The following is a 230,686-nucleotide window of genomic DNA, read 5'->3' as shown; positions in this document are numbered from 1 at the left end:
CCGTGCCGTACATTTTTTTGATGTCATTTTGATCTGCTTTTGGAAGTGATTTTAGATCGTCTGCACTCCATTTTTTCTTCAGGCTTTGTTTCAAAGCATTCTTTACGGCTGTTTTTCCAAACTTTTTAATAGCATACTTGATACCGAGTCGTAATACAACACCGACGATAATGGGAATAACCGAAGCTTGTAGAGTAGTAGAGTTGATCTCGTACTCTTCGCCTGTTTCGGTATCAATCAGGGTAGCGATCAGGATCTCATCGTCTACTTCGTGGAAGACAACATGATAGGACTCATGGTATTCCTTCCCTGATTCATCCACAATGTTGCCTGTGATCACGGCATCCTGGCTCTCAAGGTCCATGGTCAGTTCAGTATCCACTTTAAGATCTTCTTCATCCACTTTCATATCTAAGACAAGTTTCTCGTCACTGTCTTCTTTAAGCTCTACTTTCACCTGTTCTGAGAGGTCGACATCATGTTCCTCACTAAGTGACCTTTCAGCTTGTTCTAAATCGATTCCTTGTGGTGGAGCGTTATCCTCTGTTGCGGCCAAACTGCCTTGTGGGAGGATGGAGAACAACAATGTGATAATCAAACTTTTTACTAGTAGTTTTTTCAATGAGCGCACCTCTTTATTTTATTCTAACCAAACCATGTCCATAGTCTTGGTCAGGTCCTGCTTCGCCTAAATCGATCGCTTCTGTTTGCAGCATTTTGTAAATGTCCTTGGTTCCCTTCATACGGGATTCACGCTCCAGTATGCGGGCAGTATATCCAGATATTTGGGCTGCGGCGAAGGAGGTACCGCTGAAAGGTTCGAAGTCCCCTTCCTTATTAATTGAAAGAACCTCTGTCCCAGTTGCGGCAAAATCCACTTTTCCCCTTGCCGCCAATGTAGATCGGACGAGGTTGGGGTTTACGGATGTGATGGACCATACCCCCTCATACCGTGCCGGATAGTCAGCCTCCTGCCCCAGTGTATTCCCTGCTGCCGCTATGATGATAATCCCGGAAGAAAGCGCCTTATCAACGGCTTTCTTAAGAGAAGGGTCATCCACTTGAAAACCGGAACTGATATTGATGATGTCTACTTTCTCTTCGATGCACCAGTGGATGCCTCTCACCAAATCGGATACCTTCCCGTTGCCTTTCTTATCTAAAACCTTCACATCATATATAGACACCCGTTGAGCGAGTCCGCTCATTTCGCCTCCCGTATCCTCAGCCGCTATGATGCCAGCAATGGGCGTCCCGTGACCATAATGATCTTCAATCGGCTGATCCGGCTGGATGGCATTATATGATTGATGGATCTTTCCTTTCAATGCCGGATGGTCTTTATTTATTCCGCTGTCCAGTACAGCGACCTTGATCGGCTGCTTCTCATTCATCAAGTACAACAGCGCGATCCCGAACAACATTGCGATGATACCTATTACACGATAAGTCTCTTTATGTTTCATTTAGTTTGACGTTACCTTTCTATTGGTCAAGGCAGATAAATCATGTTGAATCTGCCGTATCAATCGATCGACTCTAATTAATATGAAGAATTCTTCTCTATGTATTATAGTGGGAAACATTTACAAGAAACTTAACGGAAGCTTAACGCAACCTTAAGTTTTCCAACGTACAAAAAAACGCCTGATCCCAATCGGGAAAAGGCGTAATTTTCAAGGTCAAATCAAAGTGAACCGGGGAGGGCTCCCATCGATCATCCGGATTGATGTTTGAATAGAAGTCCATCGGTCCTCTTTTTATCATTTTCAACGGAAAAGGACATTCGTTTAGCTAGATTCGTTCCTTGAGTGATAAAGAGGACCGGAATTGGAGTGAAATTCCTTATAGGGAATCCCTTCTGCTGTGGAATTGATCCAAATCGGGACAAAATCGATCCTCCGTGTCGAATTTTCTTTATTATGGTAGCCGGGGTATATATCGATCATTCAGTCTGAAAGCACCAGAACCGCCCCCATTCTTCTCTTAAACAGACCTTCGTTTATGCTTTTCATGAATGATTTTTTTGTTCAATATTCTCACTTCGCCAACCATCAATAACCTCATATCCTCCACAATATATTCAGCCAGCTCTTGATCAGAGATGTCATCTCCATCAATATCAAGGCGGAATTCCTGCCCTTGTATCCCTCCGCCATTTGTAAAATCTATTTCAAAGTCAAACTGAACTCTTTTCTCCATTTGAATCCTCCTTACATATGGTTAGATCTCATTCATTATAAGAATTCAACCAAAAGAGAGTGACACTTTTTTCGTTGAGCGCCCCCTGTTGCCGAAGACTCGGATTCTAGATCATTTGAATTCTGATTCTGTTCTTACGTTAAATAGGCCTACTCGATTCATGAATATCCTAATCGTACGGTGAACATAATGAATATAGGTGAATTGATTTACGACTAATCCCAGCTATTGGAGGCGACCATAATGAAAAAACAAGAAAAATCAAAAGATATCGGCCAAAAAGCAGATGCAATGAATACGATGGATCAGGGGTTAAACTTGGTTTCTCAAGTAATCAATAATGCTACGGGCAGTGACAAGGGGAACGATGGTAAGATCAATGAAAATGATTAGTTTACATGCCTTTTATAGGTGTTCTTCTAGCTTTCCAAGAGCCATAGGGACCGTGATAGGCTCACTTTAAAGTAGACGGCTTTTTTAAAAAATTTGTGTTTGTCTTTAGCTAAGAGGTTCCGCTTAAGGAGAGAAAACCTTACTCACACCCGAATTAGCAGCAGAAATAGCAGTGCTAATAACACTTATTTAACAGCAAAAAAACCAGACCTATTTGGCTCTGGTTTTTTATGTCTATGTCATCTTCTTGTTCCGTTAAAGCTCCCTTTAGCTGAATATCTGATAAGTCATTAAAATAACCCACAACATAATGATACTCCATAACAAAATGATGAGTGAGCCTACTACCCAATTTTTCGGTTTACCATTTTTCATCATGTCTTTTGCTTTACCTTCACATTCTGATATTACTTCTTTAGGTATCATCTTTAATGCAAACATTATACCTATTGGAACGATAATAACATCATCTAAATAACCAAGTATCGGTATGAAATCAGGTATCAAATCAATCGGACTAAACGCATAAGCCACTACACAAGCAGTAAATAATTTAGCATACCAAGGTACTCTTTCATCTTTATAAGATAAGTATAGTACAAAGATTTGTTGTTTTAATCTTTTCGCCCAAGCCTTTATTTCCCCCATGAAATTTTCTCTCTAACTCCCTCTATAAAGAATTCTAATGCTTTATCTTTGCTTCTAATATAACATGCTTTCTTCAATATTCCTGCCCTTTAACTAAATAAAGAAACCGCCGACATTCAAATGAGAAAACTATAAATATCTAAGTCTTTTAACCAAACACCTGAGCAGCAATTCCAAATAATTCACCATTTCTCTGGGGCATCTCAGTTGAGTTAAATATCATAATTGATGGATTACTCACGCATACAAACCCGCATTTCTCAACGGCTTCAATAAATACTTCATTACCTGATGGTATATCGATCCTTAATTTGCCTTGATGCCCAATAGTCAGCTTATCTAGAATCATTGATGCTACTTGAGCATCCGGTGCCACAATAGGACCTATTATCAGATTAATAGGTCCTAATATAGATAATCCAAAACCTATAGTGTTCCCTATGTAATCTTTCACTACTACACATTCCTCGGATTGATTGATTCTATGTTTAAGAAAGTTGCTTCTCTTATCTCCAAAAGCATCTTCATCTAACTCAATTATTTTATGTAAGTCGCTCTCTTTATAATGTTCGATGGTAACTGTTCGATTGGGTAGATTAGAATTTGAATAGGTGTCGCATATGTACTTGTGCACTCGGTCAACGATTTTAAACCCCATTTTTTCATAGAGAGGCTTCCCGTCTTCAGTCGAAATCAGCATGATCGCAATGTCACTTGAAATGGAATTCATACATTGTTGTGTCGCTTCTTTTCCTAATCCCATCCCTCTATACTCTTTGTTGACTATTACCATACCAATGGAGGCAAAATTGGCTTCATAGGGGATGATGGCGGCACTTGAAACAATTTCCCCTTCGGTATTCTTATGGCCGAATACTTTACCAGATGACATAACTGTACCAATCTCGTGTTCATCATAGTCCCACCCCACTGATTCAGACAGTTCAATTAAACCCGGGATATCTTTCTTGTCAAACTGGACTAAATTTACCTTTGACATCTTACTTGTATTCATTACATTTTCTCCTTAGTCGATTCCATAGTGAGAGTATGCCTTGTTTCTCCCCGCCTACCCTTCCGCAAATGGAATATCCATTATTTTCAATACTATCATAATTAATCTATTGATATGGCGAAATCGAGGCTACTTGGTACATTTCATCTAGATTGCTTCGAGGATTGCCCTGCCAATATAAAAAATAGCAGGTCCAACTCTTTTACGTGCATACCTGCTAATTGTATATTATTTGTCAGTCTAGATTAGAGTGGAGACAGTTCCCACTCTCCCCTCATCCCTTCGAAAACAATTTCCAATTCCCTTCAGAGATCACTTCGACCGCTCCGCCCATCACCTTGATGGCCGTTTGGTCATCAATCGCATATGCCTGACCCTGCATTTCAGCAGCCCATTTCTCTGCGGCAGCCATGGTGTTATGCGGCAGCATTTCGTGATCCAGGTGGGGAAAGATTGAAAAATCGACCAATCCGAGAGCATCATCGCCACCGCCGGGGGGAGTCCAGCCAACGAAGGAATCACCAATGTTCGGTGCCATCACCATGCTCCCGGCACTCATTCCCACATAGACTGCTTGCAGGGACGGCAGAAGGTCCGCAAGCCCCGATTGCCGCATCCAATGGTTCAGGTAGAGGGCGTCCCCGCCTGAGACCAGCAGGACGTCCGTCTCCCGGACCAGCGGCACCCACCGGTCTTCGTCGATACTTGGCAGCGCTGTGAGCTCCAGCACTCCGACGGATTTCCAGCCCAGCTCGACCATTGGATTCCCGGAATTGCCACTGATGAACTCCCATGCTTTGACGCCTGGGCCGACCCAGGGGTGTCCGTACATCGCGGTGGGGATGCACAGGGCTGTGGATTCGGCGATCGGCTTGTCCAGCATGTCAACCAACGCTTCGTGAATACGTTTGTTATTGACGCCTGCAGATGTGAGCAGAAACTTCATATCTTCAACTCCTTATCATTGTGTGGTAACACTTTTCATATCTCTAAGACTGCAACTCTTTGGTGTTACTAACTACTTATTAACCCCTTAGTCGATATTTCTTCTTCCATTAACGGTTGATTCAATAAAAAATTCAACAAAAATGGCCGTTAATCCTTCTTAGACCAACGTTCTGGTTTTAATTAGAATGGTTTGATGATCTACAGCTCTCTTTTAGACATATCCCTAGATTCAACGAGAAGCCCAGAGACGGTTCTCGCGCTTCCTTTATGAACTCAGAAAAGTGGCAAAACCGCCACTTTACTTCACGATCCCCTTTGCTTCTCCCTCACAAACACCCTAATTCCTTCACTTTTTATCGACTAGGTTCTAAGCCATTAGAATTGTCCCCTGGCTCTGCTCAATCGTTCATGCTCCAACTCTCACTCTTGAATATGTTAAAATATAATTGGAAACTACAGCAAAAGGAGAGACGATGAGTACATGATCGATCAAGGTAAACGAACATACACGAAAGCTATCTGTGACAAAGTATTGAGTCAAAAGCAAGAGCTTATCGTTCAAAAGGACAATTTGAGATCAAGCCAATACAGCAACATAGAATCGAAGCTTCATAGTTGGCGTGAGAATATCATTGACATTTATGCAAAATCGATCGAAAGTGACTTGGATACGGCCTTCGAGCAATTACAGGAGTGGGGATCAGAGGCAGTCGATACACTCGTGAATTTCAACCTTCCATTGGAGATTGCTCTGGACGAAGTAAGAGATTACCGAAATTTAATCGGACAAATCATAAAAGAGGAAGCTTCCGCTTTCAACTTGACATTCGATGAATTCTATAACCTGATTTCAGATTTTGACGCAGTGGTGGACAAGGCCGTACATTGGCTGAGCATGTCGTATACAAGAAGATTTTATACACGGATCAACGCTGCAGAAGCTGTAGCATTAGAATTATCCATCCCGGTGATTAAAATAACCAATCAAGTCGGCATACTCCCTTTGATCGGTGACATCGACACCGAAAGAGCCCAAGAACTGATGGATAAAGCACTCTCAAGAGGGAGCGAATTATCCTTAGAATACCTGGTGGTTGACCTGTCCGGCGTTCCGATCATTGATACGATGGTAGCAGACCGCATCTTCAAGGTAATGGATGCCTTATCCCTCATCGGAATCGAAACCATCCTATCCGGAATAAGACCCGAGATCGCCCAGACCATGACCCATCTCGGAATCAATTCTTCGGACATCACTGTGACATCCAGTCTTCATATGGCTTTGAAGAAATTTCTGTAAGTCGGGGAGAAAGGTGCCTTGGATCGAAGGACGAGATTCGGTCCCTGCCTGCCCCACTGGTTGGGAGACATGCGCAGAAAAAAACCACAGGGAGGGTTCTCATGCTTCCTTATTCGTAAGCACGAGAACCCTCCCTTTTTCCCAACATATTAAGGTCACTAAAGCATCATTCTTCCCCATCTATTTTACGAGTTTGGTGAAGATTTCTTTTTTTACTTTCTAATACCTCTATTGGTCATTTCATTTCCAACTCTTTTAGTATCTTCTACCACTATCTGAAGCGCCTTAAGAATCACTGAATTCGCTACAACCCCTACATAATTTGCCCCTTTTTCAAAAGCTTGCTGCGCTCCTGTACTATCAGCCGCAACCGTTCCAATCGCAACGTTATTTTCTGATGCTGTTTGATACAAGTTTCGTATGACTCCTTGAACTTCAGGATGGTTGGCACCTTCTTCTTTAAATCCCATATCAACCGATAGGTCGGTTGTACCGATGAAAAGAACATCGATACCTTCGACCCCCATGATCTCCCCAATATTCTCCACCGCTTCAAGGGTTTCTATATGTGGAATGACCAAGATGTTTTCATCGGAGCTATCTAAGAATGCCTTCCCTCCTTGATTTCCATAGCGCGCCGCCCTGTGTGAATAAGCGACACCCCTGGTTCCTAAAGGGGGGAACTTCGCCCTTTTCACAGCCTTTATGGCATCTTCCTTTGAATTGACCATCGGTACTTGTACCCCTTTGGCCCCTCTATCCAAAGCCTTCTGGATACTGGACGGATCATATGAGACTCGGACAATGGGTACTAGATCCACTGATTCGGCTGTCCGGATCATGTTTTCTAATTCAGAAGAACTGAATGCCCCATGCTCATCATCTATAACCACGAAATCAAATCCGGCATACCCGATCATTTCAATGAAGTTGGGAGAATAGAATCCAATGAAACTTCCAAGTACTCTTTCCCCGCTTCTGAGTTTATCCTTTACACGATTGATCAATGAAATTACCTCCCTACTTTACACCCTTTCACTCAATCAGCCAGTTGCGTAAAGCAGCCGTCACTTCTTCCGGTCGCTCCAAACTGCTTAAATGGCCACAATCATCTACGATAACTAACCGGGACTCTGAAATAGTTGCCTGCATTTCTTCATGTAAGGACAAGGGGCAAACCTGATCCTCCCTTCCTACTAAAAGGAGCGTGGGAACGTTGATTTGCCTTAAGCCTTCCCGAAGGTCAGAACGCGTAGAAACGGCCATTAATTGCTGCACATATCCTTCTGGTCCTACTCTCTCCGCCATATCCTTTATGGTTGATACCAACTGGTCATCTTCCTGCCTGCCGGGATGAATGAGATTCGGTAACAACTTTTCCTCTACTATGCTTTGGAACTGCCCAGATTCCACTTTTGACATAAGGCTCTTCCAGCTTTCCAACTGCTCTGGCTTGGGGCCATGTGGATTCGAGTTCAATAGGGCAAGTCTGGTCACTCTTTCTGGTGCTTGCCGGATGACTTCCATTGCCACAATCCCACCAAGTGAAAGCCCGGCTAGAGCAAAGCGTTCAGGGGCATGCTTCAAGACGGATTCAGCCATTCCCTCTATGGTGTCTGCTCCAGTTAACATTGAAACGGAAGGATCGGAAACATCAGTCAGATGTTCCAACTGATGCTCCCAAAGTCTCTCATCACAAAGCGTACCCGGTAAGAATACTAACGCTTCTTTCTTCATCTACTATTTCTCTCCCGCCCTCAGCTTCTCCGCCATTTGTTTCTCAAGTGCTGAAAAATTCTCAGGTTTGATCATTTTTCCTGATTGATCTGCATGGAAGCCATGTTCCGCAGCTTTCCTGACGACCTGTGGAGCCCAGTATGGATCTTTCCCGTTGAATACTTCATGCTGTTCAAGCACGGCAAAGATCCAAGCATCATCCTCACTGATATTTTCAAAGCCTCTCCATAACCCTGGAGGCAGAGAAATTAAATCCCATTCTTCAATGATGGTTTCACCCTCGATCTCATCTTCACTATTTCCCCAATAGAAACGCCATTTTCCGGAAAGAGGAAGAAACGCTTCGATGTAGTCATGAGTATGGTAAGCCGGTCCATTCCCTGGAGGTGCTTTCACCATGCCGATTTGAAACCCGTGTGGTTCTGTTATTTCAGGGGAATAGGTATCATTTTCACTGGCCGTATCCCCGATCAGGGCGTAATTCAGGCGTTGATGACCTGGTATGATACTATCAATAAACATGAGAGGAATGGCTTTTGATTTTAGATCATCAAATCGGACGATCCAGTTTTCTTCCATCTTTTCATTGGATACATATCGTTTCACTTTCGGTTGTTCTGTCGGCATAGCAATCTCCCTTTCTATCATTCAAAATTTTATTTATTGACTATTCTTACAATTTAAATGTCACTAGTTTCAGTTCTGTCATCTCTTCCACGGAATATTTGATTCCTTCACGGCCGGTACCGCTGTTCTTTACACCACCATATGGCATATGATCGACTCTGAAAGTAGGGATATCGTTGATCATGACTCCCCCGACTTGAAGTCGGTGCAGGGCATCGAATGCTTTATGAACAGAGGTAGTATAGATACCCGCCTGCAATCCGTATTCCGAATCGTTCACGAGTCCGATCGCTTCATCCAAAGAACCGTATGGTGTGATCGTGACAATGGGAGCAAATGCTTCCTTGCAGTTCAGGGATAAAGTGGATGATCCCCCCGTGATCACAGTTGGGTGTATGATGGCATCCTCCCGCTTTCCTCCATATAAGATGTGCGCACCTGCTTTTGTTGCCTCCTTGAACCACTCTTCGATCCTTTCTGCCTCCCCTTGATTGATCATGGCCGATAAGTCTGTGCCTTCTGACATTGGATCGCCGATCACAAGCTGTTTCGTTCTTTCAATGAATTGATCAACAAAAGAGTCATAGAGTTTTTCCTGCACGTATATTCTCTGCACCGAAATGCATACTTGACCGGCAAACGAATACGCCCCCTCCACACATCGATCAACGACAGCATCCATATCCTCCGCCCCATCGACAACGACAGCAGAGTTGGAACCCAGTTCAAGTGTTACTTTTTTCAACCCTGCCTTTTCCTTAATGCCAAGCCCAACCTCTACACTTCCCGTAAAGGTGACCATTTTCACTCTCGGATCTTTTACGAGCTGATTTCCAATGACACTGCCTCTCCCCGTGACTACGTTTAACGCCCCTTCCGGCAGACCTGCCTGCTCAAAAATTTCCGCTGTAAGGAGTGCACTTAAAGGCGTCTGATTCGCCGGCTTCAGGACCACTGAATTCCCGGCAGCAAAGGCGGGACCCAGCTTATGGGCCACAAGGTTGAATGGGAAGTTAAAGGGCGTGATCGCTGCGATGACCCCTAAAGGCTCACGGATCGTAAAGGCAAATCGTCCCTTCCCACTTTTGGCAGCATCCATCGGAATGGTCTCCCCGTGAATCCTTTTCGCCTCTTCGCTTGCAAACTTATACGTTTCAATCGTTCGCGCGATTTCAGCACGAGCTGCCTTTATCGGCTTCGCACATTCCATGGCAAGGATTTCTGCTGCTTCCTCAAATCTCTCTTCAAAAAGTCGCGAAACCCGCTCAAGGATGTCCGACCGTTCCAAGGAAGTCAATTGCTTCATTTTCTCAGAACCTGATTGTGCACTCTCTAAGGCGTCTTCCACTTCCCGTTCATCTGCCAAAGGGACGCTGGCAATGACGTCTCCGCTGAATGGGGATTTCAACTCATAATAGTTCTTTGCTTCCTGCCACCTGCCATCAATGTAGAGTTTCTTTTTGAGTTGATTTTTCAGCAACCTTCATCACGTCCTTTCTCGTATCCCGTGAATGCCTTTTGATAAATGGCTAAGATCTTCTTTTCGGTCAATTGGTACGGCGTGTTGGACAAAAGGCGATCAATCTGTGAGGCTTGCCCGGCAAGTAGAGGCAAATCTTCCTCCATAATCCCAAGCTCCGCTAATGATGTGGGGAGGTCAAGATTCGTCAGTAATTCATATAGATATCCCACTACTGCCTTAAGCGCCTGGTGTGGTTTTTTTGAGTAATCTCCTAATTCAAGATAGTTTGCAACCTCTACCATTTCCTGCATGCACGTTTTCCCTGTCTCTTCGAAAACAAACGGCATAAGGAGAGCATTGGCAACTCCATGCTCGATGTGGTACTTTCCACCGAGGGGGTAAGCTAAGGCATGGACGGCCCCCACACCTGCATTGGCTAACGAAACTCCTGCCAACATGCTTACCCAACTCATTCCGATACGTCCTTCCATGTCTTTCCCGTTATGAACTGCCTTCGTGATGTTCGAACTAAATAACTTCATGGCCTTTTCAGCATAGATCTTCGTTAAGGGTGTAGCTCTCACGGCAACATACGATTCAAGTGCATGTGTGAAAGCATCCACACCTGAAGCAGCGGTGACCCGTTGCGGGCATGAGCGTGTCAGAGCAGGATCGATGATGGCGAGGTCCGGCAGAAGATGCCTGCTGACAATCCCCCGTTTTACTTCCTCCTCTTCATCCCCGAATATGGCATTCATCGTCACTTCCGATCCGGTTCCTGAAGTCGTCGGAAGCAGAATGCACTTGACCTGTCTGGAATCAATGGTTTTGGCTCCACTTAAATACGGGCTCACGTCATCTTTATCCACCAGAGCTGCCGTCGCTTTGGAAACATCCAGAGCGCTTCCGCCTCCGATGCCGATCACGAGTTCACTTCCTGATTTCTTCACAAACTCTACTGATTTTTGTACCAGAGTAAAGGTCGGCTCTCCTTCAATGTCTGTAAACACGTTACTCTCGATTCCTGCCGATTCCACTAATTCCAGTACACGTTCAACGACTCCAACCCGTTCAAGACCTTTATCACTAATAATGACGATTCTGCTAACCTCTAATTTCTTAATCTCATCCGGTAAGGAATAAAACGTGTCGACTCCGAAACGGATATTCCCAGGCATATGAAAATCCTGATTTATACTTGAAGGATCTTTCTGAATAGACGTTTGTACTGACATGGTATTTCCTCCTTTTTGAATGCGCATTCAAAACTAAGTAATGAAAGATGATTTATTCGTATGTTTCGGCTTCGGCATCGTCAGCATTAGACTCTGTACCCAGATAGATCTGCCTCAGTACATCCAAGCCGTCAAATGTCATCCATTCTTCTACAATTTTCTCATTCCTCACTTTCAGGTGAGAAATCCCCAATACCTCTACTGTTTTTCCACTTGGCTGACCGAAATACCCAATCCCCTCATGAATCCCTTGCAGTCTCCACCTTACGGCAACATCCCATTCACCCTTTTGGGCTCCCTCGTTACAGGTCACTCTCTCGACCATACATTTAGCACTTGGGAAAGAGGCAAACAAACTGACGAGCATTCCCTGGATCTGGCTAGTGCCTATCAAATCTTTATTGCAGATATAGTGGACCACCGCATGATCGGCGTAAAAGTCCTTCACATGATTGAATAATCTCCATTCCCACACTTTGTTGTACATGGCTAAAATAAAATCACCAATTTCAAAACCTTCTGACTTCGGAGAATAAACGGCAGGCATCAGCTGCCCTTCCATTGTACCGCTTGAACCGAAATGGGATTGCAGTGCCGGTGTCTTGTTCTCCGAATTCTGTGCCAGTTTCTTTGCCACTTCGATGGGATCAAATCCTAACTGCTTGACTAGATACAGGTTGTCTCGTACAAGCCACTCTTCCACGATCCGGTTTGAATGGACAAAGCAGTCAACCGTGGTCCGAAAGAAAACTTTCTTACCTGTAGCAGGCCCGAATGAGGAATCCCCCAGGTTGGTAGCACTCGATGCGATACGGTGAGAAGATAAAAATCCTTCCTCATCATTACCTGACCATATGACATTTTCACCAACAAGCCTTCGATCCGGAAAGGCGTGCAAAGCCTGTAAGGTCCCGGACACCACCTCATTTACACCTTGTATATGGGCTGTTCCCGTATGCATGGTGACATCATTATGATAGGTTTGATAAATAATCCCGATCCCTTTCTCTTCCCAGATGCGATGGGTGATCTTGATGATATAATCCACAAAATCGAGATACTCCTCGTCGAATCCATTCATTCTTTGTTTACGTTTTGTATTCTTTGAAAATTCATTGTAATCCGCATAGCCAACACGGTTCACTTCGGTTGAGTCGCCATAGAATACGTTGTCATGTTGAGGTTCTTGATGAAGAGGACGATCCATTTCTACTTTTTCCTCTTTTCGTTCATCCACTTTCGGCATCTTGATTCCTCCTTTTTGAATGCGCATTCAAAATGCAATAAAAGATACTCTTTAAATTGCGGTCCAACCTCCATCAACCTTGATGGTTTCACCCGTTACAAAGTTTGCCATGTCAGAAGCGAGAAATAACACCGCTCCTGTCACATCAGAAGGTTGGGCAAGTTTCCCTAATGGGATTCGATTGATCACGTCTTGATAAAAATCTTGATCTTCAAACATATTGGATGTGAGCTCGGTTTCAATAAATGTTGGAGCCACTGCATTAACCTTGATATTGTAGGGTGCCCACTCAACAGCAAGAGCTTTGGTCATTTGCACGGCCCCTCCCTTACTGGAACAATAGGCTGCCCGCTTGATATAGCCAACGAATGCCATCTGTGAAACAATGTTGATGATCTTCCCACTTTTTTGTGAAAGAAAATACTTCGCTGCACGCTGGGAGGAGAAGAAGCTTCCTTTAAGATTTGTATCAAGGATTGAGTCCCAATCTTCCTCCGTCACTTCTATGGCTGGTTTAGGAATATTCACTCCTGCGTTATTGACCAGTACATCGAGTCCCCCCATATGAGCGGCAGCCTCATCCACCATCTTATGAATGTCCGCTACATGCCGGATGTCGGCCTTCACATAAGAACAATCGGGGGAGTAACGTTTCAGCTCAAGGACAGCAGCTGACAGGGCTTCATCATTCCTCCCTGAAATCACCACTGTGGCCCCCAGTTTGGCAAAGGAGAGCGCGATATCCTTTCCAATGCCTTTACTTCCTCCCGTAACCATGACCCTTTTCCCTTTCAATTCAGCAAAGTGCTTCAATTCTTATCCTCCTTTCTCGTTCCTGCATACTCCCGTTGTTTTTCGTTGAATTAAATCGGGTTCTAATATGATCTGAAACCCTTCGTCTTTCCCTTCGCCCTCTTCAATCAGGGAGATCAGTTTTTCCAAGGCGAGGGTTGCCATTTTTTCTTTCGGCTGGGTGATGGTGGTGAGTCCAATATATTGATTCTTTGCCAAATCAATATCATCAAATCCTACGACTGATAATTCTTCCGGTACCTTGATGTTTTCACTAGCTGCAGCATCTAACACGGCAAGGGCCATTTGATCGGAAGCAGAGAAAAAGCTTGTTGGCCGGTCACTCTGTTTTAATAACTTTTTGGTAAACTGATAAACTTCATCGTAAGAAAACTCTTTGTTGTAGACAAACTGATCGTTTCCGACAATCCCTAAGTCCTCTAGTGCTTCTTTGTATCCTAAATTCCTCAAATGGGTGGTGACATACTTCGAAGGACCTGCAATATAGCCAATGCGGCGATGGTTCAATTGATAAAGATGTTCCACCGCAAGTCTAGCTCCTTTGTAGTTGTTGACGGCTATATAATTCGCCTTCTCGTGTTCCAAGATACTATTGAACAGAATGACAGGAAATCCTTGATCATATAATTCTTTGATTCTTTGATTGTTTTTATCTGCAGAGGCAATGATGATCCCATCGACTCGCTTCCCTTTAAGGGTTTGAATATATTTATCCAGGTTCTCTTCATTGTGATTCGTATTACAAAGGATCACATCATACTGCATCTCCTGTGCTTTTCCCGTAATCACTTTCGCTGATTCGGCAAAGAAAGGATTCGTGATATCCCCGACAATCAATCCTATGGTTCTCGTTTTATTACTGGCAAGGCTTCTGGCAATCTCATCCCTTGTAAACCCTAATTCCTTTATCGCTTCAAGGACTTTCCTTCTTGTAGATTCCTTGATATGAGGATAATTGTTCAGGACCCTGGAAACGGTCGATTGTGAAACACTTGCCTGTTTCGCCACATCATATGCGCTAATTCTGGCTTTCATTTTTCAAAACCCTTTCAAAAGTTGCCTTCGTGTATTAAACCCGGTTGTTATGGTATTCCGATAATCTAGCGAGAATGATGAATCCGGATTCACATTCCATTATAATTAAAAATTCAGATAATGACAAAGCCTCATTCCCTATAACTGGATAAGCCCCAATATGATCACCTGTGCAATAAACAATCCGATGAGTGCATATGAGTATTTGTCCATGCCCCCCGGAACAATGGAATGACCGTTTTCATCTGTTACAGTTCCTTCTTTTATCAACCTTGCTCTTTGACCATTAAACGTGAATTCTTCCAATTCCATTCTTCTATTCTTTTGAAATAGTAAGCTGAAAATGTAACCAATGATAAGAGTGATCACGCATCCGATCGGATAATTCCAGAGCCAGTTCACCAGCCCAAGGTTTCCAATATAGGTCGTGATGACGATTCCTAATACAAACCCGATTGCGACTCCATTATCATTTGCTTTCTTCGTGAACATCGCCAAAAGAAACATCGCCAGTATCGAACCTGAGAAGTACGAGAGGTAGCTGCCCACTGTCTTTAAGATCGAAGCGGTCGTACCGCTGAATGCCATCAATGTAAATCCGATCAGCAATACCCCAAACACAAGGGTGAAGACCATCGAAACCTTTAGAGAAGCCGGCTTTCCTTTCGTGATGAACTTTTCATAAATGTCTTTAATGAAGACGGTCGTAACTGAATTTAGTACGGAGTCTATGCTGGACATGGCAGCTGCAAAAATCCCTGCCATGATCAGCCCCAAGATTCCTACAGGGATGTTATTAGAAATGAAGGTGATCATAATGTTGTTGGAATTATCGAATTCCCTGCCATCAAAGAAGACGAAAAGCAATACTCCTATGAACATGAACACAAAATACATAATGTTCATCACAAATCCGCTAATACAGATCGACTTCTTCACTTCATTGATCGACTTTGCCGCGAACATCCTTTGAGTCTGTGTCTGATCCGTAGCATAATATTTAAGCCACATAAAGAGACCGCCAATCAGGCCAACCCATACACCATTCTCTAACTTCGCGTCCAGCGAGAAATCAAGTGCATCCAATTTCCCCTCTTCTTTCACAACCTTCATCGCCTCAAAGAAACCAATATCTAAATTGCTCAGAATAATGACAAATGCAGCAATGACTCCACCCCACAAGACAAACATCTGAATCGCATCCGTCCAGATAACCGCTTTAATCCCGCCTAGTAACGTGTACAGAATCGCCACTGCCACAACCATGGGAACGACAATCGTCAGTGACCATCCCGTGAAGGTTTGGATGACCAGTGAAGGAATAAATAAGAACGAACCTACTTGAATCACATTTGATACAATAAATCCAAAGACTACTAAAAGTCTGCTTTTCCCTCCCAGACGCATTTCGATATATTCATAGATGGACGTCACCTTTAGATTATAGAAAAAAGGGAGAAAGATCGATAACGTCAATATTAATACGATAGGTATGCTGAAATTCAACATAAAAGCGATCAGTCCCGAACCATACGCCCAGCCTGGTCCTCCAATAAATCCATTCGCACTGACCGTGGTGGCTGCAATGGAAAGAGCAATCGGGAATGTTGCAACAGATCTCCCACCTACAAAGTAGTCATCCTGTGTGTGATTTCCCTTCCCCAGTTTATAACCCATAATGATCAGAGCAATCATATATACTGCGACAATCGTCATATCAATCCAACCCATATTGAACGAAGACCCCCCATATCCATATTTATTGAATGCGGATTCATAAAAAAGCAAGATGATCTACCCACTGCCTTTATTAAGAGGCTTATGATTGAGACGAAGATGTTTGGAATGGTTATAGGCAGAGTTTCAAGCATTCCTTTTGTAAACGCATTCATTATTTCTTATCTCCATTTATACTGTTGGAGAAGTGATCATGTACGTAACCATGACGCTGATCCTTAAAGTGACGGATTCATAATCCCTTGGGTTCGCTCAAAAATATCCAATCCCTGCTGCTTCAGCCAATAAGGGATATCGATCAGAACCCAGTTCTCAGAAAGCTTATCCCCTTGACGGTAATACACATCCACCACTTGCATGTCAGCTCGAACATTCCCGCCTGGCAGCCCCAGAAATCCACCTATTGGTGTATTCGAAAGGTTCGGCCATCCAAAGAAGCACGCGAACTGTCCTTCAGCAAACCGGCACACATGACCATTGAATTCCTTATCCTTAAGACCATTTCTAAAAGGAAGCTGGTGCTGCTGTTGATATCTCGGAATGGTATAACTCGCCCCGATCCCGCCAGGACCATACCAAATCATATCCTCCGACCAAGTACGTTCCAGGACCTCCGGAGGACACCCCATAGCTCCACTCTTATTCAATTCCGATAAATCATCGACCATTTGATTGACAAGATTCAGCGTTTTCACACCTTCTTCTTCTGGAGCATCGTCAAATTGCAGACCATCGTGATTTCTTGGACCTGGATAAACAAAGTATGTACCCGTTGAAGGAGGCAGCGGGTTCACTCCTGCCTGGATCATGAATCCGATCAGGTCAACGAATAACCCCGTTTTGGTGATTTTACCATCCTCTACACAATGGAACTCTGCATATCTTAGGTTGATCATTTTCCCTGTTCGTCGAATCCCCATCCAGTCTTGATCAAAGAGGCCCATGAAATGCCCCATGCTCATGACCCATGTTTCACCACTTATTTCGTTTGTGCCAGCCATGAAAATGTCCTGACGACGCTGCAGTTTTTTTAGAGATCTTAATAAAGGGACCCAAAAGGTTTCCGCAACTGCCTGAACTCCCTCCTGTTCACGGAAGGGGTAGACTCCTTGCCAACTATAATTTTCACCAGTATATTCCTTTAAAACACTTTGTACGTCTTCTGGTGTAGATTTCTCGAGCTCTTCGAAGTAACGTCTTACAATTCTTTTCTCTTCTTGATAATTACTCATGGTTACCTCCCACCTTATTTCAAGGACGAGTCTTCATATTGAATGCGCATTCAAAAATTCATAAAACAATTAGTATTTGTATACATTGAATACTATCGAATTTTCAGAAGAATGTAAATAGTTAATTTTGAATATTGTTAAAATTTAAATTCCTTTGATTTTCAGGAGTTTCGGTCCTTTCTTCTTGAACAGATACTATCACGAGAAATCACGCAGGGATAGTTAGAATCAGCAAAGTAAATCGCGAAACCTCAATAATAGTTATAAGACAAAGGCAGCGCGTGCCTTTGTCTCGATTATCTTTTTATTCAATACCTAATTCATTTTTAATATCATCCAAAGACTTTCCTTTATATTTCTCCACTGGTTTCGGGGCTGAATCCACGCCAGGATCTGCTTCAAGGAAGTTGTATTCAACTAATTCGAAGTCCTTTGCATCAACTGTACCGTCGAAATTTAGGTCTGAATGTTGCTCATCTGTTCCCCAGCTGTTTTTCATCTCGATCGCATCCATGATATCAATCACACTGTCCTGGTTGATGTCCCCGGCATCCTGCGTGCGCAGAGGCAAGCCATGCCATGTGCCGACAACCTTATCTTCACGTTGATCATAAATAGTGAAAGTGGATTTGACCGGAAAGTGTCCAGGGATATTCACTTCAATCTGGAAAGGCTTATCAGTTACTGGGAGCTTCGCTACAAAGTCATTGTTACGGACCATTTCCCCGTCATGTACGTTGCCTTCCCAATCGGTCACCTTTATGGAAACTGGAGCATTTGAATAGTCTGTACCATTGTCATATTTTCCGTCGGTACCAAAGAATCCTTGGGCTTTAATGTCCCCTCTTATCTCTGAATAGCTGCGCAGCAGTTCCGGATATTGTCCTTCAAAATATCCCTTTAAATTAGTCGTTTGACCGTTAACGTCTGTATACTTGCTTGAGAAGGTCGGCGCAGTTACGTAGTTCATTCTATAAAATTTGGCATCCTTCGCTTCAAACGTAACTTCTGCCAATGGAATGTCCCCATTCACTTCAGCTTCCGGATTCTCCAAATTCACTTGAACATCAAGGTGTCTTGTAGAACTGCTTTTTCCCTTGTCGTCATACGTAATCTCAGAATCACCATACTCGAGGAAATCCGGATGGATCTTCACGTCCGTCAACTCAAGTTGATTGCTGTCATAATCTACTGAGAAAGATCCTTCTTTAAGTTGTTTAACATTATGAGACGAGAGTGTCATCGTCAGCTTATCGCCAGCCATGATTTCTTTTTTATCCATGGAAGCAGTGGCATATTGTGTACCTTCTTTTACAAAACTATTGACAATTGGTCCACCCTGCGCGAAGTTTCCGACGGAGTCGTGTGCGAAGAACCCAACAGGATACCTGCTGAGAATCGGGTTCATCAAGATTTCATCCGAAAGGTTCCCTTCACCATCAGTATTCAATGCCCCTGTTGGGAATGGTGATCCATAATGGTAGACAATGTAATTATTGGATTGAGATGCTTCGAGTCCCGCCTTCTTCATATCTTCTATGGTCTTATCAAAAAGGGACATGGAGAATGGAACCGTTTCTTGTCCTTCCTTATACTCATACACGCCCGTCGGCAATGTACTTGAAAACTCCGGGGCTGTATTATCAATGAATGTATCCGTTTCTTTCGTGAACGTCTTCCCTTCACTGTTGGTCCCCACTAATCTTAGCTTGTAGTGGCCTTCCGGTGCCAATGCAGGGTTGACTGATATACGGTTATCATCATACGGGTAATAGTAACCTGCAAAGGCAGAGTTAATGATGATCCTCTGTCCCTCATTGATTCCTGAAGCATCCATGACCCCGACCAGTCCCATTTCTTTATTTGTCTTGCCATCGACCAACACGACGTTGATCTGTTCCATAGGTGACTTCAACGTAAAATCCATTGGGGTATAATTGAACAAGGCTCCGAATTGATTATTCTCTTTCGTCGAGAAGTTGAACGCTCTGACTGATTCAATTCCTTCTTCGGAAATTCGGATACCAAATGGGATTTGATATTCTTCAGATGGATTTTCCTCATTCACATAACGGATATACCCTTCATAGTAACCCTCTTCAGCTTTTTTAGGGATATTTAGGAATACGTTTGTTTTCTTTTTCTTCCCGGCCTTCACCTTAATTTTTTCATCAAAAGATAGATGGATTCCGTTTTTGGAAGCGTCATGGGACTGATTGGTAAACTCCACACTACCATTAAATGTTTTCGTTTCTTCACTGGAATTCTCAATCAAAATCGTACGCTGATCTCTCAGTGATTTTTCAATATATTGAAATCCGAAGCTCATACCCCCGGTCTTCTCATCAATGTTCATTTCTTCTCCATTCATGAGGGTGGTTGTCTCATCAATGACCTGAAAGTTCATATCTGAATGAATGGCTTCATAAGGATCCACCCTGCCGGCGCCAACTTCATAGACACTGTAATCGCCGTTCATAGGATCCGCGGTGTTCATGAATATGGATTTCACATCAGCTGGTTCCAAGTCTTGATTGGATTGTAATAATAGCGCCGCCATACCAGCTACATGCGGGGATGCCATTGAGGTTCCCGATAACCTCGCATAGGCGTAATCATACGTTCCGTTTTCTTTATCGTTGATATAGGAAGGAACCGTTGATAGCACACCCACACCAGGGGCAACAATTTCAGGCTTGATATCATAATTCATTCTGGAAGGTCCCCTTGAACTGAAATCGGCAAGGCGGTCACCCTCTGTTGTGATGGCCTGCCTATCGCTAAAGGAAAAGGTTTCTCCTTCCTGGATGCTTTCCTTCAAAGCTTCTCCTTCAGCCTTTGTCAGGGAGAATGTAGGAATAAAATCGACTCCCTCTCCAAGGAAATGAGGGATATGTCCTTCTTCACCGTTATTGTTATAAATCATGACGGCTTTAGCTCCATGCGCTGCTGCCGCTTTAATCTTATCAACAAACGAAATGTCACCACGGCTGATTAATGCGATATTCCCGGCTACAGGCTTACCGATAAAATCATTGTTACTGGTAGCAAGACCAACATCTACAAGCTGCATACTACTATCTTCTAAATCTGCGAGATTATCACTATAGTTTCTGGCCATTAGCTGAAGATTGACGCTTTCTGCACCATATTGACCAGTGAATGTCGCGATATCAATCGGAACATCACTTGCCCCTACTGTTAAGGCAAGTGCAGCGGTTCCAGGCGAGCCTAACGTAAAGGATTCACTTCCGCTATTACCAGCCGAAACGACAGCCGTCACCCCGCTGAGAACAGCATTGTTCACCGCTACAGAAGTCGGATACAAGGGATCATTTACACCTGCACCAAGGGAAAGGTTGATGACATCCATTCCGTCGGCAACAGCGCGATCAATCCCTGCAATGACCCCTTCACTCGACCCTCTTCCATAAGGTCCGAGGACACGGTAGCCATAAAGATCTGCTTCAGGAGCTACCCCTTTTATACTGTATTCACTTTCATTATCGCCTTCACCGGCAACCGTACCGGCAACATGAGTCCCATGTTCAGTATAATAGGAATTGCCATTCGAGAATTCCGGTAAACCGGACTCTTGCCAATCCTGATACGTTGCTTCCATCGGATCATTATCGTTGTCCACGAAGTCATAACCGCCTTTATAGACTTCATCCAAGTCAGGATGGTTATAGTCGATACCTGTATCAAGAACCCCCACTTTGATTCCTTTGCCGGTAAACCCTTCATTATGCAGCTTATCGACTCCTAAGTAAGGAAGGCTTTCCATCATATAATCTTTCGCTGGTCCGTTAGAAGGAGCCTCGGATGGAACCGGTGGATCAATTTGAACTTCGACGTTGCTGTAGACCGCTCTTACCACATCAAGTTTCATTAATTCTTCAATCCGATTAGCAGGAAGTTCCAAGGAAACACCGTTCATGGCGTTTTTATAAGTTTGGCCTACCTTGTAACCATTATTGCTTTTATCCTTGAACATGTTGGCCAACTCGTTTTTGAAGTGTTTTTGATCCTTTTCTACATGTGCCTTTGCTTCACGAGCGTCAAAGTTCTTTCCTTCCAGTTTGGCTTGCAACTGAGCGACTTTTTCAGGATGGTGGTCAAGCTGTACGATGACCTTCACCGGGCTGTCACTTTTAAGGTTAACCGTTCGGTCTAAATAAAGACCTTGCTTTTCCACTGACTGGAGCTGCTTATAGTTTTCCAGCTGCTGTGGAGACATGTTGGCAAGTACGGATTCCATTGAAGTTGGTTTTTCTGCAAGGACATTAATTGCCGGGATATTCCCGGAACCGAGCAAGAGGCCTGTACCTAATGCATACACTAACATTTTTTTGTTTCTCTTCATTTACTTATTCCATCCCCTTTTTCTTAATTTTCTAACACTTTGACTATAGCATTGGTCATGCCTGTAACCTATTGGGAAAGGCCTATAGGTAGATAGATCTGAGTTCAAAGATCAGAAAAAGACAGCAGGATGAACAATCTGCCAGGGAATCCGTGCTGAATCGCCTCGTAACCTCTAGTAATGGCCTAAGTTTCGATCCTTCCGAAATTTCCATTCAGTGTTAATTTTTCATTTGTAGTATAAAAAGACCAGGCCTATAACCTCATTTTGCTTTCCCAAGAAGCACGGGGACGGTTCTCATGCTTCCTTTTCACTTACCCAAAACCGCACACCTCACCCAACTCCCGCTACTACTCCTCTCCCTCCAAATCTCCATAAACCTGATGAACGAATCCCCCATCCTACGCCGTCTGAATCGGTCGCACCCAAACAACCCCATCCACTCTGAAACTCCGTATTATCTCCCTTCATTCCCCCCTCACCAGAAGCTAGCTCACAATGAACCAATAGAACCATCCCCATCCATGCCCAACAAAAGAACTGTTTTTTCAGAAGATATCTCTAACATTTAAGGAAAATTCTTCTACAATTCTATTGGAAATGTTTCGGAAACCGAATAAAAGTAGATCGTACAACCTAGCTTACAGCCCCTTTAATAGGGGGCAATTCATTTGGGCTTGCTCCTTCTTTCTCCTTTTTTGTAGAAAGCCGCGGAATTGGAATTGGCCGGGAAGACTTTGCCCGACGAGTGAATGCACAAATTGCTACACATGAGAAAATACTTACGCAAACCGCCGACCATGCAAGACAAATTAAGCACCTTGTAGCCTCCGAAAGACTGAATCTAGTAAAAAAAGGTCTGATTCCAAATGACAATGATCCTATCATCATCGATAGTGAAAACAAAGAGATTGCCGATCAAACCCTTGAAATGGTCGACATCGCCTCAGGTACGGTGCAGGACATTCCGGTCAACTACTTCAGCGCCACTGATGCAGAACCAACATTAGTAAGAGAAAGACCGACCACCAACGTGCTTATGCCCGGTCAGGAGGAAATAGCTGAAAAACTCAAAAACCAGGGATTAAAAGCCTTTACGTTGCCTAAGGTTGTAAAACTGCCTGCCGAGTCCTTTACCGTCACGAAAAAGGACAATATTGGAGAGTACGAGGACAGACAGCTTGTTGACGTGGAAACAGAGGTAACAAAAGAGAAAGTGACTTTCCCGAAAGGCAGCTATGTATTCTTGACGGCACAGCCTCAGACAAACCTATTATCTTTATCACTTGAGCCAGAATCAGTAGACAGTTATGTAAGCTTTAACTATGTCCCTTCTGAAGTTGGCCAGGAATTGCCGATCTACAGGTTTACGATTGATCCGAAGAAATCGGAAATGAAGAAGTTTATGAATAGGTAATAGCGGTTGCATTAGGCTGCTTGGAAGCACGGGGACGTTTCCCGTGCTTCCTTTTCTTCAGTCAATATATTTCAAGACATAAACATTGAAAAGAGTACAAATTTCGAAGCTCTCATGGAAACATCAAAATGGTTATAAGACAAAATCGGACGTCCCCTTGGTGAAATGTTAATGAAAGCAGATATCCCCTAATTTTTTCTTACATAGCACAAAAATCCTTAAGTTAGCAACGTAAGATTGTAGACAAACCCATCTTTGCATTTTGTGAAGATGGGTTTGTTTATTTACTCATTAAACAAGGTCCATTGGGATAAACTATTTCAGACCAATAACAGGAGGTATTTTAATGGAAATCAGTCACCATAAAACTAAGATAAGTTCATCAGAACTCGCAAACCTCTGGACACAGTATGTCAATGATAGCTTAGCCCGTTGCATGTTTCGCCATTTCCTTCATTATGTTCAAGATACAGATATTATTCAGGTGCTTGAATATGCCCTTGAACTAACGGAAAGACACCTTCAAAAGGCTGGAGAATTTTTAACAACAGAAGGGTATCCGATCCCAAAAGGATTTACAGATGAAGATGTTACTATAGATGCACCTCCTTTATTTTCAGACACTTATATCATTGTTTATTTACATATCATGGCTATTCATGGACTCACTAGATATGCAGGTGCAATAGGCAATGTCACTCGGGAAGATCAGAGAGAATATTTTATTGGAGTTATGACGGAAACGTTGGAATTGTATGATCGGTCCACTAAAGTTCTTACACATAAAGGTATTATTAGCAAACCACCTAGTTTGAACAATCACCAAAAAGTTGAGTTTATAAAGAAACAAAATTTCTTAACAGGTTGGCTAGGAAAACGCAGACCTATAAGTGCAGTAGAAATAAGTGGTACCTATCTGAATTTGCAGAAAACAATGGTGAAGACTGTCCTTGAATTAGGCTTCAGTCAAGTAGCTGAATCCAAAGAAGTCAGGAATTACATGGAACGGGCCAGGCAGCTCTGTAACGATCACTTTAAAGTACTATCTTCTATGTTAATCGAAGATAATTTACACGTTCCCAGGACATATGAGACGGAGGTGACTGATTCAACAACTCCTCCTTTTTCAGACAAACTTATGTTGTTTCATGTAACTGCACTACTCTCTTCTGCTATTGGTTATTACGGTGAGGCAATGGGGATAAGCCAACGAAGGGATTTAGCGGCGAGTTACGCAAAAATGATTGCAGAAATAGGACTGTTAGCTGAAGACGGAATGAATCTACTGATAGAAAATGAGTGGATGGAACAGCCCCCTCTGGCAACAGATCATAATGACTTGGCAAAAAACAAATGATGTATAGCGATAAAAAAAAAAGATAAAATCATTGAGAGTATAGTATGGAGTATAGCCCTGCCTGGATTTTCTCAATTATTAAATGGACGGCTTATAAAAGGAATTCTCTTTGTAGGATTGGAGATTATTATAAACGTCATGGCAAATTTTAATGAAATGATCCGCTTGAGCTTCCTTGGAAATATAGAGGGTGTAGTGTCACATACAAATTATCAGTGGCTTATGTTTTATCCCTGTTTATACTTCTTCTCGATGTGGGATGCCTTTAAGGACGCAGGCGGGGGGGAAAAACCTTATTCCTATCTTCCATTCGTCAGTTCCGCATTCTTTGTGACTGTAGGGGTTATGTATTCAGCACAAGCGAAAATTTTCGGAGTATTACTGGGACCGGTGTGGTTCCCAATGCTGTGTGTCATTCCTGAATTGATAATTGGATTTTCTTTAAAAATAATATTAAACAAAGTAAAAGTAGATTGAGCTGGAAGCACTGGTGGAAGCACGGGGACGGTTCTCGTGCTTCCTTTTCATCCACACATCACACCTTTATCTTACGCCCTTTCCATTTCACAGAATGAAAAACATTCACTCGAACAAAAGAATAAAGGAAAATCACTGCGAAGAATAAAAATAGCAGCGGGTAAAAAGGGAAAAACACCCATCTGAAATCCCCGACCCTGCGGGCAAACCATGCTGTTTGAACGGAATAGAGGATGTACAATGCCCCATTGACGATCATAGCGGCGGTTCTTTCCTCCATAATCGAAGAGATCAATGAAGATGCGCTAGTTAAACTTCCGGTAATCCAGAGAATGACCATCAACATGACCACGGGATGAGTGGACTTGGAACCAACGGCAAAACTTTTGCACCAGCCTTCGATCAGGCTTCCCATGCCTTCCGGATACATGCGAAACGAGATGATCCCTCTGCCGCCCAGGCAGCGAACGGGAAGGTTCTGATCAAGAAAGGCCTCTCCCAGTGCCAGATCATCCATGATGGCTCCCTCGATTTTTTCATGCCCTCCGGATAAAAAGTAATCGTCTCGATTACATAAAATACATGGACCGAACGAGCCTGCGGCTTTGAACCGTGATCCCCAGGCGGTAAATAGATTCATACCCACTACGACGATGATGTTAAAAACAATGGAAAGATGCTCATACACACGTTCCACAGTGTGATAGGGCTGCAAGGCAAGGATCCCCCTAGCCCCTTTCCCCTGGTAGACATGCAGAAGATTACGCAATCCATCCACGCTGGTGAATCGGGTATCAGCATCCAGGAACAGCAGCCAATCTCCTTTTGCCTCCTTGGCACCCCGCCAGCAGGCAGACGATTTCCCTGCACCGTTATTCTGCAGGACCGAGACACCGTAGCTTTCTGCGATGGCCACGGTACGATCCGATGAATCGTCATCCACCAACAGAACCTCAAATCCCTTGTACCGCTGCTCCTGCAACGACTGCAATAACGGGGAGATCCTGCCTTCTTCATTCCTGGCAGGGATAATGATGGACACAAACGGCAGCCCCGCCGTATGTTTGGAGGTGAATCTTGGAACCGGCAAGGACCAAAACATAATCATGCCAATGATCACCCCCAGGACACCCAAGATGAGATTGATCACTTCTGAAGCTGTCATGCAATCTACCTCCTTCCTTTAGAACGCACCAACGTGCCAATCCCCGTTCAACCTTTATGTAACTGCATTTCCTTACAGTTATCTACTTGATTTCTTGCCGACGCCTGACGTAATCGCCAATATCCGCCCGCGATTGTACCGTTGAACCACTATAATCGGAAGGTTGAAGACAATGGCATACAGAACCATCATCCATCCTGCCCATACGGGATTCCATATGAAGAACAGCGGAGCAGGGAGAATGGAAAGCCAATGGGTTAATTCCGCGCGTTTCGTTTCCGCCGCAAATACGATCAAGTCCCTCGACTTCGTGCCATGCAGCCCCTTTTTGCTGTATCCCTTTTTGAGAAAAATCGTGCCATCCAGAATCATCCCCTTCCACGATTTCACCCGGAATAAACGCTGCCACAATGCCCCGGACTGTTCAAAAGGGAACGTCCGAAACCAGAAATGGTCTTTCAGAAACCACGTCAAAGGCAGTTTCAAGCAAATGGCCGAAATGGCGAGATGAAAGAACGTCCAGGCAATCACATCAATGAGTATGATCCAGTGGTCAGGAAGTGAGACGATCATGACATCACCCCCTTTTTATCCAGAATCCCTCTCCATAATTTTCTCGCCGACAAGCTGGCCGCTTAACGTAACCATCGGCATTCCGCCTCCCGGGTTCACCGTTCCTCCAACAAAGTAGAGGTTGTCGTAGCGTTCACTCTGTTTCGGATGCTTCAAGCCTTTATTTTTCTTGCTGTCTGACACGGTCCCATAAATCGCCCCGCGGTCGGAACCATACGTGCGCCTGATATCTTCCGGTGTCCACATATCCTTAGTTACAATGTTGTCACGCAAGCCATCAAGTCCCATCTTCTCCAACTTGATCAGGACCCGCTCAGCGAATTGTTCATAGTCCTTTTGCGTATACGGATTCTCATCCCGGATAAACGGAATATGAGGCAGCACTTTGATATTTTCATGTCCTCGAGGAGCCTGAGTCGAATCGGTCTTATTGACATTGACGAGATAAATGACCGGGTCCTCCGGCAATTCATGGCGGTGGAAGATCGATTCCATTTGCTCCTTCATATTTTCGGCGAAAAAGAAATTATGATGGCGAAGCTGCGGATAACTCTTCTTCACACCCAGATGCATGACGAGGCCGGAACTCGCCGGTTCGAATTTCGTTTTTAATTTTTCAACATAATCACTGTCTTCCTCCAGTAATCGCTCGTACACCGGTATGACCTCCATATTGGACACATAGTGATCGGCCGTCACCCGTGTCCCGTCTTCCAAAACGGCTCCGGTAATGTCGCCATCCTTCTTTTCAAGTTTGACGATCTGTCGTCCAAGGTGGAAAGTCACCCCCACTTCCTCCGCCAGCTTCACAAGACCGTCCGCGAGCTTATGCAAACCGCCGGGAACATACCATGCTCCCTGATCATGCTGCATGTAGATCATCATATTCATCACAGCCGGCGCATCGTAAGGGGACGAACCCACATACTTGATAAAATAGGAGAGCATATCGCGAAACTGCTCATGACTGATCCGCTTATCGAGGGATTTATGCACCGTGGACATCAGGTCAATGTTCTTCAAGACACTGAACAGTCCCGCCTGCTTGACGATTCCTCTTGCCGTATCCGCACCTTCAAATAAGGTTTTATCCGTCATATCGTAATGAGTCTTCGAATGCTCCAGCAGACGTTGATATTCACGAATATCCTTTTCACTGAGAGAGGCATTCTTCTCCCGCATGTCGTTCAGATCTTCATATAAGTCTATGACATTTCCATCGTGGAAGAAGGAACGCCATTGATGATCCAGCCTTTCAATCTGGACATAATCCTTCATCGATTTACCGCTGGCCGCAAACAATTTCTCAAAGATCTGGGGCATCGTCAAAATGGACGGGCCGAGATCGAACCCAAAGCCGTCTTGCTCGAGCCGGTTCAACTTTCCTCCAATATGTTCGTTTTTTTCATATAAGGAGACATCGTATCCCGCCTGTGCGAGTGTTATGGCCGCCGACACCCCGCCGAGTCCCCCTCCAATGATAAGTACCGTTTTATTTTTCAATGGTTACCGTTCCTCCTGTTCGGAAATCTTGTTTGGAGTATGTATGTTTATCTGTAACACGTTCAACATCTGCCTGGCCTTGCGCCAGTGCTTTTCCAATACATCAAGTCTGTATCCTCCACACTTGTTTTATACCCTCACTGCCTCTAAGAAAAAACGTTGAATGTGTTTAGGACATGATTCAATATGGAGGGGCTTCAGCAACAGTCTTGATTTTGCCTGCGATCAATTGCCAGGCCTCTTCTGCTCTTTCTTTCGGTCCAAGATGGGTAAACGCATGGGCACAGCCCCTGAATATCGCCTCTTGAACGTTCACCCCTGCTGCTTTCAATTTCTCCGCATAACATTCGGCTTCCGGCCTGAATGCATCGGACTCAGCTATGAGAATCAGGGCTGCGGCTAAGCGGCCGTTAACCTCGGCTCGGACAGGGGAAGCGAGAAGATGCCCCGCTTGTCCCTTCCCTGGGACGTAACACATATGGATAAAATGGGCTGCTTTAGGAAAACGGGAACGCCACTTGTCTGGTTCCGGCTTTTCAGCATGAGGGGTGACAAAATCCAGCATAGGGCACGATAGCACTTGAAGCAGGGGCTGCTCGTCCCCCTTCTCTTCAAGATAGAGGCAAAGGGCTGTAGCAATATTTCCGCCTGAGCTTTGTCCGCCAACCATGACCTTTTCTGCCTCAATGCCCAATTCCTCCGCTCTTCCCTTCACCCATTGAATGATTTCATAGCCCTGTTCAATGGCTTTTGGAAAAGGATACTCGGGTGCCTTACCATATTCGACATTCAGAACAACACATTCGGCCTGATTCGCCAGGTAACGGCAATAAGGATCATCCAATTCCTTATCATTCATGATGAACGCCCCGCCATGGAAGTTGATATAGACAGGGAGTTTTTTCTTTTTTGCTGCCAAAGGATAATAGAAGGAAATGTAAGTGGGCCCAACAGATGTTTCAACTAACACATCTTTTTTCGTTTGTACATCCTGCCGGGGGATCATAGGTGTTTTGTTGGATAAATGAGAAAAGAGACGCATTAATTTTGCCATCATTACACGGAACATAAACGTTACCTCCCTTGGTAGTATAGTAGCTTCCATTCTTCGACACGTGCTGCTCCGGTAAGGATCGGTTGGCCTTCTACTAATCTAGTATTCCCCCGAAAAAGTGGCATTACACTTCTTTATAGATGAAACGGGGATAGTTCCTATCCAACTCTGATAGATTTAGTGTACCGGAAGCACAGGGACGGTTCTCATGCTTCCTGTTTTCATCTACCAGAAACACTCCTTACCCAACTCCCCCCAGCCGCTATCACACCCAGTAACATAACAAAAAGCTTGGGACTCCCCAAGCTTTTTAAGTGGTAATATAAATATCGACCTAAGTATATCTTTCACCGTCTTTCCTTTAACTTTTTTTCAGATTTTCGCTTTTTTGATAGTCTGTAAAGATCGAATGGCAGCCAAAAGATTAATGGCAAAATCCCTATCGCCACAAATTTATAATTATTTTCAGGAAAAATAAAGTAAATAAGCGCTAGACTTAAAGCAAATAATAAATAGGTTAACCAAAATAATTTGGGCTTCTCAAATAACATTAATAACTCTCCCTTTGTACTTAAAGTTAAAAACCACCTGTAAAAAGGTAGATTTTTACCATTATATACCTATCCAGATCTTTTTTTCACTAGTCGAATAGTCCAGCAACATCATATGATGTTTGTCACCGTATGTTTTTAGATTCTGCCTTTCCATCATATAACTTCCCCTAAGAATCTTATAATCGCTTCGGAACCCACGCTTCAGATTCATGATCCGCTGTCTGCTCTCCGGCAGGGTGATCATCCCATTTTGTGAGAGTTCCAGCTTCGCTTTATACACCGCGTTCATCGCACCATGCATCCTCGGCATCTCGTCCTTCGTCAGATATTTATAGGGATTCTGCCATTTCATCATGTTGATATCAGTGAGGCTTGAGAGGAGGCGCTGCATAATCTGCTTGGAGTAGAGTGGGGACTGTTCCCATTCGACTAGCTGGAACCGTCCCCACTCTCCCTACAGTTTTTTAATTTTTCATTTTATGTAAAAAGAAGCGTTCGATATGTCCCGGCGCAACCTAAGACCTCCTAACAATCATTTTTCAAAACACTTTCACACTAAACTCCCCCTTAGCTTATTACCAATTATTTAACAATTTTTCAATATCCATAATCATACTCAAGACAAACTTTCAAAAAAAAAGCTTATCCTGTTCTGGATAAGCTTCAAAAGCGGGCCTTGGGACCTGTCCCCGTAACTTAGAGTCTTTAAGTTTTTTGTTCCTACACACTTACCTAAACTAACACATAGTAACGAAGCTTAAAATGGTCCCCAATTCATCATAACCCCTATTGTCAGAAAGATAGAGCCCATCACGATCCAAATTAATAATAAGGGCATCATAAAACGAATCCACTTCGTCCAAGAGATCCCTGCTATCGCCAAATTCGCCATGAGTATTCCAGACGTTGGGGTAATGGTGTTTGTAAACCCGTCCCCCATTTTATAAGCTTGAACGGCTACTTGTCGCGGAATCTCCATGAGATCAGCAAGAGGTGTCATTATAGGCATGACAATAACGGCCTGTCCACTGCCTGAAGAAACAAGAATATTAAAAATCAAGTTGGCTACGAACATGACCAAAGCTCCCACCACACTTGTGAAAGGGGTCATCATCGTAGCCATTCCTTCGACAACGGTATCGAGAATTTTACCGTCTTCAAGGATCACAACGATCGAACGAGCCATACCGATAATCAATGCGCCGTATACTAGTCCTTTTGCTCCTTCAAAGAATTCAGAAACTAACTTGTTGGGAGTCATTTTCGCAATGATGGCGGTACCTGCAGCGATGATCAAAAAGATAGCAGCCATCTCATTCAGTGACCATTTATATTGAAACACACCAAAAACATAGATTCCAATTCCAACAACCAACCATAACAAGACCAGCTTATGCAATCTTGTTATTTCCTGCTTACCCGAAACTCCTTCTTTTTGTTCCACTTTCGGAAATGGAGTTTTCCCCAGAACACTTTTGGAAGGGTCGTTCTTCACTTTCTTAGCATAAAAGGCTATATAAGCAATGGTCGTGATTAAGATAGCGAGGTAAATGATGATTCGATAGCCAATTCCAGAAAACAAAGGAAGCTGAGCGATTTGCTGAGCAGTACCTGTTGTCAATGGATCCAAAAATGCAGTATTGAATCCTGCATACGCACCTAAATAGATAATCGAAACTCCCACGATCGCATCAAGCTTCATGGAACGTGCGAGTATGATACCAATTGGAATGAACGCAATGACAGCATTGACAATGATCCCAAGTGCACCAAAGACAGAGAATAATATACTTACCCCTGCTATCAGAAGCAATTCTTTGTTCTTGGTCTTTTCAATCGTTTTCAGGATGAGTGCATCAATGGCTCCCGTGGATTCAATGACAGCAAACGCACCTCCAATAATTAATACTAAGAAAATCAGTGGTGCGGAACTAATCATCCCTTCTTGAATTGCCAAGAATACATCCATCAAGGTAGCCGGAGATGATTCAACATTTTGATAGCTATCAGGAACAACCATCGTAATGCCGTCCACTTCTTCTCTCGAAAACTCTCCAGCGGGGATTATGTATGTCATGATTGCAATAAATACGAGTATCCCAAACAAGATGACGTAGGCATCTGGTATTCCCCACTTCCGTTTCTTTTCTTTTGACGTGATTGTTTGAACTTCCATCGTTTCGGCCTCCCCTTCTTAATCTTCTGAATATTCTGTTGACTAACCCCATAATAAATCATACAATTTAATTTAACAACAATAAATTAAAAACTTTATTTCAATGGGGAATCGATGATGTCTTATCTAGAAAAAACTCAGAAAAACTACAATCATTTAACAAAAGGTCTAAAAAACGTGGCTGAATCCCTGCGCACAAATCCAGTTCTGTTTGCGACCCATCCTGCAAAAAAAACTGCGGAAATCATTGATGTCAGCGAAACAATGGTCATTCGCTTTTGCAAAGCAATCGGGTATGCAGGCTATGGGGAATTACAAAAGGATGTTCAACAGAGTCTTTTATCCTTAAAGCCTCCCAAAAGGGATAACGGAAACGAACAAGTAAATTCTTTCGAACGAATCATGCAATCTGATGAGGAAAACATCCATCAGGCATCCCTCAACATTGATTGGGATGTTGCCAAACAAATCGTTGATTGTCTCGTTCAATCCAAGTCCACCAGCATAGTCGGCTATTACCACTCTTTTTCCTATGCTCACTGGTTCTATTTCCTGCTACATCATTTAATTGATAACACCTCCCTTTATCGACCTGAAACGGATATCGGGTTTACCAAAAATGGGAAAGATCATGCTATCATCATCTTTTCTTACTACCGTTACGCATTAGAGGGGATTCGCCTTGCAAAAGAGGCAAAAGAAAATGGAAACACGATTGTGATCATAACGGATTCAGAGCTTTCTCCCATTGTTGAGTATGGGGATCACGTTCTTACCATTCACTCAGCAAAGAAATCGATCCTTGAAAAAGGGCCCATTACTTTCTCCGTATTAAACACATTACTACTTCACATTGCTCAGCAAACAGGAAAAATGGACTTTGTCAATCCCGCGAACACCTACTATATAAAGTGAAAGGAGAACTATAGCATGAATGCACCATTTAAAGAAAAAATCCGCGATACCTTTGAATATTTCCATACCCACCCTGAAATAAGTTGGGAGGAAAAGAAAACAACAACTTATATCCAAAATACCCTTGAAAAATCAGGGTGCCGTGTACAAACCTTTGAAGATTGTACAGGCGTAATAGGCGATTATGGGAATTTCAGCGGAAAAGTACCAATCATAGGAATCCGGGCAGATATCGATGCTCTATGGCAGAAGGTTGACGGAGAGCTGCAGGCTAATCACTCATGCGGTCATGATGCCCATATGACCATGGTGCTGGGGGTGCTTTGGAAAATGAAAGAGGATGAACAACTAAAGGAAAAAATAGGTGTCCGCTTTATTTTCCAACCTGCTGAGGAAGTCGGGGCGGGCGCACTGAAGATGGTAGAAAAAGGGGTGGTTGATGAAATTGACTACTTATATGGTATTCATCTTCGCCCCATTCAGGAGACAGCGAACGGCTTCGCAGCGCCATCGATTCTTCATGGAGCAACCGGCTCTTTAGAGTTTGAGATTCAGGGAGACGATGCCCACGGAGCCCGTCCTCATTTAACACATAACGCCATTGAAATTGGCAATCACATCCTAAACGCCTTGAATACTATACATTTAAACCCGAGCATCGCCCATTCACTCAAAGTGACAAAATTTCAATCCGGAGGAAAGAATCTTAACATTATTCCAGGAAGTGCTTCCATTGGTCTCGACCTCCGCTCCCAAACCAATGAGCTAATGAAAGAATTACAACAAAGAGTAAAAGAAATTCTTCATACGACCAGCGAATTGTATGGAGTACCAATAGAAGTGACTAAAGACTATGGTATAGCCGCGGCAGAATTGAGTGAAAAAGCACAGACATATGCACACAGGGCGATTGTGAATGTTCTTGGAGAAAAGAACGTGACCCCTCCTTTAGTAACACCCGGCGGGGATGACTTTCACTTTTACACAATAAGAAAACCCCACCTAAAGGCAACTATGGTAGGACTTGGTTGTGATTTACAACCCGGCCTCCATCACCCTAATATGAAATTTGAAAAAGATTCATTGTTTAATGGCATCGAAATTCTGACTGAAATTGTGAAACTACATTCCCGGAAGGATGGATGAAGAGTGAATCCTGTTTATATTAAAGAAGTGGTTCTTCACACGATAAATGTATCTCTAAAATCTCCCTTTACCACAAGTTTCGGAACAATAAAAACAAAAGAGGTCTGCATAGTAGAGATCATTGATGAATCAGGTCTCTCTGGATGGGGAGAAACAGTCACTAGCGACGAGCCGTACTACAATGAAGAAACCACCCAAACGGCCCGGTATATCCTAAAAGACTTTCTCATTCCAAAATTGATTAAGAAAGAGATCGCCCACCCAAAGGAAGTCAAACAATTACTTTCTTTCGTACGCCGGCACCAAATCGCCAAAGCAGCAATCGAAACAGCGGTTTGGGATGTCTTTAGTAAGAAGAATAATAAGCCGTTATATGAAGTTCTTGGAGGTATACGGAAAAAAATTGCCGTGGGAAAAAGCATCGGCATTCAGAATACCCCTGAAGAATTAGTTTCTAAAGTGGCACAATACGTGAACGAGGGATTTCAAAAAATCAAAGTCAAAATCGCTCCTGGGGCAGATATAGAATTTATTAAGAAAGTCAGGGACTCCTTTCCTGACATCAATTTAATGGCAGATGCCAATTCTGCTTATACATTAGAGGACATTGAGCATTTGAAGCAACTAGATCAATATAATTTAATCATGATTGAACAGCCCCTCGCTCATGATGACATTATTGACCACAGTAATCTTCAAAAAGAAATGTCAACACCGATCTGTCTTGATGAGAGCATACACACCTATGAAGACGCCCGAAAAGCAATCGACCTGGGGAGCTGTAAAATCATCAATATCAAAATTGGCCGTGTTGGAGGACTTCAGGAATCCATTAGAATTCATGACTTGTGCAAAGAAAACAATATCCCCGTTTGGTGCGGGGGGATGCTTGAAACCGGGGTTGGGAGATCCCATAACCTTCACATGACGACACTTTCAAACTTTACCATTCCAGGTGACACCGCACCCTCCTCCCATTACTGGCATGAAGACATCATCACCCATGATATCGTGATGGACAGGGGATACATTAGTATTCCAGAAGGAATCGGAATAGGGTCAGAGGTGTGCAGAAAATCGCTAAAAGAAAGGTTAATCCAATCAGAATCCTTTATAAGTGATTATTCGGTCCATCCGATACCGAGCTGAGACAATCCTTCTATTAAATGAATGAATAGGTAGAAATAGCTATCACTATACCTTTTTCCTTCATTTATCTAATCTATACCAAATATACTATTTGGGTGAAAACAGGGACGGACCTCTACTTTAAGAAGAAGAGGTCCGTCCCTATTTTCCCTTGTTTTCACCCATGAACCCAACTCCCCCCACTAACCCTCTCCCGCCCAATCAATCCCCCATCCTCCACCACACCCAACATATCCATCATCACCGCAAACGGCACTTCATACCCAGACAAAACCCCAGCTTCCTGACACCCCTCCCACATCTCCCTATAACTAATAAAAGCATATCCATCTTCACGCCTCACCCGGTCATCAACCAAAAGACCCATCACCACTCCATACACCTTCAAACTATCAATCTGAAACTCCGACACGTTCTTCACATACTCTGTCACCAACATCCCAATCCCTCCCTTTTTCACCATTTTATCCTTAGTCAAAGGTCCAGTCCCCTTGGCTAACTTCGCTTTTCACATTACAATAAACACAGTTACCATAAATACATACATAATATTTGGAGGGATCACTTGAAAAGATCACTTGCTATTTTACTATGTTGTACAATCCCTTTTTTACTATTCGGCTGTATAGGTGGAGAACCCGTTGAAGAACTTTCTAATAATGATTTATCAGTAAAGCATTGGAGTAAATTAGACCAAAAAAGAAAAAGTGCAATTGTTATAGAGATTTTTGAAGAAGAGAGAATCTATATGAGTACAGAAAACTATCAAGATAACAAATCATCGATTATCTCACTATTTGATAAAGCATTAGAAAAAACTCCTTACCAGGAAAACAATTTAAAAAAATCTATGAAAGAGTTTTATAACGATAGAAAAATAACTGAAGATGTTAATTGACGTTTCATTTACTCCACAAAATTAGAACCCTCCGTTACCAAGGAATCTGTCCCCCCGGCTCACTCAAACCGAAGCAACAGAACCGTCCCCCTGCTTCATCCACCCACCACGAAATCTCCCAAACTCCCTCACAAACTCCAGCTTCACCGTCCCCACCGGCCCATTCCGGTTCTTCGCAATCTTCACTTCCACTTCCTGTCCGTTCTTCGAATCCGGATAGTAGTAGTCATCCCGGTATAAAAACAACACCACATCCGCATCCTGCTCGATATTCCCCGAGTCACGCAGATCCGACAGCCTCGGACGCTTATCATCCCGCGATTCAACTCCCCTTGAAAGCTGGGACAACAGAATAATCGGAATCTCAAACTCCTTCGCCATCCCCTTCAGCTGCTTCGTAATATGCCCGATGGCCAGATCATGCCGGTCAAAACGCTCCTTCACCGTAATCAACTGCAGGTAATCAATCACCACGAGAAACGGCTCCGTCGGGTACTCCCGCTTCAGATTCATGATCCGCTGTCTGATCTCCGGCAGCGTGATCATCCCATTTTGCGAGAGTTCGAGCTTCGCTTTGTACACGGCGTTCATAGCCCCGTGCATCCTCGGCATCTCATCCTTCGTCAGATACTTATAGGGATTCTGCCATTTCATCATGTTGATATCCGTCAAACTTGAAAGAAGTCGCTGCATAATCTGCCTCGAGCTCATCTCAAGGGAGAATACCATGCTCACCCCCTTCTCCCTCGTGCATTCCCACGCAAGCTGGATGGCAAAGGCCGTCTTCCCCATGGAAGGTCTCGCCGCGAGGATGATGAGCTCCCCTTCCTTCCACCCTCCCGTCAGCGCATTCAGGCTCTCGAATCCCGTCGAGACACCGGGAAGTCCGTCCCTCTCCATGTAAAGAGATTCATAGAGATCCATGATGATTTCGTCCTTCGTTTCTTCGTCTGTGATCGTGTTCGTATGCATGTCGATGAGTGCTTTGTAGAGGCCCTGTGCGGATTCCGGGGTGTAGGCGTTCAGGAAGTGATGGGCCGAGTTCTTGATAAGGCTCAGTTCGTAATACTTCAGGACAATCTGTTCATACTGCTCGATGTTCACCGTCGTCGGGCAGTAGTTGGCAAGCGCCAGGAGAAACTGGACCCCTCCGACATTCTCAATGTCATCACGGAGCTCTTCCACCACCATGACCAGATTGATCTCAAGCCTCTTCTTCTGAAGCCCCTTCATCGCTTTAAAAATCAGGCGGTTCTTCACTAGAGTGAAATGCTTCTCCTCCAAGGTCAGTTCATCCAAGACACCAGGCTCCATAAGAACCGCTCCAATGATCATGCTTTCCGCTTCATGCAGCTCGCGAAGCAGCTGTTCATCGTGCCCAGGGTGGTGCAGGTCGTGTCCATTGATTTCGTCGTTCATCCTCAATGCGTTCCGCTCCTTCTTTTTCCCAAATGTGAATGGTTTGTAGTATCGTCGTTTCTTCCACCGGCTGTTCATACAGCTCGGCTATAGTCGGCATGTATTGGCTCACTTTAATATGGGCTTCGATCCGCCTCTTCACCTGGTGATAATCACAATTTTGCAGATGCTGAAACCAGATCGCCGCCGTGTCCTGGGTGAACTGTCTGTGAGGGAAAGCCCCCTGGATCATCTTGACCAGCTCCCTGAACTCCCCGAACGTCATGCTCCCGTCACACTCTCCTCCAGCCCGTCCAGCATCTTGTCCAGATTACGCATCGAAACCTCAGGGGGCAGATACGACTCAAGGGCCTTCTCCAAATACCTGGGGCTGTTGATCGTCAGCTTCGGGTTGATGCTCTCCTGCTTATCAAACTGCTCGTCCATAAAAGCAATCAACTCGGCTGTCGACATCTCGTTCAAGCTGATCCGCTCCATCGCCATCTGGTCCATCGGTGTCAAGAAGAACCCTCTCCCCCTCCTGCCGACGAAATGTCCGATCAGTGCCCGAAGCCTTTCCTCATCAGCAGCACCTTTGTTGTTGTTCTCTAAGATCTCTTCTTTCTCTAAGTTCTTAAGTCTGTTTTCACAACTCATTCGCTCCTCCTTCATACCTGATTCACATGAAGAGGACAAAAGGGTACCAGCCCCCTCATCAGGCTGGTCACCAGCGGATTCATCATCCCCTTTTCCTTCCATAGGGAATCCCATCCACTTCAAATACTCCCCACACAACGGATCATTCACCGGTCGAACCGTAAAGATAAACCCATGCTGAAACTTCTCCGCCTTCAACCAGTCATACTTCTCCAACCGCTTAATCGAACGCTGGATCCTCGACGCCGTATACGCATCCTTCTTCTTCCCATTGTAAAACCACAAATCCTCCTGCAGCTTCCCGATCGACCGGACATACTGCCTCTCCCCAAGAACCACATCCCCAACCCGAACCCCACCTGTGTGAGTTGCATGTAACAGAATCCATACATACAACCTGATATCCTCCGGGTGATGAAAAATTTCCGTATCCACCATGACTTTTTCTAGTTTTCTCCATCCACTCATTTGAATCACTCCTGTTTCAGTTTGTATTCACCTCTTATATAGGGGGATGGGAATGAAATGGACACCCTTTGGGGAAATTTTTTATAAAAAAAACATTCGGGTGGGGTCCGAATGTTTAAAGGTTGTTTTATGAACTTATTAGTACGCCATACAATCAGAATTCAATGGCATAAAAACCCTTGAACTTTCATCTATATAAATTTACTTAAAGTAATGACCATTTCGATGTGTTTGATCAGGACCAAAATGCCTCCTTTCTTGGAAATCGACAACATAGGATTGGGATTGGTCAGAATTTAAAAGTTGTAGCTACTTCTAAATATCTTTTTTTTATGATGGGGATGGAAAGTCTCAGGATAAGTTTTATATTGCTGATTACTTAGAGAAATCATCAGAGGTTCAGTATAGAGAGAAAAGAGAAGGAAAAAGACTGAGGTGATTGATTTATCGGTTTAGAGTGGAATCAGAATGTAAGCCCCTTTTGTAGCTTGCAATCTTGTTAACAGCAGTATGGTTTTTGAATAGCAATTAAGGCTATATATACAAGTTCTGTATAAAATCTTGTATATATAGCCTTATTTAATTTTAGTGCCCGATCGTTCAATATCATTTATGTATTGAACCGTATATTTGAACTACGCAACTAACATCACTTAACACAGTAGGTGTTTTTCATGTCAAAAAAGAGGGGATTTTGAACTCTTCATAGAAACTAGTACCATAATATATAAGGAGGTTTATAAATGGTTTACTATGTTTCGATGGCATACCAACACAATTTTCCTGAAGGAGCAATTCAACATATTGAAGACAGATTATATGGGTTAGATATTTTTTCCTTAGGCGACTTAAATGCTTTTATTTACAACGATGACTTTACTGAAAAAGGACTTTATAATTACCTTGTAGGAGATATTTCACCAGAGCATTTAGAACAATTAGTTGTATTATTTTTTACTAAATTACCAAGTAAAAAAAACTATCCTGATGATTTAACCAATTGGTTTAAGGAAAGGAATATAAAAGCTTAATCTTTAGAGGCACCTATATGGTGTCTCATTTGTTTCATATGAGTACTACGCAATATAAGAGTTACTACACAATTCAACCCCTTAATTTCCGAGCACGATTTCATCTTAAATTGAACGAAATGAAACCTATAAGAATTGATCAAGATTATGTAAAAAATGCATTCCAATAGGGACATTCCTACATCCAAGTCGGCAAATGGAAGTGGAAGAAGTTAGTCACGACAATGATTACCAAGTTACAGATCCTGATGAGGAAAATCTATATTTGAGGAGGAATTTTGTTTGGAATGAATAAATAAAAAAACCTGGTATTTACACCAGGTTCAAATACAAATCATATACCAGGTCCTAAATTAAGTACGAAAGACCTTACTTAGGATCTATAAACCATACCACTAATTTATCTTCAAACTAATTCTAAAAAAGATTTATCTTCTTTTTGTTTTAGGCGTTTTATTACTTCATCATGATCTTCTTCAGTCATTCGATTCTTACCCGGGTACCAATCAAGAGCTTCAGAGGTTTCAAGGATTTCTTTACCACGTTTTATTCTATCAGGCTCTTGAGATGTGCTACTTTGATTTTGATCTGACATGCCTTTTTCTTGTTTAATAAATTCTTCAAACATGCTTTTCATACATCTCACTCCTTCAATTAATAAATTAGGGTTTCTAAAATCGCCTTGATAAGTATTAATGTTGGGTAGTATAAACATACCATTTTTCTCCAACATATTCAAATATATTCTATAATCCTCAACTATACTTTCTTTTAGTAAGTATATTTTATCTTTATCAGTTGCACCTGCAAATTCAGGAGATCTCAAGTTCAGAAGCTTAGTATACCCATTATCGTGGAACCATTGATAAACTTCAGAATCTAACGTGAAATTTAATTTATCAAATATTCTAAAATGCAATATATGTCCATATTCATGAAGTAAAGATTGAGTACATCTTTCATGTACATTTAGAAGATTTAAATTCTCAATAAGAAAACTTTGATCATCAGGATTCATTGGGTAATCATTATGAAATACTAATTTATTGGCAGCATTTATATAGAAATTTCTTTCTCTATGATATGTAACTTTAGTGTTATCGGGTAGCAATAGAATAATTTCTTCATTAGACTTACTGTTTCTCATCATCATTGCAGTTGTACCTAATGCATCCGTATTTGAGTTTTTAAACCTAAAATACAGATTAAAAACTTTAATATTTTTTATATCTATTAATATACCCTTCTGCCTTTCTTTAGCCCTTTTATATCCCCCGTAAACCTCGTGTTTTGTTCGAACTGTAATATCATAGTTGGTTTCAGTATTTTCATCAATTATTTGAGCTAATACTGCAGATTGTTCTCTTAAATTCTTCACATGCTTTCTCTCAAGTTCAATTTCCTTAGACGATTCTACAATTTCATTTAATTCTTGATCTGTAATAAAGTAGTCTTTATGTAATTTAAATTCATCTTCTTCAATAGTAGAATTTTTTTCTTCACTAGATAAATCCTCAATGATTTCATATATATACACTTTTCTTCACCCTCCTAAAAAAGTATATCTAGTGAAATTTTACCATAATTCTATCTCATAAAATACCAATTAATTCAATTTTATTCCTTATATATGTTACCATGAATTCTATAACCCCAATCCAGAAAGAAGTGTCCACCACCATGCTCAAACAAGGAATCTACGAACAAATCATTACCCAACAGCTCCTTCAAGAACTAGCCAATACAGACCTAGACATAGAAATCGGCCGTACTCCCCTAGACGTAGAAGAAGCTCGTAAAATGCTATCTTCTTACATAAGCTCAGTAACAAGAAGCGCACTTAACCATGTCCGTGATAAAGAAAAAAATGATCACGATGCTCTCCTGAAACAAATCGAAACCTGCAACGAGGTTATCGACACGCTGAGCCGTAATCTGGATCAACAAGAGTTCAACTCTCTTAAAATATCAGAAGAAGCCGAAGTATTAACGCACATCTACTCTCGGGTAAATTCCGTAAGAAGCATCCAGCATCAAGAGGTTGTCCGTCCCGTCACTCCGATCTCAGAAAGCTCTTTATTCACGGGATCGAGCTATGAACCCAATATGCTAGGTGAACTAAAAAAAGAAATCCTCTCCTCAGATTCCATTGAAATGCTTGTGTCTTTTATTAAGTGGAGCGGTTTGAGGATCATTTTAGAAGAATTAAAGACGTTTACTGAAGGAGGAGGCAAGCTTCGCATCATCACCACCTCTTATATGGAAGCGACAGATTATAAAGCGATTCAGGAACTAAGTAAGTTAACCAATACGGAGATCCGAATTTCATATGATGTGAAACGAACTCGTCTACATGCAAAAGCTTATCTGTTCAAAAGGGATACCGGCTTCAGCACAGCTTACATAGGATCGTCTAATCTATCCAATCCAGCTCTCACTTCCGGTTTAGAGTGGAATGTGAAAGTAACCGAAAAGGATTCCTTTGATGTCCTAAAAAAATGTGAAGCAACCTTTGAAAGCTACTGGAATGACAAGGAGTTTAAATCGTTTAATGGAGAAAACGAAGAGGATACGCACACACTACGAATGGCTCTTGAAAGAAGTAAATTCGAAGTGTCGGAAAGCTCTGTTCAGTACATCTTTGATATTCAACCCTATTACTATCAAAAAGAAATTCTTGAGATATTACAGGCCGAACGGGACATTCATGGGAGACATAAGAACCTATTAGTCGCGGCAACGGGTGTCGGTAAAACTGTCATATCTGCCTTCGATTTTAAACGGTTCAGAAAAGCGAACAGAGGAAAAGCGAAACTCTTGTTTGTTGCACACCGAGAAGAGATCCTGAAGCAAAGCATGGATACGTTCCGTGCTATCTTAAGAGATCCTAACTTTGGAGAGATGCTAGTAGGAACTCAACAACCTTCATCATTCGATCACTTATTTGTCAGTATCCAAAGCTTTAATAGCAAGCAGCTTCATACCCACACAGAAAGTGACTATTACGATTTCATCATTGTCGATGAATTTCATCATGCGGCAGCATCATCGTATCAAAAGCTATTGAATCATTACGTGCCTCGCATCCTATTAGGGTTAACCGCAACTCCTGAACGAATGGATGGAAAGAGTGATCTCTCCTACTTTGACGATCATATCGCCGCAGAAATGAGATTAACAGAAGCCATCAATCAAAAGCTATTAAGTCCTTTTCAGTATTTCTGCGTCACCGACACTGTTGACCTCTCACACCTCAAATGGTCTCGAGGTGGATACGATACAAAAGAATTAGAAAACGTCTATACCTCAAACCATATGAGAAGCACTCAAATCATTCAAAGCGTCGAGAAGTACGTAGCCGATATAGGTGACGTTAAAGGACTCGGATTCTGCGTATCTATCGCTCATGCCCAATACATGGCCAATTTCTTTAACCGATCAGGCATTCCTTCCATTGCCTTGCACGGAGGGACGGACAAAACGTCCCGGATGGAGGCACAGAGATTACTTGTAACGGGAGAAATCAAATTCATTTTCGTCGTGGATTTATACAACGAAGGAATTGACATTCCAGAGATCAACACGGTACTATTCCTTCGCCCAACAGAAAGTCTAACTGTTTTTCTCCAGCAGCTAGGTCGGGGACTTCGACTATCTGAGGATAAAGAATGTTTAACTGTACTCGATTTCGTAGGACAAGCCCATCAAAACTACTCTTATGAAGAAAAACTACGATCTCTTATAGGAAAATCAAAGCATTCTGTTCAGCACTATGTGGAAAATGGATTCTTCAACCTCCCAAAAGGCTGCTTTGTTCAACTAGAAAAACAAGCGAAGGACTACATTCTAAGAAATATCAAGTCAAGTGCCAACACCAAAGCTAATCTCATCTCGAAACTTAAGACCTTTGAACAGGATACAGAACTTCCGATGACTCTATTAAATGTCTTATCACACTACCATCTCGATCTATATGATTTCTACGGTGGTAATAAAAATAGAAGCTTTAATCGATTATTAGTAGAGGCAGAGATCAAAGAGATCTTCACGTATGAACATGAAAAATGGATCACAAGTCGCCTACCGAATCTGTTTCATCTCAACTCAAGAAAACTGCTCGCCTTTTTAAGAACGTATATTGAAACCAGAGAAGTGAAAGGAAAAGAAGAAGAACTCATGCTCAATCTCTTCTATTATTCCTTCTACCAAGGACACCCTGAAAAAGAAGGACTTTTTTCTGTGAAAGAAGGAATCGAAAAGGTGCTTGAGCATCCCGTCTTTCAAGACGAAATCAAACAAATTTTAGAAGTGCTTTACAACTCTCTAGAAACCATTGAACTCGAACCCAACTTTGACTTCACCTGCCCGCTACAAGTACACAGCCAGTACTCCACAGCCCAAATCATGGCAGGCTTCGACTATTACAACGAAGACCAAAGTCCAGCCTTTAGAGAAGGAGTCAAATACTTTAAAGACAAAAACCTAGACATCTTCTTTATCACCCTGAACAAATCAGAAAAAGATTTCTCACCGTCTACCCTATACGAAGACTACGCGATCAACGAAACACTGTTCCAGTGAATATTTTTAACGTGTATACTCTATATTATAAAATTTGTTAAAATTGATTTTATTTAAATAAGCCACTAGATAATATTATCTAGTGGCTTCATTGACTTATGAAAACGAACAAACACAAGGCACAGTCTCATCTTTAATATTAATAAAGTTATCTACACCTTCACGATCCATTTGTTCTCGATATTCTTTTAATGTGTATGGGCCACCGTTTTTCTTAAGAATTGAAACATCTTTCTCAAAATGCTCACGGAAGTTTTCTTCCATCTCTTCTTGCTCTTGATAACGATCTGGCCATACTTTATATAATAGTGCGTAGTGACCAAATCCTCCACGGACACAACGCCCACCGCAGTTTGCATGGGAGAAGCCCATCTGGTACATTCTAGGCAGTTTAATACCCCACTCATTTTCAATGATTGACTTAGCATCAATATCTTCTCTAAACGTCTCAATCATTGGGAATCTAGTTTCAATGGGCTCTAGTGGATAATGCTTATAAAATTCTCTTAAGTTATCTGCACGATGTGACTCATGAGGTCCAATCCCAAAATATAAGATAGGTTCAAGATTATGCTTGTCCCGGAGTTCCTCTAGAAATACAATCGTTTGGTATACCTTTAACTCTTCAGAACATTTAGCTAATCGTGAGTTGCCTAGGAATCGGTAATCATAAAATACTTCTTCAGGTGTTCTACCATCGATTCTTTCGGTAATTTCTATTCCGATATAGTCAGCAACTTCATCCATGAAGCGGTAATTATCATCGTCTTCCCATAATGTATTGGTAAAGAATAATATACTATTTTCTTTCCCATGAGCTTGTACCATTTTGTAAGCAACATATGAACTAGCTGCTCCTCCACTGAACATGGCTACATGGACTGGCTTTCTTTCCATTGTATCTCTCCTCTATTTTACAAACTCTTTTACTAGGTTGTAGATCATGTACTCAACTTCTTCTTTCGGAACGTTTCTTCCAGCATTTTTAATCATACGATGAACGTTCTTGTAGATTGTCTGAGTTTTTGTAGAAAGATCTACTTTAGTAATAGATTTGTCGTCTCCATTTAAGCTAATGGTTAAATAGTCTCCTTCTGGTAAGGCTTCATTAGTAGAATTATAGTCTTTAAGAAGTAATTGTTCAAACATCTGATCCGTAGTATCCGACCATTCGTTTAAAGGAACTCCAACAACGTTGAGGATTAATCCTTCTATCCAGTTATCTTCTCCCGATTTCATAATTCCGTTTACGAGAGAATTATTCTTTTTAACTATCGCGTCTTTAGACTCTGCCCATTCATAAATTTCAGTATAGTTATTTACATTCAACAAGGACAGTACCCTAGTTTCTAATTTATTTTTATATTCACCTAGGAAAAGCTCTAATTCACCTTTATGTTTAAGAAGAAGATTAAGATCATTTTGGTACAATTGATACAGCTTTTCTAGAGTAGATCTAGGATCTATTTCACTTCTTTTAACTGTATCTCTGAATTCCTCGAGGTCTTTGCCTACATTTGTTGAAATTTGGGAAAACCTAGGTAAGTTCCTTAACCAATTAAGAAGACCGCTGCTTAGCATGACAGGGGTTGAACTGTTCATTGCCTTCTCAGATACGTACTCTCCGAAGATAGTCTTGATTTCAGTAAAAAGAGGCTTATACTTTTCATCAAAATCATAATAGACAAACGTATACTCAGCAGCTTCTTCTAACATTGAATAAAGTTTTTCTCCGGTCAATCCAGGCACATACATTCCATTTCTATAGAACATAATTTGCTCCCATTTGTCCCGAATTAAGCTCACGAGGAGAATTGGAATTAAAGGTGCTCTAATGCCAAACGGTTTATTTTCTAAAATACTCGAAAGATCACTTAACTTCCCTTCAGTATTTTTGTCTAATAATTCGAGTAGCCTACTTCTAATTTCTTGTAAATCAGTAGATTCTATGTTTTCTAAATCCGTTATGTCTAGCTTGTTGTTCTTAAAAATGGTTGCATATATTAAGTAGTCAGGACCATTACCTTCTATTTGTATCGAACTCGGATAATCTGAAAGAACATGATTAACTACATTATATGCAGCTTTCTTTTGCACAGAGTTTATTTTTCTCCTTACAAAAGAATCGTTTCGAACTTCTGGTGTATGAGGATAAAGGGTGTACATTAAGTTAGAAAGCACTTTTTCAAGCACAATATCATTTTTAATTTGTAGTTTTTTCCCTTTACGAATCCAGTTCAACTCTGAACTAAAACTAGTGTATGTGCTCATAAATTTTTGAATGGAGTGGTAAAGATCCTCTAACTTTAAAGATAATTCTTTCAACAGATCTTTATCATTCTTTATAAAACTTATATCTGACTTTAAATCAGTTAAGATATGATAGTCCATCACTTGATTTATTATTTCTTCAATGCTCTTGTTAGCTATTGTAAAGTACGAATGTTCGTCATGGTCTTCATTACTGATTATTTCAGTAACACGTTGGTAGTCTCTTATATTTTCTAAAATAACGTAATGTACAACAGCATCAGCATTCATTTCTTCACGAACCTTGGCTGCATCGAAAGTTCCTTCAATAATTTCTGAACTTAGACAAATATTAACTGTTGCAAATCTTGTCATACTCTTATTGTCGTTATAATCGTTGGCCAAGAAGAATTTTTTGCTGATCGTGTTTTGAAGAAGAGACTTCTTCTGATTTAAGGTTAAGTTAATGGTTTCTCTCCTAGACTGCACTTCCATTTCTAAGTCAATCGAACTTCCTTCAAACAGCTCCCATTGTTCGAGTATTCGATTAAAACGAATCACCTTTAAACTTGTTAACTCTTTTAATAACTCTTTAGTTGTTCTCACATTATCATTAAAAGAAAATGACAAAAACTCCGTCGTCAACTTCTGGGTAGTGTTAAGATTACTCATCGTCCACAAAGTTATAAATTTAAATAAGTGGTTTAAGTCCGTCCTATTATCGGGAATCCTTCCAGATAGCCTCATATATATTTGAAGATTTTTATCTTCTATATGCTCTTCAAATTCCAATTCAGGAAAAAAGAAATCAAATAACTTACTAGAAAGATAATAGCGATCACTATTTTTTTCAATGTGTTGCTGTAATCCTCCAGCATCGTTACTTTGAAGGAATGTAAATAACGTTCTTTCGTTTTGAGCAAACTTGTTAGACAAGTGTGGTAGAACAAATAACGTAACAGGATGAATAGGGTATGCCCCTCTAATGACTAATCGTTCAATCTCAACTTGGTTCAGGTTTGAGAATAGTGGATATTTTCTTAGCTCACTTTTCGTGATTGCTGCCTCATCTGAAGAAATTTCATTTCTATCTGATTCCGAAAGAATAGATTCTGTTATGCGTATGAATGTAGAGCGATCACTATCCATGTGATACAACTTAAACCGCTTTTCAATTCTTTGAAATTCATTTTGGTATTCTTCACTAAATTTAAAAAAGTAATGTCTTAAATTCTTGTGAGTAATGAACAAAAGGTGTAAATGTTTTGCGTGGTTATCTGCAAGTTCAGCTAGATCTTGAAGGTCTTGCATTGTCTCGTGAATCATTGTTGTATTGATACTTTGTAAAAACCGTCCAAATTCATCGTAAACAATAAATAACCCTATATTTTGTTTATCCAATTCATCCATAACATATTTTAATTGTTCAATAAAATCTTCTTTATAATCAATGGAAAACTCAGCACCAGAAGACAATATAGGAAAGGTTTCTTTAAACCACTGTATTTCTTCCCGGTCATAACTTTGAATTTTAATCCTCCATAATTCAAGGTCACGTCCTGATTCCTTTAATAATTTCTTAAATGATCGATAAGTCTTAGGAAAATCCTCCTTCCAAGTATCAACCATTCTAAAAATTTTGGAGATTACTCCTGGAACAACAATATCCAGGTTATTTTCATCAAGTGTTCTCATAATTGCTGATATGATAGACTGCCTAAAGCTTCCTTCGTTTCCGTTTAGTATGACTGGAAGATAACGTTTCTGGTTGCCTTGAAATTTAGTTAATTCGTTAAAGACTTTATCATCCACATTATTGAATTTCTTAATTAAATGGTTCATGGCAGATTCGTTTACACTTTTCGATGCCATACCCCCAATTAACGTCCCTAATAATGATTTCCCCGTTCCATAAGGTCCAACAATTATATGCGCACGTTTACTCTCTTCGTTGTTAAAGCCTTCTAAGATATTTTGTAATGATTCAGCGTGTGAAGGTGTTGGTAAGTAGTCTCTAAAAAACTCTTTTTTACCTAAGTCAAATTTAATATTCACACTAGATTTAAAATTTCTTTTCACCTTATTCATACTAGTGTCTCAGCCTTTCGTTTATATTCAAACTCTAATAATTCTAAAGATGAAATATCTGGAAGTCTCACGGTGTCTAGGTTGTTTGTTCTTGTAAATTGCAGAGGATACTTAGGGTGATACGTCAGTCCTTCCAACGCTTTTACAATTGAAGGACGACTTAAATTAAACACCTTACCCCACAATCCTTTATTTGTACTGATTTCTTCTACACTCACATTATCAATTTCATGTATCTCAGCATATTTAATTAGTGAATAATACAACGCACTTTCACCAATCTCTTCAATGGCAGGAGATTTCTTTATAATCATGCCTTTGTTTTCTTTAATTAAACCAGTTTTATTTATTGGACTTTGAATCACTTCTTCAGGATCGACTACACTTTGTCCTGCAGTGTAAAGTTTAATCATGCAATCAATATCCCGCTTTAACGATCGTTCCGAAAACTTTTTATCTTCATTCGTATTCACCCAGTCAACTAGCGAGACGTGTAAGTCTTCTTTACTTATTACACCATTAGAAAAAATGTTAAAGAACCAATACCATGTGGTTGCAGGCTCCATTTGATGTACAAGATGAAAATGAAGGATTGAGGCAGTATCGTTAAATTGAATAAACTTGTCATAGTTATATAACACTTGTCCTAACGGAGTAAGAAGATGAATTTTCTTTCTTTCTTCATTAAACTTCTCTTCCACTACTCCTGTAGCTACCACCCAAAACCTTAAAGATTTAACCATGTTCTTTCCTAGTCCCATCTTTTCAAAAGCTTCATCATCATAAAAGAATCTTTCATCTTGTTTCAAGTGCTTAATTGCTTTATTTAGCCATCTATCTCTTAAATAGAAACTCTGATGTTGTCCATATGCCATAATTAAATCAGCCTTCCAAATTCTATAGTAACACTTCTGGAGAGACGTCTCCAGAAGTCGTTTTTGCCGATAATAATGCACCTAGATATCTCATCTAGATGCATTATCAATTCATTGAGTAGCTTTAAAGTACTTCAATAATGCTCTTTTCACCTGAGGTGTAAGGAAAGGACTTTTTCCTCTAGTCACTTTCTGACTAGCTGTCTTAGCCAAGAAGTCACCTTTCCCTCCTAAATTTTCTGCTCCGCTTTCTCCTAAAATAACTGAAGAAGCAGTTGAATCTGTTGCTCTTAGGGCGAGTCTTGCACCTAAGTTATTTCGAATGTTGGTGTTGATGATGTCAGATTTTGGGTTTTGAGTGCAGATGATTAGGTGAATACCTGCCGCCCTCGCCTTTTGACCAAGTCGCAATATCGCATTCTCTACTTGGCTAGCAACCTCTTTTTCTTGACTCATGAAGTCCGCAAACTCATCAAATACACAAACGATTCTTGGTAACCTATTTTGTGTAGCATCAATGTATTCATCTAAATTACTAGCAAACTCATCCTTAAACAACCCATATCTTCTTTCCATTTCTTCAACCAGCATATTCAGCTTAACAACTGCATCATCAATACTAGTCACTACATCTTGCGTATGAGGTAAGTCTTCATAGATAGAGAACTCTACTTGTTTTGGATCTATAAACACATACTGCAGTTGTGATGGTTCATAGAAGCACATCGTTCCTAAAATAATAGAGTTGAGCGTGACACTCTTACCACTTCCGGTAGTTCCACCAGTGAGAAGATGTGGTGTTGAAGGATCGGATAAATCTATATTTATGACATTGTTTAATGGATCAAAGCCTAGAGGAGCAACTAAATTTGAGCGTTTAATTGTATCATTAAGTTGCTTCCTTGCAATGGCCATAAACTCTTCAAAGTAAATAGTATCCGGATCTTCCCTTACAATATCAATATTCAATCCATGTTTATCAATGAATAGATTGGGCTCTTGATCTAAACCTAACCAAATTTGAATATCTTTCTTTCTTCTTAATATTTTATCACTGTTTAATGATGAAGGGAGTGATAAAGTTAATCGAACTACGCTAGATCCCACAACTACATCCTGAACCTTCACATTTAATCCGTTTCGGTTAAAATGTGTCTCAAGTGTAGATACATATTTTCGTTTTAGTTCAGAGTGATCTATCTGTTCTGTCTCATGCTCGATTTTAAGGTCCTTTAAGGCAATTACTTCTGGATATCCATCTGAATTAGAATCGCCTGGAAGTGGAGGATTGACTTTTTCTCCACCTCTGAATTCTCTATCTACTTCTTCTTCATCACCTTCTAAATCACTGTCATTCTCTTGGCCATGTCCTGATCCATCATTACCAACACTTTCGCCTTCTTCTGAGTTAGGGCCTGGGGGATTAGAATCTCCATCAGTTTCCCCAAGGGCATCTTCACCCTCATTGTTTGGTGGTGAACCGCCCTCTTCATCCTTAGTCTGTTCCTTACTCTCGTCCTCAAGAATAAGACTGTCTGAGAATGAATCTGTATGATTCTCTAGTTCTTCATAAATTGGCTCATTTATAGTTGTTGCACCTAGAGACTTTAAGATATATGCACGATTAAAGATATAATTCTTATGTTCACCTTCTATCAGGTCCATATAAACGTCCTCTTCTATCGCTTCAAAACTATTTTGATACAAATTAGAAGTGTAGCAGTAAGCATCAATCGAAGAATGAATATTAACTTGAATTTCATCAATTTGTGCATTTTGAAGTCTCTTTAACAAATAAGCTTTTTCAGGAGCATATGTCCCTTTTTCAATAAAATAATGGATTAACTCACTTCTCCAGTATTCAGCATCTGCCTTATCCTGATTAAAATCGAAAAGATTTTCATACAAGTTTTTACCTGATTGGATTTGTTTGATAGCATCATATCTTTCTCTTTCAAAGATTGCTTGATTAACGAATTTTAGTTCTAGCAATTCAAAATCCAATGAAATATTTCCATCATTCTCTTTTATAGTCGTAATGACCAAATCAGGACGCCTATTATTCTTTCTAAACCATGGAAGCTCATCACATACCGACCATACTTGAAGATCATGCTCTAATTTAGAACGTCGATTCATACTAAGATAAGTCGCTACTAATTCATGCGAGTATTTTCCTGGACCGATAGCTTTTAAAACGAGTGCTCCGGATATAGACTTTACTCGATTAACTGCCTCTTTCACGTTTTCCTTTTGGATATTCCCATTCTTAAGGATTAAAGAAAGCTTCTTAGTTAGTCGATCATAATACTCATAGTCATGTTTGTTCGAGTTAAGCTTCTTAATATATTCAGATGAGGAAACAATCAATTTAAAGTTTTTATTGGCTCCTGCTTTGGATTTATACTGAATAATTTGAGCTTTCGAAGAAGCTTTCTCTAGGAGAGATTTATCAAGATATCTATCCATAAACATGATCCAATTAAAATTCTCATGCATATAATCAATCAAAGCATTATCAGAGAAATTTGATAATGAGATCTTATTCTTTAAAACGTATAGCTCATCTTCTTCTAACATCTCTTTTTTCTGAAAAATGTATTGTAATTGATAAAAGGATTTTAGTGTATCAGGCAAGTGTTCACTTACATAGGAAATCCTTTTTAAACTTTCAGTTTCTAAAAGAGGCTCTTTATATACTAAGTTGAACCAATCATTCGACTGTTTCGCTTCTATTTTATCGAATTCATATTTCACTTGATTACTTTGCCCAAAATAATCAGCTAAAACTACAAGATCTGCGTCAATCATATGAGCATTAATCTGATTAGAAATTTCATTAATTGTGCTGCCAGAAATAACCTTTACTTCAACGGTTGGAAATTTACTAAACCTATCAGGATTTGTATATTCCTCTTTTTGCTTAATCCATTGATTAATCTTCTGATGTATATTCGCTGCCTGTGTTGAGTGTACGGTAATCTTTAATTTATTTAGATTTTTATGTTTGCTAAATAAGGCATCAATTGATTTGGTAATAATATCAGCACTTTGACAATAAAGGAATAAAATATCTAATCCATCTTTAGCATATGGATAAACTTCAAAATAATTTTTTACGCTTTTAACTAATTCCTCGGATAATTCGTTCGATAGATAATCCATATTTTCTGAGCGTTTTGTATTTAAGATAAATTGACCTTCGCCTAAGATTTCACTAACTTCTATGAGGAATGAATCATCTCCATCACTCGAAAAATATCTTGGTGCTAAGTTGAGCGTCTTTTCTGTAACATATTCAAGATAATCTTCAATGTTTACAACCTCTAAATCGCCTTTAATGCTTCTTTCAATCCAATCCGTTATTTGGTTATCAAGTTTTTCATACCTTGAAACATAACTTACCAATCGTATTGGATTCAAAATCGTTACGATTCTTTCGTCACAGAAACCTTGCTGACCTAGTTTCACATCTAGAGTATCAATTGAACCAATGTAATTTATGAAGCGATAAATATGACTTGCAACATCAACAGAAGCAGCAACACCAGAAAGAACGCTTTCTAGTTCTCTCTTAAATTTGCTAATATCAATGCTGAACACACCAAACTTCATAATATTTCTTATAGTGATTGAGTACTCTTCAAGGAAACCCGAGAAACGATTATAGTGTTCTTCAAAACCTGGTTGTTTAATAGATAAATACCCGTCAACTCTCTCATGGACCATTTCTCTTACATCAAGCATTTCAATCTCATCTTCTTGATAATTCTTCAAATGAGGAATTTTAAGCTTTTCAATCTCATCTTTAAACGAAAGAAGCTGTAAATTTTCAAACCCTCTAACCTTAAATGTCTCAGTTCCTAGTGTTTCATTATCATTCATTAAGTGGAGTTTAAATGACAACTCATTATTCGTAGTCTCATCTACTGTGATAGACGCTAAGGACCTTTCCTTAAATTTAATATGTGGAACAACCTTAGATATATCATTCAGATAGATATGTAATGTTTCTACCATTTCAGTTGTAATTTTAGAAGCATACACTGTTAATTCAAAGAATGAATCTTTATTAACCTTATCCGAATTCTCTTCTATCAAGGAGAACGTTTCATACTGAAGTGCATTGATTAAATCATGATAATCCTTAGGATGACGAAGTTTTTCAATTCGTCTAGAGATAACCTTATCTAGCTTTGCACTTTGAGATAATTCATCCTCAAATTCCTCTAGAAAGTCTTGCATAGCATCAGGATTTTGGTTTTTCTCAACTTCGTTAATGCCTTCTTCTATCTTATCAATTTCATCTTTTGTTGGATTACCGTTAAGGATTAGTGCATCTCGAATCTTATCTGGAAGAGTAGTTTTTGTTTTAAAGTTTAATACTGTTTCAACCACATTAAAGTCATATGTTAGTAAATCTAGATTTTTTTGATTCAAGAAGTCGATAACCTTCTTTTCAAATTCAGCAGGGTTAATTCCGTTCCACAACTCATCAGAGAAGTTATTCTTTTCTTCGGCTTCAATGAAGGTATATAGGTTATTTTGAAGTTTCTCAGTATCTAAATCTCCATTTGGCTTTTGAAGATTGGCCAACAAAAAGTTAGATCGTAATCTCTTTTTTCCTTTTGCTCCAATAATTAAGTTTTGATCCCTAAATAAGTTCAATTCAGGCAGATTCGTGCGTATTTTTTCAATGATGGATGGTGATTCTTGGTTTACGATTTTCTCTACAAACCTAAGTATAAATCTAAGTTGTGGGTCTGTAAGACTACTGTACATAGTAAAGAATTCTTTAAGTGTCTCTATTTCTTCAGCAGCTAGCTGAAATTCTTCAGACAACAAAGAAAATAAACTTTCTAGTCCAAAATCAGAAAGTAAGTATGCCTCATCAATGGCAAATAAATTCTCCAAACTCTGGGCCTCAGGTGTGAGCTCATTAATAATGATGACCAATGCATGACCAGAAAAAGTATAGTTTCTTAACCAAGTACTCGTCTCTATTTCCTTTAATTTGTATTGGTCAAACCCTCTAACAGGCTTAATTGTCCGTATATTTGGAGAGTAGAACTTTTCTAGTTTAGATGCTTTATCATCCAATTCTTTTAATAAGGAATGTACATTATTGTCTGTCAATCCATTCACTTTAATAAAAAGCTTATTTGTACCTTCTAGGCTCTGTTCCTTAAAATGCTCCATTAAGATGTGAAAAACCCATTTCCCTAGAATATCATTGTACGTAATCATTCTGTCACCTGCCCTGCATGTTCATATGGATTTCTAATCATAGCTGTTGCATCTGAGTACTCAATTAAAAGTCCATTGTGTCTTAATTTCTCTCTTAAAGCATATTCGTTTCGTTGGAAGTAACTAACATTTAATTTAGATTTTTCATAGATCCCATCTTCTTTAGCCTGCAATTCACCAATAATAAAGCCATATTTTTGATAAATATCTTCCAAGAAAGAATGGAATTCCGTTTGTTTTCCAGGTTTTAAGTTAGCGTATACCAAAGCCTGAATAAACGTATCAGACATAAAATATCTGTACTTGCTTCCTCGTCTAAAACCACCGTAACCTCCATCTCTAGTGAGTCCTCTCACGATGCTTAATTGATGTCGTTTTAGTTGATCAGAAACAATATCCTTCACCACATTAAATAATTGAGTCATAACTTTATCGTACGAATCACATTTTTGAATGACTTTAGCTACCTTATTCTTTCTTACTTTTGAAAGACGGCTAAGGCCTAATAACTCTATTAATAATTCTGGATCGGTATGCCAACTTTTTAAGTTTTGAATTACGAACTCCTCAGAAGTAATTTTTTCTCTAAAAGTTTGTTTAAAAAAATCTTCAAACTTATTCTTGATTAATAGTTCATTATCACTAAACGATCGTGCTGAAAGAGTTTGAATTGGACCTACTTGAGCATCTAAGCAATCAAAAAAGAGAGTGAGCTTGCTTTCTTCATTTATCTGAGCTCTTTTCAGCATATATCTACCTAATTGGAACGTAATTAGGCTAGTCATCAATTCGAACAACTCATAAATATCAATGTTTAAATTAATGAGGTTGTAGAATTCTTCAGCAAATTCAGTATAAATAGGATCATCAGTGACAGGTAATACAGGATATTCTCTATTACTCTCTCCTTCTTTTTTTAATGGATAGAGATCTGAACTATTTTTCTCATTCTCCAATCTTGAGGAAATTTTAGATACTATGTTCTCAATTGCTTTGTTCTTACATAGCAGAGATTTTAATCGACATTGGATTTTTTCTCTTAGTTCTAAATTAGCCTCTGTCCCATAGGAAAGCATCAAAAAATAAAGTTCTCCCCCACGTGCAAAGAAGTTCCTTTCAAAGTTATACGACTTCTCCCCACCCTTATTCAACGTCCTTAGCTCAAAGAATAACAATGATTCGTGCAATGGATATAGGGTCTTTGCGTACCATGACCGGTTAGCTGGTTTACCAGTTCCATCTGCCAATGGAACTTCTAAGTTTCGAAAGAAATCCCTAATAACATTTAGTTCGTCTTTATTTTCGACTAATTCATATAAAGAATCTTTTTGCTCAGTGGTTAGACTTACAACCCCTGTTTTTGCTCCTTCTTTATCCCCTTCAAAAATGAATTGTCTAAGGCCGGTAGCACGCACACGTGAATAACTATTAGCTGCCAAGTCATAGTTTGTACCTTTAAGCACATTTAAGAATTCAAGAACATATTCCGGTCCCCTTTGCCCATCTTTAAACCGATGCCCCCAAATTTGCGCAGATAGCTGCGTGGAGAACTCTTCTACACTTTGTTTTTTTGCAACCATATAAATGTCTCCTTTATAACAAACTTATTTCATCATCTATAAAGAGCCCAGTCTTGTTATCGTACCTTAATATGTTTAGCTCATATTCTTCCGGCTCACTTATTCTTATCAATTCATTCTTAAATGTATCTATCAAGATTTCTGCTTCTTGTTGCAGAACGTTATGAGTACCACCGCCACTCGCCCTCATTAGGTATTCGAATACCGCTAAGTTCATGTTTAAAGAAACTTCATCCCTAACTGACAATTTAAATCTAGAAGGTTTTCGATCTAAATCTAATCGTCCCACTTCTTCTTCAATATCTACATCTTTTGATCTAAATTGTTCATATATCATCAAGTTCTTATTTGTGGCAAATAAGTGCTTATTGTTTATTTCTGTGAGTCTTCCTGAGAAGATTCGATTCAAACCGTTTATCATATCTTTTTTCAATTGTGCTTGAGCTTTAGGGTTACCAAATAAATTTACATATTCGTCAACATATTCAAATGGCAACAGTTGATTTGCATTTACACTGTCCTCACTTACTGTCTCGTAAAAGTACTTTCTTCTTAGTTTAGGAATCCAGTCGTTGACGATAGAATGATCTTTATCCACATCATAGTCCCGATACAACGTTAATTTTTTCTTAAAGTAACCAAGCTGTAAGTCTAACGAATCCCCTATTAGAACATTATGTGCTTTCTCAGATTCCACGTCTCCATTGATATCACCGTTAATAATAAAGTCATCGATCGAAGAGTGGGAATAGACTCCCGGATCTAGAGCTTTAAATATTTTCAAAGCTTTCATTTCTGAAAAGGCATTCTCATCTAATTCATGGCCATAGAAATTCTGATAGTAAGGTTTCTTAGTTTGTTTTTCAATTTCTTTATAATTGGCATTTAGTACATCATCACACTTATATCCACCTGTTAGCATATAACTTATGTGAATTAACATTTCCCTCATAGTAATATGAGTATCTAAGTAGTCGAGCAGTTTGTACTGTTCTACGATCTTATCTTGAATATGGTTTTGAGAAGTTCTCTCATGATTCATATGTATGATACATCGTTCCTGTTTTGGGCAAGCCTGGCATGCATCCCAGTTTTCAGATTTATTCCACTCGGATAGAACTTTCTCTACATAAACAGAAGAAGTTACATCTAATAAATTGAAGATGCTAAATTGATCAGAGTTATTATCATGTGACTTAAAGCGTGATGTTACTTCATACTGTAATTTGTTTAGATTCTCATACTGCGACAAGAATTTTGTCAGTTTCCCTTCATTCGCAGCAATAAGGTAAAATACTTTTTCTTCATTTCCAGACGTAATTATTTGTTGTAAATGTGCTAGTTCTTTTTCGATAACTTCCTCTTTTAGCTCCGACAAATCTTTAACGATTCTTATTTTCCCATTACTAAAAGGAAACTCTACAATCCCATCTTCCGGCCAATTCTCTAAACTGTCCCTATTGAAGTAATCGTGTACAATCCTACAGAGCCTTGTTTTTCCATCACCAGCATTACCAGTAAGAATGATACTCTGAGGATTAGTTTCAAATAAATTTATAAGGGTTTTTTCAATCTTCGTCTCTATAGTAAATGAATAAGAATTCTCATTATTCTTATCAATTGTATATTCATCATAAATTTTGGAATGGTTAGGGGATAATACGTTGTATTGATCTAGATAGTAAACAAAAGAATTACCTTTCACAATTTTTCCTCCTTCGGAAAATTTATATATTTATACGAAACTCATTTTTAACATGTTTGTATTTATATTGTAATATACATTTTCCTTTTTTTCACTTATTCTAATAGATTGGTATAATTAAAAATTTCCATTTACATTATTTTTAGATTACCCAAGAATATATAAAAAGAGAGCACTCTTGAGGAATGCTCTCTAAAAATTAAATCTCAACTCTTGTTTTTTCTTTTAGCTTCATCACACATATTTCTTTCTGCTTATCAGTAAGGTTATCAAATAGCATTAAAACAGCATCTACAGATAAATCATTAAGCCTTTCATTAATAAGAATATTTATTTCCTTTAATCTATCCTTTGTTGATTCACTTATAAAGCTGGGTATAATTCTAGTTTGTTCTAACCATGTTGAGCACTCAGACACATTCCAAGACACAAGTTTTTCTTCAATACTTATATAACTATCCACCCATTTATTCTCTTTATGGTTAATATTTTCTATTAATTCTTTTTTAATAGAATCAATAATAGGAGTAAAATCGACTTCTGACTCTAAATCAGTCCATTTGTTAAACAAACTATTTAATTCGAGTTCTAAGTCTCTTCTATTATCTTGATAGGAAATTAAATAAGAGAAATCATTCAAGAAATCTTGCACATGATTAGCTGCTTCTTCAATACCCTCCCGATCAACATCATTAATGGATTTATTCAGTATATTCTTAACATTAGTAATAAATTCTTTGCAATCTTGAATATTAGCTAATTCAAACATAGAGTCATAAATAGACGATATTTCTTGTGCCAACTTTTCAAGGAAAACTTCTATTTGCGTTATCCTTGAATCTACTTTTACTAAAAACTCATTCATATACTTTTTATCTACTTTATCATTTTGTAAAAGCTTTACTAGTTCTAAGCCATCATTTTTCATTTGAACTAATTCATCATAACCTGAAGAATTAGAAGGTTTGTTATTACTAAGAAAATTTTCAACACTTTCATTAATATTTTCAAGCTTTCTAATAACAGTTAAATCATCTAAGATGCTATTTAATTTTGTTCTTAGTTTTCTAGATTCTTCAGTATATCCATACTTCGAAAAATCACTGATTAAATGATTAACCCACTTTTCGAAAGCAGATATTTGGGCATAACTTTGGCATTTTAAGTGGTTTAACCAATTAGAAAATTCTTTTTCAATAAAAGCATGACATTTATCTGTCATTTTATTCGCTTCTTCTACCTGCTCAATATTATAAACATATCTAAGCGAATTTTCTATTGATCCATCAATTTCATTACAGCCACTTAAAACCTCAAATATCTTTTTGAAATCAGTTCTCTTTATTCCATCATCTAAAGAGGATCTAAGAAGTCCAAATTTTCTAGTGTTGGTTTCATAGAGCTTTGTACCTTCTCTAAGAATCAGTTCTAAGTTCATCATTTTATCTTCAAGATTTTCTGGTATTTCTTCTTCAAGCTTTAACTGTTCATACTCTTTCCACAAGATAGGTGCTTTATTAATATCGTTGTTTCTTTCTACTTTATTATATAAGTTAATATATTTACCTGCTAATTTATCAGGATTAACTTTAATAATTGATGTTTCAAACAAATTTTTAAAATCAACTTTTTTATCTAAGAAGATTTTGCTACCCCATTCATCTAAACGAAGTCTCTGTTCATTTAAGTTTACTCTTAATTCTACTCTTTTTTGAACGAGAAATATTGCAATTAATAACGCAAGAGCGAAATCATTTATTCCGTATGGGGGCCTCTGATATTTTTCAAATATTTTATCGATATAGACCTCTTCATCATCAACTAATTCATCAAGATCCTCAAATATCTTACGAACTTTAATATTAGTGGGCGAAACTAATTGATATTCACTATTAAAAACACCCCAAGAACCTAGTCTTCCTTCGAATAAAAGTGATTCAATCCTATTTTTTATTTCGGTTGTTTCAGAATGTATTAACTGGAATGAAGCTCCTGAAAGTATTAATCTGCCTATTCTAGATAAATTCTTTTTACCCTTAGCCAATGTTTTATTTGAAAACTCAGTAAAAGGAAACGGAATAACTGAATGATATAATTCATCAAACAAACTATCGAAATAAACTTTAGGTCTCATAGTAGATTTTTCTAAACCATTTTTAGTTAAAATAATTCGCTTAGAAACCAATTCATTGAACCTATCTTTTACAACAGTTTCAGTCTTGTATTTATATTCAGGAATAAACTTGCTATACTTTACTGCTTCTTGTTCTGTAAACAAATTTGAAATCTGATAGTCTTTTATTGATTCGAAAAATTTCTTTTCCTTATCATCCAATATAAAAAAGGCAATAGGCATTTTATCGAAATTGAAGCGCTTAATTAATTGTGAAATAGTTTCTATTTTAGAATCATTAATTACAGGAGGTAAATACAACCATAATAATTTACCTTTCGGTTTATCAGGTCCAGTTGCATATTCAAAGTCATTTTTTAAATTTAGTAAAAAAGAATGATCTAAGTCCTGAAAATGCACAATTTGTTGATCAAATTCCCATTCTCTTGTATTTATTTGATTCTTTCTGCCAAAAGAAGTTTCCATTGTATCTAATGGTAATACTTTATTTGATAAGTTATCTAACGCAATACTTAAATTGATATCTAACTTCCTACGTTTTCTAGATATTAACCTTTTAAAGTCATTTATACCTGTCGCATCTGCTATAAAGTCGTACACATTTGCAGTATCATCGTAGCTAATTACCCCAAACTCATGCTCTAATTCACTTAATGCTTTGTGAACCTCATTAGTGCTGATATTAGTTGCATAACAGATTGCTTTCTTTGTTTCCTCTAATGAACTTGTTTTGAACCTTCCAATTCGGAGAATTAAATTTGCAGCTAATACTTCCATATGCCTATTGTCAATCTTATCACCAAATTTTGTTAAAATTTGGTTATAGAGTATACAATATTCACTTTGTTTCCTACCTTCTTGTTCCGCTGCTAATAACTCTTTAAAGAATTCTGTTCTGATAATACGTGTTGCAGGAATAAGGGGTAAACTCCCGAATTCATTTAATTCTGTGTTACCTTCAAAGTCTATTTGCCTCTCAAGAAAAGTTAAAGATGACCTCTGTTGCAACCAAGAGGATAAATTCGATAACATCCATGAAGTTAACGGATGTAATGGAAAAGTTCCTTCTAAAATGACCTTTTTAAAATGATTAAAAGAACCCCAAACACTAGATGTCAAAGCCTGTGGTTGCCATTTGATGAAATTCTGATGAAACTCTTTCCATTCTTCAACTTGTTTATCATACTTATCAACTACAAGGTTTTTAAATTTATCTGGTTCAATTCTTTCAATTAAATTTGCAAATATCGTTTCTAAATTGGATGATAAGTGGATTTTCTCACTAGCTTCGTATCTTCCAATATACCTATTAATATTGGCAGTTCTATCCACTCTTGTTAGGTATGACTTTAGATCTGACTGTATAAAACCAATAAATACTATTTTATCCCCACTGTCTTGAACAGCTTCATAAATTTGTTGTAAAGCTGAATCTCCCGCTCTTGAAGGAAAAGATGATGCAAATTCAATATATCGACCAAATTCATCAAATAAAACTACAACTTTATTAAATTCGCCTCTATCACCACAAAGTGTATCAGCTATCTTTGTTAAAACATCACCCGCTGATACCCCTTCATCCCATCGAATATAAATACCATTTATTTGGTGATAAACCTTATTAATTACCTCAAAGGCATTCGCATCTTGAATAATATTTTCTAATAAGTATTCCTTAAGACTATCATTATCAAAATTAGTTAAGCTTTCTTTCGCAAACTCAATATATAAATTTTCATAGTTATTAAAAGTATTAGTTACAAAATTCTTCGCAATATCATATGATTTGGTTAAAGACTTCAAAAACTCTCCATTAACACCTTGCAACTTGAGCACTTTTTGTGTTGCATTTAGTATTTCATAGTTTAGGTTGAAATCCTTCATACCATTTAGAACTAGTACTAAATTTGGTTTTAGTGCTAACTCTTTTACTTCAGTCGCTAACTTCTTATCTACTTTAGTTAAGTTATTGAGAATATTTTTTTGTAAAGTATCATTCCTACTGAATAAACTAGCTAAAGTGACGGCCATATGAGATTTACCAGTTCCATACGGTGCTATTGTCATAAAGAAATTTGATTCTGTGCCTTCTCCATATAATTTATTTGCAATAATTTTCGTGAAAGTTGCTGTATCTACAAGCCTATGACTTTTAAAAGTAATATCATCTTCCCCTACTCCAAAATACTCAGGACCGTGAAAAACAAAACTTTTGGCTACCTCTGCTTGCCTTTCTTGATTATAAAACCAATCTACTTGAACAGCTCCATTAAAATATAGCTCTTTTTTAAAACGAATTATGTCTTTTAATTTCTGCTCCATCTTATTTACACTCCTTATATTAAAAGGCTATATACTTTGACTAATAACGTACTTGACGAGGTTTGTTTTATAAATGTCACTGGTGACAGCTGACGATTAATAACTATTATTCTTTCTTCTTGCAACATTTCTAAAACTTCATTAATACTGGTCTCATCCCACATAAAAGGATTGCCAAATCCTAAATCGTTCAACAAAGTATCATAAGTAATTTCACTTTCATCACTTAATATTTTTTCCCAATGAAATAAAAGTAGATACCCATATAGAAACTTAAATGTGCGATCTACTTTATGTGGCTTTAAAAGAAATTTCCCCTCTTCGAAGTTTAATAAATTCAGGTTCCCAAAACATTTTTCTTCTAAATAACAAGTACGAAAAGGAGAAATATTCACCTCTTTTGTTTCAAAAAATCTATTAACAGCTCTCTTTAATGAATCACTCGTAATTTGTAAACCTTGAGTATTAAATAAATTATTAAATATAAAAGACCATAATAAAGCCTTCGAATTAACATTCGTTAAATTATAATGACATAACAGGTGTGTTAAGCTTTCTATTAAGTAAGGATCTTCCTCACTAACAACATTCCCTAAAGAAGTAAGGGATAGTTGGTATTTTGATTTATCTTTCTTTACTTCAAGTAACCCCATTAAAATAGCATATTCAATGTGTGGAACAACTTTACCTGAAACTTTACCAGTAGGGATTGTTGTTTGCGAAGAAATTTCTTCTTTAGTAAAGTATTTCTCACTAAAGCTTGAAGCGAATTGCACTAATTGTGCAATCGCTTCTTTTTCAGGAGCAAACTTTTGATGAAAGCTTAATGGAAGAGTCATTTTAATTAATCCTTTCACTTAATGGCGTAACATTTACTATCATTGGTGATATTCTTTCAATCCTACCGTCCTCTTTTAATATAGGACCTGCTACTATACATTGTCCTTTCGGAAGATTAGATAGTCGCTTAGCCCACTCTTTTTTCTTTTGACTTTCTGTGCTTAAGAATGATGCCATGTCATTAATTTCAGCCTCTGGTGGTGAGAAGTAAATTTTTTGACTTGCCATTTGAAGTCTTTGAATTTCATCTTTATTCAGTTGACCCTGCATAAATTGAGTAGCATACCACCCTGACCAACCAAACTTTCTCCCCTCGGTTAAGATTTTAGCACTTGGAGAATTCTCGCTATGATCTAGGTTCTGCGCCTCATCTAATATTACTGGAAATGGTTTACTTTTATCTCCATGTGATAAATTATAATTCCATAAATCCCATAGAATAAATTCGGTAACAATTAATTGAACTTCTCTAGTAAAACCTGATAATTGAACAATAAAAATAATCCCTTCTTTTCCTCTATGCTCAGTCCAATTATATTCGGATTCAGCATCAAATGGATTACGGTCTATTAATGGCTCAATTTTGGCTAGAACTGTCTTTGCATTTGATGAACCATCAATTTCTAATTCATCTCTTAAATATTTCAAGTTCATTTTATCACCATATTTCCCCATACCACGCATTGTAGCTCGATAGATTGCGTTGGCTTGTTGATCGCCCATTCCCTTGTATACTGCTGAAAATACACTCTTCATTCTTTCTGCTACATCTGTATCTTCTTCTTTTTTATATAAGTCTTCGTCTATTTCCTTCATATTCTTTTTAAAAGGGTTTATTGGAAAGGGATTTAATTGAATATGAAATTGTTCCACTCCATCACCAAGATACTCTTTAAATTCCGGTTCTAACTTTGATCTTTTAAAGCCATCTGTATAATCAAATATTATGCTTGAAATATTATTCCTAGCTAATTCAAGAAGCATACATTGCATAAAATAGGTTTTTCCTACTCCTGATTTACCTGAAATTAATATGTGCCTATTTTCTAATTGAGGATGACCATATTCCCAATATATTTTCCTCTTAGTTCTAAGTTCTTCACCTAAAAGTATTCTGATATTCTCCAATGGTGAGGATGTCTTATATTCTTGTTCTTTTTGTGCAACAACCGTTATATTTTCAGTGGAGTCTAGATCTTTTTTCTTTGTACTTATAATGTCAGGTTTTTTAATATGCATTCTTTCATCCCTGGGTAGATCTCTTATAGTATTCTCGGATTTATATTTATTATTTGTCGTGTTTTTTTCTACTTCCTTTTTAAATTTAGTTACATTTTCAAAGCCATCAAAGATATCGACAACTTTGTCGTCCTTCAATTTCTCCGAATTATCTGCTATAACTAAATCGTTTGCTACCTCATCATCTGCAACTAAAGAGATCTCTAAACTAGATGGATCTTCAAATTCAATTTTATTTCTTAGATCCTCAGGTAGTAAATTAGATTGCACATATAATTGACCGTATGCCAAGTGCCTGCAACTTATTTCTGATCCTTCTAGTATAAAAACGTTTTCATCAATAAACTCATTATTGTAATCTAACCAATATGTTACCAAACAGGAACTCCAATTAACCTTAAATTTCCCGTCTAAAACTTTTAACAAATGTTGATTTAAGCTAGTTCTTTCTTTTTCATTTTCAGATATATTCATGTTTGAGAATGCTAACATTCTATATAATTGTGAAAACCAATACCTTCTATTAAAATCCTGGGATAAAGGATTGAATTTTCCCATCAAGTGTTTTATACCATTACTTAATTGTTGTATTCCTTTTTTTATGTGAGCATCATTATACTTTGCCATTTTGCATTCAATAAGAGTTGCATCAATAACAACTACTTCTTCTTGAGTATCTTTGTTAATTTCAATCTTTAGAAAATCCGGCCTGTTTGTTTCCCCGTAAAACCAATGTTTGTAAGTATCTAACGAAATGAAATTTTTTATGATAGTGTCTTCATTTATATTGTTCATCCCTAAGGTTTCATAAGATAATAAACTCGATAAAAAGCTATGAATTTCATAATCATAGGGATTTAAAGCCTTTAGAATTTTTAGTCCATCTAAGACAAAAGATTTTTCAACGCAGTATTGTGAGGCAAGAGTACATTGCTCTGATGACCATGAAGGAAATAGAGCTTTTAGCCTGCGAGTTAATTTTATTTCAAGATCAGTTCTTACGTCAGGTCTTGATGAGATAGTCATATTTAACTCACCAAAAGTTCCCTCACCAGTAGAAAAACTAATTACATTTTTTTCATTTAGAAAAGTCTTATCTAAACCTGAATCTAATGTAACTAACCATCTAGTTTTTAAATGTAGAAATTCTAAAAGCTCACCTATTCTTTCAGGGAGCGTAAGTTCTTTCTCAATTCTATACATATCCTTAACACTGTGAGGTCGTTCAATCCAGTGTAGTAACTGAGTATGACTGTATGAAGCTTGGAATTGTTTCTGACTAATAGAAATGTTTTTAGTGAAATTCTTTTTTAACACTGGTATTGGATGAAAAACCATAGGAAACCTTGTCTCTGATGGATCAATAGATTTTTCTCCAGTTCTTTCATAAATAATTTCATTTGTTTTTAAGATATTATCCAGAAAAGTTAAATCACTTTCATAAAGTTGCTCATCAAATTCACTTAAATGAACATCAAAGAGATTAATTTCATTAAAATATGTCTCAATTTCAACGGGATCATCTTCTGTAAAAAAGTTATCTAGCCAATAGTTAACATAATTTCTACCCTGGTTATTACTATTTTCAGCTAAAATCTGTAACTTCAAATGAATTTTATGGCCTATACCTTCTAAGCTATTAACGAAGTTATGTACCCCTGCTATTAATGGCTGTAAATTTGAAAAGTTTAAGAATGTTATCTTAATGGTATCCGTATGTGCAGGGTAGGTTTTAACATACTCATTTATTTGTTCAGTTATTAACTTAGAAAGAGCGCTATCAGAAATCATTTCTTTAGTATCAAAGTCCTCATCAAACACCAAGTCTCCATCTAAAAAAACACTATTATCTAAGGTTAAATCGGAAGTTATCTTCCCGTGTAAAGCGTAATATCCATAAACCTTTTTTGGTACTTTTGATTCTTCGTGTTCAGAAATTATTGTATCTACTCCTGAAATAATTGTTGAATGTTTTTCAATTTCCATAATTTTATTTTGAATTCTGTTAAAGGTACTGCCTTCTATTAATTCTTCTATAGTTAATTTTATTCCACGTCTCTGAAATGCTTGCTGTTCTATTAATTTTTCCAAAAGGGCAGGGTGATACGGTGGAATTATCGCACCTTCTAGTTTTAATTGGTAAGAAGCAGCTTCTTTATTAGACACCATATAAAATAAATTAGAGACTAAGTTCAAGTAGTCTTTCTCAACTAAATTTAATTCATTTATCTTCCCACATAAACCCTCTGACATTGCTATATAAGAGGAAATGTATTTAAGTGCACTATCATTCTTTGCTTGATTAATACAATTATACAAACCATTCTCATATAAAGATTTAATAAAATTATCAAAGGGTCTCACTAGTTTGAACAATTTTGAAGCTAACAACCCGTTTCGTACATCTTCAGGCATAAGCGAAAAAACATTAACCATTTCTAAATTCGTTGCATTAAGTTGAAAATGAAAAGACTCTTTATCTGTAACCTCTAATAACCCACTTAGATTCTTGCAATGAAAAATCGGAAGTAAAGGTGCTTCAACTTCCATTTTCTCTTTTATTTCTTTTAAGTGAGTAAACGCTTGAAACCAATAGTCATTGGTATGAAAAATCCATTTAAATTCACTTTTCAATATTTCTCCAATTCGAAACTCAAATATAATATTTGACAATTTCTGACTACTGGAAGCAATTTTAATATTTTTATCAGCAAACTTGTTTATATCAAAAAATTCATATCGATCAGCATAATCAACTGACACCAAATCTTCTATTTCATCATTAATATAATCTAATAGGCCACCAGTAAACATACAAAGACTAGTCCATTTATCATATTTTTCTTCGTCTGAATTTAAAGTATCCGCAAAGGTAACGCTTTTTACATTAATTTCTATCTTCACCTTTTCATTAATACCGATGTTAGAGTTATTAAAGTATTTATCCAAGGTACTCAAAATCATCTTAGAATAAACTGGTAACGGCGCACCGTATATCGGGGTCACTTTATCTTTTTTCTGTGCACCACTACTTAGCTTTATATCTAAAATTTCATTAATAAATTGGAAGTCTAATCGAGAGAGTTTTGGACGAAGGATTTCTATTTCTTTCCCTTTAAAAAAATTGAACATCCCTGACTTAAAATCTTCAAAAGAGTCGAACTCACGTTTTAAGTCTTTTTCATAGTGAACAATCATGTCATATTTCTCATTAATGAATTTTTGAAATTTCTGTTCGAGTTTATCAAACTTACTTTTACTCAAGCCATCTTTAAATTCTCCTCTATTAGCAAACTTGTTCGCCTTTAAAAGCAAATCGAATTTTCTTCCTTTTTTTAATTTCGTTATCTCCCTATCTTCTAGGGCATATAGTGAGGGTAAACCCCAGTCATCCCATAATCTTTTAACGAAAATATTAATGACGTTAGTTGCATCAAGTTGGCGTTCCTTCTCTATTTCATCAACAATTTGACTAAGCTTAAATAAATCTTTAGGTACTATCTTAAATAAGTTTATAAAAAAATTATTTATGATATTTACTTCCTCTTTATCATCTACATCAATGTAGTTAGCAAACCATTTAGAATAATTTTCTCCAAGACTAGATTCAACAGTTTTAGGGGTTATTGTATAAAAATCTCTTAATCCACCCTTATCCTCCACATTCTCAGTTCCCATCAAGAGAACAATACCAGGTATCTTTTGTGTCCATTCATTTCTCCATTTTGTCATGGAATCTTGTTTATCAATATAATTATTTTTGTTAAATTCCGGTAGATATTTCCTATAAGCAGGATTATTTTCATAATCTTTATACTGATCTGGAGCTATCTTACCCGTAAATTCGACCCCATTATTTCCAGCTCTTTTTTGGATATCTGAGCAAACACTGATATATATATATGGATGTACAAAATAATCTAGTCTAAACAAATGCCTTGAAGTTTCATTGAAATCTATTTTTTTATATAATAGGTTATTAATTTCACTAATATAAGCATTCATATAATCACCCCTTAAAAGGATTTTCTACTATAGAAGTTGCATCAGATAAATCCCTTAAAAACCCACAGTCTTTTAACATTTGTTGGAATTTATCTAGGTTTTTATTAAAGGGAGAAACATCAACATCTTTATTTTCTTCCCAAAACACTTTTGCCTGCTTTGGTCCAATAATCATTTTGAAATGATCGTAGCATTTTTCTAAAAATGTATTAAGTAAGATCCTCTCACCTGGCTCTATTAAGGTAATAACTAATAATTTTACTAATTCTTCATTTAAACTAAACCTCATATTAGCTCCTTTAGGCGGGACTATAAATCCAATATCTTTACCTAACTTTCTAATTAAACGATTAGTATCCTTAGAAGCATCCTCATAAAGTTTCGGTTCTACCATTTCTCTTGGTTTATCTTTGAGTTTACTAGAAGCAGCTATATAAGAGTCAATATCCGCTGTATGGACTGCTCTAAATACGTCTTCTTCTACTTTGGAATATTGAGATGCAGCTATTTTTCGAACTTGACCAGTAGGATCATCTGTTAAATCAATAATCCAGACGAGATCATCTTCATTTTTTAACAATTTAGATGCTTGAAGAGACATCATTCTCATTATCTGCAAAATAATTAACGAGCCAAGTAAATCAATCATTTCTAGTGGATTTATTAATGAACTTAATAAATTTTTTAATTCTATTATAGTAAAACTAGATCTTTCTTTATAATTATCCGGTATCCATTCCATTGTTTTTTGAATTTCCTTTTGATTATCACCAGAATAATGATAATCTTCCCATGTACCTTGGATAAATTCTGATATCTTACTTAACTGAGGCACGCTATTTATGAGCGTTTTTAAATGTCTCTCTAACTCATCTTTGTACTCTCCCTTTTCCACTAATCCTTGAAGAACATGTAAGTAATAAACCTCTCCACCTCTTGCCATAAAGTATCGACCATTAAATTCAAAAGAATAATCTACATCTTTAGCTCCTGGTTCATATGTTAGGATTTCTCTAGTTTTCTTACTTCCAATTGCTTCACAGAAAATCAATTCGGGTGCTACAGGTAATAATGCCTGAGCAAACCATGATCTTTTCCCAATAATTGCATTAAAGCCATATAGTAAATCCTGAAGTACATCAACGATAAAATCTTCGTTTATAGTATTATTAGAAACGTTAATTCGTTTCTTCATGTGAGCCCTATGATCTTCTAATGCCTCAGTATCTACTTTAAATCTTTTGTCGGGCTCACTTCTGTTTAGAAAAATAAACCTTTTTAAGCCCATGTTTGGTACAAGGTTGTATGCTAATTTTTCATTCGCTAAATGAATGGGAAAAGAAAAACCTTCTTCCGAGATGTTTGTTTTTGTTCCTTTTTTGGAAATAAAAACCAACAGGAATTCAAGCAAATACTCATAGAATGACTGGTCTTTATATAATCTTTGTCCATATGTTTGAATCTGGATATTTTGCATATCCACTTTATAATTATTACTTGGAAATGTATTCTCATTCATTATAATCCCTCCTATCAGTCCACAAATACTTCATAACTATCTACCTCAAGTCTAACGACTTTAGCTCCATTATTTGTATGAACTAAAACCTCAGTTGTATGATTATCCTTAAATTTGTACTTTTCATACAACTTGGCTTTCATAGTATCTATACCATGGCTTAAAGATGGATTAATTCTTGTAGAAACAGCACCTTTTGAAGTTTTATCTAAATAATCAAATAACATTAGCGATACTGGAAAAGATTTAGTGACTTTTGCAAATTTCAAATTTAAAATATAGTGACTTTCATCCTCATCAAAAATTGATTCTCTATATATTTGTACTAATTTTATTTCCCGTTTTTCTATCTTACCTTGTAGTAACTGTACATTTTGAAGTCCACTACCATATCTGATTAAAGGTAAATAAATTTCGTCACTATTTTCATATCCATTTAAAGACCCTACAAAAATAAAATATAGAGCTTTTGTTATCTTATTTCTTAATTCTCTATTTTCTCGAGTTCCAATTTCTTCATTTCTAATAAGTAAAAACTTTGCAAAGACGGGTGAAAACAAGCTACTGTATAGAGTATTCAATGAGTCTATGTCGTGCATACCAAACATAATTTGCATTCTTCTGATAGCTTTTCGAAGTTTATAAGGTTTCTCATCTTTGAGGAGGTTTAGTGAATTATGAGTATATTCACGATGATACTTTGCCCAAATTTGTTCAGCAATACTCTGGACTTCCCTAGAAAGATAAGAAAAGTCTTGTTTAACAAAAAGTGAATAATCCTTATGTAGCTCTTTAGAATCTAACTTAAGATGTTGAATTTCCCTAATTGCTTGTATTTGATTCGATTCATCGTCATTTTCAATACCAATATATCCAAAAAATAAATTAGACGAATGATAGTTAAACTTATGAACCACATTCTGAAATTCGCTTTGATTTTCTGCTACATCACTACAACCTAAATTACCTGTTATCGAATATGATAAATGAGATAAAATCTGTCGAACAGTTAGTCTTCTATCATTCTCAAATAACCATCTATAAAAAGCTGATAGCACATTGTTAACATTTTCGATGTTATTGTTTATCGTTTGATAATTATTATAAATAGGACACATTGAATTCTTTTCACATTGGTTACAAGGATTCCATAATTCTTCAGAGAGTAATTTCTTTAATAACTTAGGGGCTAGTACCACGTTGTCAATTCGAGCCATGTTAATTAAAAGTATTTCGTGACCAGCAACATTTGATTCTATTCCTTCATTTTCATCCATGAGTTCTAAGAGTTTCATTTCAATTTCAGGACTATCATTAACCCTTTTAAAGGTATTTAGCAATGGTCCAGTATTTGAGACTAGAATAGATGAATTTCCTTCTTTTTTAGCATTTAAGCATTTCAATAATAATTTCTCTTGCTCTACTTCTGAGAGCTCACTCATATCTTTAACATAAAATATTGACTTTCCCATTCGTTCAGAATAAAGCTCATCTGCAACTTTCAAATTCTTATTAGCTTCTAGCAAATCAAATTGCCTTAATATTTGGTAAATAAGGCTAGTCTTACCATCACCTGCATGACCTGTAAGAATAATTGATGTGGGCTTATTTTTAATTTTTTGTGCTAAATATTTCCCTAGGTTTCTTTCAACTCTTATTTTTTCATAATAAGGGTTTGTTATTTGAGCTTCTGCTAATGCATTTTCGTTAGAGCTATTCGCGTTATTCATAGAGTTTAAGTAGTTGATATAATCATTTACCATTTCGACCACTCCAGTTTATGGATATTACTTTAATACTACCTTACTTACAGACTATTAAAAAGTGGGTTTCTCCTTAAAAAGGATAACATTATGAGTAATATATACTAATTTGCATTTACACAAGCAAATTGTTTTTTGTATGAAGCCATTAACTACAAGGTACTTATATAGTATAAATACCTCAGATTAGGCAACTAATCTCTTTTCAAAATCATATTCTCCTTCAGCAACCAATGAATCAATCCTCCACCTCAATCAATAACACCTTCTCCTCAAATCCCCCTCGCTTCCCAGCCTTATCTCTCCGCACTGCTTCCACTTCTGCAATAGTAGATCCATGCTGCTTAGTCAGAGCCCTGATAACCTCCAAGAGATCAGCAAGCTCTTCCACAGCTTCTCCATCCGTTTCAGCCGCACAGTATTCATCAAGTTCCTCATAAGCTTTTTCTTTTAAATACTTTATGTAGTCTTCATCGTTGAGGATCTTTGTTGAAAACTCCTTACCTTTACTTTCAATGATCTGTGGGATTTTATCCCGTACTAACTTGTTGTAGGTCGGCATGTTGGTGACCTCCTATGGATTATATTACCTATATTTTAACATTTATATGGAGTCCATAGAGGAAAGATGGACACATCAGTTACTTTCTTACCAATTCTCAATCCCTATAAGGCACCTGAATATAGAAATCCCTTATAAATAACCAGTGACAAAAATAAATTTAATAAATTTTACATAATTTGTAATAATTCTACTTACTGTTCGTGGTACATGATTTTCCCCAATTTGATAATGGTTCTAAAAAGGGGAGAATCCTTTGGTAAAAGAAGAAAATAAGCCTTTTGCGGAATTACTGGGAAAGCTACTGAAAAGAAGAAGAATTGAAATGGATATGACCCAGGCTGAGTTTGCCTGGATCACTAAAATGTCTGAAGAAGGCTACGGGAGGATCGAGAGAGGAGAAAGTATTCCAACCTCACTAACACTAAGCAGAATACATAATAATACAGGAATTAGCATTGACCGGATTTTTCAGGAAATTGATAGAATAAAAAAAGCAAATCAGCCAGAAGAATGACTTGGTAGTTAATTGGGGGGGATTTCCATCAAGAAACAAGAATTGATTCTATTAAAAGGGAAGCACACATATAATTTTATGATTGTTGGGTTTTCCCGTGAGCATGATTATGGGGAGATATATTTTACAGATCATAATAGGAGGACTTCTGTTTATAGGGGTTCGGATGTGAAGGAAGTTATAAAGTTAGCTAAGAGAGAAAGCCGTAGCTTACGTGGGGAGTAAGATGCGGCTTTCTTATTATGTTTTATGGAGTGCCTATTTTTATTTTAAGACGATCTCTCAATTCCTCTACTGTTAAATACACTCCATTCTCTTTCCTATGAAGCATCGCATGACAATTCGGACACACAGGTATCAAATCCTCTATCGGCTTCACTTGATAACCCTTCTGAATTTCATGTAGTGGTGTAATATGGTGTACGTGAATGAACTCTTTCCCCACTTCCCCATAAGTATCTTCGAAATTCATCTTACATATCTGGCACTCGGCACCATAATGATTTATGCATTGCTTACGAGCAAGTGGATTGCGTTCATATGAGTTAACAGTTATCGTTCTCTGCTTCCCTTCCCACATTTCCGGTACTTCATCAGGATAAACCTCAGCTGATAAATCCTTTTGAAAGAACGACATAATGTAGTCACATAGCTCACCCGTAAGTTTCATGGAGCCCTGGATATTCCCTTTCAGACCATGCTCCCTTAACTGATAAAGAGACAGACTATCCGTATCAACCACATCGACCAATCGGACACGCGTCTTGTCTCCACCAATAGATGGTTCATACTTCTCTTGGTCTAACCAAAATGACTTATCATAGATTGTATCATTTGTTTGAACAAGTCCCTCTATTACTTCCACCTTATACCTGACCTTTTTGACACTTCCTGAAACATACAAAAATAAGATATCTCCATTTTCATAGTTATAGGAACGTTTCCAGTCAAGGTATTCAAATTGGACGAATGCCTTTTCCAAGTCATATTCGTTTGGATTCGCCGGCACCAACCAGATACGGCGGGCATTTTTATGGTCCCTATCTTCTAATTCTTGACGACGATTAGCAGCAATCTCTGGTGGTGCTATAAAACGATACTCGTCCCCTTCGAAATGGTAGGGAATATTATAAACATATCCCCTCTCGATGGAATCAAAGCATTTTGACTTCTTTATATTGAGATGTTCAGCAAGGTAGCCTGCAGCTTCTTTAATATTGGTAGCATCATATAGTAGTTTATTATTTTTGTTGATGGTGATGGGAGTGGCCATTAGTTGCCTCCTTGATTATTTATTCTAAATTTAAATAGTGGTTAAAATTCCCACCTATAAGTACGATACTAAGTATATCAAACCACCAAGGAGAAACTCATGCTATTATTCCTAAACTTCCTAAAAAAGAAAACAACCGAACCCAAACCAAAACAAGCTGCTACTCCCCCACCATCAAAACCTAAAAGAACCAATGAACAAATTGCTACTAGAAAAGGAGAACTAGGAGAATACAAAATTGATATCCAGCTGGATCAGCTCAAAAAGGACTATCGCCACCTAAGCGATCTCCTCATTCCCAACTCAAAAGCGAAGTCCGACTATTCTCAAATTGATCATGTGGTAATCACTCCTTACGCAATCTTTGTCATTGAGACAAAAAACTATCAGGGTACCATATATGGCGGGAAAAATCGGAACACGTGGCTGGTCAATGGGAAGTTCAAAATGATGAATCCTTTTGTACAAAACTATGGGCACATGAAAGCACTCTCTTCACTGATCGATGAGAAGTACCAAAACCTCTTTGTTTCCATGGTTTCATTTACTAAGCGCTCTACATTTAAAGTAGACCCTGATTACCGTAAAATCGCTTCTAACGAACTGATTGTGTATGACATCGAGTTGTCCGAATTTATCCATCGGAAAGAATCGGTGTTGAAGATCCAGCATAAAGAACCTCTTTTAAGTGAGAGTGATATTTTATCCATTTATCAAGCTTTCAAAGAGGCAAATATAAGTGACCTAATAACTAGAGAAGAACATAAGCGGGTATTGAGTGCACCTGAACAAAAGAACAGTTCACGTTCTGTTTGTACCGTTTGCCATAAGCCTGTTTCAGATAAGGTTAGGGCTTATTGTTTAGCGAATCCAAATTTTAATGGGACGATATACTGTTATGACCATCAGAAGAACGTTAAGTAATAGTAAAATTTGATGTATGCGCATTGACGTTTACAAACTACCAAACTACTAAATCCCTTCTTCCCATTGTGATACGCTATATATGTGATTTGCCAATAGGAAGGAGAAGCAAAAGTTCCACAAAAAACACAAACCGCACTACTACTAATCACATTAATCATCATGGCCATCGTCATATTCAGGCAAAACGTATTACTAACCGAGTAAAATCACTTAATCAGCATTCTTGAATACCAGATAGAGGATCTGGATGAGGCTATTGAGGAACAGATTATACCTGCTCTTGAGGATGAAGGATAATAGAAATGAAATCAGCGATGGGAGGAATGAATGCAATGGAAGTCATCTTTTTAGCTTTTGTAGGGCTGATTGTAATCGGAGCGGCCTTGTATTCTATTATTTGGAGAGCTGTCCGACATGGGATTAATCAATCTCTTATCGGAAAGTATCTTGAAGAAAATCACGGGATCAAAGAAATAGTTGGGGATGAAGATTTGTTTGACAGGAAGTAGCAGGATCACACGAAAAAGAGCCAAGGATGTCCTTGGCTCACTCCTCAATTTAAGGCTGCTCCCTCAAATGCCCGTCTGCTCCACCATCACATAATAAGACTCACCGCACTCCACCCATCGCAATGGAAACTTCATCGTAAGCACATACTCTTTGTTATAAACACTGATCTGCTTCTTATCATACGTAACCTTCTTAATCTCCTGAAGTGGAATGCTCTTCTTCTTCTCTCCTGTGACCTTCCTCAATTCCCTGCCCACAATGACGACGGCACTCCGCTTTTTCTTCCATAGTACGTAGACGGTGAGGATCCCTCCAAGGAGAGTGAAGCCCACCGAGATGTAGATCTCGGTTTCGGTTATGCCGTTAATGAAGACCCTGATCCAGTGGGAAATATGATATGTGTGACTTTGATCAGTGGGTATCTATTAAACGGAGAGTATTGGGCGATCTCGAGCTGGTTGATGACCGCTTTGTTTTTCTTTGGCACCTTATTTTTCATTAATGCTAGATATGTATATTCGAAAAAAAAATGATAGAAAAAGACACAACTAGAACGGGACCCTAGTCGTGTCTTTACTATCGGACCATTGTTGCATTGTCCTCCTCATCTTCCCTAAAACCCAACACTCGATCCATCCATGTCTTTTTTCTTTTTCAAAGCTTTGGCGATCATTGGATAGAACATGGCCAATACGGCAATCAGCAGAATGATTCCGGAGATTGGTTTAGTGATAAAGGAAAGATAGTCTCCTTCTGTGACCAACAGGTTCCTTCTGAAGTTCTCTTCCATCATCGGCCCAAGAACCAGTCCCAGTACTAGGGATGCAGGAGAGAAATGATATTTCTTCATAAAGTAACCCAATATGCCAAATACAAGCATGACCCAGACGTTAAACATGGAATTGCCCACGGCGTAGGAGCCTACCATTGATAGTAACACGATGAGGGTTCCCAACATCGAATAAGGAAGCTTCAGTATCGCCGCAAAGGCTTTGACCCCCAATCGCCCGCCAATGAATACGGTTACGCTTGCGATTAACATAGAGAAGAATATGCAGTACAGCATCAGCGGTTGCTCCGTCATTAATTGAGGGCCGGGCTGCAACCCTTGAAGTGCAAGGGCCGCCAGGATGATGGCAGTTGTGGGACTGCCGGGTATCCCCAAGACCAGGGTGGGGATCATTGCACCGCCGGCTGCTGCATTGTTGGCAGCTTCCGGGGCCACGACTCCTTCTTCTTCGCCTGACCCGAACTGTTCTCTATTTTTACTCGTACGCATGGCTTCTCCATAACTCACAATTGAGGCAATGGACCCGCCTGTTCCTGGAAGGATGCCGATGACCGTCCCGATCACGGCAGATTTCAATAACACCCATTTATGTTTGATAAGCTCTACAATCTTAATCGTTTCCAGTGAAACTTTGTTGCTCATATTCAAGTCTTTATGTTTGTCGGTTACTTGATTCAATACTTCCGCCAGGGCGAACGCCCCAATCATGATGGGAATCATCTCAAGGCCGTTCATCAGTTCCACATTGCCGAAAGTAAATCGATTCGCCCCTACGATGGGATCCATCCCGATCATCGCAATCAGAATCCCGATTAACCCTGAGGCAATGGCTTTGATTGGTGACTTCGTTCCAATCGATGAAATGACCGTGAGTCCTAGTACGGTTAAAGCGAAATACTCGGCGCTCTGAATATTCAAGGCCACCTTGGATAAAGGCGGTGCCAGAAATAGCATAATCAGAACAGAGAATATTCCTCCAAATGCGGAGGCACTGATCGCCAGGCTAAGTGCCCTCCCCGCTTTCCCGTTCTTGGTCATCGGATAGCCATCAAATGTTGTGGCGACTGATTCAGGTGTTCCTGGTGTATTAAACAAAATAGCCGTGATGGAACCGCCGTAGGCTGAACCTGCATAGAGTGCTACCAGTAACATAATGGAAGGAAGTATTCCCATATAATATGTAAACGGCAGCATCAGAACAATTCCCATCGATGAACTGATGCCCGGAAGAGAGCCGAAAAAAACGCCGACCAGCATCCCGACAAAGACCAGAAGTAAATTCATCGGTGTCAAGGTTGTCATCAGCCCATCCACTAATAGTTGTATGTCCATCTTTCTCCCCCCTTATCAATATAAGAAATAACTTAATTCTTTTATCAAACCAATTCCTCTAGGTAAAGGTACGGTCAATAGGTTTCCGAATACCAGTGTAAATGTCACCGCGACCACAATGGACGTGATGGTCATTTTCACATAATTTTTTTGACCCAGTAAGAAGAATAAAAAGAAGCAAAAAAGAATGGTAGCCAGCGTGAAGCTGATGAAATCGTTCAATACTATAAACACGATGATTCCTACTAACAGCCCGCCATATGCCAGATTAATATTTAAAGGTACAGCCTTCTCTTTACTGGATTTCTTAATGGCTTTGAATAATGATACGATCAATAATAATAGAATGAGCACAATAATGACCTGTGGAAACCCGGCCGGCCCTATTGGATCAGCCGACCGTCCTGTTGAAATGGCGAACGATTCCTTGAAAAACAGCCCCATCACCAGTATAAGAACAACATGAAATAGTACTTCCCCCATATACTCCCCTCCAAAACGGGCGGCATTTGAAGCCGCCGTAAGATTATTTAAGTCCCGTTTGTTTCGCTACCTTATCAAATTTTTCGTAGTCTTCTTTCATGGCCGCTTTGAATTCTTCAGAACCCAGGAATCCTTCACGAATATCTGTTAGCGATTCAGCATTGAACTCTTTGTATTCTTCCGTTTCATATGCTTTTTTCATTTGATCTAAGAGAACGTCTTTCACTTCCTGAGGAGTCCCCTTTTTGACCACGAATCCCCTCCAGGATCCGATTGTGACATCATAGCCTTTTTCCACTGTTGTAGGCGTGTCTTTTAACTCGTCAATTTTGGCGATACGTTCGTCATTCAAAACAACCAACGGCTTGACCTTGCCATCTTTGATGTATCCGACCGTATTGATCAACTTGTCTAAGTATACGTCCACTTCCCCACCAAGTACCGCTGCCTTCACTTCCGATCCTGACCCGTAAGGAATGAACTTTACTTTGACACCTGTAGCATCAGCTAAAGCATTCAGGGTCATATCATCCAAACCACCTGGACTGACGCCTGCGAAGGTGATCTCTTTTTCTTTCCCCTTTTTCACCAGTTCATCAAAACTTTTTAAATCACTATTCGCGGGCACAGATAGAACATATATATCTGATTGAATGCGGGCAAGTGGTTCAAACTCATCCATGAACGTCAGACCCTCCCCTTTTCCGAGCACATCTGCAATCACATGTGAAGGCGTAACCTCAAGCACCGTATACCCATCATTCGCCTGGCCGTGTGCGTACACCATTCCCACCAGACCGCCGCTGCCATCTTTATTGACAGGTTGAAGGGGTTTCTTCATATCTTTGGACATGATTTCAGCAAATTTTCTGGCAAATGTATCACTGGCACTCCCTTCACCAAAAGGAACAACTAACTCGACCGGTCTTTTGGGGTAATCCTGACTTCCTGCAGCAGATTTATTTGAGCTGCAGCCTGCTATGATGAGCCCTGCGAGTAAAATGACAATCAGTACAAGTTTTCTTTTCAATGTAATTCTCCCCTTTGTAAACGCTTTAATTTTTTTCGATACTTATCAACCCATCAATTCAATGGGTATCAAAGTATGTCCTTCCATGATCCTTCTTGCCGTTCTTCCTATTCCGCCTCTTACAAGCTTATAAGTAGAATTCTCTTTCCTTACGCTGACATGAACAAGGATTGTTCCGGTCGGATGGCCGATGTTGATTTCATCCTTGCCTTCTGAGATAAGTGAATGAGGAAGGGATCCGGGTATCTTGCAAGCAGTGCCGAGCCCAATGGCGCCGCTGACTGCAAATGCACGATGCAGTGTTCCCATTGCGATATATCGGGCTACGATGTCTATGTTGTCGCTCTTGACCACTTCCCCATTTTCATCCGTATACTCGGTTGCTGGAGAAATAATGGCTACCTTTGGGAGAGCATGAGTTTCAGGTGTGACAACCTCCCCTTCCTGAAATAATCCAATAAGTCTGCCGCATTTCACTCTGACTTCTTCAATTCTTTTTTGCACAGATGGTTGATTGATTTCCCCTGAAAGTTCAATTCCTTTTAACCCAATATCAGAAGCGTGAAGGAAGACCAGAATATTTCCAACATCAATGATCGTCACTTCCACCATGCTCCCATCCTCGAGCTGGATGATATCCACTACATTCCCCGTCGGAAGCAAATCCCCCGTGTAGGATCCCCCGAAATCCAGGAAGTTGACCATAATGCATGATCCCGTTCCCGAAACTCCGGCTATAGAGAAATCCCCCTCATAGATGACATGTCCATCCTTGACGGGTACTTCCACTTCCATCACCCGCTTGGTATTGGTATTATAAATCCTTACCCTCGTCATCCCTTCATTGATTTTGACCAGGCCTTCTTCGACTGCAAATAATCCGACAGCCGAAGCCATATTTCCACAAGTCACATTATAATCAATATTCTGACTATTTGTACTAACCTGACCGAATGTATAATAAATATCACATTCCGGTTTATCCGTTACCCCCACTATGGCAACCTTACTTGTGAGAGGCGTTCCCCCTCCGATGCCGTCAATCTGTCCATTTTTAGAACTTCCATAAATTTTGGTTATGACGTAATCCCTGTCTTTGTCATCCTTTGGCAGATCCATATCTTTGAAAATTAACCCTTTACTCGTCCCACCCCTCATTAAAACGCTTGGCAGTTTATATAATTGACCATGAATGTTCACTCTGTCATGCACCTTCTTAAAAAATTAATTGATACCATGGTATAAGAAGAGTATATTCAAGGAAGAGAAATAAATAAAATATTTATTTTTTATAATATACGATAAAATATTTTTATATCATTCCCTAAAACCACTAACATCAACAACTCCAGGAGGCTGTCATGGATCAATTCGACTGGGATTTATTGACTTTGTTATTCGAACACAAAAATATTACCAAAGCCGCTGAAGCCTTAAGAAGCTCACAACCTGCGGTAACCTATAGACTAAAAAAGCTGGAAGAAGAGTTCGGCGTGAAAATTGTCTCCCGGGGCCATAGGGGCGTCGCTTTTACCCCACAAGGTGAATACCTGGTCCAATACGCCATGAACATGCAGAAAGAGTTCCAAAAAGTAAAAGAACATGTCCTAAACTTTGAGAACAAGATTCAAGGAACGTTAAGAATCAGTGCTTCCAGCATTTTTTCCCGCTACAAACTCCCTCCTATCCTGGGTGAGTTCACCAAACAGTTTCCCTTAGTGGAATTCCATGTCAAAACCGGGTGGAGTGAAGAAGTCATCAACTCCATTTTCAAAGAACAAACACAGCTGGGAATCCTCAGGGGCAACTATAAGCTTTCTCAAGAAAAACAATTACTCATGGAAGAAAACTTACTCATTGTATCCAAGAAACCTATTGATCTGAGTAACCTGGCGAATCTCCCAAGGATTTACTACAACACGGACACCTCATTAAAAACATTGATCGATAACTGGTGGACAGAAAATTATGTATCGCCCCCATCCATCACGATGAGAGTAGACAATATGGAAACGTGTAAAGAAATGGTATTAAACGGCTTGGGCTATGCTATTCTCCCCAACATATTATTGGAGGAGGATGAAGACCTCTTCAAAACACCCTGCTTAACAAAAGAAGGGGAGCATGTGAAACGGCAAACCTGGTTAATTTACAAGAAAGAATACTCCAATAACGTGCTGATCAAAGCTTTTTGCGACTTCTTAAATAATTGGGATTTTCGAAAAAGCCGGCTAAAAGAAATTTCTGAAGAAAACAATCATTAGACTGAAAGTTCACTAAATTAAGTATATTAAAATAATTAAAATAAATAAATATGATATTGCTATATCCCTTGATCAACCAAAGGGACAGGTACCCCGGTCAGTCTAGTCAGAGAAAGCAACGTTACCTATCCCCATGGACCAGAGGCGGATTTACATATTGATCTACCACTTAAAAAAGCACGGGAACCGTCCCCGTGCTTTTCCATACTACACTCTCAGTTAACCGAAGAAGCAGCCGCTTCATCCGCCTTCACACAATCAATGGCAATAACAAGAGCAATCATCAGCGTTTCCATCTCTTCATTTATTACTTTCACCCTGTAACTGTCGCCCCAAGTGAACCACTCCTTGCCCACTTCGCCTACGATTTTGCCATGCTGTAACACTTGAAAATCCATATCCCACCAATTCCCCTGCACTTCAATGCCTGCCGCATCAATCGTATAGCGTGCTTTCAGAAAGGATAACTCCTTCTTGATCGTCAATGCCTCTTGACCATTCACCTCAACAAAAAACTTCGGTAAAAAGCTGAACGTCTTCTTCGTAATAAGGGCCACTTCATCCTTGCTTGCATTCATAATAGAGAAAGTCTTCGGAACCTTCATAAAGCTTCCCTCCACATAATATCGGTCCTTCTCCTCTTGATCCTTTACCGTGAACTTCCCGCTAAGACTAAATACTTTTTGCTTTATATAAAGTTGCCTCATGATTTTGCCTCCCACTTTTGAGTCTTTAGTTTATTTACGTTTGAGAGGGGCGTTGGTTCCAAAATTTCGCATTCGTATAACTCAGCCATCTGCACCGCTTCCCCGTTCTTGATCTTACTAAGCTGAAATGTCTGGAAAACATCGGGATATATCTGAAACTACCTCATAAAAAAATTGAAGCGCGAGATTGCCCACGCTCCCGGGTCAGGGACAAATTTGTCCAAATATATAAACAAAATGGATAATCCTGCTAAACAAACACATACTACCTTCTGAGTAAACACATGTTTACATAAAAATAGCAGGAGGTAGAATGATGAAAAATAAAACATTTGCTTTGATTATGGCAGTATTCATGGTTTTCCTGACCCTTTCAAATGGCGTATCGGCTACTGAAGGCGGAGCTCCGGCAAGTAAGGATATCGTTGACACCGCTGTAGAAGCAGGCCAGTTCAAAACGCTTGCAGCCGCTTTAGAAAAAGCCGGCCTGGTGGAGACATTGAAAGGCGAGGGACCGTATACGGTATTCGCACCGACTGATGCTGCGTTTGAAAAGCTGCTGAAGAAATTAGGCATTACGGCAGAAGAATTATTGGCGAGAGAAGATTTGAAGGACATTCTCCTGTACCATGTGCTATCTGGTAAAGTGATGTCTACAGATCTTAAAGACGGTACTAAGGCGGAAACACTAGCCAAGAAAACAGTGGATATCTCACTGGATCCCGTTCGCATCAACAACGCCAATGTGGTGAAAGCAGATATCCAGGCTTCCAACGGTGTCATCCACGTGATCGACGAAGTGTTACTTCCAGAATAAGTTCTGGGAAAAATGAAGCTCGCTCAAAAGTCCGGTTGCGACTTTTTGGGCGAGCCTTTTTATTGTAAGCATAGGGACGGTTCGATGCTCTTACCAAAGTAAATAAAGCATGAGAACCGGCCACGTGCCTCCATCTTATACAGAAAAGAAGCAAGAGAACCGCCCCCTTGCTCCTCGTATCTTTACCTCAAACTCTCCGCAAGCTCCGTAAAGATAACCCCCAGCGCATATGCACCGGCATCCGGATGACCGAGGCTTCTTTCCCCTACGGTACCGGCACGTCCCATCCGGGCAACGATTTCCTTGGTTTTCTCGGCTCCTTCTACAGCAGCCGCTGCTCCTTTTTCAAAAGCGGTCTTGAAGTCATCACCGTTAGCGGCGCTATCTGACCAGGACTCCGCACAAGGGACGAGTGCATCCACGAGTGTTTTGTCGCCGACCTCTGCCCCTCTGCCGAAGGATCTTTCGCCTGTATCCTGGATTCCCTTTACGGCAGCCTGCAGCAAATCAGCGAATTCTTCCACGGTCAGCTCCATTCGATCTTGGGCCGCTTTCCCTGCAGTCCGGAATGCAGATCCCCATATCGGACCGGAAGCACCACCGCAGTATTCCATGATGACCATGGAACTTGCGTCTAAAAAGCTGCCGATTGTGAGATTATCCTGACTCAGGATATCTTTCCACTCCCGTTTCAATTGCTTGAAGCCTTTGGAAACGCTCATCCCGAAATCCCCATCCCCGGCATGTGAATCCAATTCACAGAATGGTACTTCGTTCTTGATGATGATGTCGCTCATTTTATCCACGAGGTATATGATGTTCTCAAGTGAGGCTATATTATTCTTGATTACAGCGTTCTCTTCCGGTGTTTCCACCTCGAATGATACCGGCTTCGTTTCATCATCCTCCTCGAGGTCGATGTACTCGACACCCGGAACCGGTCCGTCCACTCTGAACGCAGATGCAGTACTTTCACTGGATAGCAATGTTTTCAACTCTTCGTCCAGCTTCATCACGGTCAGGGAAACGCCTGCCATATCGATGCTGGTCATGTAATTACCGACAAAGGCACGGTTGATCGCGATCTTTTTATCCGCCAAAATCCGGGTAACGGCATTGTTGAAAAGGTAGAGTTCTTGCAACGGTGTACCCCCAAAGCCGTTTACTAGGATCGCGATTTCGGAAGAATCCCCCTCTTCCATTTTCAGATCCTTCAGAAGGTCGTTCACCATACGCTGTGCCAATTCATCAGCGGACGCGATTTTTTCCCGTCTTGTCCCTGGCTCTCCGTGAATCCCAACGCCATATTCGATTTCATCATCATCCAATTTGAAAGTCGGAGATCCACTGGCTGGGACGGTACAGGATGTCAGTGCGAAGCCAATGCTGCGGACATTTTCAGCGGCCTTCTCCGCCACGGCTTTGACTTCCATCAAGTCCCTGCCCTCTTCAGCAGCCGCTCCGGCAATTTTATGTACCAACACAGTTCCCGCTACACCACGGCGTCCCACTGTATAAAGGCTGTCTTCCACCGCAATATCATCATCGACTTTGACATATTCCACAGGGATGCCATCCTCTGAAGCCAAGTGAGCCGCATTTTTAAAATTCATGATATCCCCGCTGTAATTCTTAATGACCAGCAAGGCTCCCTTTTTACCGGCTGTTGCTTTAATCGCCTGATATACCTGGATCTGCGAAGGCGACGCAAACACATCACCGCACACTGCAGCATCGAGCATCCCTTTTCCCACCAGCCCCGCATGTGCAGGCTCATGTCCACTTCCCCCGCCGCTGATCAACGTTACCTTCTCTTCATTCAAATCCTTTTTCTTCATCACCTTATACTTTTTCATAAACTCAAGCTCCGGATGAGCCATGGCCATCCCATTGCACATCTCCACGACCAAATCTTCAGGTTCATTCATGACCTTCTTCATTCATAACTCCTCCTTCAGTTTATCGTTGCTCAAATTATCTCATTGACCATGTTAAAACGAAAGCAAGAAGCATGGGGACAGTTCTGATGCTTCTTCTTGATGAAAAAAGAAGTACGAGAATGGTCCCCGCTTGAGCAATTATGGCAAGATAAGATTATCAGAATTTTACAAATTATTTAGATAGATACAAAAAATTTGAGTGATCTAGGAGATATGATGATGATATTTTTATGTATGGGCTATTTCAACTCTGAAAAAATGGATGCACGTCCAAGGGCAGAGATTGAGGCTGTGATGGATGAATGCCAGCCGCACACGGAGAAATTTTATGAAAGTGGTAAGGTTCTGCTTGATGCAGGTCTGGAGTCAGAGATCAAAAACTTGCGCCGTGTGGACGGGAAGGTCATGGTAACAGATGGTCCGTTTACAGAATCGAAAGAGCTGATTGGCAGCATTTTCATTTTTGAAGCAGAGGACATGGATGAGGCGATTCAGCTGGCCTCTATTCATCCGACAACGCAATTAAATATAGGAGAAGAGTTTGGATGGCGAATCGAGATTCGTCCTGTTCATTACTTTAAGAATGATAAGTAAGTTAGCATAATAATAGATTTATCCTTTTCACACTATTGGGAGAGGAAAAATAATACCTCTATTTCATTTCACAATCTGCTGCAGTTCTTCAAGAAGGAGAAGGGTATCGCGGGGACGGTTCTGATGCTGCCTATCAAGGTGAAAAAGAAGCACGAGGCCCGCCCCCGTGCTTCCTTCTAACTTCTTTTACAACTACATTACTTTAATGCTTCCACAATATCCTCAAGACTTCTACCAGCATCCTTGTCTTTCGCCTTATCCTTCACTTCTACCATCGGATTCACCATTAAGTAGTTTTTCTGGATATACGTCATGTCTTCCCTATCGACCTTCCCGTCAAAGTTGAAGTCTGCCTGACGTTCAGCAGAACCCCAGTGCGTTTCAAGGTAGACAGCATCTCGGATATCGACTATTTGGTCGTGGTTGGCGTCTCCTGCAATGGCTGGGAAGAATTTGATGGTCTGTTCTTCTCCATACTTATTCTCACGGCCGATCTGGAATTCTTTCACGACTTTCAGATGGGCCGGTGCTTCAAAGGTAAGGGTCATCTGTTCTTGGGTGGAAGGCAATTCGATCTTGAACTTTCCGTCCTCGATGACTTGTCCTTCATATTCATTTCCTTCCTTGTCCGTGGCTTTGATGGTAGCCCCAAGTGCGTGATAGTCGATATGACTTGTCTGCAGTCTTCCAAAGGCATCCCGGAAGAAGACCGCTTCACCGTTCATATCGCCCGTCAATTCAGAGACACTTGACCAGACTTTGACAGAAGGAGAAATCCCTTCAAGCGTGACCGTGGTGTCATCCGCTTTGGTCAACTTGATGGCACTTGATGTTAATGGGAGATGGTTACTATAAAACCTGTCTTTTTTAAATGTCGCCTGTATGTTCAGTAAAGAGCTGTTTGCCGAAGCCTCAATCATTTCAGCTGTTGTAGATGTTAACGTGACGTTCATCCCTTGAGGTGTTTCTTCTGTTTCAACGGCAATCTTGTCTTTGAATTCCTCTGCAACCTGCACATTATCGATTTCGACCACCTTTTGATCGAAAGCATACGAGTAGGAGATTTGCTTCCAAGCATCATGATGATGAGCGGAAACGGAGTAGTTCATACTCTCTCCCGTCATCACCTCTTTCTCAGCCGGGACAGTCGCGAGGTATGGCGTCCCCTTCTTCACAAAGAAGTATTCATGCTGCTGGGCATTCACGCCTGCCCGGTCTCTCCCTTTTACGATATAGGAAGTGACTTTCTTGTAGCTTGGGAGATAGCCATTAATCTGGAAATTCCCTTCATCATCCACTGCAACGGGTTGATCATAGTAACTGCCACTCGATCGATAAAATACACCATTTTTCCCTTGATTCACATTGATTCCCAATTCATTGGCCAGGCCGATTTGTTCATCGTGGATAGAGCCCTTGATGGCGAATGATGTCGCATCCGGCTCCAATTCAATGATTCGTTCTTCAAGGTCTGTCTTTACACTCGGCATTTCGTTATCGAGGACGAATGGCTTTTCGATGATCGTTTCTTTCCCATCGTCTGCTGTAAACACAAATTTCGCTTTATAAGCACCTTGTTCTGCTTCGATGGTTTCATAACCAATCGGGTGATCCGCGTCATCCGTAAACGGATAATAGCTCCCGTCAAAAAATCCATAAACATAACCCGGAGTATTTTCAGGGATGAATCGCCCATCCATACTGCCAAGGAACCCGATATCCTGATTCGTTTCAGCGTCCATCAGGAAGATGTCTACACTCTTCATATGAGAATTCAAGGAGAAGCTTCCGTTCAATGCAGGTGTTCTGGCGTACCCATTCTCCCTGACCGTCGAGAGGACATCGGTCGTTTGAACATAGTCGACTCCTTCTTTCACCTTTCTTACGGCAAATGGAATCTGATAGACTTCTTCTTCGTTCTTACGATTGGTAAACGTTACGTACCCTTCATAAATGCCTGTTACTGCCTTTTCAGGGATCAGAAGTTCCGCAGAGAACCCCTCTTTTCCATTGGCCTTTACTGAGACCGTTTCAGGAGTGACAAGCTTGACACCCTGGGCCTCCCCGTCTACGGACCCTCTTGCATTTACATTGAAAGTGACATCAACGGCATATTCTTTTTCCGTGTCCGATGTATTCTGAATGGTGATGTCGCGGGAGTCCTCGATATCAGCTCCATTGACAAACTTGGTCCCGAAGCTTAAAGCACCCGTTAACTCATCGATTTCCTTTTCGTGGTCGTTCTTTATTTGAGGCGTTGTGTCTTCTACCTGGATAATTGTACTTGCCTCTGAGGCTTCCAGTGCATCCACCTTACCGGCACCTAAATCAAATACACTATAGTTGGCAATGAGATCATCGGCTGTATTCATCAGCATGCCCTTGATGTCATCCGGATCGCTCTTCGGCTTCGCTTCAAGGAGAAGGGCAGCGATTCCAGCCACATGTGGGGTGGCCATGGACGTACCCGAAAACTTGGCGTAAGACTGTGTGTAATCCTCTACATGGTGATAATACTTCGGCACCGTGGATAAGATACCGGCCCCTGGTGCAACGACTTCCGGTTTGATATCATAGGTCAGTCTTGCCGGTCCGCTCGAGCTGAAGAATGAAACGTAGTCATCCCTTGCGACTTCTCTTTCTTTCACCTCATTGAATGTAAAGGTGACTTCCTCTGTTTGAAGGGCCTGAACGATCTCATTGGCTTTTCTTCCTTCCAGGGTAAAGGCCGGAAGCATATGAGGATCATCCGGGTAGGCATCCGAGATGAATCCTGGAGAGTTCTTGGAGTATCCGAAGGCAACAGCCGCGCCTTTTTCCTTCGCCACCGTATAAGCTTCACTTAACCGGCTGTATCCACCGGTTTTGATTAAGACGATCTTGCCCGCCACATCTTTCCCTTCGTACTCCGCTTCCGTCCCTTGACCGACATCCACGATTTCAAGCGTCTTTCCTTTCAAATCACGCGGGTTGACTCCAAGCTCGGAAGTCGAATAGCGCACTTCGATTTCCCCTTGCAGCTGGTCGGATTGAAGAGCCCCCATAAAGTTGGCATAGCTCACCTTTGTATCCGTCGAGCCTACGGTAATGCCAAGAGCTGACGTTGCCGGTGATCCCACAGAGTACAGCCCGGGTCCTTCATTCCCTGCAGCGAGGATCGAAGTGACCCCTGATAAAACTGCGTTGTTAATGGACTGTGATAAAGGAGATCTCGGATCATTCAGGATATTCCCAAGGGAAAGATTGATCACATCCATCTTCTCTTTCACCGATTGATCGATGGCCTGCATGATGTCTTCTGTCGAACCGAAGCCGTATGGTCCCAGTACACGGTACGCGTATAAATCGACATCCGGTGCGACTCCTTTGACCGAAAGCGGAGTCTTGCCATCGCCTTGACCGGCAAGTATCCCTGCTACATGGGTACCATGTGAGGTGTAATATAAGGTTGGATTGTATAAAGGCATTCCTGATTCCTTCCACTCCTCATAGGTCGCTTCCATCGGATCATGATCTTCATCCACGAAATCATAGCCGCCTTTATATGCATCCTTTAGATCGGGGTGATTATAATCGATTCCTGAATCCAACACCGCCACCTTGACACCCTTGCCTGTCAATCCTTTTTCATGCAGCTTGTCCACATTCGTCATTTCATGGGGGTGTTTCCCAAGATAGATACTGCTTTGCTCCGTTTCATTGACAACCGGCTCGATCAGCTCTACTTTCCCGTTCTCCCACACATTTTTGACATGTTTCGATTCTACCAGCTTGCTCACCTGAGAGGCAGGCAGCGACAAGGTCACCCCATTATAGGACTCCTTGAACGAGCTTGTGATCTTCCCTTTAATCTTGAGTTTCTCAAGATCTTCTTTGAAACTCTTATGCTCTTTCTCTACTTTGGACTTTGCTTCTTCCATAGAAAGCGTGTTCCCGTTCATCTTTTCCAGTAACACTTCTGTCACAGGAGCATGTCCTTTCAATTCGACGATGACGGAGATGTCTTCCTCACTCGACAGGTCCATGCCGGCAGGAAGCTGAATGCCCCCTTCTGAAGACGTACTCGCGATCTCTTTCACGACACGCCTTTGTTCCGGTGTCAACGCACTCAACACCTCATCCGACGTGACAACGGATCCTGCCTGCGCCACATCCGTCCCTTGGGAAACCAAAGGAAGTCCACTCACGGCCAAAGATCCAACCAAGGCAGAAGCCGTCAACCCCTTTAATAGATTCTTAGAATCGATCTTCTTCAACTACTATTCCTCCATTCTGATTTCAACTGTCTTTACAATAAAAATTGTAAAGGGAAACAATGGAAGAGAGTATGGGGGTTTTCATTTAGGTATTTTGTCGCGAAAGAAAGCAATACATTCTTTCCAGTGACTCGACGGAGGATCAAACCTAATCAGAATGAATCATTTTTTTGTCATCCTATTGGGGGATTTCTGATTATTCCTTTCTATTTGAAGGCAGGGGCGGGAACGTCCCCATTTACCCACCTCTCTCAGGTTCCTAAGCCTCCTCATGAAAAATGGCGTCAGTCCCCCGTCATCATAACGCACTAGTATACCGCGGGACTGACTTCAAATTCTAAAATATGATCACCAAGCAATCGGCAGCGCTTTCACCTAGGTGGACTTACTCAATTGGGACTCGCCCTGATCGTCATTCAAAAAAGAGCCAAGTCCCCTCAGCTCTTGATCTTTGCCTATTCAGTCCCTTACCGACTTAAGAAATTTCTTTCCGGGAAGTTTGGTTTGAATCCTCTTTCGGCTTCGACTTGACCCAACCCACAATTCCAATGCCGATCAGTACCGTCCAGAAGATCCCTTTCCAAACGGATCCCTTGGCAAACTCATATGAGATGATCCCCAAGGACGGATGGGCTAATGCGTAAACCGCAAGCTTCACGCCGACCCAGCCGACGACAACGAAGGCAGCGGACTCGAGTCCTGGACGTTTCTCCAGCAGGTTTACAAACGCAGAGGCGGCAAATCGCATGATGACAAGGCCGATGATTCCCCCGAGTAAGATGACGATGAAATGTCCGCCGTCAAGTCCCCCGATGGCCGGAAGGTTGGTCTCGGGAAGCGTCACCGCAAGAGCGACCGCTGCCAGGATGGCATCCACCGCGAATGCGATATCCGCCAATTCCACTTTGACGACGGTCCACCAGAAACCGGATCCCTTTGTGCCTTCCTTATCTTTCACTTTTTCAATCTGTTTCTTGATCACATGCTTCTTGAGTAAATGGTAGATGGCGATCCCAAGCAGGTACACGGCACCGATGGCTTGCACCTGCCAGATGTCAACAAGATATGAGATCAGGAACAAGGAACCGAACCGGAACACAAACGCTCCCGCCAAGCCGTAGAACAATGCTTTCTTCCGCTTATCCTCCGGCAGGTGCCGGACCATCGTCGCAATGACCAAAGCATTATCCGCAGCAAGAATTCCTTCCAAAGCTATTAATATCATTAAGACCCAACCATACTCCACTAATAAAGACCATTCCAATGTTCATCCCTCTTTCCCCATTTTTTACATTCAGGCCCATTGTCACGAGACTCAACGACTTGCTGCAACATCCCCCTGACACCACTCCTTTCCAATAGAAAAAGACCTCTACCGATTGGTAAAGGTCTATCATCTGCATCTATACAGAGGGGGTCCTTTACCTTGTAGGCAAAGGTCTCGCAAGCAACATCGCAGTTGCCAAGCAGGCCGGAGACGGGAATCCCATCACGAAATGACGACATACTTGAAAGCTACTCCCCTTTGGAGTCTTATTCATTTTTTTCACCAAAATAGTGGTCTTGAGATAAATATAGCAACTGGACAAGTAGTTGGTCAAGTGGATAATTTGTTTATTATTTCCTTTGTAGACATGTGGAGGAATTTCTGCTCCTTATTTCAGTGCCCGTATATCTCCTTCTCCCTCTATTCATTTTATTATGTAGTTTTCTTTTCATCCATGTTAAGAAAAACGGGACTGACCTCCTATGGAAAATTGGTGAAATCTGCTGAATCTTCCCTATTTATTGAAATATTCAATCAATAAACATCCTTTTGTCCCGGGAATGATTACCCTCCTGTTCTATCCTCTATTTACATTCATTTACAGCAAGTTAAAACGGACCCCCTATACTATGAACTGTTCGATTGAATAGATTCATGAAGGGAGACATCCGCATGACAAATGATAGATCGATGGAAAATTGGATTCAAAAGCTTAATGAAGAGACCTTACATAAAGGGGTCGACCGCCGCAGCTTCCTTCAAGGGGCGGGGAAAGTCGCCGGCATTTCGTTAGGAGTGGCGATTGCTCAATCCATGGGCGGTTTCACTGTCTCTGCAGAAGAAGCCGGGTTAGAGGACTATCCGTTTTTACTTGGGGTGGCTTCTGGCGATCCGCTGCCGGATAGTGTCGTGTTATGGACACGTTTAGCCACCGACCCGCTCAATGGCGGCGGGATGCCTGACCGCAAGATTCCTGTGAAGTGGGAAATCGCGAAAGATGAACATTTCCGCCGGGTTGTTCAGCGCGGTACGGAAATGGCCAGTCCGTCCCTCGCTCACTCCGTTCATGCAGAAGTTGGGAATCTGGAAGCCGGTACGGTGTACTACTACCGCTTCAAAGTCGGGAAGGATTACAGTCCGATCGGAAAAACGAAAACCCTTCCTGCCCTGAATGCAGACGTCGCCAGCCTCACTTTCGCCTTTGCTTCCTGTCAGCAATATGAGCACGGTTATTATACAGCCTATAAGCACATGGCCAAAGAAGATCTTGATCTCGTCTTCCATCTTGGAGACTACATTTATGAATACGGTCCCCATGAGTATGTAGCAAGTACAGGAAATGTACGACACCATAAAGGTCCTGAAATCCGTTCGTTGGAGGACTATCGGAACCGCCATGCCCAATACCGGACAGATGCGGACCTGCAGGCTGCCCATGCGGCTTTCCCTTGGGTTGTGACATGGGATGACCATGAAGTGGAAAACAACTATGCTGATATGATCCCGGAAAAAGGTCAGTCTGTGGAAGAGTTCGTGAACCGGCGTGTGGCTGCTTATCAAGCCTACTATGAACATATGCCATTAAGAAGATCGTCGATGCCACATGGAGTGGACATGCAGCTTTACCGTCAGTTCTCATACGGGAACCTGGCCAATTTCATGGTGCTCGATTCCCGTCAGTATCGTTCCGATCAGGCGAATGGAGACAAAAGCTCTCCGCAGACGGCAGAATCCCTGGATCCTTCACGCACTTTGCTGGGTGGCGAGCAGGAACGATGGGTCCTTGATCATCTTGGCAAATCGGCTGCTTCCTGGAATGTACTTGCCCAGCAAATCTTTTTTGCCAAACGAAATTATGGTCCAAGCCCTGATCAACCGCGTTACAGCATGGATGGCTGGGACGGCTACACACCTGCAAGGGAACGCATCACGGAATTTGCCCGAAAGGAAAACATGGATAACCTGATCGTCCTGACAGGTGATGTACACGCGAACTGGGCTTCCAATATCCTGGCAGACTTTGATGATCCTTCTTCCCAAATGCTTGGAGCCGAGTTTGTCGGCACGTCGATCACATCCGGTGGAGACGGGGCGGACAAGCGTGCTGACACAGACCGGATTCTTGCCCAGAACGAACATATTAAATTCTTCAACGATTATCGCGGCTACGTACGCTGTCATGTCACGCAGACCGAGTGGAGAACCGATTATCGTGTCCTTCCATTCGTCTCGAGTCCCGGTGCAGATATTTCTACCAGAGCTTCATTCGTGTACGAAAAAGATTCAGAAGGACTGAAGGAAGTTTCAACGTCAACCGTTCCTCAAGGAAAACCAATGTCTTCCGAGGTGGAAGAGGATCGTCATGAAGCGCACAACAGGGCCCATAAAAAACAGGCCCAAAAAGGCAAACATATGCAAATGAATTAGCACCAAGGAGGCTGATGCCATGAAAGATCGCAACCAGCAGCTGATTGGACATTTGGAAGAGCTCAGGAGCCGGGCCATTAAAACCGTGCTCGCTTTCATTGGTTTCCTGATCGTGGGGATGGCTTTTATGAAACCGATCTACGGGTGGCTGATCAGGGATTTAGACATGAAGCTTGCGATTCTCGGACCGAGTGAGATTCTTTGGGTGTACGTGATGATTGCCGCCGTCTTCTCACTGGCTGCAACCATTCCTGTCGCTGCCTACCAAATCTGGCGGTTTGTCTCACCAGGCCTGAGCCCGACAGAACGAAAAGTCACGTTACGCTTCATACCCGCCCTGTTCTTTTTGTTTATTTCCGGCATTGGGTTCGGTTACTTTTTACTTTTTCCCATCGTCCTGAATTTTTTGACCACCCTGTCAGCCGGCCAATTTGAAACGATGTTCACGGCGGAAAAATACTTCCGATTTATGCTGCACCTTACTTTACCTTTTGGATTGTTATTTGAAATGCCTTTAGTGATTGTCTTTCTGACGGTACTTGGCATTTTGGACCCGGCCAAATTGAAGAAATCAAGAAGAATAGCCTATTTTTTGCTGATTGTCATTTCCGTGCTGATTACGCCGCCAGATTTCCTGTCGGATGTACTCGTCATCCTGCCGCTTCTCCTTTTATATGAAGTCAGCATTACTTGTTCAACGATTGCGTATAAGAAACGCGCTTCTCAATCGACGGAGTCACATGCAGGTCAAGAAAATTTAGTTCTAAGGAGTGAAAAGACGTGAATAAACACGATATGAACAGAAGAGACTTTCTGAAAGCAAGCGGGATCAGCACAGCTGCCCTTGCCCTCGGCAGCACTGGATTGATGTCTTTCGGTGGAAATAAAGCATTTGCCGGCACATCCCAAAACAGGAAAACGACCGGCGGCTATGGTCCCCTTGTCAAGGACCCTGGCGGAGTGATGGACCTTCCCCGCGGTTTCCAATACCGGATCATTTCAGAGGAAGGAAATTCACTATCGGATGGCAGACCCGTCCCTGCCAAGTTCGACGGGATGGCCGCCTATAGTGGCCCCCATAATTCCACCATCCTCGTGAGGAACCATGAGTTGAGCGGAAACAGCAAATACCCCGTGATCGGGAAAAATCCATACCGTCGTGAAGAATCTGGCGGGACCACTTCCTTGGTCGTCGGCCCTGACCGCCAAGTCATGAAGGAATATGTCTCTTCCTCCGGTACCATCCGTAACTGCGCAGGCGGAGCGACTCCATGGGGCACATGGCTCACATGTGAAGAAACGCTGGAAGAAGGTCATGGCTATGTGTTCGAAGTGGATCCAAACAACCCAGAAAACAACATCTCGAAAACCCCGATCCGCGACATGGGTGCCTTTTCCCATGAAGCCACGGCCATTGACCCGGCAACAGGGATCGTCTATTTAACCGAAGACGCCGGGCCGAGTTATTTATATCGCTTCCTTCCGAACGACCGCAGTCAAAAGGTCGGCGCCCTGCAAAAAGGCGGCAAGCTTCAAGCGGCAGCCATCGAAGAAATGAGCAAGGATGAAACCAGCTCGTTCCGTACAGGTCAGAAATTCGGTATTGTATGGAAGGATGTCGATCCAGAGAAACCGACCCTTGATGCAAGCAGACAAGGATGCATTGCCTTCAGCCGTCTGGAGGGGGCTTATTTCGAAGGCGGCGTGTTTTGGTTTGACGATACATCCGCAGGGGATAAAGATCTGGGCCGTGTGTACCGCTATATCCCGGCCACCAACACACTGGAGCTATTCTATGAATCCACTGCGCAGAATGATCTGGAAATGCCTGATAATATCTGCATCACTCCATGGGGAGACCTGTGGATCGCGGAAGACGGGGACGGTGTCGATCGTATTATCGGAATGACACCAGAAGGCGAAACGTACGTGTTCGCAGAGAACAAAGTGAACAATTCCGAACTTGCAGGACCAACGTTCTCGACAGACGGCCGAACCTTCTTCATCAATATTCAATCACCCGGGATGACCTTCGCGATCTGGGGACCATTCGCCAGAAAAAATGCATCCCGCAGAAGGCTCATGGGCCATGCTGCACCACCCGCTGCCTACGCACCGAAAATTTCAGACACACTATCGGCCTTTGCCGAAGTCCAGGGAATGTCAGACCTGGAAGCAGCTGCGTTCGCACGACACGGCATGCCCATACTATAAACCCAACAGGAGGCTGAATTATGCTAACCAATATCGGAATCCCAGGATTAATCCTTGTACTTGTCATCGCGTTGATCATCTTTGGACCTTCCAAACTCCCAGAAATCGGACGTGCTTTCGGAAGCACATTAAAAGAATTCAAAAGTGCTACCAGCGACCTTATGAATGGAAACGATCAAGAGAAGAGTAGCTCTGCAGACGAAGGTCAACGACTGAAAGCTGTGGAGAAGGACAAACAACAGACAGGCAGCTGATATTTATCATTAAAAAGCGTCCAGGGTTATTTACTCTGGACGTTTTTTTGATGATGGAAATCCCTTTCTCTTACCTTTGATCGTTCTCCTCTTTTTCTCTCAAATAGTCTTTATATGCCTCTTTTGCTTTATCAGCTCTCGGTAGATCATTTACTAGTCTTCTATGTATGTCATTCAACAGATAGAGACCCCTGAACATGCAACCTGCCATGATGCCGAAAGCAAGAATACCGCCTACCCAAGGTCCCGATATAAATAATACCAAACCTAGTATACTTGCTAAAAAAATTGATAGTATCAAGTACAAACCAGTAAATCCCCTTTTCATCTATTAATTTGTCCCACATTAAAACGAACGAGGAACAGTATCAGTTCTACAATACTGACATGCCTGCCTTATTATGTCAAAAACTTCACAGCCATTCGAATTTTTCCAGAAAGCATGGGGATCGGTTTGATGATTCCTCTACATACAAAAAAGCACAAGAACCACCCCCTTTCACCTAGAAAAAAATACCTATATCTAATTAGAACCCCAAGAATTATACTATTCTAGAATTATATAGAGAAACCTAGGGGGACAAGGAATGAAGAAGTTATTTTCTATACTTATGGCTCTTGTCATCGGCTTTGGCGTCTTACCTGTTATGACTTTTGCCATTGAGCCGAATGAACCAGAGTTCGAAATGTTTTTAAAGGGTATTAGCTGGAAGAAGCAAGACTATATCGATTATCTTGAAAGGAAAGAATGGTACATAGAAGATGTTGAGTCGATTGATGATCTTGGTACCCCTCTTTCGGAAGATTCTGTTGGTCTTGTATTAGAAGAGTTTGACCTGAGTCGAGAAGAGTTAAATGAACTTCTTGTTGAATATGGTGACATAGAAGAAGGGCAAGACGTATTAGATGGAACATGGATCATCTTCTCTGAAGATCTTCATGAATATGTCGATTTCTATTTAAACGGTTGGGAAGGTACTCCGATTGACAAAGAAAATCTTCAGAAGCTTTTGACTGATTATGGTTTTGATTCAAAAGATGCACTGGAGAAGCTATTAAATGAAAACGATGATTCGATCAAAAACTATGAATATATTGAAGATCTTGAGCTTGCCGTTGACTTCTATGTGAACGGGGATGACACTTCAGACGAACTATTTGATCTGTTCGCAGAGATTGGACTGACGGATGAGGAATTTGAGAAACTGTTTACTCATCTTGAAACACTTGATTTCGAAAATCCTGCTTTAATCGATCAGATGATTGAGTTAAGTGAACGAATGATGGCATTTGAGAATTTTGAAACGGCGGAAGAACTGTCAGCTGAACAAACGGCAGAGCTATTTGATATTTTGAATGACATGCTTGATCTATTTGAATTGAAGACGAATTATTATCTTGTAAAAGACGGTGTAAAACAACCCGTATCAATTGATTCCTTAATGACAATGGATACCACAAATGGCTATGATCTGTTGATCGAACTCTACAACCATCAAGGAACGTTTCTGGCAGATGTCTTATTGACCGCGGACATGTTTGAATCTGGACTTATACAGGAAACCGGGAAAGACATGATGCAGGCAGAGGAAATTGTGACAGAAAATCCAAAAGCAATGGAGAGGCAGACAGCAAAGCCTCTGACTAAAACCGTCAAAGGCGGAGAGCTTCCAACGACAGCATCCAACTATGCCGGAAAAGCATTCGCCGGGATTGCCTTTGTATTAGCCGGTATCTTCTTATTCCGTCGCATCGGGGTTAAAGGAATCAACCAATGAGAAAACACAACATGAGAAGAAGCAATCGCTTGCTTCTTCTTTCCCTATCTGTCTTGTTGATGGTATTCGGTCTATGGTTTGGAGGGACGAATGCCTACGCCTATCTGAAAGGGTATGGGCTCTCTCAAACGGTTCAAGTAAACGCCGCGGACTATAAAGCAGAGCCGGATGTAACGGAACAACATAAAGAACAAGAACAAAAACCCCTTTACTCTGAACGTCCAGAAAAGGGCGAAAATATTGGCGAACTTATCATTCCAAAGTTGGAGGCAAAGCTGCCCATCTTTCATGGAACAGATGAAGATGAACTGGAAAAAGGAGTGGGCCATTTCGCAGGAAGTGTCTTGCCTGGCGAAAAGGACAATTCCATTCTGTCAGGACATCGGGATACAGTCTTTCGTAAGCTTGGTGAAGTTGGTGTAGGCGATCTGCTTATCGTACAAACAACTGCGGGGGAATTTACGTATAAAGTAAAGAAAGTACGTATTGTGGACAAGGACGATCCAACCGTCATCGTACCAAAACCCAACGCAACATTGACCGTTTCTACATGCTATCCTTTTCACTTTATTGGGGCATCGCCTGAACGTTATATCCTTGTGGCAGATTTAATTGCTTCAAAGGAAAAGGGCTCTGAAAAATCTCTATAAGCAGGTCCGGAAAACAGATGTTTTTCTGGTCTTGCTTTATTTAATAAGGCAGCATGGGGATCGTTCCCATGCTTTCGATCTAGTAGTATATATAATCTTCTTCTTTTATAAAAAATAGGCAGAAGATACATAAGCGACAACAATAGAAAGGCTTACGTATAAGGAAAACATTATAATCTTTTTATCCGTGATTTTTTTGATAGCTAGAGTTAATAATAGTAGGATTAGAAGGGCAGGGCCTGCAATATTCACATAATAGGCGAATTCAGTCTCATGTCCATATTTTATGAAGTAAAAGGCTTGAAACCCTGCCCAAAATAATAACAAACTACCTATTAGGTTTTCTACCATGCTTATTTTCTCCATTTTCCCTTTCATTGAAATACCTCCTTGATAGGTTAAGAAAGCCAGGGCAAAAGAATCCCTTTACCTACTTCCGATCCCCACCATGCCTCACCCTATACAATATCGGAGCAAAAAGATTAGCCAAAAAGAATAACGGGTTCCCCTGCATATTCCCATGAAGGCTCAGTTCACCAGCATTCATGGCATCATACATATCTCCCTGTTTCTTTCCTTTCAATCGGTTCTTCTCCTCTTCAGCTTTTAAAGTGATCAAGAAGCGATATTGCATAGGTTAGATCAATAGGGAAAATCAACACTTATAAACCGAAAATGGCTAGAAAGATATGCAATTCCATTCTGACCGCCTCCTCGAGTCCACCACTGTTTTTATTCATTATATATGTATACGTTTAGCTAAATTGGAAAGTTTCGTTAATGGAAGCACAGGGACGGTTCTCTCGCTTCCAACCCACAAAATAAAGAAGCAAGAGAGCCGTCCCCTTGCTTCCTCCACTCCTTATTTCAAACTCTCCGCAAGCTCCGTAAAGATAACCCCCAGCGCATAAGCACCGGCATCTGGATGACCGAGGCTTCGTTCACCTACCGTACCGGCACGTCCCATCCGGGCAACGATATCTTTGGTTTTCTCTGCTCCCTCAACAGCGGCCGCTACTCCTTTTTCAAACGCGGTCTTGAAGTCATCGCCGTCTGAGGCACTTTGTGACCAGGAGTCCGCACATGGAATCCATGAGGCTGCACTCGTTGCCATAGAATCCTGTGAAAGGGTTCTATGGTTATTTTGAAAGGGGAATGGGACAGGGCTCTGTCAATTTCGTCACGGTATCACGGGGACGGTTCTGATGCTTCCACTGAATGTAAAGAGAAGCACGAGATCCGTAATATTGTTCATCTAAAAAAGTTCTTAAGATCTTTTGAATATCAATTAATGATGCTGCACTTTCAATCTCATTACGACCATTAGTATTATGTTTTCTTACTTTCTAACTTGCTTTTCGCAAAAGAATATAAGGCTATTACGGATTTATATTTATCTGAAAATACATCTACATTATATTCTTTTCCTCTAACAACTTCAAAAAGCTCATAATGATTATTTACTTCATTTAGAATTAATTTAACAATAGTTTTAGGATATTCTTCTCCATTTACTGGTGCGACGCAAATTAGATCTTTTTCCTTTTTAACCACTTTAAATTCTGTTTCAATTAAATGATATATACCATTTATGTCCAAATTTCACACACCTCTATACTTATTGCAAAAAAAGCACGAGAACTGTTCCCGTGCTTTTTCTTCCTTTGATGCCTCAAGTGTTTTTAGTTAAGTATTGTAAACTTTTTTCTATTCATCTAAATACTACTTTAAATTTTTTATTAATAAAGATTTTTAAGTTAAGAATACACTAATGTCTTCATCGGTAATATTATCTCCCTCCCCATGTTCTATCAGTAGATCTTTAACTTCTTTATTAAATATATAAAACAGAAATAGTTTCTTAAAAGCAAAGAAAAGTGCTCTTTTCTTACTGATAGGTAAGGTGGAGCTGATAGTCTTCCCATCTTCACCTCTATACTTAACTATAAATTTATCATCTTCTGCATCTACTATTATTCTGTTAGTTTTTAAGATGGTGTCATTTAAAGAAAACAGAGTTGGGGGGATCCCTATTAGATATATGGCTTCATGAAACTTTCTTTCATTAAATTCCGGACCACCAATATCAAATTCCTGATGTTCCATCATAAACGGACGGATTCTTTTATCAAAGTAGAAGGCAGATAACCTATTCATTAAAAAATACATTGCTGCCTCTTCTTCTGATTTGAACAGTTTTATCACTTTTTCACTAGGGACTTCTTGTCTTTCAACCAACAATAAGCCGAATTCCCACTCTTCCCCTACTTTTTTTAGGTAGTGATAGTTTTCATAAGGAGGATTTATTTCAACTAACTTGTCAGGTTCTATTGTTATCTGCTTTCCTGCCTTATTCATGATTTTTGCTGCAATGCTAATGTTCATCTCGTCACCTCACTGACTAATTTCACGTATATAGCCAAGTCTCTCCAAATTTTCAACTGTAGCTTCTACCATTTCTCCACTGTCTACGTCTAAAACCTTTTGGTTACCAGTAAAAAATTGGGTCCCCCCTCCAGGTCTATCAAACCACGGAGCAATAATACCTGCTTCAACTTCAAAAGGTTCCAAAACTTTATATACGTGGTAAGGAGCACCATCACTGTGTAATGCTAAAGCTCTTTGCTCATAAGGTATACCTGCTGGGGATACAAAAGTACCATTCGGATGCCCATATCGATCAATCCGTTCACCTTCTTCAAGGACTTTTATTCCTGGCTCACCATCAAATCCATTATTGGGTGGCCAATTAATATCACCTGTTTCTTGGTTATAGTATTTAGGATTATCGAAAGCATCTTTGTATTTCAAGTACTGGTCATCGCTAGGTCTAAATCTCCAGCCTTCTAATCTGTTTCTATCTTCTTCATTAATTGATTTGGCTAAATTTTCATTAGTATGATCTGAATTTACTGTACCCTTATCACCAGTTCCTTGTTCTCTCCTATTAACTGTCCTCTCCACAGAAAACCGACTCCACCCAGGCTCTCCATCAATCAACATCCCATTATCAGCAACCATCACAGGACGATTATAAAGATCATTAATCCCTAACCGGATCTGATCCCATCTATGAGTCAATGAAACTTTCGGAACGGTCTTAGGTGCAGGAGTTGATATATTCGTGCCACCTTTGACTTTCAACCCAGGTTTAGCCCCGCCGACAAGAAGTGCTGCCAGGCCAAAGCTGTTCAACCAATGTTCTTTAGAGTACGTGTCATCTGGATTGACTGCTCCGTTAAAGAGATCCATTCCACCCATCGTCAAATAGTTGATAAAGTCAGAGCCTGAGTCGGTTGCTACTTCAGCGCGTTCATTCAGGCCACTCACGAAGCCCTTGCCTACATCCAGGCCGCCAGCCGTAATATAGTTTCCAAAATCATAGACGGAATCGAATTTGGTTTCATTTCTTTTCTCCATCCCGGCCCAGAGATCCTGTCCAATTTCTTTGAAACTATTGAGGGATTCGGTGATGGGGTTTTCGTTGACTTCCTCTTCCGGGATCGGTTTGGGCTCTCTTGCCTGTTCTTGAGATTCCTTGAATGTTAAATAAGAGTCGGTCTGTGTAGTGATGTCGTCCGTCAGTTGATAGGCATCACTGGAGTAATAGGTTGCCGCGTTGAAATAGAGCGGTGATATATGATTCCCTTGCTTGGACGATTCCATTAATTCCCTCATCAGCCCTGTGAGTATCTGTTCGCTGACCTCTAAATGTTGATATTCTCTTTTTAATTCTTCATCAAATCGATTAACGGAGTCAAGTGTATCCTCTCGCTGCCTCCTTGCTTCTTCCATATGGGTATCGAATCGATCCCGTGAAAAGACATTCAGCGGTTGGATGTCGCTTATGCGATTGAGGATTCTTTGGAGTTCCTGCTGCTGTGCAGCAATCATTTCTCCTGAACGCCTTTCGCTTTGATGAAGACCTTCCTCGAGGAATGGAAGTTCCACCGTTTCCCTGCCAAGGTTTCGCCCTTCTGCGTAACCCTGAATACCATTGAAAAAAGCGATGTTACTTTCAGCAAGCTGAATCCAAATCTCAACGACATCGATTTGAGCACCGTAGAAGCCTTTAATGGCATCGGCACCCTTTCCCTGGAATTCATCGTCAAGTTCCACAATGGCTTGAAAAGAGCTTTTAAGTGTTACAAGTTGATCTCTTAATGTCTCGTATTCATGTCGACGTGATGACATTGCGTCGAGTAAAGTGGGGGCTTCATATACTTTCAATGGTCGCGTCTGCCTTTCTATCAGGATCTTGTTATGGCTTCATCCTGTTCTTTTAAAGCTTCTACATTTGCTTTTGTATCTTCAATATTCTTTTCCACTGTGGCGATATATTCCTTCAATAACAATTGAATGTTCTGTTCACGCTGAATCCATGCATCCGTATAATTCAGCTTGTTCCGTCCCAACTGCTCTTGTGCCGGTGCCTTCAGCTGAAGCCGTTCCAGTGAGTTGATCGCTTCATTCAGTTTCGCCATGACCTCACTATGGTTGAGCTTTATTTGCTGCGTTGATCCGCCTCCAGATCCCGAGTTCACATTCATCTAAAATAACCTCCCTTTCAAGTCACTGAGTTTATGGGAGACCTGCTCATAAAAATCTTCACCTTTGGAAAGTAAATATTCTGCGTCATTGGCCAGATTGCCGTAGAAGCTAATAATCCCTTGCTGCGCTTCCAAGGAATGAATCTTTGATTCTATGGAGCTGACGTATTCGTCATAGTTTTCATGTCCTATTTGCCTCATCGCCTGAAGGGCAGAATCCCGTTCCGCATGATAATCTTCCGACCTCGGACCCATCCAATTTTTATGTAATTCCGGCTGCTGGATTTGCTTAATTTCATTTAATAGTTGACTTTGTTCATTCAGAATGGCGTTCTTTGCATCCCTCAACCGCGAAATCTTTTCCTGAATATCGCTCGATCGGGAATGAATCACACTTTGAATGTCATTCAATTCATTGTAGAGTCCCATGCTGGCATCTCCCTTACAGATTATTCCGCTAATGATATAGTACCACCCTTATCTTCATCATTCTATTTAGAAATGGAGGGATGACAAAAAAAGGAATTTTATCATCGTTCTTTTATACCACGATTGTCAATGAACAAAACCTTTCAAAATACTATACGTGACTTTAGAACTACTCCAAAGAAGAAGGGAGAGCTTTCTTGTCCCAGCACCATTTTATCCCGCTGCATTTTAACGCATTCCATGTCACCCCAGTTCCCATATATTAAATGATTTTTAAAATAGAACCCTCCCCCTTACCAAAAATTCAAAAGGGTAACCCATTACACTAAAACTATCAGGAAATGTTTTACATTCAATTTCAAGAGGAGGAATTTTTTCATGAAGAAGATTTTGTGTTTACTATTCGCTAGTGCACTGACCCTCATGCTTGCAGGCTGCGGAGGTGATGCAGCTGTGGAGGAACTGGATAAAAATGATACAGAAAAAGCCGAGGCCAAGACGACAAGTGAACCAGCTAAGGAAGAAAATCCTGAGGAAACAGCACAGGAAAACGATATTTGGACGTATTACAATGATGCAACCTGGTCGGATGATTACAATGGATTGAAGATGGAAATCCAGAAAGCAGTTGTGACGGATAAAGCTCCTACGATGGAAGATGAAAACGCAGAGACGTCAGCAGTGGGAGTGAAATTCAAAATGGAAAATACAACGGACGGCAAGTTCACGTTTTACCCGGACCAGGCCGTCCTCGTCACTAGCACCGGGGAACAAATTGATATGCCCGATATGTGGGTCTCAGATAGCATCGGCGGAGAGATCGACAAAGGGGTCATCAAGGAAGGGAATATCATCTGGTACCTTGAAAGAGGCCACGCAGAAGATATCGAGTGGATCAAGTTGGAGTTCTCGGGGCATCAGGGAGCGGAGGATGATTTCGAGGCTGAGATGAAGGAATATGAGATTGAGCTGCAGTTGAAGTAAGATGCACAGGGACGGTCCTTCTGCTTCCTTTTCATAAAAACCGTCCCCTTGCTTCCCACCTATAGGTTCAAAAGAAGACGCACGTATCAATTGAGAGATATGGTCAAACACCACAGCTGATAAATAGTCGGAAAAATTCCGCTTAATTCATAATGACTATTGAAAAAGACTGAAATAGACGGAAAGATTCCGCCTATTTAATCAAAAAACACAAAAATAGGTAATTTCTCTATACATAAGCGGAAAACTTCCGCTTATGTACCACCAAAACAAGTTCCATTCTGAATGTAACCGGAAAAATTCCGCTTATTTCACTTCCCCCCCTGGTTCTTCCATAAAGGGGAATACATCTTATTTGAAAGATTACGATGAGCCGTATCCATAATTGTATTTCTATATAAAGAAACTCGCCACATTCACTTCGGCGAGTTCTACTTGTTAATATACCAACAATGATGCTACTACAATTGTCATTTCGGCACATCATGGCCGCCCCATCGCCTTCATGACATTCCAGGCGTCCTTTTGACAAACCAGTCAAGAACGTTTCCAGTGTGACTGGGGTTCTCTCCAATATTTCAATTGCTTCATGTAGTGTAAAGTTTATCCGCTTCCCCCTCTTACCAATCATCATACTTCAATCACTATCCGGGAAGATAGATTTAGTTGTCTCCTCTTCACGTAAAAAAAAGCAAAAGAACCGTCCACTTGCTTCCACAAAAAAAGAGCCAAGGGACCTGTCCCCCCGGCTCAAACCAACTCACCCAACGCCTCATCAACCAACCCCACAGCAAACCCCAACTCCTCCTCTGTCACAACAAGCGGAGGATGCCACGTCATACAATTCCCACCCGAAACCTTGAACGACAATCCTCGTTCCAGGCAGTAATACAAGACACGCTCAGCTAAATCAGGGTGTCTCTCCTTCGTTCCCCGGTCCTTCACCAGTTCAATCGAAATCATGAGTCCCGCAATCCGGATGTCTCCGATGCATTCATGCCGCTCAGCAAGCCTGTTCAGCTCGTCACGCACAAACGCAGAAAGCCTCTGGCACCGTTCCCCAAGCTTATGATCATCGATATAATCAATCATGGCAAGGATTGCCGCGCTTCCGAGTGCCGGCTTCTCATGTGTATAATGCCCAAGAGAAACATCCCCGGCACAATCGTACTCCGTTTTCGCAAGGACCGCAGCCTGCGGGATGACTCCCCCTCCCAGGCCTTTCCCCAATACAAGCAGGTCCGGTTCCACACCAAACTGCTGATGGACATAAAACGTTCCACTTCGGTAAAGGCCGGTCGGGATTTCATCAAAGATCAAAAGGATGCCATAGTGATCACAGATCCTCCGCAGTCCTTCGAAATAGCTGCGCGGCGGGATATGCGTATCGGTGGCCCGGATCGGCTCCAGCAAGATCGCCCCGATGTCCCCTTCGTTTTCAATCATGTATTCCAGATACCGAAGGCAAAAGGACGCGATCTCTTCAGGATCTTCACTGTTGATGAGATTTCGGTATCCATTATACGGAATGCCTTTCAGTACTCCCGGCATGAGGGGACCCATGTCTTTCTTGAACACATACTCGCCCCCGACGGAAATCGTATCAAGTCCTGCCCCGTGGAACGATTCCCACATGGAAATGACCTTGTGCCGTCCGGTTGCCTTTCGGGCGATTTTAAGAGCGAGGCCAACAGCGGCACTGCCTGAGGGCGTGAACAAAACCCGGTAATCCTTTGATGTTGTTTTGTTCACAAGTGCCTGAGCCGCTCGAATCGTAATGTCGGCTGTAAACCGCCTCGGAATGAACGGCAGCTCCTCTACTTGCTTCTTGACTGCCTCCACAACATACGGGTTTTTGTAGCCGACCTGATGAAGGCTGTTTCCATGAAAGTCCAGATACTTCTTCCCATTCACATCCGTGATATAGCAGCCTTCCGCATCAGCCACCGCCTCGAGGCAGGGAGTCGACATGGATTGTTTTAAAAAGGACCGGTCATCCTCCTGAAGGAATGCGGTACTTCGCTCGGATAATCGCTCATTCCACTGAGAACGCCGGGAACTCTTATTTATATCCCCCTCACGCTTCAATTCGTTCTTGCTCATACGGCCGCTTTCCTTGTTCGATCTTTTCATTGATACGTTCAATCAGCTCCGGCAGCTCCTTCATGGTTTGGATGGTAAAATCAGCGCCGTTCGCATAGAAAACCTGCTCCACTTTGGATCTGGCCTGGTCCTTCTCCGTCTCTGAAAGACTATCAAACTCCTCTTGAGTCAGCCCCATTTCCGAACTTCCTTCGATCACACCCACGGTCCACACTCCTGCATTGACGCCTTCTTTCATATCAGATACCGTATCACCGACTTTGACGACCTTCCACGGTGCCGTCAAATGAAGAGCCTCCATGTTCCGGAAAATCATATAAGGGAACGGTCGGCCAAAGGAGTTTGTGTCGTCCGCCGTGATATAGAAGTCCGGTCGATACCCTTTCTTCTCTGCATGTGGCACGACGATTTCCATCATCGAACCTGTATAGCCCGTGGTGGAACCAATCTTCAGCCCCATCTCCCTGAGGTTTTCCACAGTGTCAATGACATGTGGAATTGGATCCGTATAGTCCGCGAGATTCGTTAAAAGAGTCGTTTCAAAGGTTGAATGAAGAGCTTCTACATCCTCTTCCTGGAACGGCCGACCGTGCACTTCCTCCCACAGGCCGGAAATTCTCGGCATGCTCAGCATCTCCCTGATATGGTCGATCTTCAGCATTCCCATTGGTCGACGCGCTTCCACCATGGTCACCTCGATGCCCGCCTGTTTGAAAATATCCATGAACACCTTGACAGGGGCAAAACATCCATAGTCTACAGTCGTTCCTGCCCAGTCAAAAATCACCGCTTCTAGTCGATTCATTTCGTCTCATCTCCCATATATTTTGTGATAACGTCGCAAAGATTTTCTATATCCTCTTCATAGATTTCACCGATGTTGCCGATTCTAAAGGTATTCACTTCCGTCAGCTTTCCTGGATAAATCACATAGCCTCTTTCTTTTACATACGTGTAGAAGTCTTCGAAATCAAATGCGGCCGTCGGGTATATAAACGATGTGATGATCGGCGACTGAAGCTCGTCTGCAATATAAGATTCAAAGCCGATCCCGTTTAGTTTTTCTCTTAAACTCTGGTTATTCTTTTGGTACCGATCGAACCTCGCGGAAACGCCGCCTTCCTCCAGCAGTTCATCGATTGCTTGTGAAAAGGCTGCAACGACGTGGGTCGGGGATGTGAATCTCCATTTGCCGTCCACGTCCATCCCTTTCCACTGATCATATAAATCGAGTGACAGACTTTTGCTGTTCCCTTCGCAGGCCATCAGCTTATCGCGTCTCGCAATGATGAAGCCGAAGCCGGGAACGCCCTGGATGCATTTATTCGCCGAGCTGATCAAGTAGTCAATCTCAAGCTCCGGAACGTTGATCGGGATTCCTCCGAAGCTGCTCATGGCATCAATGATGAGGGTTTTCCCATACTGTTTGGATACATCAGATATCATCTCTAATGGATTCAGGATCCCGGTCGTCGTTTCACAATGCACCATCACGATATGGGTAATGGCACGGTCTGACTCTAGTATTCTTCTAATCTCTTCTTCCTTCGGGACCTCATCATACTCCACACTGTACTGGCTGAATGTCATGCCAATCGCCTCAGCCATTTTGACAATCCGTTCCCCGTAAGCACCATTGGTGATCAAGAGGGGCTTATCCTCTTCAGAGATGGCGGTCATCATGACGGACTCCACCGCAAAGGTCCCGCTTCCCTGCATGAGGACAACCGTGTAGTCTTCATTTGAACATCCGCCCAGTTCAAGCAGCTTCTGTCGTATTTTTTGAGTGATCGTCTTATAGTCTTGATCCCATGTGCAGCGGTCAACGAGCATTGTCTCTTTGACCGTGCCCGATGTCGTTAAGGGACCCGGTGTTAACAGCTTATATGCGTTCATAGGTTCCCCCTCCTTATTTAGCAGATTTAAAGAATTCCTGATGTTCTTTCAATAGATCGACGGTCAATGGCTCTGAGAATGTCTTCGAATGAGCCGGTTTATTGCTCTCAGATACGGTTTCCCCTTTATAAAGCGCAACAGGATAGGACTCTATTAACTCTTCTCGTCCGTCTTCAATGATGACCTTCGCCATTTCCTGTGCAAGCTCCGTGGTCGCTTCATCCTTTTCCACAACCGCTACCGATTCAGTTAACGAGAAGTTCCCTTCTGTCGGGTCGACATAGTCGATCGGCTCTCCATTTTCCTTGGCTGCCACTGCCTGATGACGCAGTCCGAATCCGACAGCAACCTCTCCTGCCTGCACCTTCTTGATGGGACCGGAGCCTGAGCTTTCAAGATGAGGCCCGACATTCGCAATCAATTGTTGTAGAATGGCTTTCCCTTCTTCTTCACCGTACTCGCTCATGATGGATTGGACGAGAAGCCAGCCTGTAGAAGAATCCATAATGTTCGGGATCGATACAAGATTTTTATATTCCGGCTTCACCAGGTCCTTGATCGACGTTGGCATCTCTAAGCCTTTTTGTTTCAGGATTTCCGTGTTCACGAAAATGGAGCCTGTATTTGATAGAATCGGAGTATAATAAGCTGGAGTCTCCTCCAATGCCTTCGGATCAAATTTCAAATCAGCAAACATGTCATACTTTTTCTGAGCACTTTCAATATAGTAAGAACTCATTGTAATCAAATCAGAATCCGTTTTCTCTCCCTCTACTAAAAGCTTTCCGCCTAATTCAGATGTCCCGAGGGATTGAATGACATATTTCCCTTCATAGCCTGCGCCTTTCAATGCGGTTTCCATCGCTTCCACCGCTTCATCATCGCCATTCGTTGAAATCACCACTTTTTCCTCTTCCCCTGATGCCGAACTGCCGCATGCTGCCAGTGTTGCAACAGATGATACCAGCAATAAATGTAGAAACCCTTTTTTCATTTTGCTTAGCATGTTCATGTCTCCCTTTGAGTAGATTTTTTATTTTCAAGGCTTGCGACCACTGTCTTAGGCCGCCACCTTTCAAAACGTATGAAGTGATGCTCTTTTTTGCCAAAAGCCCAGTAACAGCTTGACGATCAAATTCGTCCCAAAGATGAGCAGGGACAGGACAAAGATTTCGTTGAACTTCGCAAAGTGCTGAAGCTGCTGGATTTTACTCGAAACCAACGACGTTTCTGCCGTGATCAGAAAAATGATTCCACTGATCGTAACCATTGAATTGATAAAATAGTAGCCCGCCATCTCAAGAATGGTCGTGGCTGAGTTCGGAATGATGACCCGGCGCACGGTTTTGAACCAGCTGTCCCCGAGGAGCTCCCCTGTTGTTTCCCAGCCTGGATTCATCTTCGACAGGGAATGCTTTGCCATTAAATACGGGGTCGTGAAAAAGTGAATCAAATTACAGAAGATCAAGATGGCAAAGGTACCTTTGAAGCTCGTCCCATTGAATAAAAGCAGATAAGACAGCCCGAGCACCATCCCGGGAACCGTATTCGTGACCATTGCAATCCCGTCCATAACGGATTTTCCTTTCACGGCTGTCCTTCCATTGATCAGGGCCGCTCCATAGGCGACAATGGTTCCGAAGATCGCCGTCAGTACGGAAACGAAAAGAGAATTCTTATAGACCCCCGTTAAATCACTGGAGCTGAACGTATCGATGATATGCTCCCAGGTAAAGGTATTGTTGAACGGATATTGCTTCAGGAACGGAGCGATGAACATAATCGCAAACGTCGCGACCATCGCGGATAAAATAAGAAAGGCAAGTGATCCAAGGACCGCGTCCCTCCATCGATTCCCCAGCAGCTCCGTGTCCGTCACCTTGTCATAGTGAAAATTCATTTTCTCCAAATAGCGAAGGAGCAGGATTCCCAGGACAGCCGGCAGCAGCATCAGTACGGCTATGACAGCCCCCTGATTGAAATCCGGGATCGAACCGAGCATCACCTGATACAAGAGCGTCGCAACCACCGTATATGTTCCCCCGATGGAAGCAGGAATGCCGAAGTCTGTAAAGCTAAGAATGAACGAAAGGACAAAGGCCCCTCCGAGTGTCCCCCACAGCGGAATGACGATCGTATTCATAAAGCTTCTGATGGTGCTGTCCCCCATCAGCTTCGAGACGATGATGAATTTCTTGTCAATGTACTGAAACGAATTATGAATGACGAGAAACGCCGGCGGCAATGTGTAGATCACATAACCGATCAGCAGCCCGTTAAAGCCATACATATCAAAGAGCGGCGAGCCAAACAGCTTCGAAAACAGCCCCTGATTTCCGAAGGAGTACATAATGGCAAATCCGTATGTAATGGTCGGAAGCAGCATGGGCAGGAGTATCCCCGTTTTCAACACACCCTTGAAGGCTGGATGAATTCTCGTTGCATTGATCGAGTAGGCCATCACAAACGCCAGGACCGTTGTGATCAATGCCGTTACCGCCGATACTTTAAAGCTGTTCCCGATCGCGGTTAAAATCTCCTCATTTGATAAGGCCTCTAGATACGTCGATAACGTAAACCCCTGACCACCTTCAAGGGACTTCATCAGCAAGAACATGAGAGGCAGGACCAAGAAGACTAGAAACAATCCCGATGCAGCGTAAAAGATGACCTTCATTTCCGGTTTCACTTTAATCATGGCTATCACCAAACAGGGCATAAATATTGTTTCGCTTAATTTGCAGCTGCTTCAAAATGAACTCCCGGACGAACTCATCCTGTGGCTGTTGAATAATTTCCTTAGGCGTTCCATACTGGGCGACCTTTCCTTCATTAATAATGAGAATCTTATCGGAAAGCGTCAGTGCTTCCTCGGGATCGTGGGTGACGATGATCGTCGTGAGTCCCAGTTCTTTCGCGATTGACTTGATCCGGTCCTTGATGGACTCCTTGATCACGCCATCCAATGCACTCAGCGGTTCATCGAGTAACAGCACTTTCGGCCTCGTCACCAGTGTCCGTGCAAGGGCGACTCTCTGTTTCTGGCCCCCTGACAGCTCGCCGATCCGTTTTTCCAGATGAGGCTCAAGCTCCAGGAAGTCTATGTATTCCTGCAGTTCTGCATCTAGGAGTTTCACTTTCTGGTTTTTGAGTCCATACACGATATTTTGATACGCGTTCAAATTTGGAAATAACGCATAATCCTGAAAAACGATGTTGAATCCGCGCTTTTTCATCGAGACGTTTGACACGTCCTGTCCGTTGAAAAGGATTCGTCCATCATCCATATTTGTGAGCCCCAGGATGATGTTGAGCAGCGTCGTTTTCCCGCTTCCGCTCGGACCCAGAAGCGAAACGATCTCCCCTTGGTTAATATCAATCGTGATATCCTCTAACACGACTTTTTTATCGAATTGTTTGCGAACTCCATGTAATGTAAGCAAACGCGTCACCTCCTCAATCACACCCTCAGTATAAAAACTTTCTGTAAATAGACGTCACGTTTTGTGTAAAGGTTATGTAAAAGTTGCACATATCTTTAATAACTTCTAACTAACTTATGCATATATTAACAAAGGTGTTTTCATATTTTTACATAATCATCATTGAAAGTTTCCGCCAGTACCCTTACACTACAAGTAACAATACAGAATGGGTGAGGGTATGTTTCCACTGGAAAGACGTCAAAGAATCATGGACTTATTAAAAGAAAAGAAGGTATTAAAACACGCAGAACTTACGGAAGAGTTAGGCATATCCATTGATACACTTAGGAGAGACTTAAACATTCTTTCTGAAAACAGAGAGATCGAAAAGATTTATGGAGGAATCAAATTACTTGAAGATGACTTCGGGGAATCCGCGATGGCTGATCGCATGGTGAGCCGACTTGAAGAAAAGGAAAGCATCGCCCGACGATGCAATGAACAGATCCAAGAGGGAGATTGCATTTACATCGACAGCGGCTCCACGACCTATCAATTGGCGAAAGCCATCAAGAACAGAAAAAACCTGACCGTCGTGACCAATTCACTGCCTGTCATCACAGAGCTCATCAACAGTGAAATCGAGCTCATCATCATCGGCGGCAAGATCAGAAGACACGAAAGCTCCGTCGTCGCCTACGATTATATATTTAATTTTGATGAGCTGAACATTCTGAAAGCCTTTATTTGCGCGAGCGGAATCACAACCGAGAGGGGCATATCCGATTACAACCTTGAAGAAGCCGTCACCAGGAAGAAAATCATCGAAATCTCGAAAAAAGTCTATGTGGCAGCAGACCACACCAAATTCGGCAAAGAGGTCACCGTCCGGATCGCCCCTCTCCAGAAGGTCGACTATATTGTCACGGATGGAAACATTGGATCTGATTGGATAGAGGAATTTAGCACGTGTAAGACGAAGTTGCTTGTTTCAGAGTGATGACGTTTTAGCATAAATACCGCCACTGGCCAGGATGTCGCGCTTTGTCATGATCGAAGAAAACCTCAGTCTTTAAAAGAAGCGTTCTCGTCACTCAACGTGCTACAATAATGTTGATTACATTAAGGGAGGAATAACCATGTTTACATCAAAAAATGATTTCTTACAAGAATGGAAACAAGAAGCAGCCGTAACCCAAAAGGTGCTCGATGCCCTGACAGACGAGTCATTGAAACAAGAGGTGGCGCCAGGCTTATACAGTATCGGAAGCGTTGCATGGCATATCACGGGAGCTACATACTACTTCCCTGCTCAGGTCGGGATCACATTCGAAGTGCCTGATCTTCGAAAAGATGCGCCGGTAACAGCAAGTGAAATCAGTGAAACGTATAAGTTGGTCAGTGATCGCCTGATCGAAGCCGTTTCTGAACAGGTGTCGGATGAGAAGATGAACGAGATGGTGAATCTGTTCGGCATGGAGATGCCGGTTCAGGGCGTATTCCGCCTGCTGATTCAGCATCAGGCCCACCACCGCGGACAGTTGACGGTTCTGATGAGACAAGCTGGTCTAAAGGTTCCTGGCGTGTATGGTCCAAGTAAGGAAGAAATGGAAGCGATGAATGCTCAGAAAAGCTAAAGAGTGATGAACAACCGGCCCCGGCCGGTTGTTTTTTTTGGACTGTCGGTGTCCGTATATGCCTCCCATCCTAAGTAAGACTATGCTGGAGTGATTTCGTTACAAAAAACCCCCTATTGAAAATCGTAACGGGTTCCGTTGAGGGAGGGAAAACCTTAAATCACACACCAATTAGCAGCAGAAATAACGAAAATAACGATGTAAATAGCACGATATTTAACAGTAAAAAACCCAGAGCAAATGACTCTGGGTTTTTATGTCTTTATTATCTTCTTATTCTGTTAAGCCCCCCTTTAACGGAATATTGGCTTCGATTATTCTACATAAGTAGGCTTAATTAACTGCTTAAATTCTTGCAGTTCTGCTTCGCCACCGAACAAAACCTTCTCTAATGTAAGGATTAAAAGATGCGGAATCTTGTTTAATTCATCAGTGGTAAAATCGAGGTTGCATAGCATAATAATAGCTTTGTCACAATCTTTGTAACTAATTAAACCAGAACAATACCCTGCCCAATATCCATCGTGAAGCACAATCTTTTTATACTGAGGGTGGTCCTCAATTTTCCAGCCAAGACCATATCCCCCCAAGTCCTTGTGCAAACCAGGGCAATATTTAACGGAAGCATCTCCGTTAAGATAATTGGGGTTAATTATACACTCTTTTGATTGTTCGGATACCAACTCATTATTATATATAGAACGTTCCCACTTTAGTAAATCATCCACGGTTGATTTTATACCGCCATCACCTTTAACACCATCGAGGAAATACACATATTTATGCTCTTCGATTTCATTCGGAAGTCTGTACAAATCCTGTTCCCAATCATAGATATACCCTAACGAAAAATATTCAATTTCGTCATCTAGGAATTAAGAATGCGTTGAGGTATTTAACATACTTAATGGTTCAAATATTCTTATCTTTAAAAATTCTCCGTACTCCATTTTTGAAACCATTTCTATGATTTCTGCCAGCAGTACATACCCTGTATTACAATACTCCCACTTCTCATTTACTGGGAATAATACATCAGGCTCTTCATCTTTCAGGAATTTAATTACATCTTTATTTGTTGCAATTTTTGTTTGGTCCCAGTTCCCCTCTGTCTCAAACCATTCCATATAATCGGGAAGTCCAGAGGTATGATTTAGCATATTTTTAATTGTAATGTTTTTGTATGAAAGATAAGGGAAAAACGTTTTTAGATTATCGTCTAATTTTAGTTTTTTCTCCTCAATTAGTATCATAATTGCCATAGCTGTAAAGCTCTTTGAAATCGAAGCAATTTCAAAAATAGAATTATGGGAATGTTGTTCTGAGAAAGTTCTCTTGCCTATCGCTCTCTTGTAAAATGGTTTGCCTTCCTCAGATAAAAGCACAGTCCCATTAAATAGCTTATATTGTTCTAAGAAATCTAATACTATATCTAATTCTTTGGCCCTCATATTTTCTCCACTCATATTAAATGACCTCCAATTATGATTTGTTAGTGAGTATAATTAGCTTCACTTTTGGAGGGCGGACCCCTTATTAACGGTTATATAAAGTTGAATATCTTAAACAAGTTATCTTCCCCCTATTTAAATACTCTCTTATTCGGTTAAACTGCCCTTTAATGAAGTTATGAAAATGCTTTTCTATAACAATTTTTAACTATTGCTGCCTAAGCGGAACAACTTATTTCTATTTCGTGTACTTTTAATCAAATACTATTAAATGCAAGTAAATATCCAAGAAATAGCAAACAAAGTATGATAGCAGAAACCTTTTTATTTTCATTAATACTTAAAATAGTTAGTATAATGATCGATAATAAGCTTGAAAAATAAAAAATGTAATCAAACCAAGCCTCTTCAAGGAAAAAAGTATTTATTGTTAGTAGGGTGAAATGAGTGATCAAGATAATACGGTATATATCACCAAATTTTCTGTTCTCTTTTGCTTCCATAATCCCCCTCCACCTAAGTTATCTTCAAGATACTGATTACAAAATCAAACTGACCTACCTTTAGAGTTTTTATTATTTAATAAACCTGCCCTTTAACTTAATACCAATTATTTCAAAGCCGAGCAGCCTACTCAAGAAAAATTTTAAACAAAAAAGAAGCTCATACTTATTCCGGATAAGCCCACGTTAATTAAATAAGGGACTTTGTAAATCCTGTGCTTTTCGCTGCATATCCCATATTTTCATAAAATTGGTGTGCTTTTTTTCGCTCTGTACGATTTCCACTATTTAGCGCAATTCCATCAGCGCCTAGGTTTTTTGCAAATATTTCCGCTTCAGTTAATAAAAGTCTTCCTATCCCTTTACCTCTATAATTGGAATCCACTACAAAGGCAATTACTCTAGCGTATATCCCATCAGTGTTATAAAGAACAACAGTATGAAATCCAACCATTCCTACAACTTTTCCTTCACAACTAGCGACTAGAGTATAGTGGTTTTGAGTGGCTTCAATATTTTTATACCTAACACTCATTTGTTCTATTGAGGTCTTATAACCAAGTTGTTCCATTAGTGATGCTAATTCATTTATATCATTTGAATTTGCTTTTCTAATCTCCATTAAATAACTCCCTTTGAACATTGATTAGTAATATATTCAATAATATTTAAAGGAAGTCCTTCTTCCATTAAACTGCCCGTTAATGGAATATCCATTATTTACAATTGTATCACACAATGCCTCACCAAAGGCTCATTTCCGCAAGAAATTGACAAGTCCTTTAGCACCCTAATTAGCACCCATTTTTTTTGCTGTACAATAATTATTGTACGCTTGTTAATTAAGGTGTTATTTGAAGTGCTAATTCACCCCCGAATTTGATGAAAACATTGATATAACAATAAATAAAGCAGGTCTAATCCGTATGCGAATTAGCCTGCTATTTATAGTGCTATTTGCTATTTTCTCTCCCTGAACGGAACCCCTTATGAAAATCGTACGGTGTTTGAATATTTTTTTCCATAAAAATCCCCCGTGTGATATAGTATCCTAGTATTCAACTGGAACGGGGTGATGAAATGAATTCAACAACGAAAGAAATCACACTGATCATTATTGGCTCCTTATTCTTTGCCCTCGGGGTGAACTTGTTCGCCATCCCGAATGAGCTTGGGGAAGGCGGCGTGACCGGTATTTCCATGACTCTCTATTATGTATTGGGATGGTCTCCCGGCATCACCAACTTCGTCATGAACGGAGTCCTCTTAGCGATCGGTTATAAAGTGTTAAATAAACGCGTGACATGGTACACCATGCTTGCCATTTTCTTTACCTCCCTCTTCATTCACTTTACGGAAGGCATGGGGAACTCCGTCGACATCATGCTCGGGACGGTCTTCGCCGGTGTATTCATCGGTCTCGGACTTGGACTTGTGCTGCGTTCAGGAGGGACCACGGGTGGATCCACCATCATTGCCCGCATGCTGAATCAGCATTTCGGATGGGCTGTCAGTACGTCGATGTTCGTGTTCGATATCCTTGTCGTCCTCGGTTCGGCGTTTGTCATAGGGATCGAGAACACGATGTACACGGGAATATCCATCTATATCAGTACGAAGATCCTCGATTACCTGATTGATGGTTTCGATACACGTAAGGCGGTCACGATCATTTCCGAGCATACCGTCTCCATCGCTGAGAAAGTGAGCGAAGAAATGGACCGTGGCGTGACCATCATTAATGCAAAAGGCCACTATTCGAAGGAATCGAAGGATATCCTGTACGTAGTGATCAATAAGCAGGAGCTCTTCCTCTTAAAGAAGACGATCCAGCAAATTGATGAGAAAGCCTTTGTTGTGGTCCATGATGTGAGGGATGTGTTTGGGGAAGGATTTACGTTTCCGAAGACGTAAGAAGTTGTGTCTGGCCCGTGGCGGTTGCCGCGGGCTTAGTTTACTTGGTCCAGCTCACGCAGGGATTGTATTCTTACTCTTTAAATCGGAGGAAACGACACTATTATCGTTCATGTAGGTGTTTTCCCTTTACTTGGATAAGAGGTAAAAAGAATGATGGTTTCATATAGGCATAAATAAGGAAAAAAGGTGATTGAATGCTGCCAAGTACCATCCGATTAAAAGGATTCACAAGAGAAAATAGACATGAAATGATTGATTATGCCGTTAGCAGCATATCAAGATGTACAGGTTGGGTGACCAATCATACGATGTATTCAAATAAAATGATTGTGATCAGTTTTGAAATAGAAGCTAGAGGAATAAGGGAGTTAGTGCATTCACTTAATCAAAACGGGCTGAACCTCTTCGAAGAGAGCAACGAAATCATGAATCAATTCCCCGAAATTAGTGTAAAGGCTCATGAAGACAAAGAAATAAAGGGTTCCATCAATCTAACCTTTATCAATGACGAGCCAAGTACTAGAAATCATATTCCTGCTATTCCGGGATAATGGTCTTACTCATTTCTGCTCCTTCATTCCAATGGGGATAAAAAAGAGCAGCATACTTAAGGGATGGTTCCCAATCTTGGGTCCTCTCCCTTAAGCTTTTCCGACTTCTAAACTACAATCCACTCTCCATCATCCGGTACAAGGACGTTTCCTTCTATTTTCTTCTCCTTAAGAATTCCAGCCAGTTCATCTCTTGACAACATACAATGATTCAGGGATTCCATGTGTACGACAATGACTTTTGCTTCGGGGGCTGCCTGATGTGCAGCTAGAATATCTTCACTTGCCATTGTAATCGGACCGCCTTCCAGGAAATGTGCTGCACCTCCATTCACGATGATCACTTCGGGTTGATGAGTGTCGATCGCTGCTTCGACCTCAGCACACCAGACCGAATCACCTGCGATGTATAGGCTTTGTTTGTCAGGATGCTTAAAAACAACCCCTGACACTTCTCCTGTAAATTGGGTGATTTCACCCCTGCCATGTTGACCGCTCGTTTTTATGAGTTCGATCCCTTCAAACAAGGTCGTTGTTCTCAATTCTTCCACATTCAGAAAGCCTTTCTCCCGGATGGTTCCTGCATCCTTTTCGTTCTGTGCAAACACTTTTATTTCCTTAGGAAGAGCATTGATGGCCGCTTCATCGAAATGGTCGGGATGTAAGTGCGTCACAATGACCGCGTCAACGTCTATCACATCTTCAACTGCAATGGGAAGACCCACGAGCGGGTTGGCACGGTCTTGATTAGGTGTATTCGGGAATGGCGGCATGGATTCTTTTTCAGCGAAGAAAGGATCGATCAGAAATCTCTTTCCAGCGAACTCCACCACCATGGTCGCGTTTCGTATCAGTCGTAAATTCATCATTCTTTCCTCCTTCTATTGACTTCACCTATAGTATAAAATAGGGAGGATGACCGATACATAGAAGAAATCAAGTGTTTATCGGATTCGACTTGAATAGTGAAAGGATGGGTCGGGATGCTGGATGCCACGGATAAAAGGATTCTCGAAGAACTGTCCAAAAATGGACGGATCACCATGAAAGAGCTGGGAGCCAAAGTTCATTTGACAGGACAGGCGGCTTCCACCAGAGTATTGAAATTGGAAGAAGAAGGAATCATCGAAGGGTACACAATCAAGGTCAATGACCGGAAGACAGGTTATTCCGTTCATGCCTATATCAATATTTATACCAAAAGCCTTCATCATGAGCCGTACCTCACCTCTCTAGACAAGTTTCCTCAGTATGTCATCCATAACTATAAAATCAGCGGGGAAGGCTGCTACCTCCTTGAGTGCAAATTCCCCTCACACGATGAACTCGATGACTTCATCACCAGGTTGACGGAATATGCAAACTACAAACTATCCATTGTCATCAACAAACACTAAACACCCGCCAAAGGTCCGTCCCTCATCACGCTATTAATGGAAGGGGTCATTATTCAAATGAGTCAAAAGACATTTTGTATGTTGTCATTAATAAACAAGAGTTATTTCTCTTAAAGAAAAACGATCCAACAAATTGATGAGAAAGCATTTGTGGTTGTCCATGGTGTGAGGGATGTGTTTGGGGGAGGATTTACGATCACGAAGACATAAGAAATAGTGTCTGGCCCGTGGCGGTTGCCGCGGGCTAGTTTTGATTGTCACCACCTTATCCGTTCTATGAGCCGGTTTTCACTCTTTAGGAGCCGCTTTTCAACTTGGTCAGGGTCTGCAGTGAAATTAAATCAAATAATATGGTTTGTATATGTAAAGAATAGTAATAACCTTTCCCAACGGAGGATAACCATGTCAACAGACAAATCAATCAAATTAACTTCGGCTGAAATTGCCACCCTTTGGTCTGCTTATATGAACGACACCATGGCTCACTGCATCTTAGAATATTTTTATGTTCATGCAAAGGATCGAGAAATACGTCCGCTTGTTGGATATGCAAGAACCCTTACAAAAACACATATTGAGAAAATCACTCTTATTTTTAAAGATGAAGGGTTGCTCATACCTAATGGATTTGCTATTGAAAATGATGTTAATTTAAATGCACCTAGGTTATATACGGATGAATTTATGTTAACTTTTTTAGACCTTATGTCAAAATCAGGGTTAATTGCCTATGGCGGATTTATTTCAATGGTTTCTCGAAAAGACATAAGAGCTTATCTAATTGAACAATTACATGAGACAACAAAATTGTTTGACGCATGTACGGATGCCGCTCTTCTTAAAGGGCTATATGTTAAAGCACCTTATATTGCATATCCAACTAGAAACGATTTTGTCGACAATAAATCCTATTTATCTGGTTTTTCCTTTTTTAATAAGGAACGTCCTTTAAATGCTATTGAAATTTCATATTTATTTATGAACATTAAAACCAATGTACTTGGAACAAAGCTCGCAATAAGTTTTGCTCAAACCTCGCCTCGTCAGGATGTCCAAAAATGGATGTTGCGAGGAAGCGATATTGCAAAAAAGCATATTGAGATATTTTCAAAAAAATTATTGGATAATAATTTACAATCTCCTATGTCTTCAGACGTATCCATTACAAACGAGACGACTCCACCTTTTTCAGATAAGTTAACATTATTTCTTATGACTTTTTTAAGCGCCTCTGGGGTGGGTAATTATTCAACTGCAGCAGCTGCTAGTCAGAGAAATGATTTAGTTCTTATCTATGAAAGACTCTCATTGGAAATAGGACAATATGCAAAAGACGGTGCAGATATAATGATTAAGAATAAATGGTTGGAAGAACCACCAGGTACAATAGATAAAGACAAGTTGTCTAAATCCAAAGATCCTGAGTAGGGAATTATTAATCTTTTGCCCGGGCGACTATAAGTCCTTTCCTTTGACTTAAAGAGTCCATTCAAATAATTTTTCAGAATTTAAGAGAGGCTGGACAAAAGTGTATTAGTCTAAGTAAAACCCGAACAAATCTGTTTCCTGGAAGGTGGATTTGTTCGGGTTTATTATTTATTTCGATACATTGGATTTTAGCTGTTTCCAGCGGTTGATTGGAGTGCAAGACGAAGACTCCTGCGGGAAAAGTAGCTTATGTGAGACCCCTTAGCTGAGGAGGCTCACGGGCTACCCGTGGAAAGCGTAGTCTTGCACGGAAATCATTAGCGTATTAAGAAACTACACTTCTATTGTTATTCTTTACATCGTGGCACTTTAGTTTTGTCCCAGGCTCTTTCTGTTCACCAATGTAGTATTTAAAGGGATTACCTTATACTTGGTTCCATCCTTTTGAGATTTTCTTAATGGAATTCGTCTTAGAAAGGACAACCTTAACCTAATCCGATTGATAAATAACTTAACCAAGAATATCTTATTTCTTTCACAATACTTCCTCCTATTCCATCCATTAACCGTTGCATCTAAATTCCTTTCCCTATTCTGTACGGAACAGGGCCAGTTTCTCTTCAATAAAACTTTACATAGCATGGCATAGCTGCAATTTACGGTAGGAAATTCATTTTCATTTATAAAGCTTGTATTATTCACTTATATTCATATTCAACGAAGAAACTCCGACATCGACTTGATAATCGATGTTTGCTTGACTGAACATATGGTCCCAGTCCTCTTTATGAGTTTTCCAATAGTCCGGGTGTTGAATTCTAACGTATTCGTGAAAATCGATGACGTCCACTTTCAAGTCCTGTTGGATTTTCTCTAAGCTATTTTTTATTTGTTCTTTGATTTTTTCTTCTATTTGTCTTTCCAGATCCTTTATATTTTCTTTCTTTGTGAGTTCATCCGTTTCTGCGATCAGTTCAGATATGTGCCCGCTTACTTTAGTATCAACTTGAAAGGAAATTCGTCCATTCTCTAGTAGAGGTTTGACTTTGCTATTGACGGTTTCCAGCTCATACGTAATCGTTTTGTTGCTGCCTTCTTCCTTTATCTTTACGATTCCTCCCTCTGTTAAAGCTGTTAACCAATTAATCCCGACCAGTTCTTCTTCATTTAGAAATCCGATTTGAGTTAGTGTATCCCCTTTTATAACAGCTGCACCGGTGAGGATGACTTCGTTATTTTTCTTCTCAATATTTTGTAACAAGAAGCTAGATTTCGCCTCCATCGTTGCATTGATCTTGGATAAAGTCATGGGCTCGATCAGCTTATTCGATTTTTCAATATGGTCTGAAATATCCTTTATATGCACCGAAGGGATTTCATTCGTTTCCGTGTTCATGATGTCCCTGGACAGTCCATCCGTTACCATGATCAAGCAACTCATCCTTGCTTCGGGATCACGAATGAAGAAATCCAATAATTCTCTGATATTTCTTTTTTGGGCTATTGCACTGCTTAATACAACCAGTCTTTGATGTTGCCCGTTCAGAGTGTTTTTTCGTTTTAGTAACACTTCCCGTGCAGCCTCGAGTAATGATTCACCTGTTTCATTCACATTAACAAAAGGCTTAGCATTACCAGAATATGTGTTTGAGGATTGATTGCCTGATACATTCACAAGTTGAAAGGTCACATTCATTAAATCCTCTTCTGAATACTCATACTCATGACTATTCCCTTGCCCCTCATCGATCCCCACGCCCAATAGAAGGTCCAATTTTTCAATATCCTTAGAACTCCAACATCCTGTCAACAGTAGAACAGTGAGTAAGAGGATGAGAAGATATGCAATAGGCTTCAATTGAATTTCCCCCTTAAGAAAGAGAGCGCTAATAATAGGATTGGCAGGACACCAAATAAAACGATAGCAGCATTTCCAAGGTAATCTCCCAATGCGAATAATTGGTGGATATCATTCGGGACCATCGAGATGATCAATACGATGGGAAGAAAGATTAGCAGAAACACTTTTATGTCCTTATTAAATAATTGTGACATACCAAGAGAGGCAACATAAAGCGTGATGGAGATTGTAGCGAATATTTGTAGGATCCATACAATCAAAAACAACGAGTCAAAGCGTTCAAAAAAGATGCCTGGAAATTCAAACGAATTGATGAGAGAAATAGTCGGCCAAGCGAGATTACCCACCCCATCTATTGATAATGCACCTATGACTATAACGACTGTAACCAGGTAAAAAATCATCGGTAGTAACACTCCAATAAAGACAATCTTTCTCCCTTTCTTAGGTTCCGTTAAATAGGCCGATAAAATAATCATTAACTCAATCCCAATATAGGAAAGTGAAGTTGTCTTAACGCCTTTTAACACGGGGAGGATTCCATCTCCCATAACAGGGCGCAGATTATTGATTTCAAATAAACCTAAGCTCATGGTGGCAATTAAGATGAAAATGATGACGGTAAGGGGAAAAATCACCTGGAACACACGGGCAATGGAATTAATTCCATCCGTATTTAAGTAAAAGGCAAGCCAAAGAAATAATACAATTAATACTTGAATGGGAGTCCCCTCGAGTAGATAGGTTTCGGTTACTTCAGCCATAACCCTGACTTCAAAGCTGGTGAGTGTAAGGAAATAAAAAATCATCGTTACCCCAAGGATGATACTGATTACTTTCCCGACAATTTCTCTACTATATTGAAAAAAGGTTTTATCAGGATATCTGTTGTTAAGAATTAAAATGATCATCCCTGCCAGGATGGGAAAAATACTGCTGATGATAATCGTTATCCAGATATCGGGCGTTCCTACTTCAGCAGCTGCTGTCCTTGGCAGCGTTAATATTCCGACCCCAAGAACATAGTTAATGATGAGGATGATCGCTTGAGTAGGACTGATTCGTTCCTGTTGATTCATGTTCATTCATGACAAGTCCTTTCAATAAGTAAAGTCCATGACTAACCTTTTCTCATTTTGTCCCCAGGCTTCAGAATGTCGGGTCTCTTTTTCATTGATTGGATCGGCAATCTGATTAAAAAGTCTTTCCAATCACTAACTTGGTACGGTACCGCAGGACCGAGGAACGGGACTCCAAAGCTTTTTAACCGGACAAGGTGAATACAGAAAAAAAGGAAAAAGACGATGGCACCATAGAGTCCCAGAGTAGCAGCTAAAAACATGGCTATAAATCGTAAGATACGCAATGAAATACTTAACGTATATTGTGGGAGTGAAAAGGATGAGATGGCCGTTATAGCCACAACAATGACTGTAACCGGACTAACGATACCTGCTTGCACCGCAGCTTCTCCAATCACAAGACCCCCGACGATCCCAATCGTTTGGCCGATGGGTTTTGGCAAACGCAACCCTGCCTCCCTTAAGATTTCAATCGAAACTTCCATTAACAGAACTTCAATGAGAACAGGAAAGGGGACTCCTTCACGAGAGCCGATAATGGAAATGGCCAGATTCGTTGGAATCAATCCCTGATGGAAAGAGACAAAGGAAATATATAATGCGGGAGTGAAGACCGATATGAAAGCAGCCGTATATCGTAATAACCGAATCAATGAGCCGGGAATCCAGCGATCATAATAGTCTTCTGGTGATTGCAGATACATATTGATGGTCACTGGAGCAATCAAGACAAAAGGGGTACCATCCAGCAATATACCCACTCTCCCCTCAGACAATGCAGCAATCACCCGATCAGGTCGCTCCGTGCTTTGAATTTGCGGAAAGAGTGAGAAAGTACTCTCTTCCATAAATTCCTCAATATATCCAGATTCCGGTACATTATCGATGTGAACCGATTCAATCCTTTCCTTCACGTTCTGTAAGATGGTCTCATTGGCAATGCCCTCTATATAGGCGATGACCAGTTCCTTTTTAAATCGTTCCCCTACCTGGAAGCTAATGAACCTGAGATCCTTATTTACACCAGCTTTTCTTAGAATGGCTTGATTATCATTAATATTTTCATTAAAACCGGTTCTGGGACCTCTCACCACCTGCTCGGTTACCGGTTCTTCAATACTACGATCTTTTGATTCACTTGTTTTTAAAATGATTGCCTTAGGAGATTTCTCATGAAGCAATGCTGTTTCCCCTCTTAATATATAGGAGGTGATTGTATGTATATCCGTTTCCTCATGACATTCACTCACAGGAAGCATTTCTTTAAGTGAATATGGGATCCTCTCTTCATCTATCGTGTTGAACATAAGAGGTTCCAAAATATTATTATTAATAATGGCTGTGTCCACTAACCCTCTCGTGAAAATGATCGAAGCTCTTGAATCATTCATGGAAAATTCACGTGTTATGATATCATTATTTTCTCCCAGCACTTCATTGATCATCGATACATTCTCAGTTATATCGCTTGTCATCATAAGGGTTGATTCCATCTGTTTTGGCGAGCCGGGTTGATACAATGCACCAGTAAGGAAGGTCTTTATTTTCATAATGATAATGGGTACGATCAATGTAACCATTGCGTAGATGTATACATTGAAATCAGGAAGGAACCTTATCACCTTATTGAGAAAATCCACTAAACAACCCTCCTAAACAAGCTTGCTTTCACCTAGTTTCCCTTTCCATTCAAGAAATTATTCCCATACTGATGAGGCACATATTCGTTGCTGGAAAAGGTGGTGAATAAGGAACATCTCACTACAAGGAAAATGGGATAAAATGAAAAAAATCCCCCGATTTCGTCGGAGGACTATCAAAAAAAGCGATGAAACTATATATACCCTTTATAAACGCTCTATTCGATTACTTGCCGTATATATTTCCCGTCGTTGACGTCAATACACCATTCTGAGCACTTAATTTATATGGAACACCATTATTGCTCGACCAAGATGGGAAAGAGAAGGTGTCACCTGTTTCTAACTTGATCATTTCGATGTCTTTCATGGTCAATGGTGAGCTGTAGCCGCTCGTTGGTGCACTGGTTGAACGTGCTACGTATACAGCTGCATCCGTGCTTCCCGGTTGCGATACGACTCTTGCGGAACCGTCTGCTTCCACTAATAAAGCAGTCTGCTCGTTAACGGCTATCCCTTTTGCTTGTGTCGTCCAGCCGTCCATGATGTTACGGGCCATAAAGCCGACAAATCGCCCCATGCGGTCACGCTGTTCAAAATGGGTGTCCGTGATGGTACTTGTTAAGTACGAGTTATCCAAAAAGTTGCGTGTGAACGTCATGTACCGATTCCCTGGATTGCTTAATGCTTCGTCTGAGTAAACCGAACCGTTTTCCGCATCATACACGAACTGTCCTTGAATCGCGAGTCCTGCACTCGTACCACCTATTGGGACATCGTAAATTGAAATGAGATCATTCAATGTATCTTCCAGTGGGGTATTGATGATATAGTCTACATATAAAGACTGATCCCCACCGGCAAAGAATACAGCCTCTGCCCTGTATACTTTATCTAGTACAAAGGAATCGTACGCAGCATTCCGATTATTCAATACAATGGTTTCCACCGAGTCGAGGGGAACACCATTACTTGCGGCTAAGTCGTAAATATATTGATTATACCCATCATCACCAGAAGCACGCAGTACGACAAAGTCTCCACCGTTTGCCTTCTCTGCCATCCATAGCATTGCTTCGTCCACATCCGTCGAACCACCCATCAAGTTGATCCCATACGTTGTTGTACGACTAATGTTGGTCGTATCCCCATAGCCGTAATATGTATGGTCCCCACTTGCAGCCTCAGCAGGCGCATGAGCCGCCAATAATCCCACCGACAAACCAATCGTTGTTGCCATTTTCCAAAATTTCTTCATGTTTCTTGCACTCCCCGCATTTCATAATTTGCAGAGACGTATCAGATTGTCCCTGCACTCCATACAAATGCAAGTTTTATGCCAATTTTGAATATTGTTAATTTTCAGTATTATTAGAAGTTTATTTACTTTTTTAGTGGCTATTGGGTTATTTCTAATAAAACCATTTAACCCCTATAAACCCAATGAACCTTACATTCTATCAAATAGATGAATTAAGTCTTAAAACACAATTTCCTTATAATAATGAAGAGGATAATCAAAATAATCGGAGCAGAAACGCTGGCTAAGCCACACCATGTTACCAAAGCATTAACCTATCACTTTTTTAAATTCGCCTTCATCCAGGCTGCAATCTGTTGCTCATCCGTATGTGGAATTTGTTCAAGTTGATGGATCACCCGCTCCTGTCGTTGCAATGAATGATTTTGACTTAACTTCGCTTTTCCTTCTACCTTATTGATTTTCATTTTGAAACCTTGAACTCCCTTGCTCAAGCCAGCGAGATACTCAGCACCTGCATCCTGTAATCTGTATGGACTGTCAGGAGCTTCATACTCCATTACCATATCATGGAACGAATCCATCAACTCATTTTCGTCCTCCAGAAGCTCGACTTCTCCATACGCATGAACGGTCACGTAATTCCATGTCGGCACTGCTTTATTCGTCTCATACCAAGACGGAGAGATATAACAATGAGGACCATGGAAAACAGCCAGGACGGTTTGATTTTCAATATCTTTCCACTGAGGATTCGGACGGGCGAAGTGTCCGTATAAGTACTTCCCGTTTACTATTAACGGTATATGAGTGGCACACGGCAACCCATCGTGTTGAGAAAAAAGAGTGGCAAAACTATGTTCTTTCATGATTTCGTAAGCCACCGATTCATCTATGATCTTAAAATCTTTTGGAATATACATGATCCTATCCTCCTTTCAGCTATACATTTGTTCGTTTCTCAACTGCTGCTATCGCTTCTATTTCTACCAATTGATCTGTGTACCCAAGTACAGTCACTCCTGATAACGTACTCGGGACGTCATGATCCCCAAACTCTTTTCTTATCGCGTTCCAAGCCGTCACTAAATCAGACTGAATTAAAGAAGCTACAAGAACCCGGGTATATACGACGTCTTTCAAGGAGGCACCACTCTCCTTCAATACTTCCTTCATATTCTCCACACACAGTTTGGCTTGAAGTTCGTAATCATTGATATAAGGAACTTCCCCTTCTTTGTTAAGAGGACAAGCCCCTGCTAAAAACAGGAGATCCATGTCCGAAGGTACTCTTGAAGCGTATGCATAATCAACATTGGCTAAATGGGCTGATTGAATCATTGATACTTTTTTGTTCATGTTGTTCCCTCCATTTATTTTGATGAATCCGAAGACTCACTCATGTTTAAGAGTTCAATACCCCTAAATATTCCTTCCATGGCCCCACATCTTCCATATAACGATTGGAAAACACCCTTACAATTTGAGAAAGGTGGGTCAAATCATGGACTACCCAAGTGGAGATTAGTTCACGGGCACTAACCCTTCCGAAAGCAGGATGCATTCCCGTTGCATCAAGGGAATACCGAGCCGCTAACTCTTTTAACTCATTCACATTCGTTGCTCTCTGCGAAGCAAATTCCATGATCTTCTCCTCAAGACTTTTTGAAGCGCCCTCTTCTAAATGAGAAAAACGATCAAAAACAGGAAACACCGTACTTTCCCCCTCTTGAAAGATCATCTTCAATCTCGGAATCCAATTATGTTTCTCCCCTTCGATTAAATGCTCCACAACTCCAATGGCATTCCAGGTCCCTTCCCCTTCATCACACTCCAACCATCCTTTTGACAAACCGGTAAGGAAATATTCAAGGGTCTTTGGGGTTCTCTCCAAAACCTCGATTCCTTCATTTAATTCAAAGTTCATAAGCTTTCCCCCTCTATTCAATTTCTCAAGTGAAAATGTGAGGACATGCTGTTTCACCCTCCCCTTCTTCGCGGTTCCCATGATTAGGAGTGAATCCTATTAATCTCTTAAGGTAAGTTCGACGTGAGGGAATAAATCCCTTGTTCTATTCGGTAGGTATCCGACACAAAAAAATAGGCTGCCCGCTTATCAGGGCAACCTAACTGAACGAATCACACAAAATGCACCACAGTCCCAACCACTAAATATCCAATACAAATATACGTTACGATCGTCTTCACTTTCGAGTCACCTTCCATGTTCATCATCGAATGGTGATGACCGGATTTCATGAACAGTCGATTCAAATAGATGGACACCATCGCAACGATGGCAAATACGATGTTTAACCAAAACGTGTAATCGATTTGAAAGGGTGATTCATTCATCACTTGTTTGGCGTTTTCCGGGATCAATCCGATGACCGTAAACGCATAATGCATCCCCATCGCAGTCAGGATGATTGATAAATAGAAGATACCTGCAATGTATAATGCCGTTTTTAAGCCATAATACTTCTTGTGGACCGCCACAATCGGTGGCACGACCAAATCAGAATAGATGAATGCCATGATTCCTGCAAAGGCCACTCCACTGGAAGCGAGGATTGTGGCAATGGGGATATTCCCCATTGACCCGATAAAGGTGAGCATGGCAACGATCGGCCCGATCAGTGCATTTTCCAGCACCTTTAAAAATGAGTCCGGCTGATCGGCGAGGAAGAACATTTTCCAAGTATCTTCTGATATGAATGTTGCCATGATCCCCGCAATCGTAAATCCAATGGTAATCTCTTTCCACACCATTTGCCAATTCATCACAAATTCATGTCCGACCTGATACCAGCCCTCTTTGGTCTTGATTTTCTCTTTCCAGTTGAAGCCTTCTTCGTCTCCCTCATCGTCCTCCACATGATCCTTTGCTTCCTCCACCAGCTTCTTAGGATAGGTGGCTTTCACAAGAATCCAGGTAATAAAGATCAGAACGATGCCCCCGATCATCTCTGCAACCACAAATTGCCACCCTAGAAAGATATAAATAAGGATGCCTAATTCAATCACCAGGTTGGTAGAAGCAAATAGAAAGGCAAGGGTCGGAATAAAATGGGCCCCTTTTTTGAAAAGATTCCGCCCTGCTGCCAGGGCTGCAAAGGAACAGGAGGAACTGATCGCCCCGAATAGTGTGGATAACCCAACGGACTTCAAACTTGGATTTCCCATATACTTGACCATTTTATCCTTCTGTACAAAAGCCTGAATCATGGAGCTGATTAAGTATCCAAGTACGAATGCCCAACCGGATTTCCAGAAATACCCCAGTGAGGTCTTCGCAGATTCGCCAATCAATTCTAACAAATGACCATCTCCTTTTCTGTAATCGATATCTGCTATAGTTCATTGTTACCCACTAATTATGCAGAAACATTGCATTTTGCATGAAAAAGGGGATGTGATTCCCATCACGGTTGTTGTACATTACCACTAACTGTTTTTTGTAACACTTCAAATTCATAAAAAAATGCCTGACCCGTTGCGTTCTTACACTAACGCAACGGGGCAGGCATCAAAATGGGGCCATGGGACCTGTCCCCATGGCTCCCTCACTCCACCACCCGCGGCCCAACCACATGGAGCACAATATCCGCTGTGAAATGAGCGATCATGGCGAATTCAAGTCCCACAAAGACGAAGAGTGCCCCGAACACGAGACCACCAATGCCGTTGATGACGAGCATGCTGATGAAGAGACCGAGAGTCATATCGAAATTGGACGCCGCCACACCATAATGCATGATGCCGAAGATTAAGCTAGCAACGATGATGGCCGTCCATTTCTTAGCTTTTGTCACCGTTCCTTTGAACATCTTCACCTGCAGCCATATGAGCAGCGTGACCAGGAACAGACGGAAAATCGATTCTTCATTCACGGCCGCTCCGAATGACCCCAATGTCCCGAGCCACCAAGTGGGTTCATTGAGTGAAGAATTGTCCACTCCGAGGGGCTTCGATACGATCAGGCTGAAGATGCTGGTGACCACACCTGCGAGTACCCCATAGAGGGCGGATTTCATGACCGGTTTTCTAAAAGAATGAAGCGGTTGGTTCTTGTTGAAAAAGGATTCTATGATCGGAGCCTTGAGCTTCACCTTCTTCGCGAGCCATAATGCGATAAATAGCAGGATCCCCGCTTCCAACAGCACCTGGATGACGTAATACAGGGTGAAGGACAGCTTGCTTAGTCCCATTACTTCATGAAGGTTCTCCCGCTCCATCGCATAGGGGGAAATCGCCAAAGCTCCCAGTATGTTCAGGACAAGTAAGGTAAAATAGACCTTCCAGTTGATAAAATTCGGTCTTTTCCCCTCATAAGCGGCAGCGACCAATCGATCACCTTCCGTGTCTTCACTTTCATCATAGCTGTCCACCTTTTCCCTAAGATCCATGATGAACTGTTCCGGGTTGTCCATCGATATCAAAGCTTTCTTTACTATTTTTTTCTGGCCGAAATATCCTCTGGCGTAAATGGGTTCCTTGAAGGTGACTTCATATTTCAGTTCATCCATCATGCCGAATACACGGGTGAACACCCTTGGAAGCATGCTGACATGGTAGGCATTTTTCTCGTGGATGAGGCCGCCGCCCTTGCTATACTGCGTCCTTGCCGGTTGGATGGTGCCGACATCCCTGATATGAAAGGTCAGTGACCTTCTTACCCCGATGTTCATGACAACTTTGTTCCCTTTCAGGATGATCGGCGAGTTCCTGACTAAGTTGTAGTCCCCCAGCATGTAGAGGATGCTGTAGACATGCAGCACAACCAGGATATTTGCCCTGAGGGGATCGATTTCTTTTAAGTAGATATGAAAGACAATACCTTCAATCACCTGTTCATGAAGGAGCGCGATGAACAGCCAGAAATAATTCGATCCTTTGTGATAATAATAGCTCTGGATTCCTTTATCATTGCCTTTCTTCCTCTTCCATTTAAACAAGGCATAGAAAAGAATGATCCACTCTTTTTTCAGGATGGTCATGAACGGGTTGCTGTCCATGTCCCCCCTTCTGTATTTCACAAACAGGATGACGGCACCGACCTCCGCCAGAGTGATGAGTATGATGATTGAGATGATCAACTGAGTATCCATCTGTTTCCCCCTTTAGCTGAATCGCTTTATCTGAAACCAATAAATGAGGTATTGAACGACGCCCATTCCGATTAATAGAATGATAGGGACATAAGGAATGTGATGTAAATAAGCCGTCAGCGCTATGCCGATCGGAATCGCGAAAGCAAAGAAGATATACACCTTCCTCGTCGCCTTGAAGGTCAGCCACTGCATCCCCTCATCTTCTTCCCGCAGTTCCATCGAGATCACGCTCGGCTTGATCCGATTCTCCGGATGCCGTCTGTTATAGACAGGAATGATCGCCATCAAGATGAGGATCGGAATCCCGAGCACCATCGAATCAATCACCAGCCAATCCGGGATGTGGGCCGCATAATGATCTCCCAACATGATGACCCCAAGACCGATGATGAGAACGGCATTGAACAGTGGTGACTGAAATATCTGCATTAACATGAACCTCTCTCCTCTTCCAAGCGAAATATCTCTTCCACCGGCACATTAAAAGCGTGTGCGATCTTCAGAGCCAGCGTGATGGACGGTGCATAATCCCCTTTTTCGATCAATCCGATCGTCTGTCTGGTAACGCCTATACGATTAGCCAGATCCTGCTGGGTAAACCGGAACTTGGCGCGCAATTCTCGAACAGAATTATTCAACATCTACCATTTTTCTCCTTTTATGGATTTATTAACTTAAATGTAAGGTATCCTTTGCATTATGCACAGGATATTTTACTTTATTTGTAAAATGGACATTTGATTGTGGCGGAATTGTTAATGATTGGATTTTGGGTTGACAGGGAGATTTTCTTAATGGGAGGAAATGCTAAGGAGCGATTACTAGTAGGGTGTTATTGTATATTCATGAATGAGTTGGGAATAAAAGACGAATAGTAATCCGTCCGGAAACCACAGGACAAGGGAATTGAAGCCATGGTTTTCACCAACAGGTAATAGTTGTAAATCATCTCCTCATTTTATAGAATAGATATATATTCACCACATACCTTTTATAATAAGTGATTTTAGGTAATCCTTATTCTAAGGGGGTGTAACGATGAAAAAGGGGGATGATCAAGCTATGCCGACACAAACTCCATCCATTGATAAGGAAAAGGAACTTCCCTTTGAGGAGCAGCTCAGACTGTTATCAAAATCCATTGGAACCATTGATTTAGGCGAAGATTCAGATCAAATCTGCCGGGAAGTCAGAGGAAAAGAATGATGACTATTCAATACCTTGAGGAATATTGCATCCCCGGAAAAGATTATTCGGAGGATGCTTTTTTCATGGATACCAATTATCTTATTGCATTTATTGACTCGTCCCACCCCCACCATCTTTCCACCGTCATACATACGATTTATCTACTTCAGCAGAAGGCTAGACTGTATATAAGTGAAACCGTTCTTTCTGAAGCAGTCGATGTATTAGCACGGGGAATATATACAGAAGAACAATTCCATAAGTGGATAAAAAGCGAGGAACATGACCATTGGTTAACTCAACATACAGGGAGTAAGAACGAATATAAAGATAAGAAAGACGAGATTCGCAGCACATTCATTACAAACATCGTGAAAAATCACGAAAAACCAGAACTCTTAAGATACTATAATAAAAAATCGACTGAACGATTAGAAGGCTTGATTCAGTCAAGATTTTTTAAGCTCTCTAACACTACATTTGCATGCCTAGAGACCGGCATGCAGTTCTCAAAGTCCGTTCCCCTTCAGTCTAATGATGCCTTCATCGCTGCTTCTGCAGTAAATCAGTCTGCTAATCTACTAACTTTTGATAGCGATTTCAAGAAGGTTACGATTATCAACCCTGGTTCCGGACGTAAAGTGAAAATCTTCACTTTAATGATGACTAATAACTACTTGTTTAACAAGCGTTCTCATCAACTTATGAACAGACTCGATCAAAGTCTTGGTAAAGTGATTGAACAAGCTGTTGGTGGGTCTGAACAATTTGAAAAGAAGTTTGGACATCCTTAAGGAAAATCCTCTTTTTCCACCCATTAGTTAGGTAATGACCTAAAAAGAGAAGTGAGTCAATCTCTCATGACTCACTTCTCTTCTTTAACCCACCAAGAACACCATAGGACAGGTCACCTGGCTCACATGGCCAAAGTACCTGTCGCGGTGAACGGATTAACACCGCACATACTTCCGCTTAAACCCAATCTTCCCTTTCTCCACTTGCTTCAGAATATCATCGGCAGCCTTCAGTGTGCTGTTCTTTTTCCCTTCCCGTACCATCTCAACAGGTCCGATTTCTTTTGCCGTCTGAAGAGCCAGTTCATGAAGAGGAACATAAGAAACCCCGACTGTCGTGACGAAATTATTCATTGCGGATTTGGTCCGTTCGGGGGCATCGTGGATAGTCTCTTTGACTTTCTCAAGCATCCCTGCAAGCTTCGTTTCCGAAAACTCTTCGTCCTTGCGATTCCCAAGCAGCCAGCAGTAGCAGCTCCACCCCGCGGACATTTTCAGCTCTTCCCCGCTTGCAATCCACTTGTCTGCCACGTCTTGGGCGATATCGGCTTCAGCCAAAGTGACGGCCACCACGTAATCGGACAGCATATAAAAATACGCCCCGTCGATCCAGCGGTCAAAGTCAGCCTCCGTCATGGCTTTCGGATCGGCAATGACACCGGCAAAGTACATGGCGTCGTAATTCCCCGTTGCATATAACTCCTCAGCCAACGCCTGATCCTTTTTGATTTTCCTGGCGATCGGCTTCATTGCACCTGTCGCGACGCCAAAGACCGGCTCCTGGGCACCATTGGATATGTACATTTTCTTCGATCGTTCCTTGCCCAGTGCTTCCAGCTCTTGCATGACCGTTTGTGAATCCATCCTATCCACTTCCTTTATTTTATAAGTTATCCACCTTCGCACAACTACACTTTAATCAAATCGTTTTATGATTTTTTTGCAAAAGACAGCCCTTTTTCTTTCAGGGCCTCATTCAGAATGCGCACTGCTTTCGGTCCTACCCCATGAATCTTCAGAATATCGGATTCCGACACGCTGGTTAATTGCTCAAGGCGATAAAATCCGGCGTTATGAAGCTCACGGTTCGCGGGCTTACTCATCTTAGGCAATTCGCTTTCGGGTGTTGGGTTATTGGTCATGTTCCTGTTCCCCTCTCTTTTCATCTATTTTGCAATACAACTGAATCGATTGCTCCTGTTTAGTATAAGTATTCTCTTTATATATTACTTTTCCTTTATATCACGACACAAAAAAGAGCTGCCACAAGGACAGCTCTTTTTAAGGCTACATTCACTCCAGCGCAGGTGCAGGCTTTCCTGCTTCGATCAACACTTGGTCGCGGCCCAGCATGACGGAAAGGAGAATGGTCAATACCCCTGTTCCGATGAGGAGCCATTCAATGGCGATAATATCTGCCAAGGGTCCGAATATCAGCATGCCAATCGGCATCATCGAGGTGGAGATCATCCCCATGACCCCGAAGACTCTTCCCAAGTAATTCTCTTCGATTTTCTCCTGTAGCAGCACCATTGTCGGTGTATTGAAAATCGGCATGGCCACTCCGAATAAAGCCATGAAGACGAGATAGAACCAAAAGACCGGAACGATGCCAAGGGCGAAGGTGCAGAATCCCATAATCAGACTTGAGAAGGTCATCGTGGCAATCTTATTTTTAAACCCGCCCCAGGAAGCAATGATGGCACCGCCTGCCATCATCCCGATGGAAAAGGCAATTTCGATGGCCGTCAGTCTCCAAATATCGTCTCCGAAGCTCCGGGTGACCTGCAGCGGAGTCAGAAAGGCTGCAGGTGCCATCAGAACAAAGAAGATGGAGAAGAACAGGAAGAACTTCTTCAAGAATCCATGGTTGTTGACATATTGCAAGCCTTGCTTGAAGTCACTGAAATAGCTTGTTGTTTGTATGCCCGCTGCCTTCTCATGCACCGAGATTTTCAAGAAGGCCAGCAGTGTGATGATCGCAATGGCTGCCGTAATGACATCGATGAAGAAGATGATCTCAATTGATGCCATCCCAAGCAATGCCGCACTGACCATTGGGGACACGAACATGATGACAGCCTGGATGCTCCCATTTGCCCCATTCACCTTCGTCAGCTTCTCCTTTGGGACAATCTGCGGCAAAATCGCGCCGACAGCCGGTGTCTGAATCCCGGTTCCAAGGGCCCGGACCGCTGCCATGACAAACAGCAGCCAGATCGAATCGTATCCCATTAAGAAGAGAATCGCGAGAACCAGTGTTGAAGTCGCGATCAATCCATCCGATAACACAATCAACAGCTTCCGGTTATAGCGATCCGCCCAGACACCCGCGACCGGGGACAGGAGGAAGGTCGGAATAAATCCGCAAATGATGAACAACGTCATCATCAACCCGGACTCCGTCTCTAACGTGATATGCCACATGATCGCGTATTGCACCAAAGACGATCCAAATAGCGAAATCGTCTGACTGCTAAGGAAAAGAATGATATTTCTTAACCAATCTTCCTTCTGATTTTGATTTACTATGTTCATTTCCCACCAACTCATTTCTATTATATTTTATATAAAAATAAGCCTTGCCTACTTGTTATTTTTAAGACACAAAAAAGAGAGGAGACTCCTCCCCTCTTTAAAAATACCGACAAATACAGGTTTTCTTAAAAATAGACAGATCAATCCCATTGCTCTGAACATAGGCAGAGCCTTCAAACGTATTCAATTAACGAGTGAAAGGCGGGAAACGCAATCTGATTGATGCTGTCAACAGGAAAACCTCCATTTCATTTATTAGTAAGATCATCATAGCAAAGGACTACTGCTGGCGCAATCGATTTTTGGGAAACATTCTTGTCTTGTTCTGTTGAATTTTGGTGTTTCAGTAGTTAAAAACAGATGAAAAATACTTAGTTTATCCATTGGACAAACCTAGATTACGTTAAATGTGTACGTTTCTTCACTGCCGCGACCGCCTCAACCTCCACCAACTGATGCCTGTATCCAAGTACCGTTACACCCGACAACGAAATCATCGAAGTGCAAAAAATGTGGTTTCTGGAACTGATGGAATATGACCTTCTCACTGTGTGGAGGTTTTTTTATTAGCTTCTGACTTCCAACACACTAAATCTCCACCGTGTGAGGGATCAGTCCCATTTATCATCCGATCGTGCCTCTGCATACATTTTCCCTTTTTACACATAATAAGAAAAAGCATTGAAGGGGGTTAGGAAGGTGAGAAGTGGCGATGCCAACCATCAAGACTGGGTTGCAGTTCTTTCTGACTCAAATGACTTTATTCATTATCACACTTCCTTAACAGATGGAGAACCCTTTTGGATTTCCTATTATCGTACGCTTATTTCTTCAGATATCTTACATAAAGATGTTCTTCCCTATGTACAGGATCAGAGCTCATTAAAAGAGTTAAAGAGCATCATCCCCATTCAAGAAAGTATTCTGACCAGTGATAAAGATGACATTATCCAGAATCTTATGAATGGGTATATGTCTATTCAATTACATCCCCATGATGAAGAATGTTTATTAGTGAATATTGCAAACAGTAAATTTCGCGATGTAGGAATACCAACATTGGAATCCTCTGCATTGGGTCCACAGGTTGGGTTTATAGAAGAATTAGATACAAATATCAATCTTATCCGCAAAAGATTGCCTATCTCGGAGCTTACCGTCAAGGAAATGAAGGTCGGAAAATTATCGAGAACCAAAGTAGCTGTTTTGTATGTGAACGGAATCGCTGATGAAGAAAATGTAAACACCACAATTCAGAGGATCAATGATATACAATATGATCATATTCAGGACAGTTCCTATGTTTCAGCCATGATTGAGGATAATTCAAATTCTTTGTTTCCACAGTCAATTGCAACGGAAAGAGCAGACAGGGTGGCTGCTGGTCTTACTGAAGGAAAAATAATCATTGCGGTTGACGGATCACCAAACCTGATTATCCTCCCAGTAACTTTTATGGAATCCTTTATTGCAATGGAAGATTATAGTTATTCTTGGATTATTAGCAATTTTTTTCGGTTATTGCGATTTTCCGCCATTTTTATCTCTTCTTTTGTCACTCCGATGTACGTGGCAATCATGACCTATCATTACGAACTGATTCCAGCTCGATTACTTGAGCCGCTTGTAGGGTCAAGGGCAACTGTTCCCTTTCCTCCATTTCTGGAGGCACTGTTTCTAGAGATAATGATTGAAATGGTAAAGGAGGCAGGGATTCGTTTACCACTGAAAATTGGGCAATCACTTGGTGTTGTAGGTGGGATTGTCATTGGGCAAGCCGTTGTGGAAGCCGGATTAACCAGTAATGTATTGTTAATTATCGTGGGACTCGGAACCTTAGCTTCCTACACATCTCCTGTGTATAAGTTTAGTAACACCATCCGTTTTATTAAGTTTCCAGTCATTTTTCTTGCTGCTTGGATGGGCTTATTAGGTGTCTTTCTATGCTTAATCTATACATTGATCCATTTGCTAAGATTGACGTCACTTGGACGACCTTATTTAAGCCAGTATCCGATACGAATCACTTCATTTCAAGATTTGTGGGTAAGACTCCCTTTTTCCATGCAGAAAGATAACCCCAAAAACTTAAGACCACAAAAAAAGAAAAAACTTGTAGACAGCAAGAAAAAACCTGAGCCATTGAATGATTTTTATGAATAAATATTTTTGAATAAACATATAGGGTGATTACTTTTGAAAGTAGATGTAAGGCACCAAGTCTCTCCTTATTTAGTTTTCTTTATCATTTATAATTCCCAGGTAGGTGTTGGAATTTTAAGTTTTCAAAGAACGATTGCAACGAAAGCAGGATATGATGCATGGATTGGTGTCTTAGCCGCAGGGTGCTTGGTCCAGGTTTTCATTTGGGTTATGTATAAACTGCTAGGAAAAGCAGATGGGGATATTATTGACGTACATACTGCTGCCTTCGGTAAGTTTCTTGGGAGATTCTTAAGTTTTTTCATTATCATTTACTACGGTTTAGCCAGCATATCGGTTATGCTTACATTCATCGAAATTATTCAAGTATGGATGTTTCCCATGTTACCATCCTGGGTCATCTCCACCTTGATTCTAATGTTAGTCTATTATTGTATTTCCGGAGGATTTCGCGTCGTTGTAGGCTTGTCTTTCTTGTCTTTTATATTTCCACAAGTATTGATAATGGTATTGTATTTTTTTCCCTTGAAAGTTGCTCAGTTTTCAAACCTGATGCCAATAATGAATCATTCCGTAATGGACATGTTGGACTCCATTAAGAGCTCGATGTACACCATAGCAGGTACAGAGGTGTTATTAATGTTCTATCCATTTATTAGAAAACCTGATAAATCCAAAAAGTTTGCTCATCTTGGTGTCCTTTTTACTACAGCACTCTATACCATTTCTTCTATTGTTTCTTTCACATTTTATAGTGAGGATCAATTAAAGGCCACTATTTGGCCTGAGCTTTCGATTACCAAAATAATAAAGTTCTCTTATTTGGAACGATTTGAATACTTGTATATCTCTATGTATTCAATCATTGTTACGGCATTGATTTCACTTTTGTTATGGTGCTCATGCAGAGGGCTAAAGAAAATTTTCAATATGAAACAGAAATATGCATTACTGGTTCTAAGCTTCATAAGTGTATTGATTTGTCAATTAGCAAACGAGCATGTCAAGAAGATAATTGATACTTCTGTCACTCAAATGAATCTATACATCTTTTACATCTATATCCCTCTGCTCCTGCTTTATTTTACTTTGCTTAAAAGGGGGAATCAAAGTGTTTAATCGTGCTGCCATTTCAATGTTCTTCATTTTACTATTATCAGGTTGTTCCTTACTCCCTACCAATATTGTAAATGAGATCGGGATGATACAAGGCGTGGGCTATGACTTGGCCGACGAAGGAAACATATTGGGAACCATATTATATCCTATTATTAAAAAGAACGAATCCCATACAGAAGTCAGATCCGCCTTGGCACAATCCAGTAAAGAAATGCGGACCAGTATAAATAATGAAACACAACGTCGCTTAGTAAGCGGACAACTCAGGTTTGCTCTTTACGGAAAAGCACTGGCGGAAATTGGGATCAATGATTTTGTCGATACCCTGAACCGTGATCCATCTATCGGAAGTATTGTTCAAATAGCCATTGTTGATGGTAGTGCGAATGAGTTATTAAATTTGAATAAATATAAGAATGAGAATATTTCTATTTTCCTTCAAGAATTACTGGATCAAAATATGGAATCCGGTGAACTCCCCCACACCAATTTACAAACTTTTTTATTTCAATTGTTTCAAATAGGCCAGGACCCTTATTTACCTTTGATCAAAAATGTAAATGGCAAAATCAAAATCACAGGGATAGCCTTTTTTCACTATGATAAATATATTACATCCATACCGATGGAAGAAATAAATATTTTTAAGATGTTAGTTACTAAAAATACAAGTGATGGTCTTCAGGGATATAAGTTTGATAATGGAGATAAGGTGGTTCTCGAAACTCTTACATCAAATCCAGAATATAAAGTCAATATCGTACACGGTAAACCGGAGTTTATCATTAATATTAAAATGAAAACAAAGCTACAAGAATTTTCTTCTTCAAAGAGAAAAAGGCAGTCTTTTAATAAAAAGAAATATCAAAAAGAGATAGAGCAACAATTAGAAGATAGGGCTGACAAAATCATCACGCAACTAAAAGAACAGAACGTTGATCCACTAGGTTTAGGTGCGAAATATAAGGAACATTATCGCAAATTTAATAAAGAACAATGGGAAACGTATTATCCAAATGTACCTGTTACTGTTAAGGCAGAGTGTGAAATCCAACAAACAGGAACAATAGATTAAAACGTTTATACATGCCTCCGTCAAGAGACTGAGTGAGGAAGGCTCGGCTCCATCTGTGTAATTGGAAAAGGTGCTGACCGAAGTTCCATTGTTGAGGGCACCGACGTCGGTCACAGGAAACTGTTGAGGAAGAACATAAGAGGAGGAGTGTGATCGGTGTGAAAACCTTAAGTATTACCCTATTAATGTTGGGATGTTTATTTGCCTTTTCCCTGGGCCTTGACCTTTTGCAGGGATATAAGATGTCGCTAGCATAGCATAATGCCGTAAGTCCCTTTCGAGTGATGGAATTGTCTGAGTTATTCTGCTCTATTAGCTTCTTTTCCTTATTGTTATTATGTTTTCAAAAAGAGTAAAGCCCAATAGAAGAATGCACAAAAAAGATGAGCCGCTAAAGACTCATCATCATAAAGCATGGTGAACCGGACAACAATCGACCCTTGACTCACTCATTATTCCTTCTCGTCTCAATGGGCACACTGTCTTCTCCACTAAAGGAAAGATAGGCAATGTCTAAAGCCTTTTCCACCTCATTCTTTTCATGATAATAATGAAACAGTTCTTTTTCTGAGCGCTGAATTAAATAGACAAATCCATATTTTCTATAGTAAGGCAAGCCTTCTTCATATAGATAGCGATAGTACTGATCGTGTTGTCCTTTAATTAAATACAATAGGAGATTGAAGAGGATCCTGAATGTATTCTGTTGCAATTCCACCGCTACCGATAATCCTTCTTTGGTCAATTGGATTAATTTTGCCTTTGATAATAGGCCAGCTTCATAAGAACAGCGGATATAGCCTTCAAAAGACAATAAGTATTCGCTTGACTTCTTATTTTTCAGACTGCATGATTCTTTATATAGCTCGCTTGCCTTTTGATAATCCTTTCGAACATAATAGAAAAAGGCTAAATTATGTAAAAGCTTGGATTTTCTTCTGATTGCATTGCATATAACGCAGCTTTCAATTAACGTTACATATTGTTTTACTGTTTCGTTGAAATCATGGTGCTGATCAAATTGAAGCTGGATTAGCATAAGCATTTCAGTATCAATGACTTTCAGAAAGTTATTACTCTTTTTGAAATAGTGCAATGCTTTCTCAGCATAATGGTAACACATAATCTGAGAGTTAAGATTATGATAGGAAACGGCCAGATGATAATAATATTCAGGATGATTATATTCATTTTGCTTGATGGTTTTTAATGTATCGATTGCTTTGACATAGTCACTCTTCGCGATGTAGTACATTCCTCGTAATTGTTTAAGCAAGTTCTTTTCGTAATCTGATAAATGAAATTCGATTTTCTGGAGATCATGTATGATGTCCTCTGCTTTATCAAAATGATAATGAATGAGTTCATATCTTATTTTTAACAGTTTGTAAAAATGTTTATAGGTAGAAATATGAATTAACGGAGCATTTTCAAGTTCATTTTTTATGGCTTCTACTTCAGGGAGTGCCTCTTTAATCATCACTTCATGCCAACGGTCAAGAAGGTCTTTGATCTTGTAAAGCTTTCCCAGTTCAATTTCTATATCAATTCCTAAACGGTTGGCAATGTGCTCGATCGTTTCAGTGGAACATTCTGTTAACCCTCGTTCAATTTTACTTAAATGAGTAATCGAACAAATTCCACCTCCAAGCTCTTTTTGTGTTAATTTTGCTTTTTCACGATAATACTTTATGATCTTCCCCTCAATCATCACAGTCCCCCCATCCCGCCTTTAAAACCATTTATTTAACCACTTGTAAAGCTACTCATTAATCATTATACACGTTTCTTACGATCACATTCGCATGCTTTGATGTTGATTCATAGCTATGTGATTCTACCATTTAGTCATTTCGTATTTTCAACGTCTATATCCATAATTCAATGGAACTTTGATTAGTGATTTCTTGAAAATAGGGCCCAAAATGGGCCCTATTCATTTGATATTTCTACTAATTTAATAAATCACTTAAACCTACCTCTTTAAGAATATCTTCAAGCGATTTCCCCCCGTGCTTTTCTGTAGGGGATGGGGCATTGTCTACCATTTCATTCACTTTTAAATAGTTGTTCACGACAAATGACATGTCGGTAGCATCAATAGCTCCATCTTGGTTAATATCTGCTTTTAATGGTCTTTCTCCTGGCTTATTGATATGATTTTTCAAGAAAAAAGCATCCTTGATATCAATGACATGATCACCATTAACATCACCAGCTAATTGCAATCCCGGATACATTCTTTCTTTTATTCCCAATACCTCGCCATTAACCACTTCACCTACAGTAACGGTCGTGTGGGATTCAAAGTGTCCTGGTGCTTTCACCACTACCTTATAGGTATCTTCAGAAGCTGGAATACCGTGAATTTCGAATATTGATTTAGATGATTCCACAAGCTCACCTTCATATTTAGTTCCATCAGGTGAGATTGCAGTAATTTCGACGCCTTTACCATGTAAATCTACATTTACCCATCCTTCTTCATGAAGGAATGCTTCAGGTCCTAAATATCCCCAGACAACAGATTGTTTAGGCACTATCTCTAACTGATCTGTAATAAAGCCTGGAACTTGTACAACTTCCTCTTCCCCCAATTTATGATATTTAGCTTCTGTAAAATTAAATGAAGGAATATAATCATAAAATTCATCGTTCGTGACCTTGAAGGTAACATTCAGAATAGGCATATCGCCATCTGCTCCTTCTAATGAATCCCCTTCTAAAAATGCACTAACAGGGATTTGATCCTCCCATAGGTCATGTTTGATTTCGCCAACTTCCACCCTTGTGCTTAATTTCTTTTCTTCTGCGAATTTCTTAAATTCCGGGTTTATTTGTGCATCAACGAACTCATAATATGAATTTTGATAACTAAGTTTAAACTCTCCACCAATGAACTTCTCAACATTTTTCAACGTTAAAGTCACAGTTACTTCATCACCCAAGTACAGTTCGTCCTTATCAAGATCAGCCTTAGCATATTTTTCGCCTTTTTCTATGAAGTAATATTTATGCATACCCTTGCTTTGATCTCCTGCTGTGGCTGCATCAAATCCATAGAAACCAAAGTCAACGTATTGACCGTTAGCTACTTCTTCTGGAGTAACACCGAACTTAAAGCTTCCGTCCGCTTCAGGAGTAAAATAATGAGTAGGGAAGCCCCAGCCCTTACTATCATAGCCCACAACCGTATTCAATCCTTGGTCAACAGGACTTAATTGCCCGTCCCGATTATTTTTTATTTCCTTTAACCCTTTTTCTTTCATAGCATCTACGTTTGAATCGTAGACCTTTCCATTAAACCACGAGACCCCTTGTTCATCATCCTTGTTGTACTCAATTTCATAAACGCCGGGCTCTTTTTCCATTGTTATTTCCGGCACTTGATTATCAATGAATACATAATCTGATGGCTGAAACATTTCACCTTCTTCATTAGTCCCGATGATTTCAAGTTCATATGCTCCATCAGGCGCCAACACCATTTCCTCACTTATTGGGTTTTCTTCGTCCCCTGTAAATGGGTAATATGCTCCACTACCGAAGACAAATGGTACTAAAAAGTCAACACCCAGCTGTTCGTTTAAGAATTCCGTATTAATCCAGCCTAGATAGCCCAGATATTCACCTGTGTCTCCATCTTTTACAACTAAATCCATGGTTTCCATCGGACTTCTCAAACCGACATTTAAGAACGTTGCAGGGACGCTCATATGTGCATGATACATGCTGGCGTCTGAAGCAAACGCAGGTCGATCGACTGAATAATTTATTCCTCTATCAGCCACGATGATGGAGAAAGGGATCTGATATTTCTCATGTTCGTTATCCGCATTTGTGAAATGGATATAGCCTTCATATGTTCCTGCCTCTGCTTCTTTCGGCACTTCGATACTTGGTGTCATTTCAACTTTACTGTTAGCCTCTACAGAGACTTTGTCATTTACAGTAAAGACAATGTCATTCGTTTCTGCATTATTTGCACCTGAAATTTCAGAAGACAATAGTTCTACATTTACATTAAAATCTTTCTTTTCGTCACTATTATTCTGTAATTCTACTGTTCTCCCATCTGCTGTTGATGAATCTTTTTGTTTATAATGATACCCAAAAGCAATGGCTCCTGTGATATCATCAATGACAATTTCATTATAAGATTCATCTAAAGAGATCGTTTCGTCCATTACTTGAAGCTTCACTTCAGAATGAACAGCATTAGTTGGGTCGACTCTGCCGGCACCTACTTCAAATACACTGTAATCTTCACTTAAGTCGTCTGCCGTATTCATTAATGCCGTTTTCACATCAAATGGTGAATATTCAGGATTGTTTTGAAGTATCAGGGCAGCAACACCAGCGGCATATGGCGTGGCCATGGAAGTTCCAGACAATCTTTCATATGCATATTGGTAATTTGATGTATCTTCCTTATCATTTATATAAGCTGGTACGGTCGATAAGATACTAACCCCTGGTGCTGTAATTTCTGGTTTAATATCGTATGTTTTTAAAGCTGGTCCACGAGAACTGAATTCCGCTAATTTATCTCCTTCTGTTTTGATCTCGCTGATTTCCTTAAATGTAAACATTTTCTCTTCGGTTAAAAGATCTTGTAGTCTTTGTCCTTCTTCCTTCGTTAAAGTAAAAGCAGGAATGTAATCAATTCCTTCACCGAAATAGTGTGAAATCTTTCCGTCAACATCATTCCATATGAGGACTGCACTTGCTCCAGCATTTTTTGCGTTTGCAATTTTTTCATTAAATGAGAGTGAACCGCGTTTAATCAACGCTAACTTTCCAGAATAATCTTTCCCGTTAAATTCCTCAGCATAACCTAAACCAGCATCCACAACCTCCAGGGATGTATTTGACAATTCGGTTATATTGTCATCAAAATGCTTGGCCATTAACTGAAGAGCAAATGAATCTTCCCCAAGTTCGCCTTTTGCAGTTGGTATACTGACAGAAACGTCACTTGCTCCCACTGTTATGGCTAATGGTGATGTTCCAGGGGAGCCCACGGTAAAGTCATTCGGACCAGCATTTCCTGCAGCTACCAGCGCTACTGTTCCAGCAATCATCGCATTATTTAACGCAACGGATGTTGGATAAAGAGGATCATTTACTGTAGCTCCCAGTGACAGGTTAATAACATCCATCCCATCTTGTACCGCTTTATCAATACCAGCCAGAACAGAACCTGTAAATCCCGATCCATATGGTCCTAACACACGATAACCGTATAAATCCACCCCGTTCGCAACACCTGTTATGGCATGGCCGGAATCATTTTGACCTTGGCCTGCAATTATCCCAGATACATGCGTGCCATGAGATGTATAATATGGAGATCCATTCCATGTTTCCGGCCATGAAGCAGGATCCAAACCTTTCCACTCTTCATATGTAGCCTCCATTGGATCATCATCATTATCTACAAAGTCATAACCCCCTTTGTAAACTCCCTCTAAATCGGGGTGGTTGTAATCAATACCAGTATCCAGGACTCCTATTTTTATCCCTTTCCCATTGATTCCTTCGTCATGGAGTCCATCAACTCCCAAGAAAGGAATACTATCGTTCATCTGTGGAGAAATCGTTTCTTTTTCTTCTATCGGAAGGTCCAGCTTTATCTCTTGATCGACCCAAACCGCTTTAACATCTGGCAATTCGATGAGCTCCAGTACCTCTTTTGCTGGTACTGTCATTGATACGCCGTTAAACGCGTTTTTAAATTCTCTTGTAATCTTACTCTTTTTTTCAGATTTTACTTTGTTGATTTTTTCCTTGAATTCTTTATGGGACTTGTCCACTTTCTCCTGAGCCTCTTCTAATCGAAGGGTTGAAGCGGATTTGCCTTTTGCTTTCTCTTTTGCGACCTGTACTGCTGCAGGATCTACTTGAAACTGAACGATAATATCCAAGTTTTCTTCATTATTTAGATTGACATCGGATGAAATACGCAATTTGGCGGTTTTATCTGAATACAAGTTAGTAAACTGCAATCTTTGCTGCTCAGTCAGGCCCTTCAATGCAACTTCCACATCCGATATTCCCTTTTGATCATTTGGAGCCTTTTTCAAGTAGTCCAACCCCATAGCCATCGAACTCATTGGAGTCATTAATAAACTAGCACTTAAAGCAGCTGACGCTACTCCCTTTAAAGTAGTAGACTTCACTTAAATTTTCCCCCTTTAGCCTTTTTTCAATCTAAACCGACAATTCACGTTTTTTCTCTTTCAGAATGACAACTCAGTGCAACTAGTAAATTATTGCCAATACCTTTCGATAGTCAACTCCTTTTTTTATTCTTTTTAGAATAATCGAACTATTCATTTTGAATGTTAGCATGGTGCTAGTACACTGTAAATCGGGGTTTTGCTGCTGCAACACGTACGAACCTATCCATTTGATTCAGTTCTATATAACCAATTAAGTTTTGTTTATGCAGTCCTAAAGACTTATTTTTGTTGTTTGTCATTTGGGGTAATGTAAGATAAATGTGTGGTGGTATTTTCATGGTTGGTGGATCTTAATCTCGAGTGAGGACTTGACTATATGTTAAATGCCTGCCACCATTCGGTGACAGGCATCATTTCTTAGTGTTTTACGGTTATGGTCTCCGGTTCAGACGTTAAGGAGAAACCTTTATCATCCGTACCAGTTACTGTTACATATACTCTCCATCAGGATATTCAGAACTTGGATTCCACGGTAATCCATAAATGGAATGTTCATTTTCAATATCAGCATATTCTTTCACTTTGCCTCGGCGTCTAAAATCTCTGCATGCCAACCCACCCGGTTATAACTGAAGACTGTGATGCTGACAGGCTTGTTTACGTTTGTACCGGTAACATGCCACCATTGGATGAATGGTCCGGCATGCAGTAACTTCTCATTTCCAGCATAACCGAAACCTGTATTATAGAAATTATCAATTGCTAACACCAAGTCTTTTTCCCCACTTTCCATTACATCATATATAGGGCCACTATCATTGATTCAAAGTAAACTTCCGAGATAGTCACTATCTTCTTTTACATCCCACGTAATTTTATATGTTCCATCTGGTTACTACAGGTCTTATCTCTCGCTTTTTTGAACCTACCATTCAGAATATAAGCAAAATTAAGTGAAATTTATGAAAAAACTCTTATTTGGAATTGGCTTTTTTTATTTAATATGGGAGATTATGCAGACAATGAGTGAAATGAGTGAATTGAAATAAGTAATTAAGCTCACACACCCACATCCATAACAATCAGAATTATGAAAGTTACTGGACAGTAGCGGTTAAATTTTTCATGCTTTGCATAAAAAGCTCCAAACTATCAACTCCCTCTAAAATCAGACTTTCATAACTCAAAGAAGTCCTGAAATCATGAGAAATTAAAAAAGGTCCGTCCCTCACCACGGTAGAGCTTTACCGCAATGAGGGACGGACCTCTTTTCTTTTTTTTCATTGTACTCTCATTATGAGATGGATTTCATTCTACCTTTCAGTTTTAAATTACCGAGCACAATTCCACATAAAATGATCACGACTCCTACCCATTGTGAAAAACTGACTACTTCAGCTAATATTAGAGCGGACATGGTTACAGCCACTGGGAGTTCAGAAGCAGTTAAGATTGTGCCAAGTCCTGGTCCAACATGGGGCATGCCGATTGAAAATAAAAGAGGTGGTAAAGCAACGCCAAAGAAGCCGAGCAATAAACCATACTGTGCGACCCCCGTCAAAGTAGGTAAATCAACTAAAAACGTGGGTGGAAATAGTAAAAATACGACAATTAAACCACCTGTTGAAAGGAAAGCACTTTTCAAGACGGGTGGAGAATCTTTTCCGACAGAACTGCTGAGTGTTATAAAAGTGGTAAACGTCAAAGCCGAAAGTAACCCCCAGGCAGTTCCTTGCAAGGATAGAACAACTTCACTCTTTGCAAATGCACCTGCAGCTAAAATGGAGCCGATTATTAGTATACCAATTGAGATGATTTTACCTTTAGTTGGTTTTTCTTTATAGAAGATCCACTCGAATAGCGTTCCGATCCAAACAAACTGAAATAGAAAAATGATTGCAAGCGAAGCATTCAGTGTCTGCAGCGCCTGATAATAGAACACACCTGTCAGTCCAAATGGAATTCCAGATAATAATAGTTTGAAAGCTTGATTGAAAGGTATTCTTTTCTTTTTTGTAAACAGAACCAGCACCCAGGTAAGCAAAGCTCCAAATAAATATTGGCCACCTGTTACCTCTGTTACTGAAAAACCTGCTGAATAAGCAAGTTTGACAAATGTTGATAATATCCCATAACAGCATCCACCCAAAAATACAATCGATGCATATTGCCACGTTTTCATTTTTTCTCCCCCTTTTCTACACATAAAAAAACCACACAATTGTCAATTGACATTGTGTGGCGAAAATAGAGCTGCCTCTATAAAAATCCACTTCCTAAAAAGGTTTTATTATTATAATAAAATGTACGAGATCAACTACAGACTGCTTTTAACGCTAACTTTCCTTCTAAAAGATTATACCATTTCCGATTGACACTGTCAGGAGCTTGCCACTTTATTTTTCTCCAAATACTCTCTCAATGAATCCAAATCCTTTGCGCAAGCCTTCTTAAAGACGCCTGCCATTAGCTTACCGAACAATTTTGACAGGCCGGTCAGTCCTCTGATTTCTCCAAGTAAGGTCACTTCAGTTTGATCACCTGATGAAGCAAGCAGATAGGTAAATACAAATTCTCCTTTACCTGTCGTCCCCTTCGTACCGTCGCATCGCAGCACAATCTTATCAGGCTCTTTAAGCTCCACTACCTCAAAGTGTTCCGAAGCCTCTTTGCCGAACATCCTCCTCGTTTCCCTCCACTGACTGCCTTCACGGAGCGGCCCTTCATCCATCCGCTCGATTTTCACCAACCCTTGCATCCAGTCTTTGGCAGAATCAAGATCTAATAGACTTCTATATGCTACTTCTTTTGAAACCTGAAAGTTTCTTTTTACTTCGAAAGGGATACTCAAATGGAATGACCTCCTCAGATATCGTGCTTCTGAAATAGATTTGACAACTTTTTCTTAATTCCTTCTTTTATTTGAGTTTCAAGAAATATTACCGGGCTTCCTTCTTTCTACCATAAAAAAAGATGAGCCTATAAAAGCCCATCTCCTTTCGTCTATATATTCTCTTGCTTCAAACCTTCAATGATATTCTGCTTCTTGACCTTTCCGATTGAATAAAGCATGGCCGAGCTGACGATGATGAAAATCGCCGCGATGACAGATAGGATATCGATCCACGGCAGCACGAACCCGTAATCGAAGGTCTCTCCGACAGATCTGTGGATCAGATACATGACACCGATACTGATCGGCAGCCCGTACAGCAATGCCTTAACTCCGTAAAAGATGCTTTCATAGTTGATCATTTTATTAAATCCTTTTGGCGTCATCCCAACGGATTTCAGCATGGCGAATTCCCTTTTTCTCAAGGAAATGCTCGTTGAAATCGTATTGAAGATGTTCGCGATGGATATCATTGAAATCAGTGCGATGAACCCATATGTGAAGACTGAGAGGAACAGGATGAGCTGCTCTTCTTGCTGCCTGTCTTGATAGACATTGTATATATACAGGTTCGATGGCACCACTTCTTCAAGGGCTTTCTGGGTTTCCATCGGGTCGGTACAGTTTATATATAACTGGCTGCGGACTTGCTTTTTCATCTCGTCATCCATCAAGGCATCCATCGTTTCCATTGGTACGATGACATCCAATCCGCCCATCATTGCGGTACGGACCCCCATCGGCACTTGGTCTGTCATGGCGCCGATCGTAAACGATCCCAAAGGTTTCGATTTCTCTGTATCATAGTTCGTGAAGATCAAATCGAGGACGTCTCCCGGTTCGGTTACGATCGATTTGGCCTCGATGAACTTGGCCGTCGTCGGATCCTGATAGGAAATCTGATCAATGACGATGGCTGTCGGCTTCTTGGGATCGTCGAACATCCCGGGTTCTACGCCTGCTTTTTTGGCATAGTCTTTAAAGCTCTGTTCATCCAATCCATGTAAGTTCACATAGTATTGATAACGTCCATCATCAAGGGGAATGTTATCCCGTTTGATCATGTCTTTCAGTTCCTGTGGAAATTTGTCTTTATCAATAAGGACCGTCGGGTTCAGACTTTTTTGGACGCTGTATGCTGTGATATCCTCCAGTTGAACCAAGTCTTCCAATGGCTCTGTATCCCCCGTGTTGGCCGATACGGAAATATCGAAATTCGTGCCCTCCTGGGACATGACTGCCGATTTCTTCAGGTTATCTGTAAAGAATGACACCGATAAGAAGAGAACGATACTGATCACCAGGGAAAAGATCGTCGCATGGTAACGTCGTTTATTCCGTTTCAGATTCTTTAATCCGATTTCCGCTTCCAGCCCGAACAGCTTCCGGACGAGCTTGGACGTTTTGACCGCCTTACCGGTCAATTTGATATCCTGCGTCTGCCTGATCGCATCGATCGCTGAAATCTTCGAGGCTTTTCGTGCAGGCAGATAAGTGGAAATAAAAATTGTCACGCTTGAAATCAGACAGGAAACCAGGACCGTTGACGGTGTGACGACAACCTGAAGTCTCTCCGAAATGCCCAATGCCCCGTCAATGTAGGTATTGATAAACCAAAAGGTAACTCCGATCCCCAAGGCACCTGCCAATAAACCAAGGGGGATGCTGATGACTCCGATGACCATCCCTTCGAAAAAGACGGAATTTCTCTTCTGTTTCTTCGTCGCCCCCACGCTCGAAAGCATCCCTAAGTGTCTGGATCGTTCAGATACGCTGATGGCAAATGCATTATAAATAAGAGATACCGAGCCGATGATGATGACGGCCATGATAATCGCAAGTAAGGAGAACAAAGTGAAGCGGAGACTGTCATTGTCCGTCACACCGTAGTAGCGTAGTAATTCATCATTGAAAGCTACCTTCTCGATTCCATTCTCTTTTGCCAGTTTCTCGGCATGCTCAAATACGGAGGACTTCACTTTGTCCAACACCACAACCGCATCCACCATATCTGACTTATTCAAGGAACTCTTATCGATATAGCCGAGCACCGTATAGCCCGGAGACCATGCCGGTTCCCATGATGGGCTCTCGATGATGCCCGTAACCGTAAAGGTCTCCATGGAGTTCACTTCGAGCTTTTCCTTCATGCCTTCTCCATCCCTTTGGAGCGGGTCATTCTGTCCCAATGGCTCGCTTTGCCCCTCCATCATCCGGCTCCCGATAGCCAGTTTGATCTGGTCCCCGATCTTGTACTGAACCCCGGCATCATTCGCGATTTCCTCGGAGATGACCACTTCCTGTTCATCGGATGGCAGGCGGCCTTTACTCAACTCGACCGGAAATTGCTTCAAGCCTTCTTCATTATATTCTTTTATAAATAAGTAGGGCTTATCTTCCATTTTGGCCCCATCGAGCTTTGCATACCCCAAGTCATTGGATAGGAGCAATCTTCCCGTATCCTCGTCATTCGCTATTGCTTTGATTTGCTCGGGGCTGACGTTTTGATATTTAACATGCCACTCGCCATTGTCGGCAATAGATTGTCTTTTCATAATGTCCAGGAATGAGACGCCGAGTGTCGCAACGGCCATGATCATCGACACCGAGATGATGACCCCGGTGATGGTCACAAGGGTCCTTCTTTTGTTTTCTTTCAGATGCCGTAATGTCAGTTTGTTGATGATATTCATGGACGGATCACCTCATCCTTTGCGACCTTTCCATCTGCGATTTCGATCACACGATCGGCCTGCAGCGCAATCCGTTCATCGTGGGTGATGATGATCAATGTCTGGTTATAGGTTTTGTTGAACATCTTTAACAGTTCGATGATTTCCGTAGAGTTTTTGCTGTCGAGATTTCCTGTCGGCTCGTCCGCGAGAATGATGGCAGGATTACTGATCAGCGCTCTTCCGATGGATACACGCTGTTGCTGTCCACCGGATAATTGGTTCGGCAGGTGGTTCAGCCTTTCATGAAGGCCCAATGTCGTTACTAGATCCGTCAACTGCTTTTGATCCACTTTATGCTGATCCAATAACATGGGGAGGGTGATGTTCTCTTCCACCGTCAAGATCGGGATCAAATTGTAGAACTGATAAATCAACCCGATCTGCCTTCTTCTGAAAACAGCCAGCTGGGTTTCATCCAATTGATAAATATCGGTTTGATCGATCAGCACTTTCCCACTTGTCGGACGGTCGACGCCTCCAAGCAGGTGAAGCAAGGTGGATTTCCCCGATCCAGAAGGACCGATGATCGCAACGAATTCCCCCTTTTTCACAGAGAATGAGACATCATCCAGTGCCTTGACCGCCGTCTCCCCCTTGCCATATATCTTAGACAGATTTTCAATTTGTAAAATATTCATTTGGTACCTCCATAATGTTGATGTAGACCCCAGTATATCTGTCCAATATGACTTTAAAGTGACTATGAAAGTGACAATTTATTCACTTTAGTGGGTACGGGGAGCAAGAATAAACACCTTCCTATTTATAAAATTTAATCGAAAACACGGTCCCATTTCCTTTTTCACTTCGGACCTCAAGATCCCCCTGCTGACTGGTGATGATGCTGTAAGCCATCGCCAGACCGATTCCGACACTGTCGTCACTTGCATTCTTGCCCTTGTAAAAACGCCTGAATATGTATGGGAGATCTTCTTTTGGAATCCCGTCTCCATTATCGGAAATGGTGATTTCAGTGTAGAGTGGATTCTCCGAAAACGAAATGGAGATCACCCCTCCTTCTCCCGTGTGCTCCACAGCATTTTTCAGGATATTGATGAGGGCCTCGGCCGTCCAGCGAAGATCACCGATGAACGTGACCGATTCGTCCCCGTTCACGTTCAATGTCTGCTCTTTAATTTCCATTGGAATCAAGACAGGCTGCACCGCCCTCTGAATCAGGTCCCGGACGGCCACCGTGTCTTTCTTAAAGGCGATGGTCCCTGCATCGATCTTGGATAATGTCAAAAGGGAAGAGACAAGCCATTCGATCCTCTCCAACTGCACCCGGATATGATGAGTGAATTCGGCACGTTTGGATTCCTCCAATGTGCTATCACTTAAGAGATCGGCCATCACCATCATCGAAGTCAAAGGTGTCTTCAACTGATGCGAGATGTCAGAAAGGGCATTGGTCAAGGTGAGTTTGTCCTTCTCTAAAAATGAACGATGCTCAGACAGCATCAAGGTCACCTTATAGATGTCATTCTTTAATATGCTGAGCTCCCCTTCTTGGTTATCCCGGACATCGAGGCTGTCATCCCCGCTGCTGATTTTTCTCAAATAACCCGACAGCTTTTCAATTTCACCGTATCGCCACCTTGTAAAGAAAAAGTTGCATCCTGCGAGCAAGCCGGATGTGACCAGCACAAACCATGCAACCCGAATCGAAAACAGAAAACCTGCCAATACGAATGCCGCAAGACTGATGGATAATAGGCTGATGAAAAACCATTGAACTTCCCGATTCCGCCACATATTAATCCCCCGCCTTATATCCCATACCGCGAACGGTCTTGATGATCGTTGGCCGCTGCGGATGGTCCTCTAACTTCTCGCGCAGCCTCTTGATATAAACAGTCAACGTGTTATCGTTGACAAAATCACCGGCCACGTCCCATATCCGATCGAGGAGCTGGGCCCTCGTCAGAACCTGTCCGACGTGATTGGCAAAGATAAGGAGAAGCCGGTATTCCAAAGCGGTCAATACTACCTCGTCACCATTTTTATACACTTTGCCCTCTAACGTGTTAATCCGGATATCCTCAATATCCATCCACACATTTGCCTGTGCCGGTTGCTTATGATATCGACGGAGCACCGACCGGATACGGGATAGCAGCTCACGGACCCGGAACGGTTTCGTAATATAATCGTCCGCTCCCATATCCAGCCCCATTACGACGTTCACTTCGTCATCCAGCGCTGTCAAAAAGATCACCGGCTTATCGTCCCGCTTCTTCACCATCTCACACAAATCATAGCCGCTCCCATCAGGAAGCGACAAATCAAACAAACATAAATCGATTTCTTCTAACCGACCATGAATCATCGCTTTGGCAGACTCCGCATCATAACAAAGAATCGTCTCATATTCCTCCTGACGCAGCGAATACTCCAACCCTGCCGCAATCGTCCGATCATCTTCTACCAACAACACTTTCATATACATACACCCTAACCGTCAGTCATTTTATCAACATATTTTATCATGGAAGTAGAATCAATGGACAGGTTCCGACCAGCCGTCCCTTCACCTAAGAAGACATATTCGAAATCTGTTTCATTCATGTTATTCCCCCTCGACTTACTCTTATTCTATAAGAAGCCTCCTACTTGATACATTTTCCATAAAAATCCGTCGATTGAACACTTCTCACTTTGAATCAGACTCATCGTCCACTATAATACAAGTAAGAATTATCATAATAATCTAACTCTTCACCTCTAGCAAATGGTAATGGTTTATTCGACCAAGTGTCCCATATCTGAAAGGAGAATTGTAAATGGAAAACCAAAATCGCCCAGATCAAAAGGATCACTCAGCAGCTGCAGGTCAGTGCCCTGTCACTCACCACAAGGATAGTGCCATCACGACGACCACGGCTCCAGGAGGTACGACGAATAAAGACTGGTGGCCGAACATGTTGAACCTGAACATCCTTCGCCAGCATGACACGAAATCAAACCCAATGGGGGAAAACTTCAATTATAAAGAAGAATTCTCGAAGCTTGATTACGATGCCCTGAAGCAGGATCTTCACAATCTGATGACAGACAGCCAGGACTGGTGGCCTGCTGACTACGGTCACTACGGTCCATTCTTCATCCGGATGTCTTGGCACGCAGCAGGTACATACCGTGAAACGGACGGACGCGGAGGCGGCTCATCAGGTTCACAACGCTTTGCCCCCCTGAACAGCTGGCCGGATAACGTCAATCTTGATAAAGCCCGCCGCCTGTTGTGGCCGATTAAACAAAAGTATGGGAATAAGATTTCCTGGGCTGACCTGCTTGTGTTAACAGGTAACGTTGCTCTTGAATCCATGGGATTGAAGACATTCGGATTTGGTGCAGGACGTGAGGACATTTGGCATCCTGAGGAAGATGTATATTGGGGAAATGAGAAAGAATGGCTTGCGGACAACCGCTACTCAGGGGACCGTGAGCTTGAAAATCCACTCGCTGCCGTCCAGATGGGTCTCATCTATGTTAATCCGGAAGGCCCGAATGGTGAGCCGGATCCACTTGGAAGTGCCCGTGATATCCGTGATACATTCGGACGCATGGGGATGAACGATTATGAAACCGTGGCCCTTATTGCAGGCGGTCACACATTCGGAAAAGCTCATGGAGCCGGCGACGCTTCTCTTGTCGGTGACGATCCGGAAGCTGCGGACATTGAAAATCAAGGGTTCGGCTGGATCAGTTCATACGGTAGCGGTAAAGGCCGTGACACGATTTCAAGCGGTGTCGATGGTGCCTGGACGACGAATCCGACGAAATGGGATAACGGCTACTTCGACCTTCTATTCGGGTATGAGTGGGAGAAAACGAAGAGTGCGGCAGGCGCTTCCCAATGGGCACCGGTCGGCATGACGGAAGAACATATGGCACCTGATGCCGAAGATCCGTCGATCAAAGTGAAGACGATGATGACGACCGCTGATATGGCGCTGCGTATGGATCCTGATTATGAAAAGATTTCCCGTCGTTTCCACGAGAATCCGGAAGAGTTTGCCGATGCCTTCTCCCGTGCCTGGTTCAAGCTTCTTCACCGCGACATGGGGCCGAAAGCAAGATACTGGGGTCCAGAGGTTCCTGATGAAGAATTGATCTGGCAAGATCCGGTTCCTGCGGTGGATTATGATTTATCCGATTCTGAAGTAGCTTCGTTGAAAGAAAAGATTCTGGAAACAGGTCTAACCGTGAGCGAGCTCGTGAAAACAGCTTGGGCATCCGCAAGCACGTACCGCGGTTCTGATATGCGCGGTGGTGCGAACGGTGCACGCATCCGTCTCGCACCGCAGAAGGACTGGGAAGTGAACGAACCACAGCAGCTTGAGAAAGTCCTGGGTGTCTATGAGGGCCTTCAGAGCAAGCTTGATAAGAAAGTCAGCTTGGCTGATTTGATCGTGTTAGGCGGAAACACAGGGGTTGAAAAAGCCGCCCGTGACGCCGGTTTCGAAGTAACGGTTCCATTTTCACCTGGTCGCGGCGATGCAACAGCCGATCAAACTGATGCTGAAAACTTCGGTGTACTGGAGCCGGTTTCAGACGGATTCCGCAACTACCAGAAGCAGGAATACGCTGTCAGCCCGGAAGAAATGCTTGTGGATAAAGCACAATTGTTAGGACTGACTGCACCGGAAATGACCGTCCTTCTTGGTGGTATGCGTGCTCTCGGCGCCAACCACGGTGATTCGAAACACGGCGTATTCACAGATCGCGTCGGTACGCTGAACAACGACTTCTTCGTGAATTTGCTCGATATGAACATCGAGTGGAAACCGGCAGGCTTCAATCAGTATGAGGGCCGTGACCGCAAGACGGGTGAGGTGGTTCGTACGGCATCACGCTTTGACCTGGTGTTCGGTTCGAACTCTGTCCTTCGTGCTCTAGCAGAAGTGTATGCGCAGGATGACAATAAAGAGAAATTTGTCCGTGACTTTGTTGCCGCTTGGGGGAAAGTGATGGATGCAGATCGGTTTGATTTGAAATAAACGAAACACGCCTCTTCCATGTTGGGAAGAGGCGTGTTTTCTGTTCAATAATCTTTTCCTCTTACTTTCGAAATCCCTGTTTGGGTTTATACAATCGGTTTTTGAAGCAGCAAGTCTGGGCTTTGTGTGCCATTGATGAACACATCATATATTCGGACTGCTTTTGGACGAAAAATGACGTTAGATTGTCTATTTTTAAGCTGAAGTAGGATTCTGGACATGGTCTGAGGGGCCGGATATGGGTGGAAATCCTGGTGAGCAATCCCTTCTCGGAGTAATCGATCCGGATTGGATTATTTTCAATCCTCATTTCAGATTATTAATCCTGATTGGGATTTATTAATCCAAATATTTATTTATTAATCCTCTATCTACAATTGATCCTAGTTGTCGAATTTTCTTTAGGTGGGCATACATATCTACACGGAAGGCAGCTTTACCCTCTTCAGGATTTGGACCGGTTTTTGAAAAGGCGTATCTATCGGGTTCAGGTTTATGTTCAACAGAACCTCCATGTCATCGCTTATTAGAGCGCAACAAAAAGACGGTTTTATGCTACATAAGCAGTAAAACCGTCCCCGTTGCCTACTATAAAAATCATGCTCCAATTTTCTCACCTACAACATCTTCTCCTACTTCCGTCCGCTTCTCCAACTTATAAACCAACACTCCGCCAATCAACAATCCGATCCCAAGAATCTTCTCCCAGGAAAGGGCAGAAGGTTCAAAACCGAACCATCCACCTGTATTGACGACAAATGCAATGGTGATTTGAGAAATAAGTGCGATCGAGATCGCATACGCCGGGCCGATCAGCGTGACTCCCCTCATCAGGAAGAATACGATGCCGACACCGAATACGCCGCTGAACAGAAAGACGGGATCGACCCCGCTGAAGTCGAGCAGACTTTTGTCTTCCATTGTATAGAAGACCGGCAGTGAACAGACGAGACCAAGGCCGAGTACCAAACTCGTCGTTGCCCATGGGCCTGTTTTTTCACTGACCCGTGCGTTGAATACATTTTGCAAACTGATTAAGATTCCTGCCATGATGGCGAGTGCAATTCCGATCATATGAGACCCTCCTTATTCATAGATGTTTCCTTTCGCAAGGATGCTGAGTTTATCAAGATCTTTGATGGTGATGGAACCGTTGACCCGTTCAATGAGATCATCCGTTGCCATCTTCTTCAGTACCCGGTTCAGGTGGCGGTAGCTGGTTCCGATCCATTCAGCGAGCTCCATGAGATTGGACGTATGCATTTCCTGATGGAACATGGTCCCTTCTCCTGCTTCTGATATGGATAGTAAATAGCTCGCCAGGCGCACTTCGACGGGATACAGCATGTGCATGCTCGTGATATGTGATTCCGTGTAGAACTTGTGGGCCACTGTATCAAATAAAAATCGCATAATGGCGGGATTCTCTTTCTCAAGCCTTGAAAGATCGGTGAAAGGCACGGATAAGAACACTCCGTCCGTCACGGCTTCCACTGAATTGAGCACCGCCGTACCTTTCGCATACTCCACATCCCCGATCAGGGCAAGGGGACGCTTGAACCGGTTGATCAACAGTTTTCCTTCCGGTGTATGGGTGAAGATCTTGATTTTCCCCTCCATGAGGAAGTACAATTCGTCGAGTTCTTCCCCTGTGGAAAAAAGATTGTCCCCTTTTTCAAAGTGATACACCTTGATATGCTTTCTGAAATCCGCCGGGAATAACTCCTCCAGCTCGAATTGATTTATATAATGATGGGGGGAACCCCCTTGTATTTCTCTCATCGTAAAACTCCTTCTTCTACAATTGGAAAAGGACGACCCCTGCAAGCATCATCGAGAGGCCAATTGCCTGCCTCGGCGTAACCGGGATCTTCTTCTCCCCGAACCATCCACGTGACTCGATGAGAAATGCTGTCCCGATCTGTGCCACGAGAAGGATCGCAATCGCCGATGCCGGGCCGATCATGTGGATCGCCGTCAGTTCCGAGAAAACCACGGTCACACCGAACGATCCTCCGATCAAGTACAGGAACGGCACCTGCCTGAAGCTCTTTCCTTTGCCATCTCTTACTTTCATATAGATCGTCATCGCAATCACAAAGGCCACAAGGTGAACCATCGAAGTCGTATGCCACCCGCCGATCGCGTCACTCATCCTTGCATTGAATATCCCCTGCATGGTGATGCAAAGTCCACCAAGCAGCGCAAATAAAGCACCTTTCATCGTTCATCCTCCTATTCTTTGTTCTATTAAATAGGAGGACCGATTTTTGTGAAAGGACATATGTCCTAAGGGTTGCCGATTCCGTGATCAGGTAAACCCCAAAAGGCAGGTACCAAGAGCACCGGGTCGCTCAGTACCTGCCTTATTATACTCTAGGCATTATGGTGCTTCTTCACCCCATAAGGCGTGCGGTGCCAATTCAGGGCAATTAAAGTTAGGGCAGTAAGGGAAACAATAAAGCTCAGGTACACGTACATCGGGTTCAACTGATTTGTATAGAGACCGTGAATCAATCTTAAAAGCCAATAGAACGGATCCGCCATGGCCACGCTATGCATGATGCCTCCCAGGAAAAAGCCCAATCCGGGAATGGCCATTAAGAAGACGAGTGTCACCGGCTTTAAGATCGCCAGTGCCTGGGTTTCGGTTGAGGCATAAAACGCCATGGCCATACCAAGCACGGTTCCAAGGAGGATTCCAATCACGATGATCAACAATACTGGACCCAATTGAAACGGGACATTTAATATGAAACTGCAAATGGCAAAGTCCATCACAGTGATCAAAGAGGCGATTACCACCTTGGAAAGGATCGGAATGACCGGGTGGACCGGCTGCACATGTTGAAGCTCCGTCGTCTTGTTTTTCCTCTCTTCCACTAAGCTGAAAAGAATGATGATTCCAAAAAAGAGGAAGGCCCCGTATAAATTGAACGCATACACCTTTTCAAATAAATCCTTGCTCAGTGTGGCGGTATTGATAGGCTCTCCTTTTAGCATCTGTTCTGCTTTTTTCATCGCCTCTTTCGGCTCCCGGCCATCGGTCACCAATTCCCCATCTGAAATACCAATCTTGGCATCGAGATCATACACCATCTTTTTCATTTCATCTTTGGAATCTGCGACCAGGACCTTCACTTCAGCAGGCAGATCATGCTCGAGCTGCTCCCCGTTCATTACCACCATTTTCGGAGTATCCGAATACGTATCGGTGATCCCTGAAGCTCCGAATGCTGTGAAGATGGGAAAGAGAATGATGAGCCAGATCAGAATATTCCGTCTGGCCAGGGTAAAATCTTTTTGGATAAACATGGATAATCCCCTCTTCATAATCGAAACCCCCTGTCAAACGTAACCTTTTTAAAAATAAAAAGACTGACCGCATAGAATACTACTGCAAGAACCGTCAGGCCAACATACGATTCCATTCCCGGTCCATCTGCCAGATAGAGGTTGTAGTATGCCTGAATGAAGGGTTCAAACGGGTTAAATGGTACAGGCTGGATGTTCCATAATGGGAAGACGAGCCGGACCATGACGGCAAAGATAAATCCGGTGACTACACTCCCGGCAAGCATCACAACACTTTGTTTCTTCACGATCATCGCAAGGAGAACACCACTCGCGATCATAAAGAGCGAAAGAATGAAGGTCACATATAAAAACTGCAGGACAAATCCGATCTGGAGAGCTGCAGGAATCACAGCGAGAAAGGCCGCGACCAGAATGATGATAAGCAACAGAATATGTTTACTCATAAAGTACTGGACAATATTCCGGCTTGTTCTCATGACCTGTATCATGTTTGTCTCCATGTCCTCTGAAATCTGCATGGCCGCCATCCAAAATAAGAGGTCGATGAGAATCACAATATAAAAGATCGTTAAAATCGGCAGCCATCGGGCTACCCAGTCAACATCCTGAAATCCATATGACAGAATATTGATCCCGATCGACATGATAAGGATATAACCAAAGATCAGTGCAACCACATTGTTTCGGATCAGCTTCAGGTACTCCATTTTCAGCATTATGCTCCCCCCTTCAGTCCCCGGCCCACTACCTTGATGAAAATCTCTTCCAGGCTTGCTTCCTGGGAATGGATACTCTCGAATTCTTTGCTTCCAATCATGGCAAGAAGGGATGTCAGATCACCATCTTGCGTAAAGGTATGCTTCTTCCCGCTCTGTTCGATTGTGACGGTTTTTTCACCGAATCGCTTCTTATAGCTTTCAGGCGTATCAAGCTCTACAATCTTTCCGTTATTGAAAAAAGCGATGCGATCACAAAGCTTTTCCGCTTCATTCATGTCATGTGTGGTAAGGAACATGGTCGTACCCTTTTGGTTCATTTTGCGTATGACTTCCCTGACATAGGCCGCGATTTCCGGGTCCATTCCCGACGTCGGCTCATCCATGAAAAGCACTTCCGGATTGGTGACAAGGGCCCTGGCGAGAACAAGCCTGGTTTTCATCCCTTTGGAATACTCCCCTGCCTTCTTATCCTTCGATTTGTAAAGATCCATCTTTTTCAGGATGTCATTCACCTCTGCCTCTCCCGTCCCAAACAACTTTGAGTGAAAAATAAGGTTCTCATAGCCGGTAAGGGTAGGGTATAAGACATCATTTTCAAAGGCAATCCCGATTTTTTTATAAAACGAATGATTCGCTTTTGACATATCCTGCCCGAGTATAAAAACCTTTCCCGGTGGCGGGGCAATCAGTTTGGTCAACAGTCTGATCGTCGTTGACTTCCCGGCTCCACTCGGACCCAAAAAGCCGAACACTTCCCCTTTCTCCACTTGAAACGTTAACTGGTCCACCGCGTTTGACTTCCCATCATATGAATAGGTCAATCCTTTGGCTTCTATTGCAATCATGTCATCCACTCCTAATTTTGAAACATTTTTATATTTTTGTTTCATTTGGTACAAAAATGATTATAATAATATTTTGAAACAAAATCAACGTTTTGTTATAATTTTTTCTGAGGTGAAGCAATGGACGGATTTAAAGCACGTACAGATAAAAAAAGAGAACTGATTATCCAATCAGCTCTCGTCTTATTTAAATCATTCTCCCCAAGCAAGGTTTCTATTCGGGAAATTGCTGGACAGGCAAAGGTCTCGGTGGTGACCATTTACAACTACTTCGGGAATAAAGAAGGGTTGATGCTTGAAGTGGTTCGATTGGTCTTATCCAATCAGTTACATGTGGCAGAAGAAATCACCCAGTCGGATGATTCTACAGAAGAGAAGATAGCCGGACTTATATTCACCAAAAATGAGTTATTAAGTCAATTCCATCCCGATTTCATTTCCTTCATCATGAATGATCCTCAAATGAAGGAACTGATCGAACAGGAATTCATCACCAGGACGTATGAATTGATTACCGCGTTCATCAATGATGCAAAATCAGAAGGAACAATCTCCAATGAGGTCCCCAATGATATCATCATGAAAATCATCGAGTTGTATCGAAAGGATGTTTCCTCCGAACAAAGCATCCTTTTCAGTGATCCGAAGGACGTGAAAAAACATGACGTCATCCTGAGGATCCTGATGTATGGAATCTCCGGATACAGAGAATAGGTAGGTGGTTAAGGGGAATAGATAAAAGCTTAGAGCCGGTCTCTAAGCTTTTTGCTTTGGCCCCACCGAGTCATTTACTTACAACTCCATCGCCAGGAATCTTTCGTACTATCCCAGAAGAAAAGAATTAACCAACAGGTCCCTCCCATTTCCTTAAGTGAAGAACAACAGATTAAAAGGATGGAAATTGGCAACAATGGTACTAAAAAAAGGATGACCCTACATGCAGAATATCTTTGAAACCGCTTTCGATTACCTGCGAACCACTTTTGATACAGAACCCAAGACGCCTCCACATATCGGTGAAGCAATGGGATGTTGGCTGTATTTCACTGCCCTGGCAGAAGAAATACCGGTCCTCGAGGCTGCATTAAATACAACGACAGACAACGAATTAATTCAACTTATTAACAAATCAAAGAAGCTTGGGGAACACCAATTGAACGCCCTACAACAATTTATGGTAGATGAAGGCATCCCCCTATCTCAAACGTCAGAACCAAGGCCAAAATCCGATCCCAACAGTATTCCCTTAGGGGCCAAAATGACAGATGAGGAAATTGCTAACTTCATCTCCATTAAGGTTGCCACAAATATTGTGATGTGTGCCACAAACACAAGCCAAAGCATTCGCAATGATATTGGACTCATGTGGTCACGATTCCAGGCAGAAAAAATGGTGTTCGGTTTTGAACTGAAAACGGCTATGCGCAAAAGAGGGTGGATAAAGGTACCACCGTACTATTATCCTCCAGGGGCACCTAAAAACAGGTAAACGCTCAAATGAAAATAAGCTGAAGCTCCTCTTTCTGATCTTCAGCTTTTTCAAGTTATTCTCCGATAAAAGCAAATAGCCTGGACAGCCCACACTCTCTTACTTTTTCAAGATCCAAAATAGGAGGAGACCTACCCCCACTATCAAAACCCCAATATGTAAAAACCAATAATCAATAAATAATTCCCATTGAAGGAGCTGGATTTCTTTGAGCCTTTGAAAATAATCCATTTGACCATCCTCCCTTTCATATGACTCCATTTTGGTTTTCTTACATACGTGAGAGCCCGGAAAAGGTTTTACTTTATTGTTGGTTTATGTTTGGGAAAGCCCAGGCAACAGGGTGGATAAGGAATCGCTCCAGAATATAACTTATCCTTGTCTGCTGACTCTTTCAGCTTCCTTCCTCTTCCGGATCAATGCCCCCCACCAAACGACCACATATATATAACCGAACAGAAGATATAATGCCCACAACTCCCCTTTGCCAAGGTGACTCAGCCATTGCTCCCATTCATTTTGATTCTGCTCTCGATAAATTCCATTAACAAAGCCGACAACCGGAATGGAAAGAGTGACAAAGATGGTGATCATTGCCCTCCATATGTCCCGTTGGTTTTGAATTGAGAAGAAAACAGATGCAATCGTTAATAGAATGAGTGAGTAATAGAGTAGCCAAAACCATTGAGGCAAAGTTTGTGTAGAATACATGAATTGAACCTCCTTTGCTTTATGTTGGAATAAAACGATGATATATAAACCTCACACTTTCTCCGTCCCCTATTATAAATGTCGACACCGCGTAGATATGGACGGGAAGAATCGTGAACATCGCAAACAGGTTAAGTATCGTTTCTTCCTCTATATTTTTCCTTTCTATCATTCTATCAGAACCTGAATCTTTTCCCTTGACATTAGAACGTATATATATAATAATAAATATCGAATTAGAATTATTATAATCTATTAATGATTCTCAATCACACAAACCACTAGGAGGAATTTACACTATGTCATTAATCGGTTCACAAGTCGTACCATTTAAAGCAGAAGCATTCAAAGACGGTGAGTTCATCACTGTGACAGACGAAAGCCTGAAAGGCCAATGGAGCATTTTCTGCTTCTACCCTGCAGACTTCACATTTGTATGCCCGACAGAACTTGAAGACCTTCAAAATAACTATGAAACTCTTAAAGAGCTTGGCGTAGAAGTGTACTCAGTTTCTACGGACACTCATTTCACACATAAAGGCTGGCACGACAGCTCTGAAAAAATCGGTAAAATCAAATACGCGATGATCGGTGACCCGTCACAACGCATCACTCGCGGTTTCGATGTATTGAATGAAGAAGATGGTCTTGCTGACCGCGGAACTTTCATCATCGATCCGGATGGTATCATCCAGGCAGTTGAAATCAACGCTGGCGGAATCGGCCGTGACGCAGATATCTTAGTAAGCAAAATCAAGGCGGCACAATATGTGCGTAACAACCCAGGCGAAGTTTGCCCGGCGAAATGGCAGGAAGGTTCTGAAACACTTAAGCCAAGCCTTGACTTAGTTGGTAAATTATAAGGAGTGCTACGCATGCTCGAAGCAGATATTAAAGCACAATTAGAACAGTACCTGCAGATGATGGAAGGCGACATCGTCCTGAAAGTCAGTGCAGGGGAAGATGACACTTCAAAGGAAATGCTGGCTCTTGTTGAAGAGCTAGCTTCCATGTCATCCCGCATCAGTGTTGAAAAAGCAGAGTTGACAAGAACACCAAGCTTCAGCGTGAATCGTCCTGGTGAGGAGACCGGTATCATTTTTGCCGGGATTCCTCTTGGGCATGAATTTACATCCTTGGTCCTTGCCCTTCTTCAAGTGAGCGGCAGAGCGCCGAAAGTGGATCAGAGCGTCATTGACCAGATCAAGAGTGTCAAAGGCGAACACCACTTCGAGACGTATGTAAGTCTTAGCTGTCACAACTGCCCGGACGTGGTGCAGGCGCTGAACATCATGAGTGTCCTGAACCCGAATATCACGCACACGATGATTGACGGAGCTGCCTTCAAGGAAGAAGTGGAACGCAAGAACGTCATGGCCGTTCCTGCTGTCTACCTGAATGCGGAATTCTTCAACGGCGGACGTACGACTTTGGAAGAAATTCTATCTAAAATCGTAGAAGGTCCAAGTGCGGATGAGCTATCGGATAAAGATCCTTATGACGTCCTTGTCGTCGGTGGAGGACCTGCAGGAGCAAGTGCCGCGATCTATGCTGCACGTAAAGGAATCCGTACTGGAATCGTTGCGGAACGCTTCGGCGGTCAAGTCCTTGATACGATGAGCATCGAGAACTTCATCAGTGTGAAGCACACGGAAGGTCCCAAGCTTGTCGCAAGCCTTGAAGAGCATGTGAAAGACTACGGCATCGATGTCATGAACCTTCAGCGCGCAAGCCGTCTTGAGAAAAAAGACCTTGTGGAGCTTGAGCTTGAAAACGGTGCGGTCCTGAAGAGTAAGAGTCTGATCATCTCGACAGGTGCACGCTGGCGCAACATCGGCGTTCCTGGTGAAGAGGAGTTCAAGAACAAGGGAGTGGCGTACTGCCCACACTGTGATGGACCACTGTTCGAAGGGAAAGATGTCGCTGTCATCGGCGGAGGAAACTCCGGTATCGAAGCAGCCATCGACCTTGCAGGAATCGTCAAGCACGTTACGGTTCTTGAATTCAACTCAGAACTAAAAGCCGACGACGTACTGCAGAAACGTCTTTACAGCCTGCCGAACGTGACAGTGATCACGAACGCACAAACTCAGGAGATTACCGGTACAGATAAAGTGAATGGAATCACTTATAAAGACCGTGAAACTCTTGAAGAGAAGCACGTCGAACTACAAGGTGTATTCGTCCAAATCGGTCTTGTGCCAAACACAGACTGGCTCGGCGACCTTGTAGAACGCACGAAATTCGGTGAAATCATCGTGGACAAACACGGTGCCACCAACGTCCCTGGCGTATATGCAGCAGGAGACTGTACAGACAGCCCATACAACCAAATCATCATCTCCATGGGATCAGGCGCAAACGCCGCACTTGGCGCATTCGACTACCTGATACGGAATTAAGATGGTTTAGAGGTCCGTCCCTCGTTTTGAGGGACGGACCTTTATATATTCAGGACAACTTCTTTCGAAACGAATAACACCATTTCTCATATCCCAGCTTATCTTCATAGAATTTATGGGCATCACGTCTTTCAAGTCCGGACTCCAGGGCTACATATTCCACCCCGATCTCTTCAGCCAATCGATGGACGTACTCCAACAACTGCTTTCCATATCCCTTGGAGCGATGGTTGGACGACGTGATCAAATCATAGATGTACATATGATGTTTGTTGTAAAAATTGACCCGTTCCCCAATACCGGCGAGAGACACGATCTCATCGTCCTCATATAAAGCGAACAAGCGATATCCCTCTTTCCTCATATCCTCAACCAATGCCATATATGTCTTTTCCGACAAATCGGTACGTAACTCGTTCATCACCGGATAGGCTTGAATCATCTCATTCCGGGTTTGAAGTTCTTTAATGGTTGCCATTTCTCATCCCTCTTTACGTATAATCAATATTGAATCATAATGCCAGCATGTACCTTCTTCCTACACAATTACTTTTCACTAAATTTTAACATATCCTCCTCCAGAGGGACGGACCTCTTTTAACAGATTTTTCTCATTTGTACACCCTCCATAACCATTTCGAGGTCCGTCCCTCTTCCATCCTGAATGCATAAATTACCCTTTTTCTCTCATACTACAGGATAACGTGATTTCCAGTTTTACTGGTGTTTTGGACTTTCGTTAGTGAGATGTTGTATAGGCGGAGGTGGAGGGAAAGATGAGCACGGAGCAAAAGGTCCAACAAATTTATGAAGCTATGCATCAAACCTACATAGAGAAGTTCGAATTATGGCAAGAGGAAATTGTGTTCAGCTGGCAATGGTGGGTCGGGGTCCTCCTGACGATCATTCCTTGGCTCTTATGGGCCAAATACCGTCCAAAGGAAAGTACCCACCGATTATTATACATCGCCTTTTTCGTCATGTTCATCGCGATTTGGCTGGACAGCATAGGAGTTCAATTGGGCTTATGGCATTACAATTATGAAGTCCTCCCCTTCTCCCCTTCTTATAAACCGTGGGATATTACCTTGATTCCTGTATTAACGATTGTTTTTATTCAAGTCAAACCACATGCCCATTTCTTTATAAAAGGAATACTATATGGTTTCTTGATTTCCTTTGTAGCAGAGCCGATATTTGTGTGGAGTGAATTTGTGGTGTATACAGGATGGAAATACATCTATTCATTCCCGATTTATACAGCTATGTATTTCGCCTCTCATTATTTAAGTACAAGAAATCACTTTAGACCCATCCAAAAATAATCGTTTCCATGGGAATATCACTGATGGATTTTAAAAAGGTCAGAAAGCGCTCAGGGAATCAATCTTTCTGACCTTTATAATGACACAATACCATGATACATTTACCCTAGTTTTTCTCCCAGCTTCCCTGAAACTCTTCTATATAACGTTCCAATCGAATGGGATCCGAATTGGTTATTTTCTTGAATTCATGTGTGACTCCTCCCGCCACCCCTAACTTGGTTGGAAAAATGAATCCCGATGACCACATTTACGAAATCCACTTTCCCACCTTTTTTCACCATATAAGATGTAAATTCCTTCACTGAAGGATTCGGGTATTGGATCTCATCCCCTAGTATCGTAGACATCATTTCGGCTACCTCGTAGATCCCTCCACGAAATCCTCCCTTACTTCCAAACATAAAATATCCCATTTCAGGCAAAATAATAGCAACCATCTAAAGACGGCAGGTGAATCACAAATGAGTCCTTCTAAAAATATCGTCGACAGAATCGAACAAAATATAGAGGAGATTCATTCCGCCCTCTATCATACGAAAGATTTGAAGATAAGGGATCTCATTTTTCTGGACAAACCATGCAAACTACTCTACATCGATTCCCTGGTGGATAAAAAGTTGATCGAACAAAACATTATTGAACCTTTTCTTGAAACCAAAGGAAATGCCACCCCTGAAACCGTAATCAAGAACGCCGAATATAGTAGATCGACTGATCTGGAAGTGGCAGTGACCGGTCTCCTTGAGGGGAGCTGTGCCCTGTTAGAAGAAGGTGTAGCTTCCGTTCTCCTCATGCCCGTTGCGGCCGGCGATGATAAGTCCATCCAGGAACCTGAAAATGAACACATCATCAAGGGATCACATGATGGCTTCACGGAGAATATGAACAAAAACCTCTTCTTGATCAGGCGAAGAGTGAAAAATCCATCTTTGCAAATGAAGAATTATACTCTGGGGTCTAAAACACAAACCAAAGTATCGGTCGTCTATTTGGAGGAATTGGTGGATCATGGACCATTAGACATTCTTATTGAGAGGATCGAGGCGGTAGAGGTGGAGGAGCTCCAATCTGCAGGGGAGCTGGAAGAATTGATTGAAGATAATAGTTATTCTGTCTTTCCCCAACTATTAGCAACGGAAAGACCCGACCGGGCGGCGTCTTATTTACTGGAAGGAAAATCACTTGTGATCGTGGATGGAAATCCTCATGTGCTTGTTTCACCGATCACCTTTTTCAGCTTTTATCAATCTCCGGATGACTATAACAGCAGATGGATCATTGGATCTTTTTTCCGTCTCATCCGGATTTTCAGCTTTTTAATGGCGATCTGCTTACCAGCTGTCTACATTGCCATCGTGTCTTTCCACTCAGAAATTCTGCCTCTTGGGATTCTGTACGCCATACGTGTTCAGATCGAATACATCCCGCTCCCGCCATTTTTCGAAGCAATCGCCATGCAGGTAGTATTGGAGCTTTTGAAAGAGGCGGCGATCCGCCTCCCTTCCCCCATTGCTCAAACGGTTGGGATCGTAGGCGGTTTGGTCATCGGGACGGCGATTGTAGAGGCTGGCTTTATATCCAACACGATGATCGTCGTTGTCGCCCTGACGGCGATTGCATCGTTTGTTGCACCTGTCAACCAAATGGGGACGGGTGCAAGGATCATGGCGTTTCCAATCATGCTTGCGGCTAATTTCTTTGGGTTTTTAGGAATCGTCCTTTCCCTTGCTGTACTATTGATACATTTATGCCGTCTGGAATCGTTCGGTAAGCCATATTTGGAATCGATCGCACCATTTTACTTCCATCAACTGAAAGATACCTTTATTAAAACGAAGAAAAGAAATCACCCTATGAAACAAACGTAGCTCACCTTCAGAAAGGGGGGAGGGAATCTCTCATGGCCAAGACAAATTTCCTGACGAACCGGCATATCTTTTTTTTGATGTCCCAGACCCAAATCGGTTTCGGGATTTTATCCCTTCCCAATACGTTGCAAACCACCAGTAAAGGTGACGGCTGGATTTCAGTCATTATCGCCGGAGTGATGATTCAGCTTGTCCTCATCATGTTCTGGCTGTTATTAAAAAGGTTCCCACGTTTGACCTATCCTGAAATCACACAATTTGTGCTGGGAAAACAAGTAGGAACATTTGTGAACCTGATTATTTACATGTATTTCATCTGGGCGGCTACGTTCGTTTTACTGCAGTTCACATCCATTATTGAAGAGCATCTGCTCATGAGTACCCCCTATTGGGTCATAGGATTATTAATGATTCTGACTTGTACATATGCAGCCATCAGTGATATCCGGATCATCGCCAGATTTTTTGGTCTGATTTCCATTCTATTTCTTTTCTTATTCGGGATTTCTTTTTTTTCCTTTCTTCTTCCGATGGAACTGCATCGTATCCTCCCATTCGGAAGCAGCGGCCTAAAGAACATTACCTTAGGCAGCCGTGATTCTATGTTAACGTTGTTGGGATTTGAAGTGATTCTCTTTTTATACCCATTAGCAGAGAAAAAAGGAACCGATTTCCTCAAGGTCATTACGTGGGCGAACGTCTTTGTCACAGGGCTGACGGCTTACTTTGTACTAATATGCATACTGATATTCAGTGAAGCCTTTTTAGAAGAAATCAACTATCCTGTCATCTATTTTCTGCGACCCCTTCATTTTCAAATGATCGACCGGCTCGATCTACTGTTTATATCCATCTGGATCGTTCCACTGGCCGCTTCGATCATCATATTTATTTATTTGGCAAGTAAAAGCCTGCGACTATTTACTCACAACCAAACGAAACGGGTGCTTATGAATAGCCTGGCCGTATTCCTCCTTTTTATAGTGGCGCCGAAAGATCTTGAATCCAAGCAGCTCTATACTATTTGGATCGAATATATGAGCTACCTGGTCTTAGTCGCCATTCCGTTCATGCTACTACTATGTTCACGATTCTTACACAAACATAGAAAGGTGGATTCCCGTTGAGAAAATTACCATTCCTATTCTGTTCGTTGCTCCTTTTGACCGGGTGCTGGGATCAAAGGCAGTTAAAAGACAGCCGGCTGGTCAACGGAATCAGTTTTGACACGACGGAAGATCCAGATAAGATCCTCGGAACAGCCCGGGCCATTAATATCCGAAGTTCCGGTGGGGGAAAGTTCGAGGTAATGGATGAATTCTATGAAGCCGAAGAGGAAACGGTTTCCGAGCTTGAGATCAATCTCCAGAATAAAGTATCCGGTCAGATGGATGTGGAAAAGGCCTTCATCATCATTGTAGGGGAGGACCTTGCAAAGTCTAGGGGCATCGCTCCCCTTTTAGAGCCGATCTTCAGATCCGTCAAAGGATATATCGCTTCATCCATCGTCATTAGTGAAGGGAAAGGAAATGACATTCTCACTTTAAACAGACAAGACAGTCCGATTGTGTTCGAGGTGAATGACTTGCTTATAGGTGGGGTGGAAGAAGCCTATATCCCTGATGAAACGACATTTACTGTCTGGAATCACCACACGGCCAAAGAGAAGGACATGATCCTCCCATTTATTAAAAAAGACAAGGAAGATAAGCTTAAACTGGCCGGATCTGCTTTATTCAACGACGATAAGTTTACCGGGCACACCCTCACCACCAGCCAAACCTCCCTGCTGATCATGATGATGAATCAGCTGAAAAAACGGGGGAAATTAATTATACAATCAAATGAATTCAGCCAGCCCCTGACGCTGGCCATCCATAAAGCCACAACAAAAATGGACGTCAAAAAAGCGAAAGGACAAGTCACCTGTACGATCAATACGGACTTGAAAGCACGGGTTTTAAGTTATTATGAGGAGACCACTCCAAAAGACATTAAAAGCTTAAATAAAATCGCTTCAAAAGAACTCACTAAAAAAGCCCGGGAACTCACCGATCTATTACTTGAAGCCAATAGTGACGCGCTGGGAGTCGGGAAGAAATTATCGGTCACCTATCATGATTCATGGAAGCCCGATACGTGGAAGGAAGACTATCAAGAAGTCAAGTTTATCCCAAAGGTCAACGTTGAAATCGTCGGAACGAACAATCTGAAGTAAAATCATAAAAAACCGGCCGATTCTTACCGGCCGGCTTCTTTTATCCTCTTAAATGGTCTTTCTCCTGCATAAAGGGTTATTTGGGTCTCATCGGTAAAACATCTACAAATAAGAATCGATCCCGCTCTGTTTGAACATCCGGCGTCACCCTTTCCTCCCCCAACTCATACTCGATCGGAAACCCGAAGTTCGGACCGTCGAACACAAACGTATGAAACTCCCCTTTCTCACCGCACACGTCACGACTTTCAGGGTAATCTCTTAGGAAATCCCGATCGTATACTCTCCCTGCAAAAGATCGATGCAACTGTTCCAGATCAATACATGTGAGCACGGTTTTGAATCCAAGCTCGATAAATTCACGACTCAACTCCCCCACTGGTCGCCCCCAAAGCGGAAAAACCGGAGTGATCCCCGTCCCTGAAAGCATCTCCTCACGATACGCCCGCACATCCTCCAGGTGGATATCCCCGAAGACCATGTGAGTGACTCCATCACCCAACATGTCAGATACCGCTCCCTCCATCCGTTCCTGATACACCTCATTCGGACACTCCTGCGGGATCCAGACTTCCCGAAGCGGAATCCCCAACGACTCAGATTGCTGCTTCAACATCCCATACCGGACCCCATGAATCGAAACCCGATCGAATCCTTCCGTCAGCGTCACGAGCAGTGAGTCCACCTCGTATTCCGGATTTTGTTGTATGTTATATAATGCCATGGTGGAATCCTTTCCACCGCTGAATGCTATGACTGTTTTCATTTGGACCTCCATTTGTCGGATTCTTCCCACTATCTCTATCATAATAATGAGTTTTCTCAATATTCATTATTCCAAACCTGAACAAGGAACTCAAACATCTTTTCACAAGAAAGAGGCTTAGATAAGCCTCTTAAATTTATTTACTTCAGTTGATTACCTTATCGTCCTTACTATAGATCGTGATATGGTAGGAATCACCCTTGATCCTTTCTTTCATATGGTCGGATTTCAGAAATTCATCAATGACTCTTTCAAGCTGCCTGGCAAAATCCTTGGCATCTTCGTCCTTACTTGATAAAGTGATATGTGCTTGAATCTCCGGCTCCGGATGCACGGAATACCCGACCATCCTCACTTTGTAATCTTTCTTTCCTAATAGGTCATCACTGACGGTTTGCAGGATCTCCATCCACCTTCTATCTTGTTCTCTCTTCTTCATGTTGATCTTTTTGATCTCAACTGGAATAGGGAGTATATTATTTTCGCTCATGATCTCCCTCACTACTTCTTTGATTTCATCACTCGTGGCTTCGGTAGTATTGGGGATTTCCAGCTGAATGCTCTCTGGTCTCGCCAAGTGTGCCAGCTGCAATACTTCTACGTTTCGCTTCCCAAGCTCTTCCCTGACACGACTGTCAATCAACTGGAAGTCTTCACTTCTCTGCTGTGTTTCCTTATCTTTCTGCGGAACCTTTGGCTCTTTATATCTACTCACTTTAACTGTATAGGCATCATAGTTTCTCGATTTCAGAAAATCCACGGCCACTTTTTCAACCTCTGCTTTGACACGATTAAAATAGTCTTGATCGCCTTCAATTCCGATTCGGATCACTTTCTCCGGAAATGATACACCGAGGCCGTTAACAGGATATCCTTTTTCTCTTAGTTCATCTGACATGTCCATTACGACATCACCCTTGGATTCGAAAATGCTCCCCAGGTACGGAATCTTGGATACCACATTGGCCATGGCGGGCGATACCAGAGCCGAACCGATTAATAATCCAAATAAAAGGATGGCGGCACTGCTATAATACATCCACTTCCTTCCGCGGCCTCCCCGATCCTTCTTCCCTCTCTCAATGGCCATTTGAATCGTATGGTTCAATTTGTCTTCAGGGATTTGAATGCTGTCCATCTCGTCTTTAATGTTATTGCCTAAATGATCCTTCATCAGATACACCCCTCCCTTAAATCCGATTTCAAGAGATTAATGGCTCTATGCAATCGCGTCTTGATCGTTCCTTCAGGGCAATGGAGCATTTCAGCGATTTGCTTTATGGTAAGATCTTGATAATATCTAAGAATAATGACCGTTTTATATGAAACATCCAGCCGTTCAATCGCCCCTGCTAAATCCATTTTTTCTTCAATTCCAAGATTCTGCTCTTTAGAAAGTATATCTACTTCATTCGTCAGGATGATACGTTCATTCTTTTTAATAAAATCCAATGCTGTATTGATTAAAATCCTTGATAACCAAGTTGAAAAATACTGAGGATTTTTCAGGGCATTAATGGATATAAAAGCTTTATAAATAGCATCCTGTACAATATCAAGAGCATCATTTTCATTTTTCACATACATATAGGCCATTCGATAAAGCTTGTTTTTTTCCTGATGAATCAACTCTTGAAAGGCCTTCTCATCTCCCCTTTTCGCTTTCTTGACCTTTTTCTCCATCAACTTCAACTGCACTCACCCGCTTTCTACCCGTTAGACTAGTGAACAGACCAAAACGTTTCACACTATGTCAAAAAAAGAATCTATCTACACTTAGATGAACTCTAACGTCTTCATGTAATCGGATGTAATCCCATGTTATGTACTCTTTTTCGGCTATGCCTACGTTAAAGTTACTATTTCCTGCGTTTTTCGAGTGAAAATGGTCACTCACGCGAAAAATCGTCTCATCCGAGCACACCAGAGCAGCTCATATAAAGAAATTGCTCTATCATTTCGATGTGTGACAAGCCTTTACATCCATTTATCGGCGAAAATCAGATTTTAACGGCGAAATTCTCAATATAACGGCGAAATATTAATTTTATCGGCGAAATTCTCCATTTAACGGCGAATTGCCTCCACCACAATCAGGGACGTACCTCGATTCTCCAGGAGAACGTACTCTTTGCGGTCGTTTTAGAGGTACGTCCCTCGCACAACCCCCGTCTCAATATAACTCCTCACTATCTTCCAATTGTCCCCCTTTTTAAACGTGTCAAAGAACAAGTGACACGTTTCCATTGCTTCCCCATTCAGCACAATCGTTGCAGACAGAATCGCCATCACTTCATCTTCCTTCATAGGAATGATCGACACCTCATGGATCTCCCACTCTGCGTGCTGCTTTTTCACAAAATCAAACCCCTGCTTCCATCCCTCAATCGATTCCTCATAACCAAAATCAACGATTTCTCCATCCCTGATTTCCCTGGCTCGATAATCAGTCGAAATGAATTTCTCAAACTCTCTGATAGATGGATTCTTCCAAGCTTCTAAAAATACATCAAGAAACGGCTTGAATGTTTTGTCGTTCATAGAAACCTCCTAAAGTATGTTACTACCAATTATTTCAAAAGTCGGCCATGTACTCAATCACTAATTCTTATTAAAAAGAAGCTCATCATATCTGACAGGAAACTCTCCTTCTTTTTAAGTGAAGGCTGATTCCACATGTTATAGAAAATATCCACTGAGCCTCCGGAAATCAGGTAAAGGTTTCACTCAAAAAAAAGGCACCAAATCAACAAGATTCAGCACCCTTCTTATTATTCACAAGCCCTCGTCAAGCCCCATACTAATTCCCATAAACCGAACCACTCGACGAACTCAGAACCCCATTGACCGCTTCCAACTGATAAGAAAAACCAGTATGACTCGCCCAATTCGTCATATCGATCGTATCGCCATTTTCCAGTTTAATGACATCAACATTGCTGATGGAAAGAGGCGATACATTGGCAGGCTGTGAAGAAGCCTTGGCAAGATAAACCGATTGATCGGTCCCTCCCGGCTGCACGACCACCCTGGCCGATCCATCGGCTTCGATCAATAGAGAGGTTTGCTCATTCACCGCTATCCCCTTTGCCTCTGTTGTCCATCCATCTAATAGATTTCGGGATAAGAACCCGACGAATCGACCCATCCGGTCCCGCTGCTCGAAGTGGCTGTCCGTAATGGTATTATCCAGGTAACGGTTCTGAAGGAAGTCCCTTGAAAAAGTCATATAGCGATTGTATGGATCAGCCAATGCTTCATCTGAATACACGGTCCCATTTGCAGCATCGTAGACAAAGTCTCCTTGAATGGCTAGTCCCGCAGAGGTACCTCCAATCGGGATCCCTTTCTGAATCTGAGCGTTCAGTGCATCTTCAAGAGGAGTTCCTTTAATATAATCCACGTAAAGGAACTGATCTCCCCCAGCAAAGAAAATCGCTTCTGCGTTCTTCACCTTATCCAGCACGAAATTTTCATACGCGGCATTCCGATTTTGCAACAGGATCGTTTCAACCGAGTTCAGTGGCGATTGATTGTCAGCCGCTAAATCGTACAGGTACTGATTGTACCCGTCACTGCCTGATGTTCTAAGTACAACGAAGTCTCCTCCATTCGCTTTCTCCGCCATCCACCTCATCGCTTCATCCACATCAGTCGAGCCACCCATCAGATTCACACCATATGAAGTGGCAGTCGTGACATCCCCTTCACTTCCATAGGAATAATAGGTATAGTTCCTTTTTGCAGCACCCGCGGAAGTAACGGTACCTCCCCATAAAGCTGCGACAACCAATAAAGCAATCAGTCTTTTCACACACTCGTCCTCCTTTTTTTAAGATCACTCTATCTATTGCAAGTTCTATGCCAATTATGAAAGCGCTTTATTTACTGAATAATGTAAAAATTTAAACAATAATTGGTTTTTATTGGGTCCTATTATTTCGGTTTTAATCAACCCAATTATGTATTATCCCTTGGCTGTAATCGAATGAAAATATCCCTTAAAACTCAATCACCAATTCACATAAAAAAGGGCTCAACCTGTTTAGTTAAACTCCTCCTAGTCATCATGCAAATCCGACCAATACTTCACAATCTCCCGTCCCTGGGCAGAGTAGCGGTCATTTCCATCTAAATAGAAGTCCTCCCCGCAGTCCGAATTCGTCACCTGGAATGCATCATATGAAATGTCCGTGCCATCGGAGCCGGTCACGCCTCCACTCACGCTATGATGTATACAGTAATCCTCGATGGAGGTTCTGTTTCCATCATCATCTACGTAGAAATACTGATTTTGATTTATGTTATATCCCATTTCTTTTTTAGAAGTTTGATAGATACCGTACTTTTCAATATCCGTCCTCATCAACGTGGGCAGACTCTCAATCTCTACAGGAATGACGGAAAACTCTCCATCTTTCTCAATGGAAGGTCGATCCGGCATGCCATAGAAAACGACAATCGTCCCTTCATAACCTTCAGGGATCAGGTAGCGGTTTTTTATTATTTCTCCTTGATCTTCACTGGATATCCAATTCACTGCCAGCATCACAATTGCCACCACAGAAACCACGCTTACTAATTTAAGATAGAATCGCTTATTCTCCCGGTCGGGACCCGGTGTGTTCTTCCTTTTCAGCCATTCATCTACCAAGAAGAATATTACCGCACATATCACCGCAAACCATGCAAACCCGTCTATCACAAAATACGTGATAGCTCCAAAGAAAGCATGGATGAAACCAGCAGCCATTATCCGTCCCTTCGATAGCCTTCTCGTTAACCTATCAGAAAGCAATGAAACGGGAATCCCATAAGCCAGGTTACCGGCTAAGGAATAAATCAAGACAAATGGAAAGAGCACAATGCCCCCGTCCAGTATGCTGATGATCATCAAAAAAGTAGAAAGAATCAAACTCGTATAAATAGCCTGCTTTAATTTATTCATTCTCTCAACCTCCAAACGAGATTGTGAATTATTTCACATTATAAATTTATCATAAATAGTGATTTGTTGGAAGGAAAATATGATGGTTTCTCTGGATGTATTTTGCTGTACCTCTCTTCAAATAACACCACCCCGGTATCTCGATGTGCTCTTCCTTGTTTATTGTCATTCTGCAAGAGAAAGACACTAATAACAACTACAAAAGGAGGAATGCATTATCGCACACGGTCCAAAACAAGCAGCCGCACAAATGAATGAAGACAAGAAATCCTGCAGCATTTCGACTCTTTCAAGAACTATTTGGGAAATCAGGTTCAAAAGGGAGAGAAACTGGGTCTAGGTGAGGAAGCACTTTCTAAGGGAGCCAAGCGTGTAGCCGACTATTTAGCGGAGCATGAGGAGCCACGAAACCGGGAACAGAAAGTGCTGAATGAGATGTGGAATGTCGCTAATAAGGAAGAGCGGGAACATATGGCTCATGTGCTGGTCAAGCTTGCTGATCAAACCAACTAAAACACAATGTAACGCCCCCAGCGCCATAGACCGCTGGGAGCGTTTTTTTATGGCTGGACGTTTACATACATGTAAGCTAGGGCATCTTTTACTGTAGCAAACGTAGGAATCGATGAGAGCTCGATGTTCTGGTTTATGGCGCTCATGGCCATTTCCGGTCGTAGTCCCGTGATGATGGATCGAACGCCCAGTAAGGCTAGCACACTTGTAATCTTAAAAAGGGCATCGGTAACGAATTGATCTAAGGTGTAGACACCGGAAAAATCAATGATCACCTGATTGACGTTCTGTTTTCTCACTTTGGCCGGAATGATATCGAGGAGCAGGCGGGCTTTCTCTTCATCGACCTTCCCGACGATAGGAAAGACGGCAATATCGTCCAGCAGTGGAACCAACGTAGCAGATAATTCATTTATTTCAGCCACCATTTCCGATTGCTTCTTTTCCCTTTCTTTCTTCTCTGTGATGTCGTGCACATATGTTTGAATCGCCTGAGTATTCCCTATCATGAGGGGGTGACAATACAATTCGACTTCCACGGTCGATCCGTCCGTTCGATAGACCGTTTCCTCAATGACATCCGCGGGCTTTCCGTAGGCAGATTGGATTCTTTTCCTGATCGCGTCTTTTGAGGATTCCCTGAAGATATCCAAGGGACTTTGACCGACGACGCCTTCTTTATCCGTTCGAAAAAATTCCTCCGCCGCCCCGTTTACATACATGATTCTGTAATCCGTATGTATGATAAGTGGATCTAGTGAATATTCCATAACCTCGAGATAATCTATTTCTGATATATCCTCACACACAATGCTCACTCCTTTCCCCTAACGATAGCGTTAATCACTATAGGACGCAAGAAATAAGGGAAAATGTTTCCCCTTCGATTCATGACTTTTATCACATACATATATCGGAGCCCTTGAAGCGGGAAATATACAAAAAGACCTGTCATGGATGTTTGACAGGTCTTTTTTCGTTTCCGGAAAAGATCCGGCTATTGGATTTAGTTGTTTGAGTTGTTAGATCTATTGGAGCTGTTGGAATTATTCGAGCTGTTGGACGAGCTATTGGAATTATTTGAGCTGCTCGAGTTCCCGGACTGGCTTCCGCCTTTCGCTCCAATTTCCTGATAGAATTTCTTATCGTGATTTTCTGAAGTTGCTTCTCCACCTTTTTCACCGATCTCTTGGTAGAATTCTTTGTCGTGGTTCTTCGCTGTTTGTTCGCCGCCTTTACGACCTGCTTCCTCGTAACTCATTTTGTTGTTGCTGTTATTGCTGTTGCTGCTGTTGTTGTTGTTGTTACTGTTGTTACTGTTAGACATAAATAAAATCCTCCTTAAGTTTAGTAAAATGGTGTTGTACGTTTGTACATTGGTTATATACCTCGTGAGATGAGAGCTAAACAGATTGTGGGGGTTTTTAACATTTTTGTAATTTAATTTACACCGGAGCGAGGTTAGGAAGGAGAATGCCTTATGATAGAAGTGCTTCCTCCAGAGGTGTATGATGAAGATAGAAATCTTCAAAAAAATAAAAGGAGTCTTGCTACATGGATTACATCAAACGGGGAACACCGGCCTTCAAAAACGCAAACCTGGCCCTGTTTGCAGGCGGATTCAGCACCTTCGCCATCCTCTGGGGAACTCAGCCCCTGCTCCCGGATATCGCAAATGAGTTTGATATTTCACCGGCCACCTCAAGTCTCAGCCAGTCTTCCACTACCATTGCCCTCGCTATCAGTCTATTAATCGCAGGATCCTTATCTGACGTCTGTGGAAGAAAATCCGTCATGACCTTCTCGTTACTGGCATCTTCCATTCTTGCCATATGCACAGGATTTACATCAAGCTTCCATATGCTCATCATCGGCCGGATCTTGCAGGGGATTACACTCGCCGGGCTTCCTGCTGTTGCCATGGCATACTTGGGTGAGGAAATTGAAGCGAAGAGTCTTGGGTTGGCCATGGGGTTATACATCAGCGGGAATTCCGTTGGGGGAATGTCCGGTCGGATCATCAGTGGTGTCCTTACCGACCATTTCAACTGGCATGTCGCATTGATGGGAGTCGGGATCATCAGCTTGCTTTCAACCGTCATCTTCCTTGTGCTTATCCCGCCGTCTGCCCATTTCAAACCTCAGACATTTCAGCTGAAATCATTGGCCGGATCCCTGTTCAGCCAATTCAAGGTACCGGGACTCACGTATCTCTTCACCATTGGATTTCTATTGATGGGCGGGTTCGTGTCCCTCTACAATTACATCGGATTCGAGCTGATCGCACCACCCTACTCACTCAGCCAGACCGTTGTCGGATTCATCTTCATCGTCTATATCGTCGGCACCTTCAGCTCGACGTGGATGGGGATGCTCGCCGATCAGTATGGAAAAAAAAGAATCCTGCCCCTGTCGCTCATCATCATGTTATCCGGGGTATCAGCCACCCTGCATCCGAATCTGTGGGTGAAAATCATCGGGATCGCCATCTTTACCTACGGATTCTTCGCCGGCCACTCCATCGCCAGCAGCTGGGTCGGACGATTGGTCGTCCATGATAAAGCGCAGGCTTCGGCCCTCTACTTATCCGCCTACTACGCAGGATCGAGTGTCGGAGGAACCGTCAGTGGTAGCTTCTATCATCAATTTAACTGGCCAGGTGTCGTGTGGATGATCGTTGCCCTTTCCGTGACCTCCATTGGGATATCGTTATGGTTGGGGAGAAGGGAACTAGTACAATCAACATAAAAGAGGACTTGCCACCAAGTCCTCTCTCTTAGGCTTTAGCCCTTCACTCCCGCTCGCGGATCCCATGACCCCTGTAATTTTCTGATATAAAGAATTTGTCCTGCATGGTAAGTGGTATGGATGGTGAGGTGGGCAATGATTTCAGTCCACTTAGTCAGATTCACCTCATTTACCGCTTCAAACGTCTTCTTCCAGTCAGCCATCAACTGATCAATCCGCTCGGACGTTTCACTCCAACTGAGACCTTCCCTATTCTTGAACGTGCTCCCACCTGTACTCTCTTCATTCTCAATCCCTTTCAATCGATTTAAATGGCGTTGATTATAGTAGATGAGATGATGGATGATTTCAGAGATCGAATTGGTGGCTTCATTTGGTTTCCACGTTGCTTGTTCCTCTGTGAGATCCTTGATGGAATTGATCAACGAGACAAACCAGGTATTTTGAGTGTGGCATGCATCCAGTTGCATGAGTAATACTTGTTTCGCATTCATCCTAATTCCCTCCTGCATTTCCGTATCACTTATACTTTCAAGATAGAGAAGGGTGTTTCCTCTTACCATTTCAATTCTCCATTAAAAAAGATCCTTTTTTGTTAAAAAGGGATCTCCACTGTTTCATTAGCTTATCTTCATTTCCACAGAGACTCTATTATCTTCCAAAAAACTCAGGCAGCCGCACGCCAAGATCGAATAATGCGCTCGTTACAAGAAGAATCAGCACCGGGATTACACAGAGCATCAAGATCACCGTCCAGAATGTAGGGGAAGAATCCTCCCGCTTTTTCTTCCGATATAGATCTTGAACCCGCTTCTGCTTTTCGTTAGTATGGTGGCTCATGTGTTCCTCCTTCATAATGGATAGTCCTAAAACCCGAACCCTATCAATCCAATAATAAATAAACCAATAAAGATGATAAATCCTACCGGAAGAACCACCAAAAGCACCGCCGATGCCTTCCTCCAAAATCCCGGCGCACTATACCAGGAAGCAAGGGCCGAACCGATATATCCTACTGCAATGATCCACACCCACAGATTCCCAATCTGTTTGCCAACGAGGGATTGTAAAATCAAGAACGTGACAATCAGGATGAAGATTGATACAAGACCATTGTATTTTCTCATCTAAATCCCCCTACTCTTTTAGACGCCATTCATACTTAATATCCGGCAGATTCTCTTCATTCTCCTTCCCTCTGCCGATAATCATAAATCCATTCTTTTCATAAAATCGCTGAGCATTTCGATTCACTTCAAACGTATATAAGGTTAAGCGGCCACTCGATTGCGTTTTCGCTTTATCCAATAAGGTCTGACCTATTCCAACACCTTGATAATCGACATGAATGTAAAGCTGACTGATTTCCGTTTCATTATATGCGGCCATTCCCACTACTCTTCCATCTATTAGTGCTAAATCGATTTGATATTGTTCAGGCAGGATATGGGTTAAAAAAAAGAGGTGACTGTCCACGCTGTGCTTTTCTTTTTGATCAATGGCTGTTTCTTTACTTTCCCGCCACATGTTCACGGTTTCTTGGGCATAGTCGGGGTGAAACGGAGTAATAGTGATGTGCTTTTGTCGCATGCTGTATCCTCCTTTTTATATGAAGACTCCTTTCAAATCAGGATGTTGCCTTGGTATTACAAGTAAAGAAGCAACCAGCTTTCTTGAGCCGGTTGCTTCTTTTGGTGTCTATATCTTTGTCACTTCTATATAGCGGAGCTGGATCCCGTCTTTTTCAATCACTTTAAAGCGATACCCTTCTTCCTCAATGAAGCTGCCGACTTTGGCATCGAGGTTTTGTGTCATGAACCAGCCGCCGATGGTGTCGATGTCCAGTTCACCAATGTCAATGGTTATATTCAAAAGAGAGTTGACATCATTGATGAGAACCTTTGAATCAAGAAGGTAATGACCATCCTTGAGTTTTCGGATTTCAGCTACTTCATCCTCGTCAAATTCATCCCGGATTTCACCGACGATTTCTTCAAGGATGTCCTCAACCGTCACAATTCCTGATGTACCTCCGTATTCATCAATCAGAACGGCAATATGAACCCGCTCTTTCTGCATCTTGACAAGCAGGTCATGAATCGGAATCGTCTCGATGACTGTAATGATGGGATTGACAAAAGGTCGAAGGGTAAAGTTCGTATCCAGTTCGTTGACCATCGCCTCTGTCAGAAGCTCTTTCATATTTACGAATCCTTTGACATTATCCTTATCGCCGTTCACGACAGGATAACGCGTGAAATTCTCTTTTCGAATGGTATTTATCACGTCCTCGAGCGTATCGTCTATGGAAAGGGAGACGATTTCTTTTCGTGGGACCATGATTTCCTTCGCAATCCGTTCATCGAATTCAAAGATGTTGTTCACATACTTTAGTTCGTTCTTATTGATTTCACCGCTTTTAAAACTCTCCGAAAGCAGGATCCGAAGCTCTTCTTCTGTATGAACTTCTTCATGCTCCGAAGCCGACTTCAACCCGAAGATTCCCACAAGCACACGTGCAGATCCATTTAAGAACCAGATAAAAGGATACATGATCCGGTAAAACCAAATGATCGGGCCGGAGAATAATAGCGTGACGGCTTCGGCTTTCTGGATCGCCACCGTTTTTGGCGCAAGTTCCCCGACTACAACGTGAAGGAATGTCACAAGGGCAAAGGCGATACCGAAGGACAGGATATGCGTGATCGCTTCATTTAACTCGAAATAAGCAAAAAGTGGATGCAAAATCTTCTCCACAGTCGGCTCACCCAGCCAGCCCAAACCAAGTGCCGTAATCGTAATTCCAAGCTGGCAAGCAGATAGATACTCATCAAGATGAGTCACGACCTTCTTAGCGGCAATCGATCCTTTACGATTTTCCGCTATGAGCTGATCAATCCTGGAACCCCGTACCTTTACAATCGCAAATTCCGTCGCTACGAAAAAAGCGGTTAAAGCAATCAATAAAACAATTAAAATTAAGTTTATAGACGTTGTCAATTAGCAGCCTTATCCTTAGATAAGGCTTACACCTCCATCATGATAAATTTCATACACCAAGTGAATGGCTAGATCGATGAAAGCATGAAGTGAAAACTACTTATCTCTAGAAGGGATTGAATAGAACCCATATTGAGAAGTAGACCGTCCAGCTTCCAGCAACCCGGATTGAATCATTGAACCGAATGTTACGCAGCATCGCTCAGCTGAGTCGTATCTTAGCTTCTCTGTCCCATTAGTATCCCTCCAGACGTTAATATAAAATAATATATTATGATTTTACTTAATTATGAGATTTTATTCAAACATATTACGATAGAGGATTCCCAAATAGATTGGGATAGCTTTGCTTATGAACGCTTTCCTACAAAACCAATAATTGATCGAATAAATAGCCACTATACAAACCGCCAATCATTTGAATCCCTCATATCGTAAACCAAATCCTTGCGATGATACCATTCCCCAAACTTCTTCGTCCCCGAATTTTCTTTCACCCTGTGGTATTCTATAAAATACGATCGTATCTAACATTTGATTGGAAACGCACTTGGAAAACCATTCAATGCTTCAATAAAGATCATCCTATAGCGTAAATCAACTACTACTTTCCCTCTACAATAGCAACAAATTTCACGAAAAGAGCCTCCTAAAAGTATGTGCAGAGGAAATCCCCAAAAAAGTGAAGCTTATTCAAGTTAATGATAAGCTCCCCTTAATTTAATTTGAACGTTTGTCACTTAACCGTTACACCAACTGAATAAAAAAACCTGTTTGATTTACCATAGCGCCTTACATTCCTACAAGGATATGGGATTTAGTATGATTTCTAACATAATCCTCCCGAAGAAGCCCATAAACAGCACAGTCCTTATACTGACCCTTCGCATTTCGAATCATATGCCGGATGATCCCTTCCTGCTCCATCCCTGCTTTCGTCATGATCCTGCCTGAAGCCGGATTATCCGTATTATGGGCGGCGGATATTTTATGAACGTCCATATGTATAAAGGCAAATTCCACGACCGCTTTCAAGGCTTCGGTACCATATCCTTTATTCCACCAATTGTATCCAAGGGAATAACTGACCTCGCAATTCCCTGTAGAGTGGCCAAAATCATATAAATCGATCTCTCCGATGAGTACACCATCATCTTTGAGTTCAATGCCCCAGTGACAAAACTCCTTCGATTCATACCCACTCACAATCCTCTCCACACGCTCCTGCGTTTCGGCAACGGTCTTATGTGCCGGACTAACTCGATTGTCGGCGATCCGCTCATCCGACATCCAGTGGCCAAAGACGCTTTGAATATCGTCGAGATCCAATTTTCGAAGGATGAGTCGATCTGTTTCCAAAGTGGGAGTTCCGTAAAAATGGACCATACTATCTCTCCTTGTCTATTAACCACACATTTTAAAAATAGGTAATCATCATAATGACAAAACTGATAAGCGTAAATAAGACAGCTCCATAAAACACTGAACCTACATTTGCCTTCAATTCATTGTCCTTTTGGATCTTCCATCCTGCCTCACTCGCCTCCAAAGTAGCTCCTTTGGATAAGGCACCACCACTACTGTTAAAAAAGAAAAGTCCGACCGTTAATCCCAGTCCGATAAAAAAGCTCCATTCTCCGTAAGAAAAAGAGAACAGAAGGCTCCCGACCCAGATAGCTATAGCAAGTATCGCAGCCGTTAGTAATGGCGTTCGTGTTATGAATTTCTTCATATTATATACCCCCTCGTATATTACTAATACTTACGAGTGGAGGCCTTAAAAAGTTTCAATTTTCAGTCAAAAAGAGATTCAACTGTACACCATTCCTGGAAGATTGAATCCCCCTAAAACTCAATATAAAATGGATGCTGACTCTCTTCCAAACAAAGCTCGATCCGCTCTCTGAAATTCGAATGAGTCACCATCTCGAGCGCTTGCTCAATCGAAAAAAAGCCCACCTCAAGACTCTCCTCTGAAGTCGTCGGTTCGCCTCCAACAGGCTTCGCGAGAAACAGAGTGTTGCAGATGGATCTTTTCACATTTTGAAATACCCCGCAAAATGCCAGTACCTCCACATCCATTCCTGTTTCCTCTTTCGTCTCTCTGATCGCAGCCTCTTTCAACGACTCCCCTTCTTCCACCTGACCACCGGGCATTTCCCATCCACGCCTTGGTCCCTTTATCAACAGGATTTCCTGTTGGTTATTGATGACAATGGTGGCAGCTGAAACGATATGTTTTGGCGGTGAATATATATCCTGTGTGTTTTGTGTCATAAATAACACCCCTCCACTTCAATAATAATTTTCCTCAGAATTAATTTATACGATGTTCGTGAGTAGATCTAAAAAATGCCTCTTTCACATAAATCGTATACGTCAAGACAATCACCGAAAAAATAAAATTCCCTATAAAAGGCTGATCGGGCTGTACAGATAACAATAGGAAACTGATCACCCCAAACAACACGGAGTACGCGATGAATAGCCAAAAACCCCATTTTTTCAATCTCATATACCCATAAACCATCACTAAGGAAAAGAACGCCACTACTACTCTCATGAATCGTTCAGGCATAATCGGTACTCCAAACCTTTCAGAAATGCTAATCGTATCAGCAGCAGCCTGATAAAAAATAGCGGTAAATAATAATACGATTGCACCAAAAATATAGAAATAACTTATGATGGATACACCTATAGGTCTCTTCACGATTTGACCTCCATTATTTTACGTTGTCTACAAACTCCCTTAATTCCAATTATGTCAAAATAAACCATCACACTCAATCACTATTTTCACTAAAAGAAGCCTACCCACATTCGGATAAGCTTCCTGTTTACACTTACGACCACTCCATATCCTTTTCCACCCAATACCCCTCATCCGAATTCCTCACCACTACATCAAAATTCTCATGCTTCGGATGCATAAATACCTCATATTGGATTCTGCGTTCGTCATGGGTTTTCCGTAAATACTCGACATCCATGCCTCTTTCGGAAACATCGCGGATTCCTCTTCTTATAAGCTCTGTCTCGCCATCTGTGTAAAAGTAAATCTTAAGGTCGTATAAGTCGGGGTTGCTGAATGCAACCGTCATCCCTTCTACAATCGTCAAGTTGATTCGGGAGGAGATGAGCTGACTTCTTTCATAAGGGACGTCCATGGTATAGAAGTCCATTCCCTCCCTTACCATCTTAACGTCCCGATCGAGAGCCAATACATGGTGGGCAGCCGGATGGCAGGCAGTCATTTTGGATTGATGGATTTCATTGTTGTACTCATATTGGATGGAGGTGTGCCTTCTTACGCCAGAACTGACGATATAGGGATCGGCATTGATATAATTGATATCCTTTCCTTCCAGCAGCGTCAAAAGCTTCTTGGCAAACGTGGTTTTACCCGAAGCACCATGTCCTGAAATACCGATGACCATTTTTCGATCTTGCTGGTTTAATAGATTGGCTATGTTATGTAAGATCTTGTCCATGAACTCTCTCCCTATGATTCGTGATTATTTTTCTCGTAAAATAGATCTTCAAACATCCCCGCTCAAATCGATTTCAGAATCACATTTGAATCCTATTCATTAGGTTTCCTCTTTATGAAGATAAGCTGCTAATCTCACAAACTCCTCACTATCCTCTACACACAACGCCATCCCTTTTTCCCAAAAGGCTTCCTCCGTAATGTCTTCTCCCAGATGCTTCATGACGAGTTCTTCTGCCGACATGCGCCCTGAATCCCGCAAGAGGTTCATGTATTGCTCCTCGAATCCTTTCCCCATTTCCTTTGCCCTGACGAAGAGATTCAGTGCAAGTAAATATCCAAAGGTGTAAGGAAAGTTATAAAAAGGAGATTCTGTTTTATAGAAATGGGGCGTCCATACCCACGAGTGAATCGGGACCTCATCCAGGGAACCCGCATACCCTTCTTCTAAGGCAGCCTCCATCAGTTCGTTCAAACGTGATGCGGGGACGAACCCCTTTTTCCGTTCTTCGTGAAAGTTTTTTTCAAAGATGAATCTGGCATGAAGGTTCATGAAGTTCATGACACTGCGCTTTAATTTCTCATCAAGGATGAACAGCTTCTCTTCCTCCGTCTCCGCTTTCTCCATGGCCGCCTCGAGAATAATCATCTCTGCGAAGGTCGAAGCCGTTTCGGCCAGGCTCATGGGGTAGGACTTGTTCATCCCGTTCACTGATTTCATCGCATGGTTATGAAAGGCATGACCAAGTTCATGCACAAGGGTCAATACCCCTTTGAATGTGCCGGGAAATGTCAGGAACACCCTTGACTCCCCCGTCAACGGAAACGCCGCGCAAATGGGAACTGCAGACTTTCCCGGACGATTTTCTGCCTCGACCCAGCCTTCACGGAACGCCGTCTCTGCAAACTGTCCCATTTCGGTACCAAATGCGAGAAATTGCTCCTCGACCAAAGCCGCAGCCTCTCCGTATTCCATTCCTTGATGGTGATGATTCATTGGGGACCAAAAGTGATAAGACTTCATTTTGGCATCGCCGTTCATGTCTGCCTTCACATTCAAGTATTGGGCAAACGGTTCTTTATATCTCTCCATCACCGAAAACATCGCATTCAGCGTTTCTTCCTTCATCCGGTTTTGGGCCAGAGGAACATGGAGGACGTCCTCAATTCCCACGCTCTTATACATATTCAACCGGAAACCGGCCAGATGGTTCAAGATTTGCGCAAACTGCCCCTCAAGCCCGGTCCACTTTTCCACCAGCGCCTCATGAGATTCTTTTCGAATCGAAGCATCGTGGTGCGAACGCAGATTGATGGCCTGCCCTACAGAGAAATCCTGACCCTTTACCTGGACCTTAATGCTGCTCATGAACGATTGATAGAACTGCCCCCAGGCATGGTACCCGTCTGCCATAAGGTCCGACACCTCCTGCGAAGGCTCCCGGTCCGCTTCATCCCGCCACTCTTGGAGGGTGAAGCGATACTCCTTCAGATCCTCTGATGCAATCAGGTTCATCCACTCCGATTCCTCCGTATGGGCTAATTTCCTCTTCAGGTCACTGTTGATAGAATCATATTTTGATTGAAGAGCCGTGGATTCCCCTCTGTAGAATTGTGCGCCCTGGTCTTTCGGATTTTCGGAAAGAAGACAGATAGCATAGGATCTTGCTTGTGATATGGACATCTTTATATCCCTAAGTCGCTCAAGAACATCGACTAGTTGATCCGACTCTAGTGCCGCCGTCCACTCTTTCACCATTTCTTCCAGCTCCAAAATCTTGGCTTCCGTCCGCTTCATATGGTCATGTAAGTTAGGAGATGCGCTTCCTCCTTTGAAGATGCTGTCAAGATTCCATACTGTTTTGTATTTTGTTTGAGTCATCATAAGCTCCCCCTACCTTAGTTCCGAACAAAACATACGTTCTTATTTTAAACCATTTTGAACATTTTTCCAACTCTTATTTGTCCAAAAATTCCAAATAGACTATAATTTGTTCCTAACACTGAACTGGAGGATCACACCATGCCTTTAGTCAAATACAACGAAACATATGAACGGAAGCATTGTCATGAATGGAATTGATCGAGAGTCCCAAATCTATTGTTCAAGCAACTGCATTAAGAGCAACGGGGCCGATCACCCGGCTACCATACTAAAGAAAATTCGACACGGCGGATCGATTATTTTAAAAGAGGATTAATAAATCAAAAAAAGGTTCAAAAAAGTTTAAGCAGGATTAATCATTTTATATCAGGATCGATTATGGTCCGATTTGGATCAATTCCATAGCAGAAGGGATTCCCAATAAAGAATTTCACTCTAATTCCGGTACTCATTATCACTCAAGGAACCGAATCTAGCTAAACTAACGTCCTTTTCCGTTGAAAGACAGAAAAAGAGGACCGATGGACTTCTATTCAAACCTCAAACCGGATGATCGATGGGAGCCCTCCCCCGGTCACTGTTCATTCCATTCCTCAAGCTGGCCTAAATCTTTATTTTCTTAGCAACTTCCACCTGCCGGAAGACCAGCTGGAATTCACCAGCATGCCACTCGATCAAATCCATCATCCCTCTATTTCAAAGGCACCACCCATGTAGTGATCCCGCATGACGTCGAACCCGTCGGATATTTTGCTTAGGAAAAAGGGGGAAAACTTCGTAAATACACTTCTAATCAAAAAAGGCAAGACTACTAACCTCGTTCTCTATCGATGAAAGCACCAGGGGCAGGGCTTTGCCAACCATCTTATGACGCACAGTATGATCTACACACCATCCTTCAGTTGAGTTGGTCACGCCCATGAATGGTGGATTCTATTATGAGTTCGATTAGTCTTATGATCATTCCTACCGGTGATGGATTTAGAAAATGACACAGACCCTTTCCATGATCCGTCAAGGAAAGGATTTTCCTTTATTATCGTTCCCAGATACACGAAGGAAGAACGATTCTGTCCCCACCACACTTCTAGGTCTTACTAAATATTCTGGTAGTTGGTGTCATGGGGTGAGTATATTGCACGACAGCAATATCCGTTTCACTTCTTATCAGTGCCCGACTCAGAATCAAATACAACCTCAACCAGCCATCTTATCCCATAGGAAAGGATGATATAGATGATAAAAGACCACCATCTCTTCCAATGATATACTTTATAAATATCTAACCATTCAAACACTGGCTCAGCAATAAACGATGCACATGCTGCTAGAACGATATTCGCATACAAAAAGGATTTCCCTTTAGGGAAGTATTTATATAGAAGCATGTAGGTAACAGGGATTAATGCATAGTCAAAGACATATGCTTTTGGAAGAATAGGGATTAATTGTGACGGATAGCCCCATAACCCAAGCTCAAATCCAAGCCCATCCAGGTTCGCTGCCACTATGATCCATATTAACCCAAGAAAGAGCAGCCTCGGCATCTCCTCTCTTCTCGTTAAACGAAAATAGAAGTACCAGGACAGGATGAAGAGTCCTATTAAGAACCACCAGCGTGGGGATAGGAAACAATATTCCTGCCAATACACAGTATTCTCGTGAACAACATTCAAAGCCTTTTCTCTTATTCGATCATATTGTTCTTTCATACACGACCCCCTACGATCAACTATTTTTTATATAAAAAGATCCTTTTCAATTTCAATTTGTTAGAGAGTAAATGAAAGCTTTTATGGGTTTTTATGGGTTTTCATGAGTTGCATCGTTCATAGTTTCCACGGTCAACGTATTTTCATTCATGTTTTCATTGAGTGATTTACATACTGATGCCCGCTCTTCAATGCGTTCATCTAAAAATGAGTTGCTATCCCTCTTTTCAGTTAATTTATCGTATGACTTTTCTCACTTACAAGCATCTCATGTTTGTGTTAATATTATCCAAAACCGACAAATTCCTTCCCTTTTTTCGAAAGGAGATAAAGAAAATGTCAGAAAACCGAGAGCTTCTTACAATCTTGCAGACCCTCCAAACCTATTCAGAGTGTGACATTACTCATTCCTTCACTGAACATTGTTCGGAACCATTGTTTGTTTCGTACTCAAAGGAATTAGAATCATTTATCATCATTCAGAATGGCACAAAGGAAACCTATGATGATATCCATTCCGCTTTAACCCGATTAGAACATTTATGACTTATCAATACACATCAACTCAAAAAGACCTGTCGCTAATCGACAGGTCTTTTTGAGTTTCCGAAGACCACCCGGCTGTTAGTTATGATTGTTGTTCAAATCGCTGGAGTTATTGTGAATATTGGAATTTCCGGACTGACTTCTGCTTTTCGATCCAACTTCCTGATAGAATTTATTGTCATGATTTCAATCTTCTCCTTCCCTATATAAAAAATGACTCCCCTATGGAATAATCAAGCAATCTTAGCGCATACTACCATATTGACATAGTCTAAAGGGTGAGCGTAATGAACATGAATCAACCCGCAACGTTGGAAGACCGGGTAGCCGGGATTCTTGCTAGCTTGAGTGATAGCTCGGATGTTAAATCAAGATACTTGAAGTTATCCGGAGGACGTCTTTCGGCCTGCCTCCTCTATATAGATGGCATCGTGGATACCGTGTCCATCCAGGAGCATATCATCGAACCTATATTACAACAGCCTGCACCTGAGGAGGAAGGACGTTTCATTCCTTTCCTGACCGAGTCGGTTATTCAGGTTTCTGATGTAGAAGTGGTGAAGGATAAGGACAAGGTCAGCGGCAAACTGGTGGATGGATCCACAATTATTCTGTTTGAAGGACAAGCGGACATCCTTGCCGCCGATACGTCCAAGTGGGAGGAACGTTCCCTTACCAATCCGAAGGGGCAGCGGACTATTGAGGGGCCGGATGTCGGCTTTACCGAGAGTCGCAGCGGGAATGTAGCCTTGATCCGAAAATACATCAAAAATCCCTCCCTGCATGTCGAGACTCAAACGTATGGTGAATTCACCAGTACGTCCGTATCCCTTATTTATCTGGAAAATATGGTCGATGGGGACATACTGAATGAAATCAGGGGCAAGCTTGAACAAATCTCCCTTGATTCCGTCATCGGATCTAACTATATTTCGGAGTTTTTGACGAAAGAGTCGAAAACCATTTTCCCCTTAGTCATGAACTCGGACAGGCCGGATGTCGCGGCGGCGGAAGTGCTGGAGGGAAGGGTTTGCATTATGGTGGACGGGACTCCCTTCACCCTGATTGCCCCGGCCGTGTTCTTACAGTTCTTTCAGTCATCGGATGACTATTATATCAACAGTGAAGCAACGAGGCTGGTCCGTCCCATGCGCTTCCTCCTCTTTTGGCTTTCCCTGTATATCCCGGCATTCTATGTGGCGTTTACCACGTTCCACAAAGGCCTGCTGCCGGTGAATTTACTGGTGGGATTCTTGGCCCAGCGGGAGTCTGTGCCTTTCCCGACGGTCTTTGAAGTCCTCCTCGTGTTCGTCTTGACGGAGGCCATTTATGAAGGCTCAAGCCGACTTCCTCAGACCGTTGTAATCACGATTTCTCTGTTTGGTGCGATCGTGTTCGGCCAGGCCTCTGTTGAAGCTCAGCTTGTTCAACCCATTACCCTGGTGATCATCAGTACTTCCTTCATCTTATCCAGTATCATCCCGATTGCCATCATGAGCTATGCCACAAGAATCATTAAGCTCAGCTTGATATTGATCGGGGCCCTGCTCGGCTTGTATGGGATTGCCTTATTCACTTTAATGCTATTGGTGCATCTCTGTTATTTAAGATCATTCACGGTCCCTTATCTTGCACCCGTTTCCCCTTTCACATGGCAAGATATGGCAAAGGATGTATTCGTCCGGAATCCGATCCCGGACATTAATAAGAACATTCCTTCATTTCATAAGGAGGAACCAATGGAAGACTCTGATAAAAAGGAGAATGACTCGTGAACCTGTCCAATCTTCGTCACCTCATCATCCTTTTTATCTTGATCGGATGCGTTATCGTCGGATATGTGAAGACTAGCCTTTTAAATGAAGTCGAGCTGGTATCAGGTCTCGGAATTGACAAAATGGACGACCATTATTCCATTACCCTGCAGGTCTTCAACCCTTCCGCCAATCAGAAGAATGCAGTGGATCCGACTGGTGGATTCACCTATACCCAAACAGGGAAAACCATTCCGGAAGCCATCGAGCGGATCAAGAAAGACACCCTTAAGGAAGCGATCCTCGACACATTGCAGGTCGTGGTACTGAGTGAAAGACTTGCAAAGGAAGAGGGCTTGAATGAAACATTGGATTTTCTCGTTCGTGATCCAAGGGTTCCGGCAAACATCAGCACCATCGTCATTAAGAATCAAAGTCCTGAATTATTTTTACAGTTGTTTACCCCTCAGCAGAAACTATCCGCTTTATACACGAATATCATGCTGAAGAATTCGAAAGAAGCCTGGGGGCATTTGGTGAACACGTCTTCGGAAAGGATCAAAAGTCATTTAGAGGACAAGACTTCAGACATTATCATTCCTTATGTGGAGATTCATGGAGATGTGAAAGAAGGGACATCCAAGAGTAATATCGAGGATTTCACTCCGACAGCCCATGTGTCACTCGAGGGATTTGCTACCTTTAAGAATGAGAATCTCCATTCTTTTTTAACCCAGAAGGAAAGCAATACATTAGCCTTGGTCAAAGATATCAACCAGGTCGTTTCCATATCCACTCCATGTCCGGGTGCTGAAGGAGAGTTCACCATCGACACGATCAAGACGGCTTCTTCCCTGAAGGCAGACACTGACCCGGTCTCTTTCAAGCTGAAGGTAGCCCTTGATGGAAACCTGGAGGAAACTTCGTGCAAGATGGATCTCACAAAGTTGTCTGCACAGGAAAAGCTTGCAAACCAAGTAAAGACCAAGATCAAATCCGATATAGAGGCGCTTATCAAAAAGTCACAGGAAGACGGAACGGATATTCTTGGACTGAAGGATGCCCTCTACCGGCAGCACCCGGATGTATGGAAAGAGAAACGGAATGACAAGATGTTACTCTCAACGGTTAACGTAGACACGAGCGTCGATGTCCGATTCATCCGATTTGGGCACACTAAGCAATAATCAAAGAAGGGGGACTGATGATATGAACAAAGTATCCATATCCGCGCTTGAATTATGCTCGATGATGCTTCTCTTTTTAACGGGAAGCACCATCGTGGTCGGCTTGAACTTTTCGGCCATGGAAGACAGCATCCTGGCGATAGCAATGGAAGTAGGATTCGGAATCATCCTGTTCTATTATTACCTCCTCCTGTTAAAAAGAAGTTCATGGCTGGAATTCATCCCTCTTCTGAAAATGGGATTCGGACCCTTTCTATCCAAGGTTCTCGCAGTGGTTTTCAGCTTCTATTTTCTATATATAGCGGGAAGGGTGATGAATGATTTTGCCTTTTTCACCACCCAGCTCCTCTATCCCGATGCCCCCAACTGGATTGCTTCCATACCATTCCTGCTCGTGGTTGGCTATTGTACGATGCTTGGAATCGAAGCGATTGCAAGGAGTGCGGTGATCGTGACCTTTTTCACCTTCTTCATCTTAGCTGTTTTATGGCTGCTAGGTTTCCTGTCGGAGGAATTCCAGGTTCAGTATCTGTTTCCTTTGTTCTCACAAGGGTGGGAGCCCCTCAAGAAAATGATCTTCCCGACCGGACTGACCTTTCCCTACGGTGAGCTTGTTGTCTTTCTGGTATTGCTTCCATTCATTGCAAAAAAAGAAAAGCTCCAAAAAATTGTTTGGATTCCCATCGTCAGCGCCGGTCTGATTGTCATGATCACGATGGAGATGGTCATCGGTCTTCTCCATGCCCCCTTCGCCAACACGTACTACTTTCCGTTTGTGAAAGCGATGGAACTGGTGTCGTATTTAGGCGTCGTTGAACACTTGGAAATTTTCACCTATCTCCTTTTAATAGGTGGAGGATTCATGAAGGTATCGGTTTTCCTATATGCAGCGCAGGTCGTCCTGACTCAGTTGTTCAAGTTAAAACAAAAGAACTGGCATGTCCTCTTCTTACTGGTGGCCGTTTATCTGCTTTCCCTCCATCGAAGTGACGACATCGCGGAGCACTTATATGTGGGATTAAAGCTCGTCCCCTATTACCTTCATATTCCAATTCAATTCATTCTCCCGTTGATATTGGGCGTGGTGGTTTTTTGGAAGACGCGAAAGAAACAGTCAGTTCAGGGATAGAGAAAATAAAAACGATCAGCGGCTCCTGAACCGCTGGTCGTTTCCAGTGATTTTTCTACAAAAGGATTATAAATGTAAATTACGGATTATAAAGTGCGAAAACCGGTTCATACATTCCGGGAGGGCATGAATTTTTAATAAATGTTTGGATTAAAAGTACTCTATTAATCCAACTAGTGATTATTTTTCCAAAAAAGCAGGTTTCCACCTCTAGATGACCAACTCTATAAGAATCCGGGCTGCTCCCATACCATCTAACGATTGAACATGCCAGAACTCTCCCGTTTGGCTCTTAAATAATTCATAAACACATCCTTCACCATCTCTGTTTTTCCAACCTCGATCAATTGATTCCCTTTCACCGATTCGTATCCACATACCTCTTCATACAGTAACGGAGACCCTGTCCCTACCGTGTAGATCCTCTTTTCCATCAAGCTTTCTCCATTTACCTTAATATCCGAAATCACACCCTCATGATGACACCACGTAACTCCAGCGAACGATAGAGGACCGATCGGAATGCCATGAGGCCTGAATCCATTCCCGTATACCGGCTTGGAGATAACCTCTTCATTAAAACTATCCTCTATCAATCCGGCAATTTGTTCACCCTTTAGCTCCATCAACACAGGGGAATGCATGCTCTTGCATCTGTTGTACACATCCCCCTTCGTCACATCGCCTGATTCCAGGGCTTCTTCCACTGCGGCTCCCCCATACATAATGCCAATCTCAGACTTCCAGTAGTCCCGTACGGCCTCTGCCATTAATTGAATGACATCAGCATGAGTAAGTTCTACGCTGGTTGTGTACAATACCTCGGACAAAAACTCCTTCGTTTCCTCACGACCCTTTTCTAAAATGTCTTCCATGCTGGCATCAGCTTTTGACTCGGGAGTGATTTCCACTAATTTTCCCTCGAAGGATTCGATCTTATGAAGACCATTCTCGATATATAAACCCAATTTCAACTCCCCGACATATTGTCCGTGAGACCCCGCTTGAACAATCAGGACACCTGATTCCACCACGGGACTTTGAAGCACCGTATGAGAATGCGCCCCCACGATCACATCGACCAGGTTGCTGACTTCTTTCGCCATCTCCACATCGGCACCATACCCCAGATGAGATAGAAAGACGATGACATCTGCACCCTGCTCTTTAAGGTCATTTACCAATTTATTGATGGCCACAAGGGTTTCCCGATTCCTGAAATCGTGCTTGTTCTCATAAAGATCCCCAAATTGATCGGTCGCTCCAAATAGTCCAACCCTCACACCGTTATCCATTGTCACGAGAAGCGTTTCTTTCATCCCCCCGATGGGAGTCCCATCACCCTCTACCAGATTTAATAACAACCAGGGTACACTGGATTCCAGGCTATGCTTTCGTATCAACGCCGGTGTCGATCGCAACAGCTCATTATTCCCCACCGACATCGCATGATATCCTACATCTGCAAGCATCTCCAAATGCATATGGCCATTCGTCGCCAGGCACTCATTGATGCTCATATCCATGTGATCCCCGCCATCCAGCAATAAATAACTTTCCCCTTGCGCCTTAAGCTCCCTGACACGTTTCTTTATGTATCCAGCCTGCCGTACGACCAAATCATAGTTTCCGTGAAGATCATTGGTGTGAAGAATGGTGATGTTTTTTTTCATATGTATTTCCCCCTATTTATAAATGCTTACTTAACTCTATGTCCGCGTAGTAATCAGGACCTTGCTCATTCTCCCCCAATGTACGACAAAATCTTCTCTTTCAAACCACCATTACTAGTGAACAGAATAAACGTTTCTGAACTTGTATGGATCACGACTCTATCCGTGTGTCCATATGGAAAACCTATTCTCACTGCTGTTTTCCCTTCACCGCTATATGTATCATCATCTCGCACTTCTTTAATATCAGATAAAGGAATAGTGATGTTACTTAGTTGCCACTTGATATTTAAGTTTTCGTTATTCTTTGATACCTTTACTTCCATATCTTACACTCCTATCTTTATTCACTTTCACTCAGTCTATTAGAATGAAACCAGCCTCTAAGCTTTTCCGCATATAGTTCAATGGCGTATGTTTATACATTCATTTCTCCTTTTTTCTAAAGTGAACTGACCCGATGCTTGAACCGTGCCATCAATACCGTATGATAGTAATATCCATCAGACAGCCGTTTGTCTTCTTTTAAGATCCCTTCCACTTCAAAACCATAGTTTTTATATAGATTAATAGCTTTTTCGTTTGTTTCGATCACCTTTAATGTTACTTTGCGGATCTCATTGGAGTCAGCCCATTTAATGAATTCATTTAAAAGGGCCTTTCCTATTCCATATCCCCAGAATTCTTTCAATACCCCAACCCCGAACTCAACATGATGGGAAGTCCTTTTCAACCCGTTTCCCTCACACCTTGAAAATCCTGCAATCCCTCCGTTTATTTCTGCCACTAAAAATAAGCGATTGGCACTCTCCGCATCCTCTTTTATGATTTCTTTGAAGCCTCTTTCGTCGATGTGTGCCTCGCCTTTTTCCCGGTCTAAATATTCCGTTTCCCCATCGATCTGTAGCCTCACATGGGACAGAGCTTTCGCATCATCTTCTGTTGCTGACCTTACACAATAATCCAATCCGCGGTTTTGGTAATGACTATGTTTGATTATCAATTCAAATTCCCCCATAACCCCATATTCAGTTTTTATTTTCTACAGATGCTACTCTCACTTCTGCTATCGAATTATACAATCAAATCAATTAATTCCAATTATTTCAAAACACTCTGCTCATCTCAAGGATTAATTCAAAAAAAAGGAAGCTTACCTTGTTTAAGATAAACTTCCTTCGTAGACTATTGTTCATGACTTCTTCATACTAAATTATTTGATCATCAAGTGATCAGTTGTAAATCCAATTCTTTCCCCTTTCAAATATATCAACCTTACGTTCAGGTAATCCTTAGCTTTTTTCCGGTAACCCAGGAGGATTATATTTAGGTGGAATTCTCAGCCAGCCTCTTGCAATCATTAGATTTTTTAAAGGGGCAGCGAATTTCATTAAGTTGATTTGAATGGAAAAGAACATTAATCCGACGTCGGTCCGAACGGTCTTGGACATAGCCTGTGCGCAAAAGGTGATAGAAGTGGCTACTTTGGCAGATATGAGATTGGCAATCTCATCATCCTTCAGTTTAACTCCTTCAGGCACCGCAGCTGAATTCGACGATGGTTTTGTAGGGTTGACCAAAGGCAACGGAACCCCTTCTTTTAAAAGGAATTCCTCTATTTTTTTCGTATCAGTCTTGCTACCTTCCAACGCATTTTGTAACACGTGTTCCATATCTTGATCACTCGTTGTATTCAGTCCTACTTGATAAAGAGATTGGGCTTCATGAAATGCGGTAAATGCTGTCCAAAGATCCATGACTTCACCGACATGTAAAGGGGGTTTAGGTGCTTCATCTACAAAATTTTTAATAATGGCTGAAATAGCTTCAAAAGTACTTGTCATCAAGTAGCCTCCTAATTGCTTGTCGCCACTATTATTCCTCATTATTCGTTATACATTCAGTGAAATGAGCTATATGTCGGATTCCTGCATTACAATACGTTTGTCGGTTAAGGGATCACAAATCCAAAAAAGGAAACCTCTCATCAGGAATTCCTTTTTCTTTCTTCTACTACGATTGCATCTATTCCTTCACATTTAATCCCCATTTCAAATACTCCAGAAGCATCTCGGTTTGTTCCTTTAATCGTATACTTTCCGAGTCTAAGATGGCATGATCCACTGCCATACCATCAATCCAGGAAATAATCGACTTTGCCATCACTTCCACTTCGAATCGGGGAGCAAATTCTCCTTCCTTTACGCCTTCTTCGATAATGTGAATGATCATTTTATAAGCTTGAAGGAACCTCTTCCTGGCATGCTCCTGCCTTCTTTTTTCCTTTCTCCCGGTAATGAAGTATTCCAGCTTGGAAGGAGCTAATGGATCCATGTTATTGGTAGGCTTTTTGTCTTCCCCAAGGAAGGTCATCAATAAGGCGTCCCAGTAGGAGCCCTGATGTTTAAGCATCGTCTTAAGGGACTCATCTAACGACTGCATCTGCTGTTCTTCAATCAATGCTTCGAACAGATCCTCTTTATTATCGAAATATTGATACAATCCCCCCCGGCTGACGCCGGCCTTATCCATCACATGCTTCATTGTGGCCTTTTCAAATCCATGCTCAATAAATACCTCTTTTGCTGCTTCTAATAAATTAGAGCGTCGTTGCTCCTTGTGTTCTTGACTGACTTTCGGTGACATCCTTCTCCCCCTCTTCTACTTTATTTCTTACCGAAACAGAAACAATGAATAGTACGATCAGTAATGAGCTTGTGACAATAAAGGATGGAATGATACCTATGATCGTGGCAAGTCCCCCACCGGCTAATGGCCCGATGATCGTTGCTGTAGTCGTTGTACTGTTGACCACTCCAAATACCCTTCCCGTCATATGAACAGGAGTTTTCACCTGTGCCGCTGCTTGAAACGGAATGAAAACAAATCCTGCTGAGCCCCCTGCCAGGAAGCCGAGTGCAGGAACCCAAAGCAATGACAGGCTTAGATCATAATACGTCAGGATCGCCATCGTTCCAAACCCTATTCCAATACCTAACACTCCGAAGCACATATAGAAGAATGCGTTGTATTCTGTTTTCTTAGAAAGGAAAATCCCTGTCACGAGCATACCGACACCCGCCCCCGTCACCGTATAACCGAATAGATCAGGAGATACATCGGTCAACTCACGAAGTAATACGATGATTTGGGAATCAGATAATTGCAGGATTAATAAGCTGACACCCAGTAGAAACAATCCATACAGTAAAAACCTGCTTTCCTTGATAAAGCCCATCCCGACTTTGATCTCCTCTTTAAAGGAAGGCCCACCCTTCTTCTCCATTCCCTCAACAGCTTCCGTTTCATTCAACGCTTTAGGTAAAAGCAAAATGAAAAGCGCAGAGAGAAAGAAAGTGGCTGAATCGATATAAAATACATTGTAGGTTCCCATCGTTGAAACCAGGATCCCACTCACCAACGGACCAATGATTTTCGTACTTGAATCGATGGTAGACGACAGAGATATGGCTCCCTTGATGTGTTCATCCTGGACCAGCTCCTTCAACTTCCCATTCTTTGCCGGCACAAAGACGGAAGAGAAAATTCCGATTAGAAACAAACAGCCGTACACCATCCAAACTTTCGTCGCAAGCGTCAATAGCAGGATGAGCACTCCCCTGACCACATCTGAAAAAATCATTAACGTCTTTCGTTCCATCCTGTCTGCAATGGTCCCCGAGATCGGTCCCAATAGAGCCATCGGCAGTGCCAGGCTCAGGATGATAAAGGACATCTGCATGGGTGTTGCCTCCCATTTCAGTCCAACCAGCGTAATGATTGCCACAATACTCAACCAGTCTCCCAAACTTGAAATAGCCTGTGCCGTCATTAAGGTAACGAAGTGTTTATTTTTTCTTAATGATGAACTCATCTTAACCCTCCCGCTCTTATAATAGACATAAATGTCGTTTTATTAATTTAATTATAGCGATACTTATATCTATTTTCAATCCTTTTTATCCATTATTCAGAAAGTTAAAAAGTAAAAATACTGCATTATAATACTTTTTTATAAGAAAAATTAAAAAGTGGTTATAAATGACACTTTTGTCGATTATAATAACGACATATGTGTCACTTTTTATTCAGCTCTCACATATCATTTAAAGAACACACTGATATTTAAAGAAAGGGAATGACGATGCTTGCCATTATTAAAGTATTTTTCAATCACTATCCTGCCCCAGAAGTAAAGCGCGTCACGGATGACATCCTAGATCGCCGTGCAAACTTCCATAACAGCATCGGTTAACCAACAACTAATGAAAGGAGAGATTTTTATGTTCATGATCATTATACGTTTTTTCCAAAGCCGTCCCGAACCCCAAGTTCAGCAAATCCAGAACAATATCCTGGATCGCAGGGCCCATCTCCATAACCTGATTGCTTAATCAATGAATGATTGAAAGGAGAGATTCCCATGTTAATAATCATTAAACGATTTTTCTACAGCCGTCCCCAACCTCTAGTTCAGCGAATCCAGGACAATATTCTAGATCGAAGAGCCACCTACCATAACCGCATCATCTAACTCACTTTTATATGTTTCCTATCATTTTTATTATCCAATGGAGGAGCTTATGATAAGGTTAAAGATTCATCTCACACCCTCGTATTCAAAAAAAAAAGAAACAGCGTGAATGAAAGCTGTTTCTTTTAGTCGCGGTATACCGATTAACAAAAAAACCGGAGTCTTATTCCCTGTACTCCTTTTCAACCCCATCAGAGTATGTAATTTCAAGTTCAAATACCTGATAGCCTTCTTCAACAGAGAATGCTTCTTTTACTTGCTGGATGACCTTTTGCCCGTCTGTATTTTGATCGAAGTCGAACCCTTCAAAGATAGGGGCGAGCTTGTCCATTGCTTCATCTGATAGCAGGTTTTGACCATTGAGGTCATCCTGGTATTTCGCTTCCACTCCGTCTTTTTCATTTTCATAGTCCACATCGATCGATTTATTATCTTTATAATCAACATCTAAATCGAAATTTGTAAAAGGAAAAGCTCCTTGTTCATTGTTCTCATTATTCGTATTTTCTACAGGTGCCTTTTCCGGTGGATTCTTGACTTCTTCCTTATCATTACAGCCTGCCAATAAAAAAACCGAGAAAAAAACAAGGGCTAAAACGGTTAACTTCTTCTTCATTTAATGACCTCCTTAAATATAGGTGGGGATAGTTTACCCAGTTTTGGAGGATTGAATCACTTATATTCGTTTATGGCTTTTTACAAGTAATTACTCTACAAAAAAAGAATGACCACCCTATGGATGATCATTCCTTCATTCTCCTTATATATTCCGCACAGCCTCTTCAATTCCATCATTTCCTGAAATCAGATCGAACCCTCGGTTGAATGTACGTTCCTCGGTAAGTGAAGCCACGATCGTTCTGGCCACATCTTCACGCGGAATCGAGCCTCTTGATAGATTCTCTGCTGCGGCTACCTTCCCTGTCCCTGATTCATTCAGTAATCCCCCGGGACGGATGATGGTATAGGTCAACCCGCTCTGTTCCAAAGCCCGATCCGCGAAATGCTTCGCCACATAATACGGCTTCAAGGACTCATTCCAGTTCTCACGGTGATGGGCCTGCAGGGCACTCACCATGACGAACCGGTCGATTCCTGCCTGCTTGGCCGCCTCCATTGCTTTGACCGCTCCGTCCAAGTCGATGAGCAATGTTTTATCGGCACCCGTTTTGCCCCCGGATCCGGCCGTGAATACGACGGCATCGGCATCCTTCAGGCCATTCGCAATCTGATCCACCGTTCCCTCTAAATCAACCAGTGAAGATTGAACACCATCCTGTTCAAAGGAATGCGCCTGCTCTTCCTTTCTCACAATCGCTCTTGGTGTATGCTCACTGCTTTCCTTTAAAAGCCCGACCACTTGCTTTCCAATCTGTCCATTTGCTCCTACCACTGCTACGTTCATTTCATCATCTCCTTATCCCGATTATTTTAGTATGAATTAATGATGACATGTTCGAAGTATGATGACAAATCATTTGTTTGGCGCATTAATCGAATGTATTTATTCTTCAGGTAGTAATACTATCTTCCCTAACTTCCCCTTATTCTTAAAATATACTTGAGCCTCTTTCGCTTGTTCCAAAGGAAAAGCTTTATCGATGACTGGTTCTATTTTCCCTTCAGAAATGGCCTGAAGCATTTCTTGAAACTCCTGCCTCGTCCCCAACACCGATCCATACATGGTAATATGCTTTAGATACAGTGTTCTGAAATCAAGCTCTGTCTTTTGGCCGCCTGCAGATCCCGAAATGCAGAACTTGCCTCCTTTTTTTAAAACCTTAAGAGATAGAGAGAACAACGCATCTCCCACCACATCTAATACAGAGTCGACAGGTCCTCCGTTCACTTCCAGGATTTTTTCGGCAAGATTTCCCGATTTATACGATAATACATGTGTGGCGCCTAATTCCTTCATTCTTTCCTCAGCACCCAAGTCACCAATAATCGCAATAACCTTGGCACCAAAGACCTTAGAGGCGATTTGCACGTTTAACGATCCGACACCGCCATTTGCTCCCGTCACCATAACAGTCTCTCCAGGTTGAACTTGGATCTGCTTGACCATATGCCAAGCCGTTAACCCGCTTACTGAAAAAACGGCGCTTTCCGAGTAACCGGAAAGGGGCATATCAAAACAGAGATCAGCTGGCCATGCCACATATTCGGCATAACCCCCGTCGTTTTCTGAGCCTATAAAGGACATATCCTCAGAAATATGTTCAGATCCCGCTTCTCCACTAGACGTAAACGGGAATAAAACAACATTTTTCCCCACCATCGATTCCTCTACCAGATTTCCAACTTTCACTATTTCGCCTGTAATATCCGACCCGGGTATACGCGGGAACTGTACTCCTTCAGGCCGCCACCCGGATTTTGAACCGGTACCGTATGCACCTTCTCTCATCCAGATTTCCGTATTATTAATGGCACACGCCTTTACCTTTACAAGTACTTCATTTTCTTTAGGTTCAGGTATGGGGATATCGACTACTTTTAACTTATCCACATCCCCATATCCTGTTACTTGTACCGCTCTCATATAATCATCACCTTTCTCTTTTTTGAATCCTATCTTTTCATTCCTATCAACAGGCTGCTTGTTATAAAAGAGCAACACACACGATATATTATTTCTCTTTCATTTATTTTCATCAACTTTCCTGTTTTGCATACTTTTAACGATGTTCTTAAATGTTACAATTCATTTGGCCCCCGCAAGGATAGTCATTGATAAATAGTAAAACGACCCGTCATGGACGAGTCGTTAGTCTTGTGTATGGAATTTGAAAAAGCTTTTATGACGTTTTACAAGTTTCTTTTCCTAATAAAAACAGGGGAACACTTGCCAGCCAAGAGTTCCCGTTTTATAAAATATCTACTTATCCTCCGCTATCAATAAACACTGGCACACGTTCCGGCTGCTGGTTCGTAATAACAATGGTTTTTGAATTGCCCTGAAAAAGGCTGATCATACCAAGTTGGAGGACACGGGGCATAAGGATTGAAATACCAAAGAGCATATTTCGCCGGATGCTGCGCCCAATAGTCCAGATTCTGCTTTGCTAATCTTTTCTCAACCGATCTCGCTCTGTTATAGAAGAGATTACCTTTTTGAACGGCTTCAAAGGAATAATTTCCTCCTTGCACTTGAAAGATGACTTGCCGGATGGACCTTACCTTCTTGAAGTCCAGGCAATCCGCTCTCGCCCGATTCACGATGACATTTCCAACATACAACATCCCTTGTTTTCCTTCACCTTCCGCCTCGGCTCTCATCATCCTTGCCATCAAGGCAACGTCTGCATCTGTATATTTGACTCTTGGCATTTTTCTCACCTCAGAATATTTTATGAAAAATGCCGCTATTCATGTCAGGATTTATTAATGAAGGAGAAACGGGACCGGTTCACTGGTTGAGGACATCTTGCTGCCTTTGAGAATTTCCCTTAACACTTAATGGCTTCAGTGGAAGCCTTCCAGCCATAGCACGCGTTAAGTTAAAGGAAATTCGACAAGTAGGATCAATTAATTTAATAGAGGATCGATAAATTAAAAATGGGATTGATAAAATCAAATCAGGATCAATTATCTGAGATCAGGATTGAAACGGTCCAATCCGGATCAATTCCTCCCTGGATGCATCTGCTTAAGAGGAATCTCACCCCAAATTCTGTCTCACAAGCCCTTTTAAAATCCTCCACTAGCTAAAAAAGGGTAATTAACGTCATTTCCGTACTAAAACAGTCCATTGGATACCGGTTCCGTCCACCTTCCTAGAAAATGGCCTCATCGCTGTATCCTACTACCGTTTATTCATAATGGCGTAACTTTCTCAAACCCCCAAAAAGAATGACCCTCCACTGAATCATTCCTTTTATATATCCTAGAACCACCCTCGCTCAAGCTGGCCCTTATTAAGCAACTGCATATATTGCTCACGTACGTTCCCTTGGGAGTAACTGGAGCTGTTTATAGTGCCTTTCCATTCGACTTCCTTCCCTCAAATGATCTTATACAACTCCTCCACACTAGTGACCACAAAATCAGCATGGGGATTCGCTACCCGCTTATCCGTAAAGAAGCATGAGCTGATCCCGGCATTCTTTCCTGATTCCAGATCCAAATCCCGGTCACCAATCATGATTGCTTCCAATTGATCAATATCATGTGTACGAATCAAATGTTGAATGGCATCGGGACTCGGCTTCCGCTCAAATCCGTGCTGTGAGGTAATGAAGTCTGAAAAGTAAGCCGTCAATCCGTAACTCTCCAGCATCCTGATCGATGACTCTCCCCTGTGGGTATATAGATAATTCCTTCTTCCCGTTTCATGAACATACTTACAAAGTTCCACGATTCCTTCAAAGGGCTTGGACCTGTCGAATTCAACTTTTTTTCTCCTGGAATTGTAGGCTGTAACAAATTCTTTCCCAATCCCATACTTTTCTTCATAGTGTTTTAGAGCGGATGTGATTGATACCTTCATCTGTTTCATGATTTCCTCTAACGTTTCTTCGATTCCATGACTTTCAAGCGTATCCTTGAAGGAGCCAGCCATGACGGGATATGTATCAAAAAGAGTGCCGTCGAAGTCCCATATGATATGTTTGTACATGTTCTTTCCCCTCTCTTATGTAACTTATCCTAATTTTACCACAAGCAACGGCCTCTTCATCTTTAACGAAAAAAGGACTCATACAAGATAGGAAAATTATGCTAAAGTATTTATAAAGAACAACCAAGGGGGACCCCCATGATCCGTTCACAGCAAACGATTTTCCTTATCAGTTCTGCCTCCCTGTTTTTCACAGGAATCATCCTTCTTTCATATAGAACATACGATTGGGGACTGTTGCCGCTCCTGGGCTTTCTCATTCTCTATCTTTCTACTAAAAAGAACCGATCGGTCATTTCCCTATTCCTGTTCTTCCTGCTCGGGTTACTGGTGTTTCAACTTGCAACCGGCTGGATCAACGAGTGGAATGTTTCAAAAGAAACGAAAATTCTGTTGAACAGGAGCTTCCTTCTAATCATCTTGATGGCGCTAGCATTCTCACACTTGATATCAAAAGAAAAAATCCGATTCTTCACTGAGTTCCCGAATTGGAGAAAGCGCATCTCCATGCCATCGCACACCATTTCATTGCCCTTATTCTTACTGATTGGCCTGGCGGGATCAAGCACCATCTTCATCCCACTCATCTGGTCCCTAGAAATAAGTGAGGTGAAATCCCTATTCCTCTTCGCAATAGGATTTACCATCCTTAACGCGATACTAGAAGAGCTGATTTGGAGAGGCATCATGTTGTCATCGTTGAAACGAAACGTCTCCGTCCTTTATGCCGTCACGGTGACAAGCTTGGGGTTCGGTCTCTTACATCTCTCCATCGGAATCCCGGTACTTCTGAGTCTCCTCTTCTCTTTCGGAGGCTTATTCTATGCCATTGTGGTGTTGAAAACGGATAGCCTCTATCCTTCAATTGCTTTTCATATGGTGATGAATATGGGAATGGTGTTGAATGGGTGGATAATTTAAACGAACACAAATCAATTTTCGGAGGTGAACGCCATGGAACTCTTTTTCGTCTTTATTAGCATCATCATCTTGATTATTTTTCTTTTTATCTTCTATATCATTATCGAGCGAGCCGTTCGAGAAGGCATTAATAGCTCGGTCATCGGACGATTCCTGAAAGAAAAGCATGGAATCAAAGAACCACAGGGGGACGAGGATTTATTCGAGGATAAGTAGAAGAAAGACTTCATTCAAAGGCATAATCCCTTTTTTCTATCGATACGTTATATAAGTACACTATCATTGGTTAGGAGAATGTCCGATGAAGAAAATCATTTTGTTTGCGGATCCCGGCATTGATGATTCCATTGCCATCATGTACGCCTTACTGAATCCCGAGATTAAAGTACTCGCCATCGTATCAAGCTATGGGAACACTTCAAAAGAGCAGGCAACGGATAATATAGCCTACTTGCTTAAGCTTGCCGGACGAGAGGATGTCCCGATCATCGGGGGAACCAATAGCCCATCGTCAGGGGAAATCCCAACGTACTATCCTGAGATCCACGGACAGGAAGGGCTCGGACCCATCAGACCCCCTGAGAGCTTAGCTGGTGAACTGACCAATTTCTCAGAACTCTACAAAATCATCAAGGACCAGGACGATATCACCATCGTTGACGTGGGGAGAAGTACATCCCTCGCCTCCCTTTACTTATTAGGTGAGAATATCGTCGAGGACATCAAGGAATTTTACATTATGGGAGGAGCATTTTTAGTTCCCGGAAACGTCACCCCGTCTGCAGAAGCGAACTTCTATGGGGACCCCATTGCGTCACAGGTGGTGGTCAGGGATCTGGACAATCTTTACGTCGTTCCCTTGAATGTCTCGAACAAAGCCATCATCACCATGGACCAAATCCGTTATATCCAGCAGATGTCAGATAATCCATTGATTGAAATCATGGATGAAGTCATGGAGTACTATATTGATGCTTATAAGAAGCTCGTTCCCGGAATAAAAGGTGCCCCCCTTCACGATGTCGTGACCCTATCCCTGATGGTGAACCCGGAAATGGGGCAGTCTATCAGAAGGGAAATCAACATCTTGACCACGGGAACAGGAATGGGAACGTCCATCGCTGATTTCAGGCCCAGTTCAAAGCCTGCTGAAAAAAACATCAACATCTACCTTGAATTGGACTATCCAAGCTTTGTCGAGGATTTTATCAACGTCATGGGTAAGGCAGACGGGAAACCATGAAAGATCAATGAGCTTTCTTTTCGAAGTAAACAAAGATATTCGTGATCCATTTCGCAATCAGACCGACCACCACGTATCCACTGAATAAGGTGAAATAATTCGTCCCCCTGCTCATCTCAAACAGACCCAACGCAACAAGCAATGGCTTGAAAGCAAATGCAAAGACTGCACTGAGCAGCAACATGAATAGATAATAATTTTTATGTTGGTTTAATGTAAATTGATACATGAGCATGTAGGCAACGGGAACCAAGGACACATCCAGTGAGACCGAGCTCGCCAGCACCGGGAAAATTTTATAAGGATAGAACCACTTCACCATGTTGGCTCCTATCGCATCTACGTATGTAAAAAAAACATGAACATTATATCCATAAAACCCTATAAGTAGGGCCTTTCGCTTATCTATTCTAAAAAGAAGAATGATCAAAGGAAGAACAAACAATGCAGCCAATACCCAAAACGGCCAGGTGGCAAGATCAGAATATTGCTGCCAATAGCTGGTCCACATTTCGGTTTGATTCTCCTGGATCTCTTTTAAACGGCCAAGCATGGTCTGCTGGGATTCAGTCATGGTACTCGCTCCTTTAAACGTATATGCTTTAGTATGAGCATGAAAATGACCAATTATGTTTTTCCAGTATAAAATGCGGGGCATCCTAATAGACGACCCGCTTTGCTTGCTCGACCCAAAGCAGGATCCTATTCAACTAACCAACGCCAATCACCTTCAAATACCTGCCTGTTTTACTGACTTTAAAAGCAGCTTCTCCCCTTTGTCTCACTTCTTCCGACATATCAGACGACTTTTGCAAACCATACCCATTCATAACTGAGGGATCTATCAGCCTCACCTTTCCTTTATGGTGAATGTCGTAGTCGGCTTTGTTTTCTTCTATATATACATCTTGATTCAGTTCACTTAGGAGCATCTGAATGTGGTCATCAGTGTTTTGGAGTTTCTGGAGTACCTCTTCATCCTCCCCAAGAAAATCATCCAAGCTGATCCATCCTTTTTCTAATGCACTTTTTAATACCTTGGAAAGGGAATGATTCCCATAGATATTCAATGGATTCATGAAGAAGTCAATCACTTCTGTATAATAAGTCTTAACAAACCACTCAGCTGCATCAATGGTTTTCACGCAGATCTTCCCTTCCACCACTGCAACCTGTTCCAGGAAATCGTGAACCTCTTCAAATGAGATAAACCCATATCTATACATATCCCTCAACGTGTAATCCACCCGGTCTGCACAAAGCTCAGGTGCCGGCTGCTCAAGCAGTGACCATTTGGAATCATCAAGGAGGATGTCCCGATAGTCATAATCGTACTTCTCCAAGATCTGGGGAATCTCAGATTGAAGGATGACCTGTTCGAAAATGTCTTCATGGTAATCCTCAGAAAGATTATCGAGAACCCCATCAATGACGTGGGAGAAGGCAGTATGTGATACATCATGCAGTAATCCAGCAATCTGCTCCTCTACTTGGCCTCCCAATATTTTAATCAAAAGCATTACACCTACTGAGTGCTCGTATCTGGTTACATCCCACTCCTCATTGACCAGGAAACTGGCTCCGCCTTGATGGATCCCCTTTAATCGTTGAACAGGATCACTTAGAATCAGTTCTTCCAATACCCTGTCCACTTTGTATTCTCCGTACAGAACGTCTTTTATCCACACAACCCATTCCCCCTTAGATATAAATAAAAGTGCCCCCCCCCGATAATCAGGAGGCACTGCGCTACGATAACAAATCGTCATTAACCAATTGGACGCCAACATAGTTTCTCTATGTCACCTATATATTTTCGCCATCAGCATACACCAATTTGCAGTTCGTGGCAAGGGCCCCGCTCATCCCTGATCATTTAAGTTTGTCATCCATTGAACTCTGTGTTAATGTAGTTCTATCTTGAAATTGACCATCTCATATGAAAAGCCACCCTCTGAATTCAGCGGGTGGCTTTTCTCTGTCTCTTACAATTTCCCATCAACCTCTGACGTATCCACATCATCCCCGAACCAATCTCTCAACTTCGCCTTGGCCTGCGCCTTCACCTCGTCATCGATATACATTGCCACCTGCAATAAAGCCAGACCCAACGCACCAAAGTCATCGGTAAATCCTACACCCACCGCCATGTCGGGAATAAAGTCCGTTGGAAGAATGAAATATCCCAGTGCCCCGATGATGATCATCTTCGCCTTAACGGGAATATCCGGCTTTTGCAGGACAAAATAGAGAAGCAATGCTGTATAAACCACAGAATGCCCGGCCTTTAAACCGTACCTCTTCAACTTATCCCAAAACTTTTCCTCTGAATAATGTTTCTCGGTCTTATTCATTTCACTTCCACCTCCGTAATGAGACGAGTGTCCAATCTCTTGTTGCTTTTATTGTAGAGGGTTTGATGGAATTAGACAAACATTCGGTTAGCCTTAAAAGGTCCGTCCCCCAAATCACATGAGGGACGGACCTTTCCTATTCCTACAACCCCGGAAGTATCCCCGAGAACAAACTCAAAATTAAAACTGTTGTTATCGCCGTCAACCCGGCAATGAAACCACCGAGGGTCCACGCTTTCAACGTTTGCACAACCGTCAATTTACCGAATCGGTTCACAACCCAGAATCCTGAATCGTTCGGAAGAGAAAGACCGATACCACCGGCACAGATGGCAAGCCCGAGTAAGATTGGTGATACACCAAGCTCAACGGCCATTGGTCCAAGGATACTGGACGTTGTCACAAGGGCAACGGTCGCGGATCCAAGTGACGCACGCAGGATTTGTGAGAAGATGAATGCAAGTAATAGAACCGGGATGCTCCAGCTTTGCATCGTTGCGATTAAATAATCGCCGATTCCACTCTTATTGATCACCGCTCCGAATGCTCCACCCGCTCCTGTCACCAGGATGATGATCCCGGCTGAGTTGATGGCTTCTGAGTACAATCTGCTGTTTGGAACTGAGATATAAGGGGCAAGCAGGATGATCGCTGCCACCACACTGATGAATAGAGCAATATTCTTATCACCGATGAATCCCAATACACTTGCAAGGTCCGTGTCCGGGATGAGCAACTGCGATACCGTGTTGATCAAAATAAGTCCGATTGGAAGTGCCAGCATGAAGAAGCTTAAACCTGTGCTGATTTCCTTTTTCGGTGCATCTTCAAGGCTAACCGCCACTTCTTCGATGGCACCTGAATGGTTGATCCGTTTTCCAATAAACAGTCCGTAGAAATACCCCCCGACAAGTGTAGCCGGGATTGCTACAAGGATGCCGTAAAGGATGAACAAGCCAAGATCTGAACCTGTGTTTTCTGCAACTACAAGAGGTCCTGGTGTCGGGGCGATCATGTTATGGGAAACAATCAATCCTACACCAAGGGCCGTAACAAATGAAATGACCGAGATACCCGTCTTCTTCGATAAGCTTTTGATCAATCCGCTTAGGATGACGAATGCCGCATCGAAGAATACAGGAATCGAAACGGCTGTCCCCGTCAATGCAAGACCGGCTGGAGATTTTTTGATACCAAATGCTTTAAGTACCGCTGCCGCGATTTTTTCGATCGCACCTGATGCACCAAGGAACTGTCCGAAGATGACACCGAGTCCGATAAGGATCCCGACTCCGGTCAGGGTGTTCCCGAATCCTTGGGTCACGGTGGCCGCCACTTCATTTAACGGCATCCCGATGACCACAGCCGTTGCGAATGCAACCCCAATCAAGGAAAGGAATGGTTCAACTTTCAATTTTAAAATTAAGAAAAAAAGTGCTGCTAATGCCAGAAAGAAAATCACAATCAACATATTGCCTGTAACCATGTACGATTACCCCCTTTGTTTTGTGAAACACGTTTATCACAAGCAGAATCGCCCTGCATTCCCCTTTAGAAAGAGGGAATCCTGCATGGATCCATTACCCTTCCAGTGTCGAGACCACATCTCTTAACGTCGTGACTGCTCCTACATTCCCTGGAAAAATCACATAAGGAATGAACGGGAACGTGCTCTCTTCCCCTGTTTTCCAGACCGGTATCCCCGGTGCGATCTGTCCAGCAACGGTGGCACGTTTTACACATAATCCTTTCGTGCCCACATCACTGGAGGTGATTCCGCCTTTAGCAATCAAGTAATTCGGTCGTATGGAGAAATGACGCACGATGCTTGTGACGGCATTCGAGATTTCAACGGATAACTGTAGTTCCTGTTCTTCCATCCCGTCGCCGAGATCTAAGCGCTTTCTCTTCGTATAGATGACCGTGCTGATGCCTTCAGCAACCTTCGTCTCTGCCTCTTGCTGTACACGCTCGATCTCCTTTTGAAATGCTTCTTTATCCAGCACCAGATGAGCATCGAACTCAATGAAATGCAGGGATGGCAGTTCCCGGAGCTTCTCCAATTGATCCGTCGTCTTCTTGACATGCGATCCGACGATGACCAATCCGCCATTCTCCCGTTCCTCGCTGATCAACTCTTCCTTCGTTAACAATGGTCGTGAAGAGATATCCCCGATCACCTTGGTGAAAGCTGCCGCCGTACGGAAGATGAATCGCTTTCCTTCCTGGATGGCAAGAATCAGCGCCGTCGTAAAGACTCTCACATCCGATTCTTCCACGGCGTTGACGATCACTTTGCCAAAGCCCTTCACACCAAGCAATTGATCAACGATTCCGTCGATGTCCATGTTCCGGATGGATTCCAGTGAAATATACGTGACGCCTTTTTCAGGAAAAGCACCCTTCGTCTTCTCTTCCACCCATTCACCTAAATGACTCGATGTGTATCCGAACGTCCGATCCTTCGCAAACTCGGTTTCCCCGGCAGGTACCAGCACGTCTTCCTGCTGAACAAAGTGAGTGTTCTCAATCGTCAATCGCCCGCCTTCTTTGAAAAACGGAAGGATGACCTCCCCATCCACACTCATGTTGCTTTCGGATTCCATCGTTCGTCTGAGAACCTCTGTTTCAAGGGGATAATGTCCTCTCAGAGTCGAATCACCACGGCTGATGATGAGGTAAGGTATCCCCAGCTTTTTGGAGATGGCCTCGGTTCGTTCTGCGATATCGCGGTGGACCTGCTCGGTTTCTTTTGCCGTAAAAGCTCTCGAGTTCGTCAGGATGAAGAAGATCTGATTATCTTCGGCAAACCCTTGTTCAATGGTTTCCTCCTCCCAATCCGTATAGACGGAAACCCCATGAACGGTTTGGACGCCTGTCGGATCATCATCAAGGACGACAATCTTGTGTGTGAAATTAGGTCTGACTTTTTTCCACCATTGGTTCACTTTTTGCTGATCAATAGATTGGTAGGACGATAGTATTTCATCTACATTTCTCACTTTTATCACTGGCTGACACCCTTTACTTCGTGATTCGCAAGTTTCTCGTAAAACTGAATCAGTCCTCCATGATCGTCCCCAGCTTTCCCGTCTGCCATTAGCGCATGGTACATCTCCAGCACCTGGCTTGACAGCGGCAATGGAACCCCGATGGAGTGAGCCGTATCCATTACATTGGTCAGATCTTTCGCATTAATATCGATCCGCCCGCCGGCGACAAAGTTCCGCTCAAGGATCAATGGAACCTTCGCATCCAGCACAGCACTTCCAGCCAACCCTCCACGGATCGCTTCGTACATCTTCTTAATATCGATTCCCGCTTTCGACGCTAACGTCAGTGCCTCAGACATCGCTGCGATATGGACATTCACCAGGATCTGATTGGCAAGCTTCGCAGTCGTACCACAACCATGATCCCCAACAAGGGTGATATCCTGACCCATCACTTCCAATACCGGTTTCACTGTTTCATAGACTTCTTCTTTTCCTCCGACCATGATGGCCAGTGTTCCGTCGATCGCCTTTGGCTCACCACCGCTTACCGGAGCATCCAGCATCTCCATCCCTCTTACGGCAAGGGCTGCGGCAATTTCCTTCGACTGGACCGGAGAGATGGAGCTCATATCCACTACAATCGTTCCATCATTCGCGCCATAGATGACACCGCTTTCACCAAGGACCACACTCATGACATGCTCTCCCTTAGGAAGCATGGTGAAAATGATGTCACTATGCTCCCCCACTTCTTTCGGAGAACCTGCACCGCGTGCTCCCAAGCTCACTAACTCTTCTACTGCAGACTCATTAAGATCAAACACGGTTACATCGTAGCCACTCTTTACTAGATTAAGTGACATCGGTTTCCCCATAATCCCAAGACCAATAAATCCAAGTCTCATGTCCATTCCCTCCTGTTGATAAAGCGTTTTCATTTTGCTGTTGTCACCAATTGTACACAATAATTTATATTTTGTATACAAAAATATATAAAATGTATACAAAATTATTTTCAGTTATAACTTTTAAATCATTCCCACTCGTTCTATACTTTTAGAAAGGGCTTTTATTATGGAAGCCGAATACGTAAAGAAGACTGGCAGAGTCTTTCATTGGAGTCGATCAACTTGAAGAAGAAAACGCAGCAGCACGCCTATATACAATCGTATGAATATATCCGGGATCAAATCCTGAACGGCGAACTCGAACGGGGCACAAAACTCATAGAAGAAAAACTGGCGATAGAGCTCGGTGTAAGCCGGACACCGATCCGTGAATCCATCCGCAAGCTCGAACAGGAAGGGCTCGTCAAACAAAAACGTGTCGTCAACCCAACGGATATGGACCTTCGACACTACTTCCAGGTCCGTATACTCCTTGAAGGGTTCGCAGCCAAATCAGCTGCTACTTTCATGAATGATCAGGACCTAAACCAGCTGAAGGAATGCATCCACATCGGCCGGACCGGGACACCCGAACAAATCATGGAAGCCAACAAGCAATTCCATGACATCATCGTCAATGCCACCAACAACCCCGTCATGGTCGACACCATCGAACGCATGCAGTCGATCATCTACCTATTCAGGAAGACGGTGGTTTATCACAACCGACCGTTTTTAATTGATGAACATCAGGATATTTATGATGCGATCGTTTCTCATAATGGGGATGAAGCTGAGAGGTTGATGAAGGAGCATATACAGGCGGATTTGGAGTTTTGTTTGCATGTGATGGAGAGGTAGTCAAAATAATGGTCTGATTCCCGGTTCCGTAAAACGTTTAAGTGTGTGTTACACCTACCGGAGATCAGACCCAAAATTTAGGTGACTTCACAAAATTCTTAAAGGTTTTTCCTCACTGATGTATTCATTTAATGGACCTTAATTTCCCCACCTTCAATTTCTCAAACGTCACTTGTCCCCCTTCAGAAAATAAAGAAATACCCTGATCCCCAGATTGCGGAAAGACCAAATTCGTATGAACAATCCGCCCATCATCAACAAACACCTCCACACTCGTCTTATCAACTAGTATAGTGATATGAACCTGTTTAGCGGCGGAATTGAATGGTGCCTTGCTTTCCACGAATCTCCCTTCTCTGTCCGGTTGATCGGTAAAGTTCCGGTTCAGGTATGAGTAGTTACCTGCCAGGGAGATTCCAGCATCAATATGTCGGGATCGATCCTCGGATTCGCGTAATCTGAAACCGACTTGCTCGGCCTCGTCCCACGAAATGTCCGCTTCGATCCGATACACGTCACCTTTGATGTCCAGCTTCTCCATACCATCCTCTACAGTAACATCCTCAAACGTCTCCGTAGATTCCACCAACCCATCAAGCGCTTCAATAGGTTTGGAGCCAAGATAATATCCACTTCTAGCATCACCCTCCAACCTGATTTCCCTCACAATTGAATCCGTCCCATTAAACCCATCATGCTCCATCGTGGGAGTATTATCTGCATAAGACCACTTATTCATCCAGGCAAACGCATAACGTTTCTCTTCCTTATCATCGGCCATGCCGTCTTCAAACGTCACCCCACCATACCAGTCGAATCCATAGTCCAACCACTGGGGATCCGCCTGATCCGCTTCAAACGAACTGCCATTGAATTCCCCGGTCCAATAGGCATACGTATTCGGCTCCCCAATAGCTTCTCCATTTGCACTAACACCAAGCACCCACTTCACCGTGCCATCGGGCGCCCTCATTTTAAAAAGGTCCGGGCATTCCAACACGCCTAAGTCCGGTGTCAGAAAGTCCCCCGTAAACGTCCAGTCCTTCAGATTCTCAGATTCATAGAAACCGACCTTCGAACCTTCCGCCATGAGCATTATCCACTTATCCCGTTCATCATCCCACACAACTTTGGGATCACGGAAATCCTTCATACCAGGATTCTTCAAGACTGGCTCATGACTATAATTTTTAAATGTTTTTCCTTCGTCGGTACTCACCCACATGTATTGTTCCTGTTCACCCGTCTCCCCGGTTGGCTGGGTCACGATCGCAATGAAGGCATCCTTTCCGAAACCGGCCGTATTCTCCCGGTCGATGACGACGGATCCGGACCATGGATCACCGTTTTCATTGGTGTATTTGGGGATGGCGACTCCCTGGTCTTCCCAGTGGATAAGGTCATTGGATACGGCATGGCGCCACTCCGTCCCGTTGCCGTCCGGGTAGTCCTTATTGTAAAGATAGTAGTAATGGTATTTCCCTTTATAATAAACCGGCTTTTGCGGGTCATTTTTCCACTTATCCGGGGTTGTGAAATGGTAGGAGGAACGGTAGGATACCTCCTTGTTCACGACCGGTTCCTTCTCCCTTTCAGGCGTCTTCATCCACCATGCAGCCGCGCTAATCACCAGGATGAGCAGAACAATCAGCAGGACGATTCCCTTCTTTCTTTTTACTAGATTCATTTTTTCCACCACCTACTAAAAAAAGAAAATGCCATCAATGACATTTTCCTTTTTTGAAGTTTGCTATTATTGCTCGTCGTATGTGACTTGACCTTGCTTCAGGATACCGTCCTTCACAACGGATGATTTCTTGTTGTTGATATCAAGCAGGAAGGATGGAGCGAATGTTGATTTGTGGTCCTGGAAGTACCCACGGTTGGTCATGTAGCTGGTTACGACAAATTTGTCCGATTCTTTTTGCGGGATGACATAGTGTGCATACGTCCATGTGATGTCGTTCGGATCAAGATCCTGATGGAGGACGATTCCCGACTTGTTCATTGGCTTGAAAGGACCTGTCAATGAGTCTGCTACGTATCCTAACATGTAGATATCTTCATCGTCTGTGCCTTCGATGGTCATTTTCGATCCGCGAGTACTTGTGAATAAATAGAACTTACCATCCTTCTTGAAGATGTTCGGGCGTTCAATTTCATCTGTCACCGTGTTCGATACAAGCAACGGCTTCATTTCTTTCTTGATGGTGTAGTCATCGTTGATTTCGATGATGCCCATGGCGCCGTTCGCAAGTTCAGCAAAATCTTTCTTCGGGCTTTCCTGAAGGGCTTTGAATTCTTTCTGGAAGAAGTTCATTCCGTTTCCGTAGTACGCACGGTTGTACAGGGAATCTTTACCCGAGTAGCCATACTCTGTACCTGTGTTTGCTTCGAATACTAAGTATTTTTTCCCATTGTCTTCGATGTAGTGTGGGTCACGAAGCGTATGGTTATTCATGAAGTTGCGGTCTTCGAATGCTTTCCCGACTGTTTCATACGTATTTCCGTCGCCGCCGCTGTAGATGGATTTATGATCCTTGACACCGTCGATGTTCAATTCGTTTTTCGCTTGTTCAGAGATATTCACTTGGGCTGTTGTCAATGATTGACGTCCGAATAGTCCCTTGCTTTCATTGAAATCTCCGCGGTTTGTGTAGAATAAGCGGATGTCACCGTCTTCTGTGAAGAGGGCGGACCCAGACCATTCTTCTACCTGACCCTTTAATGTTTCGTCGTTCGCTTTGTATTTATCTTCATCATCGAAAACTCGTCCCGCATTTTTCCAGGCATCGATGGAATCATCGCCGACTTTTTTATAGAACATATAGATGAAGGTATCATTGGCGTTTTTCGGGTCACCGGCAAGTCCGAACACGATGTGATAGCCTTTGTACTCAGCCACGGTGCCGTCTGCGTTTTGAAGCGGCCATGTATCCCATACATCCATTTTGATTTCATTTCCGTTTTCATCGATTTTGGTTGCTGATTCTACATTTTTGATGGAAGAAGCGTCGAAGGAAGGAATCTTGAATTGAGCGTCTCCCTGCTGCTCGACCATGTTTTTCATATCCTGGCGGGTGATCTGTGACGTGCCATACGTTTCTTTGTATCCTTTTTCGTCAGCCCCGTTGGCAGAAACAGAAGTGAAGCTGCCTCCGAAAAGAATGGCTGCACTTAATGAAACAACGGTTGCTTTGTTTGCAAATTGACGATAGTTCATTATGTACTCCTCCTAAATGATAGTTATAAGTGCCGGCGAATTAAGTTCGCTGTTACTTTACATACTTAGTATAAGAAGGAATACCCCATATTGAATATGGCATGGATTGATTCAGATTTCGTCTTACATTGATATGCTAGAAATTGAAGGGTCAAAAAAAACCCCCCCACCGGTCACGAGGAGGGGGATGGACATGTACCTTGATTCCAAGTCCGGTCGAACGTTTCCAATGCTTGCTGACGGGAGATTTCCTGATTGATTTGTGCCTGCATGATCTCCCCCATCTCCTTTTTGAGACAAGGAGAAAATGAAGACCAGTTGAAGGTGTCCGTCTCCTTGATGAGGTTCAAAGTTTCCTGCCCCAGTGGACCGAGGTCCGTGACAGGGATGTCTCTGAAGGCAGGGATGAAATGGAACTTCTCCGTCATGAACTCCTGACCTTTCCGTGATGAGACCATCCAGTCCAGGAACCTCTTCGCTTCCTGCTTCCTCTCGGGGGATGATTGTTTATTGATGACCCAGTATCCCGGCACCCCGGCAAGGATCCTGCTCTCCGACTGATCATTGAGAGGCACCGGGAAGATCCCTGTGGAGATATCCTTTCCGTATAGAAGCGGTTGAATCCAGTTCCCCTGCAAGGCCATGGCCGCTTTTCCATCTGTGAACAGGTCAAGCTCTGTATAGTAATCAGTTTTAGTGGGACGCTCATTCCCGTAACGGACCGTCAGATCGAGCAGGGAGAATAAGTCCTGGAATAAAGGGTTCTCTTCGAAGCTAGCCGACCCGTCATTCATCCCTTCGATGAACCCGCCATCTTGTTGGGCGAAAGCGACACTCGCCATATGATGCCCGAGTTTCCAATCCTCGTAATAGCCATTGGCAAACGGCATGATTCCTGCTGCATCCAACTTTCTTGCCGCATCCTTAAGCTCAGAGAAGGTGGAAGGCGGGGAAGAAATACCGGCTTTTTCGAACAATTCCCGGTTGTATACAATCCCGAATCCTTCGATGTTCATGGGCATCCCGTAGACGTTCCCGTCCAACGTGATCCCTCCCAACACGCGATCTGATGCTCTTTTCACCCATGGTTCACCTGACAGGTCTTCTAAGTAGCGAAGCCATTCCTTCGCTGCGTCATTTCCCAAATTCGTGAAAATATCCGGACCTGCCCCGGCAGCGAGCTTTGCCGTGATATCTGAATAATCATCGGCTGCACCCCCTATCGTTTCCACCGTGATGTCGACGCCGGGGTGCTCTTTCTCATAAGCCGACACCATCTGTTCGAATTCCGTTGCAATCTCGACTTTCGGGTTACGTATGGTCAGGGTCACCTTATCAGGTTCGGTTTCTGTTTCTTTCTTCCCTTCTTCCTTCGCTGCCCCACAGCCTGCAAGGATCGCAGAGAGAAGGCCGAAGATGACGAGAAGAATCATCTTCTTACTCATTCCGTCACCCCCTTTGAAGGTTCCATTAATCGATATTCAAAGGGCGTCATCCCCGTCACTTTCTTAAATAGCTTGGAAAAGTACTTCTCATCCTGGTAGCCGAGCATGGTGGAAATCGAATAGATCGTCTCTTCCGTCTCCTGCAGCCAGGATTTTGCCTGGTCGATCCGAAGCTTCATCACGTATTTCGACAGGGTCAAACCCGTTTCTTTCTTGAACGTCCGGGAAATATGCTCCCTCGTCAAGAAGAACATCTTCGAAAGCTTCTCAAGGGAAATGTCTTCCATATAGTACGTCTCGACATAGGAAACGATCTCCTGGATGCGTTTAGCCGATTCCAGTTCATCTGGACGGCGGATCGTGCGGCATTGATTCTGTTCCAGGTCACCCATTAATCCCTGAAATACCTCATGGATCCTTTCCAAGGAATTCAGACGCTCCTGGACAAGTCTGATGGGGAGGGATATATGCTCACTGATCCATTCCTCCACATAGACCCACTGATCATTCGCAGTGAAGACGATGCAAAGGTTCTCTTCATTGAGATACGTGAAGGCATTTCCGATATTCCGGGTTTGCAGTTCTTCCGAGAGTGCTGCCGTATACGTCCCGGCCCGATGCGTGCGATAGAAGGAAAGAAGGGTCATATCCATCCCTTCATCCGGGAGAAGCGGCACGGGTAGATCTTCCTCGATTTCCTCCCCGGAACATACCGAGGTAATGACCTGATTGGCACGCAATCTCATCGCTTCTTCCAGGATTTCTTCTTGTTCCGTGTCTTCTGCCGCCTCCTGCTTCACTGCTTCCACCACCTTCCTTAAGACGGCGTCAAAGGCGTCATCATCGATGGGCTTCAACAAATAGTCGAAGCTGTTCAGCTGGATTGCTTTCCGCATGAAGGTATAATCGTCATAACCTGTGATTAGGACGATTTTGCTTTTGTATGACAGCTTGTTGATCTCTTCGATGAGTTCCATTCCCGTCATCTTCGGCATCTTGATATCCGTAAAGATGATATCCGGCTGTTCAGCCTGGATGATACCCAGCGCTTCCAGGCCGTTTGCCGCCTCGAGGACCGTAGTGATGCCGAGACGTTCCCATTCCCCAAGCTGACGTATAACGTTGCGGACATTCCGCTCATCATCGACAATCAGTGCTTTCATTGGTTTTCCCCCTTCTATCTATCCCGAAGGAAAGGGAGCCTCATGGTGACCTTGAAGCCCATCCCCTCCATTGTATCGATATGAAAAGATACTTGATCGTTGAAATTCAACTGCAATCGGTCATAAATATTTTTCAGCCCGATTCCCTTGTCCTGAAACGACTTGGGGGAACCTTTGGCGTAAACGGACGCTTTGATTCTTTGCAATTCTTCTTCTGACAAGGATGCTCCTGTATTTTTGATGAGGAATAGGATGGAATTCCTGTCCCGTTTCCCTGTGATCTTCAAAGAGGAATCGTCATAGCCTTCTTCATAGCTGTGTTTAAAATAGTTCTCCACAAGGGGCTGAAGGATCATGCTCGGAATCGAAGCGGAAAGGATCTCCTCCTCCATCTCGATCTCTGCGTGAACCCCCTCCCCGAATCTCTCCTTCTGCAGTGAGAGATAGGCCTGGATATAATTCAATTCATCCTGTACGGTCACCCACTGATCCGCATGAAGGGAATATCTCATCATCTTGGACAGGGAAATGATCAGTTTGTAAACATCCTTCGCACTGGACCTGAGGGCGACGGCCCCGATCGTCTGGAGCGCATTGAAGAGGAAATGGGGATTCACCTGGGACCTCAAGGCACGGAACTGATTCCTTTGGCTCTCGATTTCCAGTTTATACTCTCGGTCGATATGCTGATTGATCCGGTCCAGCATATCATCCATGTGATCTTCAAGATGACCCAATTCATCCTTCCTCGAAGTGGTGAAATCGATGTCCATGTTCCCTCCCTCAATGGAACGGACCTTCTCACTAAGATTGGTGATGGGCTTCGTGATGATATGGGAAATGATCACGACCATGATGATTCCAAGGACCACCACACCGACCCCCAAGACAATATTCGTGTATGCCGCTTCATTTACGTCCTTGAACAGCGCATCCTTCGAAATGATCTTTACCAGCTTCCATCCTTCAAGATTCCCATCCAGATTCTCGGTCAGAATGAGTTCTTCAGAAGATTTCTCCCCCTTGTAGGTTTCACTCATCTTATCCGGGCTGTTGGAATACATGATGGTATCGTGCTCATCCACCAATGCCACCCGGGCTTCCCCCGTATCGGACAGATGATGGATGAGGGACGAATAGGAGCTCATCTCGATGTCCATGGAAAAGAAGCCGAGAAACTCCCCAGTCAGGACATTGCTGACCTTGTGGTGGATCGTGAGCACCTTCGTCCGGTCCGACTCCGGGATGATCGCTGCGTTATTCGCATTCTCGATCACATGAGGACGTTCGATGACATAATTCTCCGACGACTGATACAGCTTATCGAAAGGGGTCTGTTGAAGATAATCCTCCTGGACTTTCGGAGCACTGAACTTCGACCTGTACACTGTCATCGCCTCTTGACCCCGGTCGAAATAGATGCGCAGCTGCCGGATTTCCGGTCGGGTGACGGTGAAGATCTTCATGCTCCTCTCGAAGGGTTGGACCTGCTCCCCTTTCAGTCCCTGTTCGAAAACCCTCAGGACATCCGGATCGTTATACAGGGCATAGGGAACCGAAGTCATATCATCGAAATACCGTTCCAGCACTGCTCCGCTCTCCCTCATCTCTTCCAGGCTCGTCTTCATCTCATGCTCCTCGACACTCGTCTTCGTATTGTTATAAATAATGAACACCGAAAGAAAATACGGCAAGATAATGAACAGCAGCAACATACCGAACAAACGACCCCTGACACTCCTCATCTACACGCCCCCTTTCCTTACTCCATTCCGAATTTCAGCAAGTCTAAACTATAACAGAAGCGAAGAACCCGTCAATGATTCGTAAGTCGTGCTGATTGACTCGATATGGGTCTATGGGGTTATTATGCAGGTGGAACAGGGAAAATATGAGAAAGCTGAAAAGACCCGTCATTTGAGAGAACGGGTCTTTTGTATTTTAGTTAGATTGTAAGTTGGGTAAGTCCCTGGTAGTCGCGGAATCATAAGGCTGGATTTAGGCAAATCCATCTGAATGAACTTTATCCTTATCCCTCTCCCGCTTCATAAGCATCCCCATCGGAAGATACGTCACGAAAAACACCACAAGTGCCGCGATTTCCAGATTGATATAATACATGACACCCGACCCGAAAAAGGAAAGGATCGTTTTAGATTCCGTTGGATTGGCTAAGTAGAAGAAATTCGTTTCTAGAAGAAGGTTTAGAAAGAAAATCGGAAGGGCGAGAAGATTGACCATCAGGAAGCCGGTCCATACAGCTTTTCGTGGCACCCTGTATCCCTCATACACGATGAAATAAAGGACGGACCATGCAATCGCTGCATGATGGAGAAAGTATTTAAGAAAGCGAAAATGAGGAAATTGATATGCTATTTCAGGTGTTACCATGCTTAAGATCGGAGGAAGAAATCCAATAAAGAACAGCAGATAGAATGCCTTCTGATTCGGCTTCAGGAATAAATAAATAGCGATAAAGGTACTGACTGAACAGAGCTGCAGAGGCAGATCCCCCACCTCCCACGTCCCTGTTGAGACGAGCCAGATATGCCACGATACCTCTGACAGGACCAGCATCCAGAATAACGTCCCCTTCAAGAATGACTGATACCTCTTCAGGAAGCGTCTAAAGTAAACAAGGATAAACGATAAAGCCACAAACATCAAAAGCACAGCAATATGCGGAACAGAAAACAACTCGAACGTACGCATCTCTGTCACCGAAAACATCATGCCACCCCTCTTCCTTTTGAAAGTGGTTATCATGAATAGTCTATTCGGCTTAGATGCGGGTTAAGACTGGATTTCATCGATTGAATTTGTCCCCCGGACCTTTAATCCGGGGAACAAAACAAACGGTTACATCGTAAACGGCGGAATATAACGCCCATCTACGTCCGTAAACTCATATTCTTTCGCCAAATCACCCGCTCTTACTACCTGTCCTGTCTTTTCCATCACCTTTGAATCCATCGCCAGCGCCGTGATGGCCCGTCCAATATAATAAGGCGTTTCTGATTTCTTCAAGTCTTCCGATTCCTGCCAGTGATCCTCGTCCACTCCCATATGCTCGAGTACAAGCTCTGTCCTCATAAACCCCGGCGAAACAGCAAGGACCGCGATATTGTCCCCTTTTAATTCTTCTGAAAGTCCATACGCCATGCGAACCAGTGCGTTCTTCGCCAAATCATAATAGAACTGTCCTCCGTACTTGCCTTCATCCCAGAAGGTCGTGTGAACGATGAGGGCCTCTTTGTTTTCACGAAGTAATGGGATGGCAAAATGATTCGTCGCCAACTGTGCCCGGACACCGGCCGTGAACATCGTATCCCAATTCGCGAGCGGCAGCTCCCAGAACGCTCCCGGATTCACCCCGATGTCATGCGCTCCCCACACGTTATTGATCAGAATATCAAGCTTCCCCTGTTCTTCACGAATTTGCTTGATCACAGCTTCCGTTTCTGAATCAATCGTATGATCACAACGAACCGCGATCCCTTTCCCACCGGCCTCTTCTATTTGAGTAACCGTGTCGTCAATCGTTCCCGGAAAGTTTTGCGTTGAATTCCCTTTTGTGCTTCGTCCCGTGACATACACTGTCGCCCCGGCTTTTCCCAATTCAATCGCAATTGCGCGTCCTGCTCCCCGGCTTCCCCCCGTTACAAGTACAACTTTTCCAGTCAATGATTTCATCCAACCCATTCCTTTCATCTACAAGATACGTTTATTATACGATCCTATTCTTGACATCCACTGTCATATTTAATTAAATAAAATTAACAAATTGAGAAAAAGGTGAAGCAGATGAGAGGCGACAGACTGGTATCCATTCTCTTATTATTACAATCACACGGGCAGATGACCGCAAAACAACTGTCAGAGAGATTGGAAGTTTCCGAACGGACGATTTACAGGGACATGGACGCCCTGAGCGGAACAGGGATCCCCGTGGTGGCAGAGCGCGGAAAAAACGGCGGCTGGTCTTTACTCGAAGACTATCAGACGGATCTGACCGGTCTGAAAGAATCAGAAATCCGCTCGTTGTTCGTTTCACCTTCATCCCACCTCCTCGACGATCTCGGCTTGACCCGTACGTCCGAGGAAGCCAGAAACAAACTCATCGCCTCCCTTCCATCCACCTATCGTGAAAACGCTAAAGACGTATGGAACCGAATCCACATCGACACAAGCTCATGGCGGAAGCAGAAAGAAAAAGCAGCCTCCTTTGAAGTCATTAAAGAGGCCATATGGAAGGAACAGAAACTGAGGATCACCTACCAGCGTGCAGACGGAAAAACAGACGACCGCATTGTGGAACCACTCGGACTCGTGGCAAAAGGTGACCTCTGGTACCTCGTGGCTTCCAAGGAAAACGGAGACATCCGGAATTACAGGGCCTCCCGTATCCTCTCTGCCGATTCTTTGGCCGGAACGTTCATAAGACCCCGGGGATTCGACCTGGCTCAGTATTGGACATCCTCCACTCAATCCTTCATTAAACGGCTGCCCTCTTATGAAGTGAAAGTCGAGGTCTCTCCACTTGCTTTATCGAGGCTGACATTCACCGGACGCTTTGCCCGTGTCCTTGAGATGGGGGATAGAAACAAAGAGAACTGGATACCGGTGACCCTTTCTTTTGATACAGAAGACGAAGCAAAGGGATACATCCTCGGTTTCGCCAATCAGGTAAGAGTGATTGAACCGAAGAATCTTCGTCAAAAAATACTAGAGATGGCAGAGGCGGCTGTTGCCTTTCATCGATAATAGACTTGAATCATTAGAGGATTTCATCTTGGTCAGGACAGAGTAAATAGCACAGAAAGAAGGGATGGGCATCTACTTCCACCCATCCCTTCCACTCTTTATTTATCCGCATCTCCAATAGTGATCAACTCTTCAAGGAACACGTCAAGATCCCCCACTAACACACCGCCATGTCCCGTACACATCACATCCGGATCATATTCCTTCATCATCCTTAGTCCATTCAAGAATACTGGTAAGTCCACCTTTGCAACCCCACCACACTGAAGAAATTCAATCCAGGCTTGCCTTAGATCTTCCCCTTTTGAAACAAGCCCTCCATCCGACAAAGGATCCCCAAAGAAACAGAGGAAATCCCCCGTAAAGAGCGTTCTGGTTGGCCGATGAAAGAAAATCACAGAACCCGGAGAATGATAGCCGACTCTCGTGTATTCGTAATCCCCTATCGTTCCCCTATCAAGGAGCTCCCCGCTAATGAAAGACTCAGCCGGCAACGTCTCGTCACCATGAATGACCTTCCTTGCCTTAGTAAATAACGGCGCCCCTCCCACATGATCCTCATGACCATGTGTGACGAGCATCAGCTTTACATCGTCAGCCGTTTTCCCGATTTTGTTTAAGGAATGCCGGAGAAACTCCAAGTGACCCTCTTTACACGAATCGACCACTGTCAATCCAGCATCCTCCTGAATAAAGTAAGCATTCGTATATGTATTCCATTCAGCATCCCAAACCGCTAACACATCTATTTGATCATTCACCTGTTCTAATAGATAATCCACTTTCGCTCCCCCTCCTGATTTCCATTTGAATCAATTCAACAAACAGGGGGGATTCTCCTTTTCACGGGAGAAGTTGGTAGATAAAACCTTGGATGAAAACCATGAGCAAGAAAGCAGATACGGCAAAAAACAGATAGCTTCGATACGATTTCCGATCCTTCTGGTGTTCTTCCGCTCCCATAATCACCATGAGGACCGCCAAGCCTGCCATGGTATATGGAAGCAAATCGTTATGATTTGAAGCCAATCCATAGAGTGATAGTGCCAGAACGATGATACTTATCGTTTTTCTTAATTTTTTCAGCACGGTTGATCCCTCTTTTCCTCTTATATATACAATGTCTTCGAGATAAATAAGATGCATCCATTTCAACGCATAATCCCCAATTATTTTATAAAATTGCTTAAACACCCAGTATTCATCCTTATTTTACCATACCAAATGAATTCATCCATAAATAAAACGCCCTGTCTCAGGACGTCTGTTTTCTTACTTAATCATGAATTCTTTCACAACCTCTGCCATCTTCTCCGGTTCTTCCATCTGGATATAATGTCCGCTTTCCAGGAAGATTTCTATCTCGCCATTAGGCAGATTCCGGTAGACATCCCGCGCCATATCGATTCCTGTATTTCCATCATATAGCCCGGTCATGACCAGTACGGGCGATTCAATCGCCTTGATTCTCCCGGTCAGATTCGAGAAAGGGACTTCTTGGATCTTCTCTTTCATATCTTCATTCCCAACCCTTGGGGCGTCATCCGTGCTGATTTCGACTAGTTTCTCATAGGACCCCTTTTTGAAAAAGGAGAATGCCATCGTCGTCTGTTCATCCACTAATCCCCAAGCCGCTCCATTCCTGCCTGTATAGGGAGCCCCTCCTTGCAGGAGGTTCCTTAGCTTCCACTGAACCTCTCCGTCCGTAATCGATATAAAACTCATGATCTGATTGATCGCTAGCCTGTCCCAGTCACCAATGGCCGGCCCCTCCAGAATGATTTTCTCGACACACCCAGGGTATTTCAACGCATACTCCAGTGCCAACTCCCCTCCAAACGAGTGTCCTAATGGAATGAATTTGTCCACATTCAGTGCTTTTCTGATTTCCTCCAGATCATCAAGGAGAATGTCGATGGAATATTCCCCCGGGTCTGCCGGTGGGTCTGAACGGCCGCAGCCCCGCTGATCATAATACACAAGCGTCGCGAACTCCTCGAGCAGTTTCCCCCCCGTTTGCTCCAGGATCCATTGATGCCCTCCAGGCCCGCCATGAATCGCAATCAAAGGGGTGGTATCGTGCTCTGCCCCAGCAATCCGTACCCAATGTTTCACACCATTTACCTTGATACATAACTCTCCATTTATCAATGCCTATTCCTCCATGAACTCATCCATTCATCCATATTGCCTGACCCGCAGAAGGTCAGGCAACATATCTTCTATCAATCTAAAAAATTCTACTTCGCATCCTTATCCGGCTGATGAATCCCGAACACATTGCCTTCTGTATCGATGTAATACCCCTGCCACGCCATTCCAGGAAGGGCATATTTCGGCATCGCTACCTTGCCGCCATGATCAAGAATGAGTTTCTCCGTTTGGTCATAATTTTCCACACCCATCGTACACGAATACCCATTCATCGGCTGGTTCGGTTCTGGTGGAGGACTTTGACGCTGCATCAGCGCACCATTGATCCCCATCTCATTTTCATCCCCTGTCACCGCACCAAAGTAAGGCATTCCGGCGAATTCACTCCAGTCTTCGAACTTCCATCCGAATACTTCGCCATAAAATGTCTTTGCACGTTCCATATCATCCACGTGTACTTCGAAATGTACCAATCTCCCCATAGTTCTTACCTCCTTGAATTCTATCATTTCACTATAATCATTCTGTTTCTGAAGGGAAATCCCTTCTTTTTCCTTCAGGACTCTCCAATATTTTAAAAAAATCTGAATTCTATAATCCAAATCATATTAAAAATGCGTATCCTTAGTGCCCCTTCATTAAGAATTCAAAAGCGAGAAACCCATTTGTGTGAGAAATATGAAGTACAATTGTCCATCGTGTTACAAATCAACATTTTTTCACATTTACCAACAATCATTTTCTTGAATAACCTATGATCCTTCCATACTATTTAACTATAAAGCGATTTCATTCGAAAGGACGATGATTATGCTGCCCATCGACAGACAACAACAGATTTTAACCTGGCTCAAAGAGGAAGGGACACTTCGTGTATCGGAAATCAGCTCCCGCCTTGAGGTTTCGGAAATGACGGTGTATCGGGACTTGAAGCCTCTCCTTGAAGAGAACAGGGTCCACAAAACCTCCAATGGCATTTCAACCCTCAAAGATCAAGGCATTCCCACGAATATCTGCATCTATTGCCTGAAGCCGGCCACTTCCAGAAGATCGGTTCAATTGGTGAAGAAGGATCACACGATCGAGCAGGCCTGCTGCCCTCACTGTGGATTACTCCGTTACGGGGACATCCAGGGAGAGGTCGTGCAGATCATGTGTCGTGATTTCTTAACGGATATGACGATAAGTGGGAAGACCGCCACTTTCCTGATCGATGCCGACTTAAACCTGAACTGCTGCCAGCCCCAGGTGATGGCATTCGAATCGAACAAGCAGGCCCGTCAATTCCAAACGGGATTTGGAGGGCATCTTTACAGCTTTCAAGAGGCCATCGCCGTCATTTCAGAAGAAATGTCGGGCTCAGACTGCTGTCATGACTAAGAAAAGAGGAATCTACTATGCGTAAAAAGTTGAACATGTCTCCTTATCAAACGATTTGGAGATGGCATTTCTATGCGGGGATCATCATTTCACCGTTCTTGCTCATCCTGGCTGTGACGGGGTCCATTTATCTATTCAAGCCCCAGATCGAACAGAATCTATACAAAGAGTATTACGAAGTGAAAGCACAAGGGGAGAAACTTCCTGCTTCTGAACAAATTGAGGAAGTGAAGAAACTCCACCCGGATGCACAAATCACCAAGTATCGTCCGGGAGAAAGTCCAGAACGCTCCAG

Annotated in this window: 206 protein-coding genes and 5 pseudogenes (2 of these 211 running past the window's edge); 59 read left to right on the top strand and 152 right to left on the bottom strand. The window is 42.2% G+C overall.

Annotation, left to right across the window (positions count from 1 at the left end):
* The 3 genes from AAEM60_RS04365 to AAEM60_RS04355 all read right to left on the bottom strand — a co-directional run.
* A protein-coding gene (locus AAEM60_RS04365; protein WP_341357510.1) for an SAR2788 family putative toxin crosses the window boundary here: on the bottom strand, positions 1-622 show its 5' portion. The gene continues 182 nt to the left of window position 1, outside the view; only the first 622 of its 804 coding nucleotides appear in the window; the start codon lies at positions 620-622; its stop codon lies beyond the left edge, outside the window.
* Positions 623-635: 13 nt separating this feature from the next.
* Positions 636-1,466, bottom strand: a complete 831-nt coding sequence (locus AAEM60_RS04360) for a S8 family serine peptidase (protein ID WP_341357509.1) — start codon at positions 1,464-1,466, stop codon at positions 636-638.
* 520 nt (positions 1,467-1,986) lie between these two features.
* Positions 1,987-2,202: a cyclase gene (locus tag AAEM60_RS04355; protein ID WP_299742224.1), complete on the bottom strand. Its 216-nt coding sequence runs from the start codon at positions 2,200-2,202 to the stop codon at positions 1,987-1,989.
* 243 nt (positions 2,203-2,445) lie between these two features.
* Between AAEM60_RS04355 and AAEM60_RS04350 the strand changes: the two genes are divergently transcribed.
* On the top strand, positions 2,446-2,595 hold the full coding sequence (locus AAEM60_RS04350; protein ID WP_341357508.1) for a hypothetical protein: 150 nt from the start codon (positions 2,446-2,448) through the stop codon (positions 2,593-2,595).
* Between the two features lie 267 nt (positions 2,596-2,862).
* Here AAEM60_RS04350 and AAEM60_RS04345 read toward each other — a convergent pair whose 3' ends face one another.
* From AAEM60_RS04345 to AAEM60_RS04335, 3 genes are all read right to left on the bottom strand, one after another.
* Positions 2,863-3,243, bottom strand: a complete 381-nt coding sequence (locus AAEM60_RS04345; RefSeq protein WP_341357507.1) for a YkvA family protein — start codon at positions 3,241-3,243, stop codon at positions 2,863-2,865.
* Positions 3,244-3,391: 148 nt separating this feature from the next.
* Positions 3,392-4,258 carry a GNAT family N-acetyltransferase gene (locus AAEM60_RS04340; RefSeq protein WP_341357506.1) on the bottom strand — a complete coding sequence of 289 codons (867 nt, stop codon included), beginning with the start codon at positions 4,256-4,258 and terminating at the stop codon, positions 3,392-3,394.
* Between the two features lie 274 nt (positions 4,259-4,532).
* On the bottom strand, positions 4,533-5,204 hold the full coding sequence (locus tag AAEM60_RS04335; protein ID WP_299742213.1) for a Type 1 glutamine amidotransferase-like domain-containing protein: 672 nt from the start codon (positions 5,202-5,204) through the stop codon (positions 4,533-4,535).
* A 483-nt stretch (positions 5,205-5,687) separates the two neighbouring features.
* On the opposite strand from AAEM60_RS04335, the gene AAEM60_RS04330 reads away from it, so the two are divergent.
* Positions 5,688-6,506: an STAS domain-containing protein gene (locus AAEM60_RS04330; protein WP_299742210.1), complete on the top strand. Its 819-nt coding sequence runs from the start codon at positions 5,688-5,690 to the stop codon at positions 6,504-6,506.
* Between the two features lie 212 nt (positions 6,507-6,718).
* Here AAEM60_RS04330 and AAEM60_RS04325 read toward each other — a convergent pair whose 3' ends face one another.
* From AAEM60_RS04325 to AAEM60_RS04270, 12 genes are all read right to left on the bottom strand, one after another.
* The gene (locus AAEM60_RS04325) at positions 6,719-7,513 is read right to left on the bottom strand and encodes an aldolase/citrate lyase family protein (protein WP_299742207.1); all 795 of its coding nucleotides are present in this window, start codon (positions 7,511-7,513) and stop codon (positions 6,719-6,721) included.
* A gap of 28 nt (positions 7,514-7,541) precedes the next feature.
* Positions 7,542-8,243 (bottom strand): alpha/beta fold hydrolase, encoded by a 702-nt coding sequence (locus tag AAEM60_RS04320; protein WP_299742204.1) that lies wholly within the window; start codon positions 8,241-8,243, stop codon positions 7,542-7,544.
* A 3-nt stretch (positions 8,244-8,246) separates the two neighbouring features.
* Complete coding sequence (locus AAEM60_RS04315; protein ID WP_299742201.1) at positions 8,247-8,870, bottom strand: cupin domain-containing protein; 624 nt, start codon at positions 8,868-8,870, stop codon at positions 8,247-8,249.
* 46 nt (positions 8,871-8,916) lie between these two features.
* Positions 8,917-10,347 carry an aldehyde dehydrogenase family protein gene (locus AAEM60_RS04310; protein ID WP_341357969.1) on the bottom strand — a complete coding sequence of 477 codons (1,431 nt, stop codon included), beginning with the start codon at positions 10,345-10,347 and terminating at the stop codon, positions 8,917-8,919.
* A complete protein-coding gene (locus AAEM60_RS04305; protein ID WP_341357505.1) occupies positions 10,344-11,567 on the bottom strand; it encodes an iron-containing alcohol dehydrogenase in 1,224 nt (407 codons plus the stop codon). The genes AAEM60_RS04310 and AAEM60_RS04305 overlap by 4 nt, the downstream gene beginning before the upstream one ends.
* 52 nt (positions 11,568-11,619) lie before the next feature.
* The gene (locus tag AAEM60_RS04300) at positions 11,620-12,813 is read right to left on the bottom strand and encodes an ester cyclase (RefSeq protein ID WP_341357504.1); all 1,194 of its coding nucleotides are present in this window, start codon (positions 12,811-12,813) and stop codon (positions 11,620-11,622) included.
* Positions 12,814-12,864: 51 nt separating this feature from the next.
* Positions 12,865-13,626: a glucose 1-dehydrogenase gene (locus AAEM60_RS04295; RefSeq protein ID WP_299742193.1), complete on the bottom strand. Its 762-nt coding sequence runs from the start codon at positions 13,624-13,626 to the stop codon at positions 12,865-12,867.
* A 3-nt stretch (positions 13,627-13,629) separates the two neighbouring features.
* Positions 13,630-14,661 (bottom strand): LacI family DNA-binding transcriptional regulator, encoded by a 1,032-nt coding sequence (locus tag AAEM60_RS04290; RefSeq protein WP_299742191.1) that lies wholly within the window; start codon positions 14,659-14,661, stop codon positions 13,630-13,632.
* 138 nt (positions 14,662-14,799) lie between these two features.
* A complete protein-coding gene (locus AAEM60_RS04285; protein WP_341357503.1) occupies positions 14,800-16,392 on the bottom strand; it encodes a sodium/solute symporter in 1,593 nt (530 codons plus the stop codon).
* 224 nt (positions 16,393-16,616) lie between these two features.
* Complete coding sequence (locus tag AAEM60_RS04280; protein ID WP_341357502.1) at positions 16,617-17,630, bottom strand: nuclear transport factor 2 family protein; 1,014 nt, start codon at positions 17,628-17,630, stop codon at positions 16,617-16,619.
* A 304-nt stretch (positions 17,631-17,934) separates the two neighbouring features.
* Positions 17,935-21,996, bottom strand: a complete 4,062-nt coding sequence (locus AAEM60_RS04275; RefSeq protein WP_341357501.1) for a S8 family serine peptidase — start codon at positions 21,994-21,996, stop codon at positions 17,935-17,937.
* Positions 21,997-22,329: 333 nt separating this feature from the next.
* A complete protein-coding gene (locus AAEM60_RS04270) occupies positions 22,330-22,467 on the bottom strand; it encodes a hypothetical protein (protein WP_299742177.1) in 138 nt (45 codons plus the stop codon).
* Positions 22,468-22,744: 277 nt separating this feature from the next.
* On the opposite strand from AAEM60_RS04270, the gene AAEM60_RS04265 reads away from it, so the two are divergent.
* From AAEM60_RS04265 to AAEM60_RS04255, 3 genes are all read left to right on the top strand, one after another.
* Positions 22,745-23,413: a hypothetical protein gene (locus AAEM60_RS04265; protein WP_341357500.1), complete on the top strand. Its 669-nt coding sequence runs from the start codon at positions 22,745-22,747 to the stop codon at positions 23,411-23,413.
* A 346-nt stretch (positions 23,414-23,759) separates the two neighbouring features.
* A complete protein-coding gene (locus tag AAEM60_RS04260; RefSeq protein WP_299742171.1) occupies positions 23,760-24,770 on the top strand; it encodes a DUF3231 family protein in 1,011 nt (336 codons plus the stop codon).
* A gap of 138 nt (positions 24,771-24,908) precedes the next feature.
* The gene (locus AAEM60_RS04255) at positions 24,909-25,247 is read left to right on the top strand and encodes a hypothetical protein (RefSeq protein WP_341357499.1); all 339 of its coding nucleotides are present in this window, start codon (positions 24,909-24,911) and stop codon (positions 25,245-25,247) included.
* A gap of 58 nt (positions 25,248-25,305) precedes the next feature.
* Here the strand turns inward: AAEM60_RS04255 and AAEM60_RS04250 are convergent, their stop codons facing one another.
* The 6 genes from AAEM60_RS04250 to AAEM60_RS04225 form a co-directional block, all read right to left on the bottom strand.
* Complete coding sequence (locus AAEM60_RS04250; RefSeq protein WP_341357498.1) at positions 25,306-26,412, bottom strand: glycosyltransferase; 1,107 nt, start codon at positions 26,410-26,412, stop codon at positions 25,306-25,308.
* Between the two features lie 78 nt (positions 26,413-26,490).
* Positions 26,491-26,985, bottom strand: a complete 495-nt coding sequence (locus AAEM60_RS04245) for a glycosyl-4,4'-diaponeurosporenoate acyltransferase (protein WP_341357497.1) — start codon at positions 26,983-26,985, stop codon at positions 26,491-26,493.
* A 15-nt stretch (positions 26,986-27,000) separates the two neighbouring features.
* The gene (crtI, locus tag AAEM60_RS04240; protein WP_341357496.1) at positions 27,001-28,488 is read right to left on the bottom strand and encodes a phytoene desaturase family protein; all 1,488 of its coding nucleotides are present in this window, start codon (positions 28,486-28,488) and stop codon (positions 27,001-27,003) included.
* A 181-nt stretch (positions 28,489-28,669) separates the two neighbouring features.
* Positions 28,670-29,557: an alpha/beta hydrolase gene (locus tag AAEM60_RS04235; protein WP_341357495.1), complete on the bottom strand. Its 888-nt coding sequence runs from the start codon at positions 29,555-29,557 to the stop codon at positions 28,670-28,672.
* 597 nt (positions 29,558-30,154) lie between these two features.
* A complete protein-coding gene (locus AAEM60_RS04230) occupies positions 30,155-30,385 on the bottom strand; it encodes a hypothetical protein (protein WP_341357494.1) in 231 nt (76 codons plus the stop codon).
* A 468-nt stretch (positions 30,386-30,853) separates the two neighbouring features.
* Positions 30,854-32,272, bottom strand: a complete 1,419-nt coding sequence (locus tag AAEM60_RS04225) for a YfcC family protein (protein WP_341357493.1) — start codon at positions 32,270-32,272, stop codon at positions 30,854-30,856.
* Between the two features lie 114 nt (positions 32,273-32,386).
* Here AAEM60_RS04225 and AAEM60_RS04220 point away from each other — a divergent pair, with 114 nt between their 5' ends.
* From AAEM60_RS04220 to menC, 3 genes are read left to right on the top strand one after another with little or no spacing between them, the layout of a single operon-like run.
* A complete protein-coding gene (locus AAEM60_RS04220) occupies positions 32,387-33,187 on the top strand; it encodes a MurR/RpiR family transcriptional regulator (protein WP_341357492.1) in 801 nt (266 codons plus the stop codon).
* Between the two features lie 15 nt (positions 33,188-33,202).
* Positions 33,203-34,333: a M20 peptidase aminoacylase family protein gene (locus tag AAEM60_RS04215; protein WP_341357491.1), complete on the top strand. Its 1,131-nt coding sequence runs from the start codon at positions 33,203-33,205 to the stop codon at positions 34,331-34,333.
* A 3-nt stretch (positions 34,334-34,336) separates the two neighbouring features.
* Entirely contained in the window at positions 34,337-35,482 is a 1,146-nt protein-coding gene (gene menC / locus AAEM60_RS04210) for an o-succinylbenzoate synthase (protein ID WP_341357490.1), read from the top strand.
* A 157-nt stretch (positions 35,483-35,639) separates the two neighbouring features.
* Here the strand turns inward: menC and AAEM60_RS04205 are convergent, their stop codons facing one another.
* Positions 35,640-35,960 carry a hypothetical protein gene (locus AAEM60_RS04205; protein WP_341357489.1) on the bottom strand — a complete coding sequence of 107 codons (321 nt, stop codon included), beginning with the start codon at positions 35,958-35,960 and terminating at the stop codon, positions 35,640-35,642.
* Positions 35,961-36,047: 87 nt separating this feature from the next.
* Here AAEM60_RS04205 and AAEM60_RS04200 point away from each other — a divergent pair, with 87 nt between their 5' ends.
* Positions 36,048-36,380, top strand: coding sequence for a hypothetical protein (locus tag AAEM60_RS04200; RefSeq protein WP_341357488.1), 333 nt, complete (start codon positions 36,048-36,050; stop codon positions 36,378-36,380).
* A gap of 63 nt (positions 36,381-36,443) precedes the next feature.
* Here the strand turns inward: AAEM60_RS04200 and AAEM60_RS04195 are convergent, their stop codons facing one another.
* The 3 genes from AAEM60_RS04195 to AAEM60_RS04185 are packed head-to-tail and all read right to left on the bottom strand — an operon-like array spanning position 36,444 to position 38,903.
* Positions 36,444-37,799, bottom strand: coding sequence for a replicative DNA helicase (locus AAEM60_RS04195; protein ID WP_341357487.1), 1,356 nt, complete (start codon positions 37,797-37,799; stop codon positions 36,444-36,446).
* Entirely contained in the window at positions 37,750-38,064 is a 315-nt protein-coding gene (locus AAEM60_RS04190; protein WP_341357486.1) for a hypothetical protein, read from the bottom strand. Before AAEM60_RS04190 ends, AAEM60_RS04195 begins: the two co-directional genes overlap by 50 nt.
* Positions 38,061-38,903, bottom strand: coding sequence for a hypothetical protein (locus tag AAEM60_RS04185; RefSeq protein WP_341357485.1), 843 nt, complete (start codon positions 38,901-38,903; stop codon positions 38,061-38,063). Before AAEM60_RS04185 ends, AAEM60_RS04190 begins: the two co-directional genes overlap by 4 nt.
* Positions 38,904-39,646: 743 nt before the next feature.
* On the opposite strand from AAEM60_RS04185, the gene AAEM60_RS04180 reads away from it, so the two are divergent.
* On the top strand, positions 39,647-39,934 hold the full coding sequence (locus tag AAEM60_RS04180; protein ID WP_341357484.1) for a hypothetical protein: 288 nt from the start codon (positions 39,647-39,649) through the stop codon (positions 39,932-39,934).
* Between the two features lie 406 nt (positions 39,935-40,340).
* Here AAEM60_RS04180 and AAEM60_RS04175 read toward each other — a convergent pair whose 3' ends face one another.
* Positions 40,341-41,471 carry a hypothetical protein gene (locus AAEM60_RS04175; RefSeq protein ID WP_341357483.1) on the bottom strand — a complete coding sequence of 377 codons (1,131 nt, stop codon included), beginning with the start codon at positions 41,469-41,471 and terminating at the stop codon, positions 40,341-40,343.
* Positions 41,472-41,614: 143 nt separating this feature from the next.
* Between AAEM60_RS04175 and AAEM60_RS04170 the strand changes: the two are divergent.
* Positions 41,615-44,509 (top strand): annotated as a pseudogene (locus AAEM60_RS04170) (DEAD/DEAH box helicase family protein); the annotation flags it as partial.
* Between the two features lie 102 nt (positions 44,510-44,611).
* On the opposite strand, the gene AAEM60_RS04165 reads toward AAEM60_RS04170, so the two are convergent.
* The 12 genes from AAEM60_RS04165 to AAEM60_RS04110 all read right to left on the bottom strand — a co-directional run bounded on the left by AAEM60_RS04165 (position 44,612) and on the right by AAEM60_RS04110 (position 72,644).
* Positions 44,612-45,412, bottom strand: coding sequence for a hypothetical protein (locus AAEM60_RS04165; protein WP_341357482.1), 801 nt, complete (start codon positions 45,410-45,412; stop codon positions 44,612-44,614).
* Between the two features lie 12 nt (positions 45,413-45,424).
* Entirely contained in the window at positions 45,425-48,853 is a 3,429-nt protein-coding gene (locus AAEM60_RS04160) for a hypothetical protein (protein WP_341357481.1), read from the bottom strand.
* On the bottom strand, positions 48,850-49,728 hold the full coding sequence (locus AAEM60_RS04155) for a DUF4007 family protein (RefSeq protein ID WP_341357480.1): 879 nt from the start codon (positions 49,726-49,728) through the stop codon (positions 48,850-48,852). Before AAEM60_RS04155 ends, AAEM60_RS04160 begins: the two co-directional genes overlap by 4 nt.
* Before the next feature lie 111 nt (positions 49,729-49,839).
* Positions 49,840-54,975 (bottom strand): FtsK/SpoIIIE domain-containing protein, encoded by a 5,136-nt coding sequence (locus AAEM60_RS04150; RefSeq protein WP_341357479.1) that lies wholly within the window; start codon positions 54,973-54,975, stop codon positions 49,840-49,842.
* Positions 54,972-56,555 (bottom strand): hypothetical protein, encoded by a 1,584-nt coding sequence (locus AAEM60_RS04145; RefSeq protein ID WP_341357478.1) that lies wholly within the window; start codon positions 56,553-56,555, stop codon positions 54,972-54,974. The genes AAEM60_RS04150 and AAEM60_RS04145 overlap by 4 nt, the downstream gene beginning before the upstream one ends.
* Positions 56,556-56,568: 13 nt before the next feature.
* Complete coding sequence (locus AAEM60_RS04140) at positions 56,569-58,260, bottom strand: hypothetical protein (RefSeq protein ID WP_341357477.1); 1,692 nt, start codon at positions 58,258-58,260, stop codon at positions 56,569-56,571.
* Between the two features lie 199 nt (positions 58,261-58,459).
* Entirely contained in the window at positions 58,460-62,716 is a 4,257-nt protein-coding gene (locus tag AAEM60_RS04135) for a hypothetical protein (protein WP_341357476.1), read from the bottom strand.
* 14 nt (positions 62,717-62,730) lie between these two features.
* Positions 62,731-63,555: a DUF4007 family protein gene (locus AAEM60_RS04130; protein WP_341357475.1), complete on the bottom strand. Its 825-nt coding sequence runs from the start codon at positions 63,553-63,555 to the stop codon at positions 62,731-62,733.
* A 1-nt stretch (position 63,556) separates the two neighbouring features.
* Positions 63,557-68,800 (bottom strand): DUF87 domain-containing protein, encoded by a 5,244-nt coding sequence (locus tag AAEM60_RS04125; RefSeq protein WP_341357474.1) that lies wholly within the window; start codon positions 68,798-68,800, stop codon positions 63,557-63,559.
* Between the two features lie 4 nt (positions 68,801-68,804).
* On the bottom strand, positions 68,805-70,319 hold the full coding sequence (locus AAEM60_RS04120) for a hypothetical protein (RefSeq protein WP_341357473.1): 1,515 nt from the start codon (positions 70,317-70,319) through the stop codon (positions 68,805-68,807).
* A gap of 14 nt (positions 70,320-70,333) precedes the next feature.
* Entirely contained in the window at positions 70,334-72,082 is a 1,749-nt protein-coding gene (locus AAEM60_RS04115) for a hypothetical protein (RefSeq protein WP_341357472.1), read from the bottom strand.
* Positions 72,083-72,320: 238 nt separating this feature from the next.
* Positions 72,321-72,644 carry a nucleoside triphosphate pyrophosphohydrolase gene (locus AAEM60_RS04110; RefSeq protein WP_341357471.1) on the bottom strand — a complete coding sequence of 108 codons (324 nt, stop codon included), beginning with the start codon at positions 72,642-72,644 and terminating at the stop codon, positions 72,321-72,323.
* Positions 72,645-72,900: 256 nt separating this feature from the next.
* Between AAEM60_RS04110 and AAEM60_RS04105 the strand changes: the two genes are divergently transcribed.
* On the top strand, positions 72,901-73,161 hold the full coding sequence (locus AAEM60_RS04105) for a helix-turn-helix transcriptional regulator (protein ID WP_341357470.1): 261 nt from the start codon (positions 72,901-72,903) through the stop codon (positions 73,159-73,161).
* A gap of 247 nt (positions 73,162-73,408) precedes the next feature.
* Here AAEM60_RS04105 and AAEM60_RS04100 read toward each other — a convergent pair whose 3' ends face one another.
* The gene (locus AAEM60_RS04100) at positions 73,409-74,434 is read right to left on the bottom strand and encodes an HNH endonuclease (protein WP_341357469.1); all 1,026 of its coding nucleotides are present in this window, start codon (positions 74,432-74,434) and stop codon (positions 73,409-73,411) included.
* Positions 74,435-74,533: 99 nt separating this feature from the next.
* Between AAEM60_RS04100 and AAEM60_RS04095 the strand changes: the two genes are divergently transcribed.
* Positions 74,534-75,358 carry a nuclease-related domain-containing protein gene (locus AAEM60_RS04095; RefSeq protein WP_341357468.1) on the top strand — a complete coding sequence of 275 codons (825 nt, stop codon included), beginning with the start codon at positions 74,534-74,536 and terminating at the stop codon, positions 75,356-75,358.
* 305 nt (positions 75,359-75,663) lie between these two features.
* Entirely contained in the window at positions 75,664-75,870 is a 207-nt protein-coding gene (locus AAEM60_RS04090; protein ID WP_341357467.1) for a hypothetical protein, read from the top strand.
* 63 nt (positions 75,871-75,933) lie between these two features.
* Here AAEM60_RS04090 and AAEM60_RS04085 read toward each other — a convergent pair whose 3' ends face one another.
* From AAEM60_RS04085 to AAEM60_RS04065, 5 genes are all read right to left on the bottom strand, one after another.
* A complete protein-coding gene (locus tag AAEM60_RS04085; RefSeq protein ID WP_341357466.1) occupies positions 75,934-76,116 on the bottom strand; it encodes a hypothetical protein in 183 nt (60 codons plus the stop codon).
* 368 nt (positions 76,117-76,484) lie between these two features.
* Positions 76,485-77,993: a tripartite tricarboxylate transporter permease gene (locus AAEM60_RS04080; RefSeq protein WP_341357465.1), complete on the bottom strand. Its 1,509-nt coding sequence runs from the start codon at positions 77,991-77,993 to the stop codon at positions 76,485-76,487.
* A 15-nt stretch (positions 77,994-78,008) separates the two neighbouring features.
* The gene (locus tag AAEM60_RS04075) at positions 78,009-78,476 is read right to left on the bottom strand and encodes a tripartite tricarboxylate transporter TctB family protein (RefSeq protein WP_341357464.1); all 468 of its coding nucleotides are present in this window, start codon (positions 78,474-78,476) and stop codon (positions 78,009-78,011) included.
* 43 nt (positions 78,477-78,519) lie between these two features.
* Entirely contained in the window at positions 78,520-79,506 is a 987-nt protein-coding gene (locus AAEM60_RS04070) for a tripartite tricarboxylate transporter substrate binding protein (RefSeq protein WP_341357463.1), read from the bottom strand.
* 45 nt (positions 79,507-79,551) lie between these two features.
* Complete coding sequence (locus tag AAEM60_RS04065; protein WP_341357462.1) at positions 79,552-80,706, bottom strand: PrpF domain-containing protein; 1,155 nt, start codon at positions 80,704-80,706, stop codon at positions 79,552-79,554.
* A 161-nt stretch (positions 80,707-80,867) separates the two neighbouring features.
* Between AAEM60_RS04065 and AAEM60_RS04060 the strand changes: the two genes are divergently transcribed.
* Positions 80,868-81,770 carry a LysR family transcriptional regulator gene (locus tag AAEM60_RS04060; RefSeq protein WP_299742050.1) on the top strand — a complete coding sequence of 301 codons (903 nt, stop codon included), beginning with the start codon at positions 80,868-80,870 and terminating at the stop codon, positions 81,768-81,770.
* A gap of 215 nt (positions 81,771-81,985) precedes the next feature.
* Here AAEM60_RS04060 and AAEM60_RS04055 read toward each other — a convergent pair whose 3' ends face one another.
* The gene (locus AAEM60_RS04055; protein ID WP_341357461.1) at positions 81,986-82,477 is read right to left on the bottom strand and encodes an LURP-one-related family protein; all 492 of its coding nucleotides are present in this window, start codon (positions 82,475-82,477) and stop codon (positions 81,986-81,988) included.
* Between the two features lie 313 nt (positions 82,478-82,790).
* On the opposite strand from AAEM60_RS04055, the gene AAEM60_RS04050 reads away from it, so the two are divergent.
* Positions 82,791-83,294, top strand: a complete 504-nt coding sequence (locus AAEM60_RS04050; RefSeq protein ID WP_341357460.1) for a fasciclin domain-containing protein — start codon at positions 82,791-82,793, stop codon at positions 83,292-83,294.
* A gap of 182 nt (positions 83,295-83,476) precedes the next feature.
* Here the strand turns inward: AAEM60_RS04050 and dhaK are convergent, their stop codons facing one another.
* Positions 83,477-85,234, bottom strand: a complete 1,758-nt coding sequence (gene dhaK / locus AAEM60_RS04045) for a dihydroxyacetone kinase subunit DhaK (protein WP_341357459.1) — start codon at positions 85,232-85,234, stop codon at positions 83,477-83,479.
* 213 nt (positions 85,235-85,447) lie between these two features.
* Here dhaK and AAEM60_RS04040 point away from each other — a divergent pair, with 213 nt between their 5' ends.
* The gene (locus AAEM60_RS04040; RefSeq protein WP_341357458.1) at positions 85,448-85,828 is read left to right on the top strand and encodes a YciI family protein; all 381 of its coding nucleotides are present in this window, start codon (positions 85,448-85,450) and stop codon (positions 85,826-85,828) included.
* 197 nt (positions 85,829-86,025) lie between these two features.
* Here the strand turns inward: AAEM60_RS04040 and AAEM60_RS04035 are convergent, their stop codons facing one another.
* A complete protein-coding gene (locus AAEM60_RS04035; RefSeq protein WP_341357457.1) occupies positions 86,026-90,084 on the bottom strand; it encodes a S8 family serine peptidase in 4,059 nt (1,352 codons plus the stop codon).
* A 475-nt stretch (positions 90,085-90,559) separates the two neighbouring features.
* Complete coding sequence (locus AAEM60_RS04030; protein ID WP_341357456.1) at positions 90,560-91,348, bottom strand: TerC family protein; 789 nt, start codon at positions 91,346-91,348, stop codon at positions 90,560-90,562.
* Positions 91,349-92,023: 675 nt separating this feature from the next.
* On the opposite strand from AAEM60_RS04030, the gene AAEM60_RS04025 reads away from it, so the two are divergent.
* Genes AAEM60_RS04025 through AAEM60_RS04010 form a run of 4 tightly spaced genes read left to right on the top strand, consistent with a single transcriptional unit; the run spans position 92,024 to position 96,246 of the window.
* Positions 92,024-93,778 carry an alkaline phosphatase D family protein gene (locus tag AAEM60_RS04025; protein ID WP_341357455.1) on the top strand — a complete coding sequence of 585 codons (1,755 nt, stop codon included), beginning with the start codon at positions 92,024-92,026 and terminating at the stop codon, positions 93,776-93,778.
* 19 nt (positions 93,779-93,797) lie between these two features.
* Positions 93,798-94,562 (top strand): twin-arginine translocase subunit TatC, encoded by a 765-nt coding sequence (gene tatC, locus AAEM60_RS04020; RefSeq protein WP_299742013.1) that lies wholly within the window; start codon positions 93,798-93,800, stop codon positions 94,560-94,562.
* Positions 94,559-95,992: an alkaline phosphatase PhoX gene (locus AAEM60_RS04015; protein WP_299742010.1), complete on the top strand. Its 1,434-nt coding sequence runs from the start codon at positions 94,559-94,561 to the stop codon at positions 95,990-95,992. Before tatC ends, AAEM60_RS04015 begins: the two co-directional genes overlap by 4 nt.
* Positions 95,993-96,012: 20 nt before the next feature.
* Positions 96,013-96,246 (top strand): twin-arginine translocase TatA/TatE family subunit, encoded by a 234-nt coding sequence (locus AAEM60_RS04010; protein ID WP_044338674.1) that lies wholly within the window; start codon positions 96,013-96,015, stop codon positions 96,244-96,246.
* A 70-nt stretch (positions 96,247-96,316) separates the two neighbouring features.
* On the opposite strand, the gene AAEM60_RS04005 is transcribed toward AAEM60_RS04010, so the two are convergent.
* Positions 96,317-96,553, bottom strand: a complete 237-nt coding sequence (locus AAEM60_RS04005) for a hypothetical protein (RefSeq protein ID WP_299742005.1) — start codon at positions 96,551-96,553, stop codon at positions 96,317-96,319.
* 280 nt (positions 96,554-96,833) lie between these two features.
* Here AAEM60_RS04005 and AAEM60_RS04000 point away from each other — a divergent pair, with 280 nt between their 5' ends.
* Positions 96,834-98,024, top strand: a complete 1,191-nt coding sequence (locus AAEM60_RS04000) for a processed acidic surface protein (protein WP_341357454.1) — start codon at positions 96,834-96,836, stop codon at positions 98,022-98,024.
* Positions 98,021-98,674 carry a class D sortase gene (locus tag AAEM60_RS03995; RefSeq protein WP_341357453.1) on the top strand — a complete coding sequence of 218 codons (654 nt, stop codon included), beginning with the start codon at positions 98,021-98,023 and terminating at the stop codon, positions 98,672-98,674. The genes AAEM60_RS04000 and AAEM60_RS03995 overlap by 4 nt, the downstream gene beginning before the upstream one ends.
* Positions 98,675-98,779: 105 nt before the next feature.
* On the opposite strand, the gene AAEM60_RS03990 is transcribed toward AAEM60_RS03995, so the two are convergent.
* The 8 genes and pseudogenes from AAEM60_RS03990 to AAEM60_RS03955 form a co-directional block, all read right to left on the bottom strand.
* Positions 98,780-99,052 (bottom strand): hypothetical protein, encoded by a 273-nt coding sequence (locus tag AAEM60_RS03990; RefSeq protein WP_299741998.1) that lies wholly within the window; start codon positions 99,050-99,052, stop codon positions 98,780-98,782.
* 52 nt (positions 99,053-99,104) lie between these two features.
* The gene (locus tag AAEM60_RS03985; protein ID WP_299741995.1) at positions 99,105-99,257 is read right to left on the bottom strand and encodes a DUF3949 domain-containing protein; all 153 of its coding nucleotides are present in this window, start codon (positions 99,255-99,257) and stop codon (positions 99,105-99,107) included.
* 279 nt (positions 99,258-99,536) lie between these two features.
* Positions 99,537-99,764 (bottom strand): annotated as a pseudogene (locus AAEM60_RS03980) (DAK2 domain-containing protein); the annotation flags it as partial.
* 239 nt (positions 99,765-100,003) lie between these two features.
* Positions 100,004-100,273, bottom strand: coding sequence for a hypothetical protein (locus tag AAEM60_RS03975; protein ID WP_299741992.1), 270 nt, complete (start codon positions 100,271-100,273; stop codon positions 100,004-100,006).
* Positions 100,274-100,426: 153 nt separating this feature from the next.
* On the bottom strand, positions 100,427-101,059 hold the full coding sequence (locus AAEM60_RS03970) for a hypothetical protein (RefSeq protein WP_299741989.1): 633 nt from the start codon (positions 101,057-101,059) through the stop codon (positions 100,427-100,429).
* Positions 101,060-101,068: 9 nt separating this feature from the next.
* Entirely contained in the window at positions 101,069-102,904 is a 1,836-nt protein-coding gene (locus AAEM60_RS03965; RefSeq protein WP_341357452.1) for a T7SS effector LXG polymorphic toxin, read from the bottom strand.
* A gap of 20 nt (positions 102,905-102,924) precedes the next feature.
* Complete coding sequence (locus AAEM60_RS03960; RefSeq protein ID WP_341357451.1) at positions 102,925-103,224, bottom strand: DUF5344 family protein; 300 nt, start codon at positions 103,222-103,224, stop codon at positions 102,925-102,927.
* Complete coding sequence (locus AAEM60_RS03955) at positions 103,225-103,653, bottom strand: DUF5082 family protein (RefSeq protein ID WP_299741977.1); 429 nt, start codon at positions 103,651-103,653, stop codon at positions 103,225-103,227.
* A 378-nt stretch (positions 103,654-104,031) separates the two neighbouring features.
* Here AAEM60_RS03955 and AAEM60_RS03950 point away from each other — a divergent pair, with 378 nt between their 5' ends.
* Positions 104,032-104,637 (top strand): hypothetical protein, encoded by a 606-nt coding sequence (locus tag AAEM60_RS03950; RefSeq protein ID WP_299741974.1) that lies wholly within the window; start codon positions 104,032-104,034, stop codon positions 104,635-104,637.
* Between the two features lie 493 nt (positions 104,638-105,130).
* On the opposite strand, the pseudogene AAEM60_RS03945 reads toward AAEM60_RS03950, so the two are convergent.
* The 7 genes and pseudogenes from AAEM60_RS03945 to AAEM60_RS03915 all read right to left on the bottom strand — a co-directional run.
* A pseudogene (locus AAEM60_RS03945) lies at positions 105,131-105,244 on the bottom strand (DinB family protein); the annotation flags it as partial.
* Positions 105,245-105,387: 143 nt separating this feature from the next.
* A complete protein-coding gene (locus tag AAEM60_RS03940) occupies positions 105,388-106,740 on the bottom strand; it encodes an aspartate aminotransferase family protein (protein WP_299741971.1) in 1,353 nt (450 codons plus the stop codon).
* Positions 106,715-107,545: a phosphonoacetaldehyde hydrolase gene (phnX, locus tag AAEM60_RS03935; protein ID WP_299741968.1), complete on the bottom strand. Its 831-nt coding sequence runs from the start codon at positions 107,543-107,545 to the stop codon at positions 106,715-106,717. Before phnX ends, AAEM60_RS03940 begins: the two co-directional genes overlap by 26 nt.
* Positions 107,542-108,636, bottom strand: a complete 1,095-nt coding sequence (gene phnW / locus AAEM60_RS03930) for a 2-aminoethylphosphonate--pyruvate transaminase (RefSeq protein ID WP_341357450.1) — start codon at positions 108,634-108,636, stop codon at positions 107,542-107,544. The genes phnX and phnW overlap by 4 nt, the downstream gene beginning before the upstream one ends.
* A 13-nt stretch (positions 108,637-108,649) precedes the next feature.
* Complete coding sequence (locus AAEM60_RS03925; RefSeq protein ID WP_299741963.1) at positions 108,650-109,642, bottom strand: extracellular solute-binding protein; 993 nt, start codon at positions 109,640-109,642, stop codon at positions 108,650-108,652.
* A 69-nt stretch (positions 109,643-109,711) separates the two neighbouring features.
* Positions 109,712-111,334 carry an ABC transporter permease subunit gene (locus AAEM60_RS03920; RefSeq protein ID WP_341357449.1) on the bottom strand — a complete coding sequence of 541 codons (1,623 nt, stop codon included), beginning with the start codon at positions 111,332-111,334 and terminating at the stop codon, positions 109,712-109,714.
* Positions 111,327-112,079 carry an ABC transporter ATP-binding protein gene (locus tag AAEM60_RS03915; RefSeq protein ID WP_299741958.1) on the bottom strand — a complete coding sequence of 251 codons (753 nt, stop codon included), beginning with the start codon at positions 112,077-112,079 and terminating at the stop codon, positions 111,327-111,329. Before AAEM60_RS03915 ends, AAEM60_RS03920 begins: the two co-directional genes overlap by 8 nt.
* Before the next feature lie 208 nt (positions 112,080-112,287).
* Between AAEM60_RS03915 and AAEM60_RS03910 the strand changes: the two genes are divergently transcribed.
* Together AAEM60_RS03910 and AAEM60_RS03905 are read left to right on the top strand one after the other, a co-directional pair.
* A complete protein-coding gene (locus AAEM60_RS03910; protein ID WP_341357448.1) occupies positions 112,288-113,061 on the top strand; it encodes a DeoR/GlpR family DNA-binding transcription regulator in 774 nt (257 codons plus the stop codon).
* Between the two features lie 139 nt (positions 113,062-113,200).
* Positions 113,201-113,698: a DinB family protein gene (locus AAEM60_RS03905; RefSeq protein ID WP_299741952.1), complete on the top strand. Its 498-nt coding sequence runs from the start codon at positions 113,201-113,203 to the stop codon at positions 113,696-113,698.
* Between the two features lie 314 nt (positions 113,699-114,012).
* Here the strand turns inward: AAEM60_RS03905 and AAEM60_RS03900 are convergent.
* The 3 genes and pseudogenes from AAEM60_RS03900 to AAEM60_RS03890 all read right to left on the bottom strand — a co-directional run bounded on the left by AAEM60_RS03900 (position 114,013) and on the right by AAEM60_RS03890 (position 116,274).
* A pseudogene (locus AAEM60_RS03900) lies at positions 114,013-115,149 on the bottom strand (serine hydrolase domain-containing protein).
* 257 nt (positions 115,150-115,406) lie between these two features.
* Entirely contained in the window at positions 115,407-115,652 is a 246-nt protein-coding gene (locus tag AAEM60_RS03895) for a hypothetical protein (RefSeq protein WP_341357447.1), read from the bottom strand.
* A gap of 190 nt (positions 115,653-115,842) precedes the next feature.
* Positions 115,843-116,274 (bottom strand): GNAT family N-acetyltransferase, encoded by a 432-nt coding sequence (locus AAEM60_RS03890; RefSeq protein ID WP_341357446.1) that lies wholly within the window; start codon positions 116,272-116,274, stop codon positions 115,843-115,845.
* A gap of 458 nt (positions 116,275-116,732) precedes the next feature.
* Between AAEM60_RS03890 and AAEM60_RS03885 the strand changes: the two genes are divergently transcribed.
* Together AAEM60_RS03885 and AAEM60_RS03880 are read left to right on the top strand one after the other, a co-directional pair.
* Positions 116,733-117,566 carry a YitT family protein gene (locus tag AAEM60_RS03885; protein WP_299741938.1) on the top strand — a complete coding sequence of 278 codons (834 nt, stop codon included), beginning with the start codon at positions 116,733-116,735 and terminating at the stop codon, positions 117,564-117,566.
* Between the two features lie 197 nt (positions 117,567-117,763).
* Positions 117,764-118,120: a hypothetical protein gene (locus AAEM60_RS03880; protein WP_341357445.1), complete on the top strand. Its 357-nt coding sequence runs from the start codon at positions 117,764-117,766 to the stop codon at positions 118,118-118,120.
* Between the two features lie 107 nt (positions 118,121-118,227).
* Here the strand turns inward: AAEM60_RS03880 and AAEM60_RS03875 are convergent, their stop codons facing one another.
* Positions 118,228-118,986 (bottom strand): MBL fold metallo-hydrolase, encoded by a 759-nt coding sequence (locus AAEM60_RS03875; protein ID WP_299742671.1) that lies wholly within the window; start codon positions 118,984-118,986, stop codon positions 118,228-118,230.
* 117 nt (positions 118,987-119,103) lie between these two features.
* Here AAEM60_RS03875 and AAEM60_RS03870 point away from each other — a divergent pair, with 117 nt between their 5' ends.
* The 3 genes and pseudogenes from AAEM60_RS03870 to AAEM60_RS03860 all read left to right on the top strand — a co-directional run bounded on the left by AAEM60_RS03870 (position 119,104) and on the right by AAEM60_RS03860 (position 120,945).
* Positions 119,104-119,517, top strand: coding sequence for an Lrp/AsnC family transcriptional regulator (locus tag AAEM60_RS03870; RefSeq protein ID WP_299741932.1), 414 nt, complete (start codon positions 119,104-119,106; stop codon positions 119,515-119,517).
* Positions 119,518-119,549: 32 nt separating this feature from the next.
* Positions 119,550-119,727 (top strand): annotated as a pseudogene (locus AAEM60_RS03865) (YitT family protein); the annotation flags it as partial.
* Positions 119,728-119,919: 192 nt separating this feature from the next.
* On the top strand, positions 119,920-120,945 hold the full coding sequence (locus AAEM60_RS03860; RefSeq protein WP_299741930.1) for a DUF3231 family protein: 1,026 nt from the start codon (positions 119,920-119,922) through the stop codon (positions 120,943-120,945).
* Between the two features lie 694 nt (positions 120,946-121,639).
* Here AAEM60_RS03860 and AAEM60_RS03855 read toward each other — a convergent pair.
* From AAEM60_RS03855 to AAEM60_RS03805, 11 genes are all read right to left on the bottom strand, one after another.
* Positions 121,640-122,803: a Ger(x)C family spore germination protein gene (locus AAEM60_RS03855; RefSeq protein WP_341357444.1), complete on the bottom strand. Its 1,164-nt coding sequence runs from the start codon at positions 122,801-122,803 to the stop codon at positions 121,640-121,642.
* The gene (locus AAEM60_RS03850; protein WP_299741925.1) at positions 122,800-123,891 is read right to left on the bottom strand and encodes a GerAB/ArcD/ProY family transporter; all 1,092 of its coding nucleotides are present in this window, start codon (positions 123,889-123,891) and stop codon (positions 122,800-122,802) included. The genes AAEM60_RS03855 and AAEM60_RS03850 overlap by 4 nt, the downstream gene beginning before the upstream one ends.
* A 35-nt stretch (positions 123,892-123,926) precedes the next feature.
* Entirely contained in the window at positions 123,927-125,528 is a 1,602-nt protein-coding gene (locus AAEM60_RS03845; RefSeq protein WP_341357443.1) for a spore germination protein, read from the bottom strand.
* Positions 125,529-125,754: 226 nt separating this feature from the next.
* Entirely contained in the window at positions 125,755-126,786 is a 1,032-nt protein-coding gene (locus AAEM60_RS03840) for a cyanophycinase (protein ID WP_341357442.1), read from the bottom strand.
* Between the two features lie 320 nt (positions 126,787-127,106).
* Positions 127,107-127,712: an FMN-binding negative transcriptional regulator gene (locus tag AAEM60_RS03835; protein WP_341357441.1), complete on the bottom strand. Its 606-nt coding sequence runs from the start codon at positions 127,710-127,712 to the stop codon at positions 127,107-127,109.
* A 19-nt stretch (positions 127,713-127,731) separates the two neighbouring features.
* Complete coding sequence (locus AAEM60_RS03830) at positions 127,732-128,148, bottom strand: RidA family protein (RefSeq protein ID WP_299741916.1); 417 nt, start codon at positions 128,146-128,148, stop codon at positions 127,732-127,734.
* A 46-nt stretch (positions 128,149-128,194) separates the two neighbouring features.
* Positions 128,195-128,716, bottom strand: a complete 522-nt coding sequence (locus tag AAEM60_RS03825; RefSeq protein ID WP_299741913.1) for a DinB family protein — start codon at positions 128,714-128,716, stop codon at positions 128,195-128,197.
* Positions 128,717-128,928: 212 nt separating this feature from the next.
* On the bottom strand, positions 128,929-130,110 hold the full coding sequence (locus tag AAEM60_RS03820) for a permease (protein WP_341357440.1): 1,182 nt from the start codon (positions 130,108-130,110) through the stop codon (positions 128,929-128,931).
* Positions 130,111-130,355: 245 nt separating this feature from the next.
* Entirely contained in the window at positions 130,356-131,900 is a 1,545-nt protein-coding gene (locus tag AAEM60_RS03815; RefSeq protein WP_341357439.1) for a CPBP family intramembrane glutamic endopeptidase, read from the bottom strand.
* A 12-nt stretch (positions 131,901-131,912) separates the two neighbouring features.
* On the bottom strand, positions 131,913-132,338 hold the full coding sequence (locus tag AAEM60_RS03810; protein ID WP_341357438.1) for a hypothetical protein: 426 nt from the start codon (positions 132,336-132,338) through the stop codon (positions 131,913-131,915).
* On the bottom strand, positions 132,332-132,544 hold the full coding sequence (locus AAEM60_RS03805) for a helix-turn-helix transcriptional regulator (RefSeq protein WP_341357437.1): 213 nt from the start codon (positions 132,542-132,544) through the stop codon (positions 132,332-132,334). The genes AAEM60_RS03810 and AAEM60_RS03805 overlap by 7 nt, the downstream gene beginning before the upstream one ends.
* 397 nt (positions 132,545-132,941) lie before the next feature.
* On the opposite strand from AAEM60_RS03805, the gene AAEM60_RS03800 reads away from it, so the two are divergent.
* A complete protein-coding gene (locus AAEM60_RS03800; protein WP_299741900.1) occupies positions 132,942-133,109 on the top strand; it encodes a hypothetical protein in 168 nt (55 codons plus the stop codon).
* 65 nt (positions 133,110-133,174) lie between these two features.
* Positions 133,175-133,885 (top strand): PIN domain-containing protein, encoded by a 711-nt coding sequence (locus AAEM60_RS03795; RefSeq protein WP_299741896.1) that lies wholly within the window; start codon positions 133,175-133,177, stop codon positions 133,883-133,885.
* A 156-nt stretch (positions 133,886-134,041) separates the two neighbouring features.
* Here the strand turns inward: AAEM60_RS03795 and AAEM60_RS03790 are convergent, their stop codons facing one another.
* The 3 genes from AAEM60_RS03790 to AAEM60_RS03780 all read right to left on the bottom strand — a co-directional run bounded on the left by AAEM60_RS03790 (position 134,042) and on the right by AAEM60_RS03780 (position 136,423).
* The gene (locus AAEM60_RS03790) at positions 134,042-134,749 is read right to left on the bottom strand and encodes a DNA alkylation repair protein (RefSeq protein ID WP_341357436.1); all 708 of its coding nucleotides are present in this window, start codon (positions 134,747-134,749) and stop codon (positions 134,042-134,044) included.
* Positions 134,750-134,814: 65 nt separating this feature from the next.
* A complete protein-coding gene (locus AAEM60_RS03785) occupies positions 134,815-135,027 on the bottom strand; it encodes a DNA-binding protein (RefSeq protein ID WP_341357435.1) in 213 nt (70 codons plus the stop codon).
* Between the two features lie 151 nt (positions 135,028-135,178).
* Positions 135,179-136,423, bottom strand: coding sequence for an MFS transporter (locus tag AAEM60_RS03780; protein ID WP_341357434.1), 1,245 nt, complete (start codon positions 136,421-136,423; stop codon positions 135,179-135,181).
* Positions 136,424-137,122: 699 nt separating this feature from the next.
* Here AAEM60_RS03780 and AAEM60_RS03775 point away from each other — a divergent pair.
* From AAEM60_RS03775 to AAEM60_RS03765, 3 genes are read left to right on the top strand one after another with little or no spacing between them, the layout of a single operon-like run.
* On the top strand, positions 137,123-138,586 hold the full coding sequence (locus tag AAEM60_RS03775) for a spore germination protein (RefSeq protein ID WP_341357433.1): 1,464 nt from the start codon (positions 137,123-137,125) through the stop codon (positions 138,584-138,586).
* Between the two features lie 33 nt (positions 138,587-138,619).
* Positions 138,620-139,705: a GerAB/ArcD/ProY family transporter gene (locus AAEM60_RS03770; RefSeq protein ID WP_299741887.1), complete on the top strand. Its 1,086-nt coding sequence runs from the start codon at positions 138,620-138,622 to the stop codon at positions 139,703-139,705.
* Positions 139,698-140,780, top strand: coding sequence for a Ger(x)C family spore germination protein (locus AAEM60_RS03765; protein WP_341357432.1), 1,083 nt, complete (start codon positions 139,698-139,700; stop codon positions 140,778-140,780). The genes AAEM60_RS03770 and AAEM60_RS03765 overlap by 8 nt, the downstream gene beginning before the upstream one ends.
* 445 nt (positions 140,781-141,225) lie before the next feature.
* Here AAEM60_RS03765 and AAEM60_RS03760 read toward each other — a convergent pair whose 3' ends face one another.
* From AAEM60_RS03760 to AAEM60_RS03720, 9 genes are all read right to left on the bottom strand, one after another.
* Positions 141,226-142,491, bottom strand: a complete 1,266-nt coding sequence (locus tag AAEM60_RS03760; RefSeq protein WP_341357431.1) for a helix-turn-helix transcriptional regulator — start codon at positions 142,489-142,491, stop codon at positions 141,226-141,228.
* A gap of 241 nt (positions 142,492-142,732) precedes the next feature.
* Entirely contained in the window at positions 142,733-146,962 is a 4,230-nt protein-coding gene (locus AAEM60_RS03755) for a S8 family serine peptidase (protein WP_341357430.1), read from the bottom strand.
* Between the two features lie 580 nt (positions 146,963-147,542).
* Positions 147,543-147,737 (bottom strand): hypothetical protein, encoded by a 195-nt coding sequence (locus AAEM60_RS03750; protein WP_341357429.1) that lies wholly within the window; start codon positions 147,735-147,737, stop codon positions 147,543-147,545.
* 522 nt (positions 147,738-148,259) lie between these two features.
* Positions 148,260-149,147: a DMT family transporter gene (locus tag AAEM60_RS03745; protein ID WP_341357428.1), complete on the bottom strand. Its 888-nt coding sequence runs from the start codon at positions 149,145-149,147 to the stop codon at positions 148,260-148,262.
* Positions 149,148-149,345: 198 nt separating this feature from the next.
* Complete coding sequence (locus AAEM60_RS03740) at positions 149,346-149,816, bottom strand: SRPBCC family protein (RefSeq protein WP_299741871.1); 471 nt, start codon at positions 149,814-149,816, stop codon at positions 149,346-149,348.
* A gap of 152 nt (positions 149,817-149,968) precedes the next feature.
* The gene (locus tag AAEM60_RS03735) at positions 149,969-152,551 is read right to left on the bottom strand and encodes an FtsX-like permease family protein (protein ID WP_341357427.1); all 2,583 of its coding nucleotides are present in this window, start codon (positions 152,549-152,551) and stop codon (positions 149,969-149,971) included.
* On the bottom strand, positions 152,548-153,231 hold the full coding sequence (locus AAEM60_RS03730; RefSeq protein WP_299741867.1) for an ABC transporter ATP-binding protein: 684 nt from the start codon (positions 153,229-153,231) through the stop codon (positions 152,548-152,550). The genes AAEM60_RS03735 and AAEM60_RS03730 overlap by 4 nt, the downstream gene beginning before the upstream one ends.
* Positions 153,232-153,352: 121 nt before the next feature.
* A complete protein-coding gene (locus tag AAEM60_RS03725; RefSeq protein ID WP_299741866.1) occupies positions 153,353-154,348 on the bottom strand; it encodes a HAMP domain-containing sensor histidine kinase in 996 nt (331 codons plus the stop codon).
* Between the two features lies 1 nt (position 154,349).
* Positions 154,350-155,036, bottom strand: coding sequence for a response regulator transcription factor (locus AAEM60_RS03720; protein WP_299741864.1), 687 nt, complete (start codon positions 155,034-155,036; stop codon positions 154,350-154,352).
* A 340-nt stretch (positions 155,037-155,376) separates the two neighbouring features.
* On the opposite strand from AAEM60_RS03720, the gene katG reads away from it, so the two are divergent.
* Positions 155,377-157,593: a catalase/peroxidase HPI gene (katG, locus tag AAEM60_RS03715; protein WP_341357426.1), complete on the top strand. Its 2,217-nt coding sequence runs from the start codon at positions 155,377-155,379 to the stop codon at positions 157,591-157,593.
* Between the two features lie 597 nt (positions 157,594-158,190).
* Here katG and AAEM60_RS03710 read toward each other — a convergent pair.
* The 6 genes from AAEM60_RS03710 to AAEM60_RS03685 form a co-directional block, all read right to left on the bottom strand.
* Positions 158,191-158,667, bottom strand: coding sequence for a DMT family transporter (locus tag AAEM60_RS03710; RefSeq protein WP_299741861.1), 477 nt, complete (start codon positions 158,665-158,667; stop codon positions 158,191-158,193).
* A gap of 12 nt (positions 158,668-158,679) precedes the next feature.
* Positions 158,680-159,375: a Crp/Fnr family transcriptional regulator gene (locus tag AAEM60_RS03705; RefSeq protein WP_299741859.1), complete on the bottom strand. Its 696-nt coding sequence runs from the start codon at positions 159,373-159,375 to the stop codon at positions 158,680-158,682.
* Positions 159,376-159,391: 16 nt separating this feature from the next.
* The gene (locus AAEM60_RS03700; RefSeq protein ID WP_341357425.1) at positions 159,392-159,817 is read right to left on the bottom strand and encodes a DMT family transporter; all 426 of its coding nucleotides are present in this window, start codon (positions 159,815-159,817) and stop codon (positions 159,392-159,394) included.
* A gap of 152 nt (positions 159,818-159,969) precedes the next feature.
* A complete protein-coding gene (locus tag AAEM60_RS03695; RefSeq protein WP_341357424.1) occupies positions 159,970-160,926 on the bottom strand; it encodes an ABC transporter permease in 957 nt (318 codons plus the stop codon).
* Positions 160,923-161,627, bottom strand: coding sequence for a hypothetical protein (locus AAEM60_RS03690; RefSeq protein ID WP_341357423.1), 705 nt, complete (start codon positions 161,625-161,627; stop codon positions 160,923-160,925). Before AAEM60_RS03690 ends, AAEM60_RS03695 begins: the two co-directional genes overlap by 4 nt.
* Complete coding sequence (locus AAEM60_RS03685) at positions 161,627-162,475, bottom strand: ABC transporter ATP-binding protein (protein WP_341357422.1); 849 nt, start codon at positions 162,473-162,475, stop codon at positions 161,627-161,629. Before AAEM60_RS03685 ends, AAEM60_RS03690 begins: the two co-directional genes overlap by 1 nt.
* Positions 162,476-162,595: 120 nt before the next feature.
* Between AAEM60_RS03685 and AAEM60_RS03680 the strand changes: the two genes are divergently transcribed.
* Both AAEM60_RS03680 and AAEM60_RS03675 read left to right on the top strand, forming a co-directional pair.
* Entirely contained in the window at positions 162,596-163,189 is a 594-nt protein-coding gene (locus tag AAEM60_RS03680; protein ID WP_299741850.1) for a TetR/AcrR family transcriptional regulator, read from the top strand.
* A 223-nt stretch (positions 163,190-163,412) separates the two neighbouring features.
* Positions 163,413-163,964: a DUF3231 family protein gene (locus AAEM60_RS03675; RefSeq protein WP_299741848.1), complete on the top strand. Its 552-nt coding sequence runs from the start codon at positions 163,413-163,415 to the stop codon at positions 163,962-163,964.
* Between the two features lie 99 nt (positions 163,965-164,063).
* Here AAEM60_RS03675 and AAEM60_RS03670 read toward each other — a convergent pair whose 3' ends face one another.
* Both AAEM60_RS03670 and AAEM60_RS03665 read right to left on the bottom strand, forming a co-directional pair.
* Positions 164,064-164,195: a hypothetical protein gene (locus AAEM60_RS03670; protein WP_299741846.1), complete on the bottom strand. Its 132-nt coding sequence runs from the start codon at positions 164,193-164,195 to the stop codon at positions 164,064-164,066.
* 141 nt (positions 164,196-164,336) lie between these two features.
* Positions 164,337-164,675, bottom strand: a complete 339-nt coding sequence (locus AAEM60_RS03665; protein ID WP_299741844.1) for a hypothetical protein — start codon at positions 164,673-164,675, stop codon at positions 164,337-164,339.
* A gap of 299 nt (positions 164,676-164,974) precedes the next feature.
* On the opposite strand from AAEM60_RS03665, the gene ahpC reads away from it, so the two are divergent.
* Both ahpC and ahpF read left to right on the top strand, forming a co-directional pair.
* Complete coding sequence (gene ahpC, locus AAEM60_RS03660) at positions 164,975-165,538, top strand: alkyl hydroperoxide reductase subunit C (protein WP_113971351.1); 564 nt, start codon at positions 164,975-164,977, stop codon at positions 165,536-165,538.
* A 12-nt stretch (positions 165,539-165,550) separates the two neighbouring features.
* The gene (gene ahpF / locus AAEM60_RS03655; RefSeq protein WP_341357421.1) at positions 165,551-167,077 is read left to right on the top strand and encodes an alkyl hydroperoxide reductase subunit F; all 1,527 of its coding nucleotides are present in this window, start codon (positions 165,551-165,553) and stop codon (positions 167,075-167,077) included.
* 49 nt (positions 167,078-167,126) lie between these two features.
* On the opposite strand, the gene AAEM60_RS03650 is transcribed toward ahpF, so the two are convergent.
* Positions 167,127-167,555, bottom strand: coding sequence for a GNAT family N-acetyltransferase (locus AAEM60_RS03650; RefSeq protein WP_341357420.1), 429 nt, complete (start codon positions 167,553-167,555; stop codon positions 167,127-167,129).
* 298 nt (positions 167,556-167,853) lie between these two features.
* Between AAEM60_RS03650 and AAEM60_RS03645 the strand changes: the two genes are divergently transcribed.
* Positions 167,854-168,402, top strand: coding sequence for a CBO0543 family protein (locus AAEM60_RS03645; RefSeq protein WP_299741836.1), 549 nt, complete (start codon positions 167,854-167,856; stop codon positions 168,400-168,402).
* A gap of 188 nt (positions 168,403-168,590) precedes the next feature.
* Here the strand turns inward: AAEM60_RS03645 and AAEM60_RS03640 are convergent, their stop codons facing one another.
* Positions 168,591-168,806: a hypothetical protein gene (locus AAEM60_RS03640; RefSeq protein WP_299741834.1), complete on the bottom strand. Its 216-nt coding sequence runs from the start codon at positions 168,804-168,806 to the stop codon at positions 168,591-168,593.
* A 60-nt stretch (positions 168,807-168,866) separates the two neighbouring features.
* On the opposite strand from AAEM60_RS03640, the gene AAEM60_RS03635 reads away from it, so the two are divergent.
* Genes AAEM60_RS03635 through AAEM60_RS03625 form a run of 3 tightly spaced genes read left to right on the top strand, consistent with a single transcriptional unit; the run spans position 168,867 to position 172,491 of the window.
* Complete coding sequence (locus AAEM60_RS03635) at positions 168,867-170,273, top strand: spore germination protein (RefSeq protein WP_341357419.1); 1,407 nt, start codon at positions 168,867-168,869, stop codon at positions 170,271-170,273.
* Between the two features lie 32 nt (positions 170,274-170,305).
* Positions 170,306-171,400: a GerAB/ArcD/ProY family transporter gene (locus tag AAEM60_RS03630; protein WP_299741830.1), complete on the top strand. Its 1,095-nt coding sequence runs from the start codon at positions 170,306-170,308 to the stop codon at positions 171,398-171,400.
* The gene (locus tag AAEM60_RS03625) at positions 171,397-172,491 is read left to right on the top strand and encodes a Ger(x)C family spore germination protein (RefSeq protein ID WP_299741828.1); all 1,095 of its coding nucleotides are present in this window, start codon (positions 171,397-171,399) and stop codon (positions 172,489-172,491) included. The genes AAEM60_RS03630 and AAEM60_RS03625 overlap by 4 nt, the downstream gene beginning before the upstream one ends.
* 76 nt (positions 172,492-172,567) lie before the next feature.
* Here the strand turns inward: AAEM60_RS03625 and AAEM60_RS03620 are convergent, their stop codons facing one another.
* From AAEM60_RS03620 to AAEM60_RS03595, 6 genes are all read right to left on the bottom strand, one after another.
* Positions 172,568-173,257, bottom strand: a complete 690-nt coding sequence (locus AAEM60_RS03620) for a hypothetical protein (protein WP_341357418.1) — start codon at positions 173,255-173,257, stop codon at positions 172,568-172,570.
* Between the two features lie 145 nt (positions 173,258-173,402).
* Positions 173,403-174,431 carry a DUF4030 domain-containing protein gene (locus tag AAEM60_RS03615; RefSeq protein ID WP_341357417.1) on the bottom strand — a complete coding sequence of 343 codons (1,029 nt, stop codon included), beginning with the start codon at positions 174,429-174,431 and terminating at the stop codon, positions 173,403-173,405.
* Entirely contained in the window at positions 174,431-174,940 is a 510-nt protein-coding gene (locus tag AAEM60_RS03610) for a sigma-70 family RNA polymerase sigma factor (protein ID WP_341357968.1), read from the bottom strand. Before AAEM60_RS03610 ends, AAEM60_RS03615 begins: the two co-directional genes overlap by 1 nt.
* A gap of 459 nt (positions 174,941-175,399) precedes the next feature.
* Positions 175,400-175,798 (bottom strand): flavoprotein, encoded by a 399-nt coding sequence (locus AAEM60_RS03605; protein ID WP_341357416.1) that lies wholly within the window; start codon positions 175,796-175,798, stop codon positions 175,400-175,402.
* Positions 175,799-176,057: 259 nt separating this feature from the next.
* Positions 176,058-177,071, bottom strand: coding sequence for a cyanophycinase (locus tag AAEM60_RS03600; protein ID WP_299741818.1), 1,014 nt, complete (start codon positions 177,069-177,071; stop codon positions 176,058-176,060).
* A 246-nt stretch (positions 177,072-177,317) separates the two neighbouring features.
* On the bottom strand, positions 177,318-178,205 hold the full coding sequence (locus AAEM60_RS03595; RefSeq protein WP_341357415.1) for a hypothetical protein: 888 nt from the start codon (positions 178,203-178,205) through the stop codon (positions 177,318-177,320).
* Between the two features lie 267 nt (positions 178,206-178,472).
* Here AAEM60_RS03595 and AAEM60_RS03590 point away from each other — a divergent pair, with 267 nt between their 5' ends.
* Positions 178,473-178,718 carry a DUF3243 domain-containing protein gene (locus tag AAEM60_RS03590; protein WP_341357967.1) on the top strand — a complete coding sequence of 82 codons (246 nt, stop codon included), beginning with the start codon at positions 178,473-178,475 and terminating at the stop codon, positions 178,716-178,718.
* A gap of 47 nt (positions 178,719-178,765) precedes the next feature.
* On the opposite strand, the gene AAEM60_RS03585 is transcribed toward AAEM60_RS03590, so the two are convergent.
* Positions 178,766-179,536, bottom strand: coding sequence for a PAS domain S-box protein (locus AAEM60_RS03585; protein WP_341357414.1), 771 nt, complete (start codon positions 179,534-179,536; stop codon positions 178,766-178,768).
* A 188-nt stretch (positions 179,537-179,724) separates the two neighbouring features.
* The gene (locus AAEM60_RS03580; RefSeq protein ID WP_341357413.1) at positions 179,725-180,045 is read right to left on the bottom strand and encodes a general stress protein; all 321 of its coding nucleotides are present in this window, start codon (positions 180,043-180,045) and stop codon (positions 179,725-179,727) included.
* Between the two features lie 227 nt (positions 180,046-180,272).
* Here AAEM60_RS03580 and AAEM60_RS03575 point away from each other — a divergent pair, with 227 nt between their 5' ends.
* Positions 180,273-181,466, top strand: coding sequence for an MFS transporter (locus tag AAEM60_RS03575; protein WP_341357412.1), 1,194 nt, complete (start codon positions 180,273-180,275; stop codon positions 181,464-181,466).
* Positions 181,467-181,501: 35 nt separating this feature from the next.
* Here AAEM60_RS03575 and AAEM60_RS03570 read toward each other — a convergent pair whose 3' ends face one another.
* The 11 genes from AAEM60_RS03570 to AAEM60_RS03520 all read right to left on the bottom strand — a co-directional run bounded on the left by AAEM60_RS03570 (position 181,502) and on the right by AAEM60_RS03520 (position 189,844).
* Positions 181,502-181,960, bottom strand: coding sequence for a DinB family protein (locus tag AAEM60_RS03570; protein WP_341357411.1), 459 nt, complete (start codon positions 181,958-181,960; stop codon positions 181,502-181,504).
* A 157-nt stretch (positions 181,961-182,117) separates the two neighbouring features.
* Positions 182,118-182,306: a hypothetical protein gene (locus AAEM60_RS03565; protein WP_299741810.1), complete on the bottom strand. Its 189-nt coding sequence runs from the start codon at positions 182,304-182,306 to the stop codon at positions 182,118-182,120.
* 26 nt (positions 182,307-182,332) lie between these two features.
* Entirely contained in the window at positions 182,333-182,593 is a 261-nt protein-coding gene (locus AAEM60_RS03560) for a hypothetical protein (RefSeq protein WP_341357410.1), read from the bottom strand.
* Positions 182,594-182,603: 10 nt separating this feature from the next.
* Positions 182,604-183,056 carry a GNAT family N-acetyltransferase gene (locus tag AAEM60_RS03555; protein WP_341357409.1) on the bottom strand — a complete coding sequence of 151 codons (453 nt, stop codon included), beginning with the start codon at positions 183,054-183,056 and terminating at the stop codon, positions 182,604-182,606.
* 108 nt (positions 183,057-183,164) lie between these two features.
* On the bottom strand, positions 183,165-184,466 hold the full coding sequence (locus tag AAEM60_RS03550) for a hemolysin family protein (RefSeq protein ID WP_299741804.1): 1,302 nt from the start codon (positions 184,464-184,466) through the stop codon (positions 183,165-183,167).
* A gap of 792 nt (positions 184,467-185,258) precedes the next feature.
* Positions 185,259-185,852, bottom strand: coding sequence for a GNAT family N-acetyltransferase (locus tag AAEM60_RS03545; RefSeq protein ID WP_299741803.1), 594 nt, complete (start codon positions 185,850-185,852; stop codon positions 185,259-185,261).
* Positions 185,853-185,883: 31 nt separating this feature from the next.
* Positions 185,884-186,198 (bottom strand): hypothetical protein, encoded by a 315-nt coding sequence (locus tag AAEM60_RS03540; RefSeq protein WP_341357408.1) that lies wholly within the window; start codon positions 186,196-186,198, stop codon positions 185,884-185,886.
* A gap of 113 nt (positions 186,199-186,311) precedes the next feature.
* Entirely contained in the window at positions 186,312-186,743 is a 432-nt protein-coding gene (locus tag AAEM60_RS03535; protein ID WP_299741800.1) for an NUDIX domain-containing protein, read from the bottom strand.
* A gap of 40 nt (positions 186,744-186,783) precedes the next feature.
* A complete protein-coding gene (locus tag AAEM60_RS03530) occupies positions 186,784-187,179 on the bottom strand; it encodes a hypothetical protein (RefSeq protein WP_299741798.1) in 396 nt (131 codons plus the stop codon).
* Between the two features lie 133 nt (positions 187,180-187,312).
* The gene (locus AAEM60_RS03525) at positions 187,313-187,960 is read right to left on the bottom strand and encodes a phosphoribulokinase (protein WP_299741796.1); all 648 of its coding nucleotides are present in this window, start codon (positions 187,958-187,960) and stop codon (positions 187,313-187,315) included.
* 99 nt (positions 187,961-188,059) lie between these two features.
* On the bottom strand, positions 188,060-189,844 hold the full coding sequence (locus AAEM60_RS03520; protein ID WP_341357407.1) for a M3 family oligoendopeptidase: 1,785 nt from the start codon (positions 189,842-189,844) through the stop codon (positions 188,060-188,062).
* A 184-nt stretch (positions 189,845-190,028) separates the two neighbouring features.
* On the opposite strand from AAEM60_RS03520, the gene AAEM60_RS03515 reads away from it, so the two are divergent.
* On the top strand, positions 190,029-190,160 hold the full coding sequence (locus tag AAEM60_RS03515; protein ID WP_341357406.1) for a hypothetical protein: 132 nt from the start codon (positions 190,029-190,031) through the stop codon (positions 190,158-190,160).
* A gap of 841 nt (positions 190,161-191,001) precedes the next feature.
* Here AAEM60_RS03515 and AAEM60_RS03510 read toward each other — a convergent pair.
* Complete coding sequence (locus tag AAEM60_RS03510) at positions 191,002-191,556, bottom strand: CBO0543 family protein (RefSeq protein WP_299741790.1); 555 nt, start codon at positions 191,554-191,556, stop codon at positions 191,002-191,004.
* A gap of 336 nt (positions 191,557-191,892) precedes the next feature.
* On the opposite strand from AAEM60_RS03510, the gene AAEM60_RS03505 reads away from it, so the two are divergent.
* The 4 genes from AAEM60_RS03505 (at position 191,893) to AAEM60_RS03490 (ending at position 196,172) form a co-directional block, all read left to right on the top strand.
* The gene (locus tag AAEM60_RS03505) at positions 191,893-192,102 is read left to right on the top strand and encodes a hypothetical protein (RefSeq protein ID WP_299741788.1); all 210 of its coding nucleotides are present in this window, start codon (positions 191,893-191,895) and stop codon (positions 192,100-192,102) included.
* Between the two features lie 287 nt (positions 192,103-192,389).
* A complete protein-coding gene (locus AAEM60_RS03500; RefSeq protein ID WP_341357405.1) occupies positions 192,390-193,877 on the top strand; it encodes a spore germination protein in 1,488 nt (495 codons plus the stop codon).
* On the top strand, positions 193,874-195,043 hold the full coding sequence (locus AAEM60_RS03495) for a Ger(x)C family spore germination protein (RefSeq protein ID WP_341357404.1): 1,170 nt from the start codon (positions 193,874-193,876) through the stop codon (positions 195,041-195,043). Before AAEM60_RS03500 ends, AAEM60_RS03495 begins: the two co-directional genes overlap by 4 nt.
* 22 nt (positions 195,044-195,065) lie before the next feature.
* Positions 195,066-196,172 (top strand): endospore germination permease, encoded by a 1,107-nt coding sequence (locus AAEM60_RS03490; RefSeq protein ID WP_341357403.1) that lies wholly within the window; start codon positions 195,066-195,068, stop codon positions 196,170-196,172.
* Between the two features lie 254 nt (positions 196,173-196,426).
* On the opposite strand, the gene AAEM60_RS03485 is transcribed toward AAEM60_RS03490, so the two are convergent.
* The 11 genes from AAEM60_RS03485 to AAEM60_RS03435 form a co-directional block, all read right to left on the bottom strand.
* Positions 196,427-197,845, bottom strand: coding sequence for a bifunctional UDP-sugar hydrolase/5'-nucleotidase (locus AAEM60_RS03485; RefSeq protein WP_341357402.1), 1,419 nt, complete (start codon positions 197,843-197,845; stop codon positions 196,427-196,429).
* Positions 197,846-197,910: 65 nt separating this feature from the next.
* Entirely contained in the window at positions 197,911-198,171 is a 261-nt protein-coding gene (locus AAEM60_RS03480; protein WP_341357401.1) for a PH domain-containing protein, read from the bottom strand.
* Between the two features lie 116 nt (positions 198,172-198,287).
* Positions 198,288-198,848, bottom strand: a complete 561-nt coding sequence (locus AAEM60_RS03475; protein ID WP_341357400.1) for a GNAT family N-acetyltransferase — start codon at positions 198,846-198,848, stop codon at positions 198,288-198,290.
* Between the two features lie 289 nt (positions 198,849-199,137).
* Positions 199,138-199,689 carry a DUF3231 family protein gene (locus AAEM60_RS03470; RefSeq protein WP_299741777.1) on the bottom strand — a complete coding sequence of 184 codons (552 nt, stop codon included), beginning with the start codon at positions 199,687-199,689 and terminating at the stop codon, positions 199,138-199,140.
* Positions 199,690-199,870: 181 nt separating this feature from the next.
* Positions 199,871-200,491: a TetR/AcrR family transcriptional regulator gene (locus AAEM60_RS03465; RefSeq protein WP_341357399.1), complete on the bottom strand. Its 621-nt coding sequence runs from the start codon at positions 200,489-200,491 to the stop codon at positions 199,871-199,873.
* Positions 200,445-201,719, bottom strand: a complete 1,275-nt coding sequence (locus AAEM60_RS03460) for an MFS transporter (RefSeq protein ID WP_341357398.1) — start codon at positions 201,717-201,719, stop codon at positions 200,445-200,447. The genes AAEM60_RS03465 and AAEM60_RS03460 overlap by 47 nt, the downstream gene beginning before the upstream one ends.
* An 823-nt stretch (positions 201,720-202,542) precedes the next feature.
* Positions 202,543-202,995, bottom strand: a complete 453-nt coding sequence (locus AAEM60_RS03455) for a YusW family protein (protein ID WP_299741771.1) — start codon at positions 202,993-202,995, stop codon at positions 202,543-202,545.
* A gap of 144 nt (positions 202,996-203,139) precedes the next feature.
* Complete coding sequence (locus tag AAEM60_RS03450; protein WP_299741769.1) at positions 203,140-203,784, bottom strand: SDR family oxidoreductase; 645 nt, start codon at positions 203,782-203,784, stop codon at positions 203,140-203,142.
* A gap of 99 nt (positions 203,785-203,883) precedes the next feature.
* Entirely contained in the window at positions 203,884-204,924 is a 1,041-nt protein-coding gene (locus tag AAEM60_RS03445; RefSeq protein WP_299741767.1) for a zinc-binding dehydrogenase, read from the bottom strand.
* Positions 204,925-205,277: 353 nt separating this feature from the next.
* The gene (locus tag AAEM60_RS03440) at positions 205,278-205,712 is read right to left on the bottom strand and encodes a cell wall hydrolase (protein WP_299741765.1); all 435 of its coding nucleotides are present in this window, start codon (positions 205,710-205,712) and stop codon (positions 205,278-205,280) included.
* Between the two features lie 673 nt (positions 205,713-206,385).
* On the bottom strand, positions 206,386-207,000 hold the full coding sequence (locus AAEM60_RS03435) for an HAD-IA family hydrolase (RefSeq protein WP_299741764.1): 615 nt from the start codon (positions 206,998-207,000) through the stop codon (positions 206,386-206,388).
* A gap of 138 nt (positions 207,001-207,138) precedes the next feature.
* Between AAEM60_RS03435 and AAEM60_RS03430 the strand changes: the two genes are divergently transcribed.
* The 3 genes from AAEM60_RS03430 to AAEM60_RS03420 all read left to right on the top strand — a co-directional run bounded on the left by AAEM60_RS03430 (position 207,139) and on the right by AAEM60_RS03420 (position 209,164).
* A complete protein-coding gene (locus AAEM60_RS03430; protein WP_299741762.1) occupies positions 207,139-207,921 on the top strand; it encodes a CPBP family intramembrane glutamic endopeptidase in 783 nt (260 codons plus the stop codon).
* A 33-nt stretch (positions 207,922-207,954) separates the two neighbouring features.
* Positions 207,955-208,137 carry a hypothetical protein gene (locus AAEM60_RS03425; RefSeq protein ID WP_299741760.1) on the top strand — a complete coding sequence of 61 codons (183 nt, stop codon included), beginning with the start codon at positions 207,955-207,957 and terminating at the stop codon, positions 208,135-208,137.
* A gap of 85 nt (positions 208,138-208,222) precedes the next feature.
* Positions 208,223-209,164 (top strand): nucleoside hydrolase, encoded by a 942-nt coding sequence (locus tag AAEM60_RS03420; RefSeq protein WP_299741759.1) that lies wholly within the window; start codon positions 208,223-208,225, stop codon positions 209,162-209,164.
* A gap of 4 nt (positions 209,165-209,168) precedes the next feature.
* Here the strand turns inward: AAEM60_RS03420 and AAEM60_RS03415 are convergent, their stop codons facing one another.
* The 6 genes from AAEM60_RS03415 to garR form a co-directional block, all read right to left on the bottom strand.
* Positions 209,169-209,738: a hypothetical protein gene (locus AAEM60_RS03415; RefSeq protein WP_341357397.1), complete on the bottom strand. Its 570-nt coding sequence runs from the start codon at positions 209,736-209,738 to the stop codon at positions 209,169-209,171.
* A gap of 136 nt (positions 209,739-209,874) precedes the next feature.
* Positions 209,875-210,852 carry an HD domain-containing protein gene (locus tag AAEM60_RS03410; RefSeq protein ID WP_341357396.1) on the bottom strand — a complete coding sequence of 326 codons (978 nt, stop codon included), beginning with the start codon at positions 210,850-210,852 and terminating at the stop codon, positions 209,875-209,877.
* A gap of 297 nt (positions 210,853-211,149) precedes the next feature.
* Positions 211,150-211,518, bottom strand: a complete 369-nt coding sequence (locus AAEM60_RS03405) for a YkvA family protein (RefSeq protein ID WP_299741754.1) — start codon at positions 211,516-211,518, stop codon at positions 211,150-211,152.
* A 142-nt stretch (positions 211,519-211,660) separates the two neighbouring features.
* On the bottom strand, positions 211,661-213,004 hold the full coding sequence (locus AAEM60_RS03400; RefSeq protein WP_341357395.1) for a gluconate:H+ symporter: 1,344 nt from the start codon (positions 213,002-213,004) through the stop codon (positions 211,661-211,663).
* A gap of 94 nt (positions 213,005-213,098) precedes the next feature.
* Positions 213,099-214,481, bottom strand: a complete 1,383-nt coding sequence (locus AAEM60_RS03395) for a four-carbon acid sugar kinase family protein (RefSeq protein ID WP_341357966.1) — start codon at positions 214,479-214,481, stop codon at positions 213,099-213,101.
* Between the two features lie 44 nt (positions 214,482-214,525).
* Positions 214,526-215,425 (bottom strand): 2-hydroxy-3-oxopropionate reductase, encoded by a 900-nt coding sequence (garR, locus tag AAEM60_RS03390; RefSeq protein WP_299742653.1) that lies wholly within the window; start codon positions 215,423-215,425, stop codon positions 214,526-214,528.
* Between the two features lie 219 nt (positions 215,426-215,644).
* Here garR and AAEM60_RS03385 point away from each other — a divergent pair, with 219 nt between their 5' ends.
* On the top strand, positions 215,645-216,262 hold the full coding sequence (locus AAEM60_RS03385) for a GntR family transcriptional regulator (RefSeq protein WP_299741751.1): 618 nt from the start codon (positions 215,645-215,647) through the stop codon (positions 216,260-216,262).
* 124 nt (positions 216,263-216,386) lie between these two features.
* Here AAEM60_RS03385 and AAEM60_RS03380 read toward each other — a convergent pair whose 3' ends face one another.
* The 7 genes from AAEM60_RS03380 to AAEM60_RS03350 all read right to left on the bottom strand — a co-directional run bounded on the left by AAEM60_RS03380 (position 216,387) and on the right by AAEM60_RS03350 (position 225,786).
* Positions 216,387-217,868, bottom strand: coding sequence for a glycoside hydrolase family 32 protein (locus tag AAEM60_RS03380; RefSeq protein ID WP_341357965.1), 1,482 nt, complete (start codon positions 217,866-217,868; stop codon positions 216,387-216,389).
* Positions 217,869-218,015: 147 nt separating this feature from the next.
* Positions 218,016-219,485: a glycoside hydrolase family 68 protein gene (locus tag AAEM60_RS03375; protein ID WP_341357394.1), complete on the bottom strand. Its 1,470-nt coding sequence runs from the start codon at positions 219,483-219,485 to the stop codon at positions 218,016-218,018.
* 173 nt (positions 219,486-219,658) lie between these two features.
* On the bottom strand, positions 219,659-220,930 hold the full coding sequence (locus tag AAEM60_RS03370; RefSeq protein WP_341357393.1) for an ABC transporter substrate-binding protein: 1,272 nt from the start codon (positions 220,928-220,930) through the stop codon (positions 219,659-219,661).
* Positions 220,927-222,093, bottom strand: a complete 1,167-nt coding sequence (locus tag AAEM60_RS03365; RefSeq protein WP_341357392.1) for a response regulator — start codon at positions 222,091-222,093, stop codon at positions 220,927-220,929. The genes AAEM60_RS03370 and AAEM60_RS03365 overlap by 4 nt, the downstream gene beginning before the upstream one ends.
* Before the next feature lie 14 nt (positions 222,094-222,107).
* The gene (locus AAEM60_RS03360) at positions 222,108-223,838 is read right to left on the bottom strand and encodes a sensor histidine kinase (protein ID WP_341357391.1); all 1,731 of its coding nucleotides are present in this window, start codon (positions 223,836-223,838) and stop codon (positions 222,108-222,110) included.
* A 253-nt stretch (positions 223,839-224,091) separates the two neighbouring features.
* Positions 224,092-224,826, bottom strand: a complete 735-nt coding sequence (locus AAEM60_RS03355) for a TIGR02206 family membrane protein (RefSeq protein ID WP_341357390.1) — start codon at positions 224,824-224,826, stop codon at positions 224,092-224,094.
* Positions 224,827-224,952: 126 nt separating this feature from the next.
* The gene (locus AAEM60_RS03350) at positions 224,953-225,786 is read right to left on the bottom strand and encodes an SDR family NAD(P)-dependent oxidoreductase (protein WP_299741740.1); all 834 of its coding nucleotides are present in this window, start codon (positions 225,784-225,786) and stop codon (positions 224,953-224,955) included.
* 111 nt (positions 225,787-225,897) lie between these two features.
* Between AAEM60_RS03350 and AAEM60_RS03345 the strand changes: the two genes are divergently transcribed.
* Positions 225,898-226,857, top strand: a complete 960-nt coding sequence (locus AAEM60_RS03345) for a YafY family protein (RefSeq protein WP_299741738.1) — start codon at positions 225,898-225,900, stop codon at positions 226,855-226,857.
* A 98-nt stretch (positions 226,858-226,955) separates the two neighbouring features.
* On the opposite strand, the gene AAEM60_RS03340 is transcribed toward AAEM60_RS03345, so the two are convergent.
* From AAEM60_RS03340 to AAEM60_RS03325, 4 genes are all read right to left on the bottom strand, one after another.
* Complete coding sequence (locus AAEM60_RS03340) at positions 226,956-227,639, bottom strand: MBL fold metallo-hydrolase (protein ID WP_341357389.1); 684 nt, start codon at positions 227,637-227,639, stop codon at positions 226,956-226,958.
* A gap of 61 nt (positions 227,640-227,700) precedes the next feature.
* Entirely contained in the window at positions 227,701-228,051 is a 351-nt protein-coding gene (locus tag AAEM60_RS03335; protein WP_341357388.1) for a hypothetical protein, read from the bottom strand.
* Positions 228,052-228,129: 78 nt separating this feature from the next.
* Positions 228,130-229,008, bottom strand: coding sequence for an alpha/beta hydrolase (locus tag AAEM60_RS03330; RefSeq protein ID WP_341357387.1), 879 nt, complete (start codon positions 229,006-229,008; stop codon positions 228,130-228,132).
* A gap of 89 nt (positions 229,009-229,097) precedes the next feature.
* Complete coding sequence (locus tag AAEM60_RS03325; RefSeq protein ID WP_299741731.1) at positions 229,098-229,493, bottom strand: VOC family protein; 396 nt, start codon at positions 229,491-229,493, stop codon at positions 229,098-229,100.
* A gap of 328 nt (positions 229,494-229,821) precedes the next feature.
* On the opposite strand from AAEM60_RS03325, the gene AAEM60_RS03320 reads away from it, so the two are divergent.
* Positions 229,822-230,391, top strand: coding sequence for a DeoR family transcriptional regulator (locus tag AAEM60_RS03320; RefSeq protein ID WP_341357386.1), 570 nt, complete (start codon positions 229,822-229,824; stop codon positions 230,389-230,391).
* A gap of 17 nt (positions 230,392-230,408) precedes the next feature.
* Positions 230,409-230,686: the 5' portion of a PepSY domain-containing protein gene (locus AAEM60_RS03315; protein WP_341357385.1), read on the top strand. 1,066 nt of this gene lie beyond the right edge of the window; the window shows 278 of its 1,344 coding nt (coding positions 1-278); the start codon lies at positions 230,409-230,411; its stop codon lies off the right edge, out of view.

The organism is Rossellomorea sp. y25, from assembly GCF_038049935.1.
Classification (GTDB): Bacteria; Bacillota; Bacilli; order Bacillales; family Bacillaceae_B; genus Rossellomorea.
Note: the sequence above shows the minus strand (reverse complement) of the source record. Positions and strands in the feature narration are given on the sequence as shown.

Coding starts and splice junctions, on each gene's coding strand:
- AAEM60_RS04280 (WP_341357502.1), bottom strand. CDS start 17,630: ATGAGTAATTATCAAGAAGAGAAAAGAATTGTAAGACGTTACTTCGAA.
- AAEM60_RS03870 (WP_299741932.1), top strand. CDS start 119,104: ATGCTGGATGCCACGGATAAAAGGATTCTCGAAGAACTGTCCAAAAAT.
- AAEM60_RS03405 (WP_299741754.1), bottom strand. CDS start 211,518: ATGAATAAGACCGAGAAACATTATTCAGAGGAAAAGTTTTGGGATAAG.
- AAEM60_RS03885 (WP_299741938.1), top strand. CDS start 116,733: ATGAATTCAACAACGAAAGAAATCACACTGATCATTATTGGCTCCTTA.
- AAEM60_RS03925 (WP_299741963.1), bottom strand. CDS start 109,642: ATGCTAAGCAAAATGAAAAAAGGGTTTCTACATTTATTGCTGGTATCA.
- AAEM60_RS03430 (WP_299741762.1), top strand. CDS start 207,139: ATGATCCGTTCACAGCAAACGATTTTCCTTATCAGTTCTGCCTCCCTG.
- AAEM60_RS03355 (WP_341357390.1), bottom strand. CDS start 224,826: ATGATGTTTTCGGTGACAGAGATGCGTACGTTCGAGTTGTTTTCTGTT.
- AAEM60_RS03445 (WP_299741767.1), bottom strand. CDS start 204,924: ATGAGAGCGGTACAAGTAACAGGATATGGGGATGTGGATAAGTTAAAA.
- AAEM60_RS04250 (WP_341357498.1), bottom strand. CDS start 26,412: ATGACAGCTTCAGAAGTGATCAATCTCATCTTGGGTGTCCTGGGGGTG.
- AAEM60_RS04125 (WP_341357474.1), bottom strand. CDS start 68,800: ATGAATGCTTATATTAGTGAAATTAATAACCTATTATATAAAAAAATA.
- AAEM60_RS04165 (WP_341357482.1), bottom strand. CDS start 45,412: ATGGAAAGAAAGCCAGTCCATGTAGCCATGTTCAGTGGAGGAGCAGCT.
- AAEM60_RS04245 (WP_341357497.1), bottom strand. CDS start 26,985: ATGATCGTCTCACTTCCTGACCACTGGATCATACTCATTGATGTGATT.
- AAEM60_RS03570 (WP_341357411.1), bottom strand. CDS start 181,960: ATGAATGCGAAACAAGTATTACTCATGCAACTGGATGCATGCCACACT.
- AAEM60_RS04320 (WP_299742204.1), bottom strand. CDS start 8,243: ATGAAGAAAGAAGCGTTAGTATTCTTACCGGGTACGCTTTGTGATGAG.
- AAEM60_RS03630 (WP_299741830.1), top strand. CDS start 170,306: ATGGCCAAGACAAATTTCCTGACGAACCGGCATATCTTTTTTTTGATG.
- AAEM60_RS04330 (WP_299742210.1), top strand. CDS start 5,688: ATGATCGATCAAGGTAAACGAACATACACGAAAGCTATCTGTGACAAA.
- AAEM60_RS03990 (WP_299741998.1), bottom strand. CDS start 99,052: ATGAAAGGGAAAATGGAGAAAATAAGCATGGTAGAAAACCTAATAGGT.
- ahpF (WP_341357421.1), top strand. CDS start 165,551: ATGCTCGAAGCAGATATTAAAGCACAATTAGAACAGTACCTGCAGATG.
- AAEM60_RS03350 (WP_299741740.1), bottom strand. CDS start 225,786: ATGAAATCATTGACTGGAAAAGTTGTACTTGTAACGGGGGGAAGCCGG.
- AAEM60_RS03735 (WP_341357427.1), bottom strand. CDS start 152,551: ATGAATATCATCAACAAACTGACATTACGGCATCTGAAAGAAAACAAA.
- AAEM60_RS03635 (WP_341357419.1), top strand. CDS start 168,867: ATGAGTCCTTCTAAAAATATCGTCGACAGAATCGAACAAAATATAGAG.
- AAEM60_RS03620 (WP_341357418.1), bottom strand. CDS start 173,257: ATGAAAACAGTCATAGCATTCAGCGGTGGAAAGGATTCCACCATGGCA.
- AAEM60_RS03800 (WP_299741900.1), top strand. CDS start 132,942: ATGAAAAAGGGGGATGATCAAGCTATGCCGACACAAACTCCATCCATT.
- AAEM60_RS04110 (WP_341357471.1), bottom strand. CDS start 72,644: ATGCCGACCTACAACAAGTTAGTACGGGATAAAATCCCACAGATCATT.
- AAEM60_RS03615 (WP_341357417.1), bottom strand. CDS start 174,431: ATGAAGGATCATTTAGGCAATAACATTAAAGACGAGATGGACAGCATT.
- AAEM60_RS03370 (WP_341357393.1), bottom strand. CDS start 220,930: ATGAGTAAGAAGATGATTCTTCTCGTCATCTTCGGCCTTCTCTCTGCG.
- AAEM60_RS03675 (WP_299741848.1), top strand. CDS start 163,413: ATGCAGAATATCTTTGAAACCGCTTTCGATTACCTGCGAACCACTTTT.
- AAEM60_RS04050 (WP_341357460.1), top strand. CDS start 82,791: ATGATGAAAAATAAAACATTTGCTTTGATTATGGCAGTATTCATGGTT.
- AAEM60_RS03705 (WP_299741859.1), bottom strand. CDS start 159,375: ATGAGAGAAATACAAGGGGGTTCCCCCCATCATTATATAAATCAATTC.
- AAEM60_RS03665 (WP_299741844.1), bottom strand. CDS start 164,675: ATGTATTCTACACAAACTTTGCCTCAATGGTTTTGGCTACTCTATTAC.
- AAEM60_RS03575 (WP_341357412.1), top strand. CDS start 180,273: ATGGATTACATCAAACGGGGAACACCGGCCTTCAAAAACGCAAACCTG.
- AAEM60_RS03795 (WP_299741896.1), top strand. CDS start 133,175: ATGGATACCAATTATCTTATTGCATTTATTGACTCGTCCCACCCCCAC.
- AAEM60_RS03565 (WP_299741810.1), bottom strand. CDS start 182,306: ATGAGCCACCATACTAACGAAAAGCAGAAGCGGGTTCAAGATCTATAT.
- AAEM60_RS03890 (WP_341357446.1), bottom strand. CDS start 116,274: ATGGAGATTAGAAAAGCAAATTCAAATGATATAAATGAATTAGCATCA.
- AAEM60_RS04230 (WP_341357494.1), bottom strand. CDS start 30,385: ATGAACGCGGTGTATAAAGCGAAGCTGGAACTCTCACAAAATGGGATG.
- AAEM60_RS04195 (WP_341357487.1), bottom strand. CDS start 37,799: ATGAACGACGAAATCAATGGACACGACCTGCACCACCCTGGGCACGAT.
- AAEM60_RS03830 (WP_299741916.1), bottom strand. CDS start 128,148: ATGAACAAAAAAGTATCAATGATTCAATCAGCCCATTTAGCCAATGTT.
- AAEM60_RS03455 (WP_299741771.1), bottom strand. CDS start 202,995: ATGAAGAAGAAGTTAACCGTTTTAGCCCTTGTTTTTTTCTCGGTTTTT.
- AAEM60_RS04340 (WP_341357506.1), bottom strand. CDS start 4,258: ATGAATACAAGTAAGATGTCAAAGGTAAATTTAGTCCAGTTTGACAAG.
- AAEM60_RS03725 (WP_299741866.1), bottom strand. CDS start 154,348: ATGTGGCGGAATCGGGAAGTTCAATGGTTTTTCATCAGCCTATTATCC.
- AAEM60_RS04190 (WP_341357486.1), bottom strand. CDS start 38,064: ATGACGTTCGGGGAGTTCAGGGAGCTGGTCAAGATGATCCAGGGGGCT.
- AAEM60_RS03460 (WP_341357398.1), bottom strand. CDS start 201,719: ATGAGTTCATCATTAAGAAAAAATAAACACTTCGTTACCTTAATGACG.
- AAEM60_RS03440 (WP_299741765.1), bottom strand. CDS start 205,712: ATGCCAAGAGTCAAATATACAGATGCAGACGTTGCCTTGATGGCAAGG.
- AAEM60_RS03470 (WP_299741777.1), bottom strand. CDS start 199,689: ATGACAAGTACTTTTGAAGCTATTTCAGCCATTATTAAAAATTTTGTA.
- AAEM60_RS04255 (WP_341357499.1), top strand. CDS start 24,909: ATGGCAAATTTTAATGAAATGATCCGCTTGAGCTTCCTTGGAAATATA.
- AAEM60_RS03505 (WP_299741788.1), top strand. CDS start 191,893: ATGTCAGAAAACCGAGAGCTTCTTACAATCTTGCAGACCCTCCAAACC.
- dhaK (WP_341357459.1), bottom strand. CDS start 85,234: ATGAAGAAGGTCATGAATGAACCTGAAGATTTGGTCGTGGAGATGTGC.
- AAEM60_RS03425 (WP_299741760.1), top strand. CDS start 207,955: ATGGAACTCTTTTTCGTCTTTATTAGCATCATCATCTTGATTATTTTT.
- AAEM60_RS04215 (WP_341357491.1), top strand. CDS start 33,203: ATGAATGCACCATTTAAAGAAAAAATCCGCGATACCTTTGAATATTTC.
- AAEM60_RS03785 (WP_341357435.1), bottom strand. CDS start 135,027: ATGACCAATAACCCAACACCCGAAAGCGAATTGCCTAAGATGAGTAAG.
- AAEM60_RS03610 (WP_341357968.1), bottom strand. CDS start 174,940: ATGGAGAAAAAGGTCAAGAAAGCGAAAAGGGGAGATGAGAAGGCCTTT.
- AAEM60_RS04350 (WP_341357508.1), top strand. CDS start 2,446: ATGAAAAAACAAGAAAAATCAAAAGATATCGGCCAAAAAGCAGATGCA.
- AAEM60_RS03850 (WP_299741925.1), bottom strand. CDS start 123,891: ATGAACATGAATCAACAGGAACGAATCAGTCCTACTCAAGCGATCATC.
- AAEM60_RS03720 (WP_299741864.1), bottom strand. CDS start 155,036: ATGAAAGTGTTGTTGGTAGAAGATGATCGGACGATTGCGGCAGGGTTG.
- AAEM60_RS03960 (WP_341357451.1), bottom strand. CDS start 103,224: ATGAATGTGAACTCGGGATCTGGAGGCGGATCAACGCAGCAAATAAAG.
- garR (WP_299742653.1), bottom strand. CDS start 215,425: ATGGACATGAGACTTGGATTTATTGGTCTTGGGATTATGGGGAAACCG.
- AAEM60_RS03365 (WP_341357392.1), bottom strand. CDS start 222,093: ATGAAAGCACTGATTGTCGATGATGAGCGGAATGTCCGCAACGTTATA.
- AAEM60_RS04345 (WP_341357507.1), bottom strand. CDS start 3,243: ATGGGGGAAATAAAGGCTTGGGCGAAAAGATTAAAACAACAAATCTTT.
- AAEM60_RS04000 (WP_341357454.1), top strand. CDS start 96,834: ATGAAGAAGTTATTTTCTATACTTATGGCTCTTGTCATCGGCTTTGGC.
- AAEM60_RS04025 (WP_341357455.1), top strand. CDS start 92,024: ATGACAAATGATAGATCGATGGAAAATTGGATTCAAAAGCTTAATGAA.
- AAEM60_RS04135 (WP_341357476.1), bottom strand. CDS start 62,716: ATGGAGCAGAAATTAAAAGACATAATTCGTTTTAAAAAAGAGCTATAT.
- AAEM60_RS03710 (WP_299741861.1), bottom strand. CDS start 158,667: ATGATCGGAATTGCACTCGCCATCATGGCAGGAATCTTAATCAGTTTG.
- AAEM60_RS03560 (WP_341357410.1), bottom strand. CDS start 182,593: ATGAGAAAATACAATGGTCTTGTATCAATCTTCATCCTGATTGTCACG.
- AAEM60_RS03650 (WP_341357420.1), bottom strand. CDS start 167,555: ATGGCAACCATTAAAGAACTTCAAACCCGGAATGAGATGATTCAAGCC.
- AAEM60_RS04185 (WP_341357485.1), bottom strand. CDS start 38,903: ATGAGTGGATGGAGAAAACTAGAAAAAGTCATGGTGGATACGGAAATT.
- AAEM60_RS04355 (WP_299742224.1), bottom strand. CDS start 2,202: ATGGAGAAAAGAGTTCAGTTTGACTTTGAAATAGATTTTACAAATGGC.
- AAEM60_RS03905 (WP_299741952.1), top strand. CDS start 113,201: ATGTTTACATCAAAAAATGATTTCTTACAAGAATGGAAACAAGAAGCA.
- AAEM60_RS03810 (WP_341357438.1), bottom strand. CDS start 132,338: ATGTTAATGCAGATATTTCAGTCACCACTGTTCAATGCCGTTCTCATC.
- AAEM60_RS03875 (WP_299742671.1), bottom strand. CDS start 118,986: ATGAATTTACGACTGATACGAAACGCGACCATGGTGGTGGAGTTCGCT.
- AAEM60_RS04010 (WP_044338674.1), top strand. CDS start 96,013: ATGCTAACCAATATCGGAATCCCAGGATTAATCCTTGTACTTGTCATC.
- AAEM60_RS03490 (WP_341357403.1), top strand. CDS start 195,066: ATGAACAAAGTATCCATATCCGCGCTTGAATTATGCTCGATGATGCTT.
- AAEM60_RS03525 (WP_299741796.1), bottom strand. CDS start 187,960: ATGGACAAGATCTTACATAACATAGCCAATCTATTAAACCAGCAAGAT.
- AAEM60_RS03645 (WP_299741836.1), top strand. CDS start 167,854: ATGAGCACGGAGCAAAAGGTCCAACAAATTTATGAAGCTATGCATCAA.
- AAEM60_RS03950 (WP_299741974.1), top strand. CDS start 104,032: ATGAAGAAGATTTTGTGTTTACTATTCGCTAGTGCACTGACCCTCATG.
- AAEM60_RS04040 (WP_341357458.1), top strand. CDS start 85,448: ATGATGATGATATTTTTATGTATGGGCTATTTCAACTCTGAAAAAATG.
- AAEM60_RS03375 (WP_341357394.1), bottom strand. CDS start 219,485: ATGAACTATCGTCAATTTGCAAACAAAGCAACCGTTGTTTCATTAAGT.
- AAEM60_RS04145 (WP_341357478.1), bottom strand. CDS start 56,555: ATGGTTGCAAAAAAACAAAGTGTAGAAGAGTTCTCCACGCAGCTATCT.
- AAEM60_RS03595 (WP_341357415.1), bottom strand. CDS start 178,205: ATGAATAAATTAAAGCAGGCTATTTATACGAGTTTGATTCTTTCTACT.
- AAEM60_RS03695 (WP_341357424.1), bottom strand. CDS start 160,926: ATGAAGAGGGGATTATCCATGTTTATCCAAAAAGATTTTACCCTGGCC.
- AAEM60_RS04275 (WP_341357501.1), bottom strand. CDS start 21,996: ATGAAGAGAAACAAAAAAATGTTAGTGTATGCATTAGGTACAGGCCTC.
- AAEM60_RS03895 (WP_341357447.1), bottom strand. CDS start 115,652: ATGGAAGCAAAAGAGAACAGAAAATTTGGTGATATATACCGTATTATC.
- AAEM60_RS04090 (WP_341357467.1), top strand. CDS start 75,664: ATGAAATCAGCGATGGGAGGAATGAATGCAATGGAAGTCATCTTTTTA.
- AAEM60_RS03745 (WP_341357428.1), bottom strand. CDS start 149,147: ATGAAAACGTGGCAATATGCATCGATTGTATTTTTGGGTGGATGCTGT.
- AAEM60_RS04360 (WP_341357509.1), bottom strand. CDS start 1,466: ATGAAACATAAAGAGACTTATCGTGTAATAGGTATCATCGCAATGTTG.
- AAEM60_RS04270 (WP_299742177.1), bottom strand. CDS start 22,467: ATGAAGGGAGATAATACGGAGTTTCAGAGTGGATGGGGTTGTTTGGGT.
- AAEM60_RS04095 (WP_341357468.1), top strand. CDS start 74,534: ATGCTATTATTCCTAAACTTCCTAAAAAAGAAAACAACCGAACCCAAA.
- AAEM60_RS04150 (WP_341357479.1), bottom strand. CDS start 54,975: ATGATTACGTACAATGATATTCTAGGGAAATGGGTTTTTCACATCTTA.
- AAEM60_RS04220 (WP_341357492.1), top strand. CDS start 32,387: ATGATGTCTTATCTAGAAAAAACTCAGAAAAACTACAATCATTTAACA.
- AAEM60_RS03345 (WP_299741738.1), top strand. CDS start 225,898: ATGAGAGGCGACAGACTGGTATCCATTCTCTTATTATTACAATCACAC.
- AAEM60_RS03420 (WP_299741759.1), top strand. CDS start 208,223: ATGAAGAAAATCATTTTGTTTGCGGATCCCGGCATTGATGATTCCATT.
- AAEM60_RS03860 (WP_299741930.1), top strand. CDS start 119,920: ATGTCAACAGACAAATCAATCAAATTAACTTCGGCTGAAATTGCCACC.
- AAEM60_RS03510 (WP_299741790.1), bottom strand. CDS start 191,556: ATGAAAGAACAATATGATCGAATAAGAGAAAAGGCTTTGAATGTTGTT.
- ahpC (WP_113971351.1), top strand. CDS start 164,975: ATGTCATTAATCGGTTCACAAGTCGTACCATTTAAAGCAGAAGCATTC.
- AAEM60_RS03995 (WP_341357453.1), top strand. CDS start 98,021: ATGAGAAAACACAACATGAGAAGAAGCAATCGCTTGCTTCTTCTTTCC.
- AAEM60_RS03685 (WP_341357422.1), bottom strand. CDS start 162,475: ATGATTGCAATAGAAGCCAAAGGATTGACCTATTCATATGATGGGAAG.
- AAEM60_RS03480 (WP_341357401.1), bottom strand. CDS start 198,171: ATGGAAGTAAAGGTATCAAAGAATAACGAAAACTTAAATATCAAGTGG.
- AAEM60_RS03970 (WP_299741989.1), bottom strand. CDS start 101,059: ATGAACATTAGCATTGCAGCAAAAATCATGAATAAGGCAGGAAAGCAG.
- AAEM60_RS03910 (WP_341357448.1), top strand. CDS start 112,288: ATGGGTGAGGGTATGTTTCCACTGGAAAGACGTCAAAGAATCATGGAC.
- AAEM60_RS03535 (WP_299741800.1), bottom strand. CDS start 186,743: ATGACACAAAACACACAGGATATATATTCACCGCCAAAACATATCGTT.
- AAEM60_RS03805 (WP_341357437.1), bottom strand. CDS start 132,544: ATGTTGAATAATTCTGTTCGAGAATTGCGCGCCAAGTTCCGGTTTACC.
- AAEM60_RS04315 (WP_299742201.1), bottom strand. CDS start 8,870: ATGCCGACAGAACAACCGAAAGTGAAACGATATGTATCCAATGAAAAG.
- AAEM60_RS03360 (WP_341357391.1), bottom strand. CDS start 223,838: ATGAGGAGTGTCAGGGGTCGTTTGTTCGGTATGTTGCTGCTGTTCATT.
- AAEM60_RS03450 (WP_299741769.1), bottom strand. CDS start 203,784: ATGAACGTAGCAGTGGTAGGAGCAAATGGACAGATTGGAAAGCAAGTG.
- AAEM60_RS04075 (WP_341357464.1), bottom strand. CDS start 78,476: ATGGGGGAAGTACTATTTCATGTTGTTCTTATACTGGTGATGGGGCTG.
- AAEM60_RS03920 (WP_341357449.1), bottom strand. CDS start 111,334: ATGATTAAAGTGAAACCGGAAATGAAGGTCATCTTTTACGCTGCATCG.
- AAEM60_RS04160 (WP_341357481.1), bottom strand. CDS start 48,853: ATGAATAAGGTGAAAAGAAATTTTAAATCTAGTGTGAATATTAAATTT.
- AAEM60_RS04115 (WP_341357472.1), bottom strand. CDS start 72,082: ATGGTAAATGATTATATCAACTACTTAAACTCTATGAATAACGCGAAT.
- AAEM60_RS03325 (WP_299741731.1), bottom strand. CDS start 229,493: ATGGGGAGATTGGTACATTTCGAAGTACACGTGGATGATATGGAACGT.
- AAEM60_RS03760 (WP_341357431.1), bottom strand. CDS start 142,491: ATGATTGAGGGGAAGATCATAAAGTATTATCGTGAAAAAGCAAAATTA.
- AAEM60_RS04225 (WP_341357493.1), bottom strand. CDS start 32,272: ATGGAAGTTCAAACAATCACGTCAAAAGAAAAGAAACGGAAGTGGGGA.
- AAEM60_RS03605 (WP_341357416.1), bottom strand. CDS start 175,798: ATGAACGACAAAACATTCAAGCCGTTTCTTGATGTATTTTTAGAAGCT.
- phnX (WP_299741968.1), bottom strand. CDS start 107,545: ATGAATCGACTAGAAGCGGTGATTTTTGACTGGGCAGGAACGACTGTA.
- AAEM60_RS04260 (WP_299742171.1), top strand. CDS start 23,760: ATGGAAATCAGTCACCATAAAACTAAGATAAGTTCATCAGAACTCGCA.
- AAEM60_RS03955 (WP_299741977.1), bottom strand. CDS start 103,653: ATGGGACTCTACAATGAATTGAATGACATTCAAAGTGTGATTCATTCC.
- AAEM60_RS03815 (WP_341357439.1), bottom strand. CDS start 131,900: ATGGATACTCAGTTGATCATCTCAATCATCATACTCATCACTCTGGCG.
- AAEM60_RS03465 (WP_341357399.1), bottom strand. CDS start 200,491: ATGTCACCGAAAGTCAGTCAAGAACACAAGGAGCAACGACGCTCTAAT.
- AAEM60_RS03320 (WP_341357386.1), top strand. CDS start 229,822: ATGCTGCCCATCGACAGACAACAACAGATTTTAACCTGGCTCAAAGAG.
- AAEM60_RS03780 (WP_341357434.1), bottom strand. CDS start 136,423: ATGAACATAGTAAATCAAAATCAGAAGGAAGATTGGTTAAGAAATATC.
- AAEM60_RS03690 (WP_341357423.1), bottom strand. CDS start 161,627: ATGCTGAAAATGGAGTACCTGAAGCTGATCCGAAACAATGTGGTTGCA.
- AAEM60_RS04285 (WP_341357503.1), bottom strand. CDS start 16,392: ATGGGTTGGATTGATATGACGATTGTCGCAGTATATATGATTGCTCTG.
- AAEM60_RS04155 (WP_341357480.1), bottom strand. CDS start 49,728: ATGGCATATGGACAACATCAGAGTTTCTATTTAAGAGATAGATGGCTA.
- AAEM60_RS04060 (WP_299742050.1), top strand. CDS start 80,868: ATGGATCAATTCGACTGGGATTTATTGACTTTGTTATTCGAACACAAA.
- AAEM60_RS03540 (WP_341357408.1), bottom strand. CDS start 186,198: ATGAAGAAATTCATAACACGAACGCCATTACTAACGGCTGCGATACTT.
- AAEM60_RS04120 (WP_341357473.1), bottom strand. CDS start 70,319: ATGAATGAGAATACATTTCCAAGTAATAATTATAAAGTGGATATGCAA.
- AAEM60_RS04235 (WP_341357495.1), bottom strand. CDS start 29,557: ATGTTCCGTGTAATGATGGCAAAATTAATGCGTCTCTTTTCTCATTTA.
- AAEM60_RS03790 (WP_341357436.1), bottom strand. CDS start 134,749: ATGGATTCACAAACGGTCATGCAAGAGCTGGAAGCACTGGGCAAGGAA.
- AAEM60_RS03700 (WP_341357425.1), bottom strand. CDS start 159,817: ATGAAAGGTGCTTTATTTGCGCTGCTTGGTGGACTTTGCATCACCATG.
- AAEM60_RS03680 (WP_299741850.1), top strand. CDS start 162,596: ATGGACGGATTTAAAGCACGTACAGATAAAAAAAGAGAACTGATTATC.
- AAEM60_RS03545 (WP_299741803.1), bottom strand. CDS start 185,852: ATGGTCCATTTTTACGGAACTCCCACTTTGGAAACAGATCGACTCATC.
- AAEM60_RS04080 (WP_341357465.1), bottom strand. CDS start 77,993: ATGGACATACAACTATTAGTGGATGGGCTGATGACAACCTTGACACCG.
- katG (WP_341357426.1), top strand. CDS start 155,377: ATGGAAAACCAAAATCGCCCAGATCAAAAGGATCACTCAGCAGCTGCA.
- AAEM60_RS03940 (WP_299741971.1), bottom strand. CDS start 106,740: ATGAGCAAGAACGAATTGAAGCGTGAGGGGGATATAAATAAGAGTTCC.
- tatC (WP_299742013.1), top strand. CDS start 93,798: ATGAAAGATCGCAACCAGCAGCTGATTGGACATTTGGAAGAGCTCAGG.
- AAEM60_RS03580 (WP_341357413.1), bottom strand. CDS start 180,045: ATGTCTAACAGTAACAACAGTAACAACAACAACAACAGCAGCAACAGC.
- AAEM60_RS04055 (WP_341357461.1), bottom strand. CDS start 82,477: ATGAGGCAACTTTATATAAAGCAAAAAGTATTTAGTCTTAGCGGGAAG.
- AAEM60_RS03835 (WP_341357441.1), bottom strand. CDS start 127,712: ATGTATATTCCAAAAGATTTTAAGATCATAGATGAATCGGTGGCTTAC.
- AAEM60_RS03485 (WP_341357402.1), bottom strand. CDS start 197,845: ATGAAAAAAAACATCACCATTCTTCACACCAATGATCTTCACGGAAAC.
- AAEM60_RS03840 (WP_341357442.1), bottom strand. CDS start 126,786: ATGAAGAAATTTTGGAAAATGGCAACAACGATTGGTTTGTCGGTGGGA.
- AAEM60_RS03670 (WP_299741846.1), bottom strand. CDS start 164,195: ATGGATTATTTTCAAAGGCTCAAAGAAATCCAGCTCCTTCAATGGGAA.
- AAEM60_RS03825 (WP_299741913.1), bottom strand. CDS start 128,716: ATGAACTTTGAATTAAATGAAGGAATCGAGGTTTTGGAGAGAACCCCA.
- AAEM60_RS03640 (WP_299741834.1), bottom strand. CDS start 168,806: ATGTTTGGAAGTAAGGGAGGATTTCGTGGAGGGATCTACGAGGTAGCC.
- AAEM60_RS04290 (WP_299742191.1), bottom strand. CDS start 14,661: ATGAAAGCCAGAATTAGCGCATATGATGTGGCGAAACAGGCAAGTGTT.
- AAEM60_RS04300 (WP_341357504.1), bottom strand. CDS start 12,813: ATGCCGAAAGTGGATGAACGAAAAGAGGAAAAAGTAGAAATGGATCGT.
- AAEM60_RS03380 (WP_341357965.1), bottom strand. CDS start 217,868: ATGAAGACGCCTGAAAGGGAGAAGGAACCGGTCGTGAACAAGGAGGTA.
- phnW (WP_341357450.1), bottom strand. CDS start 108,636: ATGAACGCATATAAGCTGTTAACACCGGGTCCCTTAACGACATCGGGC.
- AAEM60_RS04335 (WP_299742213.1), bottom strand. CDS start 5,204: ATGAAGTTTCTGCTCACATCTGCAGGCGTCAATAACAAACGTATTCAC.
- AAEM60_RS04180 (WP_341357484.1), top strand. CDS start 39,647: ATGGTTTACTATGTTTCGATGGCATACCAACACAATTTTCCTGAAGGA.
- AAEM60_RS04100 (WP_341357469.1), bottom strand. CDS start 74,434: ATGGCCACTCCCATCACCATCAACAAAAATAATAAACTACTATATGAT.
- AAEM60_RS03515 (WP_341357406.1), top strand. CDS start 190,029: ATGAATGGAATTGATCGAGAGTCCCAAATCTATTGTTCAAGCAACTGC.
- AAEM60_RS03730 (WP_299741867.1), bottom strand. CDS start 153,231: ATGAATATTTTACAAATTGAAAATCTGTCTAAGATATATGGCAAGGGG.
- AAEM60_RS03400 (WP_341357395.1), bottom strand. CDS start 213,004: ATGGTTACAGGCAATATGTTGATTGTGATTTTCTTTCTGGCATTAGCA.
- AAEM60_RS03435 (WP_299741764.1), bottom strand. CDS start 207,000: ATGTACAAACATATCATATGGGACTTCGACGGCACTCTTTTTGATACA.
- AAEM60_RS03500 (WP_341357405.1), top strand. CDS start 192,390: ATGAACATGAATCAACCCGCAACGTTGGAAGACCGGGTAGCCGGGATT.
- AAEM60_RS03520 (WP_341357407.1), bottom strand. CDS start 189,844: ATGATGACTCAAACAAAATACAAAACAGTATGGAATCTTGACAGCATC.
- AAEM60_RS04305 (WP_341357505.1), bottom strand. CDS start 11,567: ATGTCAGTACAAACGTCTATTCAGAAAGATCCTTCAAGTATAAATCAG.
- AAEM60_RS04130 (WP_341357475.1), bottom strand. CDS start 63,555: ATGACTCTTCCATTAAGCTTTCATCAAAAGTTTGCTCCTGAAAAAGAA.
- AAEM60_RS03880 (WP_341357445.1), top strand. CDS start 117,764: ATGCTGCCAAGTACCATCCGATTAAAAGGATTCACAAGAGAAAATAGA.
- AAEM60_RS03555 (WP_341357409.1), bottom strand. CDS start 183,056: ATGCGACAAAAGCACATCACTATTACTCCGTTTCACCCCGACTATGCC.
- AAEM60_RS03415 (WP_341357397.1), bottom strand. CDS start 209,738: ATGACTGAATCCCAGCAGACCATGCTTGGCCGTTTAAAAGAGATCCAG.